Source organism: Bifidobacterium reuteri DSM 23975 (genome assembly GCF_000741695.1).
GTDB lineage: Bacteria > Actinomycetota > Actinomycetes > Actinomycetales > Bifidobacteriaceae > Bifidobacterium > Bifidobacterium reuteri.
Map to the genome: position 1 here is coordinate 57,672 of NZ_JGZK01000003.1, position 230,686 is coordinate 288,357.

A 230,686-nucleotide genomic window follows, 5' to 3' on the forward strand; every position below is an offset into this window, starting at 1 on the left:
GCTGCGACGCCGCTCCCCCATGGAGGCCACGTCCGCACCGTCGTAGGCGACCATGCCGGAGGTGGGCATGTCGAGCGTGCCGAGCAGTGACAGCAGCGTCGATTTGCCCGAGCCGGACGGGCCCACGATGGCGATCCGTTCGTCGCGGCCGATCGCCAGCGACGTGTCGTGCAGGATCTCCAACGGAGAGCCGTCCTTGCCGACGAACGCCTTGGTCACATGCCGCAACGTCAGCAACGGCGGATGCCCCGCGTCCCCGCCCCGGTCGGAATCGGGATCGGCGTGCATTGCGGAATCCTCGCGCGTCACAGGATTGTCATACGCCACAGGATCGTCGCACGCCGCGAGGCCACCCCACGTCACACCCATCGCCGCATCATCGCGCCTCATGAGACCTCCCTGCATCATGAGACCACCACCCTGTCCCCGACCTTCAGGCCGTCGGCCTTGAGGACCTGCACCTGCGCATTGGCCACGAGCCCGATCTCGACCGGCACCCGTTCGAGCGACTCCCCCCTGATCACCTCGACCGCGTACTGGTCGCCGGCGGATGCGATGAGCGCGGTGACCGGTACGATAAGCGTCTCCTCGGTCGCGGCGTCCGCGTTCGGCACGATGATCTGGATGGCCGTGGCCCCGAATTCCGCCACCTGTGTCTGATCGGGAAAGTCGATGCGCACCGAAGGCTGGGTGACCTGCCCGTCCTTGCCATTGGACTGGCCGGAGGATTGTCCGGTGGACGCGCCGGAGGACTGACCACCTTGATCGACCGCGGTGAGCGTGGTGTCGAGGGTGGTGTTGTCCGGCAGGACGACCTTCGCCTTGTCGCCGGCCTTGAACGTGGCGGCCTGTCCGGCGGTGATCGTGGCCTGCGCGTGCAGGGTGACGCCCGTATAGCTGGCCGGACTCACATTGGTCTGCCCCAGTTTGGCGACCACGGTCTTGATGCGGATCGGCGCCGCAGGGGCCACGGCCACACTGGACGGCTGGAAGACGCCGTTGGCGACGTCCCCGTCGAGGCCGAGCGACCACCGCTGCCATTGGCGGACCGCCTCCTTGGTGTATCCGTCGAAATGGTTGTCCGGCGCGCCCCAGAAGTAGCCGAGTTCGGCGAGGTTCTGCTCCAATTGGGCCACGTCCGGCCCGTCCGTGGTGCCAGTGTCGAGCGTGCGCCAGAACGGGCGCTCGCCGTGGAAGAGCACCACGGGTATGCCGTCCATCTCGTACACCTGTTCGCCGGTGCCGATTTGCTTGCCGGCCACAGGCAACTGGGTGATGACGCCGGTCGCCTCGGCGAAGTCGGATGCCGTGTCATATGTCAGGGTGGCGCCCAGCCGGGTTTCGGCGTTGAGCACGCCTTTAGTGACCGGCTGGGCGCGCAGCGTGGTCACATCGACCTTCCGTGGTGCGGATGATTGCGTCGTCTGCTGGCTATCCGCCGTCATGTGGCCGATGAGCGTCCATGGCTTCATGACGGCGCAGGTCACGGCCAGTGCGGTCACTGCGACGAGCGCGATGACGACCGTGGCTATCCGCCGACTACTCGAAAACCGTCTGGCTTCCGTCCGTGTCATGGTTATGGCTCCTTCACTGTCATTGCGTCGGAATCTGGGTCAAACAGGATTTGATGGGACTCGCACACATGAGACGCGTATCGCATCGAAATCATGCCGCCACGCCACTGTGTTGTCACAAGCCTGTGCTGTCGCGAAATCGTGCCGTCGCAACACTGTGCCGTCACGAGACCGCACCCGTCGCCTCGTCCAGCACCTTCATGTAGTCGTAGCCGAATTCCTCGGCCGTGCCATCGAAGCCGAAGGCGATGCGTGCGTCGCCGACGGGGCATTCCTTGAGGAAGCGCCGCAGCTCCTCCTCGCCGACCGTCTTGGGGATAAGGATCGTCGTCGGCTCGTCACCGGCCGGGTCGGCGACCCAGCCGAAGCCCTTGGCGCGCGCCCTCTTGGCGTAGTCGAGCGCCGCCTGCCGCTCTTCCTCGGAATAGGTGGGCGCGCCTGCGGTGAAATCCTGAGCCGGCTGTGTGAAGTCCGGGTTCTTCGCCTCGCAATCAGCGTATTCCTGCTGTTTCGATTCGTAGGGCGAGCCGGCGAGCGCCGTGGCGTCCTTGAACGCCACCCATACGGTGCCATAGTCGATGGAGGTGAGCATGGCGTTCGCGTACAACGACTGGGTGTCGGCGCCGGCGCTCACGCTCGTGCCGCCGTCACCGGACGCGACCGGCTGCCCGCTTGCGTCGATCATGCGCAGCATGACCATGTTCTTGGAGGTCGCCGCCTTCGCCTTGCCTTCCGCATCCGGTATGCCGGGGGCCGCGCTCGCCTGCGCATCGAAACCCTTGCCGGTGAGACAGGAGAGGAACCGCTTGGCGGTCGCATCTGTGGGAAGGGCATCGGCTGCATTGCCGCCGCCGTTCGTGGACGTATCGATACCGGTGACGCCCGTATCGTCGCCGCCGTTCGCGGCGAACGGCGAGGAGCAACCGGCGAGCGCGGCCATGCACAGGCCGGACGCGAGTGTCAGGGCCAGCGTACGGCGGATTGCGCGGGCGTTTGGACGTCCGGCGGACTGGGTCGGGCGGCCACCTGATGAATTGTTCTTGCAGTTGTCGTTCAGGCTTGTCGGCACAACGATTGCAGTGCGCATAATGGGTTCCTTCTCGGGTTGTGTGTACGGGCTGTTGTCCGGCCCGTTGTCATCGCTGTCCATTCAATAGCCCGACTGGTGGCGTGTCGGTGAGCGATCGCCTTACCTTCGCCTTACGGCTGTTCGGCAAGGATGCGGTTGTAGGCCTCGCATTCGCCGGTGCAGCCGACGCCGAATGGAATGCCGTCATGGGTGGGCCATTTGTCGCCCGAATAGGTGTCGAAGAAGCGCCGCAGCTCCTGATAAGAGACGTCCGAGGGGATCTCCACGATCTTGTCCTCGCCCGGCGCGGGGTCGGGCATCCAGTCGAATCCGTCCGCGCGGGCCTGACGGGCGAAATCGATCAGGATCTGTTGCGCCTCGGAGTCCGCCGTACCATCGGATGATCCGACGGTCGTCGCATAGTTAGGCTGCGCGAAGTCCGGGTTCGTCTGTTCACAGGCGGCATAGTCGGCCTGCTTGTCCGCGTAGATCGAGCCGGAGAGCGCCTTGGAATTCTGGAACCCCACCCATGCTCCCTCTTCCGCGGATACGATGGTGTACATCACGTCCGGGTAGAGCGGGTCGGAGTCGCCGGAGATCTGCGTGCCGGGCCCGGGGATGATGGGGGTGCCGTCCGCGTCGAGCCGTCGCACCACTACGGTGGTCTTGGGGGCCGGCTCCGAAGAGCCGATGGATGCCAGCGCGCTGCTTTCAACCACCTTCGCGTCGAAGCCCTTCTCCACCAGGCAGGCCGTGAATCGTTTGGCGATCGTCTCCAGTTCGGCCGTGGTGAGGTTCGCGACAGGGTCGGCATCCATGCCGTCCGACGACATGCCCGATTGAGCCTGAGGACCGGTCTCTGATGCCGGATCGGAGTCCCGCGCAGCATCCGTTGTACCGTCTCCGGCGCTTGAGGACGAACAAGCGGCAAGCCCGATCAGACAGGTCATGACGGCAACGGCCGCCAGCAGTGTTCTGAAAGGCCGGGCGTCCCGGCAGTAGCGGTCGGCTGTCAAAGCCAGCGACTCATCGGCCGTCGCGTTATTGCCTGCAAACCTGTTTCCCGTGTTCATCGGCTGCTCCCTCGCTTCCTGTTCCACGCCGGTAGCGGATATCGCATCCTTCGTGACATACGGCATCATCGCGGCGTCGCTTCCATGACACCTCCGGACCGGTGGCGCGATGGTGGGAGAATCCCTTACCTTCGCCTTACCGTGGTGCCGCAACGATGGATGAGTAACGGCGGATGGATAATTGACGTACATGGTTCCGGCCAGACCCGACCAGCGGAACCATGCGGAAGGGGCGGAATCATGAGGATTCTCATCGTCGAGGACGACCGTGAGCTGGCGGACGCGTTGGATGACGCGCTGCGATACGAGGGGTATGCGACGAGCATGGCCACGACCGGCACCGAGGCGTTGCAGGCCATCTCCGAGCAAACCATCGACATCGTGCTGCTGGATCGCGACCTGCCGGTGCTGTCGGGCGACGCGGTGATGGCCACGATCGCCGCGAACCGTCTGCCTGTGGCGGTGATCATGCTCACAGCCGCCGCCGAGGTGAGCGACCGGGTGAGCGGGCTCGATCTCGGTGCGGACGATTATCTGACCAAGCCGTTCGCCTATCCGGAACTGCTGGCGCGCCTCCGGGCATTGCAGCGTCGCGCCGGCCGGGCCGACGCCACGGCCGTGGTCTTGACGCATGGGGATCTGACGCTCGACACCACGCGCCGGCTGGTCTTCCGCGACCATGGCCGCACGCTTGTCAAACTCACGCCCAAGGAGTACGGCGTACTGCTCGAACTGATGCGTGCGGACGGCGGGTATGTGAGCGTGCAGGAACTGTATGAGACGGTCTGGGATGATGCGTCCGCCGCCGAACCGGCGGACGTGATCAAGACCACCATCTATTCGCTGCGCCGCAAGCTGGGCGACCGCGACGCCATCGAATCCACGCGAGGGGAAGGATACCGGCTGTCATGACAACTCTCTCCCCGACCTCCCCTGCGGGCGGCCGCATGCAAGGACTCCGTCCCTTGCTCAACCGTCTCGCCGCCCTGGCCCGCCGGCTGCGTCCCTCATCGTTCCGCGCGAAGGTGACCTTGGCCGTCGCGCTGACGATCATCGCGATGATGACGGCGTTGATCGTCGCACAGAACATCATCGTGACCCGCACCGCCGCAAGACAGAATGAGATGATGTCGCTGTGCATGAACTCCGACGGCAGCGTCTCCGTCTCCACGCGCAAGGAGTATTCGGACGCCGCCCCGACGGGCGACATCCCCATGGCCTGCTACTCGGGCACGCGCGGCAACCTTGAGGGGGCGACACTGTACTCCCCGGCGAACACGCAGGAATGGGACGACGTCGAATCCAGCGCATCCCAGGACAAGCCGCTCATCCTCGATCGGAGCAACGGCGTGATCATCGGCACTGCGAACGCCGTCACCGACTCCCTGACCGGCATGATGCGTACGGTGTCCATCGTGATGCTCGCCCTGTTCGGTCTGCTCGCGGTCGGGGCGGCATGGTTCATCGGCACGGTGCTCTCCCGGCGCGTGACCGCCGTGGACCGTCAGGTGGCGGCGCTGCAGCCGGACGACCTGAGCGCGCGGCTCGACGTGAAGCCCGGCCATGACGACATCGACCGGCTCGTGGATTCGATCAACGGCATGCTCGACCGCGTGCAGACATCCTCCGAGGCCGAACGACGGTTCGTGTCCAACGCCTCGCATGAGCTGCGCACGCCGATCGCCGCCGTGGAAACTAACCTCGACGCACCGCTCGCCCAAGGCCGGTTCCCCAAGGACGTGGAGCCGTCCGTGCGCCGTGCGCTCGCCGCGAACCGGCGCGGCGCGGCCTTGGTGCAGGCGTTATTGACGCTGTCGCGCATCCAGAGCGGGGCGTTCGATGGCACAGGAGATGGCACCGGTAATGGCGGCAATCGTGGCAGCAGCCTCAGCGTCATCGGCGACCGCACCATAACGGACGACACCCTGACAGACCGCACCGTGGCGGACGGCACCGTCGCGAATCTGAACGATTGCGTGGGCGCCGCGCTCGAGGATATCGGCGCGGACATCCGGGCGCAAAGCCTCACTGTACGGGTCGACCGTCCAGACGAATCCGCCGATCCAGTCACAGTGCCCGTCAATCCGTCGCTGCTGGCGCTTGCAGTGGGCAATCTGATCCGCAACGCCGCGGTGCACAACGTGCAGGACGGCTCTATCGAGGTCGCCATCGATGTTGATCATGGCGCGGATAGCGACGGAAACGGGAAGGTGCCGGGCGGCGCCGAGACAGCAGACGACAACGCCACCCCTGGGATGACGGCCGGCGGAAGATCCGTCGCCCTGACCGTGACGAACACCACCGACGAGACCTTGCCGGAGGACTTGGACGACCTGATGCAGCCGTTCCATCGCGGCACCAATTCGCGTATCAGCGCCGTGCCCGGCGTGGGGCTGGGCCTGTCCATCGCGGATGCCGCGTGCAAGGCGATGGGCGCCACATTGGAACTGGGGCGAACTGAGGATAATAGATTCCACGCTGCGATTCTGTTCTGAGCCGAGACAACGGCACTATCCGGCGCGACAGGCCGGATAGTGCCCTTGGTAAAACAGGTATTGCCTTTCCCCCGAATCACCGATACATTGGCGAGAGGACCATTATCCATTCATACGAACATTCACGCGAACTCATACGAAACGGAATCATTGTGACCTCACCGAATACACCCGCAGAAACCCCGAACCAGCCCGCGCAGTCCGTGTCTCAGTCCGCACCGGAAGCCAGGAAGCCCGGCAAGCTCCAGGTCGCCGACCTCATCACCATCGGCGTCTTCGCGGCGCTGTACTTCGTGATGGTGTGCATCGCCACGCTGGTGAGCACCATCGCCATGGGCGGCTTCGGCTCGATCTTCCTTCCTGCCGTGGCCGCGTTGATCTCCGGCTGCGTGTACATGCTGCTCGCAGCACGTCTTGGCAAGTTCGGCGGCATCACCGTCATGGGCGTGGTGATCGGCCTGTTCCTGTTCGTCTCCGGCCACTTCGTGCTCTCGTTCATCGCCAGCATCGTCTTCCCCGTGGCCGCCGACCTCATCGCGCGCGCCGGCAAGTACAAGAGCAAGGTGTTGCTGCTCGTCAGCTACATGGTCTTCTCCTACGGCCTGACCGGCCCGATCCTGCCATTGTGGTTCATGAAGGACGCCTATGTGGCGAGCCTGCAGGCCCGCGGCAAGGACGCGGCGTACATCGATGGCGTCTTCGCCAATATCAACACCGGCTCGTTCTTCCTCGCGATGGGCGCGATCCTGGTCTGCGCGGCCCTCGGCGGCTGGTTCGGACAGAAGATGCTCAAGAAGCATTTCGTCAAGGCCGGCATCGTCTGATGCGGGCCAACCTGAATGATTCTTCAGTGAACGCCTCACGTCCGTCGGCTACACCGGCGACGGGGGCGTTCGCATATGCCGTCCGGCCCACGCTCGACCCGCGTACAAAGCTGTTCCTGCTGCTCGCGGCCAATCTCATGCTGTTCTTCCATGTGGCGCTGACCACGCAGATCGTCATGGTCGTCCTGTTCCTCATCCCACTGGCGGCGGCCGGACGATGGAAAACCACGCTCAATTTCGCCATCACCTATGCCGCGTTCACGGCGCTGGGCCTGCTTGACCCGGACGCGCTCGGACTGCCGTGGCTGCATGTGGTTTCGGCGCTGGCGGTAGGGCTGGCGATGATGTTGCCCTGCTTCATCACAGGCGCCTACGCGTTCACCACCACGTCGGCCAGCGAGTTCATCTGTTCGATGCGGCGCATGCATGCGCCGGAGGCAGTGGTGATTCCCTGTGTGGTGGTGATCAGGTTCTTCCCCACCATCGCCGAGGATTACCGTCAGATCCGCAACGCGATGGCTTTGCGAGGCATCGCGGCTGGCGGCTGGGGACTGCTGAGGCATCCGGCGCAGTCGCTGGAATACATCCTCATACCGCTGCTCATGAATGCCACGACCGTGGCGCAGGACCTGTCCGTGGCGGCCCTGACCAAGGGGTTGGGTCGTGAGGGAGCGCATACCTCACGCACACGGATTCGCATGGGGGTCCTCGACTGGCTGGCGATGGTTGTGGTGAGCGTGCCGATCATCCTTGACATGGCTGGGGTATTGAGATGAGCGTGCGGAACCGGGAATCCATAACAGACCACGTGTCGTTCAGATATGAGCATGCACAGGAAACAGCCTTGCACGATGTCTCATTGGACGTCCATCAAAGCCGATGCATCGTATTGTGCGGCGCAAGCGGCTGTGGCAAAACCACTTACTCCCGCATAGTCAACGGGCTTGTGCCGCAGTTCTTCCACGGCGAGTTCACCGGCCGACAGATCACCTGCGGCCTCGACGCGTCGACCGTGCCGATTGACCGGCTCACACCGTTGGTCGGCAGCGTGTTCCAGAATCCAAAGACCCAGTACTTCAACGCGAACGTCACCGACGAACTGGCATTCGCCGCCGAGAACATGGGATTGCCTGCGGACGACATCAACCGGCGCATCGCGTCGGTGTCCGACCGGTTCGGCATCGGACCGCTGCTTGGACGCAGCATCTTCCACCTATCCGGCGGACAGAAGCAGCGCATCGCCATGGCGGCGGCAAGCGTGCTGAATCCGAGGCTGATGGTGCTGGACGAGCCGACCAGCAATCTCGACGCTCACGCCATCGCGGACATGCGTACCATGATCGAGCGGATGAAGGCCGACGGGCTCACCATCATCATCGCCGAACACCGGCTAGCATGGCTCAACGGTGTGGCCGACCGGTACGTGGTTTTCGACGGCGGCCGTATCGTCAGGGAGTACGAGGCCAGCGAATTCCTCGCTCTCTCCCCCGGCTGCATCGCCGCGATGGGTCTGCGCGCGCTCAACCTCGAACCGTACCGCAAGCAGATCGCGGAGTTGGAGAGGCGGCGAGCATTCCCCTCCTCTTCCAGCGGGGCGACGCCTCTGCTCGCCACACGCGACCTCGCCATCGGCTACCGAGGACGCGACGGCTTCATGCGGCATGTGCCGGACATGGCCTTCCGCGCCGGTGAAATCACCGGGCTGATGGGGCACAACGGCTGTGGGAAGACCACGTTGGTGAAGACACTGACCGGGCTCGTCAAGCCGGCCGGCGGCACCATCATGCTCAACGGTCGGAAGGCCCGTCCGCGTGACCTCACGCGCGCCGGATTCATGGTGATGCAGGACGTCAACTATCAGCTGTTCTCCGACAGCGTGCGCGAGGAGCTCATGATCGGGTTGGACGAGACCGACCCGGCCGTAATCGCGCAGGCTGACCGGGTGATGGACGACCTCGATCTCACCGCGTTCGCCGACCGGCATCCGATGAGCCTATCGGACGGGCAGAAGCAGCGCGTCGCCATAGGCTCCGCGCTGATGTGCGGCAAGGACCTCATCATCCTCGACGAGCCGACGAGCGGACTCGACCGTTACCACATGGAGCAGGTGGGCGGACTACTGCGTCAATTGGCCGCCCGCGGCAAGGCGATCCTCGTGGTTACGCACGACGAGGAGCTGGCCGCCGGCTGGTGCGACCGTATCATCAATCTGGAAAAGGAACCAATCATGAATGCGACAAACATGTCAGGCACAGCGGGCGCACCGGCGTTCGACATCGCCGACTGGCTTGGGGACTGGGAAAGCTTCGAGCATTACATTGATTCGGACGACCCCACCATCCAGCAAACCTGGGAGGCCGCCGAGCAGGCGGTGCTCGCAGATCCCCGGATGGCGCCGATGGCCGCCCATGGCATCCGCACATTCTGGTCAATGGCGTGCGCCACCACAAGTCCAGAGAACATCATCCATATCGGATGGTGGCGGGTGAGCGAGCCGGGCGGAGCCGGTGCCGCCGCCAGCGCTGTGATTCGCATCGAATGGTTCGCCGAGGACAACACCAGCCTCGACATCTACGACTACCGCATCGACCATGTGATCGAACATGGCCTGGAAGGCTCCCCGACTTTCGTGTTCACGACCGACGACCCCAATGCCGAGGACAGTCCGTTCCGCTGGCTGCTGGTCATCGCGCCATTGCCCTCGCGCAGGGCGTTCACCAAAGGCGGACTGCTGAGTCATCTGCATTTCCAGTACGCCAATGACCTCGCCACGCTGGTCGTCAGCGGAGAACCGGATGCCGACATTCATGCAGAAGGCACCGCGTCCGGCTCAGCCACGGAGACCCTACACAATCCGCGATGGTATGCCACCATGTGCGCCGATGAGGGCACCGTCCAGGACCGTTGCGCAATCATCCGCGCGTTGCACCACCTGCAGTAGTCGAGCTCACCGCGAAGCATACAGCGGAGCTGTTTGCAGGACGAGCCGGCAGCGAATGACTTGGGAGAGAGATACAAGCTGGAATCCGTAGTTATTGGCGAGGCAATCCACTAGCTCGCGTTGAGACGCGACATTGTCCGTGTCCTGCAATTGGGAACGCACTGCGTGCGCGGCATGCCGACTCGCCTGTCGGGTGGCCAGGAAGTGGCTTCAGCTGTTGCGATTGATCTCGATGTCGGTGACGGTGAGGTTCGCCTCGTTGACGAGGTTGAACAGGATGACCTCGGCCAGGGGCCCGGGCTGCATGAATGTATGCTGCTTGGCCTCGGACACGTAGTCATGGCTGTCGCGGTAGAAGGCGGTGTCGATGCCGCCCGGGTAGACGGCCACCACCTTGACGCTGGTGCCCTTGTACGCGGCCTGCAGGCTCTTGGTGTAGCCCTTCTCGCCCCACTTGGTGGCGCAGTACACGCTTTCGTTCGCATTGCCGCGGGTGGCCGCGGTGCTCATGATCTGCGCGATTTTCACGTTCTGCTCATCGCAGGCCTTCAACGTCTCCACGGTCCACAGGATCATTCCCTTGAGACCCTTGAGGCACTTGTCCACGTCGGAGGCCTCATAGGCGGTGGGCACTTTGAACGACGGCTGGCCTGCGTTGTTGATGAGCAGGTCAATGTGGCCAAGCGCGGCGATGTCGGCTACGGAAGCGCGCACGAACGCCTCGTCGGTGATGTCACCCACATAAGCCCGGTACGATTCGGCCGGCCATTGCGCGGACAGCTCCTCCTGCCGCTCGGCGTTGAAGTCGATGCCCGCCACGAGCCAGCCCTTGGCGATGAGCTGGCTGGCGAACTCGTAACCGAGTCCCATGGCACTACCGGTGACGATGGCGATCTTCTGTCCTGTCGGGGTTGCCATGATCGGCTCCTTTGCTCCGTTGGTCCTTTGGTTTTTCAATGGGATTGTCGATTGTCCGTTGTGGCGGAGTTTTCCTCCTCGGCAAACCTCCGCCACGGCTCCGCTTGGCGCGGGAGCCTTGATATGCCAGCTACTCCTCCGCCACGAGTTCCAGATAGCTGTCGTTCCACAGGTCCTCGTCGCCGTCGGGCATGAGCAGCACGCGCTCGGGGTTGAGCGCCTCGACCGCGCCCTCATCGTGGGTGACGAGCACGATCGCGCCCTCGTATTTGGCGATGGCCTTGAGGATCTCCTCGCGGGAGGCCGGATCGAGGTTGTTCGTGGGCTCGTCGAGCAGCAACACGTTGGCGCGCGAGGTCACCAGCGTAGCCAGCGCCAGACGCGTCTTCTCGCCACCGGAAAGCACACGTGCCGGCTTCATCGCGTCATCCCCGGAAAACAGGAACGAGCCGAGGATGGAGCGGGCCTGTGTGTCGTTGAGCTCCGGAGCCACATGCGTGAGGTTCTCCAGCACGGTGGCGTTGAGGTCCAGTGTGTCGTGCTCCTGGGCGAAATAGCCGATCTTGCATCCGTGGCCGTAGTCCACGGATCCGGTGTCAGGCTGCTCCAGATGAGCCAGCAGACGCAGCGTGGTGGTCTTGCCGGCGCCGTTGTATCCCAGGATCACCACACGCGAGCCCTTGTCGATTGCGAGGTTCACACCGGCGAACACGATGTTGGAGCCATACGCCTTGGAGATGTCCTTGGCCATGATCGGCGTCTTGCCGCAGGCGGCCGGCTCCGGGAAGCGGATGTCGGCGACCTTCTCCTTCTTCTGCGCCTCCGAGGTGTTCTCCAGCAGTTTCTCCGCGCGCCGCATCATGTTCTGCGCCGCCACGGCCTTCGTGGCCTTCGCGTGCAGTCGGATGCCCTGCTTCATCAGGCGTTCGGCCTTCTTCTCGGCCACCTCGCGCTCACGGCGACGACGCTCCTCATCCACGACGCGCTGGTGCAGATACGCCTTCCAGCCGAGCGAATACATGTCGATCTGTCCGAGCTGGGCATCGAGATGCCACACCTTGTTCACGGTTTCGTCGAGCAGTTCGGTGGAGTGGGAGATCACCAGGAAACCGCCCTCGTATTTCTTCAGGAAGCCACGCAGCCATTCGATGGAATCCGCGTCCAGATGGTTGGTCGGCTCGTCGAGGATGAGCGTGTCCGCGTCGGAGTAGAGGATGCGCGCCAGTTCGATACGCCGGCGCTGGCCACCGGAGAGGGTGCCGAGCTGCTGCTCCATGACATCCTGCGGCAGACCCAGTGATGCGGCCATCGCAGTGGCTTCGGATTGGGCCGCATATCCCCCGGCCTTTTCGAAGTCCTGCATGGCCTTGTCGTACCGGGTCATGGCCTTGCTCATCACATCCGGGTCGGGGTCGGTCATCTCCTTCTCGGCCTTGCGGATCCGGCTGATGATGGTGGCGATGTCCCTTGCGCTCATCATACGGTCGAGCGCGGTCTGCGTAGGGTCGGCGGCATGCGTGTCCTGAGGAAGATAACCGAGCTTGCCGGATACGCGCACCTTGCCAGATGTGGGCAGCATATCCCCGGTGATGACGCGCGTCAGCGTCGTCTTGCCGGCGCCGTTGCGGCCTACGAGACCGATCTTGTCCCCTTTGGCCACGTGGAAATCCGTGGGGTGAAGCAGTGTCCGCGCGCCGATCTGAATCTCCAGACCCTGTGCATCAATCGCCATGCCTCACCTGCCGCTTTCCTTCGAATCCTGAACTATTGCGAATAAACCAACAGACCATGGTAGCGGAAGGCGTGAAGAATGGTGGCGTGACGGCTAGAATGATTCATGGTCATGCCGTTCTCACAAGGGGGATTGCCATGGAATACACCGATGATGCGGAACGCCGTGCACTGTTGCTGCACAGTGCCTACGATACGCAGACCGTACGGGATATGGAGCGCCCTCTGCTGGACAGGGGCGTGCCTCTGATGCGCATGGCGGCGCAAGCTGTGGCGCATGTGGCTGCCGGATTGCTCGATGACGAGGATCTTGCTCTGGAAGATGCGTCAATCGTTCTGCTGGCCGGAGCCGGCGACAATGGTGGCGACGGCCTCTTCGGCGCCGCCATGTTGGCTCAGGAGGGCGCTTCCGTCACGGCCATTGCCGTGGGCCGTTCTCTGCATGAGTCGGGATTCGCCGAATTCGTGCGGTCAGGCGGCAAGATCCTAGTGCTGGATCCGGCTGCCGACATCCCCGGCTGTGCTTCGGGGTTCTCCGCCGGCGAGGCCGGAGAACGGCTGCAGACCGCCATCTCAGTCGCTTCGCGGGCCCATCTGGTCATCGATGCGATGACCGGCATCGGCGTGCATGGCGCATTGCGGGGCATCCCTGCTGCGCTGGCGGAGGCGTTGGGCCGAGATGGCGCGATTCCTGACGAACCGGCGTTGCCCGGGCGTGAATCGTCCGGTGACTTCCCTCTGATCGTGGCTGTGGATACTCCGTCTGGAGTGGGCGTGGACGATGGTGCGTTGCCCGGTCCCTATATCCCCGCCACGGTGACGGTGACGTTCGGCGCGATGAAACCTTGTGCGGTACTGCCGCCGGCAACATTCGGATGCGGGCGTATCGACCTGGTCGATTTCGGATTCGACATCGATGAGGTCGAACCTGCCGTGGAGGTGGTGGATGGCGCATTCGCCTCTGACGCCATCCGTCTTCCGCATGTCGATGATGGCAAGTATTCGCGCGGTGTTGTGGGATTGGTGACCGGTTCTCAGCGTTATCCCGGTGCCGCCGTGCTGACGGCCCGCGCGGCTGCCCGTACGAATACGGGGATGGTCCGGTATCTGGGACCGGAGCGTGCACAGAACATGGTGCTGTCCGCCATGCCTGAGGTGGTGATTGGCAAAGGGCACGTGCAATCCTGGGTGATCGGTTCCGGAGTGCCGTCCGCAGGCGCTGCCGGGGCGGATGCCGATGCGCAACGCGAGACGATTGCGGCGCTGCTGAAGCATTATGCATTGAACGGTGATGCCGCGACGGATGATATCGTCTACGATATGCCTCCCGTCGTGGTCGATGCCGGTGCGTTGGATCTGCTTCCCGCCCGCGTGCCGGGGCAGGTGGTGATCACGCCGCACGCCGGCGAGATGGCATCATTGCTGAACAGACTGGAGGATGAGGCATCCTCCGATGCTGCTCGCAATAACAGCATCTCTCGCGATATCCCGTCAGATGAGGATGTGCTCCCTCATGAACAACCGGACGAACCTCTTGACGAACCGTCATCGTTGTCGATACGGACCGGGAGCACGACGCCTGACGGCGCCCATGCTGCGCATGGTGTCGGTTCACATGCAGGACGTCCGCAACATGCGTCCGCCAGTGGTGCTTCCCGTCTTACCGCACAGGATGTGCAATCGGATCCGTTGGCTTGCGCGCGCAGGGCGCATGAGCTGACCGGTGCCACGGTGTTGCTTAAAGGCGCGGTAACCATTGTGGTGGACGAGGACCACACCTATGTCTCCGGCAGCGCTCCCGCCTGGTTGGCCACTGCAGGGTCAGGTGATGTGCTGGCCGGCATGGTCGGCGCTCTGCTCGCCCAGCAGGGTGAGGCCATCACGACAGCAGAAACCGCGGCCGCCGGAGCGTATCTGCATGGGCAGGCGGCGGCCATCGCGTCTGAATCCGAGCAACAGGGGTGGCAGGAACCTGATCTGATCGGCCGCACACATCGCCAGCGATTCATGACTCTGGGCCACCCCATTGTAGCCAGTGATGTCATTCAGGCGATTCCCGAGGCAATAGCCGACATCATCGCGTGAATGCCCAGGCTTAGGCATCCACCTAGCGTGTCGGGTTGTATAGGTGACCACAAGCAAGAGATAGTCGCCAATACAACCCGACACCGGTTCCGATGATTCGGCCGTCTACACCTCGGGTTCGCCGTCGATGTCAAGCCGATACCCCATGCCCGTCTCCGTTTTCAGGTATTTGGGATGCGCGGGATCCGGCTCGATCTTCTTGCGGAGCTGCGAAATATACAGGCGCAGATATCCGGTGTCCTTGACATGCTGGGAACCCCAAATGGATGTGAGCAGATCCTGACGGGTCACCAGCTTGCCGGTGTTGCGTGCCAGCACCTCGAGCACTTTCCACTCCGTAGGGGTGAGCCTGACACGCACTTCGCGTCCTTTATGACCACGGAACACGGCATGGGCGTTCAGGTCCACCGTGATATCCCCGAACTGGATCAGTGGGGTTTCGCTGTCCGAAGGGTTCTCTTGCGCGACCCTTCGCAACAACGCGCGGATACGCGCCAGCAGTTCATCGATGGATACGGGTTTGGTCACATAGTCGTCCGCACCTGCGTCCAATGCGGCCACTTTCTCACGCGCGTCGGTACGGCCGGATACCACGAGAATCGGAGCATCCGTCCATCCTCGCACTCCTTGGATCACCCCCATGCCGTCCATGCGCGGCATGCCCAGATCAAGCACGAACAGATCTGGATGCTCTTCGACCGCCACGGTGATGCATTCGACTCCATCGCGTGCGGTAACGATGTCGTATCCCTGCGAATGCAGGGTGATCTTCAGCGCCTTCAGGAACTGCGGATCGTCGTCAGCCACGAGAATCTTCATCGTCAGGCCTCCTTCTTTTCGCTGTTGTGTGCATGACCGGCAGATGAATCTGCATCATCATGTCCCTTGTCGTCCGAAACTGCCGGTACGGGGACGGGAGCATGAGTCGAGTCGGCTGCTTCCCCGTCGCCCTGTTGCACCTGCGTGGTGCTTGTCTTCTTCGCAGCGGCGGCTGCAGTACCGTTGGCTTGTTTTTCTTTGCCGCCGCGCATGATGCCATAGGTGATGAACCGATCAAGACCGCGTTCGTCGGAATTGCCGTGTCCAGGCAACGGCAGAATCACATCCGAGACCGCACCAGAGACGTTCAATGTATCCCGTTCGAGAATCTCGGCGGGATTCGGGCGCTCGTTCGCCGGAATCATCTGGCCCACGCGCAGGGCATGGTCGGCCTCCCTCAGCGTGATCACGATGGTCAATCCGCCTCCCGGAGTGTCCTCAGGACTGATGGACCCGCCCATCGATTCGACGAATCCCTTGGAAAGCGCCATGCCGAGCCCCAGTCCGGTCGTGTTGTCGGTGTCGCCCAGACGATGGAACGGCAGGAATATGTCGTTCTTGCGCGCATCGGGAACGCCCGGCCCCTGATCGGCCACACGGACCTCCACCAAACCGTTGAACGCGGAAGCGGACAAGCGCACACGCTTTCCTGCGGGCGTGAATCGCATTGCATTGACCACCACGTTCGACAGCGCCCTGCGTAGCAACGCGGGGTCGGCCACGACCAGCGGCAGATCCGGCGCGATGTCCAGATCTATGGACCATGGTCCGATGCCAAGCTCGTCGAACAGGGGGATGATCTCCTCCCCCACGTCGGTGGCGACCAAAGACAGGGGCAGTGCACCTTCGCGTATGCGCGAGACATCCAGCAGGTCAGTGACGAGCTTGGTGAGCTGCTTCAACCCGTTGGACGCCACATTGAGCAGTTCCTTGCGGTCATGGTCGCTCATGGTGTCGCCCATGCGCTGCAATCCCGACACCGCAGCAGTGGCCGAGGCGAGCGGCCTGCGCAGATCGTGGCTCACCGCGTTCAGCAGGCCGGTACGAACCTTTTCGGCGGCGGCCAACGGCCCGATTTCGCTGGCTTTGCGCTCCAGATCCTTATGTTCGAGCACGGTCTGGATTTGCGAGAGGATCGCCAGCAGCATGCGCTGGTCCGATGCCTCGATGGATTTGCCATACAACTTGAGCTTCGGCCCATGATCCGATAGCGACACAGTCTCGGGTTCCTCGATGGGCGAGGAGACATCCGAGCCGTCCTCGTTATCCATTCTCGTGCCGGGTTCGCCATCCGAAATGATGACGCGCTTGTCCTGCACGACGCGCACGCAGCTGAAACCGAACGCCTCCCGCGTGCGATGGACGATGGCCTGCAACGGGTCATCGCTGCGCAGCACCGCTCCGGCCACGCTGGCCAGGGTCTCCGACTCGGCGCTGGCGCGCTGGGCCTGACGCGCGATGGTGCCGGCCCGATCGACCACAGCGGAGACGATGATGCCCACGATGACATAGAGGATGATGGTCATCACATCCGAGGCATGCACGACGTGCAACGTCCCGATGGGCACAGTGTACAGAAAATCAAGCACCAATCCCGAAAGCACTGCGCACACCATGGCCGGAACCAACCCGCCTATGACCGCCGACAGCACCACCATCAGCTGCAGGATCAGTGCGTCTCGTTGCGCGAAATACGGTTCGCTGAACTCGTACAACGCCAATGCCGTCAACATCACCGACAGTATGGCGAATGCGAAACCGGCTGCCTGACGTTTCAACGCGATGGGCTGACGATTCGTGGAGGGCATGGAGATGCCCTTGCTCACGAAGGAATGCGTGACGATATGCACGTCGATATCGCCGGATTTCTCAATGATGCCGTTCGGTGTGGAGGGGCGACCGAACCATCTGGCGAACATGCCCCGCCGCGATACGCCAACGATCACCTGCGTGGCGTTGTTCGCCCGCGCATAGTCCAGCAGAGCATCGGAAATGTCCTCGCCCACGATCTGATGGTAGGTGCCTCCCAATTCCTCCACCAGCTGACGTTGTTTGATCAGCAGCGCAGGGTTCGAGCCGGCCAGACCGTCTTCCGGCGTCACATGCACGGCGATGAGGTCGCCGCCGCCGGAAGCGCGGGCCACACGGGCGCCGCGTCGAAGCAGCTGCTCGCCTTCGGGTCCGCCGGACAGTGCCACGATCACGCGTTCGCGCGTCTCCCATTTGGCGTTGATGTGATGCTCGTCGCGGTATTCCTTCAGCGCTTCATCCACGCGTCCGGCAAGCCACAGCAAGGCAAGCTCGCGCAACGCGGTGAGGTTGCCGACACGGAAGTAGTTGCTGAGCGCGGCATCAACACGATCCGGCTTATAGACAAGGCCCGCAGAAAGACGTTCGCGCAGGCCTTCCGGTGGCAGATCGACAAGTTCGACCTGGGTCGCGGAGCGCAGGACCTTGTCGGGCACGGTCTCCTTCTGCGTACTGCCGGTGATCTCACGGACTACGTCGTTCAACGATTCGATATGCTGCACATTGATGGTGGTGATCACATCGATGCCCGCATCAAGCAGATCCTCGACATCCTGCCAACGTTTCTCATGCACCGAGCCGGGCGCGTTGGTATGCGCCAGCTCATCGACCAGCGCCACCTGCGGGTGACGTTCGATGATCTTGAAGAGATCCATCTCCTCAAGCCACATGCCACGATACCGGACGCGCCTGCGCGGGACCTGTTCGAGTCCGAGGGCCGCCTTCGCCGTGGCGGTGCGTCCGTGGGTTTCCAGCAACGCTATGACGACGTCCTTGCCGTCCTCCTGAAGACGATGCCCCTCCTTGAGCATCGCGCACGTCTTGCCCACACCGGGCGCGGCACCCAGCAGCACCCTGAATGTACCCCTTGCCTCTGCCATACCTTGCCTTCCCCCGATGGATGATGGAATCCCTTATCTATGACTGTATACGATAAACACCATCAGGGTGATGGCGCACGCAATGCACACCATCACCCCTGATGATCGGTTGCAACTTGTTGTTTTGCGAACAGTCGAACCGTTACTCGAGCTCGTCGAGCGCGAGGTTCAGCTTGACCACATTGACCGTGGACTCGCCGATGAAGCCGAGACCACGTCCGGTGGTGTTCTCCTTGACCAGCTTCTCGACCTGCTCTTCGCTCAGACCGCGCTCCTTGGCGACACGCTTGACCTGAATGGCCGCGTACTCAGGGCTGATCTCAGGATCCAGACCGGAGGAGGAAGCGGACACGGCGTCGGCGGGAACATCCTTGACGCTCACGCCTTCACGCTCGGCAATGGCCTTGCGCAGTTCCGTGGTGCTCTTGATGAGGTCCTCGTCAGCGTGACCCTTGTTGGTGCCGGAGGAAGCGCCGCCGTAATAGCCTGGTTGTCCTCCTCCTTGTTCGGGGTCGGAGGCCGCGGACGGACGGGACTGGAAGTACTGCGGCAGAGCATCGCCATTCTCATCGGTGAAGGACTGGCCGATCAGCGAGGATCCGACGACTTCACCCTGAGCGTTGGTGATCATCGAGCCGTTGGCCTTGTCCGGCATGCCGAGCTGACCGATGCCGGCCAACACGAACGTGTAGACGACAACGATGACGGTGAAGACGATCACAGCCTTGAAACCGGCCCAGTAGCTGCGCAGATTCAATGACATTGATGATTTCATAATGACATCTTTCCTTTATTTCAGCGGATTCGATCAGAAGCCCGGAATCAGGCGGACGAACAGATCGATGATCCAGATGCCGATGAACGGGGCGATGATGCCGCCCAGACCGTAGACCTTGAGGTTGCGGCCCAGGATCTTCTCACTGGCTTCGGCACGGTACTTGACGCCCTTGAGGGCCAGCGGAATCAGCAGCACGATGATGATCGCGTTGAAGATAATCGCGGACAGCACGGCGGACAGCGAGCTGTGCAGACCCATGATGTTGAGCACACCAAGGCCTGGGAACTTCTCCATGAACATGGCCGGGATGATGGCGAAGTACTTGGCCACATCGTTGGCGATGGAGAAGGTGGTCAGGGCGCCACGGGTGATGAGCAGCTGCTTGCCGATGGCCACGATATCGATCAGCTTGGTCGGGTCGGAGTCAAGGTCGACCATGTTGCCGGCTTCCTTGGCTGCGGAGGTGCCGGAGTTCATGGCGACACCGACATCGGACTGGGCAAGGGCAGGGGCGTCGTTGGTGCCGTCACCGGTCATGGCGACGAGCTGGCCCTTAGCCTGCTCCTTCTTGATGTAGGCGAGCTTGTCTTCAGGCTTGGCCTCGGCGATGAAGTCGTCGACACCGGCCTCCTGTGCGATGGCCTTGGCGGTCAGCGGGTTGTCGCCGGTGACCATGACGGTGCGGATGCCCATCTTGCGCAGGTCGGCGAAGCGTTCCTTCAGACCCTTCTTGACGACATCCTTGAGCTGGACGACGCCCAGGACCTTGACCTCGCCGTTGGCGTACTGCTCGGCGACGACCAGCGGCGTTCCGCCCTGGCCGGAGATGGCGTTGACCTTCTCGTGCAGGGCGTCACGGACCTCGACGGGCATGACGCCGCCTTCCTTGTCGATCCATGCCTCGACGGCGGAGGTGGCACCCTTGCGGATGCGGTCGCCGTTCGGCAGGTCAAGGCCGGACATGCGGGTCTCGGCGGTGAACGGCACGTCCACGGCTCCCGGAACTTCATCAAGTTCGAAGCCTTCGGACTTGGCGAGGGCCACGATGGACTGGCCTTCCGGAGTGGCGTCGGCAAGAGAGCTCAGCGCTGCTGCCTTGGCCATCTCGTCATGGTCCACGCCGGGCAGGGCATGGAATTCGGAGGCCTGACGGTTGCCGTAGGTGATGGTGCCGGTCTTGTCGAGCAGCAGGGTGGTCACGTCGCCGGCGGCCTCGATGGCGCGACCGGAGGTGGCGAGCACGTTGTGCTGCACCAGACGGTCCATGCCGGCGATGCCGATGGCGGAGAGGAGGGCGCCGATGGTGGTAGGAATCAGGCAGACCAGCAGGGCGATCAGGACCGTGAGGCTCACGGAGGCGCCGACGGACGATGCCTGCGGGTTGATGCACAGCACCACGACGAGGAAGATGATGGTCAGGGAGCTCAGGAGCACGTCCAAGGCGATCTCGTTCGGGGTCTTCTGGCGGTTCGCGCCTTCGACCAGGGCGATCATCTTGTCGACGAAGCTCTCACCGGGCTTCTGGGTGATGCGGACCACGATGCGGTCGGAGAGCACACGGGTGCCGCCGGTCACGGAGGAACGGTCGCCGCCGGACTCACGAATCACCGGGGCGGATTCACCGGTGATGGCGGATTCGTCCACGGAGGCGATGCCGGAGATGATGTCGCCATCACCCGGGATCAGCTCGCCGGCGGAGACGACCACCACATCGCCGAGCTTCAGATCAGAGCTCGGGATTTCCTCGATGTAGGCGGGGCCTTCGCCCTTTTCCGGGCCACGGGCATCCGGGTCGTTCTTCTCGTCATAACCCTTGACGATGTGGGCGGGCGTGGTGGTGCGGGTCTTGCGCAATGCGTCGGCCTGCGCCTTGCCACGGCCTTCGGCCACAGCCTCGGCGAGGTTGGCAAAGAGCACGGTGGCCCACAGCACGATGGCCACGATCCAGGTGAAGTAGACCGGCTCGCCGTTGGCCAGCGAGGCGTCGAACAGCTGGAAGATGCCCAGCAGTGTCAGGAATGCAGCGCCAACCCACACGATGAACATGACCGGGTTGTGCCACATGTTGCGCGGGTCGAACTTGCGGAACGCATCCGGCAGGCTCTTGCCAAGCATGGCACCCAGCGACTTGTTATTGGATTTCTTGACGTCGTCCGCGATGGAAGCCGCGTTGTTCGCAACGTCATTCGCAAATGCGGAAGTCATATCAGGCCACCAAACCTTCTGCCAACGGTCCCAGAGCAAGTGTCGGGAAGAACGTCAGCGCGGAAATAAGGAAGATAACGAACACCAGAAGGACCACGAACAGACCATTGTCGGTCTTCATCGTGCCTGCGGTCACCGGCACCTTGTCCTGCTTGGCAAGCGAGCCAGCGAGAGCGATCACCAGAGCAATCGGCAGGAAGCGGCCGAGCAGCACGGCGAGACCCAGCGCGGTATCAAGCCACGGAGTGTCTGCGGTGATGCCGGCGAACGCGGAACCGTTGTTGTTCGCAGCGGAGGTGAACGCGTAGACGACTTCGGAGAAGCCGTGGTTGCCACTGTTGTTGAGCGACGTGTCGAAGATCGACTGGCGGGCAAACGGCAGCGCGAAGCTCAGGGAGACGCCCACGACCACGGTGATCGGCATGACGAGGAAGTACAGCGAAGCCATCTTCATCTCGCGAGGACCGATCTTCTTGCCGAGGTATTCAGGGGTACGGCCCACCATGAGGCCTGCGATGAACACTGCCACGACGGCCATCACCAGAATGCCGTACAGGCCGGCGCCCACACCACCCGGGCTGACCTCGCCGAGCATCATGTTGAGCATATACATCATGCCGCCAAGCGCGGTGTAGGAGTCATGCATGGAGTTCACGGCACCGGTGGAGGTGGAGGTGGAGGTCGTGCCGAACAGGCCGGACCATACGATGCCGAAGCGGGTCTCCTTGCCTTCCATCGAACCGCCGGTCAGGGAGGTGATCGGGTCGTTGGAGAAGGATTCGGCGGTGACGACGCACAGGAAGCTGATGCCGAAGAGGATCACCATCGCGCCGAGCAGCGCGTAACCCTGGCGAATGTCGCCGACCATGCGGCCGAAGGTGCGGGTCAGGGCCACCGGGATGCACAGCATGAGCAGGATCTCGATGAGGTTGGTCCACATGTTCGGGTTCTCGTACGGGTGCGAGGAGTTGGCGTTGAAGAAGCCACCACCGTTGGTGCCGAGCTCCTTGATGACCTCCTGGGAGGCCACTGGGCCCTGCATGATGGTCTGCTGGCCACCTGCGACGGTGGTCACGTTGACGAAGCCGGCGAAGTTCTGGGCCACGCCGAGCGCAATGAGGATGATGCCCATGACGATGGAGATCGGCATGAGGATGCGCAGCGTGCAGCGGGTCAGATCGACCCAGAAGTTGCCGATGGTCTCGGACTTGCGCCATGCGAAGCCGCGCACCAGCGCGATCGCCACGGCGATGCCGACGGCCGCGGACACGAAGTTCTGCACGGCGAGGCCGGCGAACTGAACGGTGTAGCCGAGCGTGACGTCAGGCGAATAGGACTGCCAGTTGGTGTTCGTCACGAAGGAAGCGGCGGTGTTGAACGCCAACGGGCCTTCGACGTTCGGGAAGCCCAGCGAGAACGGCAGCCACTGCTGCACGCGCTGGAGCAGGTAGAGCACCAAGACGCTCATGAGGGAGAAGCCGAGCACGCCGCGCAGGTATGCCTTCCAGGTCTGTCCCTTCTTGGAGTCCACGCCGATGATCTTGTAGATCCACTTCTCGAAGAAGAGATCCTTGTCGGACGTGAACACATTGAACATGTAATCACCCAGCGGCTTGTAGATGGCCGCGAGGATTATGGCGATCAGCGCGAACGCCATAACAGCAAACACATATACCATGCGATGAACCTTTGTTTCCTTTTCCCGATGTCAGGCAGCAAGACTGTTGTGCAGCCTTCGTCCTGTATTGCAGGCTCTTCTCTCCGGCTGTCTGCGGCTGTCTGCGGCTGGATCCATCGGGATTTCTGTATTGCTTTGGCTCGGTCGTCAGAATTTCTCAGGACGGCACAGGGAGTAGATCATGTAGCCGATGCCCACGATCCCCAGTACGACACCCAGCACAGTGAAGAACGTCATCATAGTCTGTCAACCCACTTTCCGAACAGATCAACGAGAACGAAGAACACTACCGTGCCGACAACATAGGCAACATCAACCCACCAGGGCATGCTTTCTCCTTCATTATCGAACAAACCCGATAGAGCATTCCGGCTTCCCCGTTCAGGGCAGCCCAGACTACACCATCGGGTCATTGCGATTCTCAAGCTTATGAATTCGGTGATGGTTTTGTGACGGTTTTTACGGCTTACATACATGCCCGTTATCGCACTGCGGCGATTTCCTAACACATCGCTAACACCTTCATTTCTATCTTGGTCAGATGAGCATTCGATGACTGTTTTCATGTTCGCCAGGACGTTTGGCTGGACGTTTGGCTGGACGTTCGCGAACAGTCGAACGATGCGTCATTGAGGGAATGCAGTGTGGCGAGGACGCTGGCCAAACCAGGCTACTCAGTTATCCTTTCCGCCATGGATACTGTGAGCAAGGCTCGCGACGCCGTCCGCCGCTCCCCCGATATCCGTCGCTCCCGTACACTGGTTCCCGGAACCTTTCTTGGGATATGCAAGGAGCTTTTGTATGGCTGACTCCCCCGCCACCATCACTGATGTAATCTTCGATTTCTGCGGCGTACTGATCGATTGGGACACCCGTGCCTGCCTGACCGGACGATTCGCGGATGACGTGGTGTCCGCGATCTGCGCGCCCGACGATCCGCATGGTTTTTTCCGCTATGAGGACCGTATGGACGCCGGCGAGGACTTCGACAGCATCTACCCGGATGTGGTGCGCGAGCAGGGCGAGGACATCGCGTCGATCTTCCGCTATTACATCGAGCATTACGCGGATGCGTTGCCGCGCACGCTGCCGGGCATGACCGAGCTGCTCGCCGACCTCAAGCGCCACGGCTACGGCGTGTGGGGTCTGACCAATTGGTCGCACGAGACCTTCCATCTGGCCTTCGAGAAGTTCCCTCGCCTCGAACAGCTGCTGGACGGCACGGTGGTCTCCGGCATGGAGAAGATGCACAAGCCGAACGCCGACATCTACAACCTGACCATGGAACGCTTCGGCCTCACGCCCGAACGCTGCGTCTTCTTCGACGACACCGCCAAGAACATCGTGGGAGCCAACGAGGTGGGCATTCACGGCATTCTCTTCTCCGGGGCCATCGCTGCGCGCGACTCCCTCGCCAGCCTTGGCGTGCGGTTGTAGGCGTTGTAGGCATCGTTCACCGTCGATTGTGCAGGGGTATAACCCCATTCCACGACCAGACCTAGCGCTATAACTGACATTTATGACTCTGCTTCAGCTCAAATACATCGTCAAAATCGTCGAATGCGGTTCGATGAACGAGGCCTCGCACGCCCTGTACGTCTCCCAGCCCGCCCTGAGCTCCTCCGTGAAGGAATTGGAGAACGAGCTCGGCATCGAGATCTTCACCCGCTCCTCGCAGGGCATCGCCCTGACCGTGGACGGCGCGGAGTTCCTCACCTACGCGCGCCAGGTGCTTGACCAGGCAGACCTGCTTGAGGAGCGCTACAAGCACGCCAAGCCGCGCAAGCAGCTGTGCCAGGTCTCCACGCAGCACTATATGTTCGCCGTCGAGGCGTTCGTGGAGATGATCAACTCCATCAAGTCCGATGAATACGAGTTCACCATCCGCGAGACCCGCACGCGCGACATCATCAACCAGGTCGCCAACATGCAGTCCGAAATCGGCATCATCTACCTGTCCGACTTCAACAAGGACGTGCTCGGCAAGCTGCTGCGCGAGAAGCATCTCGAGTTCCATCCGCTGTTCCGCGCCCCGCTGCATGTGTTCATCTCGCGCAACAACCCACTGGCCGCCAAGAAGGTCATCACTATGGAGGATCTGAAGCCCTACCCGTTCCTGCAGTACGAGCAGGGTGAGGAAGGTTCGTTCTACTTCTACGAGGAGGCTGTCTGGCCGGAGTACTCCCCCAAGCAGATCAACGTGACCGACCGCGCCACGATCCTCAACTTCATCATCGGCCTGAACGGCTACACGGTGTGCACCGGCATCGACAACGGCGACCTCAACAACGAGAAGATTGTCACGGTCCCGCTGGAATCCGATGAGACGATGCTGCTCGGCTGGATCACCAACGAACGCGCCAAGCTGTCCAAGGCCGCCGAAACCTATCTTGAGAAACTCAAGTCGGTCGTGGCGTCCCACGGCTACAAGCTCATCGACTGACATACCTGTCAGGTGTCATTGACCAGCCGCTTTCGGCGGAAAAGGTGCTTCCCTCCTGACTGAGGAAGGAAGCACCTTTTCCGTATGTAGGTATACGACCGGCATACATACCACCAACATCTAGGCGGAAGAGCCACTGATATAACGCCAAACGACCGTATGTTCGCGTTCAAACGCAGGTGCCGCGAACATACGGTCTGTTATGACCATCAAAGCGGCTGTATGTTTGCGGCGTATTCGTTGAGGCGCGAACATACAGCCGCCAAGACCATTCAAAACGACCGTATGTTTGCGGCGTATTCGTTGAGGCGCGAACATACAGCCGCTTCGGGGCATTTGCAATATGGACATGCGATACGGACGTGCAATATAGACGAATCAAAACTGCTTGGTCATGACGTCGGTGCCATACCGGCCGTATTCGCTGTTGCCGTCCGACGCGGTGGCACCCCATTTCACGGGTACGAATTTCGTGCCCGTAGGATTGTTCATGGTGAGTGACCTGATAGGGCAATCCGCGTTCGGAGCGCAAGTGGCGCCGGTCTCCCCCATGGCGAAGCCGGTACCCACCACATTCCCCTGAGCATCCTCAACCTGATAATAGACGGAGAAACTCGTCAACGTATACTGCGTCTGATTGTGCACAGTGGCGGTAATGGCGAAATACGAAGACGATGACTGCGAGACATCACCGATGGCGGCGACGGACAGCTCCGGAGTTTTGTCCTGCCGCTGGACTTGTTTGATCTCTTCAAGTAGATTGCCATAGCGTTCGCGCTCTGATTTGAGCTCCTCTATCTGAGTGCCGACATCCTTGATCTGCCGCTCACGGTTCGCTATGTCCTGCTTCGACTCCTCCAAATCGCTGTTCGCCCAGGTGAGCCGTTGCGATTCCCGGATGTAGTCGGGGCTCTGCTGCACGACGACGGACTTGCCTCCCAAACCATAGGCGACCCCGCCGAGCCACACAACCACGATTAATGCGACAAGACTCACCGCCAGCTTGGCCGGTGAGGCCATATGATGTGCATCGATATGTGCCGATGCCGCGCCCTTCCCCGCCTTCTCTGCGCTATCTTCGTCCGTGTCGGCGCCATGATGCCGGATAATCCCGCGCGCAATGTGCTTTACGGCAGTGAGCCAGGAGTCCAACGCCTCGAACATAGTGTCCGCCGCGTTGTGGCCCCCTGTCGAATCATCATGGTTCAGCCATCCGGGTTCTTTGGATTCTTCCGCCTTGTGCTCGTTCTTCTTGTTGTCCTGGCTCATGGTATTGTCACCGTCTTGACGTCATCGGCGTATTGTGCGTCGATGGTTTTCGTGGAATCGGAGTCCTTACTGTCGGCGACCGTCGCGTTGAAACTGACCGGCTTGATTGTGGCACCGGAGAACCCGGCATCCTTCACCATGTCCTCCGCAACCACGGTCTTACCGGGATATACGACCACATTGGATACGTAGGCATTGCCCTCCCCATCCAATACGTTTCCGTTCGATCCGATAATGGTGTATTTGACGACTGCCCCGAGCAAGACATGACCGGTGTTGTTGCGCACAGTGAATTTCGGGTAATAATACAAATCGATACTGCCCCCGGTAGCGGCATACAGCGGGTCCTCATCCGGGCTGATGGATTCGACAATCAGGGCTGGCTTCCCTGCCTGGGCATCGCCGCCGTATTGTTCGAACACCTTCCTGTCTGCTTCCGCCTGCTTCTTCTCTTCGGCCAAATCCTCGCGCAGCTCATCCCGTTTCTTGGTGAGCTCCTTTGTCGTGCTGCGGTTGGCTTTGATCTGATTCTCGGTCTTGGTGACCTGTGATGTCACTTCCTTGTAGCTTTGGTCAGTGGTGGGATCCTTAGTGACCCGTCCCACCGCGAATGCGCCGGCAAACACCACTGCGGCGATGACTATGAATCCGACCATCAGAATGATCGGCTTTCGAGATTTGGAACCTTCCCTCATACCTCTACTCTAGTGAGGCTGGGTATTGGATACGGGCTTTGTCACCTAAAGTTCATCTCTTCCGATTCCCGACACATGCAGCGTGTCCGGACAGCGTGTCTGGAAGATATGATCATCCATAATCTCCGCGCAATCTCAACGTGATCTCAAGCCTCGCTCCCCTTTGGTAAGTATGGGTATAAAAAACGCTTCTCGAATACGAGAAGCGTTTTTTTCAATCAGTCCCTGAAAGCATGGAAGCCCGGAAGGATCAGGCACCGTACTGCTCGAGGTAGGATTCGGCACGCTGCCTGAGCTCATGGCCGAGCAGCGGGGTGCCATCGGCGTTCTTCATCTTGGCTGCGGCGTCGAAGATCTCGCGCACGTTGGCGATAGCGAGCACCGGGAAGCCGAACTCGGCCTCTACCGCCTTGACGGCGGACAGGTCGGAGTCCTTGGTCTTCTCCATGCGATCCACGGAGAGCACGAGACCCACGACCTCCACATCGGCCTCCGCCTTGAGCTTCGGAATCACTTCGCGTACAGCGGTGCCGGCGGTCATCACATCATCGACGAGTAGCACCTTCATGCCGTCCTTGAGCGGCGTGCCGACCATCCAGCCGCCATCGCCGTGGTCCTTCTTCTCCTTGCGGTCGAAGGTGTAGCCCACGGTCATGTTGTGGCGTGCGGTCAGCGCGATGGCGGTGGAGACGGCCAGAGGAATGCCTTTGTAGGCCGGCCCGAACACGGTGTCGACATCACGCGGGATGGTGTTGTGCACGATCGCCTGGCTGATCTTCTCGGCGTAGAAGGCACCGAGAGTGGCGATCTTACGGCCATCGTCGAAAGCGCCGGCGTTGATGAAGTACGGGCTCTGTCGGCCGGACTTCAGCGTGAAGTCACCGAATTTCAGCGCGTTGGATTCCAGTAGGAATTCGGTGAAGCGATGTGCGAGCGTTTCTGCCATTGTAGCTACCTCCAGGTCTTGTATAGGACGCCCAGACGGTCCGACCGCCGATTTGCCTCAGCGTTCGCCTCGACGAGGGGAATCGGCGGTCGGACCGTGTTACCTCCATGTGTTGCCTGCGGCAAGTTTAGCAGCGAGCTCGGGACGGGAGTCCAGCAGATCATCCAATTCGCGGGCAATGCGCAATGGGGCCACCGGGTCGAATAGGGCGGCAGCCCCGACTTCCACCGCATTGGCGCCGGCGTACAGGTATTCAAGCGCCTTCTCGCCGGAGTCGATGCCGCCGATGCCGATGATCGGGATGTCCGGCAGTACGGTGCGCGTACGGTAGACCGCGGCGATGCCGATGGGCAGGACTGCAGGACCGGACACGCCGCCGGTCTTGTTGGCGATGATCGGCTCACCCGTGCGGATGTTCAGGCGCATGCCGAGCACGGTGTTGATCATGCTCAGGGCGTCCGCACCGTGTTCGACTGCGGCGCGCGCAGGAACGGTGATGTCGGTGACATTCGGTGTGAGTTTGACGATGATCGGCTTGTCGGTCATCGGGCGAAGTTTATCCATCAGTGAGGAAAGTGCCACCGGGTCGGTGCCGACGCTCATGCCTCCATGGGTCACGTTCGGGCAGCTCACGTTGATTTCGAGCATATCCGCGTCGGAGTCGGCGAGCTTGGCCACCACCTGCATATAATCGTCATCGCAGTGACCGGCCACGTTGGCCACAACCAGCGCGCCTGCCTTCTTTAGCTTCGGCAGATCGTCCTCGAGATAATGGTCGACGCCGGGGTTCTGCAAGCCTACGGCATTGAGGTTCGAGGCGGGGCCTTCAGCGGTGCGTGGGCTCGGGTTGCCTTCCCACGGCACAGGCGAGCAGCCCTTGGTGCTTACCGCGCCGAGCTGACTGACATCATAGAACCAACGGACCGCGGCATACTGGAAGGTTCCGGATGCGGTTCCGACGGGATTCTTCCATTCCACGCCGGCCACTTTGGTGGAGTGCTTCCACTCGTGCGGTTCGTAGATGTTGATGTGGTTGTCGTTCTGATTGCTGTCGATCATCGTCACTCCCCCCATCCCAGTTGTTCGCGGGTGAACACAGGTCCGCCGGAGCAGACCTTGAGCCGCCCGTCCACGGTGTCCACGGTGCACAGCACGCATGTGCCGTAGCCGCATCCCATGCGCTGTTCCATGCTGAGCTGGGCCGGGATATCGCGTTCGGCGGACCAAGCGGCCACCGCCTTCATCATCGGCAATGGTCCGCAGGAGAGGATGACGGGCTTGCGGTCGTAGGCCTTGAGGTCATCACCCTGTTCGAGTTTGTTGAGCAGATCGACCACATTGCCCTCGGCGTCGTCGATGCTCCAGGACCAGTCCGCATACCGGGAGACGTATTCCTCGGCGAAATGGTCGTTGCGGTAGCCGAATACCGCAGTGGCGAACGAGGCGTCGTTCTCGGCTAGCTTCTGCGCGGCATAGATCAGCGGGGGCACGCCGAGCCCGCCGCCTACCAGGATGTAGTTGGCGTCCTCCTTGAGATTGAATCCTCGCCCCAAGGGCCCGAGCACATCCACGGTGTCGCCGGGTTCAAGTCGTGCAAGCTGTTCGGTGCCGTGGCCGATGACCGCGAATATGACGCTGACCTCGTCGCCTTCGACCTCGCTGACGCCGAACGGGCGCGGCATCAACATGAAATCGTCGTGGGTGAACAGGTTCACGAACTGTGCTGGCTTGGCGTGGGAGGCGATGAACGGGTCCCGGAAGGTCAGGCGCATGACCCTATCGGTCAGTTCACGCACGCCGGTGATCTCGACGCTGTGGCGAGGAGGAAAATAGCCTGCGGCCTGTGCTTCCGCCACCACATCATACGTTGGTGTGAATGTTGTCATTATTGATTCCTGCTCCGATCGGTCAACGGTACACGGCGAAACGAAGGGCGTCACGCATGTCGATGGCGGCTTGACGGGCGCTTTCCGCGACGAGCTCGAGCGCCTGGTCGGCGCTCATGGATTCGGAATACCTGCCGCTCTTCTTCCATGCGCCGATGATACCGCGCGAGGAGTTGACTATTGCGCCGCTGCCTGTCTCGTCGAACATGCCGGCCACGTCCTGTGCGGTGCCTCCCTGGGCGCCATAGCCTGGCACCAGGAAGAACGTGTGGGGCATACGCTTGCGCAGGGCCCGGCCCTCCTCCGGATGCGTGGCTCCCACAACGGCACCCACCCGGGAATAGCCGTGCTGGCCGCGGGTTTCGGCACCCCAGCCCTCCACGAGGTCGGCCACATGTTCATAGACCTTCGTGCCGTCGGCCAGATCTAGCATCTGCAGTTCGCTGGAGGACGGGTTGGAGGTACGCACGAGCACGAAGATGTCCTTGTCGGAAGCGACGGCAGCATCCACGAACGGGGTGATGCCGTCCGTGCCGAGATAGGGATTGACGGTGACGGCGTCCTCATGCCACGGGTCGAAGATGATGGATTCGCCGTTATCGGCGGCATCGTCGCCTGCCGCAGCATCCGCTCCCACGCCGCTCAGATGATGCGCATAGGCGGCGGCGGTGGAGCCGATGTCGCCGCGCTTGATGTCCCCCAGCACGTACAGGCCTTGCTGGGCGGCGTATTCGCAAGTCATCGTATACACGTCCACGCCTGCGGGGCCGAGCGCCTCATACATGGCGATCTGCGGCTTGACAGCGGGCACGATATCCGCGACCGCATCGATGATGGTGCGGTTGAACTCGAAATACGCCACGGCCAGTTGGGCGGCCGGAAGCTCTTCCGGGCTGTCCACCGAATCACGGACCTCTTCCGCGAAACTCGCCACCACCTGCGGTGGTACCAGAGCCTCAGTGGGGTCGAGTCCGACGACGGATGGATTCTGTACGTTGGTGATTGCTTCGATCAGACGATCCATGCTGTTCCTTTTGCGCTTTTCGTAAGTCTCCTGCTGTGAGCTGGACTTGCCGTTGTCTACTACAGGCGGCTGAACATGAACTTCGAGCCGATGATGGTGGCGAGCGGACGTCCTGTGACCTGCCACCCGCCGAACGGAGTGTTGCGGGCCTTGGAATGGAACCGTTCGGGGTCCACGGTCCATTGCTGGTCGGTGGCAAGTACCACGAGATCCACGGCAGAGGCATCGTCGATGCGGCTCAGGTCGAGCAGACGGTTCACGCCCTCACGGACGGTCTGCGACGAGTCGGCCTTCTCCTCTGCGATCACGCCATCCGGGTCATCGCCGGTGGGTGCAGGCTCGGCCCAATCTTCAACCAGCGCCGCAATATCCGTGGCATCATGGCCCATCAGGGCCTGAGGCGCAACGGACATGAGTTCGATCAGCCGTTCGTCCGAGATGTGTCCGCCGTCCACCAGCACCTTGTGGCATACGCCGTACGCGCATTCCAGTCCGATGATGCCGTTGGGAGCCTCGAGGAAGCCCTTCGCCTTTTCATCCATGGTGTGTGGCGCATGATCTGTGGCGAGCAGGTCCACAGTGCCGTCTGCGATGGCTGCGATGGTGGCCTGACGGTCGGCTTCGGAACGCAGCGGCGGGTTCATCTTGGCGAGTGTGCCGTATTCGAGCAGCGCTTCGTCGCTCAATGCGAGATAGTGCGGCGCGGTCTCGCAGGTGACCGGCAGCCCTTCGGCTTTGGCCTCGCGTATGGCCTCGAACGAGATCGCCGTGCTCACATGCTGGAAATGCACATGGATGCCGGTGCGTCGTGCGGCTTCGATGTCCCTCGCCACGATCTTCAGTTCGGTGTCTTCGGGGATGCCTGGCACGCCAAGCGCGCGGGACACCGGCCCCTCGTTGACCGCACCGGTGTCATGATGCTCGCAATGCTCGATGAGGTACAGGTCGGATGCCTTGGCATTGGCGAGCACCTGGTCGAGGATCAGTTCAGGCACCGCGGCGCCGTCGTCACTGATCGCGGTGACAGGGTGTTCGTTCATCGCCGGCGTCTTGGCGTCATCCTGGAATCCGGGCACATAGCGCAGCCAATCGGCGATATCGCTGGCCTCCGCTCCTGCACGGTCCTTGGACGCGCACACGCACAGGTCGTAACGGACCGGCAGTTTGACGTCATGCGCGGCATCGTAGTTCTGCAGGAAATCGATGACATTGGCGAAGCCGGCGTCAACCACTTCGCGCGCGCCCGGCTTGCCAGCCTCGGCGTCCGCCGTGGTGACGGCCTGCCCGTCAATTGCCGGCAAGGTGTTCGGCATGATGAGCACATTCGTATACCCGCCCGAAGCCGATGCGCGGCATCCGGAGACCATGGACTCCTTGTAGGTCTGCCCGGGATCGCGGAAATGCACATGAGGATCGGCGAAGCCGGGGGCCACCGTCAGACCGGTGGCGTCGATATCGGCACCGTCACGGACGGTATCGGTATCGGCGAAGTAGGCGTCCGCAAGGCCGGGAACCGTCAGATCGATGATCTCCCCGGTGTTCCAGACCTTGATGTTGCGTAGGGTGATGCTCACAGTTTTGCTTCCTCGTCGCAGTAGTCGCAGCGGTATTCGAGACGTTCGGAATGCACCAGATGGAACATCTGTTTGATGCCCGGTTCGGTGGTGGTCACGCAACGTGGGTTGACGCACTTGATGACGCCCACGATGTGTTCGGGCAGGCGAGGCTGCTTCTTTTCGACGATGTGTCCGCCACGGACCACGTCCACGGTGGCTTGACGGGCGACGAAGCCGAGCACATCGAGATCGATGTCCTTGTCATCCTCGATCTTGATGATGTCCTTGGTGCCGAACCGATGCGATGTGGTGTTCATGATCAGCGCAAGCTTGGTCTTGGACGGATCGATCTTCAGGTATTCCAGCACCTTCAGCGAGGTACCGGCAGGCACGTGATCGATGATGATGCCGTTTTGGATGCTGGTGACTTCCATCAGGCTTGCACCTCCTTGGAGCTGAGCGGTTCGTAACCGGGCAGGTCGTCGCCCACCACGGTGCTTTCGAGGGCCATGCGCATGAGCATGCCGTTCTTGACCTGTTCGAAGTAAGCGGCACGGGGATCGTCGTCCACTTCGACGGCAATCTCGTTGACGCGCGGCAGCGGGTGCAGCACTGCCATGTCGGGCTTGGCATGGGAGAGCTTGTCCTCGTCGAGGATGTAGGTGTCACGTAGGCGCAGATAGTCGTCTTCGTTGAAGAAGCGCTCCTTCTGCACGCGGGTCATGTACAGCACATCGAGGTCGCCGATCACGGACGCCAGGTCGCGCACCTCCACATAGGAGCAGGTCGGCGTGGCGTTGATGCGGTCTATGACATATTGCGGGGTCTTCAGCTCATCAGGACTGATGAGAATGAAACGCACGTTGCCGAAACGGCACAGGGTCTCGATCAGGGAGTGCACAGTACGGCCGAACATGAGGTCACCGCATAGGCCCACGGTCAGGTCGTTGACACGACCGAAGCGCGACTGCAGCGTGGCAAGGTCGGCCAGCGTCTGCGTGGGGTGCATGTGGCCGCCGTCGCCGGCATTGATGACTGGCACGGAGGCGGCACGGGACGCGACGAGCGCAGCGCCTTCCTTAGGATGACGGATGGCGACCACATCGACATAGTTGGAGACGGTCTTCAACGTATCGGCGATGGACTCGCCCTTGGTCACCGAAGCAAGCTGCGCGCCGGCGAAACCGATGACCTTGCCACCGAGGCGGAGCATCGCGGTCTCGAAGCTCAGACGTGTGCGGGTGGACGGCTCATAGAACAATGTGGCCAATACCCTACCCTCGCAGGTGTGTGACACCTCCTTGCGATGCGCATCGATGTACTGCGCCTTGTGCAGCAAATCCCGAATCTGTGCGATGGAGAGATCATCAAGCGAGATGACGCTTTTACCGATCATCGGCGTCTCCGCCGGCTCTTGTGGAGTTGACACGGCTCACCTTTCGTGCGAGAAGCGGATAAGGTGGCCACTAATGTGACCTCTCCGACTATAGACCATTTTCAGGACGCCCGCAGGACCCTGCCGTCACCCGCGCGTCCACCCCACGTTCATATTGCGTCAACGCTGGGCGCGGCGGCGGTTAGCCTCCAATCTCGGCGCTATGACGTGCATGCGAGGCTTCGCCGGCTTCTGCGCACCGGCGGAACCGGTCGTACCGCCCGCTGCTCCTGAGCGACCACCGACCATCGAACCGGACCCCGAGGAATAATCATCCTCGACCTGCCCGTAGAACAGGCGCTGGCACACGTCACGGCATTTGCGCATCACGGCGAGCAGATCGTTTTCGAAATGCTGGCCACGGTGTGCTCCATAGCCCAGATATACGGCGATGCCTCCAAGCGAATAGATGTCGTCCGGAAGGATATCCGCCTGGTTGGCGCGCCCGGACCACAGGTAGTTGCCGTTGCGCGCCGCGGTGCATGTCGTCCATGCCTTGCGAAGCTGCATGGCGTCCATCGGGCTGACCAGCTTCTTGGTCTCCAGCACGTCCAGAGCCTCGAGCGTGCCATTGACCCGCAGGTCCTTGATGGTTCCGGCATGTTGGAGCTGCAGCAGTTGCACGGTCCATTCCACGTCGGAAAGTCCGCCTTTGCCGAGTTTCAGATGACGCTCACGACGTACGCCGCGCGGCAATCGTTCGGCTTCCATACGGGCTTTGAGCTTGCGTATGCTCTGCAGTTCGGCGTCACTCAGCTCCTGCGTCGGGTAACGCAGCGGGTCTGCGATGTTGATGAGAAAATCACGCGCCAGTTCGGCGTCCCCCGCCGCATAGCGGGCACGCAGCAATGCCTGATGCTCCCATGTGGATGCCCAGGACCCGTAATACTCCTCGCATGAGGCGTAGGAGCGGATGATCGGCCCGTTCTTGCCTTCCGGCCGCAGGTCCAGATCGAGTTCGATCTTCGGCTCGAATGTGGTGGGGCCCTGAAGAATGTTGCGCAGATCCTCCACGACCTTCTTGGCGAAGGTGTTGGCCTGGGTGTCTTCGGCTCCATCGGTCGGACGGTAGATCAGAATCGCGTCGGCATCGGAGCTGAAGTTCACTTCACACCCGCCGTAGCGGCCCATTGCGATCACCGTGATATCCGCCGGCGCATGGTCCAAGCCGAACACTTCGGTCTGATGGCGTATCGACCAATTCAGCGATGCGTCGATAATGGCGTCGTACACGTCGGTCATCGCCTTCAGGCTTGTCCCGTCATCCATGACGCCGCTCATCCACGCCAATCCGATGCGCTCGATCTCATGGCGGCGCATGGCTCGCACCGAATTGGCGAACTCGTTCATGCTGGCGCTGAACCGTTCGAGCGCGGAGTTGGTCTGCACGTCCAGCGCCTCGCGGGTGCGCGCCTGAAGATTGCCGTCATCGCCGAGCCAGCTGATGGACTCCACGGATTTGTTGAGCGCATCACCAAGGAATCGCGAATTCGACAGCACGTGGCAGAGGCGCTGTGCGGCGGAGGTGGAATCGCGCAGGAATCCAAGATAGCCGGATTCAGTGCCGAAGTTCTCTTCCAGCTTGCGCCAGTTCAGCAAACCCATGTCGGGATTCTGGCCGTCACCGAGCCATTGCAGCACGGCAGGCAGAATGATGCGGTTGATTTTCGCCGCCCGGCCCACGCCTGCGGTAAGCGCCTGCACGTGGCGGATGGCGGCATCCGGGTCTCCGAAGCCAATGGAGGCGAAACGCTCCTGTGCCGCCGCCACGCTCAGCGTGATCTGGTCATCCTCGAGTTGTGCATTGACCGGCAGCATCGGACGGTAATAGATGTCCAGATGCAGGTGACGCACCTCGCGTCGCGTATCGTCGTACTTGTCCACAAGCTGTTCGGGATGCAGCCCGAATGCACGGGCGAGGCGGCGCAGCTCCTGGTTCCGGTTGAGCTCGTCGACGTCGATGTCCCGCTTCTTCTCCAGTCCGCCCACCGAGGCGCGGCCGAGGTCGGGGAACAGATGCGTGCGCTTGAGTGACCATATCTGCTGGCGATGCTCCATCACACGCTCGAATCGGTAATCCTGGGACATGCGCGCGGCTTGTTTGCGGGAAATATATCCACCTTCGGACAGTCGTTGCAGCGAGTCGAGAGTGTTGCTGGTGCGCAGCGTTTCATCGGTGCGTCCATGCACCAGCTGGAGCATCTGCACAGTGAATTCGACATCGCGCAGGCCACCGCGGCCCAACTTGATCTCCCGGTCCTTCAACGGCGCCGGAATCAGGTCCTCGACTCGCTTGCGCATCTTCTGGCAATCGTAGACGAAGTTCTTGCGCTTGGACGCGCTCCAGACGAACGGACGGGTCATGGCCATGTACGCCTGGCCGAGTTCCGGGTCACCGGCCACAGGACGGGCCTTCAGCAGCGCCTGGAACTCCCAGTTCTCGGCCCATTGCTCGTAATAGTTCTTGTGCGATTCGAGCACTCGCACCAGCTGGCCGTCCTTGCCTTCGGGTCGCAGACCCCCATCGATCTGCCACAATGGCTGCTCTGCGACTCCCATGATCGTGGACTGGCATACGCGTTGCAGCATAGTGCCCATTTTGGTGCCGACGCGAATCAGCGTCTGATGGTCGACGTCTTTGCCCGCCGGCTCCACCACATAGATAAGATCCACATCGGATACGTAGTTCAGTTCCTGCGCTCCAAGCTTTCCCATACCGATGATGGTGAAGCGAACCTGATCGCTGCCTTCCACTTCGTGTCGGGCGATGGCCAACGCCCCTTCCAACGCCGCGTCGGCAAGATCGGACAGCTCATGGCTGATGATGGGCTGGATGGCCGTGGGATTCTCCGCAACCGCATCTTGGGCGATGATGGCGGCGAGCTGGCGACGGTAGGCGGCACGCAGGGCAGTCGCCGCCTCGGCCAAGTCCTTGGAGGCCGTTGGATGTGCGGCATCGTCGGGATCGGCGCCCACCGCCTTGAGCAGTCGCATGCGCCGCTGTGCATGGTTGAACAGGTGGCTGTTGCATTCGTCGGTGGCTGCCGCAGCAACGAGATCGGGCCTGAAACGCATGAATTTGCCCATGGCGTCGGACACGCCCAGCACGGTGACGAGGCGTTTGAGGGCCGCACCGTCGGGAATCACCTGTTCGAGGTCTCGGCCCGAGGATTGCATGGCGTTGACGATGTCCACAAAATTGCTCAAAGCCACATCGGGATCGCATGCATGGGATAGATATCCGAGCAGCTCGGAGCACTGGGCATCGTCAATGCCGTCCACCTTGAGCTGATGGAACAGGTCGCGGGCTTTGTCCAGGTCCTGTATGCCGGCACGGATAAGCGCCATCGAGCTGAGCGTAAACGTCGTCACTGCATCCATAAGGCACCACTATATACCGTGGGCGACGGTCCGCCCGTTATTGTCTTGGTTCCCGCAGACCGGCACCTTCATGGCCGCAGCGAAGACGGCGCAGAACTATTCGCTGAAGAGCGGCTGCACGTTTCGCCAGATGCGGCGGGTGGTCGCGGGGTGGTTCATCGAATACAGGTGGATGCCGTCCACGCCGTGTGCCACGAGGTCGGTGATCTGTTCGGAGGCGTAGGCGATGCCGGCCGCGCGCATGGCTTCGGCGTCGCCCTCCCAACGGTCCAGCATCACGGCCAGATGGTCGGGGATGCGAGAAGCGTTGCGTTCGGCCATGCGGCGGACGGACTTGGCGCCGCGAACCGGCATGATGCCCGCCTCGATGGGCACGTCGATGCCGGCCGCATGGGCCTTGTCGAGGAACCGGTAGAAGTCGTCGTTGTCGTAGAAGAGCTGGGAGATCAGGTGGGTGACGCCAGCATCCACCTTGGTCTTCAGGTTGACGATGTCCTCGTCGAGCGAGGAGGACTGATAGTGGCCTTCCGGATAGCACGCGCCGAACACCTTGATCTCGGGCTTGCGTTCGCGGATGTAGGCGACGAGGTCGCTGGCGTGTTCGAAGACGCCGACCGGCTCCTCCCCCTCGATGTAGTCGCCGCGCAGGGCGAGCACGGCCTGGACGCCTGCCTGTTCAAACATGTCGAGCGCTTCGTCCACCTTGTTCCGATCGGAATAGAGCGCTGTCAGATGGGCCACTGCCGGGATGCCGTATTCGTTGCGGATGGTGTTGGCGATGCGGGCGGTGGCGGTTCGGTCCGTGTGGGTGCCGTGCCCGTAGGTCACTGAGATGAAGTCCGGCTCCAGCCCCTCGAGGCCGTCAAGCGTGTCATAGATCGTTCCCACAGGCGCGTTCCTTTTCGGCGGGAACACTTCCAATGAAAACATGGGCGTATGCATATTAGCTTCCTTACACGCATTATGGTTCCCCTCACTGAGGGGAACCATCACAACGAATCAACAACCGCAAGCGCTGGCTATCGGCTCCCTCTGATGAGAGAGCCGAATAAGGACTACTTCTCCAGCTTGGCGCGCACGGCCTTGGCTGCGGCGACCAAGTGCTCGAGGCTCGGCCAGGTCTCGGCGTTGCCGCGGGTCTTCAGACCGCAGTCCGGGTTGATCCACACCTTCTCGACGTTCATCTTCTTGAGGATTTCGTAGATGCGGTCCTCAATCTCCTGCTCGGAGGGGATGCGCGGCGAGTGGATGTCGTAGACGCCCGGACCGGCTTCGGTCTCGAAGTGGGCATCGTGGATGGCGTCGAGCACCACCAGATCGCCGCGGGAGGCTTCGAAGGAGATCACGTCGGCGTCCATCGCGTCGATGTCGCGGATGATGTCGTTGAACTCGGAGTAGCACATGTGCGTGTGAATCTGCGTGGTGGGCTTGACGGCGGAGTGCACCAGACGGAAGGCGGGCACTGCCCAGTCGAGGTACTTCACATGCCAGTCGGACTTCCTCAGCGGCAGCTTCTCGCGCAGTGCTGCCTCGTCGATCTGGATGACCTTGATGCCGGCTGCCTCGAGGTCGAGCACCTCGTCACGGATGGCGAGAGCCAGCTGCTTGGTCTGCTCCTCATGGGTGATGTCCTCGCGCGGCCAGGACCAGTTGAGGATGGTCACCGGGCCGGTGAGCATGCCCTTCATCACGTGCTCGGTGCGGGACTGTGCGTATGCGGACCATTCGACGGTGATCGGCTTGGCGCGGGAGACGTCACCCCAGACGATCGGAGGCTTGACGCAACGGGTGCCGTAGGACTGCACCCAGGCGTTCTTAGTGAACAGGAAGCCGTTGAGGTTCTGGCCGAAGTATTCGACCATGTCGTTGCGTTCGAATTCGCCGTGGACCAGCACGTCCAGGCCGATCTCCTCCTGATGCTTGATGCAGGCGTCGATCTGGGCCTTGATGAACTCGTCGTAGGCTTCCTTGGTGATCTCACCCTTGCGCAGCTTGGCGCGCTCGGCGCGAACTTCCTTGGACTGGGGGAAGGAACCGATGGTGGTGGTGGGCAGCAGCGGCAGGCCAAGGGCCTCACGCTGCAGCTTCTGACGCTCCTCGCGGGCCGGCTGGCGCACGAAATCGTCTGCGGTGAGCCCGGCCACGCGCTCGGCGACGGCGGGATCGGCGGCCACGCGGGTGCCGTCGAACAGGGCCTGGTTGGCAGCGAGGGCGGCGGACGCCTTCTTCTCGTCCTCGGTAGCATCGGCGAGGACGGCCACCTCCTTGAGCTCATCGAGCTTCTCGACGGCGAAAGCGAAGTGCTTGAGATCCTCGGCGGGGATGCCGGTCTCGCCTTCGGTGCTGAACGGCACGTGCAGCAGCGAGGATGCGGTGGAGACGGCCACATTGGCGGTGACCTGCTTGATGGCGTCCACCAGGCCGAGCGAGGTGGCGTAATTGTTGCGCCAGATGTTGCGGCCGTTGATCACGCCGGCGAAGATGGTGGTCTCGGAAGCGACGCCGTACTTGGACACGGCTTCGAGATTCTCCTCGCGGCCCTCGTTGAGGTCGAGGCCGATGCCGTCGAAGCCGAGGAGGTTCACGGTCTCGTAGATGTCGGCGATATGGCCGAAGTAGGTGTTGAGGAGCACCTTGACGCCGGCCTTGGCGGCCAGGATCTTGGTGTAGAGGCTCTTGAAGAGCTCCACGTCGCCGGGTTCCTTGTCGAGCACGAGATACGGCTCGTCAAGCTGCAGCCACTGGGCGCCCAGCTCGTTGAACTTGCCAAGCACCTCGGCGTAGACGGCGGCCACGGCGTTGACCAGGCCCTTGTCGTACTCGAGCTTCTGCGCGTTGGCGCCACGGGCGAGCTTGAGGAAGGTGTACGGGCCGATGAGCACCGGCTTGGTGAGGACGCCGAGCGCCTTGGCCTCGTTGAACTCATCGAACGGCTTGGTGGAGTTGAGCTTGATCCCCTCGCTCGATTCCAGTTCGGGAACGATGTAGTGATAGTTGGTGGTGAACCACTTCTTCATCGGCAGTGCGGTGACGTCGCCCTTGTCGCCCTGATAGCCGCGCGCCATGGAGAACAGCGTGTCCTCCTGGTTCTCGAAGGCCAGACGCTCGTAACGCTTCGGGATGACGTTGAGGAGGATGGCGGTGTCCAGCAGCTGGTCGAAGTAGCTGAAATCATTGCTTGGAATCAGATCGATTCCGGCGTTCTGCTGGAGCTTCCAGTGCTTGGCGCGCAGTTCGGCCGCCGTGGCCTTTACCGCCGCCAGGTCGTTGGCGCCCTTCCAATAGCCTTCGATGATCTTCTTCAGTTCGCGGTTCTGCCCGATGCGGGGGAATCCGGAGACGGAAGTGAGAGTGGACATGAATCCTCCAATAGTTGCGTTCGTAACCCGACTCAGGCTATCAAACCATCGGCCATGAGGACCCATAAGAACGTTTTGAGTGTCGTTATAGCTGAAATTTATAGGCGCTAAGGATATACCCCATAAGGGTATCCCCACATACTACGAGGGCAAGAAGCTGGTGGCTCGTATCGCAATCGTCTAAGCGGTATTGGCCTCTGATGGGACGTTGCCGTGAAGCAAACAGCGGAGCTGTTTGTAGGCAACGTGCGAGCCGACAGGCGAGCCAGCAGGCTGCGCGCAGAGCGCGTCCATGATTGCAGAACGGGCTGGCTGCGAAGTCGACTGGAGGAGAGACATCTGCAATACGCGATAATTAGTGACGCAGAATACTGGGAAGAGGAATCAGTCGAAGTCCTTCACGTTGATTACGGCAAGCAGGTCTCCGCTGTGCACCTGCCATTCATCGAACGGCTTGTCTGAGCCGAGAACCACAATCGCGGCCGGGGCGAGACCAAGGTTGAGCAGGTCGAGGCGCTCCGCATCCGAATCCGAGGACGACAGCCATTGCGAGGCGATGGACACGGTGGGCTCGTGGCCTACGATCATGAACACGCGCTGCTTGGGCTTGACGTGCGCAAGCTCGTCGAATATGGCCTGAACCCCGCCTTCATACAGATTGATGCGGTAATCCACGATGGGCCCGTCGCCGAAGACCTTCAGCATACGGTCCAAGGTCTGACGGGCGCGGGTCACCGCCGAGCAGGAGATCTGATCGGGTCTCAGGCCGAGCTCCTCGATGCCTTTGGCGACCGCCTTCGCCTGCTTGAGGCCTTTTTCGGTCAGTTCGCGTTCGGCGTCGTCACTACCTCCGAACGGCTCGGCCTTGGCATGCCTCATGACGATGAGGATGTGCTTGTATTTCTTGGCTGCCTTGGCCACCTTGCTCAGCTTGATGCCCATTGTTATGCTCCCCTTCCGGATATGCGTAGCTCACAACAAACATTGAGAAAAACTATTATACGCTTGATGTGAGCGTTCACATAATCGTTCAGGCAGCCTCGTCACCAAGCTTGTGCAATTCGTTCACCTGACGATCCAAGTCGCGCAGCACCTTGCGCAGCTTGTGGTCGGAGATGTCGCGCAGCTCCAGCTCCTCGATCTGCGCTTCGCGCTGCTCGTCCGTCATGGCGTCGATGTCGGTAACCGTGTCCTTGGAGTACCGCTCGCGTTTCTTCAACGCGGCGAATCCGGGTGCCATGGCACGCGAGACCACCAGGAAACCGGTGTGTCCGATCATCTGATGATCCGGGCGGACGGCCAGACCCTGCGCCTTCCACGTGCGCTCGAGGGTCTCCTCGATCTGCGGCTCGGTCCAGCAGCCCGCGTCACGCAGGGTCTCGGCCAGTCGGCTCATCTGCGTGGTGGTGGTGATGTAGCACACCAGCACGCCGCCGGGCGCGATCGCACGGTACGCCTGCTCCAGTCGGTTCCACGGGTCGAGCATGTCGAGCATGACACGGTCGAACCAGTGTTCGGGCAGCGAGGCTGCCACGGTGTCGAAGTCGCCGGTCTTCAGGTCCCACCATGCCGGCTCTTCGCCGTAGTAGAGCGTGGCGTTGGCCTTGGCCACGCGCGCGAACTCAGGCCGCAGCTCGATGGTGGTCACATGGCCGCCCTCCCCCACGGCGTCCAGCAGGTTCACGCTCATGGCACCCGAACCGGCGCCCGATTCCAGCACACGCATGCCGGACCGGATGTCGCCGAGCTGAATCACCTGGGCGATGTCCTTCGGGTACATGATCTGCGCGCCGCGTGGCATGGAGAGCACATAATCGGCGAGGCGCGGGCGCATGGCCGCATAGTCCCATCCGCCGATTGCGCGCGACGACTTCCACGGCTTGTTCCTGTCCTTCTCCGGATAGACCTGATTGACCTGCGCCTCGCGCTTGGCATGCACCGTGGTAATCACCGCGCCCTCGGTGTTGCCGATCACGTCATCATGCAGGATAAGCCCATGCTCGGTCTGCGTGGAGCCTCCCGGCACCAGCTGGTCGGTGATCTTCTTGCCCTTGCGATCGGTGAACTGCACCTTCTCGCCCGCCTGGAACGGTCCCCGCCTCGGATTCATGGGTCTCCTTCACTCGTACGTGTCGGACGCCATGATGACACAAGTCCACCCGCCCGGCATACTCAACAGCTCAAACCGTATCAGTGTAATGCATGAGGTTCCGCGGATCGGTCACGCTGATAGATGACGTTGAATTCCTTGACCTTGCGCAGCTGCTGCTTGCGTGCCATAGGACTCAGCCAGGAGGCGTCGTATTGCTGGAAAATGTCAAGACCGCGTCCGAGCGTGACGATCCACCCTGTATCACTCTCGATGTAACGGTCGTGAGCGGTGTCGCTGAACTCGTAGGTAACGATGATGCCCAGCTGTCCGAAAGCATCCCGCACCTGGTTCAGGGACGCTATCTGATTGTCGATATGCTGGTCATCCGCGTGCTTGGTTACGAGATGAACGTGCACCTCTTCGGTCCGCTCGGTGTAGTTGAACACTGTTTCAAGGAATTCTGCGTAATTGCGAATCTGATAAAACAGTCGGATGTACGGGTCCACGATGGTGATGTTGCGCGCACCGGCAACGAATGCGCCAAAGAGTTTGTCATAAGTGACTCCGCGCTGATCTTCGGCATACGAGAGGCGGCCTTCCCGGGCGGCCGCAGCGGCACGTTCGATTCGGTTGAGCTTCGGCTGCGTGGCCGGTTCGGGTGACTGCTGCGTTGTGACAGACGCCGCTTCTACCGCCACGGTCTGGGTAGATCGCCCGGATCGTTCGGCATCCGTGGACTTGCCGGCAGGCTCGCCGATTCGCTCGGCCGGCTCACCGGCAGCTGACGACGGCTCTTCGGCATCATCCGACCGGTGATGCCCGTCCCTCCAATACAGTTCCGGATACTCGATCTCCTCCAACGTCTGTACCGCAGTTGGCTCCGCGGCCCCTACACGCGTGTAGCTGAAGTCGACCTCGGCCATGGTGGAGTCGATGCGGCACAGTTGGTCCTTGACCCGCTTGCGTCCTTCGATGGCGCAACGCAACAGCGGCTCCATCTCGTCCATCGTCGCCTCGCCGGACGGGTAGATGAGCTTCATCAGGCCGGAGAAGGTCTTGCGCACGCCGTCCTTGTCGCGTGTGGAAAGCGTGGGCGACAGTGTGAAATACCGCTCGAACGCCGAACCGTAGTCCACGTTGCGCAGGTTGTGCAGGATCTCGGCCAGATAGTCCACCACGAAGCCGTAACCGCGTGTGAACATCTCGGAGCGGATCTGCTCGAACTCCCAGCCGGGCAGGTAGTAGTGGATGCGGTCGAGGAACGCCGGATCGTGGTATTGTGCCGGCAGCTCCTCGAACAGATCGGAGTTCTTGAGCATGTACGGCACGTTGTGGGAGGTGTTGCCGACGAACACCATGGACGCTTCGGCCTGCATAGTGTTGCGTCCGCGTGAGAACGATTTGTTGGCCATGTAGTTCTTCATGATGTCCACGAGCGCCCGGTCGGCCTTTTTGGTCTTCCCGGCGAACTCGTCGAACGCCACGGTGTCCCAGTAGCCGACCAGACCGATCTGCCCGCTCGTATTGTTGACGAACAGCTTCGCGGCCGTCACCTCACCGCCGGAGATGAGCATGCCATGCGGGGAGAATTCCGAATAGATATGCGATTTACCTGTGCCCTTAGGGCCGAGCTCGATGAGATTGTAGTTGCGCTCCACGAAGGGAATCATGCGCACGAGATGCAGCAGCTTCGCCCGTTTGCCGAACAGGTCAGGATTGAATCCGACCGACTGCATAAGCAGGTCGATCCACTCGTCGGCGGTGAATTTCTCACGCATGGCGAGGTAGTTCTCCCTGTCGTCGTGGGACATCTGCACAGGCATGAGCCGCTGCAGACGCCAAGGCACGTCCTTCGAGTCGCCGGAGTAGGCATAGACCAGCGCGCACATGCACCAGATGCCGGTGACCATGAGCTTCGGGTTGTTTTTGACGGTCTGCGAGTCGACTACAACGCGGCTGATGCCGAGGTTCTCGAACGTGGCCTCATACTGGTCAAGCCTCTCGTTGAGCGCCACCTGCACCTTGTCGATGACGTTGTACCGTCCCTTTTCACGGATCTTCGACTGGATGAGGTTGGCTTCCTCGCGGTGCACATAGTTGTCCGCGAGAGTGGCCCGGACACGGTCCACACCGGCCTGCACGCTGATCTCGTCGGTGGTGGTCACGTGTTTTCCAAGCAGGTATTCCAGCACATATGAGGGCACGAGGGCGTTGCCCTTGACCTTGCTGACCAGGTCCTTGCGCACCGTGTAATCGGCGAATTCAGCAGTCACCTTGCGGTCGAGGTCGTTCATCACGGGAATTTCGTTCGCCGCAGTCTCCTCAGGCTCGCCCGAATCCTTATCCATTGTCTTTTCCATATGCTCTTCGTCTGCCATGTTCCCACCTTACCTGTATGCCCATCCCTCGTGGCTCCCTTGTCAGGGGAGCTGTCAGCGTGCTGACTGAGGGGTAGTCCCACCAATCAAAGCCGGACGGTTCCGCGTTCCACCCGGCTACGTTAGAAGTCGAATCCGTCATCGAACATAAGCCCGCGCTGCAACCGGTACTCGGCCTTGATATCCAGCCGGCGCATCTGGCTGGAGCCGGGGATTCGCTCAGCCAGTCGCAGCTCGACCACGGTGTTGTTGAACCGGCCTGCCTCGCCGGCGAGCAGGAACGTGGCCGGAACATGTCTGTCGGCAGCGTCGTTGGATGTGGACGTGAACGCCAAAGGCACCTCGTTGGAGATGAGCGTAGCCTTGCCGCCGGGCTCCACGCCCCACAGGCCGGCGAGTACGGTTCGCTCGGATATCTTGCCGCCCACGGGTTCGGTTTGCAGGAAATCGACCGTGATTTGCCCGGTGGTGATGCGATCGGTGTTCTGCAGGATGCGGAATTCCACCAATCGCGCGTCTCCGGAGGCCGAACGCCCCTTGTTGATGTGCATGACCGGCACTACGATCTCGGGCAGCGAAGCACCGCCATGCACATACCGTACGCCATCACCCGAGATACGCAGTCGATGGATGCCGTTGGGCACCTGAATGGTCACGCCCTTGTTTTCCGGATCGTCCAGACCGACGCGGGCGGCGGGGAATGTGGTGAACGCAGGCTTGGGGACGAGATTCGAGCCGATGACGAACCGGCGTTTCTTCACCCAGACCGCATCTCCGGAAGGTCCGACGCTAAGCCATTCGGCGTCCGTCACATCATGGTCCTGATAGAGGAATCCGTGGTCGGCGGTGACGATCATATTGGTCACGTTCGCGTTGGCCAGACGCTTGACGATGGTGTCAAGCTCGTCGATCGTCTTCGCACAGGCATCGAAGACCCCCGATTCGCTGGCTGCATCGTCTCCGATGGAGTCGATGACGTTGTGGTAGACGTAGAGCACGCTGCAGGATTTCACCAGCTCGCGGTATTCGTCGCGCTTCATCTTGAGTAGCGTCTTCGCCGTCACTGCAGCGCCGCCCACAGAACCAAGAACCGACTGCCGTGCAGCCAATCCCACAGTGGAGTTGCCGTCCGCCAGCACCCCGTAATGGTCGGAGGGAGTCAGCGCCAGACTCGTGTGTGGCAGCAGAGCGGCCATGCCGAGCTGCGTGTAGGATGGCAGTACGCACAATTGGGCTTCGAGCGTGGCGTTCCAACGGCTCTGCGCATCCAGCCGTTCGCGCAATTCCTCGGCCACCTCGTAGCGCAGCGCGTCGGAGATGATGACCGCGATCTTTCTGCCGGCATCGGTGATTTTCTTCACATTGCGCGCGTAGAAGTCGTTCTGGGCGGGAACGCCGTCAATCGACCACTCGTCGAGCTTGTTGACCTGCGCCTGCCACTGCACGCTCAGATCGGCTTGATAGCGGGCGTATTCCTGTTCCAGGCTTTCGGCGACCATGTTGCCGCTGAACCGGCCTCCGGCCTTCCATGAGGCGATGAATCGGCGGTAGCATGCATCGACCCGGTACAGGTCGTTCGCATACAGACGGAAGCCCTCCTGCGCGGACGATATGGATTCCATGATGGGCCGGGCCGCACGCAATCGGGCGCGCAGGGCGCTGGCCGAGGCGATGATGGCGTAGTCCTTGGCGAATTCGTCGTGCCACAGACAGTATCGTCGTGAGGCGACTAGGCGCTGTACGTCGTCGTCTGTCACACTCTCGTTGCCAAGACCCGCATACAGCAGTTCCACGAGCTGTTCATCGACCTCACGGAACAGGTCGTGCGACGCCAGTTCGTCAAGACCCAAGCCGGTAATGTCGTCGGTAAGCGAGAGGTCCGCGAACGTATCCTCCGCCAAAGTGCGGACCACCGGGGCAAAACGAGGGTCGTTGCGCCACATGTCAAAGTCGCGGCGGATGTTCGCGTAATAATCCAGACCGTGTTCGGCGTCGGCGAACCCGTTCCACGCCAAACGGAACAGCCACAGCGCAAAATCCTTCACCGTAGGGTGTTCCAGTTCACAGGCCGCGTCGAACCGGTAGATGCCGCGTGTGCCGGCCCAGTGATAGTCGGCCAAGCTCATGTCCGCGATGCGCTCGATGCCGTCAGTTTCGTCCTGCGAGTATTGGGCGAGCAACGCGCGCCAGATCGCCTGCAGACTGTGTTCCCCCGCCGGCAGGCCGAGCAGTACGGCGATCATCTTCGCCTGGAAGTCCCGCTCGTCGTCGTCCGCGCGCAGCCGCCCGCCCAGCCCGGCCACCAGATCGTCGTCGTCGAAGAACGGCTTGGTGCGTTGCATGATGGCGAGCCAAGTGTCTCGCGTCGCGGCGGATGCCTCGCGCGGGAACAGCTCGTTGACGATCATCGACAGGCGGTCGGCGGTGAACATAGGACCGTACGCCAGTTCGAGGTCAAGCAGCCAATTATCCTCGTCCGCCGGCAGTTTGCCGGTGAGGTATACGAGGAACTTCGTGGTCGGCCGTTCAAGGAGGATACGGTATTTGACGGCGAACGGGTTGCGTTCCAACCGCACGACCTCCACGTCGCGCAATGCCTCGTCGGCGGCCTGCTGACCTGCGATTTCATCCAGCAGATCGGCGAATTCGCCGTGCTCGTCATGCCAGAACACCACGCGCCCCTCGCCATATGCGGTGCCGTCGTAACCGGCGAACCGCGCCGCCAGCAACCGTCCGATCTGCTCAGCTGTGCTCATGCGAGTCCTTCTCTTTCTGTGGTATCCAACATGGATAAAACTGCACCACTGCTGCACTGAAGGCATCGAGTATAGTCGACACTTTACAATTGCTGCACTACCCCGATATGACGACGCCCATTATCAGCGCATAACCGATGACTCCATATCACGCATCAAATCAGCTCCTCACCAACCGGAGCGCCAGAATCAAGCTCAACTCCCCTGTATGCACCGTCATACCCATCAAATAACCGATCCAAATCACCGGAACACACTTCCGGTGTCAATGCGTCATTGTTCCGGCACCCTTCCCCAGGAGCATCGACATTGCTGCACACGGATGATTGAGAATGAACACCCAGATCGCTATCAATCTGTGTACTGCCGCTCATTTCGAGACCTCCCCGACAAGCACATATCGTGTCGAACGCCCAGCACCCACACGGCGCAACAGTCCGCAATCGACAAGTCTGGCAAGGATTTTCTGAGTCTGACGTTTGCCGACTTTGAGAAGACCCGCAACATCATCAGACTGCGCACCTCGCCGTTGTTGAATAAATGCGTAGACCTGACGCTCCTGTTCGTCAAGGTCAGCGGTATCGCGAACTAATCGCGAACTAATCGCGAACTTATCCGGCAGTATCGCGCACTCCGGATTCGGTATCCGGCAATTTCCGGCAGTATCCGGCATTTCAAACATAGTATCCGGCACCTTTGCAGCAGTATCCGGCACCCCATTCAGAGCATCGCGCACTTTCTTGACAGTATCCCGCACTCCCAATGAAGTATCCGGCACTTTCCCGTCATCAATCTGCGTGTTCCGCGGGACCGGAACTTGAGCTACAAACACGCTCAGGCTGAGCCCCGCACCGCTTGAATTCCACCGATGCATCCTCACCCTGCGCCAATACGGCTTGAAGTTCCTGCAGAGTCATGATTGCACCTCCTCAATTACACTCATCACATATTTGGCCTTCTGCCCAACAGATGACACACCAACAGATGACTACCATAGTCCGACATTTAGGTCGGATTTCCCGCAAGCCATTATGACTTTCACTATTATCTAATCCACGATTGAATAGGTCACTTCGCTAACCCGCTTGGTGTAGGTTTTATCGCACGTATAGGCTTCTGGATTAAACAGGCAAAGGTTCATACCACCGCTTCGTAATGTGCTGGCATACTTCACCCCGTCGTATGGACCACCCTGATTTTCCCCCAAACTCTTGATGAGCTCGGAAATGTATTGCGACGGAACATATTCAAGAGGATTGTCTCCCCTGCGCATCGGTTTGGAAATCTCTTGGACCATGCCGCGCAGGATTTCAAGATTCGCCGCGAACATGGGCAAATCCTCACCGTCGATATCGAATGGGCTGATTTCGGACAATTTCGACAGGTCAGCAATTCTGATGGGCCGTTCGAGCGTGAACTTACCGAACGTCACATAATCATGCACTCCAGCACGGATTTCGTGCAAAGCCGTGTCATCCGCCTCGATATCGTTACCCAGAGTCGTATACAGCTCACTGATTCCTACGGGATTGATTCGACCATTACCAGCAACACCTTGAGGCGGAGCACCCATCTCATTCCCAGCAGCATAGCCTTTCATGTCCTTAGCGATTCTCGCCCGTGTCAACACTGTGCCTTGTTCACATGTATCTCGCGTATAGCTAATCAAGCGAGCCAATTCATCAACGTCAACGAAAGAGACAAAGAATCGATTTTGATATTTCAGATGATCAGCGAATTTGTTCCAATCGTGTTCACTAATGCGGCCGGAATCACTCAGCCGAACCGTGCCTTGGAGAAGGGAATTCATCGCATACCCGTCGAACACGCCCTTGGTTGACTCCGCATACATGGCATTCAGTAGTTCTTGCACGGATTCTTCTGGAATAGTGAACAACCGCCATCTGCTTGACAACTCATGGGCCAACGTGCATGAGCACGCCTCGGTACGAACACCGCACGATTCGTAAAGCTCGATGATTGTTAACAGCGAATTCTGAATATCGGCGCATGTCCTGAAATCATATATGGCGACGCCTTCACTCCCGCAAAAATCACAATCGCCTTGTACTCCGAGCCCTTCTACTGTGCCACGCAGCACATGGTCCCGGAAACAATTCACACAGCAGTTTGTCATCGGTCCGGCCTTTCAGAGAGGAACCATCCCATGAGCTCGAGATGGTGCATGATGCACAGTTTCTTGATGGTCGGCAATCCTGGGTATGTACCGGTCTTCGCGTGACCGATGAGCTTCTGCAAGCCTATTGTCTGGTGCGCCTGCTTCATATCGTTGCGCTGTATATGCCATGCATCCAGCATCCGCACTGTCTGCACGAATTTCTCCGGCGTCTCATGGGCATCGTCGCTTACATCGGACACAAAGTGATGAACGCGAAGATTCCATTCATCGTCGAAATACACGATATGAAGCGCGACAGCCTTGGGCATTCCCCCGCGTTCGTCATAGTTATCGCCAACTATTGAATAATCGCCGAATCCCTCGTACTTGTCGGTATACCACAGATGGTCATCAGAGAAGAACTCGTCTTGATATTCTTCTTCCCCGTACGCGGCGTTATTCTCACGCTTGATGAATGGGTCGGAGAACAGAATTCTCTTCGCGACAATTCCATTACGTTTCAGATCACGGGTAAGTCGTTCACTATCCGAAGCCGCGACAGCATGAAAAACGAAATTGCGTAGTTCCTTGATACGACCGCGATCATTTTCGGAGACAAAGACGATGCCCCTGTCTTTCATCAAAGCGGAATCGGCATTTTGAACCTGCTGTGCGACTGTCGTAGCGTCATTGTTCAGCAGTACTGCCGGAAAGATAGTTCCCCGTTCCCCTATCAGCGGATCCGGCTCATTATGACCATATATGTCAAATAGGCTGTCGAGATCAGTGGCAGCGGTCAGATCTCCCACGTCTGGATTCAGAACAACGCCTAAGGCACCGCCTTCACACTCACGGAACATACGCAACGTCTGCCGAAGTTGAGGCATATCTCGTATCGGCTCGATGACAGGCACCACCTGTAAGGGAAGTTTTCCCGCCATCAGCAGTTCCCGAAGCGCAAGCAATTCATACTGTCGCGCTCTAAGATAGGGATAATAAGGCATTCTTCAACCCCCTTGTTGCTACATCACCTATGCTCGAAGAGCCCCTATCTCCGGCACGCTCCTCATCTTATCGTAAGCAAAGTATAAGGAGATACGTGATTCCTCGGGGAACCGTTCCAAATCTTCGCGAGTCCACGCATTCCGCTGTTTGACTGCGTTCATAACCAATGATTGCGCCTTCAACACAGGAATGGTCAGGAACATTTCACGGCAAGCACCATAGAACATAGCTGGAGACACGTCAGGCACGGCGCCGAACTCAGTTTGCAAGATCTTCGTATACTCGGGCTTACGCAGCACCTTCAGCAGTTCGATCAGGCTCAGAGCATCGTTGTGTTCGCTCGGCTTCAGCACGCATTTGAGAGCATTGCGACGCGTCATAACATAGATGCCGACATGCTTACCGAATTCGGGCATGGCAGCGAGGCACTCGCGCAAACATGCTAGCTTCTCCTCGGGAATCACCACGTTCACATATGAGAACACCGTGTAATAATCCCGAAGCTGCCCTTCGAGACGCTCGAACGTGTCGAGATCGGACTTAATCTCGTACACCGTTCCACGTCCGTTGATAATCACCGTATCCGCTATGGATCCAGCTACCCGAAACTGGCGGAACCCTTTCGAGGTTCGAAAACTATGCGAATGCAACAGCAGACGATACGCTACCGCATCCTGATAGAACGCTTCATCTCTCGCAACATTATTCATACCCAACGCACTCAATCCTATATATATAATTATCTTGATATTTCTCCCAGCTGTCTAGAAATACCACGTATTGCATGTTCAATATTTTTCAATTCCGGATTATCCCCTCCAGAATGAGTTGGACCTGTGGCGGCAGCAGGAATAGGCGCTTTTATGCAATCATATGTAAGAGAGTCACAATAATCTTTCCTATCGGCTTCTCTCCGCCAAGAATAGTGGACCTCTATCTTCCCTTGCAATGGAGCGCCATCGACGACGTCACCTTGTCCGTCCGTAATAATCCAATACACACGTTTGCTAGCTTCCGGCATAAGGTCAAATGGAGTTTCCATAAACCAACGAAGATGATCCGAGATGTAATGATTATCGTCAATCATAATGAAATCTTGATTAACAAGTCGAATAGTTATTGACCTTGCTGCAGTACCACCTGTGTTTTTTAACTTCAAATCCCAAGCACCGGAACCACCAATACTCGGGATAACATCCATCGAGATATAAGGACGATTTCTGTCTTCACTTTCCCTTTGAGATTGTTTGGAAGATTCACGCACCTGAACAGATGCTTGATGAATTTGGCAAGCCGTAAAAATTAATGTAAGCACAACACCAACTGCCCCAATGATAGCCGAGACGCCCTGGGCAACATCTGTCCACATCGGAGTGTCAGAAAGGCAAAGATACATCAACATCTTTAGAAGTCATTCCTTTCCCAACGGGTTGGTGGGCCAGGTCCAGGATTGGACGGTTTTGCGCTTGGCTTCGATGGGCTTGATGGTGCGGACGGCGGCACCCATACGCAGGTAGTTGACCAGCACGCCGTCATCGAGGTCGATGGGGAGATTGGCGGTGGCGAGCGGGTAGAGGATGTCGCGCTCGTAACTGGTGCATTCGGTGATGGCGGTGCGCAGCTTTTCGCCCTTGCGGACTTCGGCCGGCTTGCCGGAGGCGAGCAGGGCTTCGGACTGGGCGTTGAGCTTGCCAGTGAACTCGCGCAGGTATTTCAGCACGGTGTTCGTGGTGGCGGGCGTGTACCGGTGCAGGTAGACGAGCGCCTTGAACGTGCCCTTGTTGTCGGTACGGCTGGAGTACATCCAGTAGATCGGCCGGTTCTTGTACATCTTGACATGATCGTCGTAGAAATCCGTGGCGAAATACTTCCGCAACGGCTTGCCGAGCACCTGTTCGATATAGGCGATGTTCTCGTTCACATGCTGCTCGCCGAGCGATGCGGCAAGGAACGTGCGGAAGCGGGCGGCGAGATCGTCCTCGAACCATTCGTCGTCGGTGATGGGAATGACGTTGTCCGCATCCGGCTCGAACGTGGGGTTCGGGATCTGCGCGTGATAATCATCGATGGTTTCGTCTTGGGAGGCGAGGATCAGGCCCGGCTTGTCGAGACTATAGCGCCCGAACATGCAGCCGACCGCGTAGGAGATGATCTCCTTGACGACGTCGACGGCCATCTTCGCATCACGCTCGGCGGGCGTGTCCTTCGGATAGGCGAACGCCGGATTGCGCTTCAGCGAGACGCGCTCGATCGGCACGTCGCACGGCACCTCGTCACGCGCGCCATACGCATCCGCCACCAACTCGTTGTTGCGGATCTCGCGCTGGCGCTGCGATTCAGCAATCTGCTTGCAATGTGCGATATAGGCGGGAATCGCCTCAGCCAGCACAACATCTCGGCTCCCTCTGACGAGGGAGCTGTCAGCCTGCGGCTGACTGAGGGAGAGGCCATTCAACACATTCAAGTTCTTGAAATCCCACGAAGTTTCGTAGGAGTCCCAATCATGACGAGAAATCTCGACTAAAGCATCAACTTCTGAACAATCAACTTGATCACAGATAGGAGTATAGCCAACCGGTCCCTGCATATAGTGTGTAGACGATCCCAGTATATTCAATATCTGAACAGCAAAAGAACTATTCATAATAGACAAAAGCACATCTGGATTACCACTCTCTGAATAAGAGAGGAAGCCACTAGTCTGATCACATATGAATCCAGCTCCATCAAAACGAAACGAGGGATCTCCGGAAGTTACCGTAGACCACGAAACAGACGGCAAAAAATATAATTCGGTATTTTGCGCTCTCGAACGCGGTTTCCCACCATTTCCGGTACCAAAAAATCTAATTTCAGAGCCGTCGTTCTCCCAATTGACAACATATTCACGATTCCCGTACCACTTCCGAAATTCACCACCTTTGTTGTAGGAGAACCACCGTTTGCGACTCACAACAGATTCTTTGCCCGACAAGCAACCGAATAAATTACGTGATTGACTAACTTCCCACCATTCACGTAAGAATCTCGGATTATCAGCGGTTGCCAATCCCTGTCGTGGCTTCACATAATTTACAAGACGAGTCCCATATCCAAAAGCATCTCTCATTGATTTCGACAACCAATAAGCTAATGGAGATTCAGGAATCTGTGCAAAATCATGCTGGTTAACAGTGAAAAGCAGACCGTTATTCGCCCCCTTGACGGCACCGGCACAGGTACGCGCTTGGTCTTCATCTCCATGCACGTCAACCAATCGCAGATACGTACCCTTGCCTTTAGAAGCACCATTGCGAATGGTGAATGCCGTGGTGGAGACGACTTCGCCGCCAATGCTGTCGAACGCTCCGGCACCGAGATGTGCCATCGTTTCGATGGAGTGCTTTGCGAGCAGTCCCTTGCGCAGGTTCTCGAACGAGGAGAGGAACATCCAGCTTTGCATCGTGATCATGCCGAGCAGGGCGTTCGGTTTGATGAGTTGCAGGTTGCGCAGGATGAACGCGGCGAACAGATCCTTGTTGCCGTCCGGGTAATGCTCGTTCACATACTCCTTGAGTTCACCGCCCATGTTGCTTGAACCCATATACGGCGGGTTGGCGACGACCGCGGCGTACTTACGAGCGAGGTAGGCAGTTTGGGCGAGGACGGTGTGGGCGCGGTCGGCGAGGGGGTCGGAGAAGAGGGAGGTCTCTCCCCCAGTCAGCTCCGCTGACAGCCCCCTCATCAGAGGGGGCCAAGAAGACGAATCTTCGTCTGCTTCATCAGAGGGGGCCGAGAACGCAGCAACCAAATAGGTCAAATCAGTTGAGGGCTGGATGAGGGAGCCGTAGATGTCGGCGTGCTGGTAGGTGTTCCAGGTGTCGGCGTCGAAGGTCACGTCGTACAGATCGTTGAGCTCCTGCACTTCCGTGTCGGTGAAGTACTCGGGCGTGATGCGCTGGATGTTCGGCTGCACCTGCTTGCGGAAGAAGCGACGATAGCGGCCGCGCGCCTTCATGGTCAGGGCGAAGGCGGCGAGGTTGGCTGCGCGCTCGTCGATTTCCATGCCGAACAGGTTGTGCTGCAATATGAGCCCGGGAATCTCGTTGGCGGAGTAGCCGGCCTCGTCGTAGATGTCGTAGAGCAGGTCGAACGCATAGGTGAGCATGTGGCCGGAACCGCATGCGGGGTCACAGACGGTGAGGTCTTCGGGGGTGGCGATCTTGAGGATTGCTTGCTGGGATGTTTCTCTCCCTCCGTCAGCTTCGCTGACACCTCCCTCATCAGAGGGAGGCATAATGGACTGCTGGGGGTCTCTCCCCCACCCGGCTACGCCGGGAGCCCCCTCAGCCGAGGGGGCCGAGGATGAGTCGATGTAGTATTCCCACGATTCGTGCAGACGGGATTCGGGATGGTTCTGGGTCCACAGGCGGCCGACCGTGTTCTGTACGAGGTATCGTACGATCCAGTCGGGCGTGAACAGCTGGGTGGCGGCGGGAATTTCGGCGGCACCGGCCTTCTTCGACTTCTTGAAGCCGGCCATCACCTCGTCCTTGCGTTCGGCGATGTAGAACTGGTAGAGCCAGCCGATGATCTCCACGGTTCCTTGGCCCTCATCACCCACGCAGTCGGCGACGGACATCGCCTCTACGGCGCGGCGCAGCACGGAATCGGAGGCGAGCAGATCGGCGGGCAGCAACAGTTCGTCGGCCGCGCCGGATTCGTCGAACATGAATGGCATGAACCGGTGCCAGTAGTCGCAGTAGGCGCGCAGCAGAAGACCGTAGGCGTCGCCCTGCGGGTCGTTGCTCGTCTTGGTGCCGTCCAGCAGCGCCTGGATGGTCGGCATCACCTTGGCTTTCGCGCCGACGTTGCCGAACACGCTCTCGTCGAACTCCCCGCGTTTGGCGGCCGACAGCACGCCCGGCAGCGCATTCGGATTGTCCGCGTCATCGCCGGACACCACATGCGGCATGGTGAACTCGTTCGCATCCATGTACCGCAGGGCGATGATCCGGTTGAACCAGCGGTACGCATGCCGCTCGGCGGTTTTCGCACGACCTTCCTCGCCGCCGCCGTTGGCGCGGATCTCCTCCTCCAGTTTGGCGAATGCGCGAGGATTGTCCACGCGCGCCGCAGACGCCGGCTCCATCGCCGCATCCAGCTTCGCACGCACCGCCTTGATGAGCTCCACACGCGCCCCGGCCGCAAACGCCTGCAACTTACTCGTGTTCATCCGCTCTACTCTCCTCGTCAAGCCCTCATCATCGCGAACCGATGCACGGCCCTACAGACTGCACATACAAAGCACCATCATAGCGGCGGCCACTCAATATCGCGGCAATCACATACGGTCGGCAGCATCATGCGATAGCAAAGTCAGGTAAGTCTCCGCCTGTACAGCGTATGAACATCGTCATAATGCCTATAGGGAATGCGGGCAGCATCCAACTGACTCTCCATAACAGGGTCTCTTCGTCCATACAGTATGACCTTGGATGGCATGAGCGTATGAACTTTGACCGCATAAGAGAAATCACCCTCTGCGGTCGGCTCGCATCCGAGCGTTCCGGAAGCCGCCATGACACCCTCCGTCACATTGAGCAGACACACCAACGTTGACGGCAGCCCTATGCGCAGATTCTGGACAAGTTTGATCCCATTAACCGCAAGCACCGCATCGAACAACTGATTGAGCAGGATAATCAACCGCTGCCATTCGATATCCATATCCGCAGTGACGGTTACATCCGATCCAATCACGCCCATAAACGGCCTATACTCGTCCAGTTCTTCCAATACTTGCTCTAGACGTGGATAGATACGGTCATCCGAACAGTAAAAACAGAGTACGGTATGAGCCGGATCGGAAACGAGTTGGGACCCTCGTTCCCGGTACGTCACCACCAAATCCGGCCACTCATTCAAATACCATTCAGGCTGCATCAATGGAAATCCTTGATCATCACAGCGAACGCCGTGTTCCTCAAGATATCGAGAATACTCATCAATCAAAGCCAATATATCCGTCAAAGCACTGATCATGCAGCCATCCCCAGTTCCGGCGGGTTCATCAACGTCACCGAAGACTCGGGCATCATGTCTTCCAGCAAGCGCACCGCTTGCAATACACGATGTCGAAGAAACATCTGCACTACACTGCCACGAGATTGCACCACAAAATCACAAATCACAGCGATATCGGCACTACCCGCCAAGCGAGCGACAAGCACGTCAGCATCCTTCTGTGAATTCAACGACAGAAGCTCAGTGAGCGTGACGTACCGATGCTTTCCATTACCATCGAAAAGGCAATCCGGATGACCCGCTTCCAGGTAGAACGAATCATAGGCTTTCGGTTCAAGAGAAACAGTAGATTCCGGCCGATGATCCCAAAACACGCCAATTAGTTGATATGTTTTTTCATTTTGCCCCTTCTCTACAGTTCGATAACCACACCAGTGTTGTAGTCGACCGCGCGACGGGCGAAATCATCCAACTTGCGGTAAATCTCAGCCAATCGAGGCGTAATCGGCTGCTCAAGACGAGCCTCAAGCCACCCAGCTAGTAGACGACACTGGCGCGCGTCGAGAAAATCCACATCATAAGGACCAATCAACGAGGCACATAACGTATTGACGGGATCGACAAAATCCTCATCAAGCAAATATCGATCAGAATCTGCTGTCATACGAAAAATCTCGACCTGCGAAGCCGGTCTTCCCATCCGCTGCGGTATTCTATGCCAAAATTCAACATCGTTGAAGTTATGGAACAAAGCGAACATCATAACTACATGTCCTTTCGCTTGAGAATCTTGAAATGAGTTTCCGGATCTGTTCCAGGAGTTCCATCAAGTTTGACAAACTCACTTGAATGGCGGTCAATTATGCGCAAGTACCCAGCAATCATGTCAGCTAGAACGATGTAATCACGGCCAACATATTTGTATTTATAACCTTTCTTACGCCCATCCAGAGGAGAGCAAAAAGTTTCATCTCGGCGAAACGCTTGACGATGCAATCAAGTCCATGCTGAAAGACCGATCTGAGGTCTACCGGCTCATCGTATGGCGTCCCTCACCTGCGGAACTTGAGCAAGTGCAGCGATGAGGACCCACGACGAGCAATTCCAAGCGGTGAGGACAGCTATAGCATGGCCATCGGCATTGTCCGTCCCCTCGCTTGAGGATTTTTGATGTGGGGATCTTTTCGGCCCCACATCAATCAATCAATCATTCGTACGAGCGTATCCCGCCCGGGCACTTTGCAGCGCCTTGCCATACCAATTAAGCCCGCCCGACAGCGCGACTTCGAAATGGGCGACCGCATGACGGTAATACCAGTGGGCGAGTTTCCTGTTCTCGTGATCTCCTTCGCCCCGCTCGCAGCATTCGGCAAGACGCAGCTCAATGCTGGCCAGCACGGCGGCGCCCTGTGGATTATCGGGATCGCATTCGTTGCCCGCGAAATACCCCGCCCTGCAATACAGTTCGACGGCCTTTTTGGGGTCGCGTGCGCATCCGCGTCCGGACCGATACAGATCGCCGAGCTTGTAGCAGCTTTCCGGATTATCCATCTCAGCACCGAGAGTAAACCAGTGGAAAGCCTGCGCGTCATCCACTGAGCCGATACGGCCGTACAAATACACGTAACCGAGGTTCGTGGCCGCCTGCGCATTGCCTATGTTCGCGCTACGCTCATACCATCGTGCCGCCTGTTGGAACAAACGGGCCCTCTCACCGGGATCCTTCTCGCGCATGGCGGCGTCATAGTTCGCCGCGCCGATGTCCAGCGAAATGTCACCACCGAATACGATATCTGCGGTCTCGTCGTAATTATCGCTCGTCATTGTATCGGTCATATATTCTCCTCGTTGAGAAGCCAATCCAATGCATACACTTGTTCGATGCCCTCGTGCGAGGTCGGGCGTTCGTCATCAAGCGTGATCAAGATCTTCGGATAATTGTCCCTGACCGCACGCAATGACGACAATTCACGTTCCAACGTATTCGGATCGCGAACAGATTCACTCACTTGGTAATATCGGCGTCCGCTGGCACCATTGGTGATGAAGTCGATCTCACCGCCCGAGCCTTGTCCGACGTATACGTCGCCTTCTCGGCGCATAAGCTCCAAAAACACCACGTTCTCCAAGAGACGCCCCGTGTCGCGTACGTTGTTGGAGCATAGGATGCGGCGGATGCCGAGGTCCACGGCGTAATACTTGCGCTCCTGACGTAGCGCACGCTTGCCTTTGATGTCGAATCGCTGCACCGGGTAGAAGATGAACGCAGCCGCAAGACCTTCCACATAATTGGATACTGTGGGCGGCGATATCTTCGTACCCATTGAGGTCATGGCATCCGCGATGGACTTGGGGTTGACGAGGTTACCGATGTTGTCGAACAGGTATCGGGTCACCGTCTCCAGCGCGGCGATGTTGGATATGCCAAGACGCGCCGCCACATCCTTGAACAGAACCGTGCTGAGAATGCCGTCAAGGTAATCGTGCAACATGGTCTCATCGCCGGGAAATCCCACCGTTGCAGGAAGCGCGCCGTCGTGCAGATACTCCGACCATGCACGCTGCAAGGTCAATCCCTCATTGGAACGAGCGCTCCAATACTCCGCGAAGGAGAGCGGCGTCATGGAGATCTCCACATACCGACCGGATATCAGGGTCGCCAGCGTGCCAGAAAGCAACATGGCATTCGAGCCGGTGATATACAGGTCAAGATCGCCCCTGGCCTGCAAACTATCGAGAGCCTTCTGAAAGTCTGGCACGTTCTGGATCTCATCGATCAGCACATAGCGGCGACCATCTGTTGCCGTGTCCGCGAGCGCGCATCGGCGAAGAATTTCCTCGTGAAGCTTGTGATATTCGAGGAATTGCTCGTTCTCCAGTAGCTCAAGGTTGATGTGGATGACGGCTTCGGGGGCAATGCCATACCGTGCGATCAGCCGCTGCTTCCAGAGCGTCATCAGCGTGGATTTGCCACATCGACGTACGCCGGTGATCACCTTGACCACGTCACGGTCTTTCCACGCGTCAAGTTTGCGCAGATACTGCGGCCTGTCGATCATCGGCGCGCCCTTTCAGAAGAATAAAACAGATTTGCAATATTGCCAGTATATCAGCAGATTTAAAATGTATTTTAAATCCGCGCGAAAACCGGCTCAAAGTAAAATGCGTTTTCCTTCTTGGATGGCGGCGATGAGCTCACGGCGGTAGGCGTCGAGGAATTCGTCCACGTCGTCCTCCGTGCGCAGCATCGGCTTGGGATGGGGCGGCCTGACGCGAATCGTGCGAGCGGCAGGCTCAGCGGCTGCCGGAACGGGCTTCGGCATGTGTTTGGGGGCCGGCGTGGCAGGCGCATCATCCGTATCGTCCGACTCCGTCCCATGAGAGCCGCCCGGCGTCGACGTAATCGTCACGCTCGGTTCGGTCTCTTCCGGCCGAACCGGCTGCTCGGGTCGGGCCTTCGCGGCATCCAGCTGGTTGACCAGCGTCAGATACAGGCTGCCGCGCACGGTGTCGGCGGTCTGGCGGATGTCGGCGATGTACTTCGCTCCGCTGATTCTGGCCTCCGCATCCTGAAGCGAGCGCAGGGCGCTCCGCTGGGCATCCTCACTGGCGTTGCGGTAGGAGTCGATGCCTGTGATGGATTCACGCACGTCGGAGACTACGCCACGGGCACGTTCGCGCTCCTCGCCCACCAGTTCGCCAAGATGCCGCTGCAACTCGGCCAGACGGGTCTTGAACAGATTGACCTTGTTGCCGCGGAACAGGAGCGGATCGTCCGCGATGGCGCGTACCCCGTCGCGTTCCCGCTGCAGGTCGGGGGCGGCAAGCGAGAAGTTGGAGTCGTTGGTCTTGATCCACTCCAGCCCGTCGGCGAGCACGTCGCGCTGCGCGCCGTTGAGCACCTTGCGAATCGGATCGATCACCTCCTCCTTGTCGTCGAGCAGCTGATCGGTGTTGTTGCCTTCATCCCCGCTCGGGAAGAATCCCAGAATCCACTCCTCGCCCATCGCAGCCACGGCCTTCATCCGCTCCAACGGCTTGTCAAGCTGGCCGACGAACACGAACCGCCCGTTGGCGGCCTTGAGATTCTCGAGGCTTTGCGCCTGGGTCGCGAGCCCATCCCTGATGGCCCGGGCCATGTCCTCGGAGTCGCCGGGCAGCTTGTCGGCGGTCAGCCCCAGATACTCGTTGGCGAAATCGCGCAGCTCACGGAGCTTGGAGGCGTCGTAGCGCTTCGGAATCACCACGCGCACGTTTTCGGTCTTCTTCTGGTTGGTCAGATACTTGACCACATCGGTGTGCGATACCCGATTGCTGTCGATCATGAGCCGGATGCGCTCGGTGCCGTACAGGTAGCACAGGCATGCCAGCGTATCAGGCAGCGGCCAACCGTACGGTACATCCTCGTAATGCTGGATCACGTCACGCACTGTCGGTATGAGACTGCGCCTGATCTGGCCGGCCACATAGTCGTAGATATCCTGCGCCGGCAGGTCCAGAAGCGTCCTCGTCGCATTGGTGCCGTCCAGCGAAGGCGTGGGATCAGATGCGTCAGCGAGAACCACGGGCAGGTCTTTCTCGGTGTACGTGAGCCCTTCCACCATGCTGAAGTTGGTGTACAGGCGGCCGATCAGCGTCTGTATCGCCTCCGTGATGATGACGACCGCATCCTGACTGGCCTTCGTTGCCAGCTGCGAGCCGTTATAGGCGATGACCGCGGAACACACCGATTTGGCGACCGCCGCGCGCAACTCGCGCTGCATGATGTCGAGGTCGCCGCGTTTGTCGTCGATGATGCGCTTGCGCGGCCCCTGCTCATTGGAATGGAGACGCAGATACTTCTCGGTGCGTTCGACCATGGCCAGATCGCGCAGCAGAGTCTTGCCATCGTCGCCGAGAATCACCCGCACCTGCTCGCGCTCGCCGGACGAACGCAGTATCTTGGCGTCCAAGGACGCGTCGTCCAGCGGGGTGACAACATGCAGTGTAATCGGATAGGAGTGCCCCTGCGCAATGCCGTCAATCATCAGACCATAGCGGAAATAAGCTTTCTGCCTGCCTTGGCCGTACTCCACACGCAATGGCTGGCCAAGGATCTCGCCGAGAATCCTGCCGAGCCGATCGCGAATGCGCCCATCCTCGATGTCGAGGTTCTTGATCTCGCTTTCGACGGCCTGCTCGTCGTTGGTCAGATACTCGTACTCGTCACCTGTACGGTGCACATAGTTCTGTCGTTCCAGAACATCAAGCGTCTCCTGGATACGGTGTTCCAGCTCGGGCAGATTCTCGCCGAACCCGGCGAGCACGAGAATGCGCAGATTGCGCACGTTGGCCTTGAACCCCTTGACGTGCTTGACCAGCAGCAGCGCCTTGAGCAAAGGCAGCGCCAGCTCGCGGATCTGCGGGTCGAGTTCGCGTTCGGCCTCGTTGATGCGATGGTTCACCGAACTCTGGATGGTACCGGCGATGCCGTCATACAGGGCGCTGAACGGCACCAGAGCGCCAAGAGCGTCGTTCTTGTGCTCCACCAGCGCGATGCTTATGGTGGACAACAGTGAACGTTCGCCAACCGATCGATGCTGGCCCTCGAAGAAACCGGCGTCGCTCATGCCGCGCATCGCATCCTGGAACAGGGCGAACTCATAGTTGACGAACGGATAGGTGGCGGCGAAATCCTCCTGAGTGCCGAACCGGAGATTCTTGAACTGGCGCGCGCCGCCTTCGCCTTGGAAGGTGAACAGGGCGTCGAGCTCGTCACGATGCATGCGCCACAGTTCGTCGACCGACGCCTCACCCCGTTCGTTCTTGGTGAGCAGTCGTTTCTGGATGACCTCGATGGCATCGGCGCTGAAGAGTTTCAGGTTTACTGCGAACCGGCCTTTGATCTTCGTGAAATCAAGCCCCTGCCTTACCGTGCGGTCGCCTATGACGGCGTCGATGTCCTCCTGGGAGGTGACGATCACCCACACGCGACCGTTGGTGCGGGAGAACAGCTCTTCGGTCACGGTCTGCAGGTTGAGCATGAGATTGGCGTCGTCGCCGATGAACTGGCCGACCTCGTCCACGAGGAAGATCAGACGCTGTTTGGCGGGCTGAAGCTGCAGCCAGGCGTTCACATCATCGGCGAAATCGGCGATTGTCGGGTTGTACTGTTTCTGATAGTCCTTGAGGATGTCGCGCACCTCGTCGCCGGTCGCGGCGGAAAACGCCCTGTCGATCTTGGGGCCGGAGAACGCTGCCTGAGCGCGTCCCTTGGACCATGGCTTGCCGGCGATCAGTTCGAACTGGCGTATGAACTCGTCAAGGCAGCCGTTGGCGTCGAGGTCGCGCTCCATCTTCGCCACGTACTTGTTGGCGCCGTAGTAGCCGCGCGCCTCGTCGAACACACGGATGAAGGCGTCCATGAGCACGGTCTTGCTGCCCTTCTGCGCCTTGCTGTCGATGTTGAACAGCAGGGACGTGGCGGGGATGCGCAGATTGGCGTCCAACAGGCCTTCGAGCTCGTGGTTCTCGGCATCCCGCGCCTTGGACTTCATGATGTCGATGACCTGCGTGCGGTCCAGCGGCTCGGTGACCCCAGCGCGCGCGCCGGCCGGGATGTCGCCCAGAATGTGGGAGAGAATCTTCAAGAGGTGGGATTTACCGGAGCCGAAGAAGCCCGAGATCCAGACACCGTTCGTATAGTCGGCGGACGGGTCGTTGTACGTGTCGAGGAATAGTTCGAGATTGGTCTGGATCTCGTTGGTCAGCACGTATTCGCGCACCTCGTCGGCAAGGTTGCTGTCGTCGCTGGCCTTAATCACACCGTCGATCTTGTCGTCGATGTTCTTGACGAAGATGTCCCTGAGCTGCACTGCACCCGCGCATGCGTGTGCAGTGCCGTCGCTTCCGTCGACTCCACCATCACCCATGATGACGTCCATGCTCTCGCTCATGTCCTCGCTCATGCGCCGGCTCCTTCCATAATCGCGGTGTTGAGGCTGAATGCCCGATAGTAATTGTCTGCGTCAAGCCGATCGAACAGGCGCATGACCGACACGGTCGTGGCCGTCTTCTCGTAGGTTCCCGGGAAGAACACCACCACGGGGGTATTGGAGGGAACAACGTCCTGGATGCAGTTGAGCAACGCATGGGTGCGGATGTACGGATATACCTGTCCCATGCCGGTGAGGAACACCATATCGGCCTCGCTGCTCGCCGCGGCCTGCTGGTAGCACTTCCTCAATGCCTCTTTCAAGTCGTCGTTGTCAGGGCCGAGCATACCTGCGAGCGCCTGATAGAAGTCGTCCTCCTGCAGCGGCGGCAACTTGTCGATTGTTCCATCGGCACCATTAATGTCGGCATCGATGCCATCAGTGTCGTGGCCGTCACCGTCGCCGTGCATCTCGGGCTCCTGTTCGATGGCCGAGTCGAAAACGTCATTGTCCTTCATGATTCCTATGGCCATCTCGTACAGGTCGATGACCAGCACGGCGGGCGCGACATCATCGGCGTCCACGGGGTCCATGCCCTGCAGGCGATTGACCAGCATCGGAATGCGGCGCCTCACCTCCAGCTCCCTTTCCGGCGGATAGGCGTAGATGAAATTCGCCGGCTCACCGCCGGTGTCCTCGCCGTTGCGGAACCGCTTGGAGCTCATGTACCGGAACAGTCTGTCGAAATCCTGTTCGATGCTGCGGGATTGCCGGACCGAACCTACCGCACTGTGCGAGCCAGATGTGCTGTGCAAGCCAGACGCGCTGTGCACATCATGCACATTCCGCGTACCATGCACATCATTGAAATCCATCACGCCTCTGCCTCCTCTCACGACCTTTACGACTGTCCCGGCGCGCACGGCCCTCGTGGCAGTTGCGCCCCTCGCGGCCATATCCGCCCGATTCACCTGACGGTTTCAACCCTACTTGCCCTCAGCCCTCGCTCATGGGGAAGAACCGGAACGATTCCGGCCTGTCCTCAAGGATACCGGCCACCGACCCTCCAAGCAGTGAGGGCAGCAGCGTGTCACTTCGTCTTTCCACCAAACCAGCCTCCGACATCGCCTTGAACACGTTCGAGCGCAACTTGTTCGACGTGGCCGGGCTGAGCTCCTCAAGCTCCTCATGCCACATGGCCTTGCCTTGGATGAACCGGTCGTAGTCCTCACGGGTCACTGTCGGCAGGCCCATAAGGTAATGATCGCGGACCACTTCGGTGGCGAACTCCCCGATAAGCGCATAGTAGCGGCACATCGCCACCCACATCAGCGCCTGGCAGTCATTGGCCGAGGTATCGACATCCGCCAGGAAACGTGTTTCCTCCTCGGTGAGCGTACTGAGACGTTTGAGCACCTCACTGACTACGCGGGCGTTCGCCGACTGCGTTCGGATGGACAGCACATTGTCATCGATGGCCTGTCGGCGGACCCGCAGTATACGCTCCCCCAGTTCACCTTCACCGACAACTTCGCCGGCCAAGGGTGACGAATCCGCCCCTGACACCGCGTCTTCCGCTGGACAGCCGTTCTTCACAAACAACGAGGCGATGATCCGGCCCTGCGGGGCCAGAAGCCCGCCGACCGTGAACGACAGACGGTAGCGTCCATTGTGCAGAGTTTCGGAACCATATGAACCCGCCATCGCATCTCCTTGTGGTCCTTGAGGACTATGGACTACGGTTGCAAGAATATTTCAGACTACCCCCGGGCAGCGATATACACGCGATATACACGCGGCCCAATCATGAGCTTGCACCACGCAGAATCTCAGCATCGACCAATTCCGCCTATCGACGTCAGTACACGGCGGCATACAGTCATTGATTGCATCCTGACTCCCCTTGTCAGAACGAGCTGGCCCGCGAAGCGGGACTGAGAGACAGTTAATCAACGAACTTCTGACGTGGAAGACTAGACTGAAAATGCAATTGTGGCGCACAAAGCTGGTGAACCGGCACATCCGACTCGCCAGCTTTACCCCTGCGGCCGTAATACGTCCATGACATGAGGTGAGACAATGCGTCTTCGGTTCACTAGCAATCTCGCGGCTTCCCCGGCGGAGGACAACCGGCTGTTCGTGATGTTCCACGGATACGGGAACGACGAAAGTGAAATGGTCCGCATCCTCGATGCGGTGTATGCGCATGATGCACAAGATGCACAGGATGCACACGGTGCGCAAGGCGCGCGTTCCTGTGCGGAAGCGCATGGAATCGCATCCATTGCGTCGCAGCCGCTCACAGCTGGAGTGGCACCAGAATCGGTCTCTATGCCGCTTGGCACCGAGCCGAGTTATCTCTCGTTCCGCGGCACCTACTCCAGACCCTATATGGGCGGGAATTACTGGTATCCGGATGGTTGCGGCGTCGAGGAGCGTCAGCGCGAATGCGCGGCCGTAGGCGAGGCAGTGACGCAACTGCTCAGCGCTCCCCTGTTCCAGCACCGGCGCATCATTCTTGTGGGATTCTCGCAGGGCGGGTACCTCTCATACCGACTGGTCAAGGCGTATCCGCGACTGTTCAACACGGCCATTCTGCTCAGCCCGTCGTTCAAAGGCGAAGAGGGGTCGACACTTGAATCGTCAACGCGATTCTTCCTTGCATACGGGGCCAACGATCATACGATTCCCTCGGACGATCAGCGCAATGCGCGTGCCGTGCTGGAGAATGCCGGTCATCTGACCTCTCGGACATATCCCGGCATGGGGCATGCCATCTGCGATGAGGAAATCAGCGACATCCGCGGGTTTTTGAACGTCCTCTGACCGTATTGATGTTCTCTGAACGCCTATCTCGCTTGAGTGAGGTACATTTCCGGTTTTGCCGTAAGTACCTCATTCAAGCGAGATAGCCCCCAAGATAATCCATTTTCAGCACTTCGATCACGGCCGGCACTCAACTCTGGCTCGGTGGTTTTACTCACACGCCCGTCACCTCTTTCGGAGAGACGAAACCCTATAGCGAGAGGGTACAGTAAGCATGGAAAGAAATAAGAGCCCAATGGCCTCATGGCATAGGGCAGAACAGCAAAGGAGCGATGATGACGCTGATGGAACCGCCGGCAATCCCCACGCGCAAGGCGCATGACGGGCTGGAGCTGCCGTCCATAGGATTCGGCACATACAAGGTGAACGGCTTCGCGGGCGTCGAGGCCATCAAGTCGGCGCTGGAAGTGGGCTACAGGCTCATTGATTCCGCATTCAACTACGAGAACGAAGGCGTGGTCGGCAAGGCGATCCGCGAGTCGGAGGTGCCTCGCGAGGACATCATCGTGGCCTCGAAACTGCCGGGCCGCCATCACCAATACGATCAGGCACGCGCCACCATCGAAGAGTCGGTGGCCCGCATGGGTCTCGACTACATCGACCTGTATCTGATTCATTGGCCGAACCCCTCGCAAGGTCAGTTCGTGGAGGCGTGGCAGGCGCTGGTCGACGCGCAACAGCAGGGCATCGTGAAGCATATCGGCGTGAGCAACTTCCTGCCCGGCCACATCGACCTGCTCATCCGCGCCACCGGAGTGACGCCGGCCGTGAACCAAGTGGAGCTGCATCCGTTCTTCCAGCAGAACGAGCAACGTGCCTATGATGACGCGCACGGCATCATCACCGAGGCGTGGAGCCCGCTCGGACGCGCCAACCAGATGCTCAAGGACCCGACCATCGTGCGCATCGCCGAGAAGCACGGCGTCTCCCCCGTGGCCGCCATCCTGCGCTGGCATCTGCAACTGGGCGACGTGGCGATTCCGAAGTCCATGCACCGCGAGCGCCAGCGCGCCAACCTCGACCTGACCGGTTTCGCGCTCGATGAGCAAGATATGCGGGACATCGCCGCCATGGATAACCCGGAGGGCTACACCTTCGGCCAGGACCCTCACTGGCACGAGGAGGACTAAGGCAGCGGTTCGGTGTGGTCGGCTCGCAATGGAATCAGACGCCAGTATCCCGCGTCATTAATTCGCTGTTTATAATTCTGGCTCCCCTTGTCAGGGGAGCTGGCCCGCGAAGCGGGACTGAGGGGTAGTGAATTAATCAACGAACTTCTGGCGCAAGATACTGTCCCGTCACTGACTGCCCCGTCACTGACCGGCCGGCGTCCGACGAATATGGGTCACATCGTCGGAAGTACCAGTACCTAAGAAACATGCTATGTTCCATGCCGGAGCCGTCAAGCCCCCTGTCGGCTGATGCCGCCCTTGTGCCCCGTGGCCTTGAATGGCTGTGCGTGGCGCTTTGATGGTTGCGAAGCGCCACGCACAGTTGCTTTGCCCACTGTTGTCTGCTCGCCCAAAATATGGCTCTCCCCGCTATGCACGCCTTTGACCGAAATGTTCTTGGCCCGCAGAGCCTTCAGCCACCGCTCATCCATAGCGTGTCTTCTATTGTCATTCATGAGCATCCTCATCTCAGCTTCGGGTCGGCGAACCGCCGATTCTTCAGTACCGGCAATATCTCGCGTACTCGTTCAAGTCGATTCCGGTCCAAAACAGCGTTGATCAGGCCAGATTGTGTATCGTCCGCTTCAGCCATGGTCTCGCCCATGGGATCGATGATGCGACTGCATCCGATGTTGCGCTTGCTGACCTCACTGCACGCCAGCACATAACAGGTGTTTTCCACGGCTCGGGCCGCCGTCAGCAGTCGCCAGTGCCGTTCTTTGGAATCGCCCCGTACCCACGCCGCGCTCACCACTATCGCATCGGCACCACGCACTGCCAATGATCGAGCAACCTCCGGGAACCGCACATCGTAGCAGGTCATCACACCGATCTTCCACCCATCAATATCCACGATGGGAGGCAATTGTGTACCGGGACTAACCACGTCGGATTCCTTCGCGGCAAACGCATCATACAAGTGGAGTTTCCGGTAGTCCGCGATAATGTCGCCTTCGCGAACCACCAGAAAGGCGTTGGAAACGCGATTGTCCGGCTGACTATCCCGATGATCGTCGGGGCGATCCTCATCTCCTCGCATATTTCGCGCATCCGGCACGACGTGGACCGTCCCCATCAACGTGATGTGGCGATTGGCGCTGATCCGCCGCAACCCCGTGACGAACGGGCCGGCGATGGACTGCGCATGGGCGGCGGCGAACGCATCATCATCACCGTCACGCGCGATAAGGCCCTCGGGCAGCACCAGCAGTTTCGCGGCGTCCTGCGCCGCATCCCGCGCGAACGCATCGATCAATTTCAGATTGCGTTCCGGCTCCCGCGCAACAGTAAACTGTGCGACTGCCACCTTCAACCGGTCATCGTACGATGCGTAAATCATGCCCATACTCGCGTCCCGCCAGTCTCACGACGACTCCACTCCCGACAATCGTTCTCAAACCAATCCAAGCACCCGAAACGCGTTGGCGATGCCGTTGTCGTGGATGTCGGTGGTCTGGATGGTGCAGAATTTCTCGATGCCGTGGATGGCGTTGCCCATGGCCACGGACGTGCCGGCGGCCTTGAGCATGGCCGTGTCGTTGTCCGAGTCGCCAACGGCAATCGTGTCTGCGATCGCGTAGCCGAGCGCCTCCGCCACGTCGCGCAGAGCGGTACCTTTGTCGATGCCGTTGATCAGCAACTCGCCGTTGTTGGGCGAGATCTTGTCGTACGAGCCGTGCACGGTCTCGAACCATGGGGACAGGTCACGCTTGGTCTGTTCAAACGTCACGTCCGGATTCGGGCCGGTGAAGTAGGAGCCTTTGCTGACTTTGATGGTCTCGCCCAGCGTCGAGCCGAACGGCACCTCCACTTCGTCGATGAGATGCCAGAACCGGGCGAACTCGCCCCGGTTGAACGCCTTGCCTTTCGACTCCAAGTGACGGCGATAGCCTTCGGAGATGTACATGCCGTCCGCGCCCTGCCACTGGTAGCTTTCGATGTGATGCAGTCTGAAGTATTCCATGGCGGCGTCCACAGCGGCTGCCGGCACGAGATGCTGGAACAGCAGCCGGTCCCCCACGTTCGCCTGCGCGCCGGCCACGGAGACCACGCCGTCGAAACCGAGGTCGAGGATGCTGCGTTCGATTTTCGGCATGGACCGCCCGGTGCAGATGAACAGCTTATGCCCGTTTCGCTGGGCTTCGGCACACGCCTCACGCGCCGAGTCGGGCACCACATGGTTCTCATCCGCCAATGTGCCGTCGATATCGAGAAAAACCAGTTTGCCTGTCTTCATCAGTTACTTCCTTCACACTGCATACGCGGACCAGCGGCCGTGGCTGTGCTCGACCTCGATCGGCATGCCGAACAGGTCCGAAAGGCGCTCGTCGGTCAGGCCATCCTCGAGCACGCCGGAGTAGACGATGGTGCCGGCACCGGGGTTGCCCATCGCGTCGATGCCATCGGCGGTGGCGTCCTCGGCGGAGACCGGTTTGCGCCCCATGATGGCGATGTGGTCGAATCCGGCCGGAATCTCCTCGAGCCGATGGGTCACGAGCACCACCGCGCGGTCGGAACTCTCCTCGCCGATGCGGCTCAGGGTGCGCATCACCTGCTCACGGCCACCCAGATCGAGTCCGGTGGTCGGTTCGTCCATGATGAGCAGTTCCGGGTCGCCCATCAGCGCTCGGGCGATAAGCACGCGGGTGCGCTCGCCTTCCGAAAGGCGCCACATCTGCTTGCCTTCGAGATAGCTCACGCGGAAATCACGCAGCAGTTGACGCGCACGTTCGTATTCCGAATCCGTGTATGTGTCCTGCCAGCGTCCGGTCACTGCGGTGAGCCCGGTAACCACGGCGTCCAATGGATCCTCGAAATCAGGGAACTGACGCCCCAAGTCGGCGGATGCGAGGCCGATGCGCGTGCGCAACTTGAACACGTCGTATTTGCCGAGCTGGTGGCCAAGGATGAACACGCGGCCTTCGGATGGGAACGTGCGGGTGGCGAGCATGCCGACCGCCGTGGATTTGCCGATGCCATTCGGGCCGAACAGCACCCATCGCTCCCCCGCATGGATGGTGAGGTTCACGTCGGTGATGATGACACGGCGGTTGCGACGGAATTCGACATTCTCCAGTCTGAGGACTTCGGCTGAGCTCACGGTGATGCCTTTGCTGTTCGATGGTGGCTATTGATGATGGGCGATTATAGTAGCGCATGACTGGCTGCGCATGGCCTGGTTCGCATGCGAAAGGGAGAGACCATGAGAGGATTCGTCTTGTTGGTCTCTCCCTCCGTCACGCTTCGCGTGACACCTCCCTCATCAGAGGGAGGCTGGCGCGGGGTGCGGGAAACTACTTGCGTTCGTCGAGCACGGACTGGTAGACCTTGACGGTCTCGTCGGCGACGGACTCCCAGCTGAACACGTCACGGGCGCGCTCGTAGCCGGCCTTGCCCATCTTCTCGCGCAGTTCGGGGTCGGCCATGATTCTGTTGATAGCGTCGGCCATGTCGTGCACGAACTTGTCCGGGTCGGTGGGGGTGCCGGTGCCGTCGTGCAGCTGGTCGATCGGCACCAGGAAGCCGGTCTCGCCGTCCACGACGACCTCGGGGATGCCGCCGGTGGCGGAGGCGACCACAGGCAGGCCGCAGGCCATGGCCTCGAGGTTCACGATGCCGAGCGGCTCATAGATGGACGGGCAGATGAAGGCGTCGCAGCCGTGCTCCAGGGCGCTCAGCTCCTTCTTCGGCAGCATCTCCTCGATCCAGATGATGTTGCCGCGCTCCTTGTCGAGCTGGGCGAAGGAGTTCTTGACCTCCTCCATGATCTCCGGGGTGTCGGGCGCACCGGCGCACAGCACCACCTGTACATCCTTGTTGACGAAGTGCAGCGCCTTCAGCAGGTACGGCAGGCCCTTCTGGCGGGTGATGCGGCCCACGAACAGGAGCGTCGGCTTGCTGCGGTCGATGTGGTAGCGGTCGAACACGCCCCATGCCGGGTCATCCTCGGCCGGAGTGGCGAATTCGGACATCGTGATGCCGTTGTACACCACGACCACCTTGTCGGGGTCGAGGTTCGGGTAAGCGGCGAGGATGTCCTTGCGCATGCCGCCGGAGACGGCGATCACGCGGTCGGCATGCTCGTAGGCGTCCTTCTCGGCCCAGGAGCTCAGGTTGTAGCCGCCACCGAGCTGCTCGCGTTTCCACGGGCGGAACGGCTCAAGCGAATGCGCGGTGATGACCAGCGGCGTGCCGTGCAGCATCTTGGCAAGGTATCCGGCGAGGCATGCGTACCAGGTGTGGGCGTGGATGATGTCCGCGTCCACATCGTTGGCGATCTGCAGATCCACACCGAAGGTCTTCAGAGCGGGATTGGCTTCGGACAGTTGTTCAGGCACGTCGTATCCGACGACCTTAAGGCTGCCCTTGGCTGCGTCGGCGTTGGGGATCGCAGGAACATCAGCCTCAGTGCGCTTGCCATCGAACGCACGTACGGTCACATCGATGCGCTCGGCCAGCGCCTTCGAAAGCTCCTCAGCGTGTACGCCTGCGCCGCCATAGACGTGCGGCGGGTACTCACGGGTAAGAATGTCGACCTTCATTGGATGCCTCTCCTTCTTGTCATCAGAACACTGGAAGCAAGTTCTACTTTAAGGCACCTTGACGCTGAAAATGCGCAGGCCGCCACGCATGTTTACCAACGCGATACTGGACGTTGCACACTAACGCTGTCTAGACTGGAGTTGTGCATGGCAATGCTCAATGAGGAGGGGAGAATCGATGACCGGACAACAGCCTCAGGAACCGTACAACCAAACCAACCGCAATCCACAATCGAATCGGCCGCGCAGTATCCCATACGGTCAGGCGCCTCAGGCGCATATACCCACGCAAGGCAGCCAATATCTGCCGAATCAACCATATAAGCCTCAGCCTCAGCCTCAGCCTCAGCCGGGCCAGCCGACTCAGCCCAGCCAGCTCGACAATCAGGCATATCTTGGGAGCAACAATCCGCAACAACCCCGACCTGCAGTACCCGGGCAGGCTCCTTTTGCACCGCAGCAGCCCTATGTTCAACGGCCCAATCCTTACTCCCAACCTGCCGCGCCGGCTCAGGCAAAGCCATACGCCTCCCCTGGTGCAGGTCAGCAAATCCCGTATTATTCCATGCCGCCGAAGACGAAGAAGCGCGGCCTGAGCGGCGGAGGCGTCGCGGCCATTGTGATTGCGGTGATTCTGGTGCCGATCCTGCTATTCGCCGCCATTATGGCTGGTTTTGCCGCAATGGCGAACAAGGCCGTCAATGACGCGATGCAGCAGGCGCAAAACGAGGTGGAAACGCCTGAAAAGGACGAATCCCAGTCCCAGACTCAGTCTCAGCCTGAAATCGAGTACATCACGATGAAGGACCGTCCCTCCTATAAGGGAACGTACGATTATGTGAACGGCAAATACGAGCAATACAGTCAGGAAGCGTTGGCCGACACTCAGGGGTTCATGGACAAATACCGCATCCCCGTCACCGATGACGGCAACAAATACGTCACCGATTTCATCGCGGTATTGGGCAAGTACGCAACCGATCTGAAGAAGATGGGAGACACCGTCGGCGTCAACGCCAGCGAGATGGACGATGTCATCGCATCCTATCGTACCAATACGGATACCGTGGAGGGGCACTTCCTCAAAGGCGAGCCTCTTGATGTACAGGTGACCTTGCAGGGAAGTAACGGGGAGACCTACACCGTGGACGGCCAGAATTCGGTGGATCTCAAGCCGCTGTGGGCCGATCTGGAGCCGAAGGTCGCTGCCGCCTCGAACGATATGGGATCGAATTACGCGGAAAGCGCCCAGAAAATCGTGGAGCTCGCCGGATTGCAGATCAACTGGAATCTTGAATCGGCCTACCAGTACTGCACCAAATCAGCGGAGAATAGCCCCGACATGAAGACGCTCAACGACAATGAGACATTTGGCTTCTATTGCCCGGTGACGCCGAACGTGATCTACGCGAATCAGCAGGTCAACGGCTGGGATTCCATATACGCCCCCTCCGCCGGAATACGTCACGAGATAGCCCACCATGCCATCCACATGTACTGCGGCACCATCCAGCCTCCGGTCGTCATACAGAACGGCGTGAACCGCTTCGAGGGCGTGACCAACAGCTACGCAGTCAAGTATCTGGGAGCGGATGCCAATCTGCTCAGCCAAAGCGCCCAGCAGGCGGCCGCCAACAATCACCGGCAGTACCTGATGGACGATTTCACGGATAAGGCCGCCGAGGCGATTCATCGGGGCGAATGCGAGGCGATTCAGTAAGGCGGACGGCAGAGAATCAGCTGAAACAGCACTGGAACCATCGTAAACACCAGCGAACGGGCTGTATGTTTGCGTACCAACCAAGGTACCGCGTACATACAGCCCGTTCTGGCGTCTGAATCGGCTGTATGTACGCGGCATGGTCGTTCACACGCGAACATACAGCCGTCACCGGCAACGAATCGGCACCAACCGACTGCGTCTGGCTGTACTTCGACCGGATCCGAACGACTTCAACCGAATCCGACCGTCAGCACACGGTTCAGACTGCGGTGCCGTTCTGATCGAGGTTCGGATTGTCCTTGGAATTCCCCGCAGTGAAGAACAGGCTCACCACGCCCACGATGAACACGCCGGATACGGTGGCGATCAACCAGAACGGATGGCTAGGCAGCCACATCACCACGAAGAAACCGATGATGGCAAGCGCAATCAGCGTCCAGCTGCCGACGCGGAACCATTGGCGTACCGAATGCGGCGCCTTGAACATCTTCGGATCGGAATAGTTCGGATTGGTGTTCAGCACGGTTTCAGGTTCTTCCACCTTGCCGCCGCTGGGCTTCCATTCCTTGCCGTCGGTACCGTCCTGCAGACGAATGGACTTCTGCTGCAGCTGGTATTCGTCGATCATCCCCGAACGGCCGCGACCGCGCGTGGAATCATATTGCTGCGGTATTCCCTTGCGATTGGCTTTGGCCTGGGCTCGACGTTCTGCACGGTTCGGCATATCAATACTCCTGTCTCAGCGATGACACTGTTGGCTATATTACTCGCTTGGCCGCGCCGCGCGTACACAATCCCGACGGACGGGTAGTCCGGACCCCAGCTTGTTCTGCTTCATTGCTTGTTCGACGAGCCTATAACAGTCCACTTCCCTTTCAGCAAACATACACGATAAAGAAACGTATTGGGATGCCGCTAGGCCCGCCAATGTCTAGGACGACTAATTGTTTGTTATGGCGACCGGGCGACGAAGTACCTAGTCTGCCTCGCCGTAAGTTCGTTGATTAATCACTACCCCTCAGTCCCGCTTCGCGGGCCAGCTCCCCTGACAAGGGGAGCCTCCAATATATTCAACGAATTAATGACGCGGGATACTGGTGAAAGGTCATTATAATATATGTAGCTATTAATAGCTACCGTCAAAGGAGACACCAATGAGCAAAAGCACCAATAATCATGTTGTACGCAAAGGAAAAATCTACCATATTCTCCCATGCATACTCACAATTGTTGCACTCTGCTCTACGTGTATCAACAGCAAGTCTGGAAACTTAATTTCTATACTAGCCAACATCGCCAATATTCACGAAAATATTATATGGCTAATAATCTTGTTAATATCTATGATATCAGCCTGTTTATGCATTTATTCCATTCACAAAAAAGATTGTAAGATATATATAAATATTTGCTTTATTATTAATATATATTATATACTAGTCAGTCTTTTGACCATAACATAAATGTGCAATCAAGAATAAAAGAGTATTGATAATAAAATAAAAATAGCCGGTTCTTGCATACCTACTTAACGTAGCTATGCAAGAACCGGCTATACGGGCAGAATGTCAGCGAGGCAGCATCATCGGGCGGTCACTGGCCTTGATCGGTGCTGGCAGCTCACTGGTCTTCTCACTGGAGAGGTACTCATCCACGGCGGCAGCGCAGGATCGTCCCTCCGCAATGGCCCAGACCACGAGGCTCTGGCCACGGCCGGCATCGCCGCACACGAACACGCCATCCTGGCTGGTGGCGAACTTGTCGTTGCGGGCGATGTTGCCGCGCTTATCCAACTCCACTGGCAGCTGGTCGAGTAGCGTGGTGGTGTCCGGGTGAAGGAAGCCCACGGAGATGAGCACCAAATCGGCGGGCAGCACGCGCTCAGTGCCGGGCTGGCGGGTGAACGGGCCGTTCTCCCCCGGTGCCACGGAGACCACTTTGAGGCCGGTCACATGGCCATGCTCGTCTGCCACGAAGCCTTCGGCGGTGGTGGAGTTCTCGATCTTCACCTTGGCCTGCTCCTCCTCGGAACCGATGAAGTTCACGGAGTCGGTGCTGTACAGGTAGGTGCCGCCCTCGGCCATGGACGTGGTCTTCTGGTAGGTGCGGGCGAAGGTCGGCCACGGCTGGTTGGCGGGACGACTTTCCGGTTCCTTCGGCATGATCTGCAGCACGGTCACGTCCTTGGCGCCCTGACGGATCGAGGTGCCGAGGCAGTCGGAACCGGTGTCGCCGCCGCCGATGACGATGACGTGCTTGTCCTTGGCGGTGATGTCGTTGACGGGCTTGACGCCGAAGACGCGGCGGGTGGCGTCCGGCAGGAAGTCGAGGGCGAAGTGGATGCCGTCGAGCTCGCGGCCGGGAATCTTCATGTCACGCGGCACGCGAGAGCCAATGGCCACAACAACGGCGTCATACCGGTCGCGCAACTCATCCCAGGAGATGTCCTTGCCGATCTCCACGTTGGTGCGGAATCGAGTGCCTTCGGCCTCCATCTGCTCCACACGACGGTCGAGCAGACCCTTCTCGAGCTTGAAGTTCGGGATGCCGTATCGCATGAGACCGCCGATGGCGTCGTCCTTCTCATAGACGACCACGGTGTGGCCGGCTCGGGTGAGCTGCTGGGCGGCTGCAAGTCCTGCGGGGCCGGAGCCGACGATGGCGACGGTCTGGTCGGTCAGGCGCTGCGGCGGCAGCGGCTTGACGTAATCCAGATCCCAAGCCTGGTCGATGATCGTGCACTCGTCGTTCTTGATCATCGTCGGTGGCTGGTGGATGCCGAGAACGCAGGCCTGCTCGCACAGGGCCGGGCAGATGCGGCCGGTGACCTCGGGGAAGTTGTTGGTCTGGGACAGGCGGTTGTAGGCGTCCTCCCACTTGGCCTGACGTACCAAGTCGTTGAACTCCGGGATGATGTTGCCCAGCGGGCAGCCGGTCATGCAGAACGGGGTGCCGCAGTCCATGCAGCGTGCGGCCTGCTCGCGTGTCCACGGCTGCAATCCGGATTCGGCGTGGACGTCGAACCAGTCCTTGATACGCTCCTCGATGGGGCGTTCGGCCAGTTCACGGCGTGTACGGACCTTCAGGAATCCTCTCGGGTCGCCCATGTCAGCGCACTCCTTCCATGACGTGCTCGTATACCTGATCCCAGGCACCGGGCGAATTGAAATCGACGTTGTTGGCCTTGGCCTCTTCCATGGCTCGGGTCATGGCCAGATACTGCTTGGGCACTACATGGGTGAACCGCTTGACGGTTTCGTCCCAGTCTTCCAAAAGTGCGGCGGCGAATTGGGAACCGGTCTCTTCGGCATGCTGCTTGACCAGGTCGTGCACCAGCTTGCCGGACTCCTCGTTCAGTGGCTCGAAGAGCAGAGCTCCGGACTTGATGGCGCCCGGGTTGACCTGCTTCATGTCGAGGTCGAGCACGTAAGTGTTGCCGCCGGAGAAGCCGGCACCGAAGTTGCGGCCGGTGGAGCCGAGCACCACCACGGTGCCGCCGGTCATGTACTCGCAGCCGTGGTCGCCCAAGCCTTCGACGACGAACGTGGCGCCAGAGTTGCGCACGGCGAATCGCTCGCCTGCGCGGCCGGCCACGAACATCTGGCCGGAGGTGGCGCCGAAGCCGGTCACGTTGCCGGCGATGACGTTCTCATGGCAATCGAAGGTGACGTTGGTCTCCGGACGCACGATCATACGGCCGCCGGACAAGCCCTTGCCGGCATAGTCGTTGACTTCGCCGTAGATGCGCAGGGTCTCGCCGCGTGGGATGAACGCGCCGATGGACTGGCCGCCGGAGCCGTGCAGGGTCATGTCGATGGTGTCGTCAGGCAGGCCCGGCTCGCCGTAGCGGCGGGTGATCTCGTAGCCGACCATCGTGCCAACCGTACGGTTGACGTTGCGGATCGGCATCTCGATACGCACCGGCTCCTTGCGCTCCAGCGCCGGCTCGGCGAGCTTGATGAGCTCGTTGTCGAGCGACTTCTCGAGCTCGTGGTTCTGCTCGATGGTCTGGTGCAGGATCGTACCCGGCACCGGGCCGGCCTGCTTGAGCACGTTCGACAGGTCGATGCCGTTGGACTTCCAGCGCTTGATGGCCTCGTTCTGATCCAGGCATTCGACGTGGCCGACGGCCTCCTCGAGCGTCCTGAAGCCAAGCTGGGCAAGAATCTCGCGGACTTCCTCGGCGATGAACATGAAGAAGTTGACCACGCTTTCAGGCTTGCCGCGGAAGCGGGCGCGAAGCTCCGGGTCCTGCGTGGCGATGCCCTGCGGGCAGGTGTTCTTCTGGCAGGCGCGCATCATGACGCAGCCCTCGACGATCAGCGCGGCGGTGGCGAAGCCGAATTCCTCGGCACCCAGCAGGGCGGCGATGACCACGTCGCGGCCGGTCTTGAGCTCGCCGTCGCACTGGACGACGATGCGGGAGCGCAGACCGTTCAGGATCAGCGTCTGCTGGGTCTCGGACAGGCCGATCTCCCATGGCGTGCCGGCGTGGCGGATGGCGTTGAGCGGGGCCGCGCCCGTGCCGCCGTCGTAGCCGGAGATTAGCACCACGTCGGCATGGCACTTGGCCACGCCGGCCGCAATGGTGCCCACACCGAACTCGGAGACGAGCTTGACGTGGATACGGGCCTTCGGGTTGGCGAGCTTCGCATCATAGATCAGCTGCTTCAGATCTTCGATGGAGTAGATGTCGTGGTGCGGCGGCGGGGAGATGAGCTCCACGCCCGGGGTGGCGTGACGCACCGTGGCGATCCACGGCGGAACCTTGGCGCCCGGCAGGTGGCCGCCCTCGCCGGGCTTGGCGCCCTGGGCGAGCTTGATCTGCAGGTCGGTGGCGTGCACGAGGTAGTCCGAGGTGACGCCGAAGCGCGCGGAGGCGATCTGCTTGATACGGCTGTAGCGCAGCGGATCCTCGATGCGGTCGTCGGATTCGCCGCCCTCACCGGAGTTGGAGCGCGCGCCGATCGAGTTCATCGCGATGGCGAGCGTCTCATGGGCCTCCTGGCTGATGGAGCCGTAGCTCATGGCGCCGGTGGAGAAGCGCTTGACGATCTCGCTGGCCGGCTCGACCTCGGAGATGTCGATGGGCTTGCGGGTCTCGTTGAACTTCATCAGGCCACGCAGGGTCATGATGCGGTTCGACGTGTCGTTGATGTGGTGCGAGTACTTCTTGAACATCTGATAGTCGCCGCGCTGGGTCGACTGCTGGAGCAGGAAGATGGCCTCCGGGTCGTTCAGGTGGTCCTCGCCGGTACGGCGCCACTTGTACAGGCCGCCGGTGCGCAGGTTGCGGTGCGGGGCCGCGGTCCACTGGTTCGGGTAGGCCACGCGGTGGCGGACGGCCACCTCCTCGGCGAGCTCGTCGAGGCCCACGCCGCCCACGCGGGAGGTGGTGCCGGTGAAGTACTCGTCCACGACCTCCTGGTTGAGACCCACGGCTTCGAACAGCTGGGCACCGCGGTAGCTCATGATGGTGGAGACACCCATCTTGGACATGATCTTGAGTACGCCGGTGGAGAGAGCCTTGGTGAGGTTCTTCACGGCGGTTTCCGCATCCACCTTGAGGTAGCCAGTGCGCGCCAGATTCTCCACGGATTCAAACGCCAGATACGGGTTCACGCAGGCGGCACCGTAGGCGATGAGCAGGGCCACATGGTGCACCTCGCGCACGTCTCCGGCCTCCACGGCCATGGAGATCTGCGTGCGTGTGTGGCGGCGCAGCAGGTGATGCTGCACGGCGGAGGTGAGCAGCAGCGACGGGATCGGACCCCACGTATGGTTGGATTCACGGTCGGAGAGCACAATGAAGTTCTTGCCGTTCTCGATGGCCTCATCGATTTCGGAGAAAATCTCTTCAAGACGCTCTTCAAGCGCCTTGCCGCCGCCGGCCACCTGATACAGGCCCTTGACCACGTACGGGCGGTAATAGCCGCCGAGCACGCGGGCCTTGTCGAGGCGCTTCAGCTGGGCCATCTCGTCGGAGTTGACCACGGGCAGCGGGATGAGGATCTTCTTGGCGTGCAGCTCGGAATCGGCCAGCAGGTTCGGCTCGGGGCCGATGGCGGATTCAAGGGAAGTGACGATCTCCTCGCGCTCCCAGTCGAGCGGCGGGTTGGTCACCTGCGCGAACTTCTGGTGGAAGTAGTCGAAGAGCATGCGGCTGCGGTTCGACAGGGCCGGCAGCGGGGTGTCGTTGCCCATGGAGCCCAGCGGCTCCTTGCCGGTGTTGGCCATCGGGGTGAGCAGGAGCTTCAGGTCCTCCTCGGTGTAGCCGAAGGCGCGCTGACGGCGCTGGACGGACTGGCCGGAGTGGTTCACATGCTCGCGCTTGGGCAGGTCGGAAAGCTCCACGGAGTTGCCCTCGACCCACTTGCGGTACGGGTGCTGGGAAGCGAGGTTCTTCTTGATCTCCTCGTCCGGGATGATGCGACCCTCGGCGGTGTCCACGAGGAACATCTTGCCCGGCTCGAGGCGTCCGTTGGCCACCACGTGCTTCGGATCGTTCTCCGGAATCACACCGGCTTCGGATGCGAGCACCAGATAGCCGTCATCGGTGAGTTGCCAGCGGCCGGGGCGGAAACCGTTACGGTCAAGTAGTGCACCGACCTGAGTGCCGTCGGTGAAGACGATGTCGGCCGGACCATCCCACGGTTCGATAAGCGTGTTGTTGTACTCGTAGAAGGCGCGCACGTCCGGGTCGAGATCCGGGTTCTTCTCCCATGCCGGCGGCAGCATCATGCAGATGGCGTGCGGCAGGGAGCGGCCGGCGAGGTGCAGCAGCTCGAGGCATTCGTCGAAGGTGCCGGAATCGGAGTAGCCGGGCGTGGTGATCGGCAGCAGCGGCTTGAACTCGCCGAGCAGTTCGGAGCTCAGACGACCCTCGCGGGCGGACAGCCAATTGCGGTTGCCCTGAATGGTGTTGATCTCGCCGTTGTGGGCCAGCAGGCGGAACGGCTGGGCCAGCGGCCAGCTCGGGAACGTGTTGGTGGAGAAACGGGAGTGGACGATGGCGACGACGGCCTTCATGCGCTCGTCGTTCAGGTCCGGGAAGAACTTGGTGAGCTGCATGGTGGTGAGCATGCCCTTGTACGTGATGGTACGGGCCGAGAGGGAGGCGAAGTACACGCCCACCTCATGCTCCACACGCTTGCGAATGCGGAAGGTCTTGCGGTCAAGGTCGATGCCGGCGAGGGAACCATCCGGGGATGCGACCACAAGGGTCTTGAAGCCCGGCATTGCGGCGAGCGCCTGCAGGCCGAGGCCGTCCGGGTTGGTGGGCACCACGCGCCAGGCGAGCACTTCGAGGCCCTCCTCGCGCACGATCCTGGCGATGGCCTGCTCCTGCTGGCCGGAGGTCTCGATGTCGCGGTCAAGGAACGCGATGCCGGCCGCGTAATGACCCTCCTCGGGCAGGTCGGCGGGGATGACGGCACGCATGAACTCATCCGGCATGCTCATCAGGATGCCGGCGCCGTCACCCGTGTTCTCCTCGGCACCCACGGCACCGCGGTGATCCAGATTGACCAGCACCTCGATGGCGTCGGTGACGATCTTGCGTTCCGGACGCTTGTTCAAGGTGGTGACCATACCCACACCACAGGCGTCATGCTCGCTGGAGGGGTCGTACATGCCATCCGGAGCATGGACCGTGAGATCAAGCGGGGCTTTGAATGTCACCGAAATCACCTCAATTGCTTATGGGCGCGCTCACAAACGTGCCACTTCCTAAGTTGCTGTTGACAGAGTAGCGTTGCGGTATGTCGATTGCGTTTCGCTGTCCATATACCGAATTGCAGAAAAAGTCAAGGCTTGATTTTAGCCGACTTTCCTGATAAACCGCGCCGGTGCGCGAAAGCCGTTACGGAATCGTGATGGTCCTAACGCACAACGTCGCCGGCGACGTATGCGGGCACCTGCATAGATGGCATGGTGGGCTTCAGTCTGAGCGCACGCGAGTCCAGCCTTCGGCACCAATTCATGAGCACGGAAAACCATACCGACACCGATTGCCGCACATCCTCCATCGGCGATCGATGCCGGCCGGCGCAATCGCCTTGGATCATTCCCCGCCCAGCATGAGCAGTCGCGTGACCTGCTCCGCTGTACGTTCCACATTCGCCGACGCATCCTCAAGCAGATCCTGCAAGGTGGCCGCACCGGGGGCGATGCCGAAGATGGCGTCGATGCCGACGGCATGCAGCTCGTCGATGCCCTCGCCCACATGACCGGCGATGGCGACGACAGGTTTGCCATAGCGCTTGGCGGTCTCGGCCACCCCGGCTGGGGTCTTGCCATATCGCGTCTGGGCGTCGATCGCCCCCTCCCCGGTGAACACCACATCCGCCCACCGGACCGCATCGGGCAATCCCACGGTCTCGATGACGACGTCCACGCCATGACGGAACCCGGCATCGAGGAAGCCTTTCAACGCCGCACCGATGCCGCCAGCCGCCCCGGCACCGGGAACATCGACCACGTCCACGGACAGCCGCCGTTCGACGACCCCGGCGAAGTGGGCGAGCGCGCGGTCCAGCAGCGCGACATCGTCGGCGGTCGCGCCCTTCTGCGGGCCGAACACGGCACTGGCACCCTGCGGGCCGACCAGAGGATTGGTGACGTCGCACGCGGCGATCACCTCGACGTCATGCAGCCTCGCATCGAGTCCCGAGATATCGATGTCGGCCAGTCGGGCGAGCGCCGCTCCCCCGGCCGGCAGCTCGCGGCCTTCATCATTGAGCAGCCGCACGCCGAGCGCCTGAAGCATGCCGGCACCCGCGTCGTTGGTCGCGCTGCCGCCGAGTCCGACGATGATCTTGGTCGCGCCGTCATCCAATGCCGCGCGGATGAGCTCGCCGGTGCCATATGACGAGGTGATCAACGGATTGCGTTCGGACGGCGCCAGCAATGCCAAGCCACTCGCCGCAGCGACCTCCACGACTGCGGTCGCACCGTCGCCGAGCAGGCCGTATTCCGCCGTGATGCCCCGACCCAACGGATCGTGAGCCGCTGTCGTCCGCATCGAACCGCCCGTGGCATCGACCAGCGCGCGGGTCGTGCCCTCGCCGCCATCGGCCATGGGCAGCAGGCGGATTTCGGCATCGGGGTCGGCCTTTCGGATGCCTGCCGCCATGGCCTGCGCCGCTTCAGATGCAGTGAGGCTTTCCTTGAACGAGTCGGGGGCGCATACGTATCGGGTGTTTCGGGTCATGGCACCAGCTTATCTATCACATCGCCATATCCCCACCCCGGCAATCCAAAGTTAGCTGATTCACCGCTGATTCACCGCTACCGAGGTCGCAAAAACAATGCAGCTCGCGTGCAAAGACCCGGCAAAGGCGGCGGGATGAGACGTCCAGCACCTTTCATCGAGCCGACATATCCTCTGGCGCGCGGGCTCGTTCGAGGTGATCACAGGCCCGGTCGCCTCGTTCGCGCCGAACCCTGGCAGGCGGTATATGCGGCAAGTAAGGCGCATACGCGCTTCCTCGCACGGGCGTTGCACGAGGAGGAACGCAAGCGCGGCGTGAACGTGCTGCTGATGAGCCCCGGAAACATGAACACCGAAATGAACATGCAGGGCACCTCGACCGGAAAGCTCGGGCGGCATCCCTATCTGAATCTCAAACGAGAGACCGCACGCACATTCATGATGGCCGAACGCGGGCATGCCACCTACACGCCGATGCTGTTCTACAAGCTCTACCGCATATTCACGAAACTCATGCCGAGCGCGCTCGCCGTTAAAGTCACCAGCATCGAGGACTGATCCGGCCGGCGACTGCCTACAGCCTACAGCCTACAACCGCCGGCCGGTGAAGGCCATGGGCCTGCGATGGGGCGCGACGGCCGTGCCCGTGACCGAGCCGTCGGGTTCGGACACGTCGGCATCGAGGTGGACGGTGAGCGGGCCGAATGGCAGGCGCACGCGAATGTCGAACGAATGCCGCGTCCCGTCGCGCACGCCATCCCGGTAGGATGCCACGATTCCCATGACCTTCGCCTTGCCGTGGAACGAGGTTCGGGTCGCGTCGTCGTAGGAGACGATCACGGGAATCGCAATTACGCCCACCGGCGAGTTGAGCCGCACGTCGTAGCGGGCGGTGAGTGCCGGGTCGTCGCCGGGGTCAGGCGCAAGACGCGCGGCGGCGGCATCATGGACGGCTCCGGCTATCTTCGGGGCCACCTCGTGCGGCGGAACGGGCACGCGCATGGCCACATGTCTGCGCGGGAAGAGATCGTGCAGGAGTCGCACATGCCACCGTCCGTCCCGCTTCACCGCAACATCCCCCGCGGGTTCGGAGGCCGCCCGGACCAAGGCCGGAATCCTCGCAAGCTTCGGGTTGATGGCGAGCGCGTTGCCGGTGAACGCCATGCGCTTCTGCTCCTCGGTGAGCCTGTCGGTTCCCTCCAGCGCCCGGGCCTGGCCGAGCACGGCCTCGATGGGCGTGTAGGGGGTGTCCGACCCGTACAGCAGGTGGGTGTCTGGCACATTGCGTAAAAGGTCGGCTAGCTGCTTGGGCTCACTGAATCCGGCGAGGTCGTAATACACGTGGGACATGGCGTCCATATAGTCGACACGGCGGTCCGGGTCAGCGAAGCGCAGCATGAACGCAAAGCTTTCGAACCGGTCGGCGAGAATGGAAACGAACGCGCCGGCGTGCGGTATCACCCAACGGATGCTCGGGAACTTGACGAACGTGTCCTCCAGCACCATGTTGGTGAAGGCCCGCGTGGTTTCCACGAAGTACTCGAAAGCAGGAAGGGACAGGCCCTCGCATGCGCCAGGCACGGACACGGGCGGCGCGGTGGGGTGGACGATCACCATAGCGCCACGATCGTCCAGTTCGCTCATCACCGGGTCGAGCCGGGGGTCGCCGAGGTACACGCCGTGATGGTTGGTCGTCAGTCCCACGCCGTCAGCCTTGAGCTCGTCGAGCGCGCGCCGGGCTTCCGCCGCGGATGCCTCGGCCCACGGCAGTGGTAACGTGGCAATCAGACCGAACCGGGTTGGGTCCTCGGCGGCGATCGCCGCTCCCTGGTCGTTGATCTTCCGGGCCAGCCGCAGACAGTCGTCCACCTGCGGCAGGAAGACGTTCGGCGAGGAAAGCTCCAAATGCGCGTAGGCGATACCGAGCAGGTCCATCTTGTCGCGCTGCCAGTCGGGAGTCCAGTAGTCGGGCGTGGGATAGCCGTCCGGGTTGCCGGGATAATGCGCACGCAGGAATTCCAGGTACGCAGGCGGCAGGTAGTGCGACTGGAAGTCGACCTTGCCGCAGAAGCACAGCGGAGCGGCATCATTCGATTCGACCGGATGGTTCATAGGTTTTCCTTTCTTCCTCTATTTCCGGCTCATTCCACGCTCTTCAACGCACCGAGCATATCCACGTCCTTGAGGCGGCGCCAGACCACCCAGCCGAGCATGGCGAGCACCACGACCACCACGGCAAGCGGCACGGCGAACGCAGACCAGGCGAGGGCCGGGTCGAACATGACCTCGTCGGGCGGCACCTCGGTGATGATGTAACGGTGCAGGATGGCCCCGAACCCGTATCCCGCCAACACGCCGAGCACGGACAGGATGATCGTTTCACGATAGATATACATGGTCGTTTCCCCGGTATGGAAGCCGAGCACCTTGATGGTGGACAGTTCGCGAATGCGTTCGGACACGTTGAGGTTGGTGAGGTTGTAGAGAATCACCACCGCAAGCAGCGCGGCCACCAAGATGAGCACCTCCATGATCTGGTCTAGCGAGTCGACGATCGTGGCCACCTGGTTCCTCATGGTGATGTTCTGCACCACGCCCTTGACCCCGTCCACAGTCATAAGGTCAGCTCCCTGCCTGTTGGCGTTGCCCACGGACGAATCCTTGAGACGGACCATGTAGGCGTTGGACTGGTAGTCGGCGTGGAACGCGCGACCGAAGCCGCCGGAGGACATGAACATGAAGTGGCCGATGTACATTTCGGTCACGCCGTCCACGCGCACCTTGCGCTCCGTGCCGTCGGGATCCGTCACGGATATGGTGTCCCCGGCCTTGGCACCGAGCATGTCCGCCATGCGTTCAGAGATGATCGCGCCTCGGTCGGTCAGGACCTGCGGGTCGTGCGAGACACGGTCGCGCAGGGTGATGTAGTCTCCGAAGTTGTAGGCGTCGTCGGTGACGATGAGCGTGATCGTCTGCTTGTCGCCCTGTTTGCCGGCGGTGGTGGTGAGCTCCTCGTAGCGGATTGGCGCGGATTGGTCGATCGCCCTGTTGCCGTCATCCCCGTCCGCCGGGGCGACGGCCTTGGATACGGCGTCGCGCTGGTCCGCGTTGTTGTCTGATTTCTCCGCCACGATCAGGTCATAATGAATTATGCCGCCGAACTGGTGCTCGCCGATCTGGCCGATCGACGCCTGTACGCCCAGTCCCGCGGTGAGCAGCGACACTGCGCCGGCCACGCCGAAGATGGTCATGAAGCCGCGAGACTTGTAACGGAATAGGTTGCGGGCCGTGACCTTACGGGTGAAGTTCAGGCGGTCCCACACGGGCGTGATCCGCTCGAGGAAGATCTTCGAGCCCTTGGCGGGCGGTTTGGGCAGGAGCAGCGCGGCGGGCCTCTCCTTGAGCTCGCGGGACGCGGCGATCCACGCGGGTGCCACGGCGCTCGCCCATGCGAGTAGGAACGCGGCGGCGGTCACGCCCAGGTGGAAGTGCAGCTCGATGCGCGGCATGGTGAATCCGGAATCGTAGGCGTGGTAGACGATGAGCGGCAGGATGGTGTGCCCGGCCGCCACGCCCAGAATCGTGCCGGCCGTGGAGGCGGAGAAGCCGTAGAAGAGGAATTTCTTCATGATGTCCGCGTTCCCATATCCCAACGCCTTAAGGGTCCCGGAATTGGTGCGTTCCTCGTCCACCATGCGGCCCATGGTGGTGAAGGTGACCAGCGCGGCCACGAAGTACAGGAAGATCGGGAAGATGCGCGCGAGCTTCATGACGATGTCCGCGATGATCTCGTACACGCGGTATCCCTCGGAGGTGAGTCCCTCGCGCCGGCCGTCGATCGAGTATGCGGGCACTTCGAGGGTGTCAACCTTTTCGCTCGCCAGTTTGATCTGACGTTCCGCGTCAGCGATCTGCTTCTCGGCCTCGGGCTTGGCGTCATTGAATTCCTTGAGCTTCTGGTCGTATTCGTCCTCGGCTTTCTCGAGGTCGCGCTGGCCTTGAATCATCTGTGCGGCGCCGTCGGACGCCGATCCGGATGCGGCCGTGGAGACGGCGTGCCCGAGTTCGGTCTGCTTGGATGCAAGCAGTTTTTGGGCTTCCGCGATCGCGGCCGCGTTCTTTTGGTACTCCTCGGATCCCTGATCGAGCTTGGCGGCCCCTTCGTTGAACTGTTCAAGGCCGCTGTTGTATTGGTTCAGCATGGCGTTGTATGTGTCCGCAGCCGTGTTCCAGTCGGCGAGCGCCTGATCGTACCGCCCCTTGAGACTTTGGTATGCATTGCCGGTTATTCCGGTTTTCTCCCATGAAGCGAGGAGACGGCCAGTGGCGTCGAGCGCTGTCTTGGATGCGTCGAGCGCCACGCGGGCCACGGTGAGCTGCTTGCCGGCCTGATTGAGCTGCAGCCAGGCGAGTTCGAGACTGCCCTGGCCCTGATTGAGTTGCTGGGCGCCGGCGGCGAGCTGGGTTTGGGCGGCGGAGAGCGTGGAGTTGGCGGAAGCGATCTGCGCGGTGGCACCGGCGAGTTCGGCGGCCGCGGAGGATGCCTGGTCGACGGCGTCGAGCTGGCCCTGGGTAAGCTGGTCCTTGCCGGATTCAATCTGCGCCTTGGCGTCATCGAGCTGAGTTTGGGCGTCCGTGAGCTGCTGTTTGGCGTCGTCCACCTGCTCCTGCGCCTTGGCGATCTGCTCGCGGCGTTCGGAACGGATGGAGTCACGGCGGGCGGCGGGCTGGTTGGCGAGACGCCGGGAGAGCATGGTCTTGTGATCTTGCACGCGGTCGCGGTAGGCGTCATCCCAGTAGTTCAGTCCGGCTGTGTCCTCGAAGGTGACGCGGCCGATCATCGCCACGGATGAGTCGAACGTGCCCGCGGTGACCACGGCGTATCCGTCGAGTTCGCCGGATCCAGCGGTGGACTGCCCCATGTTGAGGTTGGAGACGATGTCGCTGGCCTCTACGAAGCCGACCACGGTGAAGTCGGTACGTCTGAGCACGGTATCGCCGGCGATGTCCGGCAGTTCGGTCACGCGGATGGAGCTGCCCACGGCGAACCGATCACGCTCCCCCGAGTCAAGCGCGATCTCCCCGGCCGCTTGCGGCAGCCGGCCCTCCACGACCGCATAGGTGGAGACGGTCTCGGGCAGCGAGTGGATACGAAGACTGTAATCGCTGTCCGCGATCGTCACATCCTTGAAGTAACCGAATTCGGCGTCCTTCACACCGGCTGTTCCACGAATGATCGCCTCGTCGTCGGCGGTTAGGCCGTAGTCGCTGATCACGGTCACATCCGCAAGATTGTGCTCGTCGTAGAACGCGCGGCCTGTGGCCCGCATGTCAGGCGCGGTGGCGAACAGACCCACGAGGGCGAACGATCCTAGGGCCATGAGGCTCACGATGGAGGCGAACCTCCCCTTGGATTTGGCGAGGGTGGCACGGATGTCGCGCCACAGCATGCGTTTGCGAGGTCTGCGAAGCCTGCGAGACGTCATAGCGCTCACCATTCCAAGTCCTCGATGTCCATGGGGTGCTCGTTGACCTCGATGGATTTAACTCGCGCGTCATGCATGTGGATCACGCGATCGGCGATGGGCGCGATGGCGGAGTTGTGGGTGACGATCACCACGGTGGCGCCCTTGACGCGGCTCTGGTCCTGCAGGATGCGCAGCACCTGCTTGCCGGTGTTGTAGTCGAGCGCACCGGTCGGCTCGTCGCACAGGAGAATCTTGGGGTTCTTGGCCACAGCGCGGGCGATGGCGACGCGCTGCTGCTCACCGCCGGAGAGCTGCGCCGGGAAGTTGTCGATGCGGTCCTTCAGCCCCACATCCACGAGCGCCTGAACCGGATCCTGCGCATCGCGCACGATTTCGGAAGCGAGTTCGACGTTCTCCTTCGCGGTGAGATTCGAGACGAGGTTGTAGAACTGGAATACGAACCCGATATCGGTGCGGCGGTAGTCTGTCAACTGCCGTGCAGTGTAGTTCGAGATGTCTTTGCCGTCGATGATCACCTGCCCCTCGCTGTTGGTGTCCATGCCGCCGAGAATGTTGAGCACAGTCGATTTGCCGGCGCCGGATGCACCGAGGATGATCGCCAGCTCGCCTTTCTCGATGCTGAAGTTCACGTCGTTGTTGGCGACGATAGTGGCGTCGCCCATATGGTAACGCTTGAAACTATGCATCATTTCAATGTAGGCCATCGATACCACCTTCCTTTGAATAAACAACATGTTGATTTACTGCCATGATGATAAGGACGGCACAAAAGCCATGTCAACGAACGATTTCTGCCATTCTGTTCAAATTGAACAGTCTTATAAAATCCGTTCATTATGGCATTAAATGAACAACATGTTGATAGAATCTGTTGTAGATTGCTATGATTCAGCAATAGCCGATCACACAACTCAACTCATACTTGAGGAGAAGCCCATGGCATCCGCAACAGGCAAACGCAATACGAAAACCGAGGCCAAAATCAAGTCCGCATTCACCACGCTGGTTAAGTCGAAAGGCTTCGAAGCGATGACCGTCAGCGATATCGCTCGAACCGCAGACATCAATCGCGGCACGTTCTATATGCATTATGTCGACAAGTTCAACCTGCGCCAACAACTCATCAACGACACCATTGACGATTTGACGCGCATTCTCGTCGAACGCGTCAATCCAACCGAACCAACTATCAGTCAAGCCGGCAAATCAGTCGTTGACGTATTTCAATCTCAATCCATCGCCAAAGCACTGCAATATGTGAAAAACGACTATACATTCTTCGACGCGATATCACAATCCGGCAACGACATGTCTCTCTACGAGCGTTTCAAGGACGTGCTCAAGCGACTCATCATCACGCAGGCGAAACACCGGGATGCCGAACCACAAACCATCTACAACGGCATTCCGGCCGACTATGCGATGGAAATTCTCGTCTCCGCCGTCGCCTCTATCGTCTGGCTGTGGATTCGACGGGGATGCAAAGAATCCCCTGAGGAAATATGTCTCATCATCGAACGCAACAAAACCACTGCGCCGGCGGACATTCTGTGGTGACTGCACTCGCGCCCAGGTCTGGCACATCGCGCTGTCATGGTGGTGCCATGTGGGACCCCCGCTCACCGTGACCCATGGCTCGTATTCTTCGACGGATTCAACGGCGTGCGCTCGGAGGCACGCAGGCACGGACGGCCCTGCACCACCTCGATCTGAGCGGGCGGCGGCTCCTGGCCGTTGCGCTGCGCCTCGATCTGCCCATACAGCATGCGGAAGGCCCGCTCCCCCATCTCATGGAAATTCTGGGTGTAGCTGGTGAGCGCCGGTTCCCACATGGCATCGAAACGCATATCATCGAACCCGACCACGCTCACATCATCGGGGACCTTCCGTCCCGCCTCGCGCAGTCCCTTCATCACTGCGATGGCGATTTCATCGGTTGCGGCGAAGACGGCAGTCACGCTTCCCCGGGAACCCAATGTCTTGCCGGCCGTAAAGGCGGCGTCAAGATCGGCGAATGGCACCAGTACCGGATCAGGCACCTCGACACCACGTTCGGCGAGCGCGTCGCGCCAGCCGTTCGAGCGTGAATTGTCACCGGCATCCTGATCCCAGGCCACATGGAATACGGTCTTATGCCCCAAGTCGAGCAAATGCATGGTCATCCATCGCCCACCATCACGCTCGGCGTTAATCACCTGATAGTCGCCATCGCCGAAGCCTCCGCCGACGACCACCGCGGGAATGTCCTTCGGCAGCCGCTTCAGCGCCTCAACACCGGCCCAGCCATACTCGTAGACGATGACGCCCGCCGGCCGCACTGACAAGCCCATACGCACTCGAGCCTCGACCGACCCCATGTCCGACTCGTCCAGGGACACGATGTTGAGCAGGAACCGTTGCATGCGGGCGGCAGACTCCACACCATGATTGGTGGCCGAAGTCGATACCTCGTCAGGCTTTGACGCGAACACCGTCACGATATCCATCTCGCGGTTCGACAAAGCTCTGGCGGCGACACTCGGCTCATAGCCAAGCTCTTCGATGGCTCGGGCGATGCGCCTGCGCTTCTCCTCCGTGATGCCCGCCGTGCCGTTGAGGAAACGAGACACCGTCGGGGCGGAGACCCCGGCAAGCTTGGCGACATCCTTGATCACCGGCCGTTTGCGCCCAGCACTTCTCGCCATCTCCTACTGCACCTCTCTCTAGCACTGTTGCATATGGCCAACTGGTTCAACAGTACAATGTCATCGACACAATGACAGCCCAGCTTTTGTTCGCATTCTTAGCAGCACAATTGAAATCAATATCGAACCGGTTAGATTGAGGCGGCAGTAGGAACAGCGGGATTCTGCGCGAAACGCCGTAGCGTCATGCATCACTTGCCTTGCGCCCGCTATTACGCTATTCTGAAACCGGTTTCAAAAGAAGCCAACAATCATCAAAGCCCTGTGGCTTTGACCGACGAAAGGAAACGATTATGTCTTTCAAGGATTCCGTGATGCGTGGTCTCGCTCTGTACGGCATCAGCTCCATGGCCCAGTCCGGCATGGCCAATGGCAAGATCATGGCCGACGTGCTCAAGGACGTCGAGAAGAACGCCCGCTGAACGTCAACCCCCATGCTGGCGAATAAGCTACAAACCTATTCTTCAGCTGGGCACAAGACAATACGAATAGAAGACTCGATAATTCAACATCCGGCTATGAACCGGAATAATTGAAATATCGGACAAAGGCGTCCGCTTTTTCTTTTTTGCATGCTGATCGATCACATACCCGCCAGATCGAAGAACCGCTCTATGAGCATATCGTTGAGCAATCGTCCTTTGCGTGTGGGTATCACCCTATGCCCCTCACAGACAATCAGCCCTTCGTCAATCAACGGATGCAACTGGTCCACGACTATGGATCGCAGTATCGACGACGTCTTCCCCACCGGTTTCGTGGCGTTGAATTCCTCGATTTCGTGGTTGATACGGCCGAGGTCGAGGCCGTCACGGATGCGCAGTCCCAACATGATGAGCTCTTCGAGGTTTTCCTCGGGAGTGATTGCCTCACTGCCGCCCCATGGTATGTGACCCTCGTTGAGCGCGGTGCCCCACAGTCGTGGATGGGCAATGTCCCAGGCCCGCAGGGCGTTCATGACCACGGTCTGTTCCCTCGGTTGGGCGGTCGGGAACTCCATCTCTCTCCCAGTCAGCTTCGCTGACAGCCCCCTTGTCAGAGGAGGCCGACCGGACACATCGGCGCGCGCATTGTAGTGCGAATGCGCGCCGGGCCCGAGGCCCGCCCAGTCGACGTTGCGCCAGTAACCAAGATTATGGCGGCTTTCGTAGCCGGGGCGTGCCCAGTTCGAGACCTCGTACCATCCGAGACCGGCTGCGGAGAACAGGTCGTCAGCGATCTCGTATTTGGCGGCCTCGTCGTCGTCATCCGGTTTCGACAGCGCGCCGGCGGCGATGCGACGCCCCATCTTGGTGGTGGGTTCTACAGTAAGCGCGTATGCGGAGATGTGGTTCACGCCAAGGTCGATGGCGGTGTTGACCGACGTGCGCCAATCGTCGAGGCTCTCCCCCGGCGCGCCGTAGATGAGGTCCACGCTGGAGCGCAGACCGAACCTGTTCGCGGCGCGCACGCCGGCCTCCACGCTGGCGGGCGTGTGCGTGCGGTCAAGAGTCTTGAGCACATGCGGCACCGCCGACTGCATGCCGAAGGAGATGCGGGTGAAGCCGCCCTCGGCGAGCTTGCCGATGTAGTACTCGTTGACGGTGTCCGGATTGGCTTCGGTGGTGATTTCGGCATCGGGCTCAAGACCCCAGATGCGCCGAATCGCCTCGAGCATGGCCACCAGATCATCTGCGGAGAGGATGGTGGGCGTGCCGCCTCCGAAGAACACGGTCGACGCCGACGGTTCGTCAATGCCGTGCTCGAGCTGCCATGCGCGCGTCAGCTCCATCTCGCGGATGACCATGTTGGCATAGTTGCCGCGCGAGGCACCTGCGCCGAGATCCACAGCCGTGTACGTGTTGAAATCGCAATACCCACAACGACGCAGACAGAACGGCACGTGGATGTATATTTCGTAGGTCATATACGTGTTACTCCCCTCAGTCAGCTCCGCTGACAGCTCCCCTCAGAGAGGAGAGCCAGGAAATAATGCTCGGCTACCACCTCACTCAGGCTTCGCCGGGAGTCCCCTCGTCAGAGGGGGCTCCTCACAATCAGCCTTCCGTCTTCTGGGCGGCGCGGATCTTGTCTTTGGTGTCGCGGTCGTTGGCGTCCTCATCGGTGGACAGCGCGGCGATGAACGCCTCCTGTGGCACCTCCACATGGCCGAGCATCTTCATACGCTTCTTGCCGGCCTTCTGCTTCTCGAGCAGCTTGCGCTTACGGGTGATGTCGCCGCCGTAGCACTTGGCGAGCACGTCCTTGCGCAGAGCGCGGATGTTCTCACGGGCGATGATGCGCGAACCGATGGCCGCCTGAATCGGAATCTCGAACTGCTGGCGGGGAATCAGGCCACGCAGCTTCTTGGTCATCATCACGCCATAGCTGTATGCCTTGTCGCGATGCACGATGGCGCTGAACGCGTCCACCTTCTCACCCTGGATAAGGATGTCCACCTTGACCAGATCGGCGGACTGCTCGCCGTCCTCGTGGTAGTCAAGCGAAGCGTATCCCTTGGTGCGGGACTTGAGCTGGTCGAAGAAATCGAACACGATCTCGGCCAACGGGATGCGGTAGTGCATCTCCACGCGGTCGGTGGAGAGGTATTCCATGGTGCCCATGATGCCGCGGTGGTCCTGACACAGGTCCATCACCGAGCCGATGAACTCCTTGGGCGTGATGATGTCGGCGGCCACCATCGGCTCGACGATCTTCTTGATCTTGCCGTCCGGGAACTCGCTCGGATTGGTCACATGGTGTTCGCTGCCGTCTTCGGCGGTCACATCATAGGTGACGTTGGGAGCGGTCTGAATCAGATCCAAACCGAACTCGCGCGACAGGCGTTCGTTGACGATCTCCATGTGCAGCAGTCCCAGGAATCCGCAGCGGAAGCCGAAGCCCAGCGCCACCGAGGTTTCCGGGGTGTACACCAAGGCGGCATCGTTGAGCTTGAGCTTGTCAAGCGCGTCGCGCAGCTCCGGGAACTGGGCATTATCTATAGGGAACAGACCGGCATACACCATCGGCTTGGGGTCGCGGTAGCCGGGCAGTGGTTCTGTCGCCGGGCGGACTGCGGAGGTCAGGGTATCGCCGACTTTGGATTGGCTCACATCCTTCGCTCCGGTGATGATGTAGCCGACCTCGCCCGCACCCAGCGCCTTGGTGCGCGTCATGTCGGGGCTGATCACACCGATTTCGATGGGATCGTGGGTCATGCCGATACCCATCATGTGCACCTTCTCGCGGTCGTGCAGTTCGCCATCCTCCATGCGGATGTAGGTGACGATGCCACGGTAGGAGTCGTACACGGAATCGAAGATCAGCGCACGGGCGGGCGCACCCGGGTCACCGTGGCGGGCGGGGATCTCCATGACGATATGGTCGAGCAGATCGGCCACGCCTTCACCGGTCTTGCCGGAGACGCGAAGCACATCGCTCGGCTCACAACCGATCAGACCGGCGATCTCCTCTGCGTGTTTGTCCGGTTCGGCGGACGGCAGATCGATCTTGTTCAGCACCGGAATGATGGCCAGGTCATGGTCGAGTGCCATATACAGGTTGGATAGGGTCTGTGCCTCGATGCCCTGGGTGGCATCCACGAGCAGCACGGCGCCTTCGCAGGCGGCCAGCGCTCGGGAAACCTCGTAGGTGAAGTCCACATGCCCTGGGGTGTCGATCATGCCGAGCGTGTATTCAGTACCGTCGAACGTCCAAGGGACACGCACAGCCTGGGACTTGATGGTGATGCCACGCTCCTGCTCGATGTCCATGCGGTCGAGGAATCGGTCGCGCATCTCACGTTCGGGCACGATGCCGCTCAACTGCAGGATACGATCGGCCACAGTGGATTTGCCGTGATCGATGTGCGCAATGATGCAGAAGTTACGAATTAAGGACTGATCGGTGGAACCCGGCTGATTGTGTTGGACGACCAACGCATTCCTCCTCTTGGCATATACTCAAACTTCACCTAGTGTAGCCGAAGGACTGTATTCGGCGTGGCATTGTGCAAGTTTTTCCGGGGCCTATGCTATCCTCATACTTTTGTATGTCCTTGTAAAACACATCGTTTGGAGTAAACGTGGCAAACATTAAGTCGCAGAAGAAGCGCGTGCTCACCAATGAGAAGCGTCACCTTCGCAACGTGGCTGTGAAGTCCGGCCTGAAGACCGCTATCCGCGCCACTCGCGAAGCCATCGCCGCCGGTGACAAGGCTGCCGCCGAGGCCGCCTACAAGGTCGCTGCCCAGAAGCTCGACAAGGCTGCTGGCGCTGGCGTGATCCACAAGAACCAGGCCGCCAACCGCAAGTCCGGCCTCGCCGTCGCGATTAACGCCCTGTGAGCATAAACCTGTATTAAGGTTCATCGACAGCCCTGTAGTCCATCGGATTGCAGGGCTGTTGCATATCCATTGCCCTGTCCTTGCCTGTCCCGCTTCGCCGAGCGAAAGGCACAACCAAGCCTGCTGATAAAACCTCATCATGCGTGCGCTGACTGGCTGTCAGCGCACGCATGATGAGATAAGGGGCCATCAACCCTCAGAAAACGTACGCCACAACCTGCGCCGGCACCTACACTGCACCGCACAAGGATAGTGATTACTTGACTGATTCGCCGTGCTCATCGTCGCCGCTGGCATGCGGGTGAATCACCGGGCGCTTCAGATACTTGTCCTCCCCCGGCAGATAGACGTGCTGCCGAGGCATCGCACCCGGCATAGTGACATTGAATGCCACGGAGAGCAGACGTATCGTGACCACGATGATGACGATGAGCACATCGAGAATCATCTCCGAACGCATGTCGAACCAGCCATACCGCACTCCCCTCCACACCAGCACGGTGAGGAGGCAGCCGATGAAGGACGGCACCGCATACAGATGCTTGTCACGGATGATCATGGGCACGTCGCCGATGAAAATGTCACGAATAAGGCCGCCGGCAAGCGCGGTGAACATGCCGAGAAACACGGCGGTCATGCCGGACATGCCGTATGCGAGGGCTTTCGCAGTGCCATTGACCGCGAAAAGCCCAAGTCCCAACGCGTCGATGACGGTCATGGTCCATTTGAATTTCTTGACTTCCGGATGGGCGAACACCACTATGACGCCGGAGAACAGCGTAGTCAGCACATAGCCTTTATCGGTGATGCCCACAGGCGGCAACGCGCCGAGCATCACATCACGGAACAGACCGCCGCCGAGCGCGGTAAGCCAGCCGCACAGCATGATGGAGAAGATGTCATAGCCCTTCTGGATAGCGGACAAGCCTCCGGATAGCCCCCAACACATGATGGCGAGGTACTCGATGCCGACGAACACCATGTTGGATTCCAATGCCACGTGCATGCCTCACTCCTTCTCATCCGCTTCGAGCCGGGCGAATAGCCCGAATACCCCACCGCTCGCATCGGCCTAGGGCCGTAACGAGCGTACACCCAGCAGTGCGCGAGGCCGCACAGGCAACACCCCGGAGGCAACACCGCGTCGCGAATGCCACAGTGTCAACGCCACGTCGCGAGCATCACGGTGGGCGCGCGCCGATGATTATTGGCCCGTCGCGCACCTGCCGGGCCATGGGCAATGATTCCGCCCCGTCAGCCTCGTCCGAGCAGGCGCAGGATGTCGCCGACCTTGGTCATGTCGACGTCACGTTCGCCGAATATCTGGCGCCGATAGGTCAGATCCATGTCGTGGTCATGCGCATAGTCGATTACGGCTCGCACCAGATCAGCGGTCTCACCGCTCTTGTTGATCGGCCGGCCCCGCAGCACGACGCGCTGCAGCAGCGGACGCAGCGACTTGACCAACCGGTAACGTTCGGACTTCACCTTGACCATCCAACCATCGGCGAAATACAGTACGACTCCCTCACGGTCGGTTCGTCGCGCATCATCGATCGCCTGCGCCACCTCCTGCGAAGTATTGCATACCGCCACCACTTCAGGCTTCGCAAAGCCGCCAGCAGAGGCGAACTCCGGTTCATGGCCGTAATCGATGGAGAACGTTTCCTGATTGCGAATCAGATGCAGCATCCGCAGTCCCGAACGCTCATATCCGACGATATGACGATCCGATTCCACATCGATCACCTCGAAAGCGGCGGTGACGTTCCACTCATGAAGCAGTTGCCACAGCCGTTCGCGCACAGTCGGATCGGACGGGAACAGGCGTTCGATCAGCGCCGAATAATCGGTCTGACCGGACTTCGACCAGAACCGGAACCGTCCCCGCTCCCCTGCGGCGCCCACCAGACCAAGGAAACCGTTCTCCTTACGCTCCACCCGAACCGGGAAAGCGCCGGGATGCTCGTCACCATAGGCGACCACCTTGTCGAACGCGGTCTGCTCGGTCTCGTCCACGGCGAAGAACTTCTCGAAACCGCGCTGCACCACGCGGCCCTCATCGTCGACGAACAGGCCGCGCGCATTGATCGTGCGCTCGTTCCACCGCCCCTTGCGGAAGGCTTCCGACGTGAAGTTGCAGGCGAACACGTCCCTCTCGCCACGCACATGCATGACCCGAACATACGGGTCGGCATGCATGCGCTCCAACAGGTTGCCATTCGGGTCACCAGGCGTAAGAGGACGGAACATAACCACATGGAATCGCTTCCATGACTCGCGAATATAATCCTCCGGCACGCGGTTCTCTTCGTCCCTTTCGGCATTGCGCCGTAACAGCTCCTCCAGCGGCACGTCGAAGTCCCGGGTCTCCCACAAAGCGCCGTGCAGCACCGCGAGGCGCGCCAGCTCGTTCGCGTATGCGGGATTCGCATGCTGGGCGTCAGCCACCACATCCCAGCCGGCATCCAATGCATCGGCGATCATGTGCCGGCCCATCGACACCACCAGATCCTCGAAACGCCTGCCATACTTGCTGCGCATGCGTTCACGGTTCTGGGCCGCCCCGGCGATCATCAGTCGAATCGCATCGAGCGAAACCACACAATGCGGCCACGTATTGGCCGGGTCTTCCGCCCATTGCCGCGCCCACGTCGACTTGCCGGAGGCCGGAAGCCCGCGCAGAATAATCAACTTCGTCATAAGCCCTCCCTATCTACCGATGCTGACGCTGATACTGTGTTCTGCGGCACAGTGTCCTCTGGCACTGTGTTCCGCAGCGGTTCGCGGAACCAGTCGACGACCTTCGTCTGCGAAACCGGAAACAGATCCCATGCGTCAAGCCCGACGTTCACAGATTCCGGGCGGGCTCCCGTAGGCGAAAGCTGATGCGTGTGCCCATACAACAGCTTCCGACCATCGAACGGCAGAGCCTGATCATGGAATCGCGCCTCATCGTCGGGCCAGCCGTATGCGAGGTCCTCCCTGTACGGGAAATGCGACAAGTTGACCGTCTCCATGTTGTCCGGATGCGACTCGTCGAATCCCTCCAGCTTCACCACACCGTTCGGATCAATGCTTTCGAACAGGTTGAGCGCGGGCTTGTCCCCCATCCACCAGTCGTCGTGATTACCGATGATTGCATGCAGGTGACGGCATCGCAGTACGCGGAGGCATTCCTTGAGATGATTGAGGGATGTGCGGTAGCCGATGTCGCCGAGGATCCACAGTTCGTCATCCTCGCCGACAAGCGCGTTGATGTTGGCGATGACCGCAGCATCATGCGCATCCGTATCAGCGGCCTTGCGGAAATTGAGCCGCGAATCCTCCAGGACGATCTGCTTTGCCCAGCCCTCTGCGGCCTTGCGTCCCTGCTCACGAAGGATTCGCGCGTACTGTTCGCGCCCCGGATCGAACGTGGTGAATCCGCGCAATACGGTGACAAGCGGGTGTCCGAAATGCGTGTCCGTGGTGAAATACTTCATGTTGTGCTCCCTTGTGTTGTGCTCTGTCGTGTTGGCTCTCTGTTATGTTTCCTTGATGGCGTTGGTTCCTATGCCGGACGCACGTAACGCTGTGTGCCGATTCGCTGATCCTGATCGGTGTCGCTATGTGTATCGCGGGGTAGGCTGAGACATCGGGCTGCGGATTCTCATCGGCTGTTACGTGACTATAGTGCGACTGCAGTGTGTGACTATGCTGCGTCATCCTTTTGCGCATTCGATGATGCGCTGGATTCCCAGCCGCTGCCTGCAATCACCTACGCCGGAAGCCTATGATGCATAGCTCATGCCACGATTTGGCAGATTGGCTACGGTCAGCAGGCGAAAGCGCTTGAAGATCGCAATGCTGCAGTATGCAAGGCAGTCGATTGGCGCAGCCGCAGATTCTGCTGAACCGGATACAGCTGTTTTTCGATATGCCTGAGCGGCGTCGCCAGCACATTCTGTCGGCGCCACATGCGACCAAGCCCAGTCGCGAATGCAAACATATCAGTGTGATTCATAACGATGCCCACCATAGGGCACAAGCACCGCAGCAGTCAAATCCGCGACGACGACATCACATGACGGACCAGCGTAATGTGACAAGTAGCATGTGCACATGGCCATAACAGCCACGCCATGATGGACGTCGATCCAAACCGGCAATGTGAGCCCGATTCTACTAGTCGCAACGTGGGGCTTAATCCCAGTCCCTCCGCTTTCCTCGAGGGAGGGTCTGGCGGTTTTCTCGTATCCGATTCCGATGTCGGTTAGCAAGTTTGTTGCTAACAATTGCTAATATCGCTCGGACACAATGTTATTTGACGCCCCGACATGGCCGAACAGGAGGTGCGGAGGCGTCAGTTTGTTGCCCCTTGTTGACACTTCGCCGCAAAAACAGGTTCTGAACACTTGTCCGCATATGCGAGACCCCTTGGAACCATTGGGATTCCAAGGGGTCTTAGAACGGATGTTCTACGCTATGCTAGCATACCTTCCACATCCAATTGTGCGGGTCTTCGACCTCGCCGAGCTGGATGCCGAGCAGTTCGTTGCGCAGGGCGACAGTCAGCTCTCCGGAGCCGCCGTCGGCGACGGTCACGTCGAACTTCTCGGACTTGAAGCGGCCGATCGGGGTGATGATGGCGGCGGTGCCGCAGGCGAACACTTCGGTGACCTCGCCGGACTTGATGTCCTCAAGCAGCTGTTCGAGCGGGATCATGGTCTCGACCACGTCACGACCCTTGTCCTGCAGCAACTGAATCAGGGAACGACGGGTGACGCCCGGCAGGATATTGCCGGTCAGGGACGGCGTCTCGACGTGGCCATCCTTGTGGACGACCATCATGTTCATGCCGCCGAGCTCCTCAAGATAGGTCTTGGTAGCGGCATCGACGAAGCAGACCTGCTGGCAACCGTTGGCGATACCGGTGTATTCGCCGAGCAAGGAAGCTGCGTAGTTGCCGCCGCACTTGGCGAAACCAGTGCCGCCAGGGCCGGTGCGGAACCACTTGTCCTCGACCCAGATGCTCACCGGCTTGACGCCGCCCGGGAAGTACGGACCGGACGGGGAGGCGATCACGCAGTAATCGACCTCCTGCGGTGCGCGCACACCGAGGAACGGCTCGGAAGCGAACATGAACGGACGCATGTACAGCGTATACTCGCGGCGGGACGGCACCCAAGCGGCATCGCGCTTGACCAGTGCGGCCACGGAGCCAAGGAAGTCGTCGACCGGGAGCTCAGGCAGGTACAGACGCTTGGCGGAGTTCTGGAAACGCTCGGCATTGGCATCCGGGCGGAACAGCCACGTGGATCCGTCGGCGTGACGGTAGGCCTTCAGACCCTCGAAGCATTCCTGTGCGTAGTGCAGCACGGATGCGCCCGGGTCCATCTTGAGCGGGGCGTATGGCTCGACGCGGCGATCGGACCAGCCTTCTCCCTTGGTCCAGGTCATATGGGTCATATTGTCGGAAAAGACCTGACCGAAAGCCGGCTTGTCGATGAGGGATTGACGCTTCTCATCGGAGGCAGGATTATCGTTCGGCAGTACGGTGAACGGTTCGGTGAGCTTATCGAGCGCAGCCGGATCGTGGTGCGTGTTTTCAGTCATTACTCGTTACTTCTTCTTGATTGGCGGGCGACCCCGCCGGATGGGGTTAGTCTTGCGCTTGTGGCGCATGCTCTTGTGGATACTTTCGCACACCTGAGTACCGCGCGCGCAAGGGCGTTCACATGGTGAAAAACGAAGAGCCCACGCTCTGAGAAGCTCTCATGCATGGGCTCGTCGATTATGCACTATGCGCGGTATTCAGCGCTAGCGTAACGCGGTAACGTATCCCGCTCGAATCACTTGGCGGCAGCGGCGTCAGCAGCCGGAGCAGCGGCGGCGTCAGCAGCCGGAGCAGCGGCGGTCTCCGTAGTGGCGGTGGACTCGGTGGCGTCCTCAGGCACCTCAACGGTGACGACGGACTCTTCCGGATCGTCGATGTCGAGCTCGACGCCTTCGGGCAGCACGACGTCCTTGGCGAAGACCTTGGTGCCGTCGGTCAGGCCGTCCACGTTCACGACGATCTTCTCAGGCAGGTTGGCGACATCAGCGCGCACCTTGAGCTCCTGGATGTCGACGAACGCCACGGCAGCGCCCTTCGGGGTGCCTTCGACGAACACCGGCACCTCGACGTCGATCTTCTCGCCGGCCTTGACCTCGAGGAAATCGATGTGCTCGATGATGCGCTTGACAGGGTTGCGCTGGATGTCCTTGACGACGGCCATCTTGGACTCGTCACCGAAAGCGATGGTGAACAGGGCGTTGGTGTGGCGCATGGCCAGAGTGGTCTCGCGCATCGGCAGGGTCACGAAGACAGGCTCGGTGCCACCGGCGTAGATGGTGGCCGGAATCTTCTTGGCAACGCGCAGACGACGGGCAACGCCCTTGCCGAACTCGGTACGGGCTTCGCCTTCAAGCTTGATAGTGGTAGCCATAATGGATACTCCTTGTTTTCGGTGTTACTTATCGTATTGTCCTGTTTGACGCCACGACGCGTCGCAGAACGCACCCAAGGAGGTGAATCTTACGCCGAGTCGATTACGGAAGACGCGGACCCTTGCGGGACTTTATCTTCCCTCGCCAAAGCAACACGCTTTGGCTCGGTACAAGGTCACGCGGTAAACCGCGCTCCCCTCGCCTACAGACAATCCACCGGATTGTCTGCTTCACGGCTCGGCCTGCCAAAGCAACAGCAATCTAGTATACACGGGCCGCAGACATCGACGACTACGTATTAGGCATAACCACAATGGAAAACCCGCCCATACGATACGGATTGCGCAGAAAGAGGGGAAATACGCATTCCACATCGCATGGGCGGGCAAGAATCATGACTATATCCGGACCGAGTGGGCTCGGTTGATTCAGTCGCCTGACCGCTGGGAGGCAACCGCGATGGACATCGACGGGTCGCCCAGCGGGATCATCATCGACTGGGTGGCGTGGTACAGGTCAGACTTGCCCGGCCAAACAGTGCCGATTGGCTGGTTGGTGCGGTCGAGCTGGTGGAACCAGGAACCATTGACATGGTCGATGACGTACTCGTCGGCATACTTGAGGAAGGTCGAGTACAGGTCGGCGTATTCCGCCTTGCCGGTCACATGGGCCAGCACGGACGAGGTGTTGATCGCTTCGGCGAGCGTCCAGTGCATGCGGTCATGCACGACGGGCACGCCGTTCCAGTCGGTGGTGTAGACAATGCCGGGCGCGCCATCGGCGTTCCAACCATCGGACACAGCACGGTGGAACAGATTTTCGGCCACGTCGACCAGCTGCGCCTTACGGCTTTCGGCAAGGCCGGGGGCGCTCAGCGCGTACTGGGTGATGAGTCTGGCCCATTCGATGCCGTGGCCAGGGGTGGCGCCGTACGGCTTGAACTGGTCGTCCTTCTTGTCGGCGTTGCATTCGAGGTCCACCGACCAGTCCTCGTGGAAGTGCTCGGGGATGCGCCAGTTGTTGGCTTCCGCCCAGCCGACGACGTGGTCGATGATGCGACCGGCGCGTGTACGCCATGTTTCATCGCCGGTGACGTCGGCCACGGCGAGGAACGCCTCGACCGAGTGCATGTTGGCGTTGAGGCCGCGGTATGCGTCGAGCTCGGTGAAATCCTCGTTCCACGTATCGACGGACAGGCCGATCTCGTCATCCCAGAATCGCTTGAGGAAGACCTGCTGGGCATCGGCGAGCAGTTCGGCGGCGCCGGGGCGGCCGAGCAGCGTGGCGGAGGATGCGGCGAGCAACACAAAGGCGTGCGCATAGCACTGTTTTATACCGATGTGGTCGCCGTCCGGGGTGACGGCCGCATACCAGCCGCCGTTGGCGTCGTCATGGAGCTCACCGGTCAGGCCCTTCAGTCCGGCATCGACAAGCGCCTCGGCGCCGGCATGGCCGGTGAACGCGGCGAGCGAATAGACGTGGGTCATACGGCAGGTGATCCAAGTCTCGCGATTGCGGTCCTTCCACGGGGTGCCATCGTCGCCCAGCCAGTACGAGCCTCCGTCCGGCGAAGGGAAGGCATGGCCGAAGGCCATCAGGGAGTCACGCTGCTCATTGAGCCACGTCTTGTTTTCCGGAGTACCGAGCTCATATCGGGCTTCATTTTCCATTGTTGATACCTTTCTTGTATTTATATGGCACAGTATTTGGGGTATTTGGGCATAACCGCGAAGATACGCGCGGAAGGGCGAGCGATATCACTGGCATGGATGCGCACGACATGGGCGTCGAGACGTTCGACGGTCCATGGAGCCGCATCCGGCGCATGCTCCGGACGCTCCGGATTGGGGAAGATCTGCCGAACCACTCTCCCTTGCGGTAATGCGATGTCCACAAAGGGCTCGCCTCCGCGCCTCCATACCGTCAGATATGAAGCGATATCATCAGCCGCATCCCTGCGCTCATTCGGCGCAGCCAGCAATCCGGAAACCAGCCAGTCGCCGTCGAAGGCGGGCAGCCCCGCAGGCCACCATGGCACCAGTCGCTGCTGCTCGTCAAGCACGCGGCGATGCAACGCGACCGCATCACGCACCAAGCCGAGCCTCGACTCGTCCATGCGATTGATGAAACCGGACAGGTACAGTCTGCCCAGCACGCCGGCCGCCAGGGTGAGCACGGCGGTCTCATCGTCCATCTCCTGTTGCGCATAGCCCCAATTGCCCTGCTGTTCGGGCAGGATCGTCAGGCCCGCACCGGCGGCAATTGCGGCATAGATCAACGGATCACACTGGTCCGACGTGGATTGCAGATCCAATCGGGATAGCTGGGCGTAGTCGGCGCGCATCGCACCCGATCCGCAGTTTTCGATCATCACGTCCGGATGGCGGCGGCGCAGATCGTCAAGCCAATCAAGATAGGCACGGCAATGCGCAAGCAATCCACCACCTACCGATTCGGCGTCACGGTCGGTGCCGGTGCCGGGTACGGTGTTGTAGTCGAACTTGAAGAACACGGCACCGAACTCGTCGATCAGCCGGTCGACGGTGCGACTCACATGGTCACGGGCGACCGGGGAACGGAAATCGAGCAGGTATCTGCCGGAATCGCACACGCGCACACCGTGGCGGGTGAAGAACGCCTCATCCGGGAGCGTATGCGCGAGCGGCGACTTGACGCCGATCACCTCGGGTTCGAGCCATAGACCCAGCCCCATGCCATGATCGCGTATCGTCTGCGCGAGCCCCGCCAGACCTACGCTTCCGAAACGATTTGTGGATGGCTCCCATTCGCCGACCATGTCCCACCAACCACCTTCGGTGCTGTCATACCAGCCGGCGTCGATGCAGAACACATCCGCACCGGTCTTGGCCGCCCCCTCGATCAGCGGCAGTTCCTTGTCCAACCGCGGATCACCGAACAAGGTGTTCATGTAGTCGTTGTACACCACCAGTCCCTGGGTATGCGTGAAGGCGGACTCGCGCCCAAGCTCGGCGGCCTTCGCACGACGCAACGCGCGGCGTTGGAGCGTCATTTCGGCAACGGCCTGCTGCCAATCCCCTGCGGCAAGCGCGAACGAGACCGGGACGCTGGTGAAATCGTTGCCCTCACCCAACGCTGTCTCCCAGTGGTGATCCTGGTATTCAGGGCCGAAGGCGGTGACGTGCAGACCGGGGTCGTTCTCGCCGACCTCCCATTCCCATGCGCCGTTGTGTTCGATCTGCCACATCACGGAGAAGGATGGCTCGGCATCCGCCTGAGACAACGCTTCGACGATGCCGGCGGGCTGGTGCACGCCAGTGGACCAGGTCGAGGCCGAACTCAACGCGAATCGGGAGCTCGACTCCCCCGGATTGATGGTCTGGTTGCGGTCGCGCACCGCGGTACTGCGCAACGGCGCGCAATGCCAGTCGTTTTCCACGGCCCATGCGCTGTCGCCCCAGTACAGGCGTGATGCGTCGACCGTGGCCTTGCCGGCGTCCATCGGCAATGTAAGGTTCAGCGACGACACCGCTTCGATGGTGAACGGCTGCGCGGAGTGCACCATCGTGTAAGTGCGCACGGCGGACAGCCCCGGATACGCCTCGAATACGGAAGTGACAACCAGCCCGCCATCGGTATCGCGGAGGACCGCTTCCCCATCCGTATGCCTGTCGCGCACAGCAGCATCGAAGTCAGTATCAGCATCGGAGCAATCAACCACTGGGGAATCAACGTCGCCCATCGGACGTCCTGCAGGCCGCAATCGATCATACGGCGCATATTGCGTGATATGCAGCCGGTACGGTTCGACGCTGCCATCAGCGGACCGACTCTCCCACGCTTCAACGAAGCGCAGTCTCGCACCGGCCACCGTGGCGATCAACGCGAGACGGTTATCGTTCGATCCGGTATTGGCGGCGTGCACTTCCACAATCGGCCGTGGGTCACGCTGCGCGGCCCCGACCGCGTCGATTTCGTCGGCAGCCCCGGCCGCACCGGACTCACCGGATGCCGCCATACCTCGTCCCGTCACACCGACGAGACGTACCGGCTCATCTGCGGCTGTGGCAAACGCCATAGATACCACGCCATTGCCCCAAGTGAATCGTCCATCTGTGGCAGGTGCCACGGCTGTCATGCCATCTCGTTGATAGACCATAATGTCTCCTTGTCGTACGTGGATATTGACGGTATGGGTACGCATCGCCACTGCGCACGGCGACGCCTCGGAAGTGTCAGCCGCATCAGCTGTCGAGATGCGCATTGACGATGTTCTTCACCTTGCGCGTCACGGGGATGGTCCCGGCATTGGCGAGCTGGATCATGAACAGGAATGTGGTCCCGGTCGCAGGGTCATTGCAGAAATAGGTGCCGAGCCATCCGTCCCAGCCGTACTCGCCGGCGCGGCAGATCATGGTCGATTTGCCCGGTTCCTCCACGATGCGCATGAACGTGTTGTAGTTGCACCCCGGCTGCCACTCCTCGAAATCCGGATAGTGCCGGGCGTACATCGCACCCGAGGTCATCATGCGCACGGTCGCCGGCTGCATAATGCGCACACCGTCCAACTCGCCCTCGCCGATGAGCATCTGGCCGAACTTCACGAAATCGTCGACCGTGGACCGCAGTCCCGCGCCTCCGGCCTGATACGCCGGGTCTTCGGTCGCCGCGTACGGCACGCCGAGATGGTCGGTGACAATCTCCCGCAATGGTCCGCCCGCATTCGCCGGGTCTATAGGCAAACACGGATTGTCGTATACCGCGGCCAGCCGGTCGAGCTTGTCGGCGGGGACGTAGAACGCCGTATCGCGCATGCCGAGCGGCTCGAACAGTTCGTCATGCAGGAAGTCGCCGAAGCGTCTGCCTGTCACGACCTCGATGATCGCGCCGATCACGTCCGCGCTGGTGCCGTACATCCAACGCGAACCGGGTTGGAACCGCAGCGGACACTGCCCCAGCCGGTTCGCCAGCTCAACCGTGCCCATCGGATTCGGGCCATGCAGACGCGCGGCGAGGTCGTCGAACACCTTGCCGACGATGCGGCCGGCCTCGAAATTCGAATCCCCATACGGGATGCCGGAGGTCATCGTCAGCAGATCCTTGACGGTCACCTCACGCGAGGCCGGCACCGTGCGCTCGCCGTCATGCGCGACGCTGGCGATGGCACCGGCCATATCGGTGGGGATATCGTTGGCCAGCCGCTCGTTCGAAGAGGATGCGCCGCCGGCATCGGGTTCGAACTCCGTGGTGACACGCTGCCCCTTGAATCCGGGCAGGTATGTGCTGACGGGGGCGGCGAGGTCGAGCAGTCCCCGTTCGACGAGCATCATCGCCGCCGAGCCCGTGACCGGTTTGGTCTGTGAATACAGGCGGAAGATCGTGTCACGGGTCATGGCCTCGCCGCGTTCGATGTTGCGCATGCCGGCAGTCGCCTGCCAGAGTTCCCGGCCATGTCGTACGGCCAGCATGGTCGCACCCGCGATCTCACCATGGTCGACCGCGCGGTCCATCGCATCCTGAATGAGCTGCCGCACATCCCTCATCATCATGCTCCTTGTCCCATATGTCCTAGTCTTATATGCCTTATATGCCTTTGTTCCACATTGCTTTGCCGCGCATGCCGGGTCACGTCCGTTGCGCCGTACCGCACATCAGGCATACATGTCCGGCAGGGTGTCGGCCATCCGCATGAAATCGTCCCGCACGAACCGGCGGAAGTCCTCGGCGTATGGCGAGTCAACGGTCGGCGTGCCGTACGCACCGGTGTGCTCCGCGCCGTCGAAGTTGCACCACGGCAGATACCACAACGCGCGACGCGTGTATTCGTTGGCCTTTGCGGCACTCAGCATGAACGTCGTCCACGGCGCGTTCGGGTCATCGCCGAACGCCGCCGCGAACTCGCGCGGGGAGCCGACTTCAGTGACCGCGGCGAGTTTGCCTCGCTCCATACCGAGCCGTCCGATAAGCGTGAGGATGCGCACGAACTTGTCATGGCGTTCGGCCGGATCGGCGGCGTCCGGCCCGTCGAGCGGCTGGTCGATGTCCCAGTAGTCATCGAGTCCGAGCACATCGACATAGCCGTCCCCCGGATATCCGCGCAGGTAGCCGGATTCCAGTGTGGTGTCGTCGGTCATGTCGATGCGGCTACGGTCGGGCGAGTACGCATACAGCACTTGATGCACGTCTCGTTCGTCGCGTAGGTATTCGACGGTCATGCGCCAGAGCTCGGCGAACTGTTCCGGCGTGGTGTCGGTCGGTCGCGCGAACGAGCCCGGGCACCACCAGAACCAGTCGCCGGTGTGTTCGTGGAACGGGCGGAAGATCAGCGGAATCGGGGTGCCGTCGTCGTCACGCACCGACAGCAGGAAGTCGGCGAGCCGATCGAGCCAGGTGAGGTATTTGCCGTGCAGCTCGCCGCCAGGCAATACGGCGGCAACCGATCCGGGGGCGAGGTTGTCGCCGTACCCGCCTTCGGTGATCGGGTTGACCGAATGCCAGCTGAAGGTGACGATGGCACCCATGCGGGATGCGCGGCGGGCATCATTGCGGATGTCGACGAAGGGGACGTGATCGATGTTCTCGTCCCAGCCAAGTTCGATGCGTCCGAGGTCGGCGCCCCACACGGCCGGGTATGAGCCGGTCACGGCGAGCGTGTCGGAATCCGCGTCGGCGCTGTGGTGGGTTGAGGTGTCGCCTTGGTGACCGAACATGGCGAATTCGCCGGTATGGCGGTGCAATGCGTCAAACAACGCGCTGGCTCGTTTGGTGAGCTGCTGATCGACGGGGGTGGCAGAGGTCATGGTGGATGCTCCTTGGTATTCGATGGTTTCCGATTGATGAGTGATGCTCAGATTGCCGTGAATTCAAGCACGATCGCCTGCATGGGCCACAGGTTCGGCAGTTGCAGTCCGACTTCGGACAGAAACCGCCCAGGCGCGGTGAAGCCGCCGTTGCCGTCATCGTCCTGCGCTGCGGTGAGCCACTGCGGCGTCACCCAGCCCCAGTGCGATTCGCCGATTTCGCGGCGCATCCGCACACGGTAGGAACGGGTTGGGTCGAGTCCGGTCACCTGCAGCCGTTCGGCCAGCCAGTCACGGATGTTGTCCGTGGTGGCGATGACCCATACGGCATGTGTACGGTCCGCGTTCACGACACCGCGCGCCCGCAGCGCCTGGTCCTTGCAATCGGCATGCATGACGCGGCCGGTGTGGAGCAGTCCGCGCAGCTCTTTGTACAACGCGACGAATGATCGCAGCACGGCGATCTGCTCGTCTGTGCATTCAAGGATGTTCCATTCGAATCCGGAGCATCCGGTGAGGGAGATCGCCGCACGATAGCTCAAATCGGTGGCGCGGGCGGTGGAATGCGCGGGAGACGGGCCAACATGGGCACCGATCATCTCGGGAGGCACAATGAGTTCGGTCCAGCGTTGGATATCCACTCGGTCGCGCGGATCGTTGGAGTCGGATGCCCAGATGCGGTCGGCGTGCTGCAGGATGCCCGCGTCGGTGCGTGCGCCGCCCGACGAGCAGCTTTCGATTTCAAGGCCGGGGAAACGGGCCTTCAGCTCGTCGAACAGCCGGTAGCAGGCTTCGGTCTGCTCGTGCAGTCCGAAACGACCGTCATGCATCGGCTCGGTGACCTCGCGGTTGTGGTCCCATTTGATGTAGTTCACGCCAAGCTGCTCGACGAGTGCGGCCATCTGGTCGCGCACATGCGCGTATGCGTCCGGATTGGCGAGGTCAAGCACGTATTGCGTGCGGTATGACAGGTCCGCGCGTCCTGGCACCGCTTCCGGCGCGGCGAGTATCCAATCAGGATGTTCGCGAGCCAAGTCGGAATCGAGATTGACCATCTCCGGCTCGAACCACAGGCCGAATTCCATGCCCAGATCGTGCACATGCGTGGCCAGACCGTCCAATCCGTTGGACCAGACGGCCGGATCAACGACCCAATCGCCGAGCCCGCGGGTGTCGTCGCGTCGTTCGTGGAACCAGCCGTCATCGAGCACGAACCGTTCCACGCCGACTTGCGCCGCATGGTCGGCCAACCGTTTCAGTGTGGCCTCGTCATGATTGAAGTAGACGGCCTCCCATGTGTTGAGCGTGAACGGGCGCGGCTTTGCGGCGAAGTCCACATGTCCGGGCAGCGAGCGCAGCCAGCCGTGGAATCGGTCGGCGATGCCGTCAAGGCCACGGTCGGAATAGGAGAAGCACACTTCCGGAGTGGTGTAACTGTCGCCGGGATTCAACCGTATCTCGCCCGGGCCGAGTAGCTCGCCGGCACCGATGACCGGCTCGTGTGCGGGCAGATTGTCGATGCGGTATGTCTGGTTGCCGCTCCATGCGAGATGGCAGGCCCAGATGTCCCCGGTCTGGTTGCGCGGCGCACCGATGGATGCGATGAACATCCACGGGCTGTCATGTCCGGTTTTGCCACGTCGGCAGTCGCGCGTGATTGAACCGACCGGCAGCGGACCCGTGGCGGGCTGCTTTTCGAGCGGCCAACGTCCGGTGAATTGGGTGAGCGTATCGGCGCGTTTCGGCATGGGCAAGGTGGCGTCGAGCCAGCTGACGGTGAGCGGTTCGCCCGTGTTGGCGGCTAGCTGCGTGGAGGCCGGGCCGGCGGCTGAATCGCCTGTCGGACTTGCGGTGTTGGTAATCGTATGCCGCGCGACGACAAGGCCGGATGCGGTGATACGTAACGTCGCATCGAGCTTCAGTCCGTTGACTGCATCTTCGGCGGCGACGGCGAGCGACGATGGTCCAGCAGTGGTCTCTACGTGCGTCCAACGCGCGTACACCGGCCGACCGCCGCGCGCGCATTCCAGTCCGGCGCGGCCGGCCCAGCCTTCCGCGCCTTGCGGCAGCAACGATGGGCGCCATGCCGCATCCGGCTTGTTCGGCGGGGTGTCCTTGAGGGTCATCGCGTCAAGCGCAGCGAGAACGGACTCGTTCAGCGGGCATGCCGATGAGCCGGCTGTTGCGCATCCCGCGCAGGTATCATTGCCGATCGCGCAACCGCAGTCACCCGTCGGACCGACGATATCGCGCCCCCAGTACTCCACCTGCGGCATGTCGTCCGCCGGCGTTTTCAGTACCACGCACACGCCGCCACCACGCAACACCGTATGAGGCCCTTGGTCAAACATCATGAATCTCCTTTGTCGGCTCTCGCCATCGATCCGGATTCCACGCCGCCGCGCATTGACGCGAACAGCGGCTGCTCGCGTCCCTCCATCTCGCCGCACGGACACGAGACTAGATATGCTTGTCGGTCACTTAAGCGCAGATGAATGTTCCAACGCCCAACGCCGTGCGCCATCGGGGTCTCGAGCCCGCATATCAGCCCGCATCCAATGCAGAAAGCCACCGCAGCGCTACAGCAGCAATCTCAAATGCCAGCAATCACTATACCTTAATCGGTTAAGCGACACGCGGCTAGCGAATCCTCATGCACCGCATTTCATTGTGATGCAGCACGACTTATCATCCCGCGTCACTGATTCGTCAACAAATTCACCACACCGCAGATAGCAAAAAGCCGGCGCAAGACGCCGGCCGGACAATCATGACGATCAGGCAAGGGGTCCGCTGGATGCGCGCACGACGAGCTTCTCCTGCGGCTCCCAGACGGATTCCACTGGCTTGCCGTCGATGAGGTCGAGCAACAAGCCCGCCGCGGTGCGTCCACGTTCGATGATGTTGTGCCCCAGTGCGGTGATGCCCAGCGCATTCACCTCGCACAGGAAGGAATCGTCCCACGAGATCACGGACAGATCCTGCGGTACGTTGAGGCCGCGGACCGCGGCGACCTGCGCCCCGGTCAACGCCATGACATCGTTGTCGTAGATGATCGCAGTCGGCGCGTTCGGCAATGACAACAGACGCTCCGTGCACTTCCTGCCGCCCTCGGGCGTGTAATCGGCATGCAGACAGGTGTACTGCAGTCCCAGACGCGCGGCGACCTCCATGAACGCATTGTCCCGTATGAAGGTATGACCGAGATTCTCCGGGCCGGCCACGCGGGCAATCCGCCGATGCCCCTGATCGGCGCAATACTCCGCGATCACCCGCACACCATCTCGCTCGTTCGTGCTCAGTGAGATCAGGCCGCCGGCCAATGATTCATCTCCCATGACCACCGTCGGCATCTCGAGATGGTGGGACATCAGTTCGATGCGGGGATCGCCGAGCTCGACGTTCTGCAGGAATACACCGTCCACCGCCCCCGAGGCGATCCAATCATCAAGGATGTCGAGCTCCGCACGCATGTTGCGAGACGAACGAATAAGCAACGAATAGCCGGCCTCCTCAAGCCTCGCTGTTAAGCCGGTGATGAGCTCCATGCCGAACGCCTCGACAGACAGTACGGCGGGATCGTAGGTGAGCACCAGGCCGACGGAATTCGTGCGCGCGTCGGAAAGTGACTTGGCGGCCTTATTGGGGCGCCATCCCAACTGGTCTGCGACCTTCAGCACCTTCTCACGCGTTTCCTGCGAAACGCCGGGTTTGCCGTTCAACGCATAGGACACCGCACTGTTGGAGACACCCGACGCCTTGGCGACGTCGGTAATGGTCACTTTCGCCTTCGACACGACAATCCTCCTGCAATTCCGTCACGTTCTTACGACGTCATCACTGGCCTCTGACAGATCAAAGATCTCCCAGCTGCGAACAAAACGCTACTCACTACTTACTACTTATTTAGACAATAACAAGTTCTTTACCGGTTCACCATCCCCAATCACCGCATTGTGGACGATTGTCCGCTTCGGACGCCCAGTCGAGTCACGGACAATCATCGTATCGTCGGAGGCGGTGACGGATTTCACCTGCCGCCCCTCAACCATGTCGATGATCGCGCGGGCCGCCTTGCGCCCACGTCCGAACACATTACGATTCAGCGAGGTGACGCTCGGATCGGCCATCTCGCACATGAAGGTATCGTCCCACGAAATCACCGACAAGTCCTCCGGAACGCGCATACCGCGACGACGTCCCACATCAATGGCCGTAACCGCCGCCGCACCGCTGTCGCATACAATGACGGTCGGCGGATCCGGCAACGACAGCAGCTGCTCGATGCTCATGCGGCCCTGCGCCGGAGAATAATCGGTATGCAGACAGCGGTACCGTATCCCAGCGTTCATCGTCAGCGACACGAACGCCTTGTCCCTGACGAGCGTATGCCCCATCATTTCGGGACCGGCCACACGAGCCATGCTGCGATGCCCGAGAGCATGGCAATAGTCGACAACGAGACGCGCAGCCTCCTCCTCGTCGTCGGACAACGTGGTCAGCCCGCCCGCCATCGAGGCGTCGCACAGCAGCAACGCAGGGAATTCCGTATGCTTCCTGAGCTCGGCGATGCGAGGGTCACCGAGCTCAACGTTCATCACCAATAGTGCGTCCACGGTGGCATCGGCGATCCACTCTTGCATGATGGCAAGCTCATGGAGACGGCTTTTTGCCGACCTCAGCAGGAGCGAATACCCCTCCTGTTCGAAAACCGTCTCCAGACCGGCGATGAGCTCCAATGCATACGATTCCACAGACAGGACATCCGCGGAATAGGTCACAATCAGTCCGATGGCATGGGCGCGCGCCTTCGACAAGGCTCTCGCAGCGCTGTTCGGCTTCCAGCCGAGTTCCTGCGCGGCATGTAGCACCCTGCTCCTGGTGCGTTCCGAAATACCCGGCCGTCCGTTCAGCGCATATGATACCGCGCTATTGGATACGCCCACGGCCCGCGCCACGTCGCTGATGGTCACCCTGCTTTTCATGATTGTTCCCTATTCACGTCAGAATGGTCTGCGCTCTCAGACGAAAATCTTGAGATCGTTTGCGCATCGCAGCACATTCGAAGCGATGAACGCGGCCGGATCAAGTCCGGCGGCCGCCATGATATGCCACGTCACCGATTCGCCCGGCAGCAACGTCACCATGCCACCGTCGATACGCGCATCCTGATCGACCTTATCGACCATGCAGAACACGTCGCGCGCGTATGCCTTCGCGGTTACGGTCAAATCATAGGCCATCATCCATAACGGCAACGGTCGCTCGAATGGATTGCGGTCGAGCCGCTGATCGATCACATCGGCAGGGTTGCAGATCACGCGAGCGAACTGCGCACCGGCAACGCCATCGGCCGCAACCGGCGTCGCGACCAGAATCTCACCGTTCACGTCACCGAATCCAGCTACCGCTTCATCAAGTGCGAGCGCAACATGACCCGTGGCCTCTACGGTCACATCGGCAAACGTTTGCGAGGCAAGCACTTCGCCTGCAAAATCGCGACGTTCAACTGTCCACGTACCGGTCCAGGAGTCACGCGTATCGTTCGCGACCAGCAGCTCCAGATGGTCCGGCGCAACCGGCACACCTTCCCAGCTCTTGTCTTCGCGCGCCTTGTCGGAAACGCGCGGCTGGATCGTGGCAAAACGCGGCGCGAAGAAGTCACGCGAAGCGTACCACAACGGCTTGCGATGACCGTAATAATCCACGGCGGCCCACGACACGACCGGCCAGTCGTCGTTGAGCTGCCAGATCAAGGCACCTGCATTGACCGGTTCAAGCGAACGCATATGCTCAACGCCGAAGCGGATCGCCTGCGCCTGCTGCAGCTGGCATGCCCAATGCCAGTCTTCGATATTGCTCCAGTCGTCGGTCGGGATAAGCCAGTTTCGTGTACCGTCTGCGTTGTAGCTCACATCGTTGATGTTGCCCGGGGTCAGATGCGAGCGCATGCCGCGCGCCAGCTTGTAGTTGCCGCCCATTGCCTTCTGATGCACGAGCATCTGCTTGCCGAACGGTTCAAGCTTCTCGTCGTGCACCACGCGGGTGAGCGTGCTGAATGCCGGCGGTGCCTGATAGCCGAATTCGTCGGCGAAGCGCGGCGTGTAGTCGGCGTACTTGCGGTAGTCGACGCGGTTCCACACATCCCAGATGTGCATAGTCCCGTCCACGTCCTTGTTCGCGTCAACGAATGGCGTGAAACTCATCGGGGAGCTCGGCAGGTAGACGTGCGTCGGGTCGAGCTCGGCGAGCAACTTCGGGAACAGGTCGGCGTAATAGTAGTCGCCCCAGCCTTTTTCGCCATAGCCATACGCGTTCGCGGGCTTGTCGTCGTCACGCAGAGCCTGCTTGAAACCACCCCACTCGGAGTAGGCGACATAGTTTTCGTTAGAGCCGTTCCAGACGGTCAAGCTCGGGTGCGAGCTCAAGCGGTTGATGTGTTCGCGCGCTTCGGCTTCGATTTCGGCGCGAGTGCCGGCATCTTCCGGATAAGCGGCGCAGGCGAGCATGAAGTCTTGCCAGACCATGATGCCAAGTTCGTCGGCCAGATCGTAGAATTCGTCGGATTCGTAGATGCTACCGCCCCACGCACGCACCATATTCGAGTTGGATTCGACTAGGTCATTGAAACACTTCGCGTAGAAAGCGCGGTCGGCGCGAGACAGGAAGGCATCGACCGGCACCCAGTTGTAGCCACGTGCATGCACGGGCACGTTATTGACGTAGATCTGGAACGGTCGACCGATTTCGTCGGCGCGAGTATCAACGTGCACCGTACGGAAGCCGACACGACCGGTCCATTCGGCCGCATTCTCGCCAGCTGTTACAGTTACGTCGTACAGCGGCTGCTCGCCGTAGCCGATCGGCCACCACAGTTGCGCATTCGGCACAACGGCAGTCAGCGTCGTCGTATTGCGACCGTATTCAACCTCACCGTTTACAGTAACGTTCGCACCGAATCCAGCGATTGTCACACTCACCTGAACCGGCTTCTGCTGCGTGTGAGCATCGGCCGAAGTCATCACGCGACCTTCGCCTTCGCGCTCAATCTCAACCGTGGTTTTGAGTACACCAGTACCATCCGAAAGCACGTCAACCAGCGGACGCACCGCAGCAAAACGCACGCCAGACCACGAGTCGATGCCGATCTCACGCCACATGCCAGCGTTGGCAACGTCAATACCCCAGTCCCATCCGAACTGGTAGCTTGGCTTACGCAGCTGGTTGAACGCATGATGCTCGGTGTGCGGATAGTAGCCAAGTTCCTGCTCACGACGATCAGACTCACGCACGGACGATGCGAACGTTACCGTAAGCGTATTGATGCCGTCGCGCAGCTGACCGCGCGCATCCCAACGATACGAACGATGATAGTTCTGCGAGAAGCCGACCAACTGGCCGTTGATCATCACTGTGGCAACCGTGTCAAGACCGTACGCAACCAGATCGTGGCGGGTCTGCCCATTTGCGTGCCATTCAAATTCGGTTTCAAACTGCCAGTCAACATCGCCAATCCACTGCTGATGGTTTTCGTTGTCGCCGTCGAACGGTTCGTCGATCAGACCAGCTGCGAGCAGGTCGAGCGTAACCTCGCCAGGGACTGTGGCCGGAATGCCAGCGGTGATTGCAGCGCGCAGTTCTTCAGGAGCAACCTGCGGGTTAAGCGCGCGAACAGTCCAGCCTTCGGTGAGCGAGCGGAAGGTGTTAGGAGTATGGGTCATGGGAAACATCCTTGTGATATGAGTCGTTTGTCGTTCAGCTATGTAAGCCGATTCTTCATCATGAGCTATGCAAATCGTGAGACTTGCCGATGATATGCGTGAGGCTTCCGTCGGCGCACACCGACGGAAGCCAACGGAATCACTCCTTAACAGCACCGGCGGCAATGCCGTTGTAAATCTGCTTCTGGAAGATCAGGAACAGAACCAGCATCGGCAGCAACGTGATGACCACGCCGGCGCAGATCAGGTTGTACTGGCTGCCCATCGGGCCAGTGAACGAGTATAGCGCGATCGCGACGGTCTTCAGGCTTTCCTTCTGCAGGTACAAGTTCGAGGCATAGTACTCGTTGTACACACCTACGCCCTTCAAAATCATGCAGGTGACGATAGCCGGCTTGAGCAACGGCAGCAGGACACGCGAGTAAATCGTCCAGTAGGAGGCGCCATCCATAATGGCAGCCTCGTCAAGCGAGGTGGAGATGTTCTCGAAGTACTGGATGAACACGTAGATGGAGATCACATCAGTGCCGCACATCATGAGGATGTAGCCCCACATGGTGTTGACGGCGTGCATCTGAACCATCATCTTGTACATCGGGACCTGCATCGCGATGCCCGGAAGCAAAGCAGCCACAGTGAACAGGCCGCGAATCACCGCGTTACCGGGGAAAGTGAAGCGGGAGAGCACATAGGCGAGCATGGTGCCGATAAGCGTGGTGATAATCAGCACGACCACAAGCACAGTGAACGAGTTGCGGAAGGCGATTGCCATGTTCGAGGCCTTGAACGCCTGCACATAGTTGCCGAAATTGAACCAGTTCGACGGCATGGTCATCACGGACGTGGACTGGTATTCCTTGGTGGTTTTCGCCGCAGTCACAAAGCAGCTCACCAGCGGAACAACCATCCAGAAAGCCACGAAGATCAGCGAGAAGTACTTGAAGAACACCAACACGCCTTGCTTGGCCTTGTACCAGAAGGAGTTGCTGCGCGCCAGGCTGCGCGCCTTGGCCTGTGCGACAACGTCAGTCATCATGCCACCGCCTTTTCTTTGGAGTTACGGGAGCCGTTGCGGACAATCGGAGCGTTCTTCAGCACCATCTTGCGACGCTGCCTTTCGATTTTCGCGGCTTTCTTCTTCGCCTTGGCGACGCCATCGTCGGCATCGCGGAATACGTATTTGAAGAACATCTGCTGGAGCAACGCGCAGATGAGGATGATCATCAGCAACACCACAGCCATGGCGGATGCAAGGCCGACCTTCTGGCTACCATGCGCGAGCTGATCCATAAGCACGAAGTACGTCGCGGTACCGTTTGCACCGGTGGTGATCACGTACGGGCCTTCGAAGGCGGAGAGCGAACCGGTGATCGACAGGATGATGTTGAGCACGAGGATCGTCTGGATGCCCGGCAGGATGATGTGCTTGAATTGCTGCCACTTGTTCGCACCGTCGATTTCAGCCGCCTCATACAGCGTCTTATCGACCGACATGATCGCGCCGATGAACAGGATGACGTTCTGGCCAAGGTATCGCCAGATGGATGCGCCCACCAGCGACCAGTTGTTGATGCTCTGATCTTTCAGCCAGTAAGGCAGAGCGTCGAGTTGGAAGCCGCACCATTGGAGCACGGTATCGAACACGTATCCGCGAGTGTAGAAGAACTTGAAGATGAAGCCGACCGCGATGCCGTTAATCAGATACGGGAAGAAGTAGACAGCCTTGAAGATACCGCCACCGCGCACCTTGAACGCCAGCATGGTGGACAGGTACAGGGCGATTGCGACCTGGATAAGCGCTCCGGCCATGTAGTACAGGCTGAGTTTGAGCGAAGACAGCGTATCCGGGCGGGTGAACACTTCAATGTAGTTCTGAAGTCCGATCCATTTCGGAGTGCCGATGTACTTCATCTTGTAGAAGCTGTAGCCCACCATGTTGAAGAACGGCAGGTAGGTGAAGAAGACGAGCAGAGCGAGCGGAATCGCGGAGAATGCAACGATGATTCCGGTTTTACGCCAATCTTTTGGCTGGATATTGTCGGGAATATCGACGGCTGCCGTCGTTCCCGCTGCTGACGAGGCCATAGGTCCCTCTCTTCGATGTATTCCTCGCCTGACCTGTGCGATACGACTGGGCGGGGAGTTTGGCTGATATTGGGGAAAGTCTGGTATGGGATGGATTCGGGCAGCCTCGGCGTGGTTGCTGACGACTGCCCGAACAATGGATGAGGAGTATGTGTCAGGAAGTTACGTGGTTAGGATGCGCGCTTACTTGACGACCGTGGTGTACTTGACGTCCACGTTCTCAGTTTTCAGCGCACCGTTCCACTTTTCGTTCCACTCCTTGACCAGATCATCGTAAGACTTGGTCTTGTTGGCCGCGTTTTCGACGATGGACTGGATGCGAGCGTCGCCGGCAGCGTTGATGTTGAGCTCGGAATCGGAGTTGAGATCGTTGAACAGATCTTCCTCGCCTTCGACAGCCGGTTCATCTTCGACGAAGGTCACGTCTTTGAACTCGGAATAGACATCCGGCAGCGTGGAGTCGGACTTATCGACCGGCAGACCGCCTTCGTTGGTCGCGAAGTGGGACTTTTCAGTCATCCACTTGATGAAGATCATTGAGGCTTCCTGATTCTCCTTGGAAGCATCCTTGTTGATACCGTACGCATAGTCAGCAGCAGAGGAAGTGTACTGCTTGCCGTCAACAGTGATCGGGAACGGCATGTAGCCAATGTCATCAGCGTTTTCGCCGACCGACTTGATCTGAGAGACGGCCCAAGAGCCGAGCACCATGGTGCCGATCTTGCCGGAGTTCATCTGAGTCTTGGAGCCTTCCCAATCAGTGGTGGAGAAGTCGTCTTCAATCAGACCATCAGCCACGGCATCGTACAGAATCTTGTACACGTTGTACGCGTGAGTGCCGTCGCCCGGGTCAGAGAACGGGTCCTGCGTGTGCAGCAGCTCCTGATTCATGTACTTGGCGTCGCCAGTAGCGTTACCACCGATGTAGGCATCCCATGCGCCCATCGTCCAGCCGGCCGCGTAGTTGGTGTACAGCGGGATGGCGTCAGTCTTTTCCTTGATGAGCTTGAGGTCGTTGATGAACTCTTCTGGAGTCTTCGGATTCTCAGTGATGCCGGCGGCCTTGAATACAGCCTTGTTATAGACGATACCGACCGCGTTACCGGTCGAGGAGATGCCGTAGACGTTGCCGTCGTAATGCTGGGCATACACGTAGTGGATTTTATCTTTCAGATTATCGACAGTGCCGAAGGGCAGGAAGTAGTTCTGCAGCTCGGAGGCATCGACAGTTGGAATCATCATCATGTCGCCCCAGTCGCCTCCCTGCAGACGGGTCAGTGCGGAATCGGCGTAATTGGTGCCGCCTTCGACCTTAACCGTGATGTTTGGATACAACTTGTTGAATTCTTCAATGTACTGCTTCCACGTCGTACCGTTGTAGGTGTCCTGCAGCATATCGGTACGCTGGCTGTACAGGTTGACAGTGGTCTTGATGTCCTTGCCAGTGGTGCCGAGCTCGATCTTGTCGTAAGTCAGGTCGGTGCCATCTGCAGATCCACCACCGGCGCCGCAAGCCGCCATGCTTACCATGCACAAGCCGGCGGTAGCTGCAGCCACAATCTTCTTGAATGCTTTCATTACCTGTCTCCTTTGTCAGCTTCACAGCTGAAGCGGTGAAGAGATGATTAGTCCCTTTTCCTTGTTTACGCAAGCGTTCAGCAATGAAGCGCCGCGATGTACAGCACCAGGAACCTTACTGCCGCTTAGCATTAAAGCTCTTTTGCGCTGTTGGTGAATAGAATAACACCGCACCTATGCGTTTGTCAACCGGTTAAGTATTCGGGTTAACACAATTCCGCCACAACAGGACCAAGTCATCTGCAAGCACCTTACTGCGCATCTTGGAATCGTTGCAATTATTGACTTTTCAGTATCTACTCGTAGCTTCATGCCAGGCACATCACAGCTGAAATATTCAGTGAAAACCGTCATGAATCCGGCGTGTTGCACTGTTATTGGCTGGTGTATATGGATTTTTATGCAAGCTCGTACTTAAGCGTTTATGTATTGCTGGTCTATACTGCCATTCTCAGGCATAACTACACGTCCATGGAATCGCTCAGCGCCCATCCAGCAGCAACGTCATTAAGCCATTTTGCTTAATCGCACCATGTGAGGGCCACTACACGATGGGGGGGTGCTATCCACGGTGTTGGATAGCACCCCCCATTCTGCAATCGCCCTCAGCCGATGCTCGGCACGGAGAATGATCGAATAGTCAGGCGAGAACCATCAGGCATGGGATTCGATAAGTACCACACCGTAAGGTTCGAGCGTAATAACGGAACCTGAAGCAACCGTAGGAGCCGCATCGCATCCGGCTTTATTCACGCCTTCGGTGCCATCCTTCGCCTCGCCGCTCGTCCTGCCAGCACCAGCAGTCTCAACGCCTGCGAGCAGGTCAATGCCATCACACGGGGCAACAACCGTTTGTACATGCGCAGTAGTGTTCAGCATGAACGTGAACCGCGTACCATCGGCAGCAACTCGCGTAACAATCTCCGTACCATCCGGGCTAGGCGTCGCTTGAATACCTGTACCGGCCAGCACATCATCCACAATCATGCGCGTACCATCGGCATCAGGCATCGTACCAACGTACCAGCAACGACCGTCCCCAAAACCATGCGCAGTAATCGCCGGCGTACCCGCATAAAATGCGTCACCGCCATAGCGGGCCAGTACGCGCGTGCCATCATCCTGATGCAGAATGTCACACAGAAGTCCGCATGTGCCGATTTCCTGCGCATCGTCGGTCAGCTTGGCATCTGCGCAGTCTCCCACGACCAGTGGCACAGCCATATCCGGAGGCAGCGCGTCGGTTTCCTCAGCCCATACGCCGGCCACATCGCGTAGCGGCACCGGGCATTCGCCTTGGAACAGGTTGTCATGTTCGTCCACCAACGCCGACATCGTAGTCAGGAGCAGGCGCCCGCCGCCGTCCACATACTCGCGCAACGCGGCAATTGTGTCGTTTCGCATCATATACAGACACGGCGCCAGCACAACATCGTAATCGCTTAAGTCAGCGTTCAATGGCACCACATCAACCGCAATGTTGCGTCGTGCAAATTCGGCAAAATACCGTTCGCACTCATCCACATAATCAAGTCCACGGGTCGGTCCGACGCATGCTTCAAGACCCCACCAATTCTGGAAGTCGAACAGCACAGCAACTCGCGCCGTACTACGTGAACCAAGCAGCCGCGAACCAACCGCCTTCAGTTCCCCACCAAGCTGTGCAACCTCACGGAACACACGCGTGCGATTCGACCCATCGATATCAATCACCGCACCATGGAACTTTTCGCAACCGCCACGCGACCGGCGCAATTGGAAGAACTGAACCGAATCAGCACCGTGTGCAACCGCATGCCAACTCATTTCGCGCATTTGGCCCGGTGCTTTGAGATAGCAGTATTCTTGCCAGTTTTGGCGGCTTGGCGTCTGTTCCATCAGCAAGAACGTTTCGCCATGTCTGATGCCGCGGATCACCTCGTGCCAGAATGCCGTACTCGACGGCTTCGTATCACGCTGCGGATAGCAGTCCCACGAGGCGATGTCGAGATCGCCTCCCCACGCTTGATAGTCGTAGTTGTCGAAACGCCACATAAAGTTCGTGGTAGCCGGCGTGGTCGGATCAAACTCACGAATCGCCAACTTCTCAAGATGATATGCTTCGCGAATCGAATCGCTGAAAAACCGCCGATAATCAATCGTGTAGCCGGGAAGCACGGCACGGTTCCCGTCGATGCCGTCTCCGGCGAAATCAGGAAGGCCGATTTCATCAAACGAATGGAAGGTGCCGCTCCAGAATGCCGTGTTCCATGCTCCATTCAGCTCATCGATCGTCGCATAGTGTGCGCGCAGCCACTGCCTGAACGCTTCAGTACAACGTTCGCAGTAGCAGTACCCGCCATACTCGTTGCTCACATGCCAGCCGACCAGGTTCTCAAGATGGCCGTATCGTTCGGCGAGTTTGCCGGCGAGCGCCGCCGACAGCCTGCGATAGACGGGACTGTTCGGACACGCGTCGTGACGCTCCCCCTGCCGGTGTTTGCGCCCGTAGAAGTCGACGCGCTCGACTTCGGGGTACCTGAGCGACAGCCATGAGGGCAACGCTCCGGTGGAGGTCGCCATGATGATGCTCATGCCGGCCTCGGTGACCGTGTCCACGATGCGGTCGAGCCGGCTGAAATCGTAGGTTTCCTCGTCGGGTTGCAGGCTGGACCAGGAGAACACGTTAAGCGTGACCTCATTGATGCCGGCCTCATGGAACAGTTCCATGTCCTTGGCCCAGATCTCCTCGGGCCATTGTTCCGGGTTGTAGTCGCCGCCGTACAGCATACGCCCGTCGACTGCTGACACCATTGTCATATCGAAGTCCTTTCGTAGGGATGGCTCGATGTGCAGGACGTCATCGAACCGAAGAATGTGGCGTATGGATCATGCAGTGCACGGGCAGAAACGCCCGTGCACTGCATGAGTGGCGGAACTCGCTCGTTCAGCGTGTGCTGAGCGAGCGAGTTCCGCCACTCACATCAAAGGAACATAGAAAAAGATAGCCGCTTCAATACCATCACGGCATTGTCACAGCTTAGGCAGCTCACGGGTTGCGATGAGCTTCCTGTACCACTTGAAGCTGTCCTTCGGGACACGTTCCTGCGTCTCATAGTCCACATAGGTGATGCCAAAGCGCTTGGTGTAGCCGAACGCCCATTCGAAGTTGTCGAGCAGCGACCAGACGAAGTAGCCGCGCAGGTCGACGCCGACCTCCATCGCGCGGCGGGCCGCGTCGAAGTGCCGAGTCAGGTAGTCGATGCGCTTGTCGTCGTGCACGGCCTTGGTGCCGTCGGCTTCGGTGACCATCTCGTCTGCGCAGGCGATGCCGTTCTCGGTGATGAACAGCGGCATCTCCGGATAGTTGTCGTGTACACGCACGAGCATGTCGTACATGCCGTCCGGGTCGATGTTCCAGCCCATTTCGGTGTGTTCGCCGGGGGTCGGCAGCCAGTCGATGTCGCTGCAGCCGGGGAATGTGCTCGCCGCGGTGGACTGGGGGAACTGCGGACGGTCGCTCATGGCGACGAGTCCGGTCGAATAGTAGTTGATGCCGAGCATATCGATCGGCTGATGAATCTGCTCGAGATCGCCGTCCTTGATGAACGACCAGTCGCAAATGCCCTTGGTGACGGCGAACAGCTCGTCCGGATAGTAGCCACGCAGCATCGGATCGAGGAACACGCGGTTGCCGATCAGGTCGGTGCGATGCACGGCATCGGCATCGCCACGGTTGATCTGCAGGTTGAGGGTAACGGCGATCTGTGCCCGTTCACCGAGCTCGTCGCGAAGAGTCTCGGTCATCAGGCCGTGGGCGAGGTTGAGATGGTGCACGGCCTCGAACGCGACGGGGCCACCGCCCATTCCTGGCGCGTGCTCGGTGCCGCCGTAGCTCAGGTAAGAGGAGCACCAGGGCTCATTGAGCGTGATCCACGTGTCGACTCGGTCGCCGAGTCGTTCCGCCACGCGGCGGGTATAGTCGGCGACACGATAGGGGGTGTCACGGTTCAGCCATCCGCCCTTGTCCCCAAGGTACTGGGGCAGATCCCAGTGGTAGAGCGTGGCGACGGGCTTGATGCCGTTGTCGAGCAGCTCGTCGACCACGCGCTCGTAGAAATCGAGACCCTGTTCGTTGGTCGGTCCGCCTTCGGTCGGCACGATGCGGGGCATCGCGATGGAGAACCGGTAGGCGTCGACGCCGAGGTCCTTGAGCAGGGCGATGTCCTCCTTGTACCGGTGGTAGGAGTCCGTGGCCACGTCGCCGGTGTCACCGTTGACAGTGTGACCGGTGTGGGAGAACGTGTCCCAGATGGAGGGGCAGCGTCCTCCCTCATGCACCGCACCCTCGATTTGGTACGACGCCGTGGCGGTGCCGAACATGAAATTTGCTGAAAGCGTCATGTGGACGGTCCTTTCATGATGATGTGTTCGTGACGGAAGCGTTGCTACGCGTCCATTGCCTTCGTTGGCGACCGAATCAACCGATGATTCGTTTCGTCCGCAATGAGTGTATCATATTCACATGAAGCGGTTAAGGTGTTGCGAGTCTTGGATTATAAACTAAGTCGCAATATCGATCCGAACCACTGCATCGACGGACTGAACACCATCAATGAGGAGCATTCGATGACAATGTCGTGCGCGGACAAGAATTCCGCATTACCGGAGGCGAAGAAGCCCATCACCATCTTCCCCAACAACCCGGCCATCCGAACCATGGGACGCATCGATGACGACAATCCGGAGCGGCCGGTATGGGTATATCCCTACACTCAGGCGGCGTTCCGGTTCACCGGGACATCGCTGACCGTGACGCTCATCAACCATTGGTGTTATGGCGATAGCCATATCGGTGTCATCATCGACGGAGCGGAAACCAAGGTTCGTATTCCCTCCGGCGCCGATGGCGCACATGGGGCATCCTACGGGCCTGTCACACTCGCACTGGCCGAGCATCTCCCCGACATCGTGCATGAGGCCGTGGTGTTCAAGCGTCAGGACGGACAGCATTACCTCGAACTGCTGGGATTCGGCGTGGACGCCGGCGCGCAGGTCATGCCGCCGACTGCCACGGAACCGTCACGCCGTATCGAGGTATTCGGCGACTCCGTGTCCTGCGGCGAACGGAACGAGGCCATCCTGTACGCCGGCAAGGGCGATCCGGACGTCGATCTGAGCTCCTACAGCGATTCATGGCGTTCGTACGCGGCGATTACGGCGCGTGCACTGGGGGCTCAGGTCCATGTCACCGCTCAGGGCGGCGCGTCCCTGCTGGATGGCATAGGCTGGTTCAACGGGCCTGACTACATAGGCATGGAAGGCATTGGGGACCGCATCGAGTACAACCCCGTGCTTGGCGCGGCCAAACCGTGGGATTTCTCCCGGTACTCGCCGCACGTGGTCGTCGTAGCCGTCGGACAGAACGACTCTCATCCTCATGACTTCATGGCCGACGACTATGACGGCGTCGAGGCCCGGCATTGGCGAACCCGGTACGTCGATTTCCTGCGTGCCATCCACGGAGTGTATCCCCAAGCGACGCTGATATGCACCACCACCGTGCTATACCATGATCCGTCATGGGACCGCGCGATCGATGAGGCCGTACGCACGTTCAATGAGTCAATAGGCAATGACTCCGTCGTATCATTCGGCCACACGACCGTAAACAATGTCCCCCCGATGAAGGCAGGTGCCATCGCCCACCACTTCCTGTATTCGCGCAACGGGTCGGCGACTCCCGGGCATCCACGAGTGCCGGAGCATGAGGAGATGGCGAGGGAACTCGTCGAATTCATCGGCTCGCTCGGTGACGGTATCTGGGCCGATGAGACGAAAGGGCGTGAGATCATGACAGGCAACGGACAGACGGCTACAGGACCGGCACCGGGGGCCAATGCCAGCGGGGTCGACGCCAGCGGCATCCAAGCCGCGGCGGACAAGCCCACCGGTGCCGCCGAACTGAGACCGGCGGCGATCTTCTCCCACGATATGGTCTTGCAACGGCGCCAACCGATTCCCCTGTTTGGCACGGGACAGCCGGGTAGGACCGTCGTGGTCACCCTTACCTCGGACGCTGAGCAGACGCCTATACACACATCATCCATGTCCGATACGGACAGCGTCACCGGCATGGGAACCATAGATGCCGATGGCGACTGGCTCATCTTCCTGCCAGCGCTGGAAGCCGGCGGACCGTACACGCTCACCATCAGCGACCGCGCAGACATCAGCCTTACCTATCTCAACGTAATGGTGGGCGAGGTATGGATTGCCACAGGACAGAGCAACATCGAATTCGAGCTGCGCAACGACCTGCACGCGCGCAGCACCATGGCAGAGTCGTCCGACTCGTTGCTGAGGTTCTTCAATGTCCCGAAGTCAGGGTTCGTGGACGACGACCTCATCACAGCGGAGGATTCCTCGTCGTGGCGCGCGTGCTGCCCTGATAGCTGCGGCACGATGTCCGCGATAGCGTATCACTTCGCGCATCGGCTACGCCGCGACCTCGCCTCCGACGTGCCTGTGGGAATCATCGACTGTTATGTCGGAGGCACGTCGTCTCGGCGTGGATGAGCGAGCGTACGTTGGCGTCGCATGCGGCCGGACGCGGGTATCTCGAACGGTACCATGCACAGGTCGATGGTAAGACCGACGCTGAATTCCACGCAGAGACCGAGGATTGGCAACAACGGTTCGACAAGTGGAACGTAGAAATCAGTGCCGCACAAGCCGCTGAACCGGACATCACCTGGGACACGCTCAACGAGCGGTATGGTCAGTGCCCATGGCCTCCGCCGGTCACACCGTTCTCCCAATACCATGTCACCGGGGCGTTCAATGCCATGGTCTCGCGCCTGGCACCATTCGGAGCACGCGGCGTGCTGTGGTATCAGGGGGAAGAGGACGAGCAACATCATGAGAGCTATCGGGACCTGCTCAAGCTCATGATCGGCGAATGGCGAGGTCTATGGAAGGACCGGAATCTGTCGTTCCTTATCGTGCAGCTGCCGCGCTGGATCGATAAGAGCGTATATGAGTCCGGGATCGATCCGATGTTCTGGCCGCATATCCGTCAGGCGCAGGTCGACGTGGCACACGACACCGAAGGCTCCTACCCGGTGATCACATTCGATACCGGCGAATTCAACAACATCCATCCGACGGACAAACGTCCAGTCGGCGAGCGGGCGGCGATGGTGGCCGAGGAGCACGTCTATGGCATGGATGTTGCCGCTGACGGACCGACGGTTACTGAGGTCTCCCGCGACCTTGGCGGCCTTCCCGCACAGGAGCAGCCACAGAAGCTGCGCGTGCAGTTCGCCCATGCACGAGCACTGCGATTCGACCGGTGGAACGGCTGGGATGACGACGTTCATCGCATGGCCGTCACCTCAAACATCACAGGCGTGATGCCTCAAATGCCGGCCTCGTTGCCGTACGACCGGATGCCGGCTGGTTTGTCCGGGTTTGAGGTGGCGGGGATGGATGGTGTCTATCATCCCGCTGACGCACGGATTGACGGCGATTCGGTAATCGTTGAATCCGATGCCGTCGCCGAACCCGTGGCGGTGCGTTACGGCTGGTACAGCTGGGGGCCGGCACCGTTGTTCAATGGGGATGGCCTGCCGTCCGCGCCATTCCAGTCGCGGGTCTGAACAGCCAGGATGGCGCCGTAGCGCCAACTTGAACCCGGCACGGCGCATCGCCTATAATCCGCCGACACGATCGCTACGATTGCCAAAAACGAAAGGGGGCTTCCCATCGCACTGCATGCGTGCTTTGGGGAGCCCCTGTTCTATGGATTATGGATTGCGGCAATCAGGCCAGCAATTCCTTGACGGCGGCGATGACGGCCTGCAGGCTCTTCTTCGCGTCACCGAACAGCATCTGCGTGTTGTCCTCGAAGTAGAGCTCGTTCTGGATGCCTGCGTAGCCCATGCCGCGGCCGCGCTTCATGACGACCACGTTCTGCGCCTTGTCCACGTCGAGAATCGGCATGCCGGAGACTGGGGTGCCGGGGCGGCGTGCGGCCGGGTTGGTCACGTCGTTCGCGCCGACGACCAGGGCCACGTTGGCCTGCGGGAACTGCGGATTGATCTCATCGAGATCCACGAGCTCCTCATAGGGCACGTTGGCCTCGGCGAGCAGCACGTTCATGTGGCCCGGCATACGGCCGGCGACCGGGTGGATAGCGTAGGACACTTCGACGCCATGGTTCTTCAGCAGCTCGCCGAGGTCGGCGAGCTCGCGCTGGGCCTGAGCCTGAGCCAGACCGAAGCCGGGCACGAAGATGACCTTCTGCGCGTAGACGAGCTGGACTGCCAGATCGTCGGGCGTGGTCTCCTTCATCGTGCCCTCCGGGCCCTCGCCTGCAGCGGCTGCACCGGAACCACCGCCGAAGCCGCCGGCGAGGACGGACAGCAGCGGACGGTTCATGGCTTGGGCCATGAGGATGGACAGGGTCACGCCGGCCGAGCCGACGAGCGCGCCGGCCACGATCAACGCCACGTTGTCGATGGCCAGACCGGACATGGCCACGGCCGTACCGGTGCATGCGTTGAGTACGGAGATGACGACGGGCATGTCGGCGCCGCCGATCGGAATGACGAACACCAAGCCGTAGCACAGGGCGAACACGGTGGTCAGAATCGACCAGAGCAGACGCTGCTCGGGCTGGACGCACAGCATGACCAATGCGGCGATGGACAGCACGGCGAACAGCACATTCCACACGCCCTTGCCGGGCAGCGAGAGTTTCTTGACCCATTTGATGCCCTGCAGCTTGCCGGCGGCGATCAGCGAACCGGTGAAGGTCACAGAACCGATGAGGATGCCGAGGCCAGCGGTGATGAGCACGACGATGTCCGGCGTGCCTTCCTTGGTGAGGATGTCGTTCAACGCCACCAACGCGGCCGCGCCGCCGCCCACCGTGTTGAACACGGAGACCAGCTGCGGCATGTCGGTCATCTTGACCTTCTTGGCGGAGACCACACCTGCCACCGCGCCCAGAAGAATGCCGACGACGAGCACCACCACGGCCACGGTGTTCACGAATCCCTTGGCGAAGAGCACGATGAACGCCATGAGCACGGCAACAACCATGCCGAACGCGGAGATCTGGTTGCCTTTGCGCGCGGTCTTCGGGGAGTTCATGAAGTGCAGGCCGATCACGAACATGACGGCCGAGAACAGATATACGAACCAGGCGACGATGTCGATGGTTCCCACGGTTGCGGAGGCCATTACTTCGACTCTCCCTTCTTCTCGTTCTTATTGGATTTGAACATCTCCAGCATGTGGTCGGTGACCACATAGCCGCCGACCACGTTCATCGTGCCGAGCACGGCGGCCAGGAAGATGAACACATAGGCCAATGGCGAATTGGCTTCGGCGGCCACAATCACCACGCCGACGATGACGATGCCGTGGATGGAGTTCGCGCCGGACATCAACGGCGTGTGCAGGGTCGCCGGCACCTTGCCGATGACCTCGATGCCGATGAGCAGCGCGAGCACAAATAAGGTGATGGATACGACGAGTGTAGGCATGATCAATCCTTCTTCCTTGACTCACTCGGATTTCGTGGCAAGCTCTTCGGCCGGAACGACCTCGGCGCGGCCGGCGACCACCAAAGCGTCGTCCAGCTCTTCGCTCAGATCCTGACTGAGCTTGCCGTCGCGAATGAAGTGCACGAGAATGTCGGCCACGTTGCGGGCCAGCAGGTTGGATGCAGTGGTGGCCACGCCGGAGGCGAGGTACGGGGCGCCGATCAGCTTGACGCCGCCCTCGGTCACCTGCTCCCCCACTGCCGAACCCTCGACATTGCCGCCGAGCTCGGAGGCCGCGCAGTCGACGACCACGGCACCCCGGTGCAGTCCCTTGACGCCGGCGGCGGTGAGCAGTACCGGAGGCTTGCGGCCGGGAACCTTGGCTGTGGTGATGATGATGTCGAATTCGGCGGCCTTCTTGTCCACTGCAGCCTGCTGTTGCGCCTGCTCTTCGGCACTCAGCGCACGGGCGTAGCCGCCCTCACCCTGACCTGCGGAGAAATCGAGCCCCAAATCGAGGAACTTGGCGCCAAGGGACTCGACCTCCCCCTTGGACGCAGGACGAACATCGTAGGCAGTGACCACTGCACCGAGTCGACGCAGCGTGCCGATGGCCTGCAGTCCGGCGATGCCGGCTCCGAGCACCAGCGCCTTGGCCGGGCGGATGGTGCCGGCTGCGGTGGTCATCATCGGCAGGAACGACCCATAGGCGTCAGCTGCCGTGATGGCAGCCTTGTATCCCATGACCGAGTTCTGTGAGGTCATCTCGTCCATAGACTGGGCGCTGGAGAGCTTGCGCGGCAGCTTCTCGATGCCGATGCCGACCAATCCGGCTTGCTCCAACGCGTCGATGTACTCGGCATCCGTGAAGGAACCGAGCATGCCGATAACCCACTGGCCGGCTGTGAGCTTGCTGACTGTTCCTGCGGATGGCCTGTCGACGAAGCCGAGTGCATCGGCCTTGCCCAGCACGGTTGCACGGTCGGAGACCACGGCTCCGGCTTTCTCATAATCCTCATCGGTGTATTCTGCGGCAGTCCCGGCACCGGATTCGATGATGCAGGAGACTGCGTTCCTGCGCAGCCGGGTGACGATATCCGGCGTCAGCGCGACGCGGGACTCCGTTTCGGACGTTTCGTTCACAACGCCGAACACCACGGTGGGTTCTTGGGTTTCAGCCATGAGACCCCTTTCTGTTCAACTTTGAATGGAAATGATTATCCAGATGCAAGTGTAACCGCAACATGTCCGATGCATCGGTTGATTTCTTACCGTTGCGCGAGGTTTTCCTACGGTTGCGTAAGGTGACGAGTTCGGTTCGCGCGATTACAATTTGTCTGTTGAGAAGCGTTCGGGCGCCACTGGCCTATGCCCGGACGGCATTGACACGTATAGCAGGAGCAAGAATTGTCGGTTATCAATTCCTTCACGCAACACACCATCGACCTCACCCGTAGGCGCTGAGGCTGGGGTCCGACTTCGTCCACCCAGTGCACGACGACACTCCGGACGAGCCCGATTACCTGTCCAACGCCGACGTGCCGGTCGAAGCCGACATCGCACTGCCGCATAGCGATGACTGGGATGACGGACATCTGACCGTCACCGACATCGATCCGGTTTCGGGTCTGCTCACCACCTCCACCGAAGGCAACCCGCCGCTGGATGAGGGCACGTCCATCTACGACCTGTATGCGGACCGCGCCAAGCGCATGGGCAACGAACCTCTGTATACGTACAAGTCAGGCAACGAGTGGGTCACCGTGACCGCCAACGAGTTCCTGGCCGACGTGCGTGCGGTGGCCAAGGGCCTACTGCATTACGGTCTGAAAAAGGGCGATGCCGTGGCGTTCATGTGCCGCACGTCATATGACTGGGATCTGACGGACGCGGCGATCATGGCCTGTGGCGGCGTGCTGGCGACCATCTACGACACCGATTCCGCCGAGCAGATCCGCAACATCGTCAACAATTCCGATGCACGTCTGCTGATCGTGCAGGATGCCGACATGCGCGAGAAGGCGGATGGCGCTGTGGAGGAATGCCCGTCTCTCGAGCACATCCTCACCATCGAAACCGGTGCGCTTGACGAAATCAAGGCGTACGGCGCCGGCGTGTCGGACGAGGAACTGGACGAGCGCATCGATTCGGTGAAGAAGACCGATCTGTGCTCCATCGTCTACACGTCCGGTTCCACCGCTGCGCCCAAGGGCGTGGAGATGACCCATGAGCACTACTGCCAGACCGCGCTGAATCTGCCGGACTACATGCCCGAGCTGTTGCACGACAAGAGGAACACCATCCTGCTGTTCCTGCCGCAGGCGCATTCCTTCGCCCGCGCCATCAACTACATCGTCGTTGCCTCGGACATTCACATCTACATCGCCACCGGCATCAAGACGCTGATCGGCGACTTGCAGGTGGCCAAGCCTTCCATCATGATCGTGGTGCCGCGCGTGTTGGAGAAGGTGTACAACGCCGCATCGCAGAAGGCCGGGCACGGCCCCAAAGGCGTGGTGTTCGCTTCCGCCGTGGTAGCCGCTCAGGATTACATGAAGGAAATCTCGGCAAACGGGAAGGCCGGAGCCCTGACCAGAGCCCGTCGTGCAGCATTCGATCCTATTGTCTATTCGTCCTTGCGCGAGGTACTTGGCGGACGAGCCAAGTGGTTTGTGGCCGGTGGCGCTCCGCTCGATCCCGAACTGCTGGCCTTCTTCCGTGGCGCGAACGTGCCGGTGTATGAAGGTTATGGTCTGACCGAAACGACCGCTCCGTGCGCCTTTAACCCGCTGGGGACCCCGTTCCACGCCGGATCCGTCGGCATCGCGTTCCCCGGTTTCTCCCTGCGCATTGCCGAAGATGGCGAAATCCAGGTCAAGGGTCGTGCCGTGTTCCCGCGTTATCACAAGAACGACGAGGCGACTGAATTGTCGTTCACCGAGGACGGATGGTACGCCACCGGCGATTTGGGCCGCATCGACAACGACGGCTTCCTGTACATCACCGGCCGCAAGAAGGACCTCATCATCACCGCAGGCGGCAAGAACGTCTCCCCCGGCCCGATCGAAGAAGTGATTCAACGTTGCGAGATCGTCTCCCAAGCTCTGGTGCTGGGCGACAAGCGCCCGTTCATCTCCGCGCTCATCACGCTGGATGAGGAATCGTTGCGCCCGTGGCTGGCCGCAAAAGGTCTGGACGAGCACATGTCGATGGAGGACGCCGCGCAGAACGCCGCGGTGCGCGCCGAAGTGCAGAAGTGGGTCGATCAGGCCAACGAAGGCGTCTCCAGGGCCGAGTCCGTGCGCAAGTTCATCATCCTGCCTGAGGAATTCACCCAGGAGAACGGTCTGATGACCGCATCGATGAAGGTGATTCGCCCCAAGGTCATCAAGCGCTACTCCACCTTGCTGAACACCCAGATGTACACCAGGAAGAAGTAAACGAAAACAGCATGCGGATATGAGGAGGGGCTTCCCGATTGGGAAGCCCCTCCTTCGTTGATGAATGCACTACCCCTCAGCCCCGCTTCGCGGGACAGCTCCCCTGACAAGGGGAGCCGATATACCGTCAGAAGCCAAGGCGCTCTAGCTGCTTAGGATCGGACTGCCAGCCTTTGGCCACCTTGACATGGAGGTCGAGTTTCGCCTTCTGCCCGACAATGCGGTTGACCGGCGTGCGCAGCTTCTTCTTCACGTAGGTAAGGTTCGACGCGCCTTTGCCGATGATGATCGGCTTCTGCGAGTCGCGTTCCACATAGATCGACACATGCACTTCGGCCTTGCCGTCATAGCCGGCACCGGTTTCGTTGTCCTGCGGATAATCGATGGAGTCCACCACAACCGCCAGCGAATGAGGCAACTCATCATCCAACGCTTCGAGGAACGTTCCACGGACGAGTTCGGCGATGGTCTCTTCCGGACGCTCCTCACTGATCATGTCGGTGGGATACATCTTTGGGCCTTCGGGCATATGCTCGATGAGCACCTTCTTGACCTCGTCGAGATTGTCGTATTCCAACGCGCTCACCGGTACGATGTCGGTGAAATCGGCGAAACCATTGATTTCAATGAGCTTGTTGATCAGAGCCTGTCTGTTCAGCTCATCGATCTTGGTGACGATGGCGATCAGCGGAATCTTCCAGGAAAACGTGCCGTCTTCGCGCTTGACGGCGAAATCGGTACGCAAACGGGACAGGATGCGCTTGTCACCGGGACCGATCTCCTGATCTGCGGGAAGCAGGAACGCCACCTCGTCCACATCGGACAGCGATTCCTCCACCACATCGTTCAATCGTTGCCCCAGCAATGTGCGCGGCCTGTGAATGCCGGGTGTGTCCACCAGCACCAGCTGCGCATGCTCGGTGGTCAGAATGCCTCGGATGGCCTTACGCGTGGTCTCCGGTCGAGATGATGCGATGGCGATCTGCTTGCCGATAAGCGCGTTGATCAGCGTGGACTTGCCCACATTCGGACGCCCCACCACGGCAACGAATCCGGAGCGGTATGGCACCTCTGACGCTTCATGGGTGCGGTCCGCATCCTGTACGGACACGGCAACCGCCATGTTCACGGCTTCATTCTGATCATCGCTTTGGGTCATATCACTCCTTGTCGGCGTTGCCGGCGTTCTGCCCATCCCCGTCGGATGCGCCACCGTCATTCTCACTGATTGTGCCATCTTCCTCGTCACCCTCGACGTGTGCCGGTTCTACGACGATGGTGGAGACCTTCTTACGGCGTCCTGCGGAATCGACCGCAGTCAGACGCAGTCCACGAGTGACTGCGGAGGCCCCGACGATCGGAACCCGTCCGATCAGCTTGGTCAGCAGACCATAAACGGTATCCACATCGTCCTCGTCGATGTCGATCTCGAAGATCTCCTCGAGCTCGGCGATCGGCGTACGCGCGGGCATCTTCCACTTGTTCTCGCCTATCTTTTCCGGCTCACTGTGCTGGATGCGGTCATGTTCGTCCTCGAGTTCGCCGACGATCTGTTCAAGCGTGTCCTCGATGGTCACCATACCGGCGATACCGCCATATTCGTCCACGACCACAGCCACATGCTGACGGGAACGCTGCATCTCATGGAACAGGTCATCCACCGGCTTGGACTCAGGCACCAGCAGAGGCTGACGGACGATCGACTCCACCTCGCGGCTTAGAGCGGACGGGTTGAAGGCGGTGGCACGCACGGCATCCTTGAGATACGCCACGCCGATCAGATCATCGACATCCTCGCCAATGACCGGCACACGGGAGAATCCGGAACGGGAGAACAGTTTCAATGCCGAAGACAACGTGGTGCCGCGCTCCATGCAAATCATGTCGGTGCGAGGAACCATGATCTCGCGGGTCAGCGTATCGGACAACGTCAGCACGTTGCGCAGCATTTCGGAGACTTCGGGATCGAAATCATTGGATTCGACCAAGCGATCGATGGCGGCCTTGCCTTGCTCGAGCTGTATTTTCTCCAGCTCCTCATCGTCCGACAGGTCGGAATCCTTGGACTTGCGCCCCGCCCCCTTGCCGTTCTTTTCGGAACCGATGCGGGCGAACGGCGTGATCTTGCATCCCAATGCGACGATGGTCGAACTGGACAGCATGATCTCCACAGGCTTGGCCATACCGGTTGTGCGCGGACGCACCAACACGGAGACCACGGCCACCACGATGGCGAACAGGAACCCCGCCAGCAGGCTAATCCATAGCTCAAGCCCCCATAATGACGTGATGGCGCATACGAGGACGCCATCAAGCACATTGCAGGTGATGCGGAAGAAAGCGCAACTGCCTGCCGTGGCATACCGATTCGCAATCAGACGCTGCACCCGGTGAATCTTGTCGATTTTCTTCATCTTGAGGAACTGACTCATTTCAGAGTCGGTCTGCACTTCAAGAATCATGTTGTTCAGGCTGGCGCGGGTCACGCGGGCGACTGCGCCTTCGGCCGCCGCCATCGTCAGGGACAGCCAGACGAAAAAGGCAGCGGTCAGTACAAGAATGACAGTGACTGAGATGAGGGTGGTACTGGAATACTCCATGGTGATGATGTGCCGTCCTTGAATCTATTGTTTGGCGTTGAGATCTCGTCCGGTGCCATGCGAGGCATCGTATATGGCCAATGCGTCGGGCGTGCCTTCCGGCAGCGTGGCCTGCACGTTGGCGTCCTGACGCAAAGCGAAGAACGTGAGCAGCAATTGGCGCTGCAGACCGAACATCTGCCGCTCCTGTTCGGGAGTCGTGTGATCGTATCCGAGCAGATGCAGAATGCCGTGGATGGTGAGCAGCAGCATCTCGCTCATTGTGCTGTGTCCGGCTGCGGCGGCCTGCTGTGCGGCGACCCAGGGACAGATGACGATATCGCCGAGTACACCCTCCATGACGGTTTTGCCGTCTCCAGGACGCAGCTCATCCATCGGAAAACTCATGACGTCAGTAGGCCCCTCGAGATTCATCCATCTCATGTGGAGTTCCGCGATGGGGTCGGGGTCCACGAACATGATGGTCAGATCAGACTGGGTGCTGACCCGCATCTGATCGAGCACCCATATGCCCAGATCGGAGAACACCTTGGGGTCGATGTTCCACTGGGTTTCATTGGTCACGTCAACGCTCATTGGACTCCTCGCTCGGGTTCGTCGTTTCCACGGGCTTTGCGGCATGCCGTCGGCCTCTCATACCGCGATGATCTCCTGCAATCGCCGCATGGCGGTCGTACGCCGCCACGATCCTGCCGACCAGCTGGTGACGCACCACATCCTCGGTATTCAGATGCACGAAGGCGATGTCGTCGATGCCGTCCAGAATCCCCTCGATGGTGGCGAGGCCGGAACGGGGAACGGCCAGATCGACCTGGGTGATATCGCCGGTGATCACCATCCGCGTATTGAAGCCGAGACGGGTGAGGAACATCTTCATCTGCTGTTCAGTGGTGTTCTGAGCCTCGTCGAGAATCACGAAGGCGTCATTGAGCGTACGCCCGCGCATGTATGCGAGAGGCGCCACCTCGATGGTGTTGTCGTCCATGAGCTTCTTGAGCTGATCGGCGCCCAGCATGTCGCCGAGCGCGTCATACAGCGGGCGCAGATAGGGGTCGACCTTGTCGTTCAGCGTGCCGGGCAGGAAGCCCAGGTTTTCGCCGGCCTCCACCGCAGGACGGGTGAGGATGATTCGACGGATTTCCTTGTCCTGGAACGCCCGCACGGCTTTGGCTACCGCAAGATAGGTCTTGCCGGTGCCGGCAGGCCCGATGCCAAAGGTGATGGTATGTGACGCAATGGCGTTCACATATGCCATCTGGCCGGGCGTCTTGGCCCGTACGGGCACACCTGCGGCAAAGGTGATGACGCCGGGGACAATGGGTTTGCGATACACAGGGTCGTGCGCTCCTGCCGTACGCGCACGGGAACGCTCGGCGACCGTCGACCGCACGAGTCTGTCATGCGCCGGCCCGTGGCCGGGATGCTCGAGCCGTACGTGGTTCTTCAATACGTTCTGGTCAAGCATGCGACGCACGGTATCCGCATCCATCGGAGCGGTATACGCGGCCTGGATGATGGTATTGATGAACTCTTCGGCCTGTGCCGCCTGCGACTCGGTCTGCTTGGATCGGGAGACTATGGCCACACGATTGCCCCGCACGATGATGGTCAGGTCGGAGAAGGCCCTCTCCACCTCACGAATGACCTCGTCGACCGGACCGAACACAGCTACCGGGTCAAGCTGGGAAGGAATGGTGATGGTGCGTGTTGTTGTTGCCACGGGAAGAATGGATTCCTATTCGTCGAGCTTTTCACCGGTCAGCACATGCGCATGCACGTGGAATACCGTCTGTCCGGCGTCAAGGCCGGTATTGAACACCAGCCGGTACGCCCCGTGGAAGGATTCATCGGCGATATGCTGGGCGATGGATACGATGTGCGCCAGTTCGGCAGGATCGGCTGCGGCAAGTTCGGCGGCATTGGCGTAGTGCTTCTTGGGCACTACCAGAACATGAATCTTCGCTTTGGGATTGATGTCCTTGAACGCGTACGTGGTGTCGTCTTCATAGACCTTGCTGCTGGGAATCTGACCTGCGATGATCTTGCAGAACAGGCATTCATCGGATTCGCTCATCATGCTCCTCGTTCTTCTGTGGTTGCATTCCTGTTTCAGCTTAGCGCGAGGCCGTTACTCGATGTGACGGAAAACCGCTGTTCAACACCGATTCACTCGTATCGCCCCAAGACGCGCGACAGCAGCGACAATGCCACAGGCCCCGCCGTGGCTGCGCGCATGATGGTATGGCCCAATACGCAGGTCAGAGCGCCCGCTTTGGTGAATTCCGAGATCTCCGCCTCGCTGATGCCGCCTTCCGGTCCTACGACCACGCTGATGGTTCTTGGCCGGCCGTCTTCCAGGGTGCGTTCCATCAACTGTGAGACCTTGCACTCAACGCCTGACCAGGTATCCGTGGCGTCCTGGTGCAGTACGATGACCAGATCGCCATGCACGCAGGCCCTGCGGCAAATCGCCGTGACCTCCTTGCTCGATACGCATGGTTCAAGCCGTGGCCTGAACACTCTGCGCGATTGCTCCGTGGCTGCGTCAAGCACGGAACCCCATTTCCTGTCAGTGCGACCGGCCTTCCATTTGGCGATGGATCGGTCGGCCTGCCACGGCACCACCTGGTCGACGCCGATCTGCGTGGCCATATCGATGGCCTGTTCATCGTGTCCGGTCTTCGCCAATGCCTGGATGAGCGACAACCTCGTCAGCGGTTCCGGTTCCCGACCGACTTCGACGACTTCCGCCAGTCCTTCTTCCGGATCCGACATCACCGCCTGGATCCTGAGCCCATGTCCATCGGACAGTTGCAGGCTGTCACCCGCCTTCAATCGCATGGCCTGCACGGCATGACGCCTGACATGGGCGGGCAGTGTCAGCTTCCATCCCGCATGGAGCTCATCGCTATTCACCGGCACGTTATCGACCTGTGGGTCGAAGAGGAATACAGCATCAGTCATGCCTTCAAGGCTACACGCGACACGCCGAACACACGCGCGAATTGCATCTTCGTAATTTGCTGCTAAAGTATCTACTCGTTGTCCAAACGACACCTGCCCGGGTGGCGGAATGGTAGACGCGCTAGCTTGAGGTGCTAGTGCCTATTTTATACAGGCGTACGGGTTCAAGTCCCGTCTCGGGCACAGATAAACCCCTTGCAATGCAAGGGGTTTTTCGTTATTCGAAAGGCTCACCATGCGATTCATCACATTGCAGTCCGTCGACGATCCGCGCGTCGAGGCATATGTGAGCCTTACGGAAATGCAGCTGCGCAACCGTCTGGAACCGGAAAAAGGCGTCTTCATCGCCGAATCGCCCAAGGTCATCGACCGCGCCCTGGCAGCTGGCAGGGAACCGCTTTCGCTGCTGGTGGAGGAGCCTTGGCTCGAAGGCATGCGACAGACCTTCGACTTCATCGATGCGAGGTGGGGCGATTCGATTCCCGTATATGTGGCCTCCCCCGAACAGCTCAAGCGTCTGACCGGATACCGGCTGCACCGTGGCGCATTATGCGCCATGCGCCGCTGGCAGTTGCCGTCCGTAGCAGAGGTATGCCGGACCGCCACACGTGTGGCGGTGATGGAGAACATCGTCGACCACACCAATGTAGGAGCCTTGATGCGTTCGGCAGCGGCGCTGGATGTGGACGCGGTCCTGGTCACACCATCCTGCGGGGATCCCCTGTATCGCCGTGCCGCCCGCGTCTCGATGGGTACGGTGTTCCAGGTGCCATGGACCCGGATCACAGGCTTTAACGAGGATGGCACGGAAGACAAGCATTATTGGCCGTTCCGGGGTATCGACGAGTTGAAATCGTTGGGATTCACCACTGTGGCCATGGCTCTTGAGGACCGCTCCATCTCATTGGAAGAGCTCACACGTCGGCTGCATGCGCCGGCTGACGATCCGACACATATCGGCAAGCTCGCGCTTATTTTCGGCACCGAAGGCGACGGGCTGTCGCATCACACCATCGCACGCGCCGACCTGACCGTCAAAATCCCCATGAGTCATGGCGTCGACAGCCTCAATGTGGCCGCCTCCAGCGCGGTCGCCTTCTACGCCACCAGGCACTGATCTTCGTTTTTCACAATCCTCTCATCAGACAGACGTCAGACTGACGCCGAGTCTCGCATCACTGCACCTTGCAACTTGACATGCCGCACCTTGCAACGCGATGTGGTGCACGTCACAATCCCTGTATGCGCTAGACAGCCTTCACACACAACCGAATGTCCTGCATCGCGTACGAATCCGTGCAACAGTTCATCACAAGTTCACGGCACGCGGAAGCGATATCCTTGCATGTTCGTTTTTTTCTGCAATTATTAACTATGTAAACCAGATGCAACGATGCGTTTGGCCAAGTAGTGCGGTGTCGAAAGACGCTCCGACAAGAGAGGATAAACGATGGCCAAGAATCCTAAGATTCTGTCGATTGTGCTTGCAGGCGGTGAGGGGACCCGTCTGATGCCGTTAACCCGAGATCGGGCCAAGCCCGCTGTCCCCTTCGGAGGCGTATACCGCCTGATTGATTTCCCGCTCAGCAATCTGGTGAATTCAGGGTATCGCCAGGTGGTGGTGCTGACGCAGTACAAGTCCCACTCGCTCGATCGTCATATCTCCCAAGTGTGGCGATTCTCCCCCTTGCTGGGTTCGTACGTCTCCCCTGTGCCGGCGCAGCAGCGACTCGGCAAGCACTGGTACCTCGGTTCGGCGGATGCCATCTACCAGACCATCAACATCATTGAGGACGTTCAGCCTGACATCGTGGTCATCGTCGGTGCCGATCACGTCTACCGCATGGACTTCGAGCAGATGGTGCAGCAGCATATCGAATCCGGCGCGGAATTCACCGTCGCCGGCATCCGCCAGCCCATTGAGGAATCGAAGCAATTCGGCGTTATTCAAGTGGATCCCGATCATCCGAACATGATCAAGAACTTCGAGGAGAAGCCCGCCTCCACCACCGGCCTGCCCGACAACCCGAGCCAGATCCTGGCTTCCATGGGCAACTATGTGGCCAACACCAAGGCGCTGTTCGAGGCTCTGGCGCTCGACGAGAAAGCCGCAGACACCAAGCACGATATGGGCGGCGACATCGCCCCCTACTTCGCGTCGCGCAACGAAGCCGGTGTATACGACTTCAATTCCAACGAGATTCCTGGTGCCACGGCCACCGATCACGCATACTGGCGTGACGTGGGTACCATCAAGCAGTTCTACGATGCGCACATGGATCTGATCGCCTATGTGCCTGAGTTCAACCTGTACAACCAGGATTGGCCGATCTACACGATGTCCGGCAACCTGCCGCCGGCCAAGTTCGTGCACGCCGGCCGTGACCGCCTCGGACACGCCACGGATTCGATTGTCTCCCCCGGTGTGATCGTCTCCGGTGGCGAGGTGCACCACTCCGTGCTCTCCCCCAACGTGCGCATCCACTCCTGGGCCCAGATCGTGGACTCCGTGCTGTTCGACGGTGTGATCATCAACCGCCGCGCACGCGTCTACAAAGCGATTCTCGACAAGAACGTGGTACTCACCGAGAACTCCACGGTCGGCATCGATACCGAGCACGATCTGGCACGTGGCTTCACGGTCACTCCGGATGGCATCACCGTAGTGCCGAAGAACACCATCGTCGATGACTGATTGACGGCATCATAGTATGCAAAGGCCCCGCGATATGATTCGCGGGGCCTTTGCATATCTCAGTTTACTGAACTGGTATCGCTCTGTGGCAGCTGAGCCGAATTCAATCAGTACTGCGGCATGTTGTCGAAGTTGAATCCAAGGGCCGCGAGTTGGTCGCGCCCCTCAGGAGTGATGCGATCCATGGTCCAACGGGGATCCCACGTCCAATCGATGCGGAATTCCTCGACCAGACCGGCCAGCGTGGATGCGCATTCGTCTTCGATGAGGTCAGTAAGCGGGCACGCGGGCGTGGTCAGCGTCATCGTGATGATGGCACGGCCGAGTTCGTCGATCTCAATGCCGTACACCAGACCGAGGTCGATGACGTCGATGCCCAACTCCGGGTCGATGACCTGATGCAACGCCTCACGTACATCCTCTGCGGTGGCGCGCCCGATATCGTCCACGGCCTTCAACGGAATGTCATTGCCGTCCGACTTGTCGGGCTCGTCCGAGCACCCGCAGGCACCGTGATGGTTGCCACAGGCGCAGGTGTCATCATCATGATCGGCAGGCTCAACCGGATGTCCGTTCGGGAATCCCTTGGCCAATGCAGGGTTCATCATCACGCGGCGCGAGGCCTCCTCGTCCTTCAGCACGTCATTGACGGCGTCGAAGATGGACGGCTGCGGTTCGGGAACCAGATTGTTGTCGGTCATAGCTACCTCAGTTCTTTGCGGCAAGGGCTTTGGCGATGGAATCCTTCAGCCCCTCCCAGCCTAGCAGAGCGCATTTGATACGCATAGGGTATTTGGAAACGCCTTGGAACACAACGGCATCGCCCAATTTGTCTTCCAAAGCCTCATCGTTCAGGCCGGCGCCGCGTGATTCCATGAGCTTATGGAACACCTGCTCCAATCCCATGGCCTCTTCCACGGTTTTGCCGTCCACGAGATCCACCATCACGGACAGACTGGCCTGGGAAATCGAACAGCCGTGGCCGTCCCATACCAGACGCTTGATGGTGTGGGACTCGTCATCGGACACCTCCACGTGGACGGTGGCCTCATCACCGCATGTGGGGTTGAACTGATGCGATTCACCGGGAGTGCAGTACTCGTGGGTGGCGCGAACCGTCGTATTGGCAACGGCCTCACCGGATTGCTCCGTTGCAGCATCAGGAGCGAACGACTCCTTGCCGTGCGGATGCTTGGAAGCCTCAAGAATGACCTCCTGATACATCTGCTCGAGTTCGTCTCCGCTCATGCCGAAATCACTCATAAATGCAACTACTCCACTTCAAAGAACTTACGGATGCCTTGTGCCGCCTCGACCAATGTCTGGGCGTCCTCGACGGAATTGTAGACGCCGCTCGAGGCTCGGTTGGACGCATACAGGCCGAAATGACGGTGAACCGGCTGAGCGCAGTGGTGTCCGACACGGATGGCGATGCCCTGTGCGTCGATGTACTGGCCCACATCATGCGGATGCACGCCCTTGACGTCGAACGCCACAGTGCCGATACGGTTCACATTCTCACGCGGGCCCAGGATACGGATGCCATCGATGTCGCCGAGCTTGAGCAGTTCGGCGGCGATGGTCCGCTCATGTGCCTCGATGTTCTCAAGGCCGATGTTCATCATCCATTCGGCTGCCACGCCTGCGGCGACCACCTGAGACACCGGCTGAGTGCCGGCCTCGAAGCGTGCCGGCGGGGCCATGTACTGCGCCTCATGGTCCATGTAGGCGAGTTCCACCATGGAACCGCCAAAGTTGGCCGGCGGCAGCGCCTCGAGCAGTTCGCGCTTGCCGTACAGAAAGCCGACGCCGGTCGGGCCGTACATCTTGTGCGCGCTCCATGCCGCAAAATCGACATCCAGCGCATGGAAATCGACTTTGAGATGAGGCACGGACTGGCATGCGTCCAGAATGAACACGGCACCCACAGCGTGCGCGCGCTTGATGATGGGTGCAATATCGGTGATGGCTCCGGTCGTATTGCCCACATGGGTGACGGCGACCACCTTAGTGCGCTCGGTGATAACCTCATCGAGATTGTCGGTGCGCACGCGACCGTCCTCGGTCAGATCGATCCACTTGAACGCGGCCCCGGTGCGGTAAGCCAGTTCCTGGAACGGGAGCAGCACGGAATGATGTTCCGCACGGGAGACGACAATCTCATCACCGGGCTTCAGAGCGAAGCGCTTGGCCGCCTCTCCCCCGCGCCCGAGGGACGCATTGCCGAACGCGGTGGCCAATAGGTTCAAGCCGGCGGTGGCACCACCGGTGACCACAATCTCCTCCTCGCCTTCGGCGGCGTTCGCACCGACCAGCTTGGCGACCTTGGCGCGGGCCTCCTCGAAGGCCATCGTGCTGCGGGCTGCCAACTCGTGTGCGCCGCGGTGCACGCCGGCGTTGATGGTGCGATAGAAATCGGCCTCGGCGTCAATCACCGCGTTCGGCTTCTGCGAGGTCGCCGCGGAATCCAGATACACCAGCGGGTGCCCGTGGATCCGCTGATCCAGAATCGGGAACTCACCCCGAATCGCCTCAAAATCAACCATTATCATTCCCCTTCGTTGTGCTGTGCTTTCCCGTTCCGTTTATACTGACCGTGGGTCGGTAGGGGTGTGTTGCTCGACACGCTCCAGGCCGCTCAGGCCAAGTCCTTACGGTCGAGCAACACACCCCTACCAACCCACTCATCGTAACGATATTTCCATAGGGAGCGTGCGGACCGAATATGCTGTTGCCGGGCGTAAAGCTTGACCCGAGCGGCCTGGAGCGGTCCCGGCAACAGCATATTCGGTCCGCACGCGGTCAGAGTGCAATATCAGGCTAGGCCAGCGCGGATTCGGAATCGGCACCTTCAGGCAGGTAGGCGTCGTAGCCGTGCTCTTCAAGCTCGTCGGCCAGCTCCGGACCACCGGTCTTGACGAAGTGGCCATCAGCGAACACATGCACGATGTCCGGCTTGATGTACTTCAGGATTCGCGTGTAGTGCGTGACCATGAGGATGCCGAACTGGTTGGCTTCCTTGGCACGGTTCACACCTTCGGATACGATGCGCAGGGCGTCGACGTCGAGTCCCGAATCGGTCTCGTCAAGGATGGCGAACTTCGGCTTGAGCAGTTCGAGCTGCAGCACTTCGGCGCGCTTCTTCTCACCGCCGGAGAAGCCTTCATTGACCGAACGGGTGGCGAACTTCGGATCCATCTTGAGACGCTTCATGGCTTCGGACAGGTCCTTGGCCCACTGGCGGATGCCCGGTGCCTCGCCATCGATCTCGGTCTTCGCGGTCCGCAGGAAGTTGGTCATGGAGACGCCCGGCACTTCCACCGGATACTGCATGGCCAGGAACAGGCCTGCCTTGGCGCGCTCATCCGGGGTCATCTTGAGGATGTCCTGTCCGTCGAGCAGCGCTTCGCCGGAATCGACCACATACTTGGGATGGCCGGCGAGCGTGTACGCCAATGTGGACTTGCCGGAACCGTTCGGTCCCATGATGGCATGCGTCTCACCGGAGTGGACGGTCAGGGTGGCACCCTTGAGAATCTGCTTGGTGCCTTCCTTGGTCTCCACATGAACGTGAAGATCCTTGATTTCGAGTGTTGACATGTTGTGCTCCTAATAACGTGTGTTCGTAACTTGCAGCCGGGGCTTACTTGTCTTCGAGGACCTGCGCCACGGCTTTGTTCTCGCCACGTGCGAGGCGGCGATCGATGACATCCATCAGATGTTCGGAGATGGCGGGGATGCCGATCTCCTCCACGAGTTCGCCGAAGAAGCCTCGTACCACGAGCTTGCGGGCATCGGCTTCGGGAATGCCGCGGGACTCGAGGTAGAACAGCTCCTCATCATCGAAACGGCCGACCGAGGAGGCGTGGCCTGCACCGATGATGTTGCCGTTCTCGATCTCGAGGTTCGGTTCGGAATCGGCGATGGCTCCCGGCGTCAGCACGAGGTTGCGGTTGAGCTCGTAGGAATCGGTGCCGGGGCGCTGTGGCTGAATCAGCGCGTTGCCCACCCATGTGGAGTGCGCGCCCTTGCCATCCAAGGCACCCTTGTACACGACGCGTGACTTGCAGTCGGGATGGTTGTGAACCACCATCGTGCGGTGCTCGATATGCTCGCCGGGATCGACGAAGTAAATGCCGAGCATGTTGAGGTCGCCCTGCTCGCCACCGAAATCCTGGTCCATGCGGATGCGCACGATGTCGCCGCTCAGTGTCACCACGGAATGGCGCAGGGACGCGCCCTCGCCTACGTGGATGCGATGGTTGCCCACATGCTTGGCGGTTTTCGCCCATTCCTGAATGAAGGTGGTGGAAACATGGGAATCCCTGCCCGTGGTGATTTCAACGCCTTCGGCCAGACGCGCATCGCCGTCATGCTCGATGACGACATCGGCATGCGCACGGTCTGCTGCGGCGATCACCAGATGGAACGCGTCGAGGTCCTCCCCCGCGCCATGCACCTTGACCAGCACCGGCTGAGCGATTTCACCTTCCAATTCAAGAATGGTGGCGGTGGCACCGGACTCCCATTCCACAGCGGAGACTCGGTCATTCGGCTTGGACACCGTGCCGGACAGGCCTTCACCGAGCTTCGTCTGCGTAAGCTTGACGCCTTCGACCAGCGGCGATCCATCAATCATCGAAACTTCGATCTGTGTTTCGCCTGACGGCTTGAACACGTTGAAGAACTCACTGATGCGTTCGATGGGCGTGTATCGCCATTCATCCTGCTTGCGGTCGGGTTCAGGGTAGTCGTTCGCGTCGAACGAGCGGACGGCGTGGTCGACCGAAGACGGCATGGCCGCCGGAACCGCATACGGGTCATTGGGATCCGCCACCGGAATGTTGATTTCCTTGACGGGTGTTGTTGTATCGGCCATTGCTATCAGCCCACCGATCCTTCCATCTGAAGTTCCACAAGTCTGTTGAGTTCAAGCGCGTATTCCATCGGCAGCTCGCGGCTAATCGGCTCCACGAAGCCGCGCACGATCATGCCCTGCGCCTCCTCTTCGGTGAGTCCTCGACTCATCAGGTAGAAGAGCTGGTCTTCGGAGATCTTCGAAACGGTGGCCTCATGCGCCATGGAGACGTCGTCCTCACGCACATCCACATGCGGGTAGGTGTCAGAGCGGGAGAAATCGTCGACGAGCAGTGCGTCACACACCGTGGAGTTGGACGAACCCTCCGCGCCCTTGACGATCTTGACGAGACCGCGATAGGCGGAACGACCTCCACCGCGGGAGATGGACTTCGCCACGATGGTGGAACTGGTGTGCGGGGCGAGATGGATCATCTTCGCACCGGTGTCCTGATATTGGCCCTTGCCGGCGAAACCAAGCGACATGGTAGAGGCCTTCGCATACGGCTCGGCGAGTATGCAGGCCGGGTATTTCATGGTGGCCTTGGAACCGATGTTGCCATCCACCCATTCCATCGTGCCGCCCTCGCGTACATAGGCACGCTGGGTGACGAGGTTGTACACGTTGTTGGACCAGTTCTGCACGGTGGTGTACCGCACGCGGGCGTGCTTCTCGACGATGATTTCGACGATGGCGGCGTGCAGTGAATCCTCGGACCAGATCGGTGCGGTGCAGCCTTCCACGTAATGCACGTAGGAGCCTTCATCGGCGATAATCAGCGTACGCTCGAACTGGCCCATGGCCGGCGTATTGATACGGAAGTAGGCCTGCAGCGGGATGTCGACATGCACGCCCTTCGGCACATAGACAAACGAGCCTCCAGACCATGCGGCGGTGTTCAACGCACCGAACTTGTTGTCCTCCGGAGGTACGACGGTACCGAAATACTTGCGCACCAGGTCGGGATATTCGCGCACCGCGGTATCGGTGTCGACGAAGATCACGCCTTTGTTCTTCAGATCTTCCTGGATGGAATTGTAGATCACCTCGGACTCGTACTGAGCAGCCACGCCTGAGACCAGACGCTTCTTTTCTGCCTCGGGAATGCCGAGACGGTCATAGGTGCTGCGGATGTCGTCGGGCAGTTCCTCCCAGGTCTTGGCCTGCTTGTCAATGGGCTTGACGTAGTACTTGAAATCGTCCGCGTTGAAGCCGGACAGATCCACACCCCACTTGGGCATGGGCTTGTCCAGAAAAGCCTTGAAGCCGCGCAGTCGCATATCGAGCATCCACTGCGGCTCTCCCTTGTCGGCGCTGATGGCTCGGACCACATTCTCGTCGATGCCTCGTTTGGCGGCCTCACCGGCCGCATCGGAATCATGCCAGCCATAGCTGTAATCGCCGAACTGGCTGATGATCTCGTCATCCTTTTTGATCTTGTCCTCGTTGACGCGTGAACGGTCGGCCACGTACTGGCTCATCTCCACGTCAGCGGCGGCGTTTGGCGCTGTGTTTTCGCTCACCATCCTGCCTTCCTTGTTGCTCAATATCCTACGTAAACCTAACAGAACCCGTGTCTAAACACCACTGCCCACACTGCATATTGGCTGTGCGCTGACGTGATGTGCGGCACATGGCATGCCACACATAATGACAGGCCCGCTATGGAATGCCATAACGAGCCTGTCCGGCTTAACGGTATACCCGCTGGATACACCGCACATGATAGTCCAGAGGATTACAGTTGCACGTGCACGCTGGTGCCCATCAGACACCAATCGTAGAACCAATCGGACACATCCCATCCGATGCCCACGCAGCCGTGGGAGATGTTGTTCATGCCGGCGATGGTGGCGTCGCTGGTGAAGCTTGACTTGGCGATACGGTGAATTGCGCAGCCGTCCTTGGAGAAGTAGTTGACATCGCCCACGCCCTTGACGCTCCAAGTCGAGGTGCTGCCGTCGGAGAGCTTGACGCTGCCGCTCATGTCCTGGGTCGGATACTTGAGCCAGACCTTGAAATCACCGGTAGGGGTGCACAGATCGCCTTCGCACACACCCGTGGTCGGATTGTTGTCCTCGCCCACGGAGGCATGGAAGGTCTTGATCTCCTGGTCGTTTTCGTATACATGGACGAGACGGTCGGACAGATCAACGACAACGTGACGTTTGGTCTTCTTGGTCTGCATTGGATCCACAGTGCCCTCGACGCTTACAGAGCCGCTTCCCTTGGCAAGAGCCTCGACCGCATCGTTGCCGACACTGCCATCGGCACCGGTGGTGATGGTGACACCGTCATGGCCTTCCTTGATGACTTTCAGTTCGTCGCCGTCATTGTTGACGATGACCTCACGGTCTTCCCGGCTGGTCTGGAAAGTGGGCTTGATTGACTGATCGTAATACTGCTGAATCTTGTTCGCATCGAACACCACGTATCCGTTGCGGGTCTCCCCGGAAGCGAGCTTGCCGTTCTTGTTGGCATCGACACGCATGGATGCAGCCAACGCCCGTGCATCGACGGAAGCAATCTGATGGTCGCCGATCTTGATAGCCACCGGGTTCTTGATGAGATTGTCAAGTGTGGACTTGGCGTCATTCGCGACGGTGTCGGTGATCTGTGGATCCGTGCTCTTCAATGAGACCTCTACGGTTGGGGAGGAATCATTGCCGAGCGATTTGATCGAAGCCACTGCGGCTTCAGCCACAGGCTTGGCGTCCAGGCCCTTGCCCGGCTGGCCAGGCACCACATCGAAGGCGTTCTTATCCGCGTTGAGATTCACCGAAGCATCGATGGGCTTGACCTCATCGACGCCGAGCTTGGAGTTCAAGGTGGTGCTATTCGCAGCCGAGACGCTAGCAGGAGCTACATCCACGTTCTTCTTGACCCAAAACGCATACTGCTGCCACCATGCACTATCGCGCTTGGCGTTGACCACATCGGAGGCTATCGCATCGGAATCAACACTCAGCCCGAGATCCTTGAGGGAGATTTTGGCGGTCTTGCCTTCATAGGAAGCGGTCACCGTGGTGTTGCTCACCGCATCATCGATCTGTGCGGCGATATGGCTCTTGCTCTGCCCCATGACCGGATTGCCCCACAGGGTGGCGCCGGGAAGAGCGTGCGATTGGAAGAACCAGAACCCACCACCGCATACTGCGCCCAGCACCGCCACGACACCCAGCACAATCCACGGCCAGACGTGGCGCTTCCGCGGCTTGACGCGGATGGCATGCTCCGCAACGCCGTTCACCGGTGGCTGCACGACGTCAAAAGGCGCGAAGACCGCCGTCGTCTCACCATCGCTCACAGACTTGGCGATACCGGGCTGCGATATGCCCACCGGCTGTCCAAAGTTATCGGTCATGTGACTATTACACACTCTCTCGTTGGTTGTTCCCCGTGCTTATGCACTTGACGCCATTATGCCCTATCCCCGTGAACATGCAGAGGCATCGGCCTCTTCTCCACCTTCAGCGCATATGACCTTGCTCACATATATGCAAAAACTCTCGCTGGTGGCACCCAGTGAGAGTTTTTGCAACATAGCGTTACGCCAATGGTGTTCAGCCGTTCAGCTGCGAGCTTCCTTGTGGTCGAGCGCGGCCTTCACCAGACCGGCGAACAACGGATGCGGCTTGGTCGGACGGGACTTGAACTCCGGGTGGGCCTGGGTGGCCACGTAGAACGGATGCACATCCTGCGGAAGCTCGACGAACTCGGTGAGCTCGCCGTCCGGGCTTTGGCCGGAGATGCGCAGGCCGCCTTCGCGCAGCCGGTCCTTGTAGGCCACGTTGACCTCGTAACGGTGACGATGGCGTTCGGTGACGTGCGTTGTACCGTACAACTCAGCGACCAGGGAGCCCTCCTCCAGCTCAGCCGGATAGGAGCCCAGACGCATGGTGTGGCCCATATCACCCTTACCGGCCACAATGTCCTTCTGCTCCTCCATGGTGGCGATTACCGGATTGGCGCAATCAGGCTCGAACTCGGTGGAGTTGGCGTCCTCGATGCCCAGCACGTGGCGGGCGTATTCGATGACCATGGACTGCAGGCCAAGGCACAGACCGAGTGCCGGAAGGCCGTTCTCACGGGCGAACTTCAGCGCTCCGATCTTGCCTTCGATGCCACGGATGCCGAAGCCACCGGGAATCACGATGCCATCGATGTTGTCGAGGGCTGCGGCCGCACCTTCGGTGGTCTCGCAACGGTCTGCGGCGACCCACTTGACGTTGACCTTGGCCCAGTTGGCGAAGCCGCCGGCCTTGATGGCCTCGGTGACCGACAGGTAGGCGTCCGGCAGGTCGATATACTTGCCGACAATGGCGATATTCACCTCATGCTTGGGGTGATGGACGCGCTCGAGCAGGTCGGCCCATTCGTCCCAGTCGACGTCGTGGAACGGCAGACCGAGCTCACGCACCACATACGCATCGAGCCCCTCGTTGAAGAGGATCTTCGGCACATCGTAGATGCTCGGCGCGTCCACGCAGTTGACCACACCTTCCTCGTCCACGTCGCACATCAGGGAGATCTTGTCCTTGATGGACTTGTTGAGCGGACGGTCGGAACGCAGCACCAGCGCGTCCGGGGAGATGCCCAATTGACGCAGCATCATCACGGAGTGCTGGGTCGGCTTGGTCTTGAGCTCATGCGCCGCGGAGATGTAGGGCACCAGGGAGACGTGCACGAACATGCAGTTCTCCGGGCCGAGGTCGCGGCGCACCTCACGGGCCGCCTCCAGGAAGGGCTGGGATTCGATGTCGCCCACAGTGCCGCCGATCTCGGTGATGATCACATCGACGTCATCGGATGCCTGGGCGCGCATGCGGGACTTGATTTCGTTGGTGATGTGCGGGATGACCTGCACGCACTGGCCGAGGTATTCGCCGGCGCGCTCCTTGCGCAGCACCTCCTGATAGATCTGGCCGGTGGTGACGTTCGCCTTCTGACTCAGGAACACATCGAGGAAGCGTTCGTAGTGGCCGATGTCGAGATCGGTCTCCGCACCATCCTCTGTCACGTACACCTCACCGTGCTGGAACGGGTTCATCGTGCCGGGGTCCACATTGATGTACGGATCAAGCTTCTGCTGCAGCACGTGAATGCCACGGCTGCGCAGCAGACGTCCGAGGGAAGATGCGGTCAGGCCCTTGCCGAGGGAGGAAACAACGCCACCGGTAACGAAAATATGCTTGGTAACGTGCTCTTGGGAATTGCCATGTGTTCTTCTAACCATGGAATTTCACTGTATCATCCGCACGTGACCCGGCGTGTTCGCCCCTGGCCGCCCACAAGCCACACACACATGCGCCATCCACAAACCATCGTCCAAGCTCACCAAGGAAGAACAATCGATGCACATGATTCAGCAGACACGCTCACTGACCGATGATGTGAGCGACAGCCTCGAGCGCCAGTTTGTAGCCGTAGAAGCCCATTCCCGTGATGGTGCCGGTGGCGACTGGGGAAATCACGGAACGCTTGCGGAATTCGTCGCGCGCCGAGGGGTTGGAAATGTGGACCTCCATCAATGGCAGACCCGCGTCGCCGACCATGTGGGCTGCGTCGGCGAGCGCGTACGAGTAGTGTGTGAAGGCCGCGGGATTCATCACCACCGGCGTCTTCTCGTCGGCGGCCTGATGCATCCAATGCACCATCTCGGCCTCATTGTCGGTCTGGCGCACCTCGACTTCAAGACCCAGTTCAGCGCCCCACTGCGTGCACAGGCGACGCAGTTCCTCGAGGTCCTGACGGCCATAGACATCGGGCTGACGCACTCCGAGACGTCCGAGATTCGGACCGTTGACGACGATGACCTTGGTGAATTCAGTGGACATGTTATTCTCTCCCTCCGCCCCTTCGGGGCACCTCCCTCGGCAGAGGGAGACAGTACCAATGACATCCCAATGACGCCGATGCCATCAATCAATGATACGAAACGATAATGCGAAACAATGAGGGCGAGGTGCTGATGCGACCATGATATCGACGCATCAGCACCACCACACCGTCAGTGTTGGATGCGACGGAAGGCTTCTTCTACGGCATCGGCGGGCGGATTGTCTAGATGCACTACATGGCCGATGGAATCAAGCACCACAAAGCGCAACTTGTTGCCGCGAGCCTTCTTGTCGCGATGCATCAATGCAAGCACGTCCTCGAACGAGCCGCCATTCCACGAGATCGGCAATCCCAACGCGGAGAGCAACGCACGATGGTAATCGACCAGATCCTGATCGATGTACCCCAGCAGATGAGCCAGCTCCGCGGCATACACCATGCCCACGGCCACGGCATTGCCATGACGCCAGCGGAAGTGCTCCAGCTTTTCGATGGCATGGCCCAGCGTATGCCCATAGTTGAGGAATTCGCGCAGTCCCTTTTCCTTCAAATCGGAGGAGACATGGTAGGCCTTCACCCGAACAGTACGTTCAATGAGCTCCGCCACGGTCTCTTCAAGCGGGGAGCCCAAAAAAGCCTGTCCATCGAAAAGCCGGAGTTCATCCGCATGCCGCTCCAAGATATGAAGAATCTCGGGATCGCGGATGAAACCGGATTTCGCTACCTCGCCGAGTCCTTCAATGAAGATGTCGTTGGGCAGAGAGGACAATGTGGTGGTGTCCGCCAGCACGCCGGCCGGCGTATAGAAGGAACCTACCAGATTCTTGCCCTGCTGCGTATTGATGCCGGTCTTGCCTCCCGTGGAGGCATCGACCATGGCCAGCAGCGAGGTCGGGCAATTGACGTATCGGATGCCGCGCATCCAAGTTGCTGCCACGAAGCCCGCCAAATCAGTGGCTGCACCTCCCCCGAGGCCCACCACGGCATCGGAGCGAGTGAACCCTTCGTCACCCAGCCGTTCCCATATGCCGTTCGCCACTGTGATGGTCTTGCCCGGTTCCGCATCGGGAATCACGATATCCGATACCTCATAGCCGCCTTGACGCAACAGCGTACGCGCCCGATCGGAATGCCGTTGCACAGGTTGCGTGTGGATGAGCGCGATCTTGGCCGGCTTTGGACCCAGCACATCCGCCAATCGGTTCATCGCACCTTCACCGATGACCACATCGTATGGATCGATAGCTGCACCTTCAACATGAACTGCTCGTTGGGAAACCATATCTATCACTTTCTTGGCGGCACCTTGCGGCGTCAGACCATGGGTATGCACATGGACGTTGGATACCTCGCGGAATACCGGGTCACGTTGTGCGTGGAGCTTCTTCCAACGGGCGTTGGCGTCGCCGTTGAGCATCGGCCTGCCGCCACCGCGATTGGCGCGTTCCATGGCCTCACGCGGATCGGCGTCCAAATAGACGACCTTGCCGCCATGTCTGATGTACGAGGCGAGTTCCCGTTGGGTGGATGGCGTCATAGGTGCTCCCCCTCCGAGGGAGAACACACCTTCGAAATCCGCAAGCACGTCGGCGATGACATCCGCTTCGACCTCGCGAAAGGCCGGTTCACCGTATCGGTCGAAATAATCGGGGATCTTCATGCCGACCTCGTGCTCGATCTCGATATCGGCATCGATGAACGGGAGCCGCAGCATATGGGCGACTTCCTTGCCGACACGGGTCTTGCCCGCACCCATCATGCCGATGATCACTGCGTAGGGGCGTGATGACATATTCAGCTCTCCCACGAATCAGCGCATATGCTCAGGCCACGAGGCAAGGTATGCCTCCATGTTGCGACGTGTCTCCTCGACGCTGTCGCCGCCGAACTTATCTAGTGCGTACTGGGCGATGGTCAGACGGACCATCGCCTCTGCGACAACGGCCGCCGCAGGAACCGCGGTGCTGTCGGAACGCTGGTTGATGGCCTTCGCGGCCTCGCCGGTAAGCACGTCCACAGTACGCAAGGCCTTCGGAATGGAGGGGATGGGCTTCATGGCACCGCGTACACGAATCACCTGTCCGTTGGACATGCCGCCTTCGATGCCGCCGGCACGGTTGGACAGACGGCCGATGCGCCCGTCTGCGTTGACGACGATCTCATCATGCGCCTGGGATCCGGGGCGTTCGGCTTCGAGGAAGCCATCGCCAATCTCCACGCCCTTGAACGCCTGAATGCCCATGATCGCACCGGCCAGTGCCGCGTCAAGCCTGCGATCGGATTCCACATAGGTGCCGATACCTGCCGGCACGCCGTAGGCAAGCACTTCCACCACACCGCCGAGCGTATCCGCAGCACGCTTCGCCTCGTCAATGCGTTCGATGATACGGCTTTCCGCGTCCTTGTCGAGGGTACGCACCGGAGACGCATCCAAAGCGGCGACATCATCGGGAGTGGGCAACGGTGCATCGGCATCGACGTGCACGCCACCGAGCGCCACGACATGCGACACCGTGCGGATGCCGAACGCCTGATCAAGGAACTGGCTGGCCACCTCACCCAATGCCACACGAGACGCGGTTTCGCGCGCGCTGGAGCGTTCCAGCACCGGACGCGCGTCATCGAATCCGTACTTGCGCATACCGGTGAGATCGGCATGGCCAGGGCGCGGGCGGCTCAAAGGCGCGTTGCGTCCCTCCCGAGGCAATTCATGATCGAGTGCGTCGGCGCTCATCACTTCGGTCCACTTCGGCCATTCGGTGTTGGCGATCTCGATGGCCACCGGGGAGCCAAGTGTCAATCCATGGCGCACACCCGTCAGGAGACGCACCTTGTCCTGCTCGAATTTCATGCGTGCGCCGCGCCCGTATCCCAGACGCCGACGCGCCAAGGCTGAGACGATATCATCGGTGCTGATACGGATGCCAGCGGGCAGTCCTTCGATCATGGCCACCAGAGCCTCTCCATGAGACTCCCCCGCCGTCTGCCAGCGCAACATAGCAATCCCTCTCGTTCATTGGTCAATAACTAGGGGATAATGGTAAGCCATGCCGTACCTGTTCACTCTTCCCGGTCTGCTATGTGAGCTTGCGTTGTCCATTGTGGACATACGCACGAGACGGGTGCCGTTGCCTTGGGTGGGTGCCGGCTCGCTGCTTCAGATGATTGCCGTATTCGTGTATGGCGTGATGTCCAACGACCTGTTCGTCCTGTTGCAGGCGGTCCTGTTCACCGCCCTGTGCTGCGTGATCCAGCTCGCCCTGGCATTGCTCGTGCCTAAATCACTGGGATTCGGTGACGTGACTGCATTGGTGCCCGCGGGCTTGGCCGTAGGCATGCTCGGACTGCTCCCAGTGGTGGTCTGGTGGCTCGCCATGGGAGTGTTGGGAATCGGCTGGATCATGCTGTGGCTGCGTTTCGACTCTCGACGCTCCGCATCGGATCATGCCGGCAAGGTGCCGTATGTGCCGGTGATCGCGCTCGGGGCCGTTCTGGCGATTGTCGCTCATATGGTCATCGGATAGAAGTCGTCGGGATAGAAAAGAGCATAAGGATTCTCCTCTAACCCACATGCAACGTTATTGGCCGTTTTCGGCTTGCCACTGACGCAGTTCGGCGACGTTCTTGTCATGTTCCTCGGCGGTGACGGCGAACTTGGTCTCGCCGGTGTCAAGGTTCACCGTGCAGAAGTACAGCCAGTCACCTGATTCCGGCTTCAATGCTGCCTGGATGGCGTTGTCGCCGGGATTGCTGATGGGAGTAGGCGGCAAGCCGGCGATTTTGTAGGTGTTATACGGATTCGACCCGTCTTCGAGCATTGTCGTGGTCACATCCGCGGGTTGGACATTGTTGCCGTATGCCACTGTGGAATCCATGCCCAATGACATTCCCTGCGCCAGACGGTTCTCGATGACCCGCGTCACCTTGGCGTAATAGTCGGCCTTGTTCACCTCGGCCTCGGCAATGGATGCGATGATCATCACACGTTCGCGGTCGGTTCCGGAAGGAACACCCAATTCATCGAGTTTGGCGATGCGCTTATCGACCATGGCCTTGAGGATGTCCGATGCGCTGCCCATCGACTTGACGTTGTATGTGCCGGGCTCAAGCCACCCTTCAAAACTGCCGTTCGCCTCCGCCGGCAGAATACCCTCTCCCTTGGCGTTGACAATGGCATCGAAATCGCTCTGCGCGAAGCCGGACAACGTGACGGCATCGGCGATGACCGCGCTGAGCCGCTCGCCCGGCCTGACTTCCAGGAAGCCCGCCGCCTTTGAGGCATCGGTGAGGATGGAAAGCGCCTGCGAGGCGGCCATGTGCTTCTTCAGCGTGAAGGTTCCGGGATACAGTTTGGAATCATTCGCGCTGACCAAACTGGTGAAGGCTTCGGCGGATTTGATGACTTCCGCCTTCAACAGGCCATCGGCAATCTCCACCGCTCCTTGACCTTCTTCAACGGTAAAGGACACTTCCCCATATCCAGGACCAGGATAATCCTCAATGGCGGTATTGGCTTGACTGTTGCTGTCACGGATCTCATGCAGCTTCTCGATGCCGAAATAGAGGCCACATGCCACAAGCGCTATGACGACAACGACCGCGATGATTGTTCCAATGGCCCGATTATGACGCCGACGCCGACGCTTGCGCATCTCACGGCGAGATTTCGGCGGCTGAGGCGGTTCCCCCGCGGGCGCCGCTCCGGTTCCATGTTCAACCCACTGCGTGTTTTCATCAAAGAAATCATGAATGCTGTCTGACATGAAACCGTACCTCATTGTTTCCCGGCACGGTCGAGTGCCGTCTGCAAAATCACCACTGCCGACTGCTGATCGACCAAGGGTCTGTGCTTCTTCGAGGATTTGTTCGCCTCGAATAACTGGCGATGCGCACTGACCGTAGTCAATCGTTCATCAACGAATAGTACTTGAGGAACCTGATACCGCGCCGACGCATCAGGATGCAAGGTCTGCAAGCGCTTTTCCAGATTCGCAGCCCAGCGACGGGCCTTTTTCGCGCTTTTCCCTTCGGTACCGTCCATCTGCAACGGCAATCCCACGACCACATGGGTGACGTGCTCGTCCTCAATCACATCGATCACGTCGTCGATGGCATAGAAATAATCACCGGCAACGTAAATATCGCCGGCCGGGTGTGCAAAGGTCAGCTCCGGGTCGGACAGTGCCAGTCCGACCCGGGCATTACCCAAATCAACGCCTAGCCAAACCACAGGCGTCAGGCTTTCTGCGCCTCGTGCTTCAACGCCTCGAGCGCTTCATCGATCTTGGACGGGTCCGCACCGCCACCCTGGGCGAAGTCCGGCTTGCCGCCGCCGCCACCGCCGAGGATCTTGGATGCGCCGCGCACCAGATCGCCGGCCTTGATGCCGGCCTTACGGGCGGCATCGTTGGTGGCCACAGCGACCATCGGCTTGTCATCCTCATTCACACCGGCGAGGGCCACAATCGCAGGAGCGTCATCACCGAGCTGGGCGCGGATATCCAGCACCGTCTTGCGCAATGCGTCGAACGTGCCGAAATGACCGACGTTCTTGACAGCGGCCTTCACCGGAGCGTTCGAGGCCTTGGCCTCGGCCACCAGAGCCGGTACGGCTGCTGCAAGCTGCCCTTCATACATGGCGGCCAGACGGCGGTCGGATTCCTTGAGCTTGGCGAGCAGCGTGTTGATACGCTCGGCAAGCTCGTCGGGACGCGCATTCAGCTTGTCGGACAGCTGGGAGACCAACGCATGCTCGCGGGCGTTGAAGTCGTAAGCCCCCTGGCCCACGACCGCGTCGACACGACGCACGCCCTGACCGATGGATGCCTCGGAGAGGATGTTGACCATGCCGATCTTGCCGACATGGTCGACGTGGGTGCCGCCGCACAGCTCGCGGCTCCATCCATCCTCGCCGATGGAGACCACGCGCACGATGTCGCCGTACTTCTCACCGAACAGGTGCATCGCGCCGAGCGCGATGGCGTCATCGAACTTCATCTCCTTGGTGGTCACGGCGAGGTTGTCGCGCAGCTTGTCGTTGACACGCTCCTCGACTGCGGAGATCACGGACTTGGCCGGGGCCTTCGACCACTGGAAGTCGAAGCGCAAACGGTTCGGAGCGTCTTCGGAACCGCGCTGGGTGGCCTGCGGGCCAAGTTCCTCGCGCAGCGCCTTGTGCACCATGTGAGTGGCGGTGTGGGAGCGGGCGATGGCGCCACGACGGTTCAGATCGATGTTGGCGTTGACTTCAGCGCCCACGACCAAAGTGCCTTCGGTCAGACGGCACTGGTGGACGATGAGGTCCTTGATCGGCTTCTGCACGTCATCGACCTCGAGCACGGCACCATCGTCGGACAGGATCTCACCCTGATCGGCGAGCTGGCCACCAGCCTCCGCATAGAACGGGGTGCGGTCGAGGATGACCTCGATGTTGGCCGGGCCCGTGACTGCCGGCACGGATCCCTTGCCCTCCTGCATGATGCCGATGACCTTGGCCCGTGCGGACATGTCGGTGTAGCCGAGGAAGTCGATGGGCTTGGCCAGGGTCTTCTTGAAGTCGTCGTAGACCGACAGGTCCACGTTGTGGCGCTTCTTCAGAGCATCGGCGCGGGCGCGGGACTTCTGCTCGGCCATGAGCTCGCGGAACTTGCCCTCATCCACCTTGACGCCCTGTTCGGCGGCCATTTCGAGGGTCAGCTCAATCGGGAAACCGTACGTGTCGTGCAGCTTGAAGGCGTCCTCACCGCTCACTTCAGGCTCGGAGGAACCGCTCTTGGCCTTGTTCACGGCCACGTCGAGGATGGTGGTACCGGTTTCCAGCGTGCGGCGGAACGCGTCTTCCTCACCGTATGCGGATTCGGACACCTCATGGAAGGTGTCGTTGAGCTCGGGGTAGCTGGCCTCCATTGCGGTCTTGGAGGTCGGGAAGAGGGTGGGGAGCACCGGCTGCGTGACGCCGAGCATGCGCATCGAACGCACAGTACGACGCAGCAGGCGGCGCAGCACGTATCCACGGCCCACATTGGACGGGCGTACGCCGTCGGACATGATCATCAGAGCGGAACGCACATGGTCGGCCACGACGCGGAAGCGCACGTCGGCGTCCGCATCCTCACCGTACTTCAGTCCGGAGAGCTGCTCGGCGGCCTCGATGACCGGGAAGACCTCATCGGTCTCATAGATGTTGTTCTTGCCCTGCATCAGGTAGGCCAGACGTTCCAGGCCTGCGCCGGTATCGATGTTCTTGTTCTCAAGCTCGCCGACGATATGCAGGTCGGTCTTGGACTTGACGTTGTCGACCTCGTAGTTCTCGAACACCAAGTCCCAGATCTCGATGTAGCGGTTCTCGTCGGCGATCGGGCCGCCTTCCTTGCCGAACTCGGGGCCACGGTCGACGTAGATCTCGGAGCAGGGGCCGCCGGGGCCGGGACCGCCGGTGGTCCAGAAGTTGTCTTCCATGCCCATCTTCTGGATGTGCTCGGGGTCGACGCCCTCGTTGATCCACAGGGAACGGGCCTCGTCATCGTCGGTGAACGTGGTCATCCACAGCTTTTCCGGGTCGAAACCGTAGCCGCCCTCGCTCTGCGGCGTGGTCAGCAGCTCCCATGCATAGTGGATGGCCTCCTCCTTGAAGTAGTCACCGAAGGAGAAGTTGCCCAGCATCTGGAAGAAGGTGCCGTGACGGGTGGTCTTGCCCACCTCGTCGATGTCGAGGGTGCGCACGCACTTCTGATTGGATGCCATACGATGCTTCGGCGGAGTCTGCTCACCCATCAGATAGGGGATGAACGGCACCATGCCGGCGATGGTGAACAGCGTGGTCGGATTCGGGGAGATCAGCGACGCCGAAGGTACGACGAGATGGTCGTGCTTGGCGAAGTAATCGAGATATCGCTTTGCGATTTCCGCAGTGCGCATGACGGGATGTACTCCTTGTTGGTTGCTGACGCAGGTGCGCCTTGGGTTAAATGGAAAGACCTTGCTTGATAGGTGAAGGATTCGGACCTGTGCGGAACGGCACCGTCGGAAGGATTCACGATGCGATGCCGTTTGAGACCGGTCAGTCGGCCTGCACGTTGTATCGGCTGTTCAACTCAGCCTCACGGGCCCGGCGTGCAGTGTTGAATTCATTGACCAGCCCTTCGAGCGTCCGCATGGGAACATTGCTCTGATCGGGGCCAAGCAGGAACTGCCGGGCCGCATCAGGAGTGTTGGCCTTGACATATGCCTGGGCTTTGGTGACTGCCACGATGCCGATGGCCACACCGACGCCGACCCAGAAGATGCGTTTGAACATCACTCCCCCTTCTGAGTGTTTCCGGTATCACCGGCTTGGGCACCGGCGTGTCCGGCCAGGAAAGACTGGGCGGTGGACTTGAGCGCATACACGGCAGATGCGATCTTGATGACAGGCTTGCCGAGGAACGAACCATACAGATCGGTCAGCGCACCGACGTTGTTGGCCGTGGTGGAGGCGGCCGCGGAAATGCGATTCACGTCCTCCAACGATTTGTTGACCTGCTTGACGGTGGTCACACCTTCATCCAGTGCGGGGATGGCGTGTTCACCGGACTCCTTGACGGTCTGCGCAATCTGATCAAACATCTTGCCAAGTCTGATCAGCGGATAGATCATGAAACCGGCCAGTACTGCGAACGCGATGGCCGCGATCAGGCCAGCGATCTCTCCGACTCCCATTGTTTCCTCCTTGAGGTCACATATACTCGCACAAGGGTAGCACTCATTGCCTATTTCTTCACGCCGCCGCACTCGAGCCCCACATCGGCACCGGGTTTACACCGGTTGTTTCACCGGCTATTTGCCATACGACATTATGGTCACGGCGTCGGCGAATGGCTTGTCGGTGTCATATTCGATCACGGTCACCGAACCGTTGGCCGGCCGTTCGCTCAGATCCAGATCGGGACCGCCGAATCGATGCGCCAGACTGAGCAGGGTGTTGCCATGAGAGATCTGCAGAACGTCGTCGCCGTCGCGAAGATGCGGATTCGTTGCGATCAGGCGGAAGGCGCCTTCCACTCGCTCCCAGTATTCCTGATCCGACTCGGCATCATGGAAGGGGTCCGCCTCTTTGAGGAAATCACGGGACGCGGCAAGGCCGAAACGCTTCACGATCTCGTTGTAGGTCTTGGCGCCATGAGGCGCGCCTGCGGCGTACCATGCCATGGACATGTCGAGGCCTTCGTAATAGCCATAGAATTGTTCACGGAAATGCATGTCCGCAATCAGTTCGGGGCGCGCGTTGCCAGCCTGCTCGTTGATGTCCAGAATCGTCTCGGCGGTCTGCTGCGCGCGTGTGGTATCCGAGCAGTATGCGGCGGCAAAGGTCAGACCCTTGAGCCGTTCTCCGGCCCTTGCGGCATCGGCGATGCCGGATTCGGTCAGCGGCGAGTTGGACCAGCCCTGAAGCCGATTGTATCGGTTGAAATAGGTCTGCCCATGGCGGACCAGATGCAGATGAAGAATCATGATGACCATGCTACGCGCCGGTGCCGCTTGGCTGCAACGATTCAGCCATGTCGTCACCTCCGATGGCGCGGTTGCGCCCTTTGCACCCGCGTTATGGCAGAATCGTTGCGGATAGGTGCCCGAAAACGCAGGAACCCCGCGCTGTTCGGCGCGGGGTTCGAGCGGTATGTCCTGGATTGTTGTTGACCAGAGGGGCCCGGATCAGCGGGCGTAGTATTCGACCACGTACTGGATGTTGACCTGGACCGGGATCTCTTCGACGGCCGGCTTGCGGGTCAGGGTGGCCTTCAGGGATGCCAGGTTCACGTCGAGGTAACCGGGGACCGCAGGCAGCACATCGCGGTGCACGCCTTCGGCAGCGATCTGGAACGGAACCATGGTCTGGCTCTTGGCCTTGACCTGAATGGTCTGGCCGGGCTTGACACGGTAGGACGGGCGATCCACGATGTTGCCGTCAACGAGGATGTGACGGTGGACCACGAACTGACGGGCCTGGGCGGTGGTGCGGGCGAAGCCGGCACGCAGCACCAGGTTGTCAAGACGGGACTCGAGGTCGATCAGCATGGCGTTACCGGTCTGGCCGGCGACGCGGGTGCCCTCTTCGTAAGCGCGGCGAAGCTGCTTCTCGGACACGCCGTACTGGGCGCGCAGACGCTGCTTCTCACGCATACGCACCGCGTAATCGGATTCGGTGCGGCGGCGGTCACGGCCGTGCTCGCCAGGAGCGTACGGACGCTTTTCGAAAATGCGCTGAGCCTTCGGGGTCAGTGCGATGCCGAGGGCGCGGGACAGGCGCACCTGACGGCGAGAACGCTGAACGTTCGTCATTTGGATTGTTCCTTCTGTCGTTATTTGAACGGAACGTCTGGCTTCAGCATGATGCCGGACGCTGAGTCGGGCCTCTCCAACGCTTCGTCGTGATCGCTCACGAGCGACCTTCATTCTCACGAACGCCGGCCGCCGACCCGTTGATGGGCTATGACTCCAGACGGCATCCGCCTTTCGGCAGACACCAAGAAAAAGATTTTACGCGCAGCCCATGGACAATGCGGCCTGCCGCGAAGGGCGCCTATTGAGAAGGTCGCTAGTAGATTGTCTCACTGATAATTGAGTACTGCATCTAGATCTCTCCCCCAGTCAGCTTCGCTGCCAGCCCCCCTCATCAGAGGGGGCCAACAACACTCAGACACATGCAAGACGGAGCGCTAGAGCTTCTCACTGGCTGAGCCGTCAAACGGGCAGCCCAGCGGGCTGACCGTAGGCGAAGTGAGCGGCCTGCCGCGAAGGGCGCCTATTGAGAAGGTCGCTAGAGCTTCTCAATAGGCGCCACACGAAGCATCAGACGTTTGACGCCGGCGGAGCCGAAATCGACGGTGATCACGGATTTGATGCCCTTGTCCTCGAGCGCGGTGACCTTCCCCAGTCCGAACTTGTCATGGCTGATCATGTCCCCCACGGCAAAATCAGCGATAGACAGGCCATTGTCCTTGCCGAGCTTGGATCCGGCACTGCCGCCAGCAGCCGCCGAGGACTTGGGGGCGACACGACGTATGGTGACCTTCCCGCCACGAGATCGTCCAAAGGAATCCGATGAGCCTGACCGGGAGCCGTATGACGATGAGCCAGACCGGGAACGAGAGCCATACGTGGAACCGCCATCACGGGAGCCATGCCACGACGAGCCGCCATAGGAGGACCCATACCGCGACCCGTAGGAGGAAACCGAACCTCGACCGCCGAATGTGGCGGAGCCACCGAATGTCGTGCCACCGAAATCGTCGTCATCCCATCCGCCGAAATCGTCTGCGAAACCGTCGGATTCCCAGCTCGAACGCATCCGTTCCACACCGGCTTCCTTACGCTTCCAGTCAATGAGCTCCTGGGGTATTTCGTCGAGGAACTGACTTGGCATCATGTCCGCGGCCTGTCCCCACTGCGAGCGCACGGCGGCGCGCGTCACATAGAGGCGGCGCTTGGCCCGGGTGATGCCCACATACGCCAGTCGCCGTTCCTCCTGCAGTTCCGTGGTGTCTTCCATCGAGCGCGAATGCGGGAAGGTGCCTTGTTCCATGCCGGTCAGGAACACCACCGGGTATTCGAGACCCTTGGCGGTGTGCAACGTCATCAGCGTCACCTTGCCTGAATCCTCCTGCTCACCGGGCAGCTGGTCGGAGTCGGCTACGAGCGCGGTGGTCTCGAGGAATTGGGAGAGCGTGGCGTCCGGCGTGTTCTGCTCGAATTCCGCGGCGGTGGACTGCAACTGGGACAGGTTTTCCAGTCGCGAGGCATCCTGCGGGTCGACGGATTTCTCCAGTTCGGCGCGAAGCCCCGAGCGTTCAAGGACCTCAGCCACGATTTCACTCGGCTTGGAATCGTGGGCACGGGTGAATTGCGAGAGTGATCCCATCAATTCGCGGAACGATTTGAGCAGGGTGGCGGTCCGGGTGGGTACGTCGTCGATCTGCTCCACATGCATCAACGCGTAGAAGAAACTGGTGCCGTGTTCGCGCGCATAGGAGAGCAGCACGCCTTCCGCACGGTCTCCGAGGCCGCGCTTGGGCACGTTGAGGATACGCCTCAGGTTCACATCGTCGTCCGGGTTCACCAACGCTTGCAGATAGGCCAGGGCATCCTTGATCTCACGACGTTCGTAGAACTTGGTGCCGCCCACCAGCTGGTACGGCAGTCCCGCGTTGATCAGCGCCTCCTCCAACGACCGGGACTGCGCGTTGGCGCGGTACATGATGGCCATGTCCGAGTATGCGATGGATTCCTCGGCATGCAGACGCGCGATTTCCCCGGCCACCCATTGGGCCTCCTGTTGAGCGTTATCCGCCGCATACCCCACGATGGGCTCGCCTTTGCCGAGCGCCGTCCATAGCTTCTTCGGCTTGCGTCCCTCGTTGTTGCTGATCACCGCGTTCGCGGCATCCAGAATGGTTTGCGTGGAGCGATAGTTCTGCTCCAGCATGATGGTCTTGGCGTTGGGGAAATCCTGTTCGAAGTCCTGTATGTTGCGGATGTCGGCACCACGGAACGCGTAGATCGACTGATCGGAATCGCCTACGACCGTAATCCAGGCAGGACCGGTTTTGCCCGCATTCGGCGCTCCCGGCACCGGCCGATCCCCCGAGTCCACGCCCGCAAGCTCGCGTACGAGCACATACTGGGCATGATTGGTGTCCTGATACTCATCCACAAGAATGTAGCGGAACCGATGATGGTAGTACTCGGCGACGGTCGGGTCGGCGCGCAGCAGCTCCACGGTCCGGCCGATCAGATCATCGAAATCAACGGCGTTGGCGAGCGCCAGACGGTGCTCGTATTCCGCATAGATCACCGCATAGATGGCTTCGAGATCGCCCACTGTGCCGAATTGGTAACCGCGCTGTCCGGGGGTGAAGTCCGGGGCGTGCAGCGCCAGATACTCCTTCCATCCAGTCAGATTGTTCTTGAGGTCGGATATATGCCCGAGGATGGAACGCGGGGTGTATCGCTTGATATCCAGATTGAATTCGGTGGCGATGATCTTAATCAGCCGCTCGGAGTCGGCGGAATCATAGATGGAGAAACCGGACTTGAGCCCTATGGATTTGCCGTCGCGTCTCAGAATCCGCACGCATGCGGAGTGGAAGGTGGACACCCACATGCGTTGGGCCACCGGTCCGATGAGCGTGGCGAGACGCTCGCGCATCTCGGCGGCTGCCTTGTTGGTGAAGGTGATGGCGAGCACCTGGCTGGGCCATGCGCCGAACTGACTGAGAATCCATGCGATACGGCGAGTGAGCACACGGGTCTTGCCGGAACCTGCACCGGCGCCGATGAGCAGCGCCTGACCGCGATATTGCACCGCCTCCGACTGCTGAGGATTGAGGTCCCCTACGAGTTCCTGGGCGCTTCGCGCTATGACTTCCGGTTCCTCGAACACCATGTACTCCCCTTTCGTGCGACATTCATATCTACCATATGCGCCGGTCAGCGTAAGCTGGTTTGCCATATCCTTCAGTTATCTGAAAACAGCTATTTCCATCTGACGCCAAGGAGGTAAACCCATTGCAGGAACTCGAGGAGCGAATCCAGGCCGAGGGCACCGTCAAACCCGGCAATGTGCTGAAAGTGGACGCGTTTCTGAACCATCAGTGCGATGTGCGTCTGTTCGACCACATGGGCGCTGAATGGGCCAGGCACTTCGCCGGCAAAACCATCACCAAGATCCTCACCATCGAGGCTTCGGGCATCGGCATCGCCTGTTGCGCGGCACGCCATTTCGGCGATGTGCCCGTGGTGTTCGCCAAGAAAGCCCAGTCCATCAATCTGGATGGCGACCAGTACACCACCACCGTGTACTCCTTCACCAAGCAGAAGGAGTTCCCGGTCATCGTCTCCAAGAAATACCTGAACCCTGGAGACCATGTTCTCCTTATCGATGATTTCCTGGCCAACGGCAAGGCGCTGCGCGGCCTGATCGAGCTGTGCGAGGAGGCCGGCGCGGTCGTCGAAGGCATCGGCATCGCAGTGGAGAAAGGCTTCCAGGGCGGCGGCGACCAGCTGCGCGCCGACGGTTATGACGTGGACTCGCTGGCCATCGTGGAGTCCATGGACCCCGAGACCGGCAAGATTGAGTTCCGCCACTGAGGGCACACGCCGGTTCGCCGGACAGCGGACCGGCGTTCGTTGACATACGAGAGAATCAAGAGAGGATATATGGAAGAGAAGAAGGATGCCGCCAAGTCGGCAGGCATTTCGATGGAGGCGCTGACTTCGCTGGATGCGCCGGTTTCGTTCTGGAAAGGTATTCCATTCGGCCTGCAGCACGTCATGGCCATGTTCGTGGCGAATCTCGCCCCGATTTTCATCGTGGCCTCGGCAGCGAAGATGACGCCGGCTCAGTCGGCCACCGTCATTCAGGCGGGCCTGCTGGTGGCGGGTCTCGGCACATGCCTGCAGCTGTATGGCGCGTGGCGCATCGGCTCCCGCCTGCCGATGGTCACCGGCATCTCCTTCACCTATGTGGCGGCTGCGGTGGCCATTTGCGCCGACAAGGGCTATGGTGCGGTCGTTGGCGCGGTGCTGGTCGGCGGTCTGCTTGAGCTGGTGCTGGGCCTGACCGCACAGTACTGGCGTCGTTTTGTGCCGCCGATCGTCTCGGCGATCGTGGTGACGTCCATCGGCTTCTCCCTGCTCAACGTGGGTGCTACCAGCTTCGGCGGCGGCTCCGGCGCGAAGGACTTCGGTTCGTGGGAGAACCTCACGCTCGGTCTGGTCTCACTGGTGGCGTGCCTGGCGTTCCAGCTGCTGATGAAGGGTACGCTGAAGCAGCTGTCCGTGCTGTTCGGTCTCGTGGTCGGCTACGTGGTGGCCGTATGCATGGGCAAGGTCTATTTCTCGGGCTTCCAGAATCTCGCCATCGTCTCCGTGCCGCAGTTCATGCCGTTCAAGCCGGTGTTCGACCCAGGCGCGATCATCTCCCTTGCATTGCTCTATGTCGTCTCCTCGGTAGAGGTGCTCGGCGACACCGCCGCCCTGACCAAGGTGGGTCTCAACCGTCTGCCCACCGAGAAGGAGACCGCCGGCGCCATCGCTGGCGATGGTCTGATTTCCTCCGTTTCAGGCCTTTTCGGATGTCTGCCGCTCACCTCGTTCGCCCAGAACATCGGTCTGGTGGCCATGACCAAGGTGGTCAACCGCAAGGTCATTCTTTCCGGTGGCCTGATTCTGATTCTGGCGAGCTTCGTGCCGGCCATCGCGGAGATGTTCAACTCGCTGCCGCAGGCGGTGCTCGGCGGTTGCACGATCATGATGTTCGGCAACATCATCCTCTCCGGCTTCCAGATGATCGCCGAGGCGGGCTTCACCCAGCGCAATATCACCATTGCTGCGCTTTCGCTGACCATCGGCATCGGCTTCACGCAGGTGAGCGACATCTTCGCCCACTTCCCGGCCCTGTTCCAGCAGATCTTCGCCTCGAACTGCATCGCCGTGGCCTTCGTGGTCGCCGTGATCCTCAACGCCGTCCTTCCTAGCGAGGAGCATTTCCTCGCTGCTCGCAGCGAGGAACAGTAGGCACAGCCTCGCTGCCCGCAGCGAGGAACAGTAGGCACAGCCTCGCTGCCCGAAGCAAGAAAGCATAAGCACCGACTCCCCGCAAGTCGCAGGACCGTTCCGCGGTTATCACCCGTGATGGCCGCAGAACACACCGTTCTCGACAGCGGGCACAGGCAGCAGTAGACAGATGAGTGATCCCCATTCCCGTCCGAGGGAATGGGGATCACTCATAACACCTCATCATCCTGTTGCGTGGCGCTTCAGGATTCAAGGTCGACATATGGATCTCAGCGCAGGCGGGTCTCCTTCAGCGCGGATTTGACGGCCGCCTTGGTGAGTACGAACTGAATGTAGTAGGTCGCCACTGTCAGGATGGCCACACCCGCCAACGTGATGACCCCGGCGATGGCGTCATCCTTGGAGATGTTCCTGACCGGGCACTTGCCTCCCTTGCCGCATAGGCCTGGGTGGCGCTTCAGTGGGCAATGGGCCGCCTTGGCACAGCCATCCTCCGTTACACCGGGCTGCCCGTCCGCCGTAACATCGTTGACGTCGTTCTCATTGAACGTGAACGTATCGGTTTCATTGGTGTCGCTCATGATCACTCCCCTATCAATGGCATTTGACTGTTCCTGACGGCCACCGCGCCGCCGTATCCTCCATTATATCGACACGCCATAGGGGACGTCTCGTATGAATTCTCGATGAATTGCATGGCGCATGGCAATACTCCGCTCGCATCCACCTCGCCAGCTGCGGCACAATAGTGCCAATACGGGTTCTTCCATGCCAAGGAGGCGCGCCATGACCGACGACATGCATCGTATTGACGGCCCCACCGCGGCCGGAGAGCCGACCGACTATCCGACGGGCATGCCGAATGGCCCGATTCCCCGCACACAGATCCCCGACGCAGTCAGCCAGTCGGCTATTCCTCCGATCGCCTCATCTCTCGCCATATCCGGTGACGACGCCGGCACCGAGCGTCACTCCATCGATGACTACACCGCGAAGATGACCGAGCTCATCGAGCTGATGCGCATGATTGGCAACGACACGCAGCAATGCGAGGTCAAGGAATGCAAGCGTCGCATCTCCTCGACCATCACGGATACGCTGTCCGCATTCTCGAACGGCTCAGGCGGCTGGATCATCCTCGGGCTTTCCGAAAAGTCGGGTTTCGCGCCGGTCGATCATTTCGATGCGCGCGCCATGCAGGAGGCGCTGAGCCAGGCATGCGAGAAGATGACCCCGGTGGTGCGCCCGGTGATTGTCACCTGTCCTTTCGAGGGAGCGAATCTGGTGTTCGCACGCATCGATGAGATGCTGCCACGTGACAAGCCATGCTTCACCACGGCGCTCGGCCCCCATGGCGGTTCGTTCATCCGCACAGGTGACGGCGACCGGCGTATGACCTCCTATGAGGTGGATCGGCTTATCGAAGAGCATCTGCAACCCACCTACGATCTGGATATCGTGCCGGGCGCCACCATCGACGACCTTGACCATGCATTGGTATCGGGCCTGTTGGCGCGTGTCCGCGAGCAGCATCCTCATGTGTTCTCCGGCAGCGACGACGCCCGTATGCTGCTGGATCTGCAAGTGCTCCGGCATGATGATTCCGACGATGCCACGGTCGGAGGCGTGCTGAGGCCCACATTGGCCGGACTATTGGCTCTTGGCCGGTATCCTCAGAAGTATTATCCGCGTCTGTCCATCTCCATCGCCGTGTTTCCGGGCATCGACCGTGATGAGGTGTTCCGCGGCGACGAACGACTGGTCGCCGCGAAGACCATTGTCGGCCCTATTCCGGTGATGATCAATGATGCGGTGGAATCGTTGATGCGCTGGATCGGCGCCAAGAAACCGGATTATCCGCCCGTGGTGCTGCGTGAGGCAATCGCCAACGCGCTGACCCACCGCGACTACTCCCCGGATGCCCGCGGCACACAGGTGCGCATCAATGTGTTCACGAACCGTATAGAAATCACGAATCCGGGTGGCCTGTACGGCACGGTAACGCATGACGTGCTCGCCAACCCGCATCCGGTGACGGGCGTGCCGTTCGTCTCCACACGAAACCAGTTCCTTTTCACGCTTCTGGAGTCCACTCCGTATCCTGACGGCGGGTTCGTCAATCCTGAGGGAGGCGATGGCTATCAGCGCATCGCGGCGAGCCTGCGCGAGGCCGGCGTCGAACCGGCGACCACACGCAATGACATCAACACGTTCACCATGACCATCACCAAGCATCGGACGGCCGCGAACAGCACGCCCAGCGACATCTCGAAGGCGATCATGACCGTGCTGGAGCGTCATTCGGCGATGAGCATCAAGGAGATCATACGCGAACTGCAATTGACTCCGCTGGCCGCCACGTCAGGGATGCGCGAGCTGATCCGGGAAAGGCGCGTCGCCAAGGTGAGGTTGCAGGACGATCCGACCCAGCGCTATCGGCTGAAGAGCAATTGAATCCTGGTTCCTCTTGCCTACATGAAGAGGAACCAGGATGCGGTATCCCACCAGTTCGCCACAGGCATGTTCATCCCCGATGCGAACTGTTTGAAGAAGAGGAATACCAGCGCCGCCACAAGCCCCGCGCACAGCCATCCGAACGTGAGCCTCTGGGTTACGAGTCGCCAATGGGCCGCTTCCATCCGGACGCTATCCCCGCGAGAATCCGTCACGCTTCCGGCCATCGCGGCATCCTGTCGATTCACGACACCATCGACGGCATACAGCAGCACAAGGAACGAAGTCATCAGCATGAACGCAAAATCGATTTCATACCGGATATCCGGACCGGTGATCCGGGCATCGACAATGAAGGCGAGCAGCCAGGACACGAATACGCCAGCCAAAAGTCCACTGGCGCGGATGCCATGCAGCGCGAACCTCCATACGACGATGGTGAACAGAAGCAACGCGAACGGCGCAGCAGTGAGGAACCATCCGCCGAACATGGCATGTTCGGAGCGCCACGTGGTCAACGGCACCCCGCCGGTTGGATGAAGGGGAAATGCGCGGTGATGTTGGGAGGCTGTATCAGATAGGTGAAGACAAACGAGAAATACTGGGTAAGCGGCGCACGCATATGCGTCATATCGTAGCCGGTCAGATTGTAGGTCGCGCCGAAATCGGTGAATTTGCCGAAGCGGGCCTGATTGTAGGCGAACTGGAGCAGGAAGACCAGCAAATACGGTGCTATAGCGCACGACCAGGTCTTGAGCTCGCGGACGAGCGCCGCCCCTCCGCGCAAACCCTGCCTCCATAATCCGATGATCTCATCGCTGAACAACGGGACGGCAATAAGCGTGGCAAGGATGACCTGAGGTCTGCATGCGATGGTCAATGCCATGCACAACGACCCCGACGCCAGTAGTGGCAGATTCAATCCGCGCAGTTTGGCCTCGATCCATAGCGACAATCCCAAAGCGGCGAACAGGACCGCCATCTCCTGAGGTATCTGGTAGAACAGTCCCAATTGGATGACGAACGCGATGCCGTCACCGAACATGAAGGCGACCATGCCGAACAACGCGGCGCCAAGGGAGACGGCACGGCGACGACCGATCAGACGAGCCAGCTGTATGGTGAGCAGCGCGACGGCGGCGGAAGCCAGAGTGGCCGTGATGATGATGGCGGTGTTTGTGGCCATGTCCATGCCGGTAATCGCCTTGAATGGCGCGAACAGCAGCAGCGCCGGCAGGACGCCGAAGTATGAGTAGTATCGCCCATCATGGAACGCCACATCGAAGAAGATGGGGACGTCGGGATGCGCGAGCGCCGTGGCTATACGCGCTTTCGTATCGTAGGGGTTGCTCATGCCGGCGAGCACATCGTTCACCGGGTAGTCGAGCCACGTTCGGCCGTGAAGGATGGCGTCGGCGAGCATCTGGTATTGGTTGACTGCGGAATAGGACGCGAAATAGTTCCAATAGGTGGGTTCCGGGCTGTCCTGCGGCGATGCCATAACCAGCAGCGCGACCGGCAACAGGCTTGTAGCCACCGCACAGATGCCGACCGGTATCAGACTGGAGCTGCGGCGCAACGCGAGCCGGATGCGATAGAGCGGCGAATTCGGACGGAACAGGATGATGAGCAATGCGGCCACCAGTTCGAGAGCGAGGCGAAGGGCGCTGAAGCGCATCGGCACACGCGGATTGGCCGTAATGGGGCCGTATGGGATCACCGCACCTTTCTCCATCTGCTGATAGCGGAGTCTGACATGGGTGGAGCCGTCTCCGACCCGCGAATACCGTGACGATTCGGAGGATGGCGAATAGCCGACGTCGGCGTTAGCGTCATACCATCCGCTGTCGGTGGATTTCATGGTGGAGACCCGCCACTTCACCGAGTCGTTCTGGGAGGGCCGCTCAGACGGCACGTGGTCGATGTACAGGTATTCGATGGGCTGGCTGGCGGAGACGTCACGCCAGGCGTGCTCCGGATCGGTGACGACGGCGATCCCACCCGTCTCGACGTTCAGGCCCGACCCTACCCCGTCATCATGGGTCTGCTGCGGCGTGGAGCCGATGGTCTGCCAGAACGGCAGATTGAAGACGAACAGCTCCAGCACCGTGATGACGACGAATGCGACAAGGATAGGCTTGAGCCATACGCGCGAAGCCGGTCTCCGCGCTCCGGCCGCCGCGGCATCCATGTGCGCTTCTTCCTGGCGTGAGGGCCGTCGTGACATGCCGCTGCTGAGCATGCTCATCGGGTTGCCTTCCACTCGGCGCATGATTGTTGGGGATCGGCGGCATCCTGATGCAGTGTTCCGCCCCATAACGCACGTGCCGCAGGCGAATACTCGATCTCTTTGACCCGTTCGAGCTGGTCCTCCTGGAGTTTGCGTTGCGTGCGCATCACTTCGGAGATGATGAGCAGCAGCAGCGATATCACCATCCAGATGAACAGCATGACACCGAGCAGCAGCGACTGCATATGTCCCCTGCCCTGCCCTGCAAAGAAGAACGTGAGATATCGGATGAAGATGATGGCCGCGAGCAGGCCGGGGACGATAGCCGACCAGGTGAACACCGTATGCGCCCGGAACATAAGGAAGCTGCGGACGATGGCGCCCGCCGATTTGCCCATATGCTCGAAGATATTGTGGAAGAGGCGTGAGTTGCGGGTTTTCGGATTGGTGACAATCGGTATGGAGGTGATGGCGATCCGCTTGTAGCCGGCCTGGATGATCGTCTCCATGCAGTAGCTGAATTCGGTCAGGATATTGAGCTGTATGAGCGCCCGCTTGGAGTAGGCTCGGAATCCGCTGGCCGCGTCAGGGATATGCGTTCCTCCGGCCGCGGCGTTCACCACCCAGGAACCGAATCGTTGCATGAGCTTCTTGAACGGTCCGAACTCCTTGATGGTGTCGGTCTGTCTGTCGCCGACCACGATATCCGCTTTGCCCTCGATGATAGGACGCACCAGATCGCCGATGCGCTCGCTGGGATACTGGTTGTCGCCGTCCGTATTGACCACGATGTCCGCGCCATGCTTCAACGCGTAATCGACGCCGTCGCGGAAGGCGCGCGCCAGTCCCATCGTGCCGCTGTGATGCACGATATGCCGTATGCCTAGGGCGCGCGCCACGGCTACGGTGTCATCCGTGCAGCCGTCGTCGACGATCATCACATCGAGCCGGTCGACGCCGGGAATCGACTTCGGCATCCGCTCCATGACCATCGGCAGTGTCTTCGCCTCGTTGAGGCAGGGGATCTGTACGAACACGTGCATCGTCATCACTCTTTTCTGTTTGTCACAAGCGTTCGGATCATGCGTATATCGATGACGCCGGCCCGCGCGATGACCGCGAGATAGGCCGCATACATCAATGCATAAAGGCACATGAGCACCAGGAAGTTGCTTGTCGGCATCAAGCGTCCTACGCCGTATGCAACCGCCCACAACGCCGCATTGCAGCCGATCGCCGTCCATGTCCTGCAGCTCATCACATCCCCCAGCCTGAGTCTGACCTCAGCAAAGGAAATCGTCATGAGGAAGAATGTGCACGTCATGCTGGTGGCCGCGATGGCCGTGATGCCGCCCCATCGTGCGCTGAGGATGAACGCCGTGACGACGACGATCAGCGAGATCAACGACAGCCAATCGGAAAAACGCGCGTCGCGTTCGGCATTGAGCAGCATGTTGAGCATCACCGTGACACCCATGAAGAAACTCGACAATGCGAGGAAGGAGAGAGCCGACGCCGCAATCGTGTACCGCGGCGAGTAGAAGGCGGCCAGCAACGTCGCGCTGGTGGCGGAAATCGTCACCGCCATCGGCATAATCAGCGCGAATGCGAGCAGCAGGAGCTCGCGGGCCTTGTCGATAGCCGCATCGCGCTCCCCCTGTGCGATCAACCGCGAGACGACTGGCAGTATGATGACGGCGAACGCCTGGAGCAGATAATACGTGGTCTTCCCGAAGTTCATCGCACCGGTGTAATAGCCGGCCATCTGCGAAGGCAGTTCGGCTTTGACGACGAGCGTATCGGCGCTCAGTACCAATGAGGCCATGATGAAGAACAAGGAGAAGGAGAGCGTACCGTGAGCGGCGGCGCGCCAGGTGAAGGCGCGGCCTTCCCCTGCGGGCAGCATCCGCCAGACGGGAACGAGCATGGCAAGTCCGATGACGATGGTCACGATCATCGCCGAACAGTAGCCGACTTCAAGGCCGATGACCGGATCATCGGGGAACACGAGGATGATCAACGGAATGGTGCCAAGCTTGATCATCGGATAGAACGTGGCAAGGAACGCGCTGCGTCCGAACCGCTGCAATCCGTCGTTGATGCCGAGCATCACGACATACAGGCCGTTGGCTGGCACGAGGAACGCCGCATAGCGGAAATAGCGCGCCAAAGCATCATCGCCGAACATCACGCCGAACAGAGGCGCGCCCGCGAAGTCGATGAGGAAGAACAGTGCGACGACGGCGAACTGGACCACCAGCGTGCGCACAATCACCTGGCACCCGTCGTAATGCCGTGAAGCGATGCTGCGGGCCAGGGATTGGCGTGCGCCATTGCTGACGAACAGGTACTCGAAGTCCAGCACGGTGATGATGGTGCCCACCACGCCATAATCGGCGGGCGAGGCGAAACCGCCGAGGAAGTAGTGGATGGCGTATCCGGCGACGAAGAAGGCGACATTGCTGATGAGATTGAATACCAAACCGCGGTTCATGACGTCAGACCCCCTTCTGCCGCCATAACCGTTCAGGGCGTACCGCATCTGCACGCAACACGCCGATCAGCAGGGGAACCATGATGAGCGACCACAGCATGTACCGGGTGGCGGTGGGTTTGAGAGGTATCGAAATTGCATTGGGCAGCAGGGAAAGCAGTGACCAGACAAGAGGCACTGCGAACGGGAACCACGAATGCCGTCTGACAGCGCGACCATCGCGCATGCCGGACGCAGCGGACGCGGCGGCACGGCCGAGACGGCAATAGACAAGGAACAGGGGCAGGACGAATGTCCAAACGGAGGTGAACGTCAGTATGCGGATGATTGGGAGGGAGCGCCATGCGTTCCACCACGCGTGGGCGGCGGACTGACCGGCCCGGTTTTCCGCATACGCGGGCATCTGCCGGAACGGCTTGCTGTAGGCGTTGAAGATCTGCAAGTCCATCTGGTTGCCGATGGCCTGGTCGGCGACCCGGTCGAGCGAGGCGAGGCTCACCGCCGGTGCTGTGGAATTCTGTGGCGTGCGCAGGAAAGAGAACCAGCCGGATTCGAGTGAGGCGAACGCGATGAGATAGGAATCCGGATGCCTGAGGCCCATCTGCGCCCAAGCCGTGGCATAGTCGGGCACGCCGTTGGCGTCGCGCAGCGAGTATTGGATGATCGGGTCGGCCAGATAAGGGTTGTACCTCGAGGCCATGTGATCGAACGGCACATGGTTGACCGTGTCGACGGCTTTGCGTTCGTCTGGCGTGATGTCATGGGGATGGTCAAGCGCATACCGTGCAGTCATCTGCATCGGCACGACGAGAATCTGGTTGGAATCCTCCTTGGCCACCTTGAGCGGCCCGGCCACGGCTGCGGGGAATATGACGACGGCGAGCAACGTCACGCCCAGCGCAGCGGCAAGCGCCGTCAGACGCCGACGGCGAGTCGCTGCGACCACTGGCAGTGCCAGCAGGGAGAGCACGGTGATGTACAGCCCGGTCATCGTGGTGAGCGCGCAGCCGAGGGACAGCACGAACAATCCGGCGAGGAAACGTCTCGACGCCAGCGCCTCGAGCCCGGTCCGCACGGTTTCAGCCATCATGATGAGCCATGGGATGAGGAACACCATGTGCAGGCTGTCCTTGACGATGGACATCGTGAAGATCGGGAAGGCCGGGAAGACGGAGAAGAACACCAGCATCATCAGGCCATAGGCGCGGCCGCAGCCGATATGCCGTACATACAGGCATGCGGCTGCAAGTCCGAGGATGGTGGCGGCCACTTGGACGGCGAGATAGGCAATCAGACCGTTCTGGTAGTTTCCGGTCAGCGTATCGCCCAGCCATGCCGCGCCGCCGAAGACAAGCGTGTCGAGCACCGGATGATGCGAGGATATCGCGCCTGCCGGTTGTCCATAGGCGCTGATGCCGAAGAACTGCGCAATCTGGTCCCCCGTGTCGAACCATATGGTGCCGGGAGCCATCATGATGATGACCGGCATCCAGCAGATACCTATGACCGCCCCGTATATCAGCAGTCGTGGGATCAGACCGAGCCGGTCGAATCGTTCGAACAACTCACGGAGCCAACTGGCAGCGGACGCATGCGAGATGCATTGCATGGCCCGTATCACGGCCGGCCTGCATCCGTTGCCCGATGCTACGGAATCCGACTTGGCTGTTCGGACCGGCGACAGGGCAATGAGCCGCTCGCCCGCCATGAACACGATGAGCAGCAGGCCAGCCAAGACGAGCGACTTCGCCCAGAACCGGCCATCATAAGGTCCGAAGACGGCCCGGGTCGCGGCTTGATCGGCGCATGCGATGGTCAAGCCGCCGAGCATACACAGAGCAACCTGCGCCATCCTCGACGGCCTGACCTTTCCGAACATCATGATTTAGACGATAAGTGACCGGATACGTAGTCTGCACGGAATTGGCGTATTGTTCACCGAGCGGTGTCGCTCCGGTAAGACTGACGAGGCGAAGGCTTCATCTAGCGAGTTGCGTGGTGCTCGTCCCCACCGGGACGGGCCGTGTGCGCCGCCAACGGCCGATGGCAAGCCCGATGCAGACGAATGTCACTGCAAACAGCGCCACAATGCCAATCGAAGAAGCCCATCCCGTCACGCTCACGCCACTGTCCGCAGCGGTGCCGATGCCGAGCGCGTCGTCAATCGCCGCGCAATACCACCATCCGGGCAGCATACGGCCGATGGCGAGCATCGGTGCGGGCATCATGTCGAGCGGGAAGGCAACGCCGGAGGTGAACAGGATGAGCAGGCCGAATACGTTGGCGAACCCGTTGGCCATGGTCTCGCCGGTCCCTCCGCATTCGCCGAGCAGGAAGCCGCAGGCCACGGTCATCAGTGCATAGATGCAGGCCGCCAGGAGCGTCATCGCCGCCCCGGCGGGATCGATCCGGGTCGGGTCGAGACCAGCTCCGGCCATCAGCCCCACTGTGGCCAGAAGGTAGATGACGACCACGATCAGCGCGAACATGCACATGGTGGCCATGCGTTCGACGCCCATCAGCGAGGAGCGTTGCGGGGATGCGAAGAGCCGGCGTCTGGTCTCACCCGCATTGAACACGCCCAATACCAGCGCCGTGCATACGGTCATGGCGACGAACAGCGGGTACAGCATGGTTTTCATCGTGACGCCGAGACCTTTGGCGGCCTCTGTCGCAGCGTCGGGCTGCATGGCGGGGGCGTCGCTGTGATCGACTGCAATCGCATGGTTTGCGGCCTTGTCACGGGAGACGGCTTCGACCCGTTCCGCAGCTTCGGATACATCATTCAGGCCGAGGTCAGCAATCCGTCCTTCAGGCAGCATGTCCAGCGACCCGTTTGACGTCGTCGCCTGTCCGTTGCCGGAATCGGACGATCCTGCATATGCGCCATACAGCGTGGCCCAGTCGGCGGCATCCACCGTCACATTCCCTCCGATCAGCGTCGTGCGCAGCATGGAGAGGAACCCACTGACGCTCATGGAGGCCATTGAACCGGCGCCGGACCTGTAGCTAGTCACCGTTTCGACGGCAGGCGTGTCTTCACCGGATTTCACCGAGGCAAGCATGTCGTCCGCGTAGCCTTGCGGGATGATGACGATGAGATCGACCCAGTTCGACGCGACGGCACGCTGCAATGTCTCCGGCTGGTCTTCGACATCGACCAGTTCATGGTCAGGTGTCAGATAGGCGCGCAACGAGCCTGCGATATACCCTCGGTCGGCGTCGCGGTCCACGACGGCGACCGAAGGCTTGTCCGGGACGAAGGTGTCGCCGGCCTCCGTGCCGGATTTCAGTTGAAAGGCGCTGATGGTGAACATCATGATGCCGATAAGCACCAGATAGATGATGATGTAGAGTCGGTGCGCGATCAGTACGCGAATCGTGGCCTTACAGGTGTTCATAGCGTTGCTCCTTGAGCATGATGACGCCCGCGATGAGGAAGACGGCGCTCATGGCGAGCAGGATGCCGCAGGTGGTGAGGAACGGGCGGTAGCTGTCGAAATAGAGGATGTCGTAGAACAGGTTGGTCACCTGCTGGGCGGGGTTGATGAGTGCAAGCACTGGCGCGTCGCGAGTAATCAATTCGCTCAGGCTCATCGCGAATGCGCCATACAGTCCGGAGAACAGGGACAGGGCGCATGGGATCGCACTGGTAAGTCCCATTTTCACGCTGTGCGTGAGCCCGGGGATCGCTCCTATCATCGTGCCGAACGCACAGGCCATGAACGAGGCCGTGATGACCGCGATGACGGCTGCGGGCTCACGCCCGCCGAGGGCGATGCCGCAGACATACCGGATGTAGGACAGGGCGATGAGCAGGCTCGTCGCGGCGCACAGCCAACTGGCCAGGAATCCGGCCATGAGCTGCCGGCCACGGCCCAATGGCGCGACCGTGCGTCGCAGCCCCAATGCGGACAGGTTCGCCTGGGCCGTGGTCACCGCGGTGATCGAATACCCCATGGCCATCAGGCAGGCCATGCCGAGCAAGGCGTAGAAGTATCGGGCCATTGCGTCCGGCTTGAAGTTCGTCAACTGGATCTCGCGGGTCATGCCTGCGGTGTCGCCCAAGGACGTCCAGAACGAGCGGCTCACAGCCGCCTGCGGATTGTCGGCGATGAGATCACGGGTGACGGCGTCGGTCCGATTGTACAGTCCGATGGCGTTGCCGAGTGCGGCGATGGCGACGGCTTTCGATGAACCGGACGACATGGCGTCCTTCGCGCTGCCGGCCACCGTGGAAGCCAGCGTCAACCGCAGTCCGCCTTCTGAGTCCACGGTCAGGTATCCGTCTGCCGTGCCGTCTGCGAGCGCGGCGCGCGCCTGGGTCAGGGAGTCAACGGCGGTGGCGTCTATGAGATGGATGCCCGGATCGGCGTGAGCACCTGGCGTCTCGGATTCATCGGACGTGCGGGTCTTGCCGGAGAGCGCATCGACGAACGAGGACGCTACGGATGCGTCTTTCCAGTTCGCATCCTCCACCACGGCCATCGCGATCGGCTTGATCTCATAGCTATCCGCGAGATTGCCGAACATGCCGGCGAACAGGGTGGAAAGCACAAGCGGGAAGACGATGAGCCAGAACAGCGCAGACCTGTCGCGCAGGTTCGTCTTCAATGTCATGACGAATGTGGACCACATGGCATCCTCCTAGTCCCTCAGTGCCTTGCCTGTCAGTTCGAGGAACACGTCGTTCAGGGTGGGCGGCTGGCTGGTCAGGTGGCCGACGTTCGTGCCGGCGGCGCGAAGCACGCCGAGCAGGTCGATGAGGTTATGCTCGCCACGACGGCATCGCACGTCCAGTTCATGCCCGTTGTAGGCCGCTTCGATGACGAAGCCAAGCGCGCGTACTGCCGCCAGCGTCTCCTCGGTGAGGTCAAGCGTTCCGATGGTGATGCGTTCGCCGGTGTCGATCATGTCCTTCAGTTCGTCCGCGGTGCCGAGCGCCAGATGCCTGCCGTGGTCCATGATGAGGATGCGGTCGCAGATCCGCTCGACCTCCTCCATGTAGTGGCTGGTGTACACTACGGTGGCACCGTCACTGTTGAGTCGCTGGATGCCTTCGAGGATCGCGTTGCGGCTCTGCGGGTCCACGGCCACGGTCGGCTCGTCGAAGAAGATGAGGTCGGGCTTGTGCGCGATGCCGCAGGCGATGTTGAGACGCCGCAGCAGACCTCCCGAGAGCTTGCCTGGACGGAACCTGCGGAAGTCCTGCAGCCCGGCGAACGCGACCGCCTCCTCGACCAGCGGCGCTCGTTCGGCTTTCCTCGGCACATACAGGGAGCAGAAGTAGTCGATGTTCTCCTCCACCGTCAGCTCGTTGAACACGGCCACATTCTGCGGCACAATGCCGATGCGTCGTTTGAGGTCGTATGAGGTCGGCGTCATCGGCTGGCCAAAGACGCGTATGGTGCCCGAATCGTAAGTGAGCAGCGCAAGGATGCAGTTGATCGCCGTGGTCTTGCCGGAACCGTTCGGGCCGAGCAGACCGAAGATCTCGCCTTGGTGCACGTCGAGGTCGAAATAGTCGAGCGCCACCATGTCGCCATAGTGTTTGACGAGTTTCGAGACGCTGACGGCCGGGGTATCGTTCACGTTCGCAGCTGGCGTGCCTTCGTCCGGTATGGCCGCGATCCGCACGGCCTGAGATGCGGTCTCCTCGCCGCAGTGCGCCGATGCCGCCGGGACAGAGTCCGTGAGGTTTGCGCTGTCGTCCGCCATGTCCGCTCCTTTCCTGGAATCATCCCCTTCTCGGGTTGTCTTCATCATCCCAAGCGCGGACCGTCGACGCCATCCACAAACGTCACGATTCATGCCCCGCGCAATGACATTTGTCATGTCTTGCCGCAAGTGCCTTGCAACGCATGCAGCATGCACGACGCACGACGATCCTGTCCATCAACGAACGCGGCCGTTGCGGGTAGGCTTGAGTGCAGTTACGGCATCTACTGCGGAGGTCTCATGCGGATATTGGCGGAGAAAGGATTGATGGCGGCATTGGGCATGCTGCTCGCTCTGAACTTTCATCCGCATGCCGACGCCATGCTGGTCGTCGCTATGCTTGCCGCAATCTGCATCACCAGCATCACCGAATGGCTTGCCGCAAGCCGATGGAAATGGCTGCCGATGGGGTTGTTCACGCTGGCCTGCATCTTCCTTCCTCTATGGCGCTCATTCCTGCCGCTTGCCGCCTATGATGCCGGACGGACCGTGATGCCGACGGTTTTGTTCAATTCAGGCGATTCCGGACGAAACCGATCAGACGGCATCAGACAGGATTTGGCGCATCGTCTGATGCCGTTTGTCCGATGGACGTGGGTCGTTCCGCTGGTTTGTGTAGCGGCGGACGCCAGCACGGGTTCAGCGAGTACAATCGCAGCTTCGGCGTTCCTCGCACTGGTGACATGCGCCGGTTTCGCCCTAGGCTCCGACTCCCGACGCGCCGAGGATGCGTCACGCCGAATCAGGCATTTGCGGGATCATGCGCGCGAATCCTTGCGCGCGAACCGTCGGCGTCTTGCGGAGATCGAAGAGGAACGCGCCCAGTCGGTGCGTATGGCCACGCTTGGGGAACGCACGCGCATCGCACGCGAGATACACGACAACGTAGGACATCTGCTCACCCGTGCGATCATGCAGACACAGGCAAGCCGCACGGTGGCCGAGGCGATGGGCGAGAAAGCATCGGCCCAAGGGTTCACGGCATTGTCCGAAACCTTGGACGAGGCCATGACGATGGTTCGCAGATCAGTGCACGACCTGGAGGACGACGGCACCGATTTCGCTGCGCAGATCAGTGCAGCGGTCCGGTCGTTCGACGGCATCAGCCCCGGATTCACGGTCGGCTTGGTCAATGGCATCGAGTCTGCCCCCGCTCCGGTGACACGCTGCTTCGCCACGGTGATCCGCGAGGCGCTGGCCAACGTGGTACATCACAGCGAGGCGTGCGAGGCGACCGTGACGCTGCGCGACATGCCGGCGTTATGGCAGCTGGTCGTGCAGGATCCCGGGCCCGCGAAGCCGGGCGAGGCCCCAGCTCCTTTCTCCGACCCTGTCATGGCGACACGGCATGATGCCGAAACGTATCGCGGCATGGGGCTGGCGGATATCGACTCACGGGTCCGGTCCTTGGGAGGGACCTCCCTATGCGGCCCGTATGGCACCGGCTGGCGGGTGTTCGTATCCATACCGAAAGGCCCATGGCAATCAGGGACACATGTGGAATCGGGGCAATCATGACAACCATCGCAATCGTGGACGACGACCCGATCGTCTGCCAATCATTGCAGACGATCCTCACCGCCACCGGCACCGCCGAGGTGCTGTGGACCGCCAACGACGGGGATGCCGCGCTGGCCGGATACTTCAAGGCTCCCTCCAGCAGGCCGGACGTGCTGCTCATCGACATCCAGATGCCAGTGACGGATGGCATCACCGCCGCGCGGCGGATCCTGGCGAGGGACCCCGCCGCCCGTATCCTGTTCCTCACCACATTCGCGGATCGGGACTATATCGCCCAGGCCATGGGACTCGGCGCCAAAGGCTACCTCATCAAACAGGATGTGTCCGCGGTGAAACCGGCGATCGAAGCCGTCATGGCCGGGCAGGTGGTGATGGGATCGGATGTGCTCGGAAAGCTCACCGGCGGCGTCCACGCGCCATACGCAGCGGATTCACCATCCGGGGACGAAGGCGCACTTGACGATGCGCTGAACGAGCGCGAACGAGATATCGCGGCGCTGGTCGCCAAGGGACTGGACAACCGGGACATCGCCGCCACGCTGTATCTGAGCGAGGGGACGGTACGCAACCGCATCAGCGCCATACTGGACAAACTGGGACTGACGAACCGCACACAGCTGGCGATCCGATGGATCAACGAGCATCGATGACCGACTACGTAACAGGAACCGTGGCGTCATAAGGGATTCGGCATCCCGCCCGACCGACTTACGGCCGATATGCGAGAATGGACACAGCGTCGATGGGAGGCGATGATGACGATCAGTACTGATGAGGGACGCACGCTGCCGGATTGGGTGCGCTATGGCGTGTTCTGGCAGGTGTATCCGCTGGGATTCTGCGGTGCGGACATCCGGCCGTCAGGGCCGCGCGAATTCCATGGCCGAGGACTTGATGCACTGCTCCCCTGGCTGGGCTACGTCCGAGATCTGGGGGTTTCCGGACTGCTGCTCGGACCGATATTCGAATCGGCTTCGCATGGCTATGACACGCTTGACCATATGAATGTGGATGTGCGATTGGGCGGCAACGCATCCTTCGACCGGTTGGCCGAAGCATGCCGCGATATGGGATTGCAGCTGATTCTGGACGGTGTATTCAATCACGTGGCGCGCACACATCCGGCGGTGCAAGCCGCTCTGGATGAGGCCCGTGGACGTCTCCGAGCACAGGATGATGCATGGCATGGCGTGGTTCGCACCCATACGGGCGCAGACGGAGAACCCGTCTTGGATGTGTTCGAGGGACACGGGAATCTGGTTGAGCTGGATCACGATGCGCCGGAAACGGTGGCGTATGTGGCGCAGGTGATGAACCATTGGCTTGACCGCGGCGCTGCCGGATGGCGTCTTGATGCGGCATACGCGGTGCCGCCCGCCTTCTGGGCGGGGACACTGCCGCAGGTCAGGGCCGCGCATCCGTATGCATGGATCTTCGGTGAAGTGATTCATGGCGATTATCCACGAATCGTCAAGGACTCCTCAATGGATTCCGTGACGCAGTATGAGCTTTGGAAGTCCATCCAGCACGCGCTCGAAACGGACAATTTCTTCGAGCTCGACTGGAATCTCAAGCGCCACAACGCGTTCCTGGACTCATTCGTGCCGCAGACGTTCATCGGCAATCATGATGTGACACGCATCGCCTCACAGATCGGCCCGCACAAGGCGGCACTGGCCTTGGCCGTGCTGATGACGGTCGGCGGTGTGCCGAGCATCTACTACGGAGACGAACAAGGATATGTGGGTGTCAAGGAACAACGTCTTGGCGGTGATGACGACATCCGTCCGAAATTCCCCGACTCCCCCGACCAACTGTCACGGCTCGGCGAGCCGATCTACCGGCTGCATCAGTCACTCATCGCACTGCGCAGGCGAAACCCGTGGCTGCTGGATGCGCGCACCGAAGCATTGGCTTTGGAGAACAAGCGCTTCACTTACCGGTCGGCCAGCGCCGACGGTACACGGTCATTGACCGTCTCCCTCGACGTGGAAGGTGCTCCGGCGTTCACCATCGTCGATGCCGACGGGACGACGCTGTACCGTTATCGGAGCGAATAACGCTGACCGATAGCATGGCATGAACGGCTGTGGGCACCCCCTTGAGGAGACGCCCACAGCCGTTCATGCCATGCGTTCCGCTAGTCAACGACGGCCGGAACGGGTGCCGCCCAATCGGAAGGGTGCGCGTTTCGACCTGTTCTGCTTGGAATGACGACGACGCGGACCGTCTGCGTTACCGTATTTGGCCATCATGCGACGATCATGACGCTTCGCCGCCTCACCGCGCTCGTCGGTGATGATGCGGTTCTCATCCTTGCGATGAATGCGCTTGCCGCCTACACCGCCATGTCGTGAATCGAACCGGTCCGCCTCACGACGGTTCCTGCTCTGACGGCGTTCATCCCCGTATTGACGGTGCTCGCCCCGACCCGTCCTGCTCTTTGTCGCTGCGCGACGATTCGAGGATTCGTTCCGGCCAGTGGGACGCTCCTGCGGATGTTCGAACAGATAATCGCGACGCTCGGCTTCCGGATTGCTCATGCCGGCCCGCCGTTCGGCCCGGTTCATCCGACGAGGATTCACATCATGGCCGCCGGCATGGTTGCCGGAGCGGAACGATCTGCTGTCTTGCTTCACGTTGAAGCCCTGTGACTCCTTGGAATCCCGCGATTCGTAGTCATCACGCTGCGAGCGGTGATACTCCTGAGACAAGGACCGGCCATTCGTCTGCGCGAACTCACCGGGAGCGACATTGGCCATCCGTTCGGCGGCGCGACGGCGTCTACGCTCCTTCTTGGCGGCATTGCGCGCCTGCTCGAGCTCGCGTGCCCGAGCCTCACGCTCCTCTTTGCTGATGCGAGGCGATTCCTTACGGCCTTGATTGCGGCGACGCCCGCCTGCCGGCTGCGACTTGTCCAGATCCCAGCCCATGACCACCTCGGCGGGCTCCCCCACCAGCTCCATCACTTCCGGAGAATCGTGGGTGACCTCCTGCGGCTTCACGCCTATGCCGGCCTCGCGCAGCATACGACGGGTCTTGCGGCGCTGTTCCGGTAATACCAGAGTCACGACGTCACCGGCGCGACCGGCTCGTGCGGTACGCCCGGAGCGATGCAGGAAGGCCTTCGGATCCTCGGGCGGCTCGACCTGCACCACCAGCTCCACGCCGGACACATCGATGCCTCGGGCGGCAACATCCGTGGCCACCATGACATGCACATCGCCGGATTCGAATGCGGCAAGGTTGCGGTCGCGCTGGTTCTGGCTCAGGTTGCCGTGCAGCTGCGCTGCGGGTATGCCTTTCTGGGTAAGGCTCTTCGCCAGCTTCTGGGTCTGGAACTTGGTGCGGGTGAACAGGATGCGCTGGCCCGTACCGGATGCAAGCGTGCGCACGAGCTCGGGTTTGTCGGCACGGGTGGTCTCGAACACATGATGGGTCATGAGATCCGGTTCGGTTGTGGCGTCATCCACGCTATGCACCTTCGGATCCTTGAGGAACTCGTTGACCACCTCGTCCACGCCGTGATCAAGCGTGGCGGAGAACAGCATGTGCTGGGCGTCGGGACGCACCTGCTCCAGCAGTCGTTTGACCGGCGGAAGGAAGCCCATATCCGCCATTTCATCGGCCTCGTCGATGACCACGACTTCCACGCCGGACAACGTCAACGCCTTCTGCCGAAGCAGATCCTCAAGCCGTCCGGGGCATGCGACCACAATATCCGCACCCTGGCGCAGATCGCGAATCTGCCGGGCGTACTTCACACCGCCATAGACGGTGGTGGTGCCCATGCCATAAATCTGGGCAAGGGGCGCGATCACGTCGTTGATCTGATTGGCCAGTTCACGGGTGGGAGCCAGCACCAGACCACGCGGATGCGGAAGGAAGTCATCGGAACGCCGTTCCTCCAGGCGCTCCTGCTTGCGTCGTCTGATCTCACGGCGGAACTCCTCCATGGCGATTTCCCCAAGGGAGTCATAATCGCCCAGACGGGACACCAGAGGAATGGAGAATGCGAGAGTCTTGCCGGAACCGGTACGGCCACGGCCGAGGATATCCCGACCGTCAAGGGAATCGGGAAGCGTATCCGCCTGGATGGGGAACGCCGTCTTCTTGCCTTCCGAGGCGAGTTCACGGACGATCGGCCCAGGTACGCCGAGCTCTCCGAACGGAATCGGACGAGCATCATCATTGCCGTTCATGGCAGAATCGGCATCATCATCAAAATCGTTATAGGGCACAGTGGCCTTTCATGGATAGGTACGCATTGGTGTAGCGCGTAAAATATGCAAACCATGCGAGCCTAGCCCAAGGCCTCTACTTTACAGACAGCGGGGGTCTGCCTCCTGTGAGGCAAACCCCCGCTGCACAGTGGCCGACTGCGGCTATAGGATGTCCGGATCATCCTTGTCGATGGTTCCGGTGGCCTTGCCAATGGCCTTGAGGCCATGGTATGCCACCAGGATCACGATGGTGCCGATGGCGATGCCATTGAACGAGATGCCGGAGACGGTGAAGGCGAACTGTCCGATGGCGATGATCATCGTGATGGCGGCCACCATGATATTGACCGGCTTGTCGAAGTTGACCTTGTTCTCCACCCAGATGCGGATGCCGATCATGCCGATCATGCCGTAGAGCAACGTCGTCACGCCGCCAAGCACGCCGGCCGGGATCGTGTTGATCACGGCACCGAACTTCGGGCACAGGGACAGGATCAGTGCGAAGGCGGCCGCGCACCAATACGCCGCAGTGGAGTACACCTTGGTGGCCGCCATCACACCGATGTTTTCACCGTAGGTGGTGGTGCCGGAGCCGCCGCCGAAACCGGCGAGCGTGGTGCCGAGGCCGTCCGCCATCAAAGCGGTGCCGATCTGATTGTCGTAATCACGGCCGGTCATCTGCGCCACGGATTTGACGTGGCCCACGTTTTCAGCCACCAGCACGAGCACCACCGGGATGAACATCGGCAGGATGGAGAAATCAGCCTGCGGCAAGTGGAACTTGGGGAATCCGATCCATCCGGCGTCGGCAATGGCCGAGAAATCCACCTGACCGCGGAAGCAGGCGTACACGTAGCCGATGAGCACGCCGACGAGGATATTGAGTCGGCCCAGCAGCCCCTTGAACAACACCGCCACCAGCAATACGGCGAGCAAGGTCACAACAGCGGTATCCGGCGCCTTCTGGAAGTTCGACCAGACGGATGGTGCCAAGTTGAAGCCGATGATGGCCACGATCGCGCCGTTGACCACCGGAGGCATGATGATGTCGATCCACTTGGCGCCGGCGTAATGCACCAGCACACCCACCAACGCCAGCAGGATGCCGGTGACCATGATGCCGAAACTGGCCACGGCGATGCCCTTATTGGCGGTGGTGACAGCCGTGATCGGAGCGATGAATCCGAATGAGGAGCCAAGGTAGCTGGGCAGCACGTTCCTGTTGATCAGCAGGAACAACGCCGTGGACATGGCTGTGAAGAACAGCGTGGTGGACGGGTCGAAGCCTGTGAGGATAGGCACCAGGAAGGTGGCACCGAACATGGCAATGACGTGCTGGGCGCCGATGCCTGCAGTACGCACCCAAGTCAGGCGTTCGTCGGGTTCAACGACCTCGCCGGGCTGGAGCGTCTTGCCGTCGCCATGCAGCGACCAAGTGAACAGATTTTTCATACATGAACTCCTTTGGTTCTCCCTCGCGGCGACAACACAACCGTCATCCGCGCATCGTGAGCCATTGTAACCTGTTCACGACTCCCACACGTTTCGTCGCACTCTGGTCCGCCGGCCACGGGCCGCCTGCCCTCTCCCCAGTGGAAACAGACCGTATGTTCGCGTTCCGACGAACCTCGCGCGAACATACAGTCTTTTCGGCCATGCCAACAGGCTGTATGTGCGCGCCGTCCACGTTGAGACGCGAACATACAGCTTGTACGCACGTTTCCGGGCCTGACCGTCAACATCTACCGGCGGCCGAGGAGACCGGCGGCCGTGAAAAGATGTCACTTGCCGTAGTATTCGAGCAGATGCGGGTCCACGGAGCGCACCACGTCCACCAAATCGCCGTTCGAAAGATACGGACGCTTGAATTCGCGCCAGGGCTCCACCTTGACCTCCCAACGGCCGGATTCCTCATCCAGTACAGGGCGGGCGGTCTGCTCCCAGCGCACGCGCTTGGAGGTGCGGCCGGTCTCCGGGTCGCGTCGCGTGTAATGCAGGCATGTGCAGTTGGTGATCTTCCAATCATCCGAGTCGGCGCGACGCAGGAACTCCTCATCGGAGAGGTCCTCGATGGTGAGCATCAGCGCCAGCATGAAATCGCCGTGCGTGACCATGACCACCGACTCCGCATCGGATTTGCGGCTCAGGGAATTGAGCACATTGTGCACGCGGTCCTCGGCCACATCGGCGATGGACTCACCCGCCGGCGGACGCCAATACAGCGGATCGGTGTTCTTGAACATCCAATTGCGGGCGTAATTGGTTTTGAACTCGTCCTTGGTGATGGTGTTGATCTCACCCCAGGAGCGTTCGCGAATCACCCGGTTCTCCTCCCACTTGGCCTTCGGAAGGGCCATGGTGGCGGCGGTCTCACGCGTGCGCACATACGGCGAAACCATGTAACGGTCGAACAGCTGCTGCTGTGCAACGATCCAGCGCCCGATGCAATCGGCCTGCTTACGTCCTATGGCGGTCAGTCGCCAGGAGCGGTCAGGCACAGTGACGTTGTCCTGCGTATACAGCGAGTTGTCGCCACGATCACCTGCCTGGACGATGACATTGGCTTCGGACTCACCATGCCGAATCACATACAAATCGAGCGGCATGCTCATACGATTGTCCCTCGTTTCTCAACACACATTGACCATTACCGTAGCCGAAACGCGGGGCAAGCACAGTGTTCTTCTCCGAGCTGAACCCAAGAATTCACTTGGCGTTCAGCCTCATCTTGATTGCGCACCAACCATGATGACCGACGTCGAAACGGAAACGCACTACGATAGGAAACCATGGGGAATAACTCACATATCGACCGTTCGTGGCTCAGCTCCGCCAAGGAGAGCATCAGCCAGTGGTCATACATCATGTTGAAGGATGCAGATAACAAGGATATCGATTGGGATTGGGTGCGTTCGCTCGATCTGGAACATGGCATCGGCGTGGCCGAGCCTGAGGATTTGGAACCGGGAGCCGGTTCGAATGTGCACGATATGCTGAAGGCGGATCTCGAGATCCGCGACAGGCTTGAAGCGATTCTCGCGAAGATGAGCATGGTGTTCATGCGCGACTTCAGCCGTCATATCAAGACCTACGAGCTGCCGCGCGCGCTGGCGTACGCCAATCGGCGTCTGAACGACCAGATCGTACTGCTGCGCGACCGTGGCGTCGTCGAAGGTCTGTGGACCGTGGCTGACGAGGAACGCGAACGCGTGACCGTTCCGGTACTGACGGCGGCCAAGGATGGCGTGGTCGTGGACGACATCCAGGATCGCACCGCCGAGATCGTCAACGCACGCGCCGAGCAGCGCAAGGCGGATCGCGCGGCCCGTGACGCCGCTCGCCATCATCGCCAGATGGCCCTGTTCGACGCCGATGAGGTGAAATATGGATCGGTGGAAGCCGGTCCGGATGAGTCCGCGCCCGCCGACTCCAGTTCCGATGCCGGCAGCCCGGATTATCTCGTCGAGGCGCAGCCGGTCATCAACGACGACAATCCAGCGGTTCCCGACGTCGGTCAGATCGCAGCCGCCGAGACCGCCGTCTCGGAGCCCCGCTTCGCTCGTTTCCGCCACGCAGCCGCCGAGCATGTCGCCGCACGACAGTCGGCTGAGGAGAAGGAATATTGGCGTGCCGTATTCCTGCCGGGCCGCGACGTGGACAAGGTCATGGGCATCGATCTGGAGACGAACGGCACCGAACCGTACCGCACGTACATCATCGACGTGGGCTTTGAATACATGAATATGAAGTCCCCGCGCCCGGCCGACGCGCCTGTCGATTACACGTATGACAAGGATTACTATCAGGGCGGCGACGCCTATGACCAGCATCGCTTCTCGTTCGGCGTGACCCCCGAGGCCGCACGGCATGGCAACCCGTTCATCATCCAGCTCACCGGCATCGATGTCAGCACACGCGTGGGTGACGAATACCCGTTGTTCGACGAGGACCCCGAAGCCCAAGCAGACCTGTTGAAGCGCCTGACCTCGCAGCCATTCGTGGCGCACATGGCCACCTTCGAACACAGTTTCTTCATGCTGAACGTTGCAGGCTATGCCGAGGCCTACCGTAACGGCCATGTGACCATCATCGACACACTACCGATGAGCCGCCTGTGGGATGAGGGTTCGATTCCGTGCGAAGGACATCCGGACGGAGACAACACGCTCGACGCCTATGCCAAGCGGCAAGGCGCGTTGCGCGAAGATGACGCAGAACGCCATCTGGGCCTTGAGGACACGCACATCATGCTGCTGGCGATGAAGCACCATCTGACCCAGCTCAAGGCCGAAGCGCGTGGCCCGTGGGGGCCGGACGGCAAGCCGGGCGTGGGAGGCAAGCGCATCGTCAAGCATCGCCATATCACCCGGGAGCGCCGCACCCCGATCTACGACTGATTGAGGACCTAGCGAGAACCGAACGCTGAGGGAGACATTCGGCGATGTCCATCGATTGCTATTGGGACACCCAATTGATGCGGCATATGGCGCACTCCCGAAGACTGGATGACCGCTGAAGACAACGAGCCGGCCGATACTGCGATTACGCGGTATCGGCCGGCTCGTTGTTCGTCGGTGTTCTCGCCTTATCGCGCATTGTTGCGCTCTACCGGCTTTCGCGTTTGTGCGGCATGTCAGTATCGGTATCGACCACGATGGTCACCGGACCATCGTTGACCAGCCCCACGCGCATATGCGCGCCGAAACGGCCTTCCCTGACCGACACTCCCCCGGAACGCAACGCCTCGTTGAATTTGATCCATACAAGGTCCGCATGTTCCGGCTTGCCGGCCTTGACGAAACTCGGCCGATTGCCCTTATGCACGTCACCATACAAGGTGAATTGTGAGATCGACAGGATTTCTCCGCCGATGTCCTGGAGGGAACGGTTCATTTTGCCTTGTTCGTCCTCGAAGACACGCAGGTTGAGCACCTTGTGGGCGAGCCAGGCGATTTCGGCGTCTCCGTCGGCATCGGAGACGCCAACCAGGATCATGTATCCCGGGCCGATCTGCTGCGGCTCGAATGTGGGGTCGATTGTACCCAGTTCGTTGACGACGTCCACGCTGGCGTGGCTGACCCGTTGAATCACAATACGCATACGCCCGATTATGCCACTGCCGGCGTCATATCAGGCACATGCCCCGTTCAATGATCATCGCAAGTCATCGGCGTCACCACAGGTTCAGTCACTGATTGAGGCTCGTGGAGATCTGCTGCTCGACACGGTCATAGGCCTGGTTGAGCAGCATATTGCCCGGCACCGTCGTCAGCAGGAACGCCAGCACGGCGACGACGATGGAGACCAATACGCCTTTGATGATGCTGACTACGATCCTGAACACCACCGCGGCCACAATCACCCCGACCACCACTGTCAGCAGGGTCTGCACTGCGCCTGGAAGCTGCCCGTACCAGAGCGCCAACCGATCCAACGCAGACAAGTCCAGATTGCTGAGGTCGATGTTCGTCCAGTCGATACTATCCATATTCATACTCGATTCGTCCGTTGCTTTGACTTTGGCCGTATTCATTATCCGACCTATGCGGTCAGGACCGATTATGTCAGTTCGAACTGGGATATGGATCCGGAAACAGTGTCACCTGACAATTGCTTCAAAACCGCCATCCCCAGCATATTCACGGTGTCTTATGCAACGGCCGCTCGTAACACCACACGGTATCCGAGTGTGGTTCCCGACCGAGCCGGCCTGATTCCGCACCTACTGGCGAGTCATGCATCGACTCGAAGCGTCTCCTTGCTCTCGAAACGCACAGCGAACGCGATCAGCAGCAGCACCGCGGCCACAGTGAATGGCAGGCCGGCAAGTCCAGTAATGTGATAATCCATGCCCGATGCGTTCAACGCCATGCCTCCTACCAACGAGCCGACGGCATTGCCTCCGTTGAATCCGATCTGCACCGCGGCACCGCCGATGAGCTCGCCGCCTCCCTTTCCGGCATCGGCCATGAGCAGCATCTGCGGACCGTTGATGAAGAACAAGCCAAACGCAATCCAGAAGGTAAGCAAGGCGCATGTCGCAAGATTGCCTGGAACAAGGAACACCATCAGCAAGCCCGCGGCGGAAATCGACTGTCCCACTGCGGCAGTCACCGAATGAAGCCATCGATCAGCCAAATGTCCGCCGGCGAGCCCGCCGACCACCATGCCAAAACCGGCAAGCATCATGAGCAGCGGTACAAACCGCGATTCGTATCCGCCGGTTTTCTGAAGCCACGGAGAGACGTAGCTCCACCAGCAGAACACACCGGAATTACCGACGAATACGGCGCCAAGCACCAGCCAGGGACCGGGTTTGGCGAGAAAACGGAATTGTCCGGCAAGCCCGGCATCGGGCACGGCGGCGATAAGGGGCATCCATGCCAGCGTAAGCACTATGGTCAATCCGGCACCGATGGCCAGAATGGAGAAGGCCAGACGCCAATCAAGATATTCGGCAAGCAACGTACCGGCGGGAACGCCGAACATATTCGCGATGGTCTGGCCGGTGACCATTACGGACACCGCTTTGCCTTCCTTCCCCTTGTCGGCAAGCGCCTTGGCGATGACGGTGCCGGTGCCGAAGAAAGCGCCGTGAGGCAGGCCGGCGATGAATCGCGCGATGACAAGGACGGTGGCGTTCGGAGCCAAAGCACTCATCGCATTGCCGATCAGGGCGAGGACCATGAATAGGATCACCAGATGCTTCGGACTGCTCTTGCGGCCGAAAACAAGCATGGTGACGCCGATGCACACGCCGATAGCGTAAGCGGAGATGAAATGCCCTGCGGTCGGAATGGAGACATGCATGGCCGCAGCTGTTTCAGGCAGAATGCCCATCATGACGAATTCCGCGGCACCAAGCACGAAGGCTCCCGCCGCAATGGACAGTAGGCTCTTTTTCACAATCCCATTCCCTGATAACACGTGACGTATCCTGACGATTCGGGACTACGGTATCAGACAGGTCGGGCTGGAACCACGCCTCCGGGGTTTCCGAAATGAAGGAAGTGAGGTACACGCCATCGGCACTCTATTGGCACTCTATCCTGGCCACAAACGGCCAGATACGGGCCATAATCGGCCATTTTCCAATAATCGAAAAACGGCGGAATTCCAAGCCCCGAGACCTCGGAAAACGTTGGAATTCCGCCGTTTTGCAGGGGCGTCACCCCCTATTTCGACACGTTGAACTTGAACTCGACGATGTCGCCGTCCTGCATCACGTAGTCGCGGCCCTCCTGACGGAGCTTGCCCTCCTCCTTGATCTTGACCATGGAGCCTTCGGCGGCCACGAAATCGTCATAGGAGACGATGTCGGCCTTGATGAAGCCCTTCTCGAAGTCGGTGTGGATCACGCCGGCTGCCTGCGGGGCAGTCCAACCCTTGTGGATCTGCCAGGCGCGCACCTCCTTGACTCCTGCGGTCAGGAAGGTCTGCAGTCCGAGGATGTCGAAGCCCACGCGAGCCAGCTGGTCGAGGCCGGACTCGCTCAAACCGGCATCCGCCAGCATCTCGCGGGCGTCCGCCTCATCGAGCTCGGTGAGGTCGGCCTCGAACTGCGCGTTGAGGAACACGGCCGGTGCGGGCGCCACGGACGCGGCGAGCTTGGCCTGCAGCTCCTTGTTCTGCAGCTCGTCATCATCCACGTTGAACACGTAGATGAATGGCTTGGCGGTCATCAGATGCAGGTCGTAGACGGAGTCCTTGTCGAAGCGGCCCTCGCGCGCGGCCTTGTCCAGCGTCTCGCCGGCCTCGAGGATCTCCTTGGCCTTCTTGACAGCGTCCATGTATGCCGGCTCGATCTTCTTGCCGCGCAGATCCTTCTCGAGCTTCGGCAGCGCGTTCTCGATGGTCTGCAGGTCGGCGAGAATCAGCTCGGTGTTGATGGTGTCGATGTCGTCGGCCGGGTCGACCTTGCCATTGACGTGCACGATGTCATCGTCCACGAAGGCGCGCACGACCTCGCAGATCGCGTCGGCCTCACGGATGTTGGCCAGGAACTTGTTGCCCAGGCCCTCGCCCTCGGATGCGCCCTTGACGATGCCGGCGATATCCACGAAGGTCACCGTGGCGGGCACGATCTTCTCGGTGTTGACCAGCTTGGCGAGCACGGGCAGACGCTTGTCCGGCAACGGCACGATGCCGGTGTTCGGCTCGATGGTGGCGAACGGGTAGTTCTCAGCGAGCACATTGTTGCGGGTCAGGGCATTGAACATGGTGGACTTGCCGACGTTCGGCAGTCCGACGATTCCGATAGTAAGAGACATGGTTCCCTAGCTTAGCTGTGATGGTACCCGTTCAGCCGACGATGGCGTCGACCGCGTCGATGACGGAACCGCGGAAGCCGTCCTTCTCCAATTGGGCGACACCGCGGATGGTGGTACCCCCAGGCGAGCAGACGGCGTCCTTCATGGCACCTGGATGCGTCCCCGTGGCCATATACAGTGCACCCACGCCCTCGACCATCTTGGCGGCCAGGCGGTAGGCGGTGGCACGCTGCAGTCCGTACTGCACACCGGCATCTGCCAGGGCCTCGATGTACATGTCGGTGAAGGCGGGCGCGCAGCCGGCGACCACCATGGCGATGTTCATATGTGCGGAGTCGACTCGCTCGATGAGGCTGATCGGGCCGAACAGCTGCTCGAAGGTCTCGGTTTCGGCATCGGTCAGCGTATTCGCCGATTCGGTGACCAGCACGCCCTTGCCCACTGCCATCGGCGTATTCGGAATAGTGCACTGGAGGTGGATGTCCGGAGAGTCCGCGGAGTCGCCGTCTTCGGCGGCGAACAGATCCTGATATTTCCTCAGGTCCCAGCCGGCGGCGATGGATACGACGAGCTTGCCTGGCTTGCCAAGTTCACGGGACAACGGTTTGACGACCGATTCGATCTGGTAGGGCTTGATGGCGATGACCACCACATCGGCGGCCACGGCCACTTCGACGGCGCTGTGCAGCGGACGGACGCCGAGCTTCGCCGCATTCTTCTCGAGCTTGTCGTAATGGGCGGCGCAGGCCACGATCTGATGGCCGCGCACCACACCGGCGTCCACCATGCCTTGGGCGATGGCCTGTGCCATGTTGCCGTATCCGATGAAACCGATGGTGAGATTATTCGTCATGAAGATTCCTTTCGTTCCGCTCCCGACTCCCCTCGCATGAACGGGAGTCATCACATTGAAGCCAACTGAAAACCTTGCTGAGAGGTCAGAACAGTTCCTCGAGATCGCCCCTGTTCAGGGCCTCGTCCCATAGATGCTTGAATACCACGGAGCCGTGCAGACCATCGTGTTCGAACTCGTTGGTGGTCCAGTAATGGCTGTTGCCCACACGGCTCAAGGTGTCGAGCTGCATGCCGGAATCGACGTACATGTCGTCGAAGTAGACGGCAGCCTGCAACGGCACCTCGTTGCGCGCCAGCTGATCCTCGTCGTAGATGACGCCGAACCGCGTGTCCTCCATGAGTACGTCCATGGCCGGTTTGAATGGGCGCAATGTGGACTCCTGTTCGAACATCCATGGGAACATCGCTTCGCCGGTGAAGTTCAGCGGCCGGGTCTCGGTGCCGAACTCAGGGTGACGGTCGCGCACGCGCTGCGCGGCCCAGCGGATGGGCTCGTCCATCTCACCGTTGGCGTAGATGAACTCCTGCAACGGCCAGTACAGCGGACGTGATGCGGTGGCGTTCATCACCTTGGCGAGGAATTCGTCGGAAAGGTCGGCGTCGGCGCATGAGGAGCCATCGCTGGTCAGGAAGACATCGTCAAGAATCCAATGCACCCGTTCGAAGCTGGGCTTCATGCCGAAATCGGAGCCCAGGCACTGCAGCCGTTCCACGGTCAGCGGGTCGCCGTTGGGTAGCAGTGGGAAGCCGTGGGCGGCCATGCCTGCGATCAGTCCAAGCCGGTGATCGATATCGGTTTCGGCCATCGAGCCGAGTACCGAATCATGCAATGTGTTGGTGAATTCGGTGACGTCCGCCACAGTCGGCAGTTTGTCCGCCAACGTCTCCACACGCTCCCTGTCCTGAGGATAGCGCTCGTAGAACTGTGCCGTCTTGCGGGCCATGCGCGGGAACGTGTGCTCGTAGACCTCAGTGGCGTCTGCCGGAACATGAGGGATGCCCCCGGTCGTGAAGCTGGCGATCACTCCAGCCGGGAACAGGGAGAGATAGGTCAAGGTCAGGAATCCGCCATAGCTTTGCCCCATGGTGACCCATTTGCGTCCGTCGAATTCGGTCAGGCGAAGGTGTTCGAAGTCACGCACGATCGAGTCGGCGAGGAACTTCTTGAGGAAATCGGCCTGGGCGCGGGCCGTACCGGCCGCATCACCCTCATATGCGGCGGCGATGCGCGCCATGGCATGGGTATCGACGCGCGAGGAACGCCCGGTGCCGCGCTGGTCGGGCAGGATTACGCGGAAATGCTTGGTGGCCTCCTCGATCCAGCCGTCAGAGGCCGGGCTGTTCAGACGAGGACCGGCACCTCCCGGGCCGCCCTGCAGGAAGATCAGCAGCGGCAGATCGTCATGCACATGCTCGGGTGTGGTGACCACACGGTAGAACAGTTTGATCGTCTCGCCGTCGAAGGATTCGCCGGGAGTCTTCCCCGCCCAATCCAACGGCACATCAATGGAATGGTCCTCCATGGCGAGACCTGGCACATAGTATTTGCAAAGCAATGTCATAGCTCACGACTCTAGCCCACAAATCAGTCCGATGGCTGATATCGGCAGGCTTTCGGACGCGTTACGCTTGCGGATTATGGAATGGTTCACACGCTTGCGCAGATGGTGGGACGCCTTGCCGGGATTGGGCCGGGCGACCGGCCACACACTCGTATACGACGTCATGCTGGCTGTGGGCCTGATGTCTTTGATCACGCTGATGGCAACCAGCATAGATTCCGGCCCCGGCCTGCTGTTCAATTCCACGACGGCGATCACCGTGCTGTGGAGCCTTCCTGCGGCGGTGCCGCTTATTCTACGCCGTGTCTGGCCGGAATATGCCGCCTGGATGTATGTGGCGTTGACCTTCGCGCACCTGGTTTTCGGTCCGGCAATAGTCTTCAGCGACTTCTTCGCCCCCATCATGCTGTATTCGGTGCTGCTGTACGGCAAGGCAGCACATACGATACGGTTCGTGACGGCCGCTTGCGCGACGACCGTATTCGCCGGCCTGGTGTGGGGTGTGGCGTTCATGCTGGGGCCTATGTTCCCCGCCGCTCCATGGTCGCTTAAGGTCGATTGGGAGAGCTGGCTGCCTCACGCACTGTTTCTTCCGGCGTGTCCAGGCTACGATTCCACAGCGCAGTCCATGAGATATGGCTGCGGTGCCGCTGTCGCCATCGAAGGCGGCACCGGAGCCGCGGCGATCGGCGTATGCATGGTCAGCGTGATCATCATGGCGTTCTGGCAGCGGGCTCGCCGGACCACGCTTGACGCCATGAGGCAGCGGAACGAGGCCCTTGAGGCCCGAAAGGCCGAGGAGGCCCGTATCGCCGCGCTGGCCGAGCGGGCGCGCATCGCACGCGACATGCATGACGTGGTGGCGCACACCCTGTCCACGATCATCGTTCAGGCTGACGGCGGTCGATATGCCGGTGCGAACGACATCACCGTCGCCAGGACCACCATGGCGACCATCCGGAGCGAGGCGACACGTGCCCAGCATGATATGCGACGGCTGTTCGACGTATTCGGCACCGCCGAAACGCCGCAAGGATACGCGGATATCCCGATACTGCTCAATAAGTCGTTCAATGCTTCAATGCACGTGTCACGAACCGTCTCCGGCACGGTGCAGGAGGAACGGCTCCCCGATCACGCAGGCGAAGCGTTGTTCCGCGTGGTGCAGGAAGGACTGACCAATGCCCGCAAATACGCCGGCGCAGGCGCCCATGTCCGCATCGATGAGTCATGGACCCCGACCGATGTCACCATCGCCATCACCGATGATGGACGCGGCGCTCAAGCGACCGAGGACGGACATGCACCGGGCTACGGGCTCATGGGGATGCGCGAACGCATCGAGGCGTTGGGCGGCAATGTCACCGCAGGACCACGGCCGAACGGCGGCTTCGCGCTGAACGCCGTTGTCCCATTGCAGACCGGAATCATCGGCACGGACTCCTCCAACGGAGAGGATTCCCCCATCGGCTCAGGCTCTCCTGCCCGTGCGGATGGATCGGATCGTCTTGCCGGCACCGATACCCGGCACACGGCATCAGATTCCCTTGATCGAGACATCGACAGCCGTCTGCCTCGATGGTCACGGCGCTTCATCCAATGGCTGAAGCGGACAGCCGCGTCATTGCGCTCCCGCTCGTTCGACCAGGGCGATGTCTCCGACCTCAATTGGATCGGCAGGTTGGCACGTTGGACGCAGCGGCATTATCTGCTGATGGACATCCTCGGCACCGTGATTCTGGTAGTGCTGTTCCATTCATCCACATATTACGATCTGCAGGTGCTGGCCAACGATGGCATATGGGACCCGGCCGAACACACTCTGGCGACACTGCTGACCATCGTGCTGCTGGCACCGCTGGCGTTCCGCCGGCGTTTCCCCGAGACCAGCGCTCTCGTGGTAGCTCTTCTGTCAGGCATGCAGCTGCTGTTGCCGCCATCCATCATGTCGAATGCCGCTTTGGCGGTGAACGTGTTCGCCTTGGTATCCGTGTATTCCGCTGTACTGTACGGGCGGGAGCAGGCATGGCGTTGGGTGAGCGTTGCACTCGTGGCCGATTCCTGGCTGTACGGCATCAAACTGATGGCAGGGCGCAGCGGCACCAGTACGGTGCGCGTGTTGGCGCAAATGGTCATGCCCGACCGGTATTCGTCCGAAATCTGGACCATTGTGTTCGGCGGATTGGCTCCTGGCGGGATGGTGATGCTCGCTGGGTTCGCCTGCATCGCATCCGCCCGCTGGGTGCGGTCGAGGGGTGCGAACGCGCTGGTGCTGCAGCAGCGCGAGGAAGCGTTGCGCGCGGAGCAGGAACGTCAGAAGGTGTTGGCCGCGAATCTGGAACGGGAGCGCATAGGCGCCGCCATGCAGGCCGAGGTATTGGCCACATTGGAGTCGGTGATCGCGCAGACTGCTGAAGGAATCGCCGCGCTCAACAGTTCGCCGGCACCTGATGGCATGCAGATCGCCGCACTGTTCACCGCGATAGGTGCACGAGGACGCGCCGCGCTGGCGCACATGCGCGAACTGTTGACGGTGCTGCGGGAGACCGGGTTCAGCGACGAACAGCATGCAGCTCGCCGGCGCCGTTGCAATTGCGGCCGCTCGGATCGGTGGATGACCAATTGCTGCAGCGCCAACAGGCCCAGACGAAGCATGCGGATATGAATGATATCCGATAAGACTTCAGCATCCGAGGGAAACCGTCATGATTGCCGCCCTGCAATCCCACTGACAATGAATCATCCCTGCGTCATCCTTGTGTCATTGAATCATCCTTGAATGCAACGTTTCCTCCGGTGCTTTCAGGGATGATTCAGGGTTGATGTGCAGCAGAAGATGACGCGAACCGGATACAGTGGGAATCATGAATGAGAGCGGAAGCATTCGCGTGATCATCGCGGACGATCAGGAATTGGTGCGCGCCGGATTCGCCATGGTCATCGGCTCGCAGCCGGATATGGAAGTGGTCGGGCAGGCGTCCGACGGCACGGACGCCGTGCAGTTGACGCAATCCCTCCAACCGGATGTGGTGCTGATGGATGTGCGCATGCCCGGCATGGACGGCATCGAAGCAACACGTCGCATCGCTTCGGCAAGCGACTCAGGCGATGGCAAACGGCCCATCAGGGTGATCATCCTGACCACGTTCGATTTGGACGAGTATGTGATGGCGGCCATCAACGCCGGCGCTTCGGGGTTCCTGCTAAAGGATACCGAGCCGGAGACACTGCTCAATTCGATTCGTACAGTATTCCAAGGCAATGCGATTATCGCGCCGTCCGCCACGAAGCGGCTCATCGAGAAGATGGTTCAGGACGGGTATGCACAGCATGAATCGTCAGACGATATACCTTCCAGTGCCGTCGTCGGCGCCGGTTATGCGAAGACCGGAGGCACCGCGAATCAGCCGTTCTACACCGACCCGGAGCTGGGCCTGCTCACCGATCGCGAACGCGAGGTGCTCGTCGAGGTCGCCCACGGACTGAGCAATCAGGAGATCGCGGACAGACTGTTCATCTCCTTGCCCACGGTGAAAACACACGTGGCGCACATCCTGTCCAAGATCCACGCCCGAGACCGCGTCCAGGCCGTGGTCTTCGCCTACGACAACGGTTTGGTGTAGCGGACCCACTCGTTACTTTTCCTGGAAACGGCTGCCAACGAAGCTGATTGAGGGGAGCGCCCGCCTTACGGGTACTCCCCTCAATTGCATGTATTGGCCCCTCTCAGAAAAGGGAACCAATCGTGCAGCTATGAACCGCTGTACAAATCACCTGTCAGCGCTGCGGCCAAGCCACTAGGCTTCGGCCAATGCGACCACCGGCGGCACACTGACCGCGCGACGGGCCGGCGCGATACTCGCGAGCAACGCGGCAAGCGCCGCAACACCAAGCACCAGTCCGTTGGTGGCCCAGTCGAACGGCAACGCCACGGTGGCGTACAGGCTGAACACCATGTAGGAGCCGAGCCAGCCGAACAGTGTGCCCAGCGCCACGCCCGCCACGCCGGAGACGAGCGAGAGCAGCAGCGCCTCGGCCGCGAGTGAGCGCCGCAGCTGTCCGCGAGTCATGCCGATGGCGCGCAGCGTGGCGGATTCGCGGGTGCGCTCGATCACGGAGAGTGACAGCGTGTTCGCCACGCCCACGAGCGCGATAAGCACAGCCACGGCAATCAATCCCACCAGCAGGGCCATCATGCTGTCGATCGTGGTCTCCCACATCGAACGTTCGGCCACCGGTCCGGACACGCTCACACCCGGGGCTGCCGAGAACGCCTGCTGCACGTTGGTGAGCACGTCGTTCATCGTGATGCCGGCAGCGTCCGCATCCACGCGCATGAGCAGCATGTGGCCGGCGGTTTCGAGGTCGCCATCGGTGAAATGCTCGGCGTTGACGAACGCCACCGCGCCGTAGTCGGAGGAGACGCGGCGGTAGTCGGCCTGCTGGGGCTTGAGGGTGATCGGCTTGCGGCCGGCGGCACCGGTCTCGGTATCGGTCTCGACGCCGGCCGGATTCTCCCGGAAGACGACGGAACTGTCGAAACCGACCTTCTTGCCATCCATGGCGTTGATCGTCGGCAGCAGCACGTCGCCCGACCCGATCGAGACACCGCTCAGATCGGCCTTCATCACCTTCGCGAGCGCGGCAGTGTCCTTGACTCCGACGAGCATCACGGACAGCTCCTTGCCGTCCTTCGTAGTGACGTACCGCACGGTGGTGGGCGCGTAGAGGGAGGCGGCCACGCCCTTGGCCTCGGCGGCGTCCGTGGCCTGCTTGTCGGTCATGTCGTTGCCGGCGGCGATCATGTCCACGCTGTAGCGCTGGTCCAAGGCCACTTCCATGGTCTGCTTGCCGCTGGCGGCACCGGTGGCGATGGTGGACACAAGCGTGACGCCGATGAGCAGCGCGGCACCGGTGGCCGCCACACGACGCGGGTTCTTCTGGATGTTCGCGTTGGCGATTCTCGCGCTGGGGCCTGCCAACGAGACGACCGATCCCACGCCGCGCATGAGCAGCGGCAGCCAAAACGCGGCGGACAGCACCAGTCCCAAGAAGACCAGCGCGCATCCGGCGATGGCCATGAGCAGGACGACCGCATACCGCTCGATAAGCGCGTCATGCCCGACAAGCGACTCGTGCATCTGCCATGCGGCGAACACGGCGAGTGCCACGCCGGCAACCACAAGGATGCCCGAGAAGACGGCCCGTACCACGCCTGCCCGGCGTGTGTCCGTCAGTTCGATGGGGCGCAGCGCCTCGAGCGGCGTCACGGCGGTGGCGGCACGCGCGGAGCCGAGCGAGGCGAGCACGGTCATCACCACGCCAAACGCGATGGGCACCACGAACGCCTGCCAGCTGAGGATCAGCCTGGCCCTCAACTCGTCGCCGCCCATGAGTCCCGAAGCGCACAGGCCGGCAATGATGCCGATACCCAGCGCCACGCCGAGCAGTGAGGCGACCAATCCGAGCACACCTGCCTCGAGCAGCACGGAAGCGTACAGCTGCCCCTTCTGGGCGCCGATTGTGCGCAGCAGCGCCAGAGTACGGCGGCGTTGCGCCACCAGCACCTGGAACGTGTTGGCGATCACCAGCGCGGCCACGACCATTGCCAGAATGCCGAAGCTCAGGAGGAACACGGTGGTGATGCTGAGCCCGCCGTCCGCGTCGAGATTTTGCAACGCATCCTTGTCGATGTCCGCGCGGCTCATGACGACGTAGTATTCCGGCATCAGCTTGGCGACGCGTTCGGCGGCGGCCTGCGCCTTGGCATCACCTTCCCGGCCTTCTCCGGCACCGGCGAGGTCGAGGTAGAGCGTATTGGCGGCGACGTCGTTGAATTCCGCCGCGCCGGACATGGTGGCCAGCACGTTGTTCGACAGGACGGACGCGCCGCCGTAATAGGAGTACGCGCCGTTCGGATCGTCGGTCAGGCCGGTTACGCGCACCGTCATTGCGGAGCTGTTGGCGCCGCCAGCCGTCGAGGCCCCGCCGGCAGAGGCGTCAGCATCATCGGCGGCGCCAGCAACAGCGGCATCCCCCTCGATCGCCGCCTGAGCAGCCGGGGAATTCACCGTGACCGTATCACCCACGCCCACGCCGAGCTGCTCGGCGACGGACCTCGGCATGGCGATCTCGTCGTTGTCGATCGGCTGGTTGCCGTCCGCAATGGTGACCGGCAGTAGCGAGAGGCTCTTCGCGGTGCCGATGGCGATGCCGGTGACGTGCCGGTCGCCCTTGGCGACGGTCAATCTGGGCACGGTCGCATCGACTCGTACGTCCTCGACCCCGTCGATGGTGCGCAACTGGTCAAGCTGGAAGTCGGCGACGGTAGTGGCGTACGCCTTGTTCTGCTCGTCTTCAGTGGCGTTCTTCAATGCTTCGGAGTCGGTCGTCACCACATAGTTCGCCCCACCGTATAGCGCGGTCTGCTGGTGGACGAGCGAGTCGCCCATCGTGTTCGAGAACAGGAACGTGGCGGCGATGAACGCGGTGCCGATCAGGATGGCGATGCCGGCGGGAATGAGCATCCTGCCGTTCTTGCGCATGAGTTTCAAGGTGATGTCGAACATGATTCGCGACTCCCCTCTCAAGCGGCGTGACGCGCGGTCGCAGCGGCACGGCGGTGGCTTGAGCGACGCTTCGCGGAGGGTTCGGCGTCACTGTCGGCGAATGCATCCGCCCTTACGAAATGGTCGTGAGCATCGGACGCCACCGCGGCACGCGTAGCCCGTTCGCGTTCGGCCATGAGCAGGTTGTTCATGGCTTCGGCGGTGGGATGCGGCTCATCGGCCACGATGCGCCCGTCCGCGAATACGATGGCCCGGTCGGCGTACGATGCGGCCACGGCGTCGTGCGTGACCATGACGATGGTCTGGTCGAGCTCATTGACCGACTGCTTGAGGAATCCGAGCACTTCGGCGCTGGAGACGGAATCGAGGTTGCCGGTAGGCTCGTCGGCGAAGACGAGGCTGGGCTTGGTGATGAGGGCCCTTGCGATGGCCACGCGCTGTTGCTGGCCTCCGGACAGTTCATTGGGGCGGTGGTTCAGTCGCTGCCTAAGCCCCAGGGTCTCCACCAACAGGTCGAACCACGCCCGGTCGGCTTTGGCACCGGCAAGGGTCAGCGGCATGAGAATGTTCTGCTCGGCGGTGAACATGGGCAGCAAGTTGAAGCTCTGGAAGATGAACCCGATCTTGTTGCGACGCAGCAGGGTGAGCTGTTTGTCGTTCATACGGGTCAGGTCCTTGCCTCCGAACAGAATGCGCCCCGAGGTGGCGGAGTCCAGTCCGGCCAGTGTGTGCATCAACGTGGACTTGCCGGAACCGGATGGTCCCATGATGGCGGTGAAGCGCCCGCGCTCGAAGCTCACGTTCACATCGCGCAACGCATGCACCGCATTTGCTCCGGAGCCGTAATCCTTGACGAGGTCTACGGCTTGAATGGCTATGCCTCTGGACGGAAGCTGCATGGATTGCGAATGTACAGGCGAATTGCCGACAGTCATGATCGTCTCTCCTCTTCTTGTGACCGGAACTGTGATATCCGGATGATGATTCCCACTGTATGAAGAGGAGAATGCGCCTCACATCGTGCGCAGGACTGAATTCCATGGTCGCCATCCTCATCCTTGAGGACTATGCCTGTCTTTTTCCGGCGGGTTCTGGCAGCCGGTCGTTACTGCTCCCATTGCCGGTAGTTTGCCTGTCATTGACGGCCACAACAGTCGTCGGAGTGACCGTCCGCCGGATTCATCGTCACACGGCAAACGGAAAGCCCGCGCTGCATGACTCAGCGCGGGCTTTCACTCCCCCATTTCAATTCCGCTCATCCATGATGCACCCCATAAGCATCATGCCCTTCAATCGGAATTGATGGCTTCCTTATCGCCTCTACCTCCTACTCACTTGGCAAGACCGGAGGCACGAACGGCTTCGAAGCCACCCTTGAGGTCGTCGAGGATGTCCTCGATGTTCTCGGTGCCGATGGACAGGCGGATGGTGCCCTGGTGGATGCCCTGGTCCTCGAGCTCCTCCAGAGTCTCCTGGGAGTGCGTGGTGGAGGCCGGGTGGATGACGAGGGACTTCACGTCAGCGACGTTGGCCAGCAGGGAGAACAGGTGCAGGTTGTCAATGAAGACACGGGCCGCGTCCTTACCACCCTTGATGTCGAAGGTGAAGATGGAGCCGGCGCCGTTCGGGAAGTACTTCTTGTACAGCTCGTGGTCGCGGCGACCTTCGATGGATGGGTGGGAGACGGACTCGACTTCCGGCACGGTCTGCAGGTATTCGACGACCTTCAACGCGTTCTCGACGTGGCGCTCGACGCGCAGGGACAGGGTCTCGGTGCCCTGCAGCAGCAGGAAGGCGGCGAACGGGGACAGGGTGGCGCCGGTGTCGCGCAGCAGGATGGCGCGGATGCGGGTCACGAAGGCGGTGCCGCCCAGAGCCTCGTAGAAGTTGAGGCCGTGGTAGGACGGATCCGGCTCGGTGAGGGTCGGGAACTTGCCCGGAACCTCAGCCCAGTTGAAGTTGCCGCCTTCGACGACGACACCGCCCAGCGTGGTGCCGTGGCCGCCGATGAACTTGGTGGCGGATTCGACCACGACATCGGCGCCGTGCTCGAGCGGACGGAACAGGTACGGGGTGGCGAAGGTGTTGTCCACGATCACCGGCAGATGATGCTTGTGGGCGATTGCGGAGATGGCCTCGAAGTCCGGCAGGTCGGCGTTCGGGTTGCCGAAGGTCTCGAAGTAGACGAGCTTGGTGTTCTCCTGGATGGCGTCCTCGAAGTTCTGCGGGACCTCAGGATCGACGAAGGTGGTGGTGATGCCGTCGCGCGGCAGGGTGTGCTTGAGCAGGTTGAAGGTGCCGCCGTAGATGTTCTTGGAGGAGACGATGTGGTCGCCGGACTGGGTGATGTTACGCACGGCGTACTCGACGGCGGCCGCGCCGGAGGCGACGGCGATGCCGGCGGTGCCACCTTCAAGGGCGGCGATGCGGTCCTCGAAGACGCCCTGGGTGGAGTTGGTCAGACGGCCGTAGATGTTGCCCGGGTCTGCAAGGCCGAAGCGGGCCTCGGCGTGGTCGAAGTTGTGGAAGACGTAGCTGGTGGTGGCGTAGATCGGCACTGCGCGGGAGTCGGTGGCCGGATCGGCCTGCTCCTGGCCCACGTGCAGCTGCAGGGTTTCAAAACGGTACTTCTTGTTCTCGGCCATGATGTGCTCCTTGTCGTCGGTCGCGAGGTTCTTTTCCTTGCCACCCGCCTGCCGTATTCGGCGGTTGGCGAGGTGTTGGTTATGAAGGTACGCGCGGCGGATAGCGCGGCGCAAGCCAGACGTTATCGGGGTTGCCTATAGACCCTTATCAGCCGTTGGAATCCTTGGCGTTCACCCACCCTTCACACCGCCGAAATACCCTCCGGCAATCCCGCGACACGCCGAAGCGGCATCACCGTGGACTACGCTCGTCACTGTTGTCCGCGGTTCTTCATCAGACTTTTCGTCTGGGCTGTAATGCGGACGAGATCGCATGCAGCAACATCATCGGAAGACCTGGACCATGACCGACGTGACCTTGTATGAACGTGACCCGAAGTACATCCCGCGCGTTGCCGCCGTACACGATATGTGCGGCTATGGCAAATGCTCGCTGACCGCGGCGATACCGATCCTCTCCGCGGCCGGATGCGACGTGTGCCCGGTCCCCACCGCCCTGTTCTCCGCGCACACCAAGTATCAGGTGTTCACGTTCCACGACACCACGGATATCCTTTCCGGATATCTCGACGCCTGGCAGGCCGAGGATGTGGAGCTCGACGCCGTGTATTCGGGGTTCCTTGGCTCACCGGAGCAGGTGGCGATCATCCAGAGGCTGTACAGCGACTACCCTGCCGCCCTGCGGCTGGTCGACCCGGTGATGGGAGACGGCGGACGGACGTACACCACGTATACGCCCGAACTATGCGAGGCGATGGGGGCGTTGGCGACCGGCGCCGATGTCCTGATGCCGAATCTCACCGAAGCATGCATCCTCACCCATCGCGACTACCAAGGCCAGGATCTGAACGACGATCAGGTGAATGGTTTGCTGGATGCGCTGCTTGAGTTGGGTGCCAAGAACGTGGTGCTCAAGGGCATCGACCATGGCGATGACCGTATCGTCAATTATGTGGCTTCGGCATCGGACGGCGCTGCAGGCAAGATCGAGCTGAAGCACCTCAAACTGCCGTACATGATCCACGGCACCGGCGACGTCTTCGCATCCGCACTGTGCGGGGCGGTGATGGCGGGCCGCGGTCTGGCGGAATCCGCGCGGATCGCCGGCGAATTCGTGCGCCATGCGATGGCAAGCACCCGTGACCAGCCGCACTTCGAGGACCGTGGGGTCAGTTTCGAGCTCAACCTCGGCGAGCTCACCGATCTGGTGCGCTAAGGCCTGCACCGAGACGCGGCCTACCGGTTCTTGAAGTACCTGAGCAAGTGGCTTTCCCGGGTGAGCATCACCGCGACCCCCGCGCCCGACAGCACGCCCACCACTGCAGCGACCGGAACCCGAAGCATCGTGTCGGCGAGCGCCGCGGCCTCCGCATCCCCGTTCTGCAACCATACCCATGCCCACAATGGACTGGTCAACAGCACTGCAGCGGTCGCCCATACGATCGTCTCCAACACGATCTGCATCAACAGCGCGGTTTTCGGAACCCCGCAATGCAACGCGGAAGCCATCTCGAGTCTGCGCGTCCATGTAGCGATGAATCCCAATGCCATCGCGGCCACCAAAGCGATCCACGGCGTGTAGGCGGTCAGTCTCACGCGGAACAGGGACGCACTGTCCAGTGCGCTGCCTTTGCTCATGTTGAGCTTGGCGATCTGAGGACGTTCCTGCGTGGCATCCATGCCGGAACCGATGCCCGTCATGCGCAGCAACGATTCGATGTCCTTGGTCTCGGGCCAGGTGCGCACCCAACACTGGCTGAATGATTCCGACGAGTTGGCGGGCACCGGAGCCAACGCAACATACGAGAATCCTGACTTGCGACCGTCGTCCGGCCACTCGAACACCCCGGACACCTGTACGTTGCGCCCGTCCCGCAATGCCAGGACACTGCCCGCCGCGGCGGCGAACGGCTTGGCCGCTTCGGCCGAGAGCATCACGCCTTCCTCACCGTCTTCCGATGCGGTCTCGGTATCGGCGTCCTTCGAAACCGAGACCTGCTCCCCTCCACCGGACAGGTCGTCGGCGCTCGTGCCTGTAGTGCTCAAAGCGAACACCCTACGCGCCCCCGGCGTGATCTCCATCAAGGGCACTCCTGTGGATGGCAGGGCCGCGAACACCAGCTTCTGGTCGGTCTGTCGTACAGCGCCAGCCGCTTCGACACCATCCAATGAGGCAAGCCGGTCGCAGGCGGCGCCATCGATGTGATTGTTGTATTCCATTACCCATGTCGAGCCGCCGGCTGCCACGTATTCATCGGTCTGTCGCTGAATGGAGGCGATAGTCAGCCAATCAGCACCGACCAGCAGGAGAATCAGGCATGCAAGTCCCACCGCCAGCGCACATGCATGACTGGTGCCGCTGATCAGGTCGCGCCACGCCTCCCCCAGCATGCCGACAAGTCGCATGCGCGCGATCTTGGCTTCACGCTGCAGCTGCGTCATGATGCACCTCCTCGCTTTGCCAGTCGCGCAGGTCGATGAGGTCGGTGCAGGCGTCCCGCGTGCGCGGGTCATGCGTGGCCACGACGACAATCGCCCCGCTCATCGACAGGTTGTGCAGGTGCTCGTTGACCGTGGCCGCCGTATTGAGGTCAAGTTGCGCGGTCGGCTCGTCCACGAGCAGCAGCCCGGCGTGTGAAGCCACGCCGCGCGCGAGCATCAACCGTTGCGCTTCACCGCCCGACAGGTCACGAAAAGGCTTCGCGGCCAGTTCATCCAAGCCAAAAGCCTCCAACAGGGCCATGGCATGGGTTTCGGCATCCCTCCGGCGCTCGCCGCGCGCGATGAACGGCAGGGCCACATGATCGAGCGCGGTGCGGCGGGCCACGCCGTGGGGGTTCTGCAGCACCCAGCACACACGTCCACAATCGACGCGCTCCACCATGCCCGTCACCGGCTCCACCCATCCGGCGATGATGGACAGCAACGTGGATTTGCCCGATCCGGACGGCCCGGTGAGCGCATAGACGTGTTTGGGAAGTAGCGTCATGGTCAGGTGACGGAACAGCATGTCCTCGCCGGTACGGTCGAAACTGTGGCCGACATCGGTGAGGATCACACGACGGCCTTCACCTTGCTCCTCCAGTGAGGAGACCGATGCCGAGGAGACCGATGCCGGGGAAACCTCCGGCATCACCGATGAGCAGGAGGATGCCGCAGCCGATTGGGTATCAGGCCGCGAATCCAGCCTCGAATCAGCCTTCGAATCCGACTGCACAGACGTGCTGCGATCCGGCTCTCCGGAATCAGTTCCACGCAACGTACCCTTCGCCAAAGGGTTCCTCCGCCTCCTCCAAATCATCTCACTGCCCGTCCTGGCCTGAGGCGGAACCGGCTTCGGCATCGCAGTGTTGGGCGGTGCGCGGGGTCACATCCACGTGATCGAACTGCTGCCCATCGCCGACGCTGACCATGGTCTTGCCGAGCTGTGAGGCGATGATGGACACTTTCACCGGCTTGGCGTCCACACTCACGCATCCGAGTCCGCCCGAGGCGTCGTAGACCGCGGAGGGTGGCACGGTGAGCGCGGTCAGCGGCTGAGCGAGTCTCCAATCGTAGGACACGCTGAGTGCGCCACCGCTCGTCCCGGATGCCCCGCCAACGGCACCCGTTCCCCCGACGCCACCGGTCGGCGCGCCGCCGGAATCCCCGCTCATCGACGCCAGACGGAAGGCCACGGATCCGCCGATCGCCGCGAGCATCGCGGGATCGGTGAGTTCGACGGTTCCGGCCGGCACGGCGAACGTCTGCTCGCCGATGACGAGTGTGCGGTCGCCGACCACCAGATCGGTGGCGGACGTCGGCAGCGTCGCCTTGAGCGGGATCGCGGCAGTGGTGAACAGGTCAGCGCCCGCCGTGATCTGCCGCCCCACGGCGATTGAGGATTGCTTGACCGTCACTGAGTCGGAGGGCAGCCAGACGAACGATTCCGGCCCGATCGACCAGCCCGAGTCGGCGGTGATGCGGGCGGCTCCCTTGCTGTCGGCGAGCGCATTGTAGGCGACGATGGTGTCCCACGTCATCACATCGGAGTCGGGTGCGGCATAGCCGAGGCGACGCAGTACGGCATTGAGACCGGCCGCGTCGGACCCGCGGGTGCCGCTGGTCAGCGTGCGGTACAACGGCACGTCGGTGTGCAGGGCGAGAACTGGCCTGGCGTCCACGTCGAACACCGTGCTGCCGGAGCCGATGACAGTACCTGTACCGGCGGAGGTGCCGGTGATGGTGCCCGATACCGGCGAGGTGACGGTGGACGATTCGCCGAGGGAGACGGCCAGCGTCACGGAACGCGCGTCGTCGAACTGGGCGGAGGCCACCTTCACCGTCGTGGCCTCGGTGCTGGAGACCAGGGACGGCGGGATCTTGGAGCGGGTGAGGAGGAACCCGCCGCCAAGACCCACCGCGAATATCACCAAGGCGAGCAGTACCACGATGGAGGCCGCCACCCCATTGCGCGCGGCCCGCAGTTCCTTGCGATCCCTCGCTGCGCCTTTCCGCTTCATGTCGGCCTCCTTGCCTTGTGCCCCACGCTTTGCGTCCCATGACTTGCGCCGTCTTACGCCGTTTGGCACCCGGAGAATCAGGAAGAACAGGCGCTGGTGCATTCCTTGGTTGATTTCAGCGTATTCCCGGTTCCTGTCGCTTCCCAATACCGTTGTCATCCGAAAGACGACATGTTCCGACCGCTACTGATGCAGCGGGTCCTGTCCGCACGCCCAGAACTGCTGGCCATGTGGCGAATTCGCATCGTATTTGTAGTCCGGGTTGGGCTGGCCATCGAAAGTGGTGCTCATGTACTCGCTGAAGAACTCATGCCAACGTCGGAGATTGGCCTCGAACTGGCTGTTGTCGGTCACGTTCGCGGTGTTCATCGTGCTCATGTACTCGTCTTCGCTGATGGGGCTCGGCAGCAGATCGTGCTTGGCATAGCATTGGTATGTCTTGCGTGCCATGGCCTCCTGATCGACGTTGTCCGGGTTCGTATTCATGGCCGCGTACAGGCTGGAGATATCACCCGAGCCGGTCTTGGCATGGCACTCGTCCATGACCTTGAACTGCTCGTCGTCGGACATCGATCCGCGATACTGGCCGACCGCCTCGCCCCGGTCCAACGTCCAAGTGGCCTGCAGTCCATAGGGTTCGAGGCACTTGTTGTAGTCGTCGTAGATCTCCTGCACCTCGGCTTCGGTGATCTTGCCGTCCTTGAGGATGTTCTTGGCCAGATCGGTGGGCGCCTGGTCGTATTCCTTCTTGAATTCCGCGGCGTACGGCCCGGAGAAGGTCGGCTCGCCGCCGGCGCCGGTCATGCCGGCGGCCTTGGACGGTCCGTTGGCGTCCGCGACCTGTCCACAGCCTGCGAGCATCGTACACGCCAACGTCACCGCACCTATCAGCACGATCGCGTGGCGCAGCCGTTGACGAATCGTCGTTGCCGTATTTCCCTGCATGATGGCCTCCTTGCCTAATGGATTCGTATGTGTGTTGCGTGTTGCGCCTACTGCTGGCTCAGCGCGTCGGTCTGGCATTCCCAGAATTGCTTCGCCTTGCCGGCGTCGTAGTCCGGGTTCGGGCTGCCGTCATCGTTGCGTTCCATGTAGACGCGGTAGAACTCGTTCCACTTCCGGGTCTTTTCGACGATCTGCTCCTCGCTCAGACCCTCCGCGCCGGTGACCTCCAGATCGAGGAACTCCTGCTCGGTGATGGGCTTGGGCAGCAGGTCGCGCTGTTTGAGGCACTGGTATATCGCACGCTGCCTGGCACCGGCGTCAACGTTGTTCGGATTGCTTTGCAGCGCGTCATACATGGACTCGACGTTCCACAGGTCGGTCTCGACGGCGCATTCGGCGTTCTTCTGGTTCATCTCATCCTCGCTCAGACTGCTTGCCCGCACCTGGGAAAGCTGTCCCTTGGTGGAGACCAGACCGTACGGCGCAAGGCACTTGTTCTGCGCGTCGAAAACCTCCGTAAGCTCCGCGTCGGTGACCCGGCAGTCCTCGAGGATGCGTTTTCCCAGTTCGGTCTTGGATTGCTCCCAATTGAGCTTGAATTCGGCCGCGTACGGGCCTTGGAAATCGGGCGCTTTGCAGACGGTCGCCGCAGCGTTCGACGGTGTCTTGCCTTCGGTGTTCGCCGCGCCGCCACCCTGCCCCGGACCGGAACAGGCCGCCATCGCCAAGCACAACGGCACCAGCACGCCCGCCGCGATCATCCGCTGCGCGACGCCGCCATATCCGTTCGTGTTCATCGTCATCCCCACCAATCATCGTGGACTTCCTTGTCATGATTCAGCTTAGGCACGCTTCCCGCGTGGATCGCAATCGCCGTGTAGTCGGTGAGGTTACAAGCGGCGAGGTTACAAGGATCGGCCATTCAGACCGTTTTGGTTGGTCCGCCAGCGTCTTTTGCCGCGTGCTTTTTGTCGTGTGTCTGTTGCCGTGTGTCTGTTGCCGTGGAAGTTGTTGACAAGGGGCTGTATGTTCGCGTGATCACCGGATACCCGCGTACATACGGTCCCTTACGCTCCCCAAACAGGCGGTAAGTACGCGAGACCTTCGTCGAGACGCGTACTTACCGCCGCTTTCATCGTCGGACACCGTCAGAAGGAGCCAGAGTAGCCATCGGCATCTGGCCATTCCGAAATCATCCGATGTCTGTCATCCGCTGGCTTACGCGAGTTCTCGCACGACGGCCCCATCTGTCATACCTTGGTTTTACGGACAACGAAGTCACAAAGACACTGTGCGAACGGCTGAACGGCATCCGTGACATTCACCCGCCGCGCAAAAACCAAAGATCAAAGACCAAAGACCCAAGGCCAAGACCAAAGGACGGAACTGATGAAACGCAGCACAACCTACGCAATTCGCATGTCCATCATGTCTTTCACGTTGATGTTGACGCTGTCCGGCTGCGGAGGCGTGCCGGGTACCGATACCACTCCTCAAGCCGCCGAGCCCACGTTCTCCGGCCCGTGGGCCGAGGATTTCCAACGAAATTACGATGACGCGAGTCAACAGGGCAACACATTCGCGCAGGACGTGCTGCGAGATGGGCGGATTACCGAGGCCGAGGCCACCGAGGCGGTCAACCGGTATGCGTCGTGCATGAAGGACGCCGGGTTCGCGCTCGATTACGTCAATCCGGACGGCAGCAGCCAGATGTCGGGCGAACTGACCGACGCCGAGAATGCGCGATACGGTGAGGCGGATGGTACCTGCGATGCATCATCGGGCTCCCGGTGGATCACGGCGCTGTACAACGCTGTCGCCGGCGATCCGAACGGCGATCTGCGCAATCGCAGCGACGAAGAGGCTCGTCAGGATCTGGCCGACTGTCTCAAACGCAAGGGCGTGGTCGGCGATGAGTTCACCGCCAAGGACATTCCCGAAGTCAATGCGAGCGGCGACGAGAATTGGGAGTTCCAACGCCAATTCGTCGAGCCGGGCGGCAGGTACTACAGCGAGCGCAGCACCGACATACTCACCCAATGCAACATGGATCCGCGGCAGTAAGGTAACATCCGTCCCACCGTGTGGGAGTGGATTTTCGGTTTCCCAGGAATTCCGCCATTCCCCGCCCCTACTGGTCTGTCTCGTAAATAATTGAGGAATTCAGCTTGTTCTCTCCCCCAGTCAGCTTCGCCGACAGCCCCCTCGTCAGAGGGGGCCAGGACCACTCGACCAATTACGAGACTAACCAATACATGGTGGGTAGTTCCCTACGCCATGCGGCTTATACATGCGGCCAGCGGCCCGGCATGCCCAGGCCACCATTCAGTCACCCGCATGCCTCGACCTTCTGCCGGAAGCCCGCATCGGCGCGCTTGCCGGCATCGAACGGCCCGGTGCCCGCACGGCTGTCACGCTCGTAGTCGTCAATCGAATACGATTCGCTCACCAACCACTGCTTCACATAGCAATCGATGATGATCTGCCGCATATCCTTGCCGTCGTTGTCCGGATTGATCTCGGCAGCGCTGGCCAGCTGCCATATGGTCTGTGCCCCGTCGCGCGTCGAGCAGGTCTTCACATCCTGATTGAACGTGCCACCCCACGCCGCCGACTCCGCCTGGGATGCCCCGCTGGGCGGCCGCGCGCTTATCTCCCCCAGCTCCCCCATCGTGATCGAATCCGTGTCGTGACCCAGATCGCCCAGACATTGGAGCACGTGATCGTTGAGCTCGGCGAGCTCGGATTGCGTGATCACGCCGTCTTCGAGAATCCCCACCGCGAAGTCGGCGCCATCGTCCTGCAACGTCCGGCGGGCTTGCCTCAGCTCAGCGGCATAGTGCGCGTTGAGGTCATATCCGCCAGCCGTCTCCATAGTTCCTTCAGTTCCTTCGGAGTCCGGATCGCCGGACGACGGGCCAGCGCAGGCAGTCAGCGTGCATAGCATTACAGCGGCCACGCACGCCGCCGTCAGCCATGCACGCCCCACACCGGAAGCTCCGGGAGTATCGGAAGCGCCCGGAATCCCGAATGAACACGAATCATGCATGTCAGCTCCTTCGCCGTCGGAACGGCATCATCACGCCGTTGCCACCATGGTATGCAATCGTTCGCGGAACGTCACGCCCATGTGTAATCCCATGGACGACGCGATTTCGCGGTACGGCCGGCGTCACACCGCAACCGGTCTCACAAGCCAGGCATCTCGACGCTGAGCGAGGGATGGCCGCCGTCCTTGGACGCCACGTCGCGCAGCGTCACATAATCGGATTCGACGCCGCACTGACGAATGATCTCGTTCTTCTCCTGACTGCCGATCGAACCCCGAACCGTAACGATCACCTCGCCTCCGCCGCCGTCGACCGGCTGCGCCTGAAGCCCATACACGGACAGGCATTCGTTATACGCCGTGCGCACCTCCGCAAGTTCGTCGTCTGTCACCACACCATCCTCGAGCACTTCGCGGCCGAGCCCGGTATGCAGGTTGTTCCATGCGTTGAGCAGGTCGTATTTGTCCGGCCCGGTGAATTCCGGGTGCTCGCTTCCGGACGACAACTGCGCGTCCGTGCCGTTCGTCGCGTTGTATGGCACGTCACGCCATGGCTCAGGCAGCAGCATGGCCCAGATGATGGCGCCGATCGCAACGATCACCAGCAGCGCGGTGGAGGCAATCGCGACGACCCGCCGCCGCACGTCGGCGTTCATGATGGGCTCCCGGAATCACGCTCCGACCGCGCGAGGGCACGCCCATCGGGGTGTAAGGCGCCGTTCCGTTCCGAGGCCGTCCCCGAATCCAATCTGCCAAATGAATCCCCGGCCGGCCGCGTAGGGATGCGCGCGTACAGCACCCAATCACCGTCCTCGGCGCTGTCGTTGAGCACACCGCCGAGCCCCGCGATAATGCGGCGGTGCATCATGAGCCCGCTGCCGTGCGAGGGGATGCCGGCGCTGAAATCAACGTTGCCATCGGAAACGGCCATCTCCCCGCGACCATCAGGTTCGTCGGCGGTGTCGAAGACCACGCCGGCGATGTCAGTGCTTGCGCGGTTCTCGCCACGCCCCCTCGCCTCGCCGTCACCATGTTCGGCGTCGCGCGGCTGCCGCAACGGATTGGTCTCCATGATTTCGATGGTGTCGTGTCCCAACGTCACCACGCAGTAGTAGCCGCCTGTGGCCGGATCGAGATGACGGCCGATGTTCGCCGTGAGCTCGCCGATGAGGTTGGCAGCCTCCCGGACCGATTCGTCGGCGGCATCGTCCGGCAGCTCGCCGCGTATCTCGAAGGTGCCATGGAATCCAAGGCGGGACAGACGCTCCCTGCCCGCACCGACGGCCTGCACAATTGTCGCTGCGCCCACGGTACGGTCCGGCCGCACCGACCCGGCGTGGTCCGCCGAACCGGTCGGATTCGCCAATTGCCCGGGTGCAACCTCCTCCAACAGGTCGATGACGTGATGAATCTCATCGAGCACATCAAGCGCCTGCGTGTTGACGAATTCCCAGTCCCGCCGCTCAGTGGCGTGGGCGGGGTCGTCGGGCGTCCTCCGCAGCTGTCGTTGCGCGGTCAGAGCGATGTACGAGAGTCCCCCGCTGGCCGAATCGTGGATGCGCGAGGCCAGTCGTGTGTTGCGTCTCAAGGTGTCGGCCTGCCATTGCCTGCGCTCCAACGCCATCGCATGGTCGCGCATCTCGTCGCGCTGCTTGCGCCACCGGAAGGACATGCCGGCCATGGTGGCGAGGGTGAACATGCCGATGTAGTTGACCATGCCCACCCATGTGGCGGATATGGCGTTGAACGTGTTGAGAGCCACCGGCACGCATTCGGCGAGCGAAACGGTGACTAGCGCACCAATTGCCACGGGAATGGCGCTGTCGTATCCGATGATCGCGAGCGCCAGATACGCGGCCCACAGTGGATTCGGACCGGACAGGTCGAGCACGAACAGACGGCCGAGCACCGTGGCGATGATCATCCATCCGGACGTGCGCGGCATGAACGGTGAAAGGACGATGCCCACCACGGATATACCGGAGAACAGGAAGTTCAGCGGGTAGACCGGCGGAATCGCAGCCCATTCGATAAGCGTGGCTGCAAGAATGAACAGGGCCATGGCTACGCGGAACCAATGTGTGCGGAACCATCGCGACACGAATGCGGCACTCCTCATGGCGCGGTTCCCGGCGAAGTTTCCGACGCGGCGCGCGGCACGGTCCTCCTCCCCTCCACGGCTCCCGTCGGGCTCTTCAGCATGGTCTCCGCCACGACTCCCGCTATGGTTCTCACTACGGCTCTCGCGCACCGCGTGCTCCGCGACGGCGTTCATCGTTCATCCTCCGCCGCACCTGTCCACAGGGCCACGGCCTGTCCCCGTGAATTGACGCCCAGCTTGTGGATGGCACGGGTGAGATAGGTCTTGGCCGTGGAGACGCTCACCTGCATCTCCCCGGCGATTTGTTCGGTTCCCAGCCCCCGCGAACACAGATTCATGGCCTCGGCCTCCCTGTCGGAGAGCAGGAACTGTCGCGGCAGACGCCGGCCGGACAGACGCTGGTGGGCCTCCGACGAGGTCTGGAAACCCTCGCCCCAAGTACCGCCCGCCGCCACAGCGCGGATAGCGTCCACAATCGGCGCCTCGACGGATTTGGGTACGATTCCTTGGGCGCCGGCTTCGGCGGCCTTGGACGCATACACCGCCAGGGAGAACGAGGTGACGGCCAGGATCATCACACGCGCGGTCTGCACACGAATCGTCCTGCACACCACCAGGCCGGACAGCTCGTCCATCGACATGTCGGTGAGCAGCACATTCGGACTCCGTTGCGCATCGAGGCACCGCGCGACCGCATCCCGTCCGGAGACGGTCTTCCACAGCACGCGCGCCTCCGGCATCAGCTCACTGATGGCGCGTTCCAGAAAGGCCAGCGAAAACTCGTCGTTGTCCAGCAATCCGATGGTCACGATAGGACGAACCGTTTCGGCCATCTCCCCCTCCTTTGCGGCAAGCCCTGCAACGCTGCTTTCACGGTAACACCAATATGCGGCCGCAACGGAATCGCCACGTCATCCGTCGGACGACAATCGGAATACTGCCCTAACAAACTGTGGATAACCCGGATTCCATCCACACGTTATCCACAACACTCCGAACCGCGTCATAGTATCCACATTCGCCGGTCGGCCTTGCGCTGCGCATATCGCAACCCGCACAGTGGATTCATGAGCAATTCAGTATCAATGCAGATCACAGGACACAGCGATACGCTGGTCACGCACCGCGGCGATTCCGCATCTTCCCGGCTCCATCGCCCCATGCCGGTTTCCGCCCCGGATGAGCCGTCCTTCCGGCATGACACCGACCACGAACCGGACCGTCTCGCCCAGGACATGGCGAATCCTCTTCTGACGGCCAGACAGTTCGGCGAGCTGGGAGAACGGTATGTCTCCCTATGGCTCGAAGCCAAAGGATGGCATATCCTCAGCCGCAACTGGCGCACACGGTACGGCGAGCTGGACATCGTGGCCATCACACCCGAACGCATGGTGGTGTTCGTGGAGGTGAAATCACGCCATAACGCCTATTACGGCACACCCCAGGAGGCGGTGACTCGGAGCAAACAGGTCAATCTGCGCCGCGCTGCAGCCGCATGGCTCATCGACCGCCGCAATCGCATACCGCATGCGGGCGTCCGCTTTGATGTGATCACCATCCTCATGGATATGGGCCAGCCGAAGGTCGGCCATATCGTGAACGCCTTCTGACCCCATTGGCATGGCAATAGACCACGAGCAAAGAACATAGAAGGAGACCATCATGGCCATCGGCAGCACGCTGTCCGTGGGACTCATCGGACTGAAGGCCTTTATCGTGCAGGTGCAGGCGTTCATCAGCCCAGGACTGCCGTATTTCTCCATCATCGGACTGCCGGACACGTCGTTGTCCGAAGCGAGGGAACGGGTGAAATCCGCATGTCAGGCCAGCGGATTCTCCTGGCCGCAGACCAGGGTGACGGTGAACATGAGCCCCGCTGCAGTGCCGAAACGGGGTTCCTCGCATGATCTGGCTATCGCGGCCAGCGTCCTATGCGCTTCCGGAGCCATCGGAGCCTCCTGCCTGGAGGACACAATCGTGCTCGGCGAGGTCAATCTCGATGGCTCAGTGCTGCCGATCCACGGCTTGCTGCCCATCATGCTGCACGCCAGGGAACGCGGGTCGAACAAGATCATCGTCCCGTACCGCAACCTCGATGAGGCGCAGATGATCGAAGGCATGGATGTCATCGGCATACGCCATGTCGGCGAACTCATCGAGCTGATGGGCGGCAATGCCGTATATCGTCTGCCGGATTCAGGCATCGGCGGGGAGGATGTAAGCGATGACCATGCCCTTGTGATCGCAGACAGGCCAGGAGACATGAGCGAGGTCCTCGGTCAGGAGCATGCGAAATGGGCGCTGCAGGTGGCCGCGGCGGGAGGGCATAACCTCATCATGACGGGCCCGCCGGGAGCAGGCAAGACGATGCTCGCGTCACGCATCCCCGGCATCATGAGCCCATTGGACGAACAGGCGCAGCTGGAAGTGGCTTCGATCCGCTCGTTATGCGGCACATTGCCGCACTATGGCATCACCGACGTGCCGCCGTTCGAAGCGCCCCACCATACCGCTTCGACGGCCTCGCTGGTGGGTGGAGGCAGCGGCATCGCCGCACCGGGCGCCATCACGCGCGCCCATCGGGGCATCCTGTTCCTCGATGAGGCGCCCGAATTCTCGTCCCGGGCATTGCAGACACTACGCGAGCCATTGGAATCCGGGTATGTGTCATTGACCAGGTCCAAAGGCAGCACATATTATCCGGCGGACTTCCAACTCATCATGGCGGCCAACCCCTGTCCGTGCGGGTACTACTACGGCACCGGCGAACGATGCACCTGCAAGGAGAAGGAGCGCATGCGCTATTTCTCTCGTCTTTCCGGACCGATTCTCGACCGCGTGGACATCCAGATTACGGTCCCTCCGGTATCCCGCATCGCCCAGCAGCACGAAAGCGCCGGCGAACCCAGCCAGACGATTCGCGCACGCGTCGTGCAGGCTCGGCATGCGGCTGCGGAACGGTTCAAACCATTCGGCTGGTCGTGCAACGCACAGGCTTCCGGCAAATGGCTGCACGCCAACACGTCACTCAGGGCGGTGGAGCTGGTGAATCGCGCCTTGGCCAATCACCAGCTCACCTTGCGCGGCGCGGACCGGGCCATGAGGCTGGCATGGACGCTGGCCGATCTGGCCGGGCGCACCAGTCCCACGGAACAGGATGTCCACCAAGGCATCGGATTGAGAACGAGGATGTCATGAACGATCAGGGTATACAGGACGACAGGAACATTCAGAACAGCGGAAGCTCGCTGTATGTCCCCTCTGCGGACGCCATGTATCGCGCGGCGCTGACCTTCTGTCTGGATGACGCCGATGCGATGATGTACGCCTTGCTCAAAGGCGCAGGAGACGCCGCAATCGTTTGGCACCTGCTCAGGGAATCACATCCGAAGAACCCTTCCTCCCAATGCGCCGCCGCCCTGGGCAAGCTCGACCTGGCCTTCACCCAAGGTCTGGTCCGCTGGGGGCGCAAGCCCCAGGCCTCGGTGATGAAAACATTCCATACCGCGTTGGCGGGCTGGCACAACCGCATGCAGGACATGCCGTCCGATGACCCTGTGCGCATCGCCGATTGGTTCACCGTGGACGGCACCCAATGGCTGATCGGCCCCGACAGCCCCTACTGGCCGGGGCAGCTCGAAGATCTGGCGCTCAAATCGGATTGGGCACCGCCATTGTGTCTATGGGGCAAAGGCGACCCGCAGGCGCTGACCAGTTGCCCCAAGCCGGTGGGAATCGTCGGCTCACGCGATGTCACGGAATACGGACGCTATGTGGCGCATACGTTGGCCGAGCAGGCGGCGGCATTGGGGCATACGGTGGTTTCGGGAGGAGCCATGGGCACGGACGCCGCCGCGCACTGGGGCGCATTGAACGCCTTCCATGGGCGAAGGTCACACACCGTAGGACGCACCGTGGCGGTATTCGCCGGAGGCCTGAACCACATGGGCCCCACACGGAATCGTTCCCTGTTCGAACGCATCGAAACGCAGTCGGGGGCGCTGATCAGCGAACTGTGCCCGAACACCATTCCCGAAGCACGTCGGTTCCTGCTGCGCAACCGCATCATCGCCGCGTTGTCCTCGACTGTGGTGGTGGCGCAGGCACGTCTGCGTTCGGGCGCCTTGAACACCGCAGGCTGGGCGTACGAGCTCATGCGCGAAGTGTATGCGGCTCCGGGGGACATCAACCAGCCGGCCAACGCCGGCTGCAACAGGATCATCAGTGAAAACCGGGCCGCACTGCTGTGTGCGGCAACCGACGTGGAAAGCATCTGCCATGAAGCCCATCATCCCAGCACGGAGCATGCCGCGCACTCTGAAGCGACCGCACCGCAACCGACCCTGCGACAGGTCCACGCCGAGCCGTCCTCCAGGCATGCCCGCAAACCGGGCTCGCCATCCGCAGCGTCATCCGACCTGCGGACCGTGACGGCGGCATCCGCAGATGGACCGAGATCCATCCACCTCAACGCACTGCCCGAACCTCAACGCGTGTTGGCCTCACTGATCAAGGAATGCCATAAACGCCATCTGATAGCCACTCCGGACGCCCTGCTGAAGATGGCACGGCAGCAGACGCCGAACGAGATATCCGATATCGGCACGGTTCTGGAGCTCGTGGGTGCCATGGAACTGAGCGGCATCATTCGCAGGCAGGCCGATGAGGTGGTGTTCAGCACCATCGTGGACTGACCCGGAGCATGCCTCGATGAGGCAGGAGAGGACACTGTTCGGCGGGTGTGCAAGAATCGAACCCATGAGTCCGAAACGTCTGGAAGATATGTATGATGCGGTTATCGTCGGCGCAGGAGCTGCCGGCCTGTCGGCGGCGCTGGGATTGCTGCGGTCCCCGGCGATCGCCGAGCTTACCGAGCAGGGCGTGAGCCCGAAGATCCTAGTGGTCTCCAAGCTGCAGCCTCTGCGCTCGCATACCGGTTCGGCTGAAGGCGGTATCGCGGCCAGCCTGGGCAATATCGAAAACGATGACTGGCATTGGCACTACTACGACACCATCAAGGGCGGCGACTGGCTGGTCGACCAGGACGCGGCGAAGCTGTTGGCGGAATACGCACCCGAGACCGTCATCAACCTCGAACGTCAGGGAGTGGCATTCTCCCGGACCGAAGACGGGCATATCGCTCAACGTCGTTTCGGCGGGCACACCCGTGATTTCGGCGGCGAGCCGGTCAAGCGAGCCGCCTACGCCGCCGATCGCATCGGCCATCAGATTCTTCACACGCTCTGGCAGCAGTGTGTGGCGCAGGGCGTCGAATTCGCCGAGGAATGGTATGTGACCGATCTGGTCCTCAGCGAGGATGGCGAGCGCGCCGCCGGCATCGTGGCATTGGACACGCATACCGGCAAGCTGCACGCCATTCACGCGCGCAATGTGCTGATCGCCACCGGCGGCGCAGGACGTCTGTTCCATACCACATCCAATTCCTGGGATCTGACCGGAGACGGTATGGCATTGGCGTTGTCCGCAGGCCTGCAGCTTGAGGACATCGAGTTCGTGCAGTTCCATCCCACCGGGCTCGCGCATACCGGTATCCTGCTTTCCGAGGCGGCACGCGCGGAAGGCGGTATCCTGCGCAATGCCGACGGTGAGGCGTTCATGGAACGCTATGCGCCCGAGCATAAGGACCTCGCGGCCCGCGATGTGGTATCCCGTTCGATCATGGCGGAGATCGACGCCGGCCGAGGTGTCGCCGATCCCAAAGACCCGGATGGTCCGAAGGATTGTGTCTGGCTGGATATGACCGGCATCGACTCGGACCGTATGAAGCAGGCTCTGCCGCAGGTGGTGGAGACCATCGAACAGTACGCGAATCTCGATCCGGCCAAGGATCCGGTGCCGATCAAACCCACCGCGCATTACACCATGGGAGGCATCCCCATCACCACGGACGGTGAGGTGTATCGTTGGTGTGACGGCGCTTCGCATGTGGTCGAAGGCCTGTTCGCGGCAGGCGAATGCTCCTGCGTTTCCGTACATGGCGCAAACCGTCTGGGCGGCAATTCCCTGCTGGACGCATGCCTGTTCGGCACTCGCGCCGGTCGCGCGCTGGCCGCACGCATCGCAGCGGCGCCGGTGGCCTCGCCCATGAACGACGATGCCGACGATGAGCCGTTGGCCGCGGCAGTCGACCGGACGGCATCCATGCGTCAGGATGATTTCACCTCAATGCTTCAGGGAGCTCTCGAGTCTTCCGCAGATGCCGAGGCATCCCCCGTATCCGACGGCAACGCATACCAGCTCATGGCAAAACTCGGCTCAATCATGGAACAGGCTCTGGCGGTACGCTGCAGCGCCGATACCATTCGAACTGCGCTGTATCAGCTTGATACGGCGATCAAACCCGCCGCCGAGACGCTGCATGCACACGACAAGACCGCCACATTCAATCAGGAAATCACCGCCATCTGGGAAGTACGTCACCTCATTGAGCTTGCCGAATCGGTGCTGAAGGCCTCCGATGCGCGTGAAGAGTCCCGCGGCTCAATGCGGCGCCTTGATTTTCCGCAGCGCGATGACGAGCGCTTCCTCGCGCACTCCATGGTCGCCCGAAATGGCGCAGTGGCGTTCAAACCGGTGACCATCACTGATTACCCGCCACAGAGCCGTGAATACTGATTCAGGGGTCTGTCTTGTAATTGCTTGAGACTGATCCTAGGCGGTCAATCAACGGCTGGTTCTGTCAGTGCGGCCGGCACGACCGCTATTCGGCATACTGGCGTCGAGGCACACCATCGGATCAGGGGCGTGTCCCATATGGCACGCCCCTGATCACACGCGCCACGCCGCCTAGGGCTTGTGGCACAATAAATTGGCTGATTAGTGACTTCATGGAGGCAGATGAATGGCTGAGGCGAACACAACAACGGTTACCCTGCACGTGCACCGGTTCACGCCACGCGCCGAACGCGCAGAAAACGCACGTGGCGGCAGCCCGTTCGCCCGTAAGAGCTCTCCTTTCGGCGGGGGCGCAAGCGCTTCGGCACGTCGCCGTCCGCGAGGCAGGCAGTGGGTGCAGGAATACACGATTCCCGCACGGCCCGAAGACACCGTTCTGGATTGCCTGCTCACCATCAAGCGCACGCTCGACCCCACGCTTGCATTCCGATACTCCTGCGGACACGGCATGTGCGGATCGGACGCGGTGGCGATCAACGGCACCCCCACGCTCCTGTGCACGGCGGCCATTCGCGATTGGGCCAAGCAGCCCGGCACGCTGCCGCAAGTGGACGATGAAGGCTTCCGCCATGTCGGGAACGGCGACGACGAGAACACCTCCGTGGAAGGCGCACAAGCCGCCGACGCCAAGACCCAATCACTGGGAGTCATCGAACTCGCTCCCCTGCCGGGCTTCCCGCCACAGCGTGATCTCATCGCGGACATCGACCCGATGCTCGATCAGATCCGCAAACTCACTCCATATCTTCAGGCCGACGGCGTGCTCGCCACGACCGCCGAAGGCAAGGTGGACGCATTCGAATACCTCCAACATCCCGAACAACTCGCCAAATACGAGACGCTGAGCAACTGCATCGCGTGTGGCGTATGCGAAGGCTCCTGCCCGGTATTCGCAGGCGGCGACGCCTTCATCGGCCCCGCCGCTTTGGTCTGGGCGTCACGGTTCATCAATGATTCCCGCGATTCCAAGGCCATGGAACGCATGGATGCCATCGACACGGCGGATGGCGTGGCCGCATGTCAGTCCGTACGCGCATGCTCCCGTCACTGCCCTCGCGGCATCGATGTCGGGGAGGAGATGTGGCAGATCGTGGCCAAGGTCCGCGAACGATAGGACGCATGCATCCCCCCATATTGGCGCAAAACAGGGTCGCGGCCAGACAGACTACATCATCAAAAGGTGACTGCAATGGATAAAACACAGTACACGAATCTCGCCAAAGCGTGGGAGTTCGCCGAAGAGCATGCATTGGAACGGCAGACTGCGATTGTTTCCGCAGTACGGGCCAAAGCCGAACAGGCAGGACAGCCACAAGGTTCCGCCGCGCAGGCACAGTTGCTGGCTATGCTGGTCCATCTGACCGGCGCTTCCTCGGTGATCGCCATCGGCACCGGTTCCGTAGTGGAAACCGTGCAATTGGTGGAGGCGCTCAATGGCGGCGGCCAGCTCACCGCAGTGGACTCCACCGCCCAGGGCATCGCGATGATTCGCAAGGCGTTTGCCGATCTGCAGGATGTCACCGACACGTCGTTGCGCGCGGTCAATGCGCCGGCGCACGTATTCCTGCCCAGACTCAACGCCAACGACTATGATTTCATCGTGGTCGCCGGCGACGCCGCGAATTATGCCGCCGCATTCAATCAGGCATCACGCCTGCTGCGCTCGCGCGGCATCATCGCGTTCACCGATGTTCTTGCCACAGCCGGCGATCAGGGCGGCGTGCTGAACGCCGCCGACCGCAGTGCCAAAGCCACCGCCATGCGTGAGCTGATCGCCACAGTGGAGGACAACGGCGACTTCGAGTCCACGCTAACACCGGATGGCACCGGCCTGCTGATCGCCTGCAAACGGTAGCGCGGCTGTGACGCAATCCTGATTCACAGCCCCTTGGTGACCATGTCCACGGCCTCGTCGGGATCGTCGCTCATGGCGACCAGATGGGGATCGATGGAGGAGATCATCCCATGCTCCTTCACCGTACCGTTCAACCAGTCGAAAAGCCCTTGCCAGTAGGCTTTGTCGTACAATACGACGGGCATGTCGGCCACCTTGTGGGTCTGCACCAAGGTCAATAGTTCGAACATCTCATCCAATGTGCCGAACCCTCCCGGGCAGACTATTACTCCGGAGGAATATTTCACGAACATGGTTTTCCTGACGAAGAAGTAGCGGAAGCTCATGCCGAGATTCACCCATTGGTTCAATCCCTGTTCGTGAGGCAGCTCGATGCCGAGTCCCACCGACTTGCCGCCGGCGAGCGCCGCTCCCCTGTTCGCCGCTTCCATGATGCCGGGGCCGCCGCCGGTGATGACCGCTATGTTCTTCTTGGCTATCAGGCTGCCCATGCGACGTGCGGCCTTGTACGCAGGCTCGGTGCGCGCGGTTCGTGCCGAGCCGAAAATGGCCACGGCTGGGCCAAGCTCGGCCAGCGCACCGAATCCGTCCACGAACTCGGATTGGATCCGCAGCACACGCCAGGGATCCATATGCAGCCAGTCGGTATCCTGATCTGGTTTGAGCAGATTGGCCGTCGTGTTGTCGGACGGAATCATCTGTCCGCGAAGAATCACCGGCCCGCGGTGATAGGTGTCTCCCAACGGGGAGGCGTCATCCGAGTCGACCGTGTCGGCCGAGTCGACCGAGTCGACGGGAGCGGCGTCGCCCGTCTCGACGATCAGTGTCTCCTCGGCGTTTTTCCTGTCTTCGGCTTTCTTGGCCTTCTTTTGCTTCTTGGCCATCTGATGATCTCCTTGAATGTGTTCAGGCCCTCGTCGCGCTTCTGCGATTGATGCAGGCGTTCCGCCCGCATCTGCGCGATTTCCTCGGGCGTGAATGCCTCCATCGTCACGCTTTGCGTACCGTCGGCCAGCATACCCGCATGTTCTTCGAACGTATGGCCGGCGGCGTCTTTGGCAGGTGCCGCGTCGGAACCGGTGGCCTTGCCTGCAGCCCTCAGCGCGAACTGCTTCGATTGACGATGCAACAGTATACCTGCAACCAGTGCGGAAATGAGCGAGCCGACCAATACGCCGAATCGGGCTTCCGCCGACAATTCGGCATTGGTGTACGCCAGCGAGGCGATGAGGAAGGAGACGGTGAAACCGATGCCGCAGGCGCAGGCGGCAGGCACCAGATCCCGTACCTTCAGTCCTTTTGCCATGTTCAATCCGCCGAGATGCGTCGCGATCCACGCCGTGCCGATGATACCGAGGGGCTTGCCGGCGACCAAGGCCACGATGAGGGCGATGACCAGAGGAGAGAGCATAAGCTCAGGGGTCAGTTCCGCGAAATGCACGCCAGTGGCGAACAACGCGAAGATCGGCAGGGCAAGCAGTGCGGAGAACGGCTGCAGCTTGGAGGCATATCGTTCGGCGCGCGGCGAGGACTCGCCGTGCATTTCACGGGAAGGAGTGAACAGTCCCACCAGCACGCCGGCGAGCGTGGGATGCACACCGGCTTCGAACATCATCACCCATGCCAGGATACCGACGACACCGGCCGCAATCCACGGCACTCGCTTCATACGGACAAGTATGGCCCATACGGCCGTGCAGGCCGCGATACCAACAAACCAGTACCAATCATTGAGCGACGAGAAGAACACCGCGATTAGGATGATGGCCAGCAGATCATCCACCGTGGCGAGCGTCATGAGGAACGCACGGATCGATCCCGGAAGCCCTTTGGCGAACAAGGCCAGCACGGCCAGCGAGAACGCGATATCCGTTGCCGTGGGCACCGCCCAGCCATGGACCAGTTCGCCGAACGGGATGATGCTGCCGGTGCTGGGAAGCACCACATTGCCCACGCCGCCGGGGCCGTACTGGGAGAACAGTGCGGACACGATAACGAACAGTATCGGCGGTACCAGCATGCCTCCTGCAGCGCACAGCATCGGCACGGCTGCGGCCTTGGGATTGGACAGCGAACCGGTGGTGAGCTCCTGTTTGAGTTCGAGTCCCACGGTCAGGAAGAATATCGTGAGCAGACCGTCCTGGGCCCAATGGCCGATAGGCAGATCGATGTTGGTGTAAGGTATGCCGATCTGCGTTTCCGCGATTGTTTCGAACAGGTGATAGGTCAACGGAAGATTGGCCGCTATGAGTCCGACCAGCGCGAAGCCGAGCATGATCAGTCCGGAGACGCGGTCCGAGGCGGCGAGTCGTTTGATGGAGTTCCACAGCCGCAATTGCGAAGTCTTCGTCACCATCTCATGCTCCTTGCTCTTCATCACCTAACGACAACAACCGTTGCACACAGACCGCGGTGTTTCAGGGAAACCGGCGTGGTATCGGCATCTTGATCAGTCCGGTCGAATATGGTTGGCTGAGTGCTCGCCCCAGTATGTTCGTACGTCCTTCCATATTACGAAATGGCTACGGACGTTCCACCCCGGGCTGAGCGGAGAACAAACGACCATCGTCGGCTATCGCTCGGACAACGCCGTCTCGAGTCGGTCGAGCACACGTTCGAGCAGGGCGGTCGGACAGGCCAGATTGATGCGTTCGAAGTAGTCGCCGGATGCGCCGAAGATGGAGCCTTCGTCGAGCCAGACACGTCCGCGCACGTGCATGAACGTGCACAGGGCTTCAGGTGAATCGAATCCCAGCCCCCGGCAATCAAGCCAAGCCAGATAGGTGCCTTCGGGCTCGATGAGCCGTATGCCGTCGACACGTCCGGCGAATGCGCGCAGCAATCCCAGATTGCGTTCGAGCACGACCATGAGCTGGTCCAGCCAACCTTCGGCGTGCTGGTAAGCGGCCTGGCACGCCACCATGCCGAAATGGCCGACATTCAACCCGCCGATGTTCTCGGCGGCTGTATCGAACCGTCGCTTGAGCCCGGCATTGGGAATGATCACATTGGAGCACAGCAGACCGGCGAGGTTGAACGTCTTGGACGGCGCGGTGAATTCGATCACGTTGTCGGCATATGCGGATCCGAGCGTGGAGAACATCGTGGCCCGGTGTCCGGGATACGTGAAGTCGGCATGGATCTCGTCGCACAGTACCACCACATCATGGTCCCGGCAGATGTCGCCGATGCGACGCAGCTCGTCGGCCGTCCAGACGCGGCCTACCGGATTGTGCGGATTGCATACCAGCATGGCGGTGCATCTGGGATCGGATGCCTTGGTTTCAAGATCATCGAAATCGATGACGTAGCGGCCGGATCGCTCATCCAGTATCAGCTCGTTGTCGAGAATGGTCAGACCGTTGTGCTCACAGGCCATGGTGAACGGGTAATAGACAGGGCGCTGGATGATGACCTTATCCCCCGGATGGGTCACCGCGCGCAACGCAGTGTTGACTGCGGGCATCACGCCATCGGAAAGGCTCACCCACTCCGGCTTCACATCGAAGCCGTGACGGCGTTTCATCCAGCCGATCAGTGCGTCGAAGTATTCGTCGGTGACGTAGTCGTACCCGAACACGTCACGGGAGGCGGACTCGACCAAGGCCTGCATGATTTCAGGAGCGGGCTTGAACTCCATATCCGCGACCGACAGCGGCACCACGTCGGCGCTGTCCGGCCCCATCTGCTCGGCGATCTCATGCCATTTATACGACGTGGATCCATGCCGTTCGAGAATGGTATCGAAATCATATCGGGCCAACCGCTCCTGCGCCACCGCACTCCGTCCTTCCACTACGCTGATGGTCATCCTTGATGACCAACCGCAAACCCACATCATCGTAGCCGCACGCCGCATATCCGCAGACCCGCATGCCGAACATGGACCTTCATTGGAAAAGCCCCGGAAGCATACGCTTTCGGGGCTTTATCGTGCGCCGGACAGGATTCGAACCTGCGACCTGCTGATCCGTAGTCAGCTGCTCTAATCCGCTGGGCTACCGGCGCATACCACTGTTATCCCCGTGGTTCGGGAGTGCGCCGGACAGGATTCGAACCTGCGACCTGCTGATCCGTAGTCAGCTGCTCTAATCCGCTGGGCTACCGGCGCATGTTGTCGTTCAAACAACTCGATATATAATACCCACTTCTTGCCATCTCGCAACTCGGCGTGTCGCATCGTGACACATACGCGGAACCGCGTCATACCAACGGTTTTCCGCTTTTCCGTCTCCGAAACGACCCGATCACGCCTCTCGAAGTCGACCGGCATCATCCGGCTGCATGGCGGTCTGCAAGAGCTTTGGGCTTCCCTCTCCAAGCACGCTCGCCTTGTCGACGATCACCTGACGCACGTCTTCGAGACTGGGAATGCGGAACATCGTATCCTGCAGCGTCCGTTCGATGATGGTGCGCAATCCCCTTGCACCTATGCCCTGGCTGATGGCGGTTTCGGCGATGGCTCGAATAGCCTCTTCGGTGAATGCCAGGTCGACCCCGTCCACTGCGAACAATTTGCGGTATTGTTTCACCAAGGCGTTCGCGGG

171 protein-coding genes, 3 tRNA genes and 2 pseudogenes (2 of these 176 only partly in view) are annotated in these 230,686 nt (G+C 60.6%); 39 read left to right on the forward strand and 137 right to left on the reverse strand.

All coding sequences use genetic code 11. The features are described from left to right. The 4 genes from BREU_RS03010 to BREU_RS03025 form a co-directional block, all read right to left on the reverse strand. Window positions 1-390 carry the 5' end (the start) of an ABC transporter ATP-binding protein gene (locus tag BREU_RS03010; RefSeq protein WP_223847871.1) on the reverse strand. It extends 450 nt beyond the left edge of the window, so 390 of the gene's 840 nt are visible here — the first part of the coding sequence; the start codon lies at window positions 388-390; the stop codon falls past the left edge of the window. 14 nt (window positions 391-404) lie between these two features. Continuing rightward, the gene (locus BREU_RS03015; RefSeq protein WP_044088246.1) at window positions 405-1,574 is read right to left on the reverse strand and encodes a peptidoglycan-binding domain-containing protein; all 1,170 of its coding nucleotides are present in this window, start codon (window positions 1,572-1,574) and stop codon (window positions 405-407) included. Window positions 1,575-1,737: 163 nt separating this feature from the next. Further along, window positions 1,738-2,661, reverse strand: coding sequence for a hypothetical protein (locus tag BREU_RS03020; RefSeq protein WP_044088247.1), 924 nt, complete (start codon window positions 2,659-2,661; stop codon window positions 1,738-1,740). A 113-nt stretch (window positions 2,662-2,774) separates the two neighbouring features. Continuing rightward, window positions 2,775-3,716, reverse strand: a complete 942-nt coding sequence (locus BREU_RS03025; protein WP_140464697.1) for a hypothetical protein — start codon at window positions 3,714-3,716, stop codon at window positions 2,775-2,777. A gap of 240 nt (window positions 3,717-3,956) precedes the next feature. Between BREU_RS03025 and BREU_RS03030 the strand changes: the two genes are divergently transcribed. The 5 genes from BREU_RS03030 to BREU_RS12280 all read left to right on the forward strand — a co-directional run bounded on the left by BREU_RS03030 (window position 3,957) and on the right by BREU_RS12280 (window position 9,976). After that, entirely contained in the window at window positions 3,957-4,628 is a 672-nt protein-coding gene (locus tag BREU_RS03030) for a response regulator transcription factor (protein WP_044088249.1), read from the forward strand. After that, on the forward strand, window positions 4,625-6,211 hold the full coding sequence (locus BREU_RS03035; protein WP_052381999.1) for a sensor histidine kinase: 1,587 nt from the start codon (window positions 4,625-4,627) through the stop codon (window positions 6,209-6,211). Before BREU_RS03030 ends, BREU_RS03035 begins: the two co-directional genes overlap by 4 nt. A 152-nt stretch (window positions 6,212-6,363) precedes the next feature. Beyond that, window positions 6,364-7,035, forward strand: coding sequence for an MptD family putative ECF transporter S component (locus BREU_RS03040; protein ID WP_052382000.1), 672 nt, complete (start codon window positions 6,364-6,366; stop codon window positions 7,033-7,035). A 26-nt stretch (window positions 7,036-7,061) separates the two neighbouring features. Next, complete coding sequence (locus BREU_RS03045) at window positions 7,062-7,811, forward strand: energy-coupling factor transporter transmembrane component T (RefSeq protein ID WP_044088452.1); 750 nt, start codon at window positions 7,062-7,064, stop codon at window positions 7,809-7,811. 68 nt (window positions 7,812-7,879) lie between these two features. Next, window positions 7,880-9,976: an ABC transporter ATP-binding protein gene (locus BREU_RS12280; RefSeq protein ID WP_238566987.1), complete on the forward strand. Its 2,097-nt coding sequence runs from the start codon at window positions 7,880-7,882 to the stop codon at window positions 9,974-9,976. Window positions 9,977-10,186: 210 nt separating this feature from the next. On the opposite strand, the gene BREU_RS03055 is transcribed toward BREU_RS12280, so the two are convergent. Together BREU_RS03055 and BREU_RS03060 are read right to left on the reverse strand one after the other, a co-directional pair. Next, entirely contained in the window at window positions 10,187-10,894 is a 708-nt protein-coding gene (locus BREU_RS03055; protein WP_044088252.1) for an SDR family NAD(P)-dependent oxidoreductase, read from the reverse strand. A 130-nt stretch (window positions 10,895-11,024) separates the two neighbouring features. After that, window positions 11,025-12,626 carry an ABC-F family ATP-binding cassette domain-containing protein gene (locus BREU_RS03060; RefSeq protein WP_044088253.1) on the reverse strand — a complete coding sequence of 534 codons (1,602 nt, stop codon included), beginning with the start codon at window positions 12,624-12,626 and terminating at the stop codon, window positions 11,025-11,027. Window positions 12,627-12,763: 137 nt separating this feature from the next. On the opposite strand from BREU_RS03060, the gene BREU_RS03065 reads away from it, so the two are divergent. Then, window positions 12,764-14,710: a bifunctional ADP-dependent NAD(P)H-hydrate dehydratase/NAD(P)H-hydrate epimerase gene (locus BREU_RS03065; protein WP_044088255.1), complete on the forward strand. Its 1,947-nt coding sequence runs from the start codon at window positions 12,764-12,766 to the stop codon at window positions 14,708-14,710. A 105-nt stretch (window positions 14,711-14,815) separates the two neighbouring features. On the opposite strand, the gene BREU_RS03070 is transcribed toward BREU_RS03065, so the two are convergent. The 5 genes from BREU_RS03070 to kdpA all read right to left on the reverse strand — a co-directional run bounded on the left by BREU_RS03070 (window position 14,816) and on the right by kdpA (window position 23,099). Next, window positions 14,816-15,529, reverse strand: coding sequence for a response regulator (locus tag BREU_RS03070; protein ID WP_044088256.1), 714 nt, complete (start codon window positions 15,527-15,529; stop codon window positions 14,816-14,818). Between the two features lie 2 nt (window positions 15,530-15,531). Further along, window positions 15,532-18,438: an ATP-binding protein gene (locus BREU_RS03075; RefSeq protein ID WP_081886519.1), complete on the reverse strand. Its 2,907-nt coding sequence runs from the start codon at window positions 18,436-18,438 to the stop codon at window positions 15,532-15,534. 142 nt (window positions 18,439-18,580) lie between these two features. Further along, a complete protein-coding gene (gene kdpC, locus BREU_RS03080; RefSeq protein WP_044095803.1) occupies window positions 18,581-19,213 on the reverse strand; it encodes a K(+)-transporting ATPase subunit C in 633 nt (210 codons plus the stop codon). Window positions 19,214-19,246: 33 nt separating this feature from the next. Next, the gene (gene kdpB, locus BREU_RS03085; RefSeq protein ID WP_044088258.1) at window positions 19,247-21,421 is read right to left on the reverse strand and encodes a potassium-transporting ATPase subunit KdpB; all 2,175 of its coding nucleotides are present in this window, start codon (window positions 21,419-21,421) and stop codon (window positions 19,247-19,249) included. A gap of 1 nt (window position 21,422) precedes the next feature. Continuing rightward, on the reverse strand, window positions 21,423-23,099 hold the full coding sequence (gene kdpA / locus BREU_RS03090; RefSeq protein WP_044088261.1) for a potassium-transporting ATPase subunit KdpA: 1,677 nt from the start codon (window positions 23,097-23,099) through the stop codon (window positions 21,423-21,425). Between the two features lie 801 nt (window positions 23,100-23,900). Between kdpA and BREU_RS03095 the strand changes: the two genes are divergently transcribed. Continuing rightward, window positions 23,901-24,536, forward strand: coding sequence for an HAD family hydrolase (locus tag BREU_RS03095; protein WP_044088262.1), 636 nt, complete (start codon window positions 23,901-23,903; stop codon window positions 24,534-24,536). 82 nt (window positions 24,537-24,618) lie between these two features. Then, on the forward strand, window positions 24,619-25,542 hold the full coding sequence (locus BREU_RS03100) for a LysR family transcriptional regulator (protein ID WP_044088263.1): 924 nt from the start codon (window positions 24,619-24,621) through the stop codon (window positions 25,540-25,542). Between the two features lie 378 nt (window positions 25,543-25,920). Here BREU_RS03100 and BREU_RS03105 read toward each other — a convergent pair whose 3' ends face one another. The 30 genes from BREU_RS03105 to BREU_RS03245 all read right to left on the reverse strand — a co-directional run bounded on the left by BREU_RS03105 (window position 25,921) and on the right by BREU_RS03245 (window position 66,067). Continuing rightward, window positions 25,921-26,811 carry an FxLYD domain-containing protein gene (locus BREU_RS03105; protein WP_044088265.1) on the reverse strand — a complete coding sequence of 297 codons (891 nt, stop codon included), beginning with the start codon at window positions 26,809-26,811 and terminating at the stop codon, window positions 25,921-25,923. Next, window positions 26,808-27,467, reverse strand: coding sequence for a hypothetical protein (locus BREU_RS03110; RefSeq protein ID WP_044088266.1), 660 nt, complete (start codon window positions 27,465-27,467; stop codon window positions 26,808-26,810). Before BREU_RS03110 ends, BREU_RS03105 begins: the two co-directional genes overlap by 4 nt. Window positions 27,468-27,756: 289 nt before the next feature. Continuing rightward, the gene (gene pyrE, locus BREU_RS03115; RefSeq protein WP_044088267.1) at window positions 27,757-28,452 is read right to left on the reverse strand and encodes an orotate phosphoribosyltransferase; all 696 of its coding nucleotides are present in this window, start codon (window positions 28,450-28,452) and stop codon (window positions 27,757-27,759) included. 99 nt (window positions 28,453-28,551) lie between these two features. Continuing rightward, on the reverse strand, window positions 28,552-29,526 hold the full coding sequence (locus BREU_RS03120; protein ID WP_375137542.1) for a dihydroorotate dehydrogenase: 975 nt from the start codon (window positions 29,524-29,526) through the stop codon (window positions 28,552-28,554). Continuing rightward, window positions 29,514-30,338: a dihydroorotate dehydrogenase electron transfer subunit gene (locus BREU_RS03125; RefSeq protein ID WP_044088269.1), complete on the reverse strand. Its 825-nt coding sequence runs from the start codon at window positions 30,336-30,338 to the stop codon at window positions 29,514-29,516. The genes BREU_RS03120 and BREU_RS03125 overlap by 13 nt, the downstream gene beginning before the upstream one ends. A gap of 22 nt (window positions 30,339-30,360) precedes the next feature. Then, a complete protein-coding gene (gene pyrF / locus BREU_RS03130; protein ID WP_044088271.1) occupies window positions 30,361-31,362 on the reverse strand; it encodes an orotidine-5'-phosphate decarboxylase in 1,002 nt (333 codons plus the stop codon). A gap of 59 nt (window positions 31,363-31,421) precedes the next feature. Beyond that, window positions 31,422-32,936 carry a dihydroorotase gene (locus BREU_RS03135; protein WP_044088272.1) on the reverse strand — a complete coding sequence of 505 codons (1,515 nt, stop codon included), beginning with the start codon at window positions 32,934-32,936 and terminating at the stop codon, window positions 31,422-31,424. After that, a complete protein-coding gene (locus BREU_RS03140) occupies window positions 32,933-33,352 on the reverse strand; it encodes an aspartate carbamoyltransferase regulatory subunit (RefSeq protein ID WP_044088275.1) in 420 nt (139 codons plus the stop codon). The genes BREU_RS03135 and BREU_RS03140 overlap by 4 nt, the downstream gene beginning before the upstream one ends. Beyond that, window positions 33,352-34,314, reverse strand: coding sequence for an aspartate carbamoyltransferase (gene pyrB, locus BREU_RS03145; RefSeq protein ID WP_044088277.1), 963 nt, complete (start codon window positions 34,312-34,314; stop codon window positions 33,352-33,354). The genes BREU_RS03140 and pyrB overlap by 1 nt, the downstream gene beginning before the upstream one ends. A 159-nt stretch (window positions 34,315-34,473) precedes the next feature. Beyond that, on the reverse strand, window positions 34,474-37,734 hold the full coding sequence (locus BREU_RS03150) for a bifunctional [glutamine synthetase] adenylyltransferase/[glutamine synthetase]-adenylyl-L-tyrosine phosphorylase (protein WP_044088278.1): 3,261 nt from the start codon (window positions 37,732-37,734) through the stop codon (window positions 34,474-34,476). Between the two features lie 96 nt (window positions 37,735-37,830). Further along, entirely contained in the window at window positions 37,831-38,676 is an 846-nt protein-coding gene (metF, locus tag BREU_RS03155; RefSeq protein WP_044088280.1) for a methylenetetrahydrofolate reductase [NAD(P)H], read from the reverse strand. Window positions 38,677-38,789: 113 nt separating this feature from the next. Beyond that, window positions 38,790-41,093: a 5-methyltetrahydropteroyltriglutamate--homocysteine S-methyltransferase gene (metE, locus tag BREU_RS03160; RefSeq protein ID WP_044088282.1), complete on the reverse strand. Its 2,304-nt coding sequence runs from the start codon at window positions 41,091-41,093 to the stop codon at window positions 38,790-38,792. Between the two features lie 384 nt (window positions 41,094-41,477). After that, on the reverse strand, window positions 41,478-42,035 hold the full coding sequence (locus BREU_RS03165; protein WP_044088284.1) for a SixA phosphatase family protein: 558 nt from the start codon (window positions 42,033-42,035) through the stop codon (window positions 41,478-41,480). Window positions 42,036-42,123: 88 nt separating this feature from the next. Then, complete coding sequence (locus BREU_RS03170; RefSeq protein ID WP_044088285.1) at window positions 42,124-43,203, reverse strand: tRNA (adenine-N1)-methyltransferase; 1,080 nt, start codon at window positions 43,201-43,203, stop codon at window positions 42,124-42,126. An 80-nt stretch (window positions 43,204-43,283) separates the two neighbouring features. After that, on the reverse strand, window positions 43,284-45,563 hold the full coding sequence (gene brxL, locus BREU_RS03175; RefSeq protein ID WP_223847876.1) for a BREX system Lon protease-like protein BrxL: 2,280 nt from the start codon (window positions 45,561-45,563) through the stop codon (window positions 43,284-43,286). Window positions 45,564-45,685: 122 nt separating this feature from the next. Then, window positions 45,686-48,319, reverse strand: coding sequence for a BREX-1 system phosphatase PglZ type A (gene pglZ, locus BREU_RS03180; RefSeq protein WP_044088288.1), 2,634 nt, complete (start codon window positions 48,317-48,319; stop codon window positions 45,686-45,688). A 370-nt stretch (window positions 48,320-48,689) separates the two neighbouring features. Then, complete coding sequence (locus BREU_RS11855) at window positions 48,690-49,193, reverse strand: Fic family protein (protein ID WP_140489272.1); 504 nt, start codon at window positions 49,191-49,193, stop codon at window positions 48,690-48,692. Between the two features lie 174 nt (window positions 49,194-49,367). Beyond that, window positions 49,368-50,192 carry an RES family NAD+ phosphorylase gene (locus tag BREU_RS03190; RefSeq protein WP_052382001.1) on the reverse strand — a complete coding sequence of 275 codons (825 nt, stop codon included), beginning with the start codon at window positions 50,190-50,192 and terminating at the stop codon, window positions 49,368-49,370. 260 nt (window positions 50,193-50,452) lie between these two features. Beyond that, window positions 50,453-51,442: a sce7725 family protein gene (locus tag BREU_RS03195; protein WP_044088291.1), complete on the reverse strand. Its 990-nt coding sequence runs from the start codon at window positions 51,440-51,442 to the stop codon at window positions 50,453-50,455. 27 nt (window positions 51,443-51,469) lie between these two features. Continuing rightward, window positions 51,470-52,153 carry a sce7726 family protein gene (locus tag BREU_RS03200; protein WP_052382002.1) on the reverse strand — a complete coding sequence of 228 codons (684 nt, stop codon included), beginning with the start codon at window positions 52,151-52,153 and terminating at the stop codon, window positions 51,470-51,472. A 29-nt stretch (window positions 52,154-52,182) separates the two neighbouring features. Continuing rightward, window positions 52,183-52,845, reverse strand: a complete 663-nt coding sequence (locus BREU_RS11860; RefSeq protein ID WP_140558981.1) for a hypothetical protein — start codon at window positions 52,843-52,845, stop codon at window positions 52,183-52,185. 9 nt (window positions 52,846-52,854) lie between these two features. After that, window positions 52,855-56,658, reverse strand: coding sequence for a BREX-1 system adenine-specific DNA-methyltransferase PglX (gene pglX / locus BREU_RS03205; protein WP_044088293.1), 3,804 nt, complete (start codon window positions 56,656-56,658; stop codon window positions 52,855-52,857). A 143-nt stretch (window positions 56,659-56,801) separates the two neighbouring features. Beyond that, the gene (locus BREU_RS03210; protein ID WP_044088294.1) at window positions 56,802-57,467 is read right to left on the reverse strand and encodes a DUF4417 domain-containing protein; all 666 of its coding nucleotides are present in this window, start codon (window positions 57,465-57,467) and stop codon (window positions 56,802-56,804) included. Next, the gene (locus BREU_RS03215; RefSeq protein ID WP_052382003.1) at window positions 57,464-57,823 is read right to left on the reverse strand and encodes a hypothetical protein; all 360 of its coding nucleotides are present in this window, start codon (window positions 57,821-57,823) and stop codon (window positions 57,464-57,466) included. Before BREU_RS03215 ends, BREU_RS03210 begins: the two co-directional genes overlap by 4 nt. Before the next feature lie 38 nt (window positions 57,824-57,861). After that, a complete protein-coding gene (locus tag BREU_RS03220; protein WP_052382004.1) occupies window positions 57,862-58,212 on the reverse strand; it encodes a hypothetical protein in 351 nt (116 codons plus the stop codon). A 440-nt stretch (window positions 58,213-58,652) separates the two neighbouring features. Beyond that, window positions 58,653-59,285 carry a tetratricopeptide repeat protein gene (locus BREU_RS11175; protein WP_052382005.1) on the reverse strand — a complete coding sequence of 211 codons (633 nt, stop codon included), beginning with the start codon at window positions 59,283-59,285 and terminating at the stop codon, window positions 58,653-58,655. Then, complete coding sequence (locus tag BREU_RS03230) at window positions 59,282-60,508, reverse strand: ATP-binding protein (protein ID WP_044088296.1); 1,227 nt, start codon at window positions 60,506-60,508, stop codon at window positions 59,282-59,284. Before BREU_RS03230 ends, BREU_RS11175 begins: the two co-directional genes overlap by 4 nt. A 93-nt stretch (window positions 60,509-60,601) precedes the next feature. Next, window positions 60,602-64,396, reverse strand: coding sequence for a BREX system P-loop protein BrxC (gene brxC, locus BREU_RS03235; protein WP_052382006.1), 3,795 nt, complete (start codon window positions 64,394-64,396; stop codon window positions 60,602-60,604). Next, complete coding sequence (locus tag BREU_RS03240) at window positions 64,393-65,238, reverse strand: DUF1788 domain-containing protein (protein WP_044088298.1); 846 nt, start codon at window positions 65,236-65,238, stop codon at window positions 64,393-64,395. Before BREU_RS03240 ends, brxC begins: the two co-directional genes overlap by 4 nt. A gap of 121 nt (window positions 65,239-65,359) precedes the next feature. Then, a complete protein-coding gene (locus BREU_RS03245) occupies window positions 65,360-66,067 on the reverse strand; it encodes a DUF1819 family protein (RefSeq protein ID WP_044088300.1) in 708 nt (235 codons plus the stop codon). A gap of 375 nt (window positions 66,068-66,442) precedes the next feature. Between BREU_RS03245 and BREU_RS03250 the strand changes: the two genes are divergently transcribed. Beyond that, window positions 66,443-67,189 (forward strand): alpha/beta hydrolase, encoded by a 747-nt coding sequence (locus tag BREU_RS03250; protein ID WP_044088301.1) that lies wholly within the window; start codon window positions 66,443-66,445, stop codon window positions 67,187-67,189. 281 nt (window positions 67,190-67,470) lie between these two features. Continuing rightward, the gene (locus BREU_RS03255; RefSeq protein WP_140463130.1) at window positions 67,471-68,319 is read left to right on the forward strand and encodes an aldo/keto reductase; all 849 of its coding nucleotides are present in this window, start codon (window positions 67,471-67,473) and stop codon (window positions 68,317-68,319) included. A 505-nt stretch (window positions 68,320-68,824) separates the two neighbouring features. On the opposite strand, the gene BREU_RS03265 is transcribed toward BREU_RS03255, so the two are convergent. The 4 genes from BREU_RS03265 to glgA all read right to left on the reverse strand — a co-directional run bounded on the left by BREU_RS03265 (window position 68,825) and on the right by glgA (window position 72,902). Continuing rightward, the gene (locus tag BREU_RS03265; RefSeq protein ID WP_223847958.1) at window positions 68,825-69,706 is read right to left on the reverse strand and encodes a nitrilase-related carbon-nitrogen hydrolase; all 882 of its coding nucleotides are present in this window, start codon (window positions 69,704-69,706) and stop codon (window positions 68,825-68,827) included. A gap of 48 nt (window positions 69,707-69,754) precedes the next feature. Further along, window positions 69,755-70,597: a Cof-type HAD-IIB family hydrolase gene (locus BREU_RS03270; RefSeq protein WP_044088302.1), complete on the reverse strand. Its 843-nt coding sequence runs from the start codon at window positions 70,595-70,597 to the stop codon at window positions 69,755-69,757. Between the two features lie 12 nt (window positions 70,598-70,609). Next, the gene (locus tag BREU_RS03275; protein WP_044088303.1) at window positions 70,610-71,461 is read right to left on the reverse strand and encodes an ABC transporter ATP-binding protein; all 852 of its coding nucleotides are present in this window, start codon (window positions 71,459-71,461) and stop codon (window positions 70,610-70,612) included. A 193-nt stretch (window positions 71,462-71,654) separates the two neighbouring features. Further along, entirely contained in the window at window positions 71,655-72,902 is a 1,248-nt protein-coding gene (glgA, locus tag BREU_RS03280) for a glycogen synthase (RefSeq protein ID WP_044088304.1), read from the reverse strand. Between the two features lie 565 nt (window positions 72,903-73,467). Here glgA and BREU_RS03290 point away from each other — a divergent pair. Beyond that, a complete protein-coding gene (locus tag BREU_RS03290) occupies window positions 73,468-74,622 on the forward strand; it encodes a hypothetical protein (RefSeq protein WP_044088307.1) in 1,155 nt (384 codons plus the stop codon). A 262-nt stretch (window positions 74,623-74,884) separates the two neighbouring features. Here BREU_RS03290 and BREU_RS03295 read toward each other — a convergent pair whose 3' ends face one another. From BREU_RS03295 to BREU_RS03310, 4 genes are all read right to left on the reverse strand, one after another. Continuing rightward, window positions 74,885-75,349: a membrane protein gene (locus BREU_RS03295; protein ID WP_044088308.1), complete on the reverse strand. Its 465-nt coding sequence runs from the start codon at window positions 75,347-75,349 to the stop codon at window positions 74,885-74,887. Window positions 75,350-76,193: 844 nt separating this feature from the next. Next, complete coding sequence (locus BREU_RS03300) at window positions 76,194-77,732, reverse strand: glutamate synthase subunit beta (protein WP_044088310.1); 1,539 nt, start codon at window positions 77,730-77,732, stop codon at window positions 76,194-76,196. Between the two features lies 1 nt (window position 77,733). Next, window positions 77,734-82,305, reverse strand: a complete 4,572-nt coding sequence (gene gltB / locus BREU_RS03305; protein ID WP_044088311.1) for a glutamate synthase large subunit — start codon at window positions 82,303-82,305, stop codon at window positions 77,734-77,736. Between the two features lie 382 nt (window positions 82,306-82,687). Next, complete coding sequence (locus tag BREU_RS03310) at window positions 82,688-83,836, reverse strand: glycerate kinase family protein (protein ID WP_081886522.1); 1,149 nt, start codon at window positions 83,834-83,836, stop codon at window positions 82,688-82,690. A gap of 135 nt (window positions 83,837-83,971) precedes the next feature. On the opposite strand from BREU_RS03310, the gene BREU_RS11180 reads away from it, so the two are divergent. After that, entirely contained in the window at window positions 83,972-84,394 is a 423-nt protein-coding gene (locus tag BREU_RS11180) for an SDR family NAD(P)-dependent oxidoreductase (RefSeq protein WP_202962212.1), read from the forward strand. Between the two features lie 30 nt (window positions 84,395-84,424). Here BREU_RS11180 and BREU_RS11185 read toward each other — a convergent pair whose 3' ends face one another. Genes BREU_RS11185 through BREU_RS03330 form a run of 3 tightly spaced genes read right to left on the reverse strand, consistent with a single transcriptional unit; the run spans window position 84,425 to window position 90,029 of the window. Then, complete coding sequence (locus BREU_RS11185; RefSeq protein WP_052382009.1) at window positions 84,425-85,948, reverse strand: amidohydrolase family protein; 1,524 nt, start codon at window positions 85,946-85,948, stop codon at window positions 84,425-84,427. Window positions 85,949-85,977: 29 nt separating this feature from the next. After that, complete coding sequence (locus BREU_RS03325) at window positions 85,978-89,322, reverse strand: ABC transporter permease (protein ID WP_044088466.1); 3,345 nt, start codon at window positions 89,320-89,322, stop codon at window positions 85,978-85,980. Between the two features lie 5 nt (window positions 89,323-89,327). Continuing rightward, window positions 89,328-90,029 carry an ABC transporter ATP-binding protein gene (locus BREU_RS03330; RefSeq protein ID WP_044088313.1) on the reverse strand — a complete coding sequence of 234 codons (702 nt, stop codon included), beginning with the start codon at window positions 90,027-90,029 and terminating at the stop codon, window positions 89,328-89,330. Window positions 90,030-90,171: 142 nt separating this feature from the next. Between BREU_RS03330 and BREU_RS03335 the strand changes: the two genes are divergently transcribed. Continuing rightward, window positions 90,172-90,882: a TetR/AcrR family transcriptional regulator gene (locus BREU_RS03335; RefSeq protein ID WP_238566988.1), complete on the forward strand. Its 711-nt coding sequence runs from the start codon at window positions 90,172-90,174 to the stop codon at window positions 90,880-90,882. Window positions 90,883-90,944: 62 nt separating this feature from the next. Here the strand turns inward: BREU_RS03335 and BREU_RS03340 are convergent, their stop codons facing one another. Beyond that, window positions 90,945-92,009: a LacI family DNA-binding transcriptional regulator gene (locus BREU_RS03340; protein WP_044088315.1), complete on the reverse strand. Its 1,065-nt coding sequence runs from the start codon at window positions 92,007-92,009 to the stop codon at window positions 90,945-90,947. 293 nt (window positions 92,010-92,302) lie between these two features. On the opposite strand from BREU_RS03340, the gene BREU_RS12515 reads away from it, so the two are divergent. Next, entirely contained in the window at window positions 92,303-92,431 is a 129-nt protein-coding gene (locus BREU_RS12515) for a hypothetical protein (protein ID WP_258185033.1), read from the forward strand. A gap of 161 nt (window positions 92,432-92,592) precedes the next feature. Here BREU_RS12515 and hemW read toward each other — a convergent pair whose 3' ends face one another. Together hemW and lepA are read right to left on the reverse strand one after the other, a co-directional pair. Continuing rightward, window positions 92,593-93,915, reverse strand: coding sequence for a radical SAM family heme chaperone HemW (gene hemW, locus BREU_RS03345; RefSeq protein WP_044088317.1), 1,323 nt, complete (start codon window positions 93,913-93,915; stop codon window positions 92,593-92,595). Between the two features lie 130 nt (window positions 93,916-94,045). Continuing rightward, on the reverse strand, window positions 94,046-95,926 hold the full coding sequence (lepA, locus tag BREU_RS03350; protein WP_044095804.1) for a translation elongation factor 4: 1,881 nt from the start codon (window positions 95,924-95,926) through the stop codon (window positions 94,046-94,048). 146 nt (window positions 95,927-96,072) lie between these two features. Here lepA and rpsT point away from each other — a divergent pair, with 146 nt between their 5' ends. Continuing rightward, on the forward strand, window positions 96,073-96,333 hold the full coding sequence (gene rpsT / locus BREU_RS03355) for a 30S ribosomal protein S20 (protein ID WP_033890964.1): 261 nt from the start codon (window positions 96,073-96,075) through the stop codon (window positions 96,331-96,333). A 256-nt stretch (window positions 96,334-96,589) separates the two neighbouring features. On the opposite strand, the gene BREU_RS03360 is transcribed toward rpsT, so the two are convergent. The 18 genes from BREU_RS03360 to BREU_RS03445 all read right to left on the reverse strand — a co-directional run bounded on the left by BREU_RS03360 (window position 96,590) and on the right by BREU_RS03445 (window position 125,350). After that, complete coding sequence (locus tag BREU_RS03360; RefSeq protein WP_044088320.1) at window positions 96,590-97,339, reverse strand: trimeric intracellular cation channel family protein; 750 nt, start codon at window positions 97,337-97,339, stop codon at window positions 96,590-96,592. A 248-nt stretch (window positions 97,340-97,587) separates the two neighbouring features. Beyond that, window positions 97,588-99,036, reverse strand: coding sequence for an RNA ligase (locus BREU_RS03365; RefSeq protein WP_044088322.1), 1,449 nt, complete (start codon window positions 99,034-99,036; stop codon window positions 97,588-97,590). After that, window positions 99,033-99,818, reverse strand: a complete 786-nt coding sequence (locus tag BREU_RS03370) for a metallophosphoesterase family protein (RefSeq protein WP_238566989.1) — start codon at window positions 99,816-99,818, stop codon at window positions 99,033-99,035. The genes BREU_RS03365 and BREU_RS03370 overlap by 4 nt, the downstream gene beginning before the upstream one ends. Before the next feature lie 985 nt (window positions 99,819-100,803). Beyond that, the gene (locus BREU_RS03375; protein WP_044088323.1) at window positions 100,804-101,931 is read right to left on the reverse strand and encodes a branched-chain amino acid aminotransferase; all 1,128 of its coding nucleotides are present in this window, start codon (window positions 101,929-101,931) and stop codon (window positions 100,804-100,806) included. A 236-nt stretch (window positions 101,932-102,167) separates the two neighbouring features. After that, a complete protein-coding gene (locus BREU_RS03380) occupies window positions 102,168-102,803 on the reverse strand; it encodes a 50S ribosomal protein L25/general stress protein Ctc (protein ID WP_044088324.1) in 636 nt (211 codons plus the stop codon). Between the two features lie 429 nt (window positions 102,804-103,232). After that, a complete protein-coding gene (locus BREU_RS03385) occupies window positions 103,233-104,474 on the reverse strand; it encodes an AGE family epimerase/isomerase (protein ID WP_044088325.1) in 1,242 nt (413 codons plus the stop codon). 20 nt (window positions 104,475-104,494) lie between these two features. Further along, the gene (locus BREU_RS03390; RefSeq protein WP_044088326.1) at window positions 104,495-106,942 is read right to left on the reverse strand and encodes a glycoside hydrolase family 36 protein; all 2,448 of its coding nucleotides are present in this window, start codon (window positions 106,940-106,942) and stop codon (window positions 104,495-104,497) included. Between the two features lie 85 nt (window positions 106,943-107,027). Then, complete coding sequence (locus tag BREU_RS03395; protein ID WP_081886523.1) at window positions 107,028-108,332, reverse strand: serine hydrolase domain-containing protein; 1,305 nt, start codon at window positions 108,330-108,332, stop codon at window positions 107,028-107,030. A gap of 102 nt (window positions 108,333-108,434) precedes the next feature. Then, complete coding sequence (locus tag BREU_RS03400; protein ID WP_044088327.1) at window positions 108,435-109,583, reverse strand: glycoside hydrolase family 26 protein; 1,149 nt, start codon at window positions 109,581-109,583, stop codon at window positions 108,435-108,437. A gap of 47 nt (window positions 109,584-109,630) precedes the next feature. Continuing rightward, entirely contained in the window at window positions 109,631-111,937 is a 2,307-nt protein-coding gene (locus tag BREU_RS03405) for an alpha-galactosidase (protein ID WP_238566990.1), read from the reverse strand. Window positions 111,938-112,360: 423 nt separating this feature from the next. Then, window positions 112,361-113,386: a LacI family DNA-binding transcriptional regulator gene (locus BREU_RS03410; RefSeq protein ID WP_044088329.1), complete on the reverse strand. Its 1,026-nt coding sequence runs from the start codon at window positions 113,384-113,386 to the stop codon at window positions 112,361-112,363. Window positions 113,387-113,485: 99 nt separating this feature from the next. After that, entirely contained in the window at window positions 113,486-114,568 is a 1,083-nt protein-coding gene (locus BREU_RS03415) for a LacI family DNA-binding transcriptional regulator (RefSeq protein WP_044088332.1), read from the reverse strand. Window positions 114,569-114,604: 36 nt separating this feature from the next. Beyond that, the gene (locus BREU_RS03420; RefSeq protein WP_044095806.1) at window positions 114,605-117,304 is read right to left on the reverse strand and encodes a glycoside hydrolase family 2 protein; all 2,700 of its coding nucleotides are present in this window, start codon (window positions 117,302-117,304) and stop codon (window positions 114,605-114,607) included. A 139-nt stretch (window positions 117,305-117,443) separates the two neighbouring features. Further along, window positions 117,444-118,340 (reverse strand): carbohydrate ABC transporter permease, encoded by an 897-nt coding sequence (locus BREU_RS03425; RefSeq protein WP_081886525.1) that lies wholly within the window; start codon window positions 118,338-118,340, stop codon window positions 117,444-117,446. Next, window positions 118,337-119,389 (reverse strand): carbohydrate ABC transporter permease, encoded by a 1,053-nt coding sequence (locus tag BREU_RS03430; protein ID WP_044088334.1) that lies wholly within the window; start codon window positions 119,387-119,389, stop codon window positions 118,337-118,339. Before BREU_RS03430 ends, BREU_RS03425 begins: the two co-directional genes overlap by 4 nt. A gap of 183 nt (window positions 119,390-119,572) precedes the next feature. Then, window positions 119,573-120,967, reverse strand: a complete 1,395-nt coding sequence (locus tag BREU_RS03435; RefSeq protein ID WP_044088336.1) for an ABC transporter substrate-binding protein — start codon at window positions 120,965-120,967, stop codon at window positions 119,573-119,575. A 654-nt stretch (window positions 120,968-121,621) separates the two neighbouring features. Further along, complete coding sequence (locus tag BREU_RS03440; protein ID WP_052382010.1) at window positions 121,622-123,766, reverse strand: beta-galactosidase; 2,145 nt, start codon at window positions 123,764-123,766, stop codon at window positions 121,622-121,624. Window positions 123,767-123,979: 213 nt separating this feature from the next. Continuing rightward, window positions 123,980-125,350: a GH1 family beta-glucosidase gene (locus tag BREU_RS03445; RefSeq protein ID WP_044088338.1), complete on the reverse strand. Its 1,371-nt coding sequence runs from the start codon at window positions 125,348-125,350 to the stop codon at window positions 123,980-123,982. Window positions 125,351-125,497: 147 nt separating this feature from the next. On the opposite strand from BREU_RS03445, the gene BREU_RS12285 reads away from it, so the two are divergent. After that, window positions 125,498-127,525: a GDSL-type esterase/lipase family protein gene (locus tag BREU_RS12285; RefSeq protein ID WP_238566991.1), complete on the forward strand. Its 2,028-nt coding sequence runs from the start codon at window positions 125,498-125,500 to the stop codon at window positions 127,523-127,525. Then, window positions 127,522-128,607, forward strand: a complete 1,086-nt coding sequence (locus BREU_RS12290; protein ID WP_238566992.1) for a sialate O-acetylesterase — start codon at window positions 127,522-127,524, stop codon at window positions 128,605-128,607. Before BREU_RS12285 ends, BREU_RS12290 begins: the two co-directional genes overlap by 4 nt. 163 nt (window positions 128,608-128,770) lie before the next feature. Here BREU_RS12290 and BREU_RS03460 read toward each other — a convergent pair whose 3' ends face one another. Genes BREU_RS03460 through BREU_RS03470 form a run of 3 tightly spaced genes read right to left on the reverse strand, consistent with a single transcriptional unit; the run spans window position 128,771 to window position 131,682 of the window. Further along, entirely contained in the window at window positions 128,771-130,195 is a 1,425-nt protein-coding gene (locus tag BREU_RS03460; protein ID WP_044088340.1) for an NAD(P)(+) transhydrogenase (Re/Si-specific) subunit beta, read from the reverse strand. Then, the gene (locus BREU_RS03465; RefSeq protein WP_044088476.1) at window positions 130,195-130,500 is read right to left on the reverse strand and encodes an NAD(P) transhydrogenase subunit alpha part 2; all 306 of its coding nucleotides are present in this window, start codon (window positions 130,498-130,500) and stop codon (window positions 130,195-130,197) included. Before BREU_RS03465 ends, BREU_RS03460 begins: the two co-directional genes overlap by 1 nt. 21 nt (window positions 130,501-130,521) lie before the next feature. After that, complete coding sequence (locus BREU_RS03470) at window positions 130,522-131,682, reverse strand: NAD(P) transhydrogenase subunit alpha (RefSeq protein ID WP_044088342.1); 1,161 nt, start codon at window positions 131,680-131,682, stop codon at window positions 130,522-130,524. Window positions 131,683-131,907: 225 nt separating this feature from the next. Between BREU_RS03470 and BREU_RS03475 the strand changes: the two are divergent. Continuing rightward, window positions 131,908-133,940, forward strand: a pseudogene (locus BREU_RS03475) (AMP-dependent synthetase/ligase). A 127-nt stretch (window positions 133,941-134,067) separates the two neighbouring features. On the opposite strand, the gene era reads toward BREU_RS03475, so the two are convergent. The 6 genes from era to BREU_RS03505 form a co-directional block, all read right to left on the reverse strand. Continuing rightward, window positions 134,068-135,063, reverse strand: coding sequence for a GTPase Era (gene era, locus BREU_RS03480; protein ID WP_140463136.1), 996 nt, complete (start codon window positions 135,061-135,063; stop codon window positions 134,068-134,070). Window positions 135,064-135,100: 37 nt separating this feature from the next. Then, window positions 135,101-136,540, reverse strand: coding sequence for a hemolysin family protein (locus BREU_RS03485; RefSeq protein ID WP_044088345.1), 1,440 nt, complete (start codon window positions 136,538-136,540; stop codon window positions 135,101-135,103). A gap of 24 nt (window positions 136,541-136,564) precedes the next feature. Next, a complete protein-coding gene (ybeY, locus tag BREU_RS03490; protein WP_044088346.1) occupies window positions 136,565-137,116 on the reverse strand; it encodes an rRNA maturation RNase YbeY in 552 nt (183 codons plus the stop codon). Continuing rightward, on the reverse strand, window positions 137,106-138,260 hold the full coding sequence (locus BREU_RS03495; RefSeq protein WP_044088348.1) for a PhoH family protein: 1,155 nt from the start codon (window positions 138,258-138,260) through the stop codon (window positions 137,106-137,108). Before BREU_RS03495 ends, ybeY begins: the two co-directional genes overlap by 11 nt. 15 nt (window positions 138,261-138,275) lie before the next feature. Further along, on the reverse strand, window positions 138,276-138,614 hold the full coding sequence (locus tag BREU_RS03500) for a histidine triad nucleotide-binding protein (protein WP_044088349.1): 339 nt from the start codon (window positions 138,612-138,614) through the stop codon (window positions 138,276-138,278). 92 nt (window positions 138,615-138,706) lie between these two features. Further along, on the reverse strand, window positions 138,707-139,504 hold the full coding sequence (locus BREU_RS03505; protein ID WP_044088350.1) for a 16S rRNA (uracil(1498)-N(3))-methyltransferase: 798 nt from the start codon (window positions 139,502-139,504) through the stop codon (window positions 138,707-138,709). 95 nt (window positions 139,505-139,599) lie between these two features. On the opposite strand from BREU_RS03505, the gene BREU_RS03510 reads away from it, so the two are divergent. From BREU_RS03510 to glgC, 3 genes are all read left to right on the forward strand, one after another. Continuing rightward, window positions 139,600-139,687: transfer RNA gene (locus BREU_RS03510), tRNA-Leu, on the forward strand. A 52-nt stretch (window positions 139,688-139,739) separates the two neighbouring features. Next, window positions 139,740-140,621 carry a TrmH family RNA methyltransferase gene (locus BREU_RS03515; protein WP_044088351.1) on the forward strand — a complete coding sequence of 294 codons (882 nt, stop codon included), beginning with the start codon at window positions 139,740-139,742 and terminating at the stop codon, window positions 140,619-140,621. A gap of 333 nt (window positions 140,622-140,954) precedes the next feature. Beyond that, window positions 140,955-142,199, forward strand: coding sequence for a glucose-1-phosphate adenylyltransferase (gene glgC / locus BREU_RS03520; protein ID WP_044088352.1), 1,245 nt, complete (start codon window positions 140,955-140,957; stop codon window positions 142,197-142,199). Between the two features lie 107 nt (window positions 142,200-142,306). On the opposite strand, the gene BREU_RS03525 is transcribed toward glgC, so the two are convergent. The 11 genes from BREU_RS03525 to aroC all read right to left on the reverse strand — a co-directional run bounded on the left by BREU_RS03525 (window position 142,307) and on the right by aroC (window position 155,896). Continuing rightward, window positions 142,307-142,900 carry a metal-sulfur cluster assembly factor gene (locus BREU_RS03525; RefSeq protein ID WP_044088354.1) on the reverse strand — a complete coding sequence of 198 codons (594 nt, stop codon included), beginning with the start codon at window positions 142,898-142,900 and terminating at the stop codon, window positions 142,307-142,309. Window positions 142,901-142,907: 7 nt separating this feature from the next. Beyond that, a complete protein-coding gene (gene sufU, locus BREU_RS03530; protein ID WP_044088355.1) occupies window positions 142,908-143,462 on the reverse strand; it encodes a Fe-S cluster assembly sulfur transfer protein SufU in 555 nt (184 codons plus the stop codon). Between the two features lie 8 nt (window positions 143,463-143,470). Continuing rightward, window positions 143,471-144,745, reverse strand: a complete 1,275-nt coding sequence (locus BREU_RS03535) for a cysteine desulfurase (protein WP_044088356.1) — start codon at window positions 144,743-144,745, stop codon at window positions 143,471-143,473. A 274-nt stretch (window positions 144,746-145,019) separates the two neighbouring features. After that, window positions 145,020-145,799, reverse strand: a complete 780-nt coding sequence (gene sufC / locus BREU_RS03540; RefSeq protein ID WP_044088357.1) for a Fe-S cluster assembly ATPase SufC — start codon at window positions 145,797-145,799, stop codon at window positions 145,020-145,022. Window positions 145,800-145,842: 43 nt separating this feature from the next. Further along, complete coding sequence (sufD, locus tag BREU_RS03545) at window positions 145,843-147,078, reverse strand: Fe-S cluster assembly protein SufD (RefSeq protein ID WP_044095810.1); 1,236 nt, start codon at window positions 147,076-147,078, stop codon at window positions 145,843-145,845. 5 nt (window positions 147,079-147,083) lie between these two features. Next, complete coding sequence (gene sufB / locus BREU_RS03550) at window positions 147,084-148,583, reverse strand: Fe-S cluster assembly protein SufB (RefSeq protein ID WP_044088360.1); 1,500 nt, start codon at window positions 148,581-148,583, stop codon at window positions 147,084-147,086. Between the two features lie 212 nt (window positions 148,584-148,795). Next, entirely contained in the window at window positions 148,796-150,421 is a 1,626-nt protein-coding gene (locus tag BREU_RS03555; protein ID WP_044088361.1) for a L,D-transpeptidase family protein, read from the reverse strand. 207 nt (window positions 150,422-150,628) lie between these two features. After that, window positions 150,629-152,293, reverse strand: coding sequence for a CTP synthase (locus BREU_RS03560; protein WP_044088362.1), 1,665 nt, complete (start codon window positions 152,291-152,293; stop codon window positions 150,629-150,631). A gap of 142 nt (window positions 152,294-152,435) precedes the next feature. Beyond that, window positions 152,436-152,894: a type II 3-dehydroquinate dehydratase gene (gene aroQ / locus BREU_RS03565; RefSeq protein ID WP_044088364.1), complete on the reverse strand. Its 459-nt coding sequence runs from the start codon at window positions 152,892-152,894 to the stop codon at window positions 152,436-152,438. Between the two features lie 173 nt (window positions 152,895-153,067). After that, a complete protein-coding gene (locus BREU_RS03570; protein WP_044088365.1) occupies window positions 153,068-154,690 on the reverse strand; it encodes a bifunctional shikimate kinase/3-dehydroquinate synthase in 1,623 nt (540 codons plus the stop codon). An 18-nt stretch (window positions 154,691-154,708) separates the two neighbouring features. Then, a complete protein-coding gene (gene aroC / locus BREU_RS03575; RefSeq protein ID WP_044088366.1) occupies window positions 154,709-155,896 on the reverse strand; it encodes a chorismate synthase in 1,188 nt (395 codons plus the stop codon). 49 nt (window positions 155,897-155,945) lie between these two features. Between aroC and BREU_RS03580 the strand changes: the two genes are divergently transcribed. Beyond that, entirely contained in the window at window positions 155,946-156,422 is a 477-nt protein-coding gene (locus BREU_RS03580; protein WP_044088367.1) for a prepilin peptidase, read from the forward strand. Window positions 156,423-156,476: 54 nt separating this feature from the next. Here the strand turns inward: BREU_RS03580 and mltG are convergent, their stop codons facing one another. The 8 genes from mltG to BREU_RS03620 form a co-directional block, all read right to left on the reverse strand. Then, a complete protein-coding gene (mltG, locus tag BREU_RS03585) occupies window positions 156,477-157,661 on the reverse strand; it encodes an endolytic transglycosylase MltG (RefSeq protein WP_044088368.1) in 1,185 nt (394 codons plus the stop codon). 11 nt (window positions 157,662-157,672) lie between these two features. Beyond that, entirely contained in the window at window positions 157,673-158,128 is a 456-nt protein-coding gene (gene ruvX / locus BREU_RS03590; RefSeq protein WP_044088369.1) for a Holliday junction resolvase RuvX, read from the reverse strand. A gap of 5 nt (window positions 158,129-158,133) precedes the next feature. Further along, entirely contained in the window at window positions 158,134-160,815 is a 2,682-nt protein-coding gene (alaS, locus tag BREU_RS03595) for an alanine--tRNA ligase (protein ID WP_044088371.1), read from the reverse strand. 142 nt (window positions 160,816-160,957) lie between these two features. Next, window positions 160,958-161,194 (reverse strand): hypothetical protein, encoded by a 237-nt coding sequence (locus BREU_RS03600; RefSeq protein WP_044088373.1) that lies wholly within the window; start codon window positions 161,192-161,194, stop codon window positions 160,958-160,960. Then, complete coding sequence (locus BREU_RS03605; protein WP_044088374.1) at window positions 161,194-161,595, reverse strand: DUF948 domain-containing protein; 402 nt, start codon at window positions 161,593-161,595, stop codon at window positions 161,194-161,196. The genes BREU_RS03600 and BREU_RS03605 overlap by 1 nt, the downstream gene beginning before the upstream one ends. A 117-nt stretch (window positions 161,596-161,712) precedes the next feature. Continuing rightward, window positions 161,713-162,387 carry a histidine phosphatase family protein gene (locus BREU_RS03610; RefSeq protein ID WP_044088477.1) on the reverse strand — a complete coding sequence of 225 codons (675 nt, stop codon included), beginning with the start codon at window positions 162,385-162,387 and terminating at the stop codon, window positions 161,713-161,715. Between the two features lie 201 nt (window positions 162,388-162,588). Then, window positions 162,589-163,215, reverse strand: coding sequence for a 30S ribosomal protein S4 (gene rpsD / locus BREU_RS03615; protein WP_044088375.1), 627 nt, complete (start codon window positions 163,213-163,215; stop codon window positions 162,589-162,591). A gap of 478 nt (window positions 163,216-163,693) precedes the next feature. Next, the gene (locus BREU_RS03620; RefSeq protein WP_044088478.1) at window positions 163,694-166,315 is read right to left on the reverse strand and encodes an ATP-dependent helicase; all 2,622 of its coding nucleotides are present in this window, start codon (window positions 166,313-166,315) and stop codon (window positions 163,694-163,696) included. A 125-nt stretch (window positions 166,316-166,440) separates the two neighbouring features. Here BREU_RS03620 and BREU_RS03625 point away from each other — a divergent pair, with 125 nt between their 5' ends. After that, window positions 166,441-167,022 carry a xanthine phosphoribosyltransferase gene (locus BREU_RS03625; RefSeq protein ID WP_044088377.1) on the forward strand — a complete coding sequence of 194 codons (582 nt, stop codon included), beginning with the start codon at window positions 166,441-166,443 and terminating at the stop codon, window positions 167,020-167,022. A gap of 69 nt (window positions 167,023-167,091) precedes the next feature. Continuing rightward, the gene (locus BREU_RS03630) at window positions 167,092-168,450 is read left to right on the forward strand and encodes a nucleobase:cation symporter-2 family protein (protein WP_044088378.1); all 1,359 of its coding nucleotides are present in this window, start codon (window positions 167,092-167,094) and stop codon (window positions 168,448-168,450) included. A gap of 269 nt (window positions 168,451-168,719) precedes the next feature. Here the strand turns inward: BREU_RS03630 and BREU_RS03635 are convergent, their stop codons facing one another. After that, window positions 168,720-169,031: a hypothetical protein gene (locus BREU_RS03635; protein WP_044088379.1), complete on the reverse strand. Its 312-nt coding sequence runs from the start codon at window positions 169,029-169,031 to the stop codon at window positions 168,720-168,722. Window positions 169,032-169,446: 415 nt separating this feature from the next. Between BREU_RS03635 and BREU_RS03640 the strand changes: the two genes are divergently transcribed. Then, window positions 169,447-170,904 (forward strand): ATP-binding protein, encoded by a 1,458-nt coding sequence (locus BREU_RS03640; RefSeq protein ID WP_044088479.1) that lies wholly within the window; start codon window positions 169,447-169,449, stop codon window positions 170,902-170,904. Window positions 170,905-170,921: 17 nt separating this feature from the next. Here BREU_RS03640 and BREU_RS03645 read toward each other — a convergent pair whose 3' ends face one another. The 8 genes from BREU_RS03645 to BREU_RS03680 all read right to left on the reverse strand — a co-directional run bounded on the left by BREU_RS03645 (window position 170,922) and on the right by BREU_RS03680 (window position 181,346). Then, on the reverse strand, window positions 170,922-171,422 hold the full coding sequence (locus tag BREU_RS03645; RefSeq protein ID WP_044088382.1) for a hypothetical protein: 501 nt from the start codon (window positions 171,420-171,422) through the stop codon (window positions 170,922-170,924). Beyond that, window positions 171,419-173,152, reverse strand: coding sequence for a hypothetical protein (locus BREU_RS03650; protein WP_044088383.1), 1,734 nt, complete (start codon window positions 173,150-173,152; stop codon window positions 171,419-171,421). The genes BREU_RS03645 and BREU_RS03650 overlap by 4 nt, the downstream gene beginning before the upstream one ends. Beyond that, complete coding sequence (locus BREU_RS03655) at window positions 173,149-174,183, reverse strand: glycosyltransferase family 2 protein (protein WP_202962213.1); 1,035 nt, start codon at window positions 174,181-174,183, stop codon at window positions 173,149-173,151. The genes BREU_RS03650 and BREU_RS03655 overlap by 4 nt, the downstream gene beginning before the upstream one ends. Next, window positions 174,183-175,628, reverse strand: a complete 1,446-nt coding sequence (locus tag BREU_RS03660) for a lipopolysaccharide biosynthesis protein (RefSeq protein ID WP_044088384.1) — start codon at window positions 175,626-175,628, stop codon at window positions 174,183-174,185. Before BREU_RS03660 ends, BREU_RS03655 begins: the two co-directional genes overlap by 1 nt. A 4-nt stretch (window positions 175,629-175,632) precedes the next feature. Beyond that, complete coding sequence (locus tag BREU_RS03665) at window positions 175,633-177,480, reverse strand: DUF6020 family protein (RefSeq protein ID WP_156100214.1); 1,848 nt, start codon at window positions 177,478-177,480, stop codon at window positions 175,633-175,635. A 127-nt stretch (window positions 177,481-177,607) separates the two neighbouring features. After that, window positions 177,608-179,029, reverse strand: coding sequence for an ABC transporter permease (locus BREU_RS03670; protein WP_044095811.1), 1,422 nt, complete (start codon window positions 179,027-179,029; stop codon window positions 177,608-177,610). Beyond that, window positions 179,016-180,266 (reverse strand): ABC transporter permease, encoded by a 1,251-nt coding sequence (locus BREU_RS03675; RefSeq protein ID WP_044088387.1) that lies wholly within the window; start codon window positions 180,264-180,266, stop codon window positions 179,016-179,018. The genes BREU_RS03670 and BREU_RS03675 overlap by 14 nt, the downstream gene beginning before the upstream one ends. 9 nt (window positions 180,267-180,275) lie before the next feature. Next, window positions 180,276-181,346 (reverse strand): ABC transporter ATP-binding protein, encoded by a 1,071-nt coding sequence (locus BREU_RS03680; RefSeq protein ID WP_081886527.1) that lies wholly within the window; start codon window positions 181,344-181,346, stop codon window positions 180,276-180,278. A 267-nt stretch (window positions 181,347-181,613) separates the two neighbouring features. Here BREU_RS03680 and BREU_RS03685 point away from each other — a divergent pair, with 267 nt between their 5' ends. The 3 genes from BREU_RS03685 to BREU_RS03695 all read left to right on the forward strand — a co-directional run bounded on the left by BREU_RS03685 (window position 181,614) and on the right by BREU_RS03695 (window position 184,927). After that, window positions 181,614-182,864, forward strand: a complete 1,251-nt coding sequence (locus BREU_RS03685) for a sensor histidine kinase (protein ID WP_414133017.1) — start codon at window positions 181,614-181,616, stop codon at window positions 182,862-182,864. After that, window positions 182,861-183,517, forward strand: coding sequence for a response regulator transcription factor (locus tag BREU_RS03690; RefSeq protein ID WP_044088390.1), 657 nt, complete (start codon window positions 182,861-182,863; stop codon window positions 183,515-183,517). Before BREU_RS03685 ends, BREU_RS03690 begins: the two co-directional genes overlap by 4 nt. Window positions 183,518-183,622: 105 nt before the next feature. Then, a complete protein-coding gene (locus BREU_RS03695) occupies window positions 183,623-184,927 on the forward strand; it encodes an alpha-amylase family protein (RefSeq protein ID WP_044088483.1) in 1,305 nt (434 codons plus the stop codon). 84 nt (window positions 184,928-185,011) lie between these two features. On the opposite strand, the gene BREU_RS03700 is transcribed toward BREU_RS03695, so the two are convergent. From BREU_RS03700 to BREU_RS03710, 3 genes are all read right to left on the reverse strand, one after another. Further along, a complete protein-coding gene (locus tag BREU_RS03700) occupies window positions 185,012-187,108 on the reverse strand; it encodes a DEAD/DEAH box helicase (RefSeq protein WP_044088391.1) in 2,097 nt (698 codons plus the stop codon). 144 nt (window positions 187,109-187,252) lie between these two features. Further along, window positions 187,253-188,542 carry a uracil-xanthine permease family protein gene (locus BREU_RS03705; protein ID WP_044088392.1) on the reverse strand — a complete coding sequence of 430 codons (1,290 nt, stop codon included), beginning with the start codon at window positions 188,540-188,542 and terminating at the stop codon, window positions 187,253-187,255. 329 nt (window positions 188,543-188,871) lie between these two features. Beyond that, window positions 188,872-189,702, reverse strand: coding sequence for a histidine phosphatase family protein (locus BREU_RS03710; RefSeq protein WP_044088393.1), 831 nt, complete (start codon window positions 189,700-189,702; stop codon window positions 188,872-188,874). A gap of 177 nt (window positions 189,703-189,879) precedes the next feature. On the opposite strand from BREU_RS03710, the gene BREU_RS03715 reads away from it, so the two are divergent. Next, a complete protein-coding gene (locus BREU_RS03715; protein WP_044088394.1) occupies window positions 189,880-191,487 on the forward strand; it encodes a PolC-type DNA polymerase III domain-containing protein in 1,608 nt (535 codons plus the stop codon). 208 nt (window positions 191,488-191,695) lie between these two features. On the opposite strand, the gene dtd is transcribed toward BREU_RS03715, so the two are convergent. The 6 genes from dtd to BREU_RS03745 all read right to left on the reverse strand — a co-directional run bounded on the left by dtd (window position 191,696) and on the right by BREU_RS03745 (window position 197,777). Next, entirely contained in the window at window positions 191,696-192,190 is a 495-nt protein-coding gene (gene dtd, locus BREU_RS03720) for a D-aminoacyl-tRNA deacylase (protein WP_044088395.1), read from the reverse strand. Between the two features lie 88 nt (window positions 192,191-192,278). Continuing rightward, the gene (locus BREU_RS03725) at window positions 192,279-192,584 is read right to left on the reverse strand and encodes a hypothetical protein (RefSeq protein ID WP_052382011.1); all 306 of its coding nucleotides are present in this window, start codon (window positions 192,582-192,584) and stop codon (window positions 192,279-192,281) included. Between the two features lie 239 nt (window positions 192,585-192,823). Beyond that, window positions 192,824-193,996, reverse strand: coding sequence for an MFS transporter (locus tag BREU_RS03730; RefSeq protein ID WP_044088396.1), 1,173 nt, complete (start codon window positions 193,994-193,996; stop codon window positions 192,824-192,826). 269 nt (window positions 193,997-194,265) lie between these two features. Further along, on the reverse strand, window positions 194,266-195,360 hold the full coding sequence (ychF, locus tag BREU_RS03735; protein WP_044088397.1) for a redox-regulated ATPase YchF: 1,095 nt from the start codon (window positions 195,358-195,360) through the stop codon (window positions 194,266-194,268). A gap of 31 nt (window positions 195,361-195,391) precedes the next feature. Then, window positions 195,392-196,213, reverse strand: coding sequence for a pyrroline-5-carboxylate reductase (proC, locus tag BREU_RS03740; RefSeq protein ID WP_044088399.1), 822 nt, complete (start codon window positions 196,211-196,213; stop codon window positions 195,392-195,394). 85 nt (window positions 196,214-196,298) lie between these two features. Continuing rightward, window positions 196,299-197,777: an alpha/beta fold hydrolase gene (locus BREU_RS03745; protein WP_044088402.1), complete on the reverse strand. Its 1,479-nt coding sequence runs from the start codon at window positions 197,775-197,777 to the stop codon at window positions 196,299-196,301. Between the two features lie 199 nt (window positions 197,778-197,976). Between BREU_RS03745 and BREU_RS03750 the strand changes: the two genes are divergently transcribed. Both BREU_RS03750 and BREU_RS03755 read left to right on the forward strand, forming a co-directional pair. Beyond that, on the forward strand, window positions 197,977-200,442 hold the full coding sequence (locus BREU_RS03750; RefSeq protein ID WP_162178915.1) for a sensor histidine kinase: 2,466 nt from the start codon (window positions 197,977-197,979) through the stop codon (window positions 200,440-200,442). 199 nt (window positions 200,443-200,641) lie between these two features. Continuing rightward, window positions 200,642-201,400, forward strand: coding sequence for a response regulator transcription factor (locus tag BREU_RS03755; protein WP_044088404.1), 759 nt, complete (start codon window positions 200,642-200,644; stop codon window positions 201,398-201,400). A 174-nt stretch (window positions 201,401-201,574) separates the two neighbouring features. Here BREU_RS03755 and BREU_RS03760 read toward each other — a convergent pair whose 3' ends face one another. The 3 genes from BREU_RS03760 to BREU_RS03770 form a co-directional block, all read right to left on the reverse strand. Continuing rightward, window positions 201,575-204,346 carry an ABC transporter permease gene (locus tag BREU_RS03760; RefSeq protein WP_044088405.1) on the reverse strand — a complete coding sequence of 924 codons (2,772 nt, stop codon included), beginning with the start codon at window positions 204,344-204,346 and terminating at the stop codon, window positions 201,575-201,577. A gap of 17 nt (window positions 204,347-204,363) precedes the next feature. Next, on the reverse strand, window positions 204,364-205,281 hold the full coding sequence (locus tag BREU_RS03765) for an ABC transporter ATP-binding protein (protein WP_081886529.1): 918 nt from the start codon (window positions 205,279-205,281) through the stop codon (window positions 204,364-204,366). A gap of 396 nt (window positions 205,282-205,677) precedes the next feature. Continuing rightward, on the reverse strand, window positions 205,678-206,991 hold the full coding sequence (locus tag BREU_RS03770; protein ID WP_044088407.1) for an O-acetylhomoserine aminocarboxypropyltransferase/cysteine synthase family protein: 1,314 nt from the start codon (window positions 206,989-206,991) through the stop codon (window positions 205,678-205,680). A gap of 343 nt (window positions 206,992-207,334) precedes the next feature. Between BREU_RS03770 and BREU_RS03775 the strand changes: the two genes are divergently transcribed. Continuing rightward, a complete protein-coding gene (locus BREU_RS03775; RefSeq protein WP_044088486.1) occupies window positions 207,335-208,207 on the forward strand; it encodes a pyridoxamine kinase in 873 nt (290 codons plus the stop codon). A gap of 20 nt (window positions 208,208-208,227) precedes the next feature. Here BREU_RS03775 and BREU_RS03780 read toward each other — a convergent pair whose 3' ends face one another. The 5 genes from BREU_RS03780 to BREU_RS03800 all read right to left on the reverse strand — a co-directional run bounded on the left by BREU_RS03780 (window position 208,228) and on the right by BREU_RS03800 (window position 213,235). Continuing rightward, complete coding sequence (locus BREU_RS03780) at window positions 208,228-209,433, reverse strand: hypothetical protein (protein ID WP_044088408.1); 1,206 nt, start codon at window positions 209,431-209,433, stop codon at window positions 208,228-208,230. After that, window positions 209,414-210,265 carry an ATP-binding cassette domain-containing protein gene (locus BREU_RS03785; protein WP_238566993.1) on the reverse strand — a complete coding sequence of 284 codons (852 nt, stop codon included), beginning with the start codon at window positions 210,263-210,265 and terminating at the stop codon, window positions 209,414-209,416. Before BREU_RS03785 ends, BREU_RS03780 begins: the two co-directional genes overlap by 20 nt. 28 nt (window positions 210,266-210,293) lie before the next feature. Further along, complete coding sequence (locus tag BREU_RS03790) at window positions 210,294-211,493, reverse strand: hypothetical protein (RefSeq protein ID WP_052382012.1); 1,200 nt, start codon at window positions 211,491-211,493, stop codon at window positions 210,294-210,296. Between the two features lie 183 nt (window positions 211,494-211,676). After that, window positions 211,677-212,438: a hypothetical protein gene (locus BREU_RS03795; RefSeq protein ID WP_044088409.1), complete on the reverse strand. Its 762-nt coding sequence runs from the start codon at window positions 212,436-212,438 to the stop codon at window positions 211,677-211,679. Between the two features lie 47 nt (window positions 212,439-212,485). Next, the gene (locus BREU_RS03800; RefSeq protein WP_140489255.1) at window positions 212,486-213,235 is read right to left on the reverse strand and encodes a hypothetical protein; all 750 of its coding nucleotides are present in this window, start codon (window positions 213,233-213,235) and stop codon (window positions 212,486-212,488) included. Between the two features lie 592 nt (window positions 213,236-213,827). Here BREU_RS03800 and BREU_RS03805 point away from each other — a divergent pair. After that, entirely contained in the window at window positions 213,828-214,502 is a 675-nt protein-coding gene (locus BREU_RS03805) for a hypothetical protein (protein ID WP_044088411.1), read from the forward strand. A 265-nt stretch (window positions 214,503-214,767) separates the two neighbouring features. Here the strand turns inward: BREU_RS03805 and BREU_RS03810 are convergent, their stop codons facing one another. The 4 genes from BREU_RS03810 to BREU_RS03825 form a co-directional block, all read right to left on the reverse strand. Then, the gene (locus tag BREU_RS03810) at window positions 214,768-215,313 is read right to left on the reverse strand and encodes a hypothetical protein (RefSeq protein WP_044088412.1); all 546 of its coding nucleotides are present in this window, start codon (window positions 215,311-215,313) and stop codon (window positions 214,768-214,770) included. A 314-nt stretch (window positions 215,314-215,627) separates the two neighbouring features. Further along, a complete protein-coding gene (locus tag BREU_RS03815) occupies window positions 215,628-216,143 on the reverse strand; it encodes a hypothetical protein (RefSeq protein WP_044088413.1) in 516 nt (171 codons plus the stop codon). Further along, the gene (locus BREU_RS03820; protein ID WP_152598560.1) at window positions 216,140-217,606 is read right to left on the reverse strand and encodes a sensor histidine kinase; all 1,467 of its coding nucleotides are present in this window, start codon (window positions 217,604-217,606) and stop codon (window positions 216,140-216,142) included. Before BREU_RS03820 ends, BREU_RS03815 begins: the two co-directional genes overlap by 4 nt. Before the next feature lie 152 nt (window positions 217,607-217,758). Further along, the gene (locus BREU_RS03825; RefSeq protein ID WP_044088415.1) at window positions 217,759-218,421 is read right to left on the reverse strand and encodes a response regulator transcription factor; all 663 of its coding nucleotides are present in this window, start codon (window positions 218,419-218,421) and stop codon (window positions 217,759-217,761) included. A gap of 402 nt (window positions 218,422-218,823) precedes the next feature. Between BREU_RS03825 and BREU_RS03830 the strand changes: the two genes are divergently transcribed. The 6 genes from BREU_RS03830 to BREU_RS03855 all read left to right on the forward strand — a co-directional run bounded on the left by BREU_RS03830 (window position 218,824) and on the right by BREU_RS03855 (window position 226,139). Continuing rightward, entirely contained in the window at window positions 218,824-219,198 is a 375-nt protein-coding gene (locus BREU_RS03830; protein WP_081886544.1) for a YraN family protein, read from the forward strand. 52 nt (window positions 219,199-219,250) lie between these two features. Next, window positions 219,251-220,786, forward strand: a complete 1,536-nt coding sequence (locus BREU_RS03835) for a YifB family Mg chelatase-like AAA ATPase (protein ID WP_044088416.1) — start codon at window positions 219,251-219,253, stop codon at window positions 220,784-220,786. Between the two features lie 74 nt (window positions 220,787-220,860). Next, on the forward strand, window positions 220,861-222,282 hold the full coding sequence (locus BREU_RS03840) for a DNA-processing protein DprA (RefSeq protein ID WP_044088491.1): 1,422 nt from the start codon (window positions 220,861-220,863) through the stop codon (window positions 222,280-222,282). Between the two features lie 64 nt (window positions 222,283-222,346). Then, a complete protein-coding gene (locus BREU_RS03845; protein ID WP_044088417.1) occupies window positions 222,347-224,224 on the forward strand; it encodes an FAD-dependent oxidoreductase in 1,878 nt (625 codons plus the stop codon). A gap of 226 nt (window positions 224,225-224,450) precedes the next feature. Then, on the forward strand, window positions 224,451-225,398 hold the full coding sequence (locus BREU_RS03850; protein ID WP_044088418.1) for a succinate dehydrogenase/fumarate reductase iron-sulfur subunit: 948 nt from the start codon (window positions 224,451-224,453) through the stop codon (window positions 225,396-225,398). 75 nt (window positions 225,399-225,473) lie between these two features. Beyond that, window positions 225,474-226,139 carry an O-methyltransferase gene (locus BREU_RS03855; RefSeq protein ID WP_044088419.1) on the forward strand — a complete coding sequence of 222 codons (666 nt, stop codon included), beginning with the start codon at window positions 225,474-225,476 and terminating at the stop codon, window positions 226,137-226,139. Between the two features lie 23 nt (window positions 226,140-226,162). On the opposite strand, the gene BREU_RS03860 is transcribed toward BREU_RS03855, so the two are convergent. The 6 genes and pseudogenes from BREU_RS03860 to clpX all read right to left on the reverse strand — a co-directional run. Then, entirely contained in the window at window positions 226,163-226,837 is a 675-nt protein-coding gene (locus BREU_RS03860; protein WP_414133019.1) for an LOG family protein, read from the reverse strand. 391 nt (window positions 226,838-227,228) lie between these two features. Next, a pseudogene (locus BREU_RS03865) lies at window positions 227,229-228,495 on the reverse strand (Na+/H+ antiporter NhaA); the annotation flags it as partial. Window positions 228,496-228,711: 216 nt separating this feature from the next. Beyond that, window positions 228,712-229,950 carry a MalY/PatB family protein gene (locus tag BREU_RS03870; protein WP_044088421.1) on the reverse strand — a complete coding sequence of 413 codons (1,239 nt, stop codon included), beginning with the start codon at window positions 229,948-229,950 and terminating at the stop codon, window positions 228,712-228,714. A 123-nt stretch (window positions 229,951-230,073) separates the two neighbouring features. Continuing rightward, a tRNA-Arg gene (locus BREU_RS03875) sits at window positions 230,074-230,147 on the reverse strand. Between the two features lie 29 nt (window positions 230,148-230,176). Then, a tRNA-Arg gene (locus BREU_RS03880) sits at window positions 230,177-230,250 on the reverse strand. A gap of 136 nt (window positions 230,251-230,386) precedes the next feature. Beyond that, a protein-coding gene (clpX, locus tag BREU_RS03885) for an ATP-dependent Clp protease ATP-binding subunit ClpX (protein ID WP_044088422.1) crosses the window boundary here: on the reverse strand, window positions 230,387-230,686 show its final stretch. Its footprint extends 1,053 nt past the window's final position; 300 of the gene's 1,353 nt are visible here — the last part of the coding sequence; the start codon falls outside the window, past its right edge; it ends in the stop codon at window positions 230,387-230,389.

Excerpts from the sequence above, each read along its gene's own strand:
- BREU_RS03015 (WP_044088246.1), bottom strand. The coding sequence starts at position 1,574 with ATGACACGGACGGAAGCCAGACGGTTTTCGAGTAGTCGGCGGATAGCC.
- BREU_RS03020 (WP_044088247.1), bottom strand. The coding sequence starts at position 2,661 with ATGCGCACTGCAATCGTTGTGCCGACAAGCCTGAACGACAACTGCAAG.
- BREU_RS03025 (WP_140464697.1), bottom strand. The coding sequence starts at position 3,716 with ATGAACACGGGAAACAGGTTTGCAGGCAATAACGCGACGGCCGATGAG.
- BREU_RS03030 (WP_044088249.1), top strand. The coding sequence starts at position 3,957 with ATGAGGATTCTCATCGTCGAGGACGACCGTGAGCTGGCGGACGCGTTG.
- BREU_RS03035 (WP_052381999.1), top strand. The coding sequence starts at position 4,625 with ATGACAACTCTCTCCCCGACCTCCCCTGCGGGCGGCCGCATGCAAGGA.
- BREU_RS03055 (WP_044088252.1), bottom strand. The coding sequence starts at position 10,894 with ATGGCAACCCCGACAGGACAGAAGATCGCCATCGTCACCGGTAGTGCC.
- BREU_RS03060 (WP_044088253.1), bottom strand. The coding sequence starts at position 12,626 with ATGGCGATTGATGCACAGGGTCTGGAGATTCAGATCGGCGCGCGGACA.
- BREU_RS03065 (WP_044088255.1), top strand. The coding sequence starts at position 12,764 with ATGGAATACACCGATGATGCGGAACGCCGTGCACTGTTGCTGCACAGT.
- BREU_RS03070 (WP_044088256.1), bottom strand. The coding sequence starts at position 15,529 with ATGAAGATTCTCGTGGCTGACGACGATCCGCAGTTCCTGAAGGCGCTG.
- BREU_RS03075 (WP_081886519.1), bottom strand. The coding sequence starts at position 18,438 with ATGGCAGAGGCAAGGGGTACATTCAGGGTGCTGCTGGGTGCCGCGCCC.
- kdpC (WP_044095803.1), bottom strand. The coding sequence starts at position 19,213 with ATGAAATCATCAATGTCATTGAATCTGCGCAGCTACTGGGCCGGTTTC.
- kdpB (WP_044088258.1), bottom strand. The coding sequence starts at position 21,421 with ATGACTTCCGCATTTGCGAATGACGTTGCGAACAACGCGGCTTCCATC.
- kdpA (WP_044088261.1), bottom strand. The coding sequence starts at position 23,099 with ATGGTATATGTGTTTGCTGTTATGGCGTTCGCGCTGATCGCCATAATC.
- BREU_RS03095 (WP_044088262.1), top strand. The coding sequence starts at position 23,901 with ATGGCTGACTCCCCCGCCACCATCACTGATGTAATCTTCGATTTCTGC.
- BREU_RS03100 (WP_044088263.1), top strand. The coding sequence starts at position 24,619 with ATGACTCTGCTTCAGCTCAAATACATCGTCAAAATCGTCGAATGCGGT.
- BREU_RS03105 (WP_044088265.1), bottom strand. The coding sequence starts at position 26,811 with ATGAGCCAGGACAACAAGAAGAACGAGCACAAGGCGGAAGAATCCAAA.
- BREU_RS03110 (WP_044088266.1), bottom strand. The coding sequence starts at position 27,467 with ATGGTCGGATTCATAGTCATCGCCGCAGTGGTGTTTGCCGGCGCATTC.
- pyrE (WP_044088267.1), bottom strand. The coding sequence starts at position 28,452 with ATGGCAGAAACGCTCGCACATCGCTTCACCGAATTCCTACTGGAATCC.
- BREU_RS03120 (WP_375137542.1), bottom strand. The coding sequence starts at position 29,526 with ATGGGGGGAGTGACGATGATCGACAGCAATCAGAACGACAACCACATC.
- BREU_RS03125 (WP_044088269.1), bottom strand. The coding sequence starts at position 30,338 with ATGACAACATTCACACCAACGTATGATGTGGTGGCGGAAGCACAGGCC.
- pyrF (WP_044088271.1), bottom strand. The coding sequence starts at position 31,362 with ATGGATCGTCTGATCGAAGCAATCACCAACGTACAGAATCCATCCGTC.
- BREU_RS03140 (WP_044088275.1), bottom strand. The coding sequence starts at position 33,352 with ATGGAAGTCACCAGCATCCAAAACGGCATCATCATCGATCACGTGCCT.
- pyrB (WP_044088277.1), bottom strand. The coding sequence starts at position 34,314 with ATGATCGGTAAAAGCGTCATCTCGCTTGATGATCTCTCCATCGCACAG.
- BREU_RS03150 (WP_044088278.1), bottom strand. The coding sequence starts at position 37,734 with ATGGATGCAGTGACGACGTTTACGCTCAGCTCGATGGCGCTTATCCGT.
- metF (WP_044088280.1), bottom strand. The coding sequence starts at position 38,676 with ATGCATACGCCCATGTTTTCATTGGAAGTGTTCCCGCCGAAAAGGAAC.
- metE (WP_044088282.1), bottom strand. The coding sequence starts at position 41,093 with ATGTCCACTCTCACTTCCGTCTCCGGATTCCCCCGCATCGGGCAGAAC.
- BREU_RS03165 (WP_044088284.1), bottom strand. The coding sequence starts at position 42,035 with ATGGGCATCAAGCTGAGCAAGGTGGCCAAGGCAGCCAAGAAATACAAG.
- BREU_RS03170 (WP_044088285.1), bottom strand. The coding sequence starts at position 43,203 with ATGAATCCGAGGCGGGGACCGTTCCAGGCGGGCGAGAAGGTGCAGTTC.
- brxL (WP_223847876.1), bottom strand. The coding sequence starts at position 45,563 with ATGGCAGACGAAGAGCATATGGAAAAGACAATGGATAAGGATTCGGGC.
- pglZ (WP_044088288.1), bottom strand. The coding sequence starts at position 48,319 with ATGAGCACAGCTGAGCAGATCGGACGGTTGCTGGCGGCGCGGTTCGCC.
- BREU_RS11855 (WP_140489272.1), bottom strand. The coding sequence starts at position 49,193 with ATGCATCGGTGGAATTCAAGCGGTGCGGGGCTCAGCCTGAGCGTGTTT.
- BREU_RS03195 (WP_044088291.1), bottom strand. The coding sequence starts at position 51,442 with ATGCCTTATTATCCCTATCTTAGAGCGCGACAGTATGAATTGCTTGCG.
- BREU_RS03200 (WP_052382002.1), bottom strand. The coding sequence starts at position 52,153 with ATGAATAATGTTGCGAGAGATGAAGCGTTCTATCAGGATGCGGTAGCG.
- BREU_RS11860 (WP_140558981.1), bottom strand. The coding sequence starts at position 52,845 with ATGTTGATGTATCTTTGCCTTTCTGACACTCCGATGTGGACAGATGTT.
- pglX (WP_044088293.1), bottom strand. The coding sequence starts at position 56,658 with ATGAACACGAGTAAGTTGCAGGCGTTTGCGGCCGGGGCGCGTGTGGAG.
- BREU_RS03210 (WP_044088294.1), bottom strand. The coding sequence starts at position 57,467 with ATGATCAGTGCTTTGACGGATATATTGGCTTTGATTGATGAGTATTCT.
- BREU_RS03220 (WP_052382004.1), bottom strand. The coding sequence starts at position 58,212 with ATGATGTTCGCTTTGTTCCATAACTTCAACGATGTTGAATTTTGGCAT.
- BREU_RS11175 (WP_052382005.1), bottom strand. The coding sequence starts at position 59,285 with ATGACCGATACAATGACGAGCGATAATTACGACGAGACCGCAGATATC.
- BREU_RS03230 (WP_044088296.1), bottom strand. The coding sequence starts at position 60,508 with ATGATCGACAGGCCGCAGTATCTGCGCAAACTTGACGCGTGGAAAGAC.
- brxC (WP_052382006.1), bottom strand. The coding sequence starts at position 64,396 with ATGAGCGAGGACATGAGCGAGAGCATGGACGTCATCATGGGTGATGGT.
- BREU_RS03240 (WP_044088298.1), bottom strand. The coding sequence starts at position 65,238 with ATGGATTTCAATGATGTGCATGGTACGCGGAATGTGCATGATGTGCAC.
- BREU_RS03245 (WP_044088300.1), bottom strand. The coding sequence starts at position 66,067 with ATGGCGGGTTCATATGGTTCCGAAACTCTGCACAATGGACGCTACCGT.
- BREU_RS03250 (WP_044088301.1), top strand. The coding sequence starts at position 66,443 with ATGCGTCTTCGGTTCACTAGCAATCTCGCGGCTTCCCCGGCGGAGGAC.
- BREU_RS03265 (WP_223847958.1), bottom strand. The coding sequence starts at position 69,706 with ATGGGCATGATTTACGCATCGTACGATGACCGGTTGAAGGTGGCAGTC.
- BREU_RS03270 (WP_044088302.1), bottom strand. The coding sequence starts at position 70,597 with ATGAAGACAGGCAAACTGGTTTTTCTCGATATCGACGGCACATTGGCG.
- glgA (WP_044088304.1), bottom strand. The coding sequence starts at position 72,902 with ATGAAGGTCGACATTCTTACCCGTGAGTACCCGCCGCACGTCTATGGC.
- BREU_RS03290 (WP_044088307.1), top strand. The coding sequence starts at position 73,468 with ATGCCGCCGAAGACGAAGAAGCGCGGCCTGAGCGGCGGAGGCGTCGCG.
- BREU_RS03295 (WP_044088308.1), bottom strand. The coding sequence starts at position 75,349 with ATGCCGAACCGTGCAGAACGTCGAGCCCAGGCCAAAGCCAATCGCAAG.
- BREU_RS03300 (WP_044088310.1), bottom strand. The coding sequence starts at position 77,732 with ATGGGCGACCCGAGAGGATTCCTGAAGGTCCGTACACGCCGTGAACTG.
- BREU_RS03310 (WP_081886522.1), bottom strand. The coding sequence starts at position 83,836 with ATGACCCGAAACACCCGATACGTATGCGCCCCCGACTCGTTCAAGGAA.
- BREU_RS11180 (WP_202962212.1), top strand. The coding sequence starts at position 83,972 with ATGAGACGTCCAGCACCTTTCATCGAGCCGACATATCCTCTGGCGCGC.
- BREU_RS11185 (WP_052382009.1), bottom strand. The coding sequence starts at position 85,948 with ATGAACCATCCGGTCGAATCGAATGATGCCGCTCCGCTGTGCTTCTGC.
- BREU_RS03325 (WP_044088466.1), bottom strand. The coding sequence starts at position 89,322 with ATGACGTCTCGCAGGCTTCGCAGACCTCGCAAACGCATGCTGTGGCGC.
- BREU_RS03330 (WP_044088313.1), bottom strand. The coding sequence starts at position 90,029 with ATGGCCTACATTGAAATGATGCATAGTTTCAAGCGTTACCATATGGGC.
- BREU_RS03335 (WP_238566988.1), top strand. The coding sequence starts at position 90,172 with ATGAACAACATGTTGATAGAATCTGTTGTAGATTGCTATGATTCAGCA.
- BREU_RS03340 (WP_044088315.1), bottom strand. The coding sequence starts at position 92,009 with ATGGCGAGAAGTGCTGGGCGCAAACGGCCGGTGATCAAGGATGTCGCC.
- BREU_RS12515 (WP_258185033.1), top strand. The coding sequence starts at position 92,303 with ATGTCTTTCAAGGATTCCGTGATGCGTGGTCTCGCTCTGTACGGCATC.
- hemW (WP_044088317.1), bottom strand. The coding sequence starts at position 93,915 with ATGACCTACGAAATATACATCCACGTGCCGTTCTGTCTGCGTCGTTGT.
- BREU_RS03360 (WP_044088320.1), bottom strand. The coding sequence starts at position 97,339 with ATGCACGTGGCATTGGAATCCAACATGGTGTTCGTCGGCATCGAGTAC.
- BREU_RS03365 (WP_044088322.1), bottom strand. The coding sequence starts at position 99,036 with ATGACGAAGTTGATTATTCTGCGCGGGCTTCCGGCCTCCGGCAAGTCG.
- BREU_RS03370 (WP_238566989.1), bottom strand. The coding sequence starts at position 99,818 with ATGAAGTATTTCACCACGGACACGCATTTCGGACACCCGCTTGTCACC.
- BREU_RS03375 (WP_044088323.1), bottom strand. The coding sequence starts at position 101,931 with ATGACTGAAAACACGCACCACGATCCGGCTGCGCTCGATAAGCTCACC.
- BREU_RS03380 (WP_044088324.1), bottom strand. The coding sequence starts at position 102,803 with ATGGCTACCACTATCAAGCTTGAAGGCGAAGCCCGTACCGAGTTCGGC.
- BREU_RS03385 (WP_044088325.1), bottom strand. The coding sequence starts at position 104,474 with ATGGAAAATGAAGCCCGATATGAGCTCGGTACTCCGGAAAACAAGACG.
- BREU_RS03390 (WP_044088326.1), bottom strand. The coding sequence starts at position 106,942 with ATGGTCTATCAACGAGATGGCATGACAGCCGTGGCACCTGCCACAGAT.
- BREU_RS03395 (WP_081886523.1), bottom strand. The coding sequence starts at position 108,332 with ATGATGATGAGGGATGTGCGGCAGCTCATTCAGGATGCGATGGACCGC.
- BREU_RS03400 (WP_044088327.1), bottom strand. The coding sequence starts at position 109,583 with ATGACCTCTGCCACCCCCGTCGATCAGCAGCTCACCAAACGAGCCAGC.
- BREU_RS03405 (WP_238566990.1), bottom strand. The coding sequence starts at position 111,937 with ATGATGTTTGACCAAGGGCCTCATACGGTGTTGCGTGGTGGCGGCGTG.
- BREU_RS03415 (WP_044088332.1), bottom strand. The coding sequence starts at position 114,568 with ATGAAAAGCAGGGTGACCATCAGCGACGTGGCGCGGGCCGTGGGCGTA.
- BREU_RS03420 (WP_044095806.1), bottom strand. The coding sequence starts at position 117,304 with ATGACCCATACTCCTAACACCTTCCGCTCGCTCACCGAAGGCTGGACT.
- BREU_RS03425 (WP_081886525.1), bottom strand. The coding sequence starts at position 118,340 with ATGATGACTGACGTTGTCGCACAGGCCAAGGCGCGCAGCCTGGCGCGC.
- BREU_RS03430 (WP_044088334.1), bottom strand. The coding sequence starts at position 119,389 with ATGGCCTCGTCAGCAGCGGGAACGACGGCAGCCGTCGATATTCCCGAC.
- BREU_RS03435 (WP_044088336.1), bottom strand. The coding sequence starts at position 120,967 with ATGAAAGCATTCAAGAAGATTGTGGCTGCAGCTACCGCCGGCTTGTGC.
- BREU_RS03440 (WP_052382010.1), bottom strand. The coding sequence starts at position 123,766 with ATGACAATGGTGTCAGCAGTCGACGGGCGTATGCTGTACGGCGGCGAC.
- BREU_RS03445 (WP_044088338.1), bottom strand. The coding sequence starts at position 125,350 with ATGACGCTTTCAGCAAATTTCATGTTCGGCACCGCCACGGCGTCGTAC.
- BREU_RS12290 (WP_238566992.1), top strand. The coding sequence starts at position 127,522 with ATGAGCGAGCGTACGTTGGCGTCGCATGCGGCCGGACGCGGGTATCTC.
- BREU_RS03460 (WP_044088340.1), bottom strand. The coding sequence starts at position 130,195 with ATGGCCTCCGCAACCGTGGGAACCATCGACATCGTCGCCTGGTTCGTA.
- BREU_RS03465 (WP_044088476.1), bottom strand. The coding sequence starts at position 130,500 with ATGCCTACACTCGTCGTATCCATCACCTTATTTGTGCTCGCGCTGCTC.
- BREU_RS03470 (WP_044088342.1), bottom strand. The coding sequence starts at position 131,682 with ATGGCTGAAACCCAAGAACCCACCGTGGTGTTCGGCGTTGTGAACGAA.
- era (WP_140463136.1), bottom strand. The coding sequence starts at position 135,063 with ATGGCGGTTGCCGTGTCCGTACAGGATGCGGACCGCACCCATGAAGCG.
- BREU_RS03485 (WP_044088345.1), bottom strand. The coding sequence starts at position 136,540 with ATGGAGTATTCCAGTACCACCCTCATCTCAGTCACTGTCATTCTTGTA.
- ybeY (WP_044088346.1), bottom strand. The coding sequence starts at position 137,116 with ATGAGCGTTGACGTGACCAATGAAACCCAGTGGAACATCGACCCCAAG.
- BREU_RS03500 (WP_044088349.1), bottom strand. The coding sequence starts at position 138,614 with ATGAGCGAATCCGATGAATGCCTGTTCTGCAAGATCATCGCAGGTCAG.
- BREU_RS03505 (WP_044088350.1), bottom strand. The coding sequence starts at position 139,504 with ATGACTGATGCTGTATTCCTCTTCGACCCACAGGTCGATAACGTGCCG.
- BREU_RS03515 (WP_044088351.1), top strand. The coding sequence starts at position 139,740 with ATGCGATTCATCACATTGCAGTCCGTCGACGATCCGCGCGTCGAGGCA.
- glgC (WP_044088352.1), top strand. The coding sequence starts at position 140,955 with ATGGCCAAGAATCCTAAGATTCTGTCGATTGTGCTTGCAGGCGGTGAG.
- BREU_RS03525 (WP_044088354.1), bottom strand. The coding sequence starts at position 142,900 with ATGACCGACAACAATCTGGTTCCCGAACCGCAGCCGTCCATCTTCGAC.
- sufU (WP_044088355.1), bottom strand. The coding sequence starts at position 143,462 with ATGAGTGATTTCGGCATGAGCGGAGACGAACTCGAGCAGATGTATCAG.
- BREU_RS03535 (WP_044088356.1), bottom strand. The coding sequence starts at position 144,745 with ATGGTTGATTTTGAGGCGATTCGGGGTGAGTTCCCGATTCTGGATCAG.
- sufC (WP_044088357.1), bottom strand. The coding sequence starts at position 145,799 with ATGTCAACACTCGAAATCAAGGATCTTCACGTTCATGTGGAGACCAAG.
- sufD (WP_044095810.1), bottom strand. The coding sequence starts at position 147,078 with ATGGCCGATACAACAACACCCGTCAAGGAAATCAACATTCCGGTGGCG.
- sufB (WP_044088360.1), bottom strand. The coding sequence starts at position 148,583 with ATGGTGAGCGAAAACACAGCGCCAAACGCCGCCGCTGACGTGGAGATG.
- BREU_RS03555 (WP_044088361.1), bottom strand. The coding sequence starts at position 150,421 with ATGACCGATAACTTTGGACAGCCGGTGGGCATATCGCAGCCCGGTATC.
- BREU_RS03560 (WP_044088362.1), bottom strand. The coding sequence starts at position 152,293 with ATGGTTAGAAGAACACATGGCAATTCCCAAGAGCACGTTACCAAGCAT.
- aroQ (WP_044088364.1), bottom strand. The coding sequence starts at position 152,894 with ATGTCCACTGAATTCACCAAGGTCATCGTCGTCAACGGTCCGAATCTC.
- BREU_RS03570 (WP_044088365.1), bottom strand. The coding sequence starts at position 154,690 with ATGTCATCACGCCCCTACGCAGTGATCATCGGCATGATGGGTGCGGGC.
- aroC (WP_044088366.1), bottom strand. The coding sequence starts at position 155,896 with ATGTTGCGCTGGCAGACGGCGGGGGAGTCTCATGGAGAGGCTCTGGTG.
- BREU_RS03580 (WP_044088367.1), top strand. The coding sequence starts at position 155,946 with ATGCCGTACCTGTTCACTCTTCCCGGTCTGCTATGTGAGCTTGCGTTG.
- mltG (WP_044088368.1), bottom strand. The coding sequence starts at position 157,661 with ATGTCAGACAGCATTCATGATTTCTTTGATGAAAACACGCAGTGGGTT.
- alaS (WP_044088371.1), bottom strand. The coding sequence starts at position 160,815 with ATGCGCACTGCGGAAATCGCAAAGCGATATCTCGATTACTTCGCCAAG.
- BREU_RS03600 (WP_044088373.1), bottom strand. The coding sequence starts at position 161,194 with ATGTTCAAACGCATCTTCTGGGTCGGCGTCGGTGTGGCCATCGGCATC.
- BREU_RS03605 (WP_044088374.1), bottom strand. The coding sequence starts at position 161,595 with ATGGGAGTCGGAGAGATCGCTGGCCTGATCGCGGCCATCGCGTTCGCA.
- BREU_RS03610 (WP_044088477.1), bottom strand. The coding sequence starts at position 162,387 with ATGATTCTTCATCTGCATCTGGTCCGCCATGGGCAGACCTATTTCAAC.
- rpsD (WP_044088375.1), bottom strand. The coding sequence starts at position 163,215 with ATGACGAACGTTCAGCGTTCTCGCCGTCAGGTGCGCCTGTCCCGCGCC.
- BREU_RS03630 (WP_044088378.1), top strand. The coding sequence starts at position 167,092 with ATGGAAGAGAAGAAGGATGCCGCCAAGTCGGCAGGCATTTCGATGGAG.
- BREU_RS03635 (WP_044088379.1), bottom strand. The coding sequence starts at position 169,031 with ATGAGCGACACCAATGAAACCGATACGTTCACGTTCAATGAGAACGAC.
- BREU_RS03640 (WP_044088479.1), top strand. The coding sequence starts at position 169,447 with ATGACCGAGCTCATCGAGCTGATGCGCATGATTGGCAACGACACGCAG.
- BREU_RS03650 (WP_044088383.1), bottom strand. The coding sequence starts at position 173,152 with ATGAGCATGCTCAGCAGCGGCATGTCACGACGGCCCTCACGCCAGGAA.
- BREU_RS03655 (WP_202962213.1), bottom strand. The coding sequence starts at position 174,183 with ATGACGATGCACGTGTTCGTACAGATCCCCTGCCTCAACGAGGCGAAG.
- BREU_RS03660 (WP_044088384.1), bottom strand. The coding sequence starts at position 175,628 with ATGAACCGCGGTTTGGTATTCAATCTCATCAGCAATGTCGCCTTCTTC.
- BREU_RS03665 (WP_156100214.1), bottom strand. The coding sequence starts at position 177,480 with ATGGCGCAGGTTGCTCTGTGTATGCTCGGCGGCTTGACCATCGCATGC.
- BREU_RS03670 (WP_044095811.1), bottom strand. The coding sequence starts at position 179,029 with ATGAACACCTGTAAGGCCACGATTCGCGTACTGATCGCGCACCGACTC.
- BREU_RS03675 (WP_044088387.1), bottom strand. The coding sequence starts at position 180,266 with ATGTGGTCCACATTCGTCATGACATTGAAGACGAACCTGCGCGACAGG.
- BREU_RS03680 (WP_081886527.1), bottom strand. The coding sequence starts at position 181,346 with ATGGCGGACGACAGCGCAAACCTCACGGACTCTGTCCCGGCGGCATCG.
- BREU_RS03685 (WP_414133017.1), top strand. The coding sequence starts at position 181,614 with ATGGCGGCATTGGGCATGCTGCTCGCTCTGAACTTTCATCCGCATGCC.
- BREU_RS03690 (WP_044088390.1), top strand. The coding sequence starts at position 182,861 with ATGACAACCATCGCAATCGTGGACGACGACCCGATCGTCTGCCAATCA.
- BREU_RS03695 (WP_044088483.1), top strand. The coding sequence starts at position 183,623 with ATGACGATCAGTACTGATGAGGGACGCACGCTGCCGGATTGGGTGCGC.
- BREU_RS03705 (WP_044088392.1), bottom strand. The coding sequence starts at position 188,542 with ATGAAAAATCTGTTCACTTGGTCGCTGCATGGCGACGGCAAGACGCTC.
- BREU_RS03710 (WP_044088393.1), bottom strand. The coding sequence starts at position 189,702 with ATGAGCATGCCGCTCGATTTGTATGTGATTCGGCATGGTGAGTCCGAA.
- BREU_RS03715 (WP_044088394.1), top strand. The coding sequence starts at position 189,880 with ATGGGGAATAACTCACATATCGACCGTTCGTGGCTCAGCTCCGCCAAG.
- dtd (WP_044088395.1), bottom strand. The coding sequence starts at position 192,190 with ATGCGTATTGTGATTCAACGGGTCAGCCACGCCAGCGTGGACGTCGTC.
- BREU_RS03725 (WP_052382011.1), bottom strand. The coding sequence starts at position 192,584 with ATGAATATGGATAGTATCGACTGGACGAACATCGACCTCAGCAATCTG.
- ychF (WP_044088397.1), bottom strand. The coding sequence starts at position 195,360 with ATGTCTCTTACTATCGGAATCGTCGGACTGCCGAACGTCGGCAAGTCC.
- proC (WP_044088399.1), bottom strand. The coding sequence starts at position 196,213 with ATGACGAATAATCTCACCATCGGTTTCATCGGATACGGCAACATGGCA.
- BREU_RS03745 (WP_044088402.1), bottom strand. The coding sequence starts at position 197,777 with ATGACATTGCTTTGCAAATACTATGTGCCAGGTCTCGCCATGGAGGAC.
- BREU_RS03750 (WP_162178915.1), top strand. The coding sequence starts at position 197,977 with ATGGCAACCAGCATAGATTCCGGCCCCGGCCTGCTGTTCAATTCCACG.
- BREU_RS03755 (WP_044088404.1), top strand. The coding sequence starts at position 200,642 with ATGAATGAGAGCGGAAGCATTCGCGTGATCATCGCGGACGATCAGGAA.
- BREU_RS03760 (WP_044088405.1), bottom strand. The coding sequence starts at position 204,346 with ATGTTCGACATCACCTTGAAACTCATGCGCAAGAACGGCAGGATGCTC.
- BREU_RS03765 (WP_081886529.1), bottom strand. The coding sequence starts at position 205,281 with ATGACTGTCGGCAATTCGCCTGTACATTCGCAATCCATGCAGCTTCCG.
- BREU_RS03770 (WP_044088407.1), bottom strand. The coding sequence starts at position 206,991 with ATGGCCGAGAACAAGAAGTACCGTTTTGAAACCCTGCAGCTGCACGTG.
- BREU_RS03775 (WP_044088486.1), top strand. The coding sequence starts at position 207,335 with ATGACCGACGTGACCTTGTATGAACGTGACCCGAAGTACATCCCGCGC.
- BREU_RS03780 (WP_044088408.1), bottom strand. The coding sequence starts at position 209,433 with ATGACGCAGCTGCAGCGTGAAGCCAAGATCGCGCGCATGCGACTTGTC.
- BREU_RS03790 (WP_052382012.1), bottom strand. The coding sequence starts at position 211,493 with ATGAAGCGGAAAGGCGCAGCGAGGGATCGCAAGGAACTGCGGGCCGCG.
- BREU_RS03795 (WP_044088409.1), bottom strand. The coding sequence starts at position 212,438 with ATGCAGGGAAATACGGCAACGACGATTCGTCAACGGCTGCGCCACGCG.
- BREU_RS03800 (WP_140489255.1), bottom strand. The coding sequence starts at position 213,235 with ATGAACACGAACGGATATGGCGGCGTCGCGCAGCGGATGATCGCGGCG.
- BREU_RS03805 (WP_044088411.1), top strand. The coding sequence starts at position 213,828 with ATGAAACGCAGCACAACCTACGCAATTCGCATGTCCATCATGTCTTTC.
- BREU_RS03810 (WP_044088412.1), bottom strand. The coding sequence starts at position 215,313 with ATGGAGACGGCTGGCGGATATGACCTCAACGCGCACTATGCCGCTGAG.
- BREU_RS03815 (WP_044088413.1), bottom strand. The coding sequence starts at position 216,143 with ATGAACGCCGACGTGCGGCGGCGGGTCGTCGCGATTGCCTCCACCGCG.
- BREU_RS03820 (WP_152598560.1), bottom strand. The coding sequence starts at position 217,606 with ATGAGGAGTGCCGCATTCGTGTCGCGATGGTTCCGCACACATTGGTTC.
- BREU_RS03825 (WP_044088415.1), bottom strand. The coding sequence starts at position 218,421 with ATGGCCGAAACGGTTCGTCCTATCGTGACCATCGGATTGCTGGACAAC.
- BREU_RS03830 (WP_081886544.1), top strand. The coding sequence starts at position 218,824 with ATGGCGAATCCTCTTCTGACGGCCAGACAGTTCGGCGAGCTGGGAGAA.
- BREU_RS03835 (WP_044088416.1), top strand. The coding sequence starts at position 219,251 with ATGGCCATCGGCAGCACGCTGTCCGTGGGACTCATCGGACTGAAGGCC.
- BREU_RS03840 (WP_044088491.1), top strand. The coding sequence starts at position 220,861 with ATGTATCGCGCGGCGCTGACCTTCTGTCTGGATGACGCCGATGCGATG.
- BREU_RS03845 (WP_044088417.1), top strand. The coding sequence starts at position 222,347 with ATGAGTCCGAAACGTCTGGAAGATATGTATGATGCGGTTATCGTCGGC.
- BREU_RS03850 (WP_044088418.1), top strand. The coding sequence starts at position 224,451 with ATGGCTGAGGCGAACACAACAACGGTTACCCTGCACGTGCACCGGTTC.
- BREU_RS03855 (WP_044088419.1), top strand. The coding sequence starts at position 225,474 with ATGGATAAAACACAGTACACGAATCTCGCCAAAGCGTGGGAGTTCGCC.
- BREU_RS03860 (WP_414133019.1), bottom strand. The coding sequence starts at position 226,837 with ATGATTCCGTCCGACAACACGACGGCCAATCTGCTCAAACCAGATCAG.
- BREU_RS03870 (WP_044088421.1), bottom strand. The coding sequence starts at position 229,950 with ATGACCATCAGCGTAGTGGAAGGACGGAGTGCGGTGGCGCAGGAGCGG.